This window comes from Mesorhizobium sp. L-8-3 (assembly GCF_016756615.1).
GTDB lineage: Bacteria > Pseudomonadota > Alphaproteobacteria > Rhizobiales > Rhizobiaceae.
On sequence record NZ_AP023262.1, the window covers coordinates 1,928,899 to 2,151,646 of the forward strand.

222 protein-coding genes, 1 tRNA gene and 1 pseudogene (2 of these 224 running past the window's edge) are annotated in these 222,748 nt (G+C 64.5%); 117 read left to right on the plus strand and 107 right to left on the minus strand.

The features are described 5' to 3' along the window. The 5 genes from JN302_RS09065 to JN302_RS09085 all read right to left on the minus strand — a co-directional run. Positions 1–53: the 5' end (the start) of a hypothetical protein gene (locus tag JN302_RS09065; protein WP_202332649.1), read on the minus strand. It extends 106 nt beyond the left edge of the window; only the first 53 of its 159 coding nucleotides appear in the window; its start codon is at positions 51–53; the stop codon falls past the left edge of the window. 272 nt (positions 54–325) lie between these two features. Beyond that, positions 326–1,492 carry an NAD(P)/FAD-dependent oxidoreductase gene (locus JN302_RS09070; RefSeq protein ID WP_202332650.1) on the minus strand — a complete coding sequence of 389 codons (1,167 nt, stop codon included), beginning with the start codon at positions 1,490–1,492 and terminating at the stop codon, positions 326–328. Between the two features lie 48 nt (positions 1,493–1,540). Next, complete coding sequence (locus JN302_RS09075; RefSeq protein WP_202311401.1) at positions 1,541–3,124, minus strand: sensor histidine kinase; 1,584 nt, start codon at positions 3,122–3,124, stop codon at positions 1,541–1,543. After that, on the minus strand, positions 3,112–3,810 hold the full coding sequence (locus tag JN302_RS09080; protein WP_202332651.1) for a response regulator transcription factor: 699 nt from the start codon (positions 3,808–3,810) through the stop codon (positions 3,112–3,114). Before JN302_RS09080 ends, JN302_RS09075 begins: the two co-directional genes overlap by 13 nt. A gap of 4 nt (positions 3,811–3,814) precedes the next feature. Next, positions 3,815–5,323, minus strand: coding sequence for a DUF4153 domain-containing protein (locus JN302_RS09085; protein ID WP_342215933.1), 1,509 nt, complete (start codon positions 5,321–5,323; stop codon positions 3,815–3,817). Positions 5,324–5,594: 271 nt separating this feature from the next. On the opposite strand from JN302_RS09085, the gene JN302_RS09090 reads away from it, so the two are divergent. The 4 genes from JN302_RS09090 (at position 5,595) to JN302_RS09105 (ending at position 7,606) form a co-directional block, all read left to right on the plus strand. Then, positions 5,595–6,467, plus strand: coding sequence for an HpcH/HpaI aldolase/citrate lyase family protein (locus tag JN302_RS09090; protein WP_202311403.1), 873 nt, complete (start codon positions 5,595–5,597; stop codon positions 6,465–6,467). Beyond that, positions 6,464–6,670 (plus strand): DUF1737 domain-containing protein, encoded by a 207-nt coding sequence (locus tag JN302_RS09095; RefSeq protein WP_202311405.1) that lies wholly within the window; start codon positions 6,464–6,466, stop codon positions 6,668–6,670. Before JN302_RS09090 ends, JN302_RS09095 begins: the two co-directional genes overlap by 4 nt. Before the next feature lie 132 nt (positions 6,671–6,802). Then, positions 6,803–7,387: an HD domain-containing protein gene (locus JN302_RS09100; RefSeq protein WP_202311407.1), complete on the plus strand. Its 585-nt coding sequence runs from the start codon at positions 6,803–6,805 to the stop codon at positions 7,385–7,387. Positions 7,388–7,414: 27 nt separating this feature from the next. Further along, positions 7,415–7,606: a hypothetical protein gene (locus JN302_RS09105; protein ID WP_202311409.1), complete on the plus strand. Its 192-nt coding sequence runs from the start codon at positions 7,415–7,417 to the stop codon at positions 7,604–7,606. 218 nt (positions 7,607–7,824) lie between these two features. Here JN302_RS09105 and JN302_RS09110 read toward each other — a convergent pair whose 3' ends face one another. After that, positions 7,825–8,181, minus strand: a complete 357-nt coding sequence (locus JN302_RS09110) for a hypothetical protein (RefSeq protein WP_202311411.1) — start codon at positions 8,179–8,181, stop codon at positions 7,825–7,827. Positions 8,182–8,898: 717 nt separating this feature from the next. On the opposite strand from JN302_RS09110, the gene JN302_RS09115 reads away from it, so the two are divergent. Further along, a complete protein-coding gene (locus tag JN302_RS09115) occupies positions 8,899–10,227 on the plus strand; it encodes a sensor histidine kinase (RefSeq protein ID WP_244846261.1) in 1,329 nt (442 codons plus the stop codon). A 25-nt stretch (positions 10,228–10,252) separates the two neighbouring features. On the opposite strand, the gene JN302_RS09120 is transcribed toward JN302_RS09115, so the two are convergent. Next, complete coding sequence (locus JN302_RS09120; protein WP_202332652.1) at positions 10,253–11,353, minus strand: DNA topoisomerase IB; 1,101 nt, start codon at positions 11,351–11,353, stop codon at positions 10,253–10,255. A 203-nt stretch (positions 11,354–11,556) separates the two neighbouring features. Here JN302_RS09120 and JN302_RS09125 point away from each other — a divergent pair, with 203 nt between their 5' ends. Then, complete coding sequence (locus JN302_RS09125) at positions 11,557–11,868, plus strand: DUF1236 domain-containing protein (RefSeq protein ID WP_244743110.1); 312 nt, start codon at positions 11,557–11,559, stop codon at positions 11,866–11,868. A gap of 333 nt (positions 11,869–12,201) precedes the next feature. Here JN302_RS09125 and gcvA read toward each other — a convergent pair whose 3' ends face one another. After that, positions 12,202–13,080 (minus strand): transcriptional regulator GcvA, encoded by an 879-nt coding sequence (gcvA, locus tag JN302_RS09130; protein WP_202332653.1) that lies wholly within the window; start codon positions 13,078–13,080, stop codon positions 12,202–12,204. A 177-nt stretch (positions 13,081–13,257) separates the two neighbouring features. Here gcvA and JN302_RS09135 point away from each other — a divergent pair, with 177 nt between their 5' ends. Then, the gene (locus JN302_RS09135; protein ID WP_202332654.1) at positions 13,258–14,703 is read left to right on the plus strand and encodes an amidase; all 1,446 of its coding nucleotides are present in this window, start codon (positions 13,258–13,260) and stop codon (positions 14,701–14,703) included. 118 nt (positions 14,704–14,821) lie between these two features. Further along, positions 14,822–16,060, plus strand: coding sequence for an MFS transporter (locus JN302_RS09140; protein WP_244846262.1), 1,239 nt, complete (start codon positions 14,822–14,824; stop codon positions 16,058–16,060). A gap of 66 nt (positions 16,061–16,126) precedes the next feature. On the opposite strand, the gene JN302_RS09145 is transcribed toward JN302_RS09140, so the two are convergent. Continuing rightward, positions 16,127–17,038 carry a LysR family transcriptional regulator gene (locus JN302_RS09145; RefSeq protein ID WP_202332656.1) on the minus strand — a complete coding sequence of 304 codons (912 nt, stop codon included), beginning with the start codon at positions 17,036–17,038 and terminating at the stop codon, positions 16,127–16,129. A gap of 120 nt (positions 17,039–17,158) precedes the next feature. Between JN302_RS09145 and JN302_RS09150 the strand changes: the two genes are divergently transcribed. Further along, the gene (locus tag JN302_RS09150) at positions 17,159–17,803 is read left to right on the plus strand and encodes an FMN-dependent NADH-azoreductase (RefSeq protein WP_202311428.1); all 645 of its coding nucleotides are present in this window, start codon (positions 17,159–17,161) and stop codon (positions 17,801–17,803) included. A 346-nt stretch (positions 17,804–18,149) separates the two neighbouring features. Next, the gene (gene msrA / locus JN302_RS09155) at positions 18,150–18,668 is read left to right on the plus strand and encodes a peptide-methionine (S)-S-oxide reductase MsrA (protein WP_202332657.1); all 519 of its coding nucleotides are present in this window, start codon (positions 18,150–18,152) and stop codon (positions 18,666–18,668) included. Between the two features lie 176 nt (positions 18,669–18,844). Here the strand turns inward: msrA and JN302_RS09160 are convergent, their stop codons facing one another. From JN302_RS09160 to JN302_RS09175, 4 genes are all read right to left on the minus strand, one after another. After that, positions 18,845–19,798, minus strand: coding sequence for an MvdC/MvdD family ATP grasp protein (locus JN302_RS09160; protein ID WP_202332658.1), 954 nt, complete (start codon positions 19,796–19,798; stop codon positions 18,845–18,847). A 119-nt stretch (positions 19,799–19,917) separates the two neighbouring features. Then, on the minus strand, positions 19,918–21,636 hold the full coding sequence (locus JN302_RS09165) for a zinc metalloprotease (RefSeq protein ID WP_202332659.1): 1,719 nt from the start codon (positions 21,634–21,636) through the stop codon (positions 19,918–19,920). A gap of 94 nt (positions 21,637–21,730) precedes the next feature. Next, complete coding sequence (locus JN302_RS09170; protein ID WP_202311432.1) at positions 21,731–22,033, minus strand: hypothetical protein; 303 nt, start codon at positions 22,031–22,033, stop codon at positions 21,731–21,733. Positions 22,034–22,087: 54 nt separating this feature from the next. Then, positions 22,088–23,551 carry a M28 family metallopeptidase gene (locus tag JN302_RS09175; RefSeq protein WP_202332661.1) on the minus strand — a complete coding sequence of 488 codons (1,464 nt, stop codon included), beginning with the start codon at positions 23,549–23,551 and terminating at the stop codon, positions 22,088–22,090. 348 nt (positions 23,552–23,899) lie between these two features. Here JN302_RS09175 and JN302_RS39595 point away from each other — a divergent pair, with 348 nt between their 5' ends. After that, positions 23,900–24,034, plus strand: a complete 135-nt coding sequence (locus tag JN302_RS39595; protein ID WP_274609071.1) for a hypothetical protein — start codon at positions 23,900–23,902, stop codon at positions 24,032–24,034. Between the two features lie 169 nt (positions 24,035–24,203). Here the strand turns inward: JN302_RS39595 and JN302_RS09180 are convergent, their stop codons facing one another. After that, on the minus strand, positions 24,204–24,944 hold the full coding sequence (locus JN302_RS09180; RefSeq protein WP_202334237.1) for a hypothetical protein: 741 nt from the start codon (positions 24,942–24,944) through the stop codon (positions 24,204–24,206). Positions 24,945–25,058: 114 nt separating this feature from the next. Here JN302_RS09180 and JN302_RS09185 point away from each other — a divergent pair, with 114 nt between their 5' ends. From JN302_RS09185 to JN302_RS09220, 8 genes are all read left to right on the plus strand, one after another. Further along, a complete protein-coding gene (locus tag JN302_RS09185; RefSeq protein WP_202311436.1) occupies positions 25,059–25,715 on the plus strand; it encodes a MarR family winged helix-turn-helix transcriptional regulator in 657 nt (218 codons plus the stop codon). A gap of 374 nt (positions 25,716–26,089) precedes the next feature. Further along, a complete protein-coding gene (locus JN302_RS09190; protein WP_202332662.1) occupies positions 26,090–27,388 on the plus strand; it encodes a tyrosine-type recombinase/integrase in 1,299 nt (432 codons plus the stop codon). A 102-nt stretch (positions 27,389–27,490) separates the two neighbouring features. Beyond that, complete coding sequence (locus tag JN302_RS09195) at positions 27,491–28,366, plus strand: hypothetical protein (RefSeq protein WP_202332663.1); 876 nt, start codon at positions 27,491–27,493, stop codon at positions 28,364–28,366. A 177-nt stretch (positions 28,367–28,543) separates the two neighbouring features. Continuing rightward, positions 28,544–28,753, plus strand: a complete 210-nt coding sequence (locus tag JN302_RS09200) for a helix-turn-helix transcriptional regulator (RefSeq protein WP_202332664.1) — start codon at positions 28,544–28,546, stop codon at positions 28,751–28,753. A 283-nt stretch (positions 28,754–29,036) separates the two neighbouring features. Then, positions 29,037–29,288 carry a winged helix domain-containing protein gene (locus JN302_RS09205; protein ID WP_244846626.1) on the plus strand — a complete coding sequence of 84 codons (252 nt, stop codon included), beginning with the start codon at positions 29,037–29,039 and terminating at the stop codon, positions 29,286–29,288. A 109-nt stretch (positions 29,289–29,397) separates the two neighbouring features. Continuing rightward, positions 29,398–29,793, plus strand: a complete 396-nt coding sequence (locus JN302_RS09210; protein WP_202332666.1) for a hypothetical protein — start codon at positions 29,398–29,400, stop codon at positions 29,791–29,793. Next, positions 29,793–30,554 carry a hypothetical protein gene (locus JN302_RS09215; protein ID WP_202332667.1) on the plus strand — a complete coding sequence of 254 codons (762 nt, stop codon included), beginning with the start codon at positions 29,793–29,795 and terminating at the stop codon, positions 30,552–30,554. The genes JN302_RS09210 and JN302_RS09215 overlap by 1 nt, the downstream gene beginning before the upstream one ends. A gap of 246 nt (positions 30,555–30,800) precedes the next feature. Further along, a complete protein-coding gene (locus tag JN302_RS09220; protein WP_202332668.1) occupies positions 30,801–31,016 on the plus strand; it encodes a hypothetical protein in 216 nt (71 codons plus the stop codon). A gap of 189 nt (positions 31,017–31,205) precedes the next feature. Here JN302_RS09220 and JN302_RS09225 read toward each other — a convergent pair whose 3' ends face one another. Beyond that, a complete protein-coding gene (locus JN302_RS09225; RefSeq protein ID WP_202332669.1) occupies positions 31,206–32,261 on the minus strand; it encodes a hypothetical protein in 1,056 nt (351 codons plus the stop codon). Between the two features lie 315 nt (positions 32,262–32,576). On the opposite strand from JN302_RS09225, the gene JN302_RS39910 reads away from it, so the two are divergent. Genes JN302_RS39910 through JN302_RS09255 form a run of 6 tightly spaced genes read left to right on the plus strand, consistent with a single transcriptional unit; the run spans position 32,577 to position 39,261 of the window. After that, entirely contained in the window at positions 32,577–32,714 is a 138-nt protein-coding gene (locus JN302_RS39910) for a plasmid mobilization protein (protein WP_446720744.1), read from the plus strand. Positions 32,715–32,718: 4 nt separating this feature from the next. Further along, positions 32,719–32,943 (plus strand): hypothetical protein, encoded by a 225-nt coding sequence (locus JN302_RS09235; protein WP_202332671.1) that lies wholly within the window; start codon positions 32,719–32,721, stop codon positions 32,941–32,943. After that, the gene (locus JN302_RS09240; protein ID WP_202332672.1) at positions 32,927–34,096 is read left to right on the plus strand and encodes a tail fiber domain-containing protein; all 1,170 of its coding nucleotides are present in this window, start codon (positions 32,927–32,929) and stop codon (positions 34,094–34,096) included. Before JN302_RS09235 ends, JN302_RS09240 begins: the two co-directional genes overlap by 17 nt. Further along, positions 34,096–35,511: a hypothetical protein gene (locus JN302_RS09245; RefSeq protein ID WP_202332673.1), complete on the plus strand. Its 1,416-nt coding sequence runs from the start codon at positions 34,096–34,098 to the stop codon at positions 35,509–35,511. Before JN302_RS09240 ends, JN302_RS09245 begins: the two co-directional genes overlap by 1 nt. Then, a complete protein-coding gene (locus JN302_RS09250) occupies positions 35,504–37,153 on the plus strand; it encodes a hypothetical protein (protein ID WP_202332674.1) in 1,650 nt (549 codons plus the stop codon). The genes JN302_RS09245 and JN302_RS09250 overlap by 8 nt, the downstream gene beginning before the upstream one ends. After that, entirely contained in the window at positions 37,150–39,261 is a 2,112-nt protein-coding gene (locus JN302_RS09255) for a hypothetical protein (RefSeq protein WP_202332675.1), read from the plus strand. The genes JN302_RS09250 and JN302_RS09255 overlap by 4 nt, the downstream gene beginning before the upstream one ends. Here JN302_RS09255 and JN302_RS09260 read toward each other — a convergent pair. Then, the gene (locus JN302_RS09260) at positions 39,258–39,455 is read right to left on the minus strand and encodes a hypothetical protein (protein WP_202332676.1); all 198 of its coding nucleotides are present in this window, start codon (positions 39,453–39,455) and stop codon (positions 39,258–39,260) included. The genes JN302_RS09255 and JN302_RS09260 overlap by 4 nt on opposite strands. Positions 39,456–39,467: 12 nt before the next feature. Between JN302_RS09260 and JN302_RS09265 the strand changes: the two genes are divergently transcribed. From JN302_RS09265 to JN302_RS39600, 3 genes are read left to right on the plus strand one after another with little or no spacing between them, the layout of a single operon-like run. Beyond that, positions 39,468–39,794 carry a hypothetical protein gene (locus JN302_RS09265; protein ID WP_202332677.1) on the plus strand — a complete coding sequence of 109 codons (327 nt, stop codon included), beginning with the start codon at positions 39,468–39,470 and terminating at the stop codon, positions 39,792–39,794. A gap of 38 nt (positions 39,795–39,832) precedes the next feature. Next, positions 39,833–40,504, plus strand: coding sequence for a hypothetical protein (locus JN302_RS09270; protein WP_202332678.1), 672 nt, complete (start codon positions 39,833–39,835; stop codon positions 40,502–40,504). 20 nt (positions 40,505–40,524) lie between these two features. Continuing rightward, positions 40,525–40,764, plus strand: a complete 240-nt coding sequence (locus tag JN302_RS39600) for a hypothetical protein (protein WP_274609280.1) — start codon at positions 40,525–40,527, stop codon at positions 40,762–40,764. A 292-nt stretch (positions 40,765–41,056) separates the two neighbouring features. Here JN302_RS39600 and JN302_RS09275 read toward each other — a convergent pair whose 3' ends face one another. The 3 genes from JN302_RS09275 to JN302_RS09285 form a co-directional block, all read right to left on the minus strand. Then, positions 41,057–41,839, minus strand: coding sequence for a DUF3800 domain-containing protein (locus JN302_RS09275; protein ID WP_202332679.1), 783 nt, complete (start codon positions 41,837–41,839; stop codon positions 41,057–41,059). A 203-nt stretch (positions 41,840–42,042) separates the two neighbouring features. Further along, complete coding sequence (locus JN302_RS09280; protein ID WP_202334238.1) at positions 42,043–42,546, minus strand: thermonuclease family protein; 504 nt, start codon at positions 42,544–42,546, stop codon at positions 42,043–42,045. Continuing rightward, entirely contained in the window at positions 42,543–43,418 is an 876-nt protein-coding gene (locus JN302_RS09285; protein ID WP_202332680.1) for a COG3904 family protein, read from the minus strand. The genes JN302_RS09280 and JN302_RS09285 overlap by 4 nt, the downstream gene beginning before the upstream one ends. A gap of 529 nt (positions 43,419–43,947) precedes the next feature. Between JN302_RS09285 and JN302_RS09290 the strand changes: the two genes are divergently transcribed. The 5 genes from JN302_RS09290 to JN302_RS09310 are packed head-to-tail and all read left to right on the plus strand — an operon-like array spanning position 43,948 to position 46,121. Further along, a complete protein-coding gene (locus tag JN302_RS09290) occupies positions 43,948–44,211 on the plus strand; it encodes a hypothetical protein (protein WP_202332681.1) in 264 nt (87 codons plus the stop codon). A 15-nt stretch (positions 44,212–44,226) separates the two neighbouring features. Next, positions 44,227–44,511: a hypothetical protein gene (locus tag JN302_RS09295; protein WP_202332682.1), complete on the plus strand. Its 285-nt coding sequence runs from the start codon at positions 44,227–44,229 to the stop codon at positions 44,509–44,511. A 31-nt stretch (positions 44,512–44,542) separates the two neighbouring features. Beyond that, positions 44,543–45,193, plus strand: coding sequence for a hypothetical protein (locus JN302_RS09300; protein WP_202332683.1), 651 nt, complete (start codon positions 44,543–44,545; stop codon positions 45,191–45,193). Then, positions 45,190–45,684: a hypothetical protein gene (locus tag JN302_RS09305; protein ID WP_202332684.1), complete on the plus strand. Its 495-nt coding sequence runs from the start codon at positions 45,190–45,192 to the stop codon at positions 45,682–45,684. Before JN302_RS09300 ends, JN302_RS09305 begins: the two co-directional genes overlap by 4 nt. A 2-nt stretch (positions 45,685–45,686) precedes the next feature. Further along, the gene (locus tag JN302_RS09310) at positions 45,687–46,121 is read left to right on the plus strand and encodes a hypothetical protein (protein WP_202332685.1); all 435 of its coding nucleotides are present in this window, start codon (positions 45,687–45,689) and stop codon (positions 46,119–46,121) included. Positions 46,122–46,400: 279 nt separating this feature from the next. Here the strand turns inward: JN302_RS09310 and JN302_RS39075 are convergent, their stop codons facing one another. Both JN302_RS39075 and JN302_RS09325 read right to left on the minus strand, forming a co-directional pair. Continuing rightward, positions 46,401–47,135: a hypothetical protein gene (locus tag JN302_RS39075; protein ID WP_244846265.1), complete on the minus strand. Its 735-nt coding sequence runs from the start codon at positions 47,133–47,135 to the stop codon at positions 46,401–46,403. Positions 47,136–47,526: 391 nt separating this feature from the next. Beyond that, a tRNA-Gly gene (locus JN302_RS09325) sits at positions 47,527–47,601 on the minus strand. Positions 47,602–47,870: 269 nt separating this feature from the next. Here JN302_RS09325 and JN302_RS09330 point away from each other — a divergent pair. The 4 genes from JN302_RS09330 (at position 47,871) to JN302_RS09345 (ending at position 50,364) form a co-directional block, all read left to right on the plus strand. Next, on the plus strand, positions 47,871–48,368 hold the full coding sequence (locus tag JN302_RS09330) for a prolyl-tRNA synthetase associated domain-containing protein (RefSeq protein ID WP_202311634.1): 498 nt from the start codon (positions 47,871–47,873) through the stop codon (positions 48,366–48,368). A gap of 64 nt (positions 48,369–48,432) precedes the next feature. Continuing rightward, entirely contained in the window at positions 48,433–49,404 is a 972-nt protein-coding gene (gene trxA, locus JN302_RS09335; RefSeq protein ID WP_202311635.1) for a thioredoxin, read from the plus strand. A gap of 86 nt (positions 49,405–49,490) precedes the next feature. Next, positions 49,491–50,162, plus strand: a complete 672-nt coding sequence (locus tag JN302_RS09340) for an LON peptidase substrate-binding domain-containing protein (RefSeq protein ID WP_202311636.1) — start codon at positions 49,491–49,493, stop codon at positions 50,160–50,162. Between the two features lie 7 nt (positions 50,163–50,169). Continuing rightward, positions 50,170–50,364, plus strand: a complete 195-nt coding sequence (locus JN302_RS09345; RefSeq protein ID WP_202311637.1) for a Trm112 family protein — start codon at positions 50,170–50,172, stop codon at positions 50,362–50,364. Positions 50,365–50,530: 166 nt separating this feature from the next. Here JN302_RS09345 and JN302_RS09350 read toward each other — a convergent pair whose 3' ends face one another. Genes JN302_RS09350 through JN302_RS39080 form a run of 3 tightly spaced genes read right to left on the minus strand, consistent with a single transcriptional unit; the run spans position 50,531 to position 56,272 of the window. Continuing rightward, entirely contained in the window at positions 50,531–53,881 is a 3,351-nt protein-coding gene (locus JN302_RS09350) for an error-prone DNA polymerase (RefSeq protein ID WP_202332688.1), read from the minus strand. Beyond that, positions 53,878–55,383, minus strand: a complete 1,506-nt coding sequence (locus JN302_RS09355) for a Y-family DNA polymerase (protein ID WP_244743504.1) — start codon at positions 55,381–55,383, stop codon at positions 53,878–53,880. Before JN302_RS09355 ends, JN302_RS09350 begins: the two co-directional genes overlap by 4 nt. Further along, positions 55,265–56,272 (minus strand): ImuA family protein, encoded by a 1,008-nt coding sequence (locus JN302_RS39080; protein ID WP_244846266.1) that lies wholly within the window; start codon positions 56,270–56,272, stop codon positions 55,265–55,267. The genes JN302_RS09355 and JN302_RS39080 overlap by 119 nt, the downstream gene beginning before the upstream one ends. A 191-nt stretch (positions 56,273–56,463) precedes the next feature. On the opposite strand from JN302_RS39080, the gene JN302_RS09360 reads away from it, so the two are divergent. Further along, entirely contained in the window at positions 56,464–56,907 is a 444-nt protein-coding gene (locus tag JN302_RS09360) for a metallopeptidase family protein (RefSeq protein ID WP_202311640.1), read from the plus strand. A gap of 274 nt (positions 56,908–57,181) precedes the next feature. On the opposite strand, the gene JN302_RS09365 is transcribed toward JN302_RS09360, so the two are convergent. Then, positions 57,182–57,718, minus strand: a complete 537-nt coding sequence (locus tag JN302_RS09365; protein ID WP_202332689.1) for a bacteriocin fulvocin C-related protein — start codon at positions 57,716–57,718, stop codon at positions 57,182–57,184. A gap of 520 nt (positions 57,719–58,238) precedes the next feature. Between JN302_RS09365 and JN302_RS09370 the strand changes: the two genes are divergently transcribed. Further along, a complete protein-coding gene (locus JN302_RS09370; RefSeq protein ID WP_202332690.1) occupies positions 58,239–58,436 on the plus strand; it encodes a hypothetical protein in 198 nt (65 codons plus the stop codon). Here JN302_RS09370 and JN302_RS39915 read toward each other — a convergent pair. Together JN302_RS39915 and JN302_RS09375 are read right to left on the minus strand one after the other, a co-directional pair. After that, a complete protein-coding gene (locus JN302_RS39915; protein ID WP_446720719.1) occupies positions 58,409–58,783 on the minus strand; it encodes a GDCCVxC domain-containing (seleno)protein in 375 nt (124 codons plus the stop codon). The two genes, JN302_RS09370 and JN302_RS39915, sit on opposite strands and share 28 nt — an antisense overlap. Positions 58,784–59,041: 258 nt before the next feature. Continuing rightward, on the minus strand, positions 59,042–60,157 hold the full coding sequence (locus JN302_RS09375) for a porin (protein WP_202332691.1): 1,116 nt from the start codon (positions 60,155–60,157) through the stop codon (positions 59,042–59,044). A gap of 1,004 nt (positions 60,158–61,161) precedes the next feature. Here JN302_RS09375 and JN302_RS09380 point away from each other — a divergent pair. Together JN302_RS09380 and JN302_RS09385 are read left to right on the plus strand one after the other, a co-directional pair. After that, positions 61,162–61,419: a hypothetical protein gene (locus JN302_RS09380; protein ID WP_202311650.1), complete on the plus strand. Its 258-nt coding sequence runs from the start codon at positions 61,162–61,164 to the stop codon at positions 61,417–61,419. An 81-nt stretch (positions 61,420–61,500) separates the two neighbouring features. After that, entirely contained in the window at positions 61,501–61,788 is a 288-nt protein-coding gene (locus JN302_RS09385; RefSeq protein ID WP_202311652.1) for a hypothetical protein, read from the plus strand. A gap of 146 nt (positions 61,789–61,934) precedes the next feature. Here JN302_RS09385 and JN302_RS09390 read toward each other — a convergent pair whose 3' ends face one another. The 5 genes from JN302_RS09390 to JN302_RS09410 all read right to left on the minus strand — a co-directional run bounded on the left by JN302_RS09390 (position 61,935) and on the right by JN302_RS09410 (position 65,437). Continuing rightward, entirely contained in the window at positions 61,935–63,296 is a 1,362-nt protein-coding gene (locus tag JN302_RS09390) for a sensor histidine kinase (RefSeq protein ID WP_202332692.1), read from the minus strand. Further along, a complete protein-coding gene (locus JN302_RS09395; protein ID WP_202311659.1) occupies positions 63,283–63,960 on the minus strand; it encodes a winged helix-turn-helix domain-containing protein in 678 nt (225 codons plus the stop codon). The genes JN302_RS09390 and JN302_RS09395 overlap by 14 nt, the downstream gene beginning before the upstream one ends. A gap of 153 nt (positions 63,961–64,113) precedes the next feature. Continuing rightward, positions 64,114–64,482: a hypothetical protein gene (locus tag JN302_RS09400; protein ID WP_202332693.1), complete on the minus strand. Its 369-nt coding sequence runs from the start codon at positions 64,480–64,482 to the stop codon at positions 64,114–64,116. A gap of 185 nt (positions 64,483–64,667) precedes the next feature. Continuing rightward, positions 64,668–65,066, minus strand: coding sequence for a Cu(I)-responsive transcriptional regulator (gene cueR, locus JN302_RS09405; RefSeq protein WP_202311664.1), 399 nt, complete (start codon positions 65,064–65,066; stop codon positions 64,668–64,670). Between the two features lie 173 nt (positions 65,067–65,239). Further along, positions 65,240–65,437, minus strand: coding sequence for a heavy-metal-associated domain-containing protein (locus tag JN302_RS09410; protein WP_202314656.1), 198 nt, complete (start codon positions 65,435–65,437; stop codon positions 65,240–65,242). Positions 65,438–65,615: 178 nt separating this feature from the next. On the opposite strand from JN302_RS09410, the gene JN302_RS09415 reads away from it, so the two are divergent. After that, positions 65,616–68,138: a heavy metal translocating P-type ATPase gene (locus JN302_RS09415; protein WP_202332694.1), complete on the plus strand. Its 2,523-nt coding sequence runs from the start codon at positions 65,616–65,618 to the stop codon at positions 68,136–68,138. A 98-nt stretch (positions 68,139–68,236) separates the two neighbouring features. Here JN302_RS09415 and JN302_RS09420 read toward each other — a convergent pair whose 3' ends face one another. Beyond that, the gene (locus tag JN302_RS09420; protein ID WP_202311668.1) at positions 68,237–68,479 is read right to left on the minus strand and encodes a hypothetical protein; all 243 of its coding nucleotides are present in this window, start codon (positions 68,477–68,479) and stop codon (positions 68,237–68,239) included. Between the two features lie 12 nt (positions 68,480–68,491). After that, positions 68,492–69,145, minus strand: a complete 654-nt coding sequence (locus JN302_RS39920; RefSeq protein WP_202332695.1) for an ATP-binding protein — start codon at positions 69,143–69,145, stop codon at positions 68,492–68,494. On the opposite strand from JN302_RS39920, the gene JN302_RS09430 reads away from it, so the two are divergent. Next, positions 69,144–69,716 (plus strand): HdeD family acid-resistance protein, encoded by a 573-nt coding sequence (locus tag JN302_RS09430; protein WP_202311671.1) that lies wholly within the window; start codon positions 69,144–69,146, stop codon positions 69,714–69,716. The two genes, JN302_RS39920 and JN302_RS09430, sit on opposite strands and share 2 nt — an antisense overlap. A gap of 26 nt (positions 69,717–69,742) precedes the next feature. Here JN302_RS09430 and JN302_RS09435 read toward each other — a convergent pair whose 3' ends face one another. Further along, a complete protein-coding gene (locus JN302_RS09435; protein WP_202332696.1) occupies positions 69,743–70,225 on the minus strand; it encodes an Lrp/AsnC family transcriptional regulator in 483 nt (160 codons plus the stop codon). Positions 70,226–70,320: 95 nt separating this feature from the next. Here JN302_RS09435 and JN302_RS09440 point away from each other — a divergent pair, with 95 nt between their 5' ends. Together JN302_RS09440 and JN302_RS09445 are read left to right on the plus strand one after the other, a co-directional pair. Then, a complete protein-coding gene (locus tag JN302_RS09440) occupies positions 70,321–71,802 on the plus strand; it encodes an aminotransferase class V-fold PLP-dependent enzyme (RefSeq protein ID WP_202332697.1) in 1,482 nt (493 codons plus the stop codon). A gap of 222 nt (positions 71,803–72,024) precedes the next feature. Beyond that, a complete protein-coding gene (locus tag JN302_RS09445) occupies positions 72,025–72,546 on the plus strand; it encodes a tetratricopeptide repeat protein (RefSeq protein ID WP_202311678.1) in 522 nt (173 codons plus the stop codon). Between the two features lie 481 nt (positions 72,547–73,027). Here JN302_RS09445 and lpdA (JN302_RS09450) read toward each other — a convergent pair whose 3' ends face one another. From lpdA (JN302_RS09450) to JN302_RS09485, 8 genes are all read right to left on the minus strand, one after another. After that, on the minus strand, positions 73,028–74,425 hold the full coding sequence (gene lpdA, locus JN302_RS09450) for a dihydrolipoyl dehydrogenase (RefSeq protein ID WP_202334239.1): 1,398 nt from the start codon (positions 74,423–74,425) through the stop codon (positions 73,028–73,030). Between the two features lie 33 nt (positions 74,426–74,458). Beyond that, positions 74,459–75,763, minus strand: a complete 1,305-nt coding sequence (locus JN302_RS09455) for a dihydrolipoamide acetyltransferase family protein (RefSeq protein WP_202332698.1) — start codon at positions 75,761–75,763, stop codon at positions 74,459–74,461. Between the two features lie 4 nt (positions 75,764–75,767). Beyond that, a complete protein-coding gene (locus tag JN302_RS09460) occupies positions 75,768–76,781 on the minus strand; it encodes an alpha-ketoacid dehydrogenase subunit beta (protein WP_202311680.1) in 1,014 nt (337 codons plus the stop codon). Positions 76,782–76,785: 4 nt separating this feature from the next. Then, positions 76,786–78,030, minus strand: coding sequence for a 3-methyl-2-oxobutanoate dehydrogenase (2-methylpropanoyl-transferring) subunit alpha (locus JN302_RS09465; protein ID WP_202332699.1), 1,245 nt, complete (start codon positions 78,028–78,030; stop codon positions 76,786–76,788). A 127-nt stretch (positions 78,031–78,157) separates the two neighbouring features. Then, a complete protein-coding gene (locus JN302_RS09470; RefSeq protein WP_202332700.1) occupies positions 78,158–78,964 on the minus strand; it encodes a 3-methyl-2-oxobutanoate hydroxymethyltransferase in 807 nt (268 codons plus the stop codon). Between the two features lie 23 nt (positions 78,965–78,987). Next, complete coding sequence (locus JN302_RS09475; RefSeq protein ID WP_202332701.1) at positions 78,988–80,220, minus strand: NAD(P)/FAD-dependent oxidoreductase; 1,233 nt, start codon at positions 80,218–80,220, stop codon at positions 78,988–78,990. A 10-nt stretch (positions 80,221–80,230) separates the two neighbouring features. Beyond that, positions 80,231–80,542, minus strand: coding sequence for a MocE family 2Fe-2S type ferredoxin (locus tag JN302_RS09480; protein WP_202332702.1), 312 nt, complete (start codon positions 80,540–80,542; stop codon positions 80,231–80,233). A 98-nt stretch (positions 80,543–80,640) separates the two neighbouring features. Then, a complete protein-coding gene (locus JN302_RS09485; protein WP_202332703.1) occupies positions 80,641–81,720 on the minus strand; it encodes a fatty acid desaturase family protein in 1,080 nt (359 codons plus the stop codon). Positions 81,721–81,884: 164 nt separating this feature from the next. On the opposite strand from JN302_RS09485, the gene JN302_RS09490 reads away from it, so the two are divergent. From JN302_RS09490 to JN302_RS09505, 4 genes are all read left to right on the plus strand, one after another. Then, a complete protein-coding gene (locus JN302_RS09490) occupies positions 81,885–82,970 on the plus strand; it encodes a LacI family DNA-binding transcriptional regulator (protein ID WP_202332704.1) in 1,086 nt (361 codons plus the stop codon). A 322-nt stretch (positions 82,971–83,292) separates the two neighbouring features. Then, positions 83,293–84,234, plus strand: coding sequence for a sugar ABC transporter substrate-binding protein (locus JN302_RS09495; protein WP_202311688.1), 942 nt, complete (start codon positions 83,293–83,295; stop codon positions 84,232–84,234). A gap of 71 nt (positions 84,235–84,305) precedes the next feature. After that, the gene (locus JN302_RS09500) at positions 84,306–85,844 is read left to right on the plus strand and encodes a sugar ABC transporter ATP-binding protein (RefSeq protein WP_244743142.1); all 1,539 of its coding nucleotides are present in this window, start codon (positions 84,306–84,308) and stop codon (positions 85,842–85,844) included. 26 nt (positions 85,845–85,870) lie between these two features. Then, positions 85,871–86,899, plus strand: a complete 1,029-nt coding sequence (locus tag JN302_RS09505) for an ABC transporter permease (RefSeq protein ID WP_202332705.1) — start codon at positions 85,871–85,873, stop codon at positions 86,897–86,899. Positions 86,900–87,058: 159 nt separating this feature from the next. Here JN302_RS09505 and JN302_RS09510 read toward each other — a convergent pair. Next, positions 87,059–87,193, minus strand: a pseudogene (locus JN302_RS09510) (IS630 family transposase); the annotation flags it as partial. A gap of 32 nt (positions 87,194–87,225) precedes the next feature. Between JN302_RS09510 and JN302_RS09515 the strand changes: the two are divergent. The 5 genes from JN302_RS09515 to JN302_RS09535 all read left to right on the plus strand — a co-directional run bounded on the left by JN302_RS09515 (position 87,226) and on the right by JN302_RS09535 (position 92,213). After that, positions 87,226–87,459, plus strand: coding sequence for a hypothetical protein (locus JN302_RS09515; protein ID WP_202311692.1), 234 nt, complete (start codon positions 87,226–87,228; stop codon positions 87,457–87,459). Between the two features lie 262 nt (positions 87,460–87,721). Then, the gene (locus JN302_RS09520; protein ID WP_244846629.1) at positions 87,722–89,083 is read left to right on the plus strand and encodes a CmpA/NrtA family ABC transporter substrate-binding protein; all 1,362 of its coding nucleotides are present in this window, start codon (positions 87,722–87,724) and stop codon (positions 89,081–89,083) included. A 72-nt stretch (positions 89,084–89,155) separates the two neighbouring features. Next, positions 89,156–90,241 carry an ABC transporter permease gene (locus JN302_RS09525; protein WP_202311694.1) on the plus strand — a complete coding sequence of 362 codons (1,086 nt, stop codon included), beginning with the start codon at positions 89,156–89,158 and terminating at the stop codon, positions 90,239–90,241. 12 nt (positions 90,242–90,253) lie between these two features. Continuing rightward, entirely contained in the window at positions 90,254–92,017 is a 1,764-nt protein-coding gene (locus JN302_RS09530; RefSeq protein ID WP_202332707.1) for an ABC transporter ATP-binding protein, read from the plus strand. Positions 92,018–92,027: 10 nt separating this feature from the next. Further along, on the plus strand, positions 92,028–92,213 hold the full coding sequence (locus JN302_RS09535; protein ID WP_210382592.1) for a hypothetical protein: 186 nt from the start codon (positions 92,028–92,030) through the stop codon (positions 92,211–92,213). Between the two features lie 223 nt (positions 92,214–92,436). Here JN302_RS09535 and JN302_RS09540 read toward each other — a convergent pair whose 3' ends face one another. The 3 genes from JN302_RS09540 to JN302_RS09550 form a co-directional block, all read right to left on the minus strand. Then, positions 92,437–93,516, minus strand: a complete 1,080-nt coding sequence (locus JN302_RS09540; protein ID WP_202332709.1) for a 5-(carboxyamino)imidazole ribonucleotide synthase — start codon at positions 93,514–93,516, stop codon at positions 92,437–92,439. Between the two features lie 17 nt (positions 93,517–93,533). Continuing rightward, positions 93,534–94,031: a 5-(carboxyamino)imidazole ribonucleotide mutase gene (gene purE / locus JN302_RS09545; protein WP_244743144.1), complete on the minus strand. Its 498-nt coding sequence runs from the start codon at positions 94,029–94,031 to the stop codon at positions 93,534–93,536. Positions 94,032–94,240: 209 nt separating this feature from the next. Beyond that, positions 94,241–94,444, minus strand: coding sequence for a YdcH family protein (locus tag JN302_RS09550; protein ID WP_202311698.1), 204 nt, complete (start codon positions 94,442–94,444; stop codon positions 94,241–94,243). A gap of 231 nt (positions 94,445–94,675) precedes the next feature. Here JN302_RS09550 and JN302_RS09555 point away from each other — a divergent pair, with 231 nt between their 5' ends. Then, positions 94,676–94,852 (plus strand): YdcH family protein, encoded by a 177-nt coding sequence (locus JN302_RS09555; protein ID WP_202311699.1) that lies wholly within the window; start codon positions 94,676–94,678, stop codon positions 94,850–94,852. A 228-nt stretch (positions 94,853–95,080) separates the two neighbouring features. Here JN302_RS09555 and JN302_RS09560 read toward each other — a convergent pair whose 3' ends face one another. The 7 genes from JN302_RS09560 to JN302_RS09590 form a co-directional block, all read right to left on the minus strand. Continuing rightward, positions 95,081–95,392, minus strand: a complete 312-nt coding sequence (locus JN302_RS09560; protein ID WP_202332710.1) for a hypothetical protein — start codon at positions 95,390–95,392, stop codon at positions 95,081–95,083. A 28-nt stretch (positions 95,393–95,420) separates the two neighbouring features. Further along, positions 95,421–96,722 (minus strand): HlyD family type I secretion periplasmic adaptor subunit, encoded by a 1,302-nt coding sequence (locus JN302_RS09565; RefSeq protein ID WP_202332711.1) that lies wholly within the window; start codon positions 96,720–96,722, stop codon positions 95,421–95,423. Between the two features lies 1 nt (position 96,723). Continuing rightward, positions 96,724–98,487, minus strand: a complete 1,764-nt coding sequence (locus JN302_RS09570) for a type I secretion system permease/ATPase (protein WP_244846267.1) — start codon at positions 98,485–98,487, stop codon at positions 96,724–96,726. A gap of 107 nt (positions 98,488–98,594) precedes the next feature. Further along, positions 98,595–101,309 (minus strand): beta strand repeat-containing protein, encoded by a 2,715-nt coding sequence (locus JN302_RS09575; protein WP_202332713.1) that lies wholly within the window; start codon positions 101,307–101,309, stop codon positions 98,595–98,597. 651 nt (positions 101,310–101,960) lie between these two features. Beyond that, entirely contained in the window at positions 101,961–102,239 is a 279-nt protein-coding gene (locus JN302_RS09580) for an ArsR/SmtB family transcription factor (RefSeq protein WP_202332714.1), read from the minus strand. Positions 102,240–102,269: 30 nt separating this feature from the next. Next, on the minus strand, positions 102,270–103,517 hold the full coding sequence (locus tag JN302_RS09585; protein ID WP_202311706.1) for an MFS transporter: 1,248 nt from the start codon (positions 103,515–103,517) through the stop codon (positions 102,270–102,272). Positions 103,518–103,605: 88 nt separating this feature from the next. After that, positions 103,606–103,803: a DUF1192 domain-containing protein gene (locus JN302_RS09590; RefSeq protein WP_202311707.1), complete on the minus strand. Its 198-nt coding sequence runs from the start codon at positions 103,801–103,803 to the stop codon at positions 103,606–103,608. A gap of 99 nt (positions 103,804–103,902) precedes the next feature. On the opposite strand from JN302_RS09590, the gene JN302_RS09595 reads away from it, so the two are divergent. Both JN302_RS09595 and JN302_RS09600 read left to right on the plus strand, forming a co-directional pair. Continuing rightward, the gene (locus tag JN302_RS09595; protein WP_202332715.1) at positions 103,903–104,913 is read left to right on the plus strand and encodes an NAD(P)H-quinone oxidoreductase; all 1,011 of its coding nucleotides are present in this window, start codon (positions 103,903–103,905) and stop codon (positions 104,911–104,913) included. A gap of 199 nt (positions 104,914–105,112) precedes the next feature. After that, entirely contained in the window at positions 105,113–105,802 is a 690-nt protein-coding gene (locus JN302_RS09600) for a DUF1013 domain-containing protein (protein ID WP_202332716.1), read from the plus strand. 189 nt (positions 105,803–105,991) lie between these two features. Here JN302_RS09600 and JN302_RS09605 read toward each other — a convergent pair whose 3' ends face one another. The 3 genes from JN302_RS09605 to htpX all read right to left on the minus strand — a co-directional run bounded on the left by JN302_RS09605 (position 105,992) and on the right by htpX (position 110,415). Next, complete coding sequence (locus tag JN302_RS09605; RefSeq protein ID WP_244743148.1) at positions 105,992–107,716, minus strand: heparinase II/III family protein; 1,725 nt, start codon at positions 107,714–107,716, stop codon at positions 105,992–105,994. 267 nt (positions 107,717–107,983) lie between these two features. Next, positions 107,984–109,414 (minus strand): RsmB/NOP family class I SAM-dependent RNA methyltransferase, encoded by a 1,431-nt coding sequence (locus tag JN302_RS09610; RefSeq protein ID WP_202332717.1) that lies wholly within the window; start codon positions 109,412–109,414, stop codon positions 107,984–107,986. Further along, positions 109,360–110,415, minus strand: coding sequence for a zinc metalloprotease HtpX (htpX, locus tag JN302_RS09615; protein ID WP_202311712.1), 1,056 nt, complete (start codon positions 110,413–110,415; stop codon positions 109,360–109,362). Before htpX ends, JN302_RS09610 begins: the two co-directional genes overlap by 55 nt. A 110-nt stretch (positions 110,416–110,525) precedes the next feature. On the opposite strand from htpX, the gene JN302_RS09620 reads away from it, so the two are divergent. Beyond that, positions 110,526–110,741, plus strand: coding sequence for a DUF1674 domain-containing protein (locus tag JN302_RS09620; RefSeq protein WP_202332718.1), 216 nt, complete (start codon positions 110,526–110,528; stop codon positions 110,739–110,741). 43 nt (positions 110,742–110,784) lie between these two features. Here JN302_RS09620 and JN302_RS09625 read toward each other — a convergent pair whose 3' ends face one another. The 11 genes from JN302_RS09625 to JN302_RS09675 form a co-directional block, all read right to left on the minus strand. After that, positions 110,785–112,173 (minus strand): MFS transporter, encoded by a 1,389-nt coding sequence (locus JN302_RS09625; RefSeq protein WP_244846269.1) that lies wholly within the window; start codon positions 112,171–112,173, stop codon positions 110,785–110,787. A gap of 189 nt (positions 112,174–112,362) precedes the next feature. Continuing rightward, positions 112,363–117,144, minus strand: a complete 4,782-nt coding sequence (locus JN302_RS09630) for an NAD-glutamate dehydrogenase (protein ID WP_202332720.1) — start codon at positions 117,142–117,144, stop codon at positions 112,363–112,365. A 181-nt stretch (positions 117,145–117,325) separates the two neighbouring features. Next, positions 117,326–118,102, minus strand: a complete 777-nt coding sequence (locus JN302_RS09635) for a Bax inhibitor-1/YccA family protein (protein ID WP_202311718.1) — start codon at positions 118,100–118,102, stop codon at positions 117,326–117,328. A gap of 313 nt (positions 118,103–118,415) precedes the next feature. Next, complete coding sequence (locus JN302_RS09640; RefSeq protein WP_202332721.1) at positions 118,416–119,435, minus strand: histone deacetylase family protein; 1,020 nt, start codon at positions 119,433–119,435, stop codon at positions 118,416–118,418. 39 nt (positions 119,436–119,474) lie between these two features. Then, positions 119,475–120,422 (minus strand): 3-keto-5-aminohexanoate cleavage protein, encoded by a 948-nt coding sequence (locus JN302_RS09645; RefSeq protein ID WP_202332722.1) that lies wholly within the window; start codon positions 120,420–120,422, stop codon positions 119,475–119,477. 9 nt (positions 120,423–120,431) lie between these two features. Next, complete coding sequence (locus tag JN302_RS09650; RefSeq protein ID WP_202332723.1) at positions 120,432–121,823, minus strand: aminotransferase family protein; 1,392 nt, start codon at positions 121,821–121,823, stop codon at positions 120,432–120,434. 10 nt (positions 121,824–121,833) lie between these two features. Further along, positions 121,834–123,468 (minus strand): N,N-dimethylformamidase beta subunit family domain-containing protein, encoded by a 1,635-nt coding sequence (locus JN302_RS09655; RefSeq protein WP_202332724.1) that lies wholly within the window; start codon positions 123,466–123,468, stop codon positions 121,834–121,836. 14 nt (positions 123,469–123,482) lie between these two features. Then, positions 123,483–124,229, minus strand: a complete 747-nt coding sequence (locus JN302_RS09660) for an amino acid ABC transporter ATP-binding protein (protein WP_202314662.1) — start codon at positions 124,227–124,229, stop codon at positions 123,483–123,485. 11 nt (positions 124,230–124,240) lie between these two features. After that, positions 124,241–124,900: an amino acid ABC transporter permease gene (locus tag JN302_RS09665; protein ID WP_202311725.1), complete on the minus strand. Its 660-nt coding sequence runs from the start codon at positions 124,898–124,900 to the stop codon at positions 124,241–124,243. Positions 124,901–124,913: 13 nt separating this feature from the next. Next, positions 124,914–125,561 carry an amino acid ABC transporter permease gene (locus tag JN302_RS09670; RefSeq protein WP_202311726.1) on the minus strand — a complete coding sequence of 216 codons (648 nt, stop codon included), beginning with the start codon at positions 125,559–125,561 and terminating at the stop codon, positions 124,914–124,916. A gap of 121 nt (positions 125,562–125,682) precedes the next feature. Next, positions 125,683–126,465 (minus strand): ABC transporter substrate-binding protein, encoded by a 783-nt coding sequence (locus JN302_RS09675; RefSeq protein WP_202332725.1) that lies wholly within the window; start codon positions 126,463–126,465, stop codon positions 125,683–125,685. 137 nt (positions 126,466–126,602) lie between these two features. On the opposite strand from JN302_RS09675, the gene JN302_RS09680 reads away from it, so the two are divergent. Continuing rightward, complete coding sequence (locus tag JN302_RS09680) at positions 126,603–127,562, plus strand: LysR family transcriptional regulator (RefSeq protein ID WP_202332726.1); 960 nt, start codon at positions 126,603–126,605, stop codon at positions 127,560–127,562. 63 nt (positions 127,563–127,625) lie between these two features. On the opposite strand, the gene JN302_RS09685 is transcribed toward JN302_RS09680, so the two are convergent. From JN302_RS09685 to JN302_RS09695, 3 genes are all read right to left on the minus strand, one after another. Next, a complete protein-coding gene (locus JN302_RS09685; protein WP_202334240.1) occupies positions 127,626–130,124 on the minus strand; it encodes an ABC transporter permease in 2,499 nt (832 codons plus the stop codon). A gap of 169 nt (positions 130,125–130,293) precedes the next feature. After that, a complete protein-coding gene (locus JN302_RS09690) occupies positions 130,294–130,785 on the minus strand; it encodes a hypothetical protein (RefSeq protein WP_202332727.1) in 492 nt (163 codons plus the stop codon). 79 nt (positions 130,786–130,864) lie between these two features. Beyond that, positions 130,865–131,572 carry an ABC transporter ATP-binding protein gene (locus tag JN302_RS09695; RefSeq protein ID WP_202332728.1) on the minus strand — a complete coding sequence of 236 codons (708 nt, stop codon included), beginning with the start codon at positions 131,570–131,572 and terminating at the stop codon, positions 130,865–130,867. 61 nt (positions 131,573–131,633) lie between these two features. Between JN302_RS09695 and JN302_RS09700 the strand changes: the two genes are divergently transcribed. The 3 genes from JN302_RS09700 to JN302_RS09710 all read left to right on the plus strand — a co-directional run bounded on the left by JN302_RS09700 (position 131,634) and on the right by JN302_RS09710 (position 134,495). Beyond that, complete coding sequence (locus JN302_RS09700) at positions 131,634–132,293, plus strand: arylesterase (protein WP_202332729.1); 660 nt, start codon at positions 131,634–131,636, stop codon at positions 132,291–132,293. A gap of 225 nt (positions 132,294–132,518) precedes the next feature. Then, positions 132,519–133,112 carry an RNA 2',3'-cyclic phosphodiesterase gene (thpR, locus tag JN302_RS09705; protein WP_202332730.1) on the plus strand — a complete coding sequence of 198 codons (594 nt, stop codon included), beginning with the start codon at positions 132,519–132,521 and terminating at the stop codon, positions 133,110–133,112. A gap of 108 nt (positions 133,113–133,220) precedes the next feature. Next, positions 133,221–134,495, plus strand: a complete 1,275-nt coding sequence (locus tag JN302_RS09710) for an adenylate/guanylate cyclase domain-containing protein (RefSeq protein ID WP_244846270.1) — start codon at positions 133,221–133,223, stop codon at positions 134,493–134,495. On the opposite strand, the gene JN302_RS09715 is transcribed toward JN302_RS09710, so the two are convergent. Next, positions 134,393–134,917 carry a low molecular weight protein-tyrosine-phosphatase gene (locus JN302_RS09715; RefSeq protein ID WP_202332731.1) on the minus strand — a complete coding sequence of 175 codons (525 nt, stop codon included), beginning with the start codon at positions 134,915–134,917 and terminating at the stop codon, positions 134,393–134,395. The genes JN302_RS09710 and JN302_RS09715 overlap by 103 nt on opposite strands. 97 nt (positions 134,918–135,014) lie before the next feature. Between JN302_RS09715 and JN302_RS09720 the strand changes: the two genes are divergently transcribed. The 4 genes from JN302_RS09720 (at position 135,015) to JN302_RS09735 (ending at position 138,127) form a co-directional block, all read left to right on the plus strand. Then, positions 135,015–135,308 carry a 4a-hydroxytetrahydrobiopterin dehydratase gene (locus JN302_RS09720; RefSeq protein WP_202332732.1) on the plus strand — a complete coding sequence of 98 codons (294 nt, stop codon included), beginning with the start codon at positions 135,015–135,017 and terminating at the stop codon, positions 135,306–135,308. A gap of 83 nt (positions 135,309–135,391) precedes the next feature. Further along, positions 135,392–135,721, plus strand: coding sequence for a YkvA family protein (locus JN302_RS09725; RefSeq protein ID WP_244846271.1), 330 nt, complete (start codon positions 135,392–135,394; stop codon positions 135,719–135,721). Positions 135,722–136,003: 282 nt separating this feature from the next. Then, positions 136,004–136,507, plus strand: a complete 504-nt coding sequence (locus JN302_RS09730; protein ID WP_202311739.1) for an invasion associated locus B family protein — start codon at positions 136,004–136,006, stop codon at positions 136,505–136,507. Between the two features lie 408 nt (positions 136,508–136,915). Further along, complete coding sequence (locus JN302_RS09735) at positions 136,916–138,127, plus strand: ABC transporter substrate-binding protein (protein ID WP_202332734.1); 1,212 nt, start codon at positions 136,916–136,918, stop codon at positions 138,125–138,127. A 58-nt stretch (positions 138,128–138,185) separates the two neighbouring features. On the opposite strand, the gene JN302_RS09740 is transcribed toward JN302_RS09735, so the two are convergent. The 4 genes from JN302_RS09740 to JN302_RS09755 are packed head-to-tail and all read right to left on the minus strand — an operon-like array spanning position 138,186 to position 141,946. Further along, the gene (locus JN302_RS09740) at positions 138,186–139,454 is read right to left on the minus strand and encodes a branched-chain amino acid ABC transporter permease (RefSeq protein ID WP_202332735.1); all 1,269 of its coding nucleotides are present in this window, start codon (positions 139,452–139,454) and stop codon (positions 138,186–138,188) included. Then, positions 139,451–140,452, minus strand: a complete 1,002-nt coding sequence (locus JN302_RS09745) for a branched-chain amino acid ABC transporter permease (RefSeq protein ID WP_202311744.1) — start codon at positions 140,450–140,452, stop codon at positions 139,451–139,453. Before JN302_RS09745 ends, JN302_RS09740 begins: the two co-directional genes overlap by 4 nt. A 6-nt stretch (positions 140,453–140,458) precedes the next feature. Continuing rightward, entirely contained in the window at positions 140,459–141,163 is a 705-nt protein-coding gene (locus JN302_RS09750) for an ABC transporter ATP-binding protein (RefSeq protein WP_202332736.1), read from the minus strand. Then, positions 141,164–141,946 (minus strand): ABC transporter ATP-binding protein, encoded by a 783-nt coding sequence (locus JN302_RS09755; RefSeq protein ID WP_446720745.1) that lies wholly within the window; start codon positions 141,944–141,946, stop codon positions 141,164–141,166. A 214-nt stretch (positions 141,947–142,160) separates the two neighbouring features. On the opposite strand from JN302_RS09755, the gene JN302_RS09760 reads away from it, so the two are divergent. The 3 genes from JN302_RS09760 to JN302_RS09770 all read left to right on the plus strand — a co-directional run bounded on the left by JN302_RS09760 (position 142,161) and on the right by JN302_RS09770 (position 144,813). Beyond that, the gene (locus tag JN302_RS09760; RefSeq protein ID WP_202332738.1) at positions 142,161–142,862 is read left to right on the plus strand and encodes an HAD family hydrolase; all 702 of its coding nucleotides are present in this window, start codon (positions 142,161–142,163) and stop codon (positions 142,860–142,862) included. Between the two features lie 230 nt (positions 142,863–143,092). After that, a complete protein-coding gene (gene rlmN / locus JN302_RS09765; RefSeq protein ID WP_202332739.1) occupies positions 143,093–144,328 on the plus strand; it encodes a 23S rRNA (adenine(2503)-C(2))-methyltransferase RlmN in 1,236 nt (411 codons plus the stop codon). Further along, positions 144,325–144,813: a hypothetical protein gene (locus JN302_RS09770; protein ID WP_202332740.1), complete on the plus strand. Its 489-nt coding sequence runs from the start codon at positions 144,325–144,327 to the stop codon at positions 144,811–144,813. The genes rlmN and JN302_RS09770 overlap by 4 nt, the downstream gene beginning before the upstream one ends. A gap of 23 nt (positions 144,814–144,836) precedes the next feature. Here JN302_RS09770 and JN302_RS09775 read toward each other — a convergent pair whose 3' ends face one another. From JN302_RS09775 to JN302_RS09795, 5 genes are all read right to left on the minus strand, one after another. Beyond that, positions 144,837–145,478 (minus strand): LysE family translocator, encoded by a 642-nt coding sequence (locus JN302_RS09775; RefSeq protein ID WP_202332741.1) that lies wholly within the window; start codon positions 145,476–145,478, stop codon positions 144,837–144,839. Positions 145,479–145,636: 158 nt separating this feature from the next. After that, positions 145,637–145,849, minus strand: a complete 213-nt coding sequence (locus JN302_RS09780; protein ID WP_244846273.1) for a type II toxin-antitoxin system RelE/ParE family toxin — start codon at positions 145,847–145,849, stop codon at positions 145,637–145,639. Continuing rightward, entirely contained in the window at positions 145,846–146,127 is a 282-nt protein-coding gene (locus tag JN302_RS09785) for a type II toxin-antitoxin system ParD family antitoxin (protein WP_202332742.1), read from the minus strand. The genes JN302_RS09780 and JN302_RS09785 overlap by 4 nt, the downstream gene beginning before the upstream one ends. A gap of 96 nt (positions 146,128–146,223) precedes the next feature. Then, entirely contained in the window at positions 146,224–147,705 is a 1,482-nt protein-coding gene (locus tag JN302_RS09790; RefSeq protein ID WP_202332743.1) for a glycosyltransferase family 39 protein, read from the minus strand. A gap of 65 nt (positions 147,706–147,770) precedes the next feature. Continuing rightward, complete coding sequence (locus tag JN302_RS09795; protein WP_202332744.1) at positions 147,771–148,670, minus strand: hypothetical protein; 900 nt, start codon at positions 148,668–148,670, stop codon at positions 147,771–147,773. Between the two features lie 194 nt (positions 148,671–148,864). Between JN302_RS09795 and JN302_RS09800 the strand changes: the two genes are divergently transcribed. Beyond that, positions 148,865–150,088: an argininosuccinate synthase gene (locus JN302_RS09800; RefSeq protein WP_202311757.1), complete on the plus strand. Its 1,224-nt coding sequence runs from the start codon at positions 148,865–148,867 to the stop codon at positions 150,086–150,088. A gap of 128 nt (positions 150,089–150,216) precedes the next feature. On the opposite strand, the gene JN302_RS09805 is transcribed toward JN302_RS09800, so the two are convergent. After that, the gene (locus JN302_RS09805) at positions 150,217–151,035 is read right to left on the minus strand and encodes a lytic murein transglycosylase (RefSeq protein WP_446720720.1); all 819 of its coding nucleotides are present in this window, start codon (positions 151,033–151,035) and stop codon (positions 150,217–150,219) included. A 276-nt stretch (positions 151,036–151,311) separates the two neighbouring features. On the opposite strand from JN302_RS09805, the gene JN302_RS09810 reads away from it, so the two are divergent. The 4 genes from JN302_RS09810 to JN302_RS09825 all read left to right on the plus strand — a co-directional run bounded on the left by JN302_RS09810 (position 151,312) and on the right by JN302_RS09825 (position 155,905). Further along, the gene (locus JN302_RS09810) at positions 151,312–152,550 is read left to right on the plus strand and encodes a flavin monoamine oxidase family protein (protein ID WP_202332746.1); all 1,239 of its coding nucleotides are present in this window, start codon (positions 151,312–151,314) and stop codon (positions 152,548–152,550) included. A 207-nt stretch (positions 152,551–152,757) separates the two neighbouring features. Next, complete coding sequence (gene rpsU, locus JN302_RS09815; RefSeq protein WP_202311760.1) at positions 152,758–153,015, plus strand: 30S ribosomal protein S21; 258 nt, start codon at positions 152,758–152,760, stop codon at positions 153,013–153,015. A gap of 243 nt (positions 153,016–153,258) precedes the next feature. Beyond that, a complete protein-coding gene (gene typA / locus JN302_RS09820; protein ID WP_202332747.1) occupies positions 153,259–155,085 on the plus strand; it encodes a translational GTPase TypA in 1,827 nt (608 codons plus the stop codon). Positions 155,086–155,290: 205 nt separating this feature from the next. Then, positions 155,291–155,905, plus strand: coding sequence for a LysE family translocator (locus JN302_RS09825; protein WP_202311762.1), 615 nt, complete (start codon positions 155,291–155,293; stop codon positions 155,903–155,905). Positions 155,906–156,008: 103 nt separating this feature from the next. Here the strand turns inward: JN302_RS09825 and JN302_RS09830 are convergent, their stop codons facing one another. Beyond that, the gene (locus tag JN302_RS09830; protein ID WP_202311764.1) at positions 156,009–156,323 is read right to left on the minus strand and encodes a hypothetical protein; all 315 of its coding nucleotides are present in this window, start codon (positions 156,321–156,323) and stop codon (positions 156,009–156,011) included. Between the two features lie 418 nt (positions 156,324–156,741). Here JN302_RS09830 and JN302_RS09835 point away from each other — a divergent pair, with 418 nt between their 5' ends. Beyond that, positions 156,742–157,335: a GNAT family N-acetyltransferase gene (locus JN302_RS09835; protein WP_202311766.1), complete on the plus strand. Its 594-nt coding sequence runs from the start codon at positions 156,742–156,744 to the stop codon at positions 157,333–157,335. A 129-nt stretch (positions 157,336–157,464) separates the two neighbouring features. Here the strand turns inward: JN302_RS09835 and JN302_RS09840 are convergent, their stop codons facing one another. The 6 genes from JN302_RS09840 to acnA all read right to left on the minus strand — a co-directional run bounded on the left by JN302_RS09840 (position 157,465) and on the right by acnA (position 167,322). Beyond that, positions 157,465–159,921 carry an adenylate/guanylate cyclase domain-containing protein gene (locus JN302_RS09840; protein ID WP_202334242.1) on the minus strand — a complete coding sequence of 819 codons (2,457 nt, stop codon included), beginning with the start codon at positions 159,919–159,921 and terminating at the stop codon, positions 157,465–157,467. Positions 159,922–160,001: 80 nt separating this feature from the next. Beyond that, entirely contained in the window at positions 160,002–161,102 is a 1,101-nt protein-coding gene (locus JN302_RS09845) for a branched-chain amino acid ABC transporter substrate-binding protein (RefSeq protein WP_202311770.1), read from the minus strand. Positions 161,103–161,219: 117 nt separating this feature from the next. Further along, positions 161,220–162,314, minus strand: a complete 1,095-nt coding sequence (locus tag JN302_RS09850) for a branched-chain amino acid ABC transporter substrate-binding protein (protein ID WP_202311771.1) — start codon at positions 162,312–162,314, stop codon at positions 161,220–161,222. 339 nt (positions 162,315–162,653) lie between these two features. Continuing rightward, positions 162,654–163,040, minus strand: coding sequence for a DUF2794 domain-containing protein (locus JN302_RS09855; RefSeq protein ID WP_202311772.1), 387 nt, complete (start codon positions 163,038–163,040; stop codon positions 162,654–162,656). Positions 163,041–163,524: 484 nt separating this feature from the next. Next, complete coding sequence (locus JN302_RS09860; RefSeq protein WP_202311773.1) at positions 163,525–164,283, minus strand: DUF1223 domain-containing protein; 759 nt, start codon at positions 164,281–164,283, stop codon at positions 163,525–163,527. Positions 164,284–164,628: 345 nt separating this feature from the next. After that, positions 164,629–167,322, minus strand: coding sequence for an aconitate hydratase AcnA (gene acnA, locus JN302_RS09865; RefSeq protein WP_202311774.1), 2,694 nt, complete (start codon positions 167,320–167,322; stop codon positions 164,629–164,631). A gap of 279 nt (positions 167,323–167,601) precedes the next feature. Here acnA and ccmA point away from each other — a divergent pair, with 279 nt between their 5' ends. The 6 genes from ccmA to JN302_RS09895 all read left to right on the plus strand — a co-directional run bounded on the left by ccmA (position 167,602) and on the right by JN302_RS09895 (position 171,696). Then, positions 167,602–168,210 carry a heme ABC exporter ATP-binding protein CcmA gene (gene ccmA, locus JN302_RS09870; RefSeq protein WP_202311775.1) on the plus strand — a complete coding sequence of 203 codons (609 nt, stop codon included), beginning with the start codon at positions 167,602–167,604 and terminating at the stop codon, positions 168,208–168,210. A gap of 226 nt (positions 168,211–168,436) precedes the next feature. Further along, positions 168,437–169,102: a heme exporter protein CcmB gene (gene ccmB, locus JN302_RS09875; RefSeq protein WP_202332748.1), complete on the plus strand. Its 666-nt coding sequence runs from the start codon at positions 168,437–168,439 to the stop codon at positions 169,100–169,102. An 83-nt stretch (positions 169,103–169,185) separates the two neighbouring features. Beyond that, the gene (locus JN302_RS09880) at positions 169,186–169,947 is read left to right on the plus strand and encodes a heme ABC transporter permease (RefSeq protein ID WP_202332749.1); all 762 of its coding nucleotides are present in this window, start codon (positions 169,186–169,188) and stop codon (positions 169,945–169,947) included. Further along, on the plus strand, positions 169,944–170,117 hold the full coding sequence (ccmD, locus tag JN302_RS09885) for a heme exporter protein CcmD (RefSeq protein ID WP_202311778.1): 174 nt from the start codon (positions 169,944–169,946) through the stop codon (positions 170,115–170,117). The genes JN302_RS09880 and ccmD overlap by 4 nt, the downstream gene beginning before the upstream one ends. Further along, entirely contained in the window at positions 170,114–170,695 is a 582-nt protein-coding gene (locus JN302_RS09890; RefSeq protein ID WP_202332750.1) for a DsbE family thiol:disulfide interchange protein, read from the plus strand. The genes ccmD and JN302_RS09890 overlap by 4 nt, the downstream gene beginning before the upstream one ends. 125 nt (positions 170,696–170,820) lie before the next feature. Next, positions 170,821–171,696 carry a bile acid:sodium symporter family protein gene (locus tag JN302_RS09895; RefSeq protein ID WP_202311780.1) on the plus strand — a complete coding sequence of 292 codons (876 nt, stop codon included), beginning with the start codon at positions 170,821–170,823 and terminating at the stop codon, positions 171,694–171,696. Between the two features lie 31 nt (positions 171,697–171,727). Here the strand turns inward: JN302_RS09895 and JN302_RS09900 are convergent, their stop codons facing one another. From JN302_RS09900 to JN302_RS09930, 7 genes are all read right to left on the minus strand, one after another. Further along, positions 171,728–171,895, minus strand: coding sequence for a hypothetical protein (locus JN302_RS09900; RefSeq protein ID WP_202311782.1), 168 nt, complete (start codon positions 171,893–171,895; stop codon positions 171,728–171,730). Positions 171,896–172,196: 301 nt separating this feature from the next. Next, the gene (locus JN302_RS09905; protein WP_202332751.1) at positions 172,197–172,811 is read right to left on the minus strand and encodes a pyridoxamine 5'-phosphate oxidase family protein; all 615 of its coding nucleotides are present in this window, start codon (positions 172,809–172,811) and stop codon (positions 172,197–172,199) included. A gap of 142 nt (positions 172,812–172,953) precedes the next feature. Continuing rightward, positions 172,954–173,598: a septation protein A gene (locus JN302_RS09910; RefSeq protein ID WP_202314666.1), complete on the minus strand. Its 645-nt coding sequence runs from the start codon at positions 173,596–173,598 to the stop codon at positions 172,954–172,956. A 2-nt stretch (positions 173,599–173,600) separates the two neighbouring features. After that, on the minus strand, positions 173,601–175,331 hold the full coding sequence (gene ftsY, locus JN302_RS09915; protein WP_446720746.1) for a signal recognition particle-docking protein FtsY: 1,731 nt from the start codon (positions 175,329–175,331) through the stop codon (positions 173,601–173,603). Positions 175,332–175,681: 350 nt separating this feature from the next. Next, positions 175,682–176,965 (minus strand): tRNA (N(6)-L-threonylcarbamoyladenosine(37)-C(2))-methylthiotransferase MtaB, encoded by a 1,284-nt coding sequence (gene mtaB, locus JN302_RS09920; RefSeq protein ID WP_202332752.1) that lies wholly within the window; start codon positions 176,963–176,965, stop codon positions 175,682–175,684. Then, positions 176,965–177,846, minus strand: coding sequence for a diaminopimelate epimerase (gene dapF / locus JN302_RS09925; RefSeq protein ID WP_202332753.1), 882 nt, complete (start codon positions 177,844–177,846; stop codon positions 176,965–176,967). Before dapF ends, mtaB begins: the two co-directional genes overlap by 1 nt. An 88-nt stretch (positions 177,847–177,934) precedes the next feature. After that, positions 177,935–178,963, minus strand: a complete 1,029-nt coding sequence (locus JN302_RS09930) for an MBL fold metallo-hydrolase (RefSeq protein WP_202332754.1) — start codon at positions 178,961–178,963, stop codon at positions 177,935–177,937. 555 nt (positions 178,964–179,518) lie between these two features. Between JN302_RS09930 and JN302_RS09935 the strand changes: the two genes are divergently transcribed. The 11 genes from JN302_RS09935 (at position 179,519) to lpdA (JN302_RS09985) (ending at position 191,903) form a co-directional block, all read left to right on the plus strand. Continuing rightward, a complete protein-coding gene (locus JN302_RS09935) occupies positions 179,519–180,049 on the plus strand; it encodes an AprI/Inh family metalloprotease inhibitor (RefSeq protein WP_202311791.1) in 531 nt (176 codons plus the stop codon). Positions 180,050–180,086: 37 nt separating this feature from the next. Further along, positions 180,087–181,265: a cell division protein ZapE gene (zapE, locus tag JN302_RS09940; RefSeq protein ID WP_202332755.1), complete on the plus strand. Its 1,179-nt coding sequence runs from the start codon at positions 180,087–180,089 to the stop codon at positions 181,263–181,265. A 296-nt stretch (positions 181,266–181,561) separates the two neighbouring features. Beyond that, entirely contained in the window at positions 181,562–182,530 is a 969-nt protein-coding gene (mdh, locus tag JN302_RS09945) for a malate dehydrogenase (RefSeq protein WP_202311793.1), read from the plus strand. A gap of 13 nt (positions 182,531–182,543) precedes the next feature. After that, entirely contained in the window at positions 182,544–183,737 is a 1,194-nt protein-coding gene (sucC, locus tag JN302_RS09950) for an ADP-forming succinate--CoA ligase subunit beta (RefSeq protein WP_202332756.1), read from the plus strand. Between the two features lie 91 nt (positions 183,738–183,828). After that, on the plus strand, positions 183,829–184,731 hold the full coding sequence (sucD, locus tag JN302_RS09955; protein WP_202311795.1) for a succinate--CoA ligase subunit alpha: 903 nt from the start codon (positions 183,829–183,831) through the stop codon (positions 184,729–184,731). Between the two features lie 132 nt (positions 184,732–184,863). Then, on the plus strand, positions 184,864–187,851 hold the full coding sequence (locus tag JN302_RS09960; RefSeq protein ID WP_202332757.1) for a 2-oxoglutarate dehydrogenase E1 component: 2,988 nt from the start codon (positions 184,864–184,866) through the stop codon (positions 187,849–187,851). Positions 187,852–187,877: 26 nt separating this feature from the next. Next, on the plus strand, positions 187,878–189,149 hold the full coding sequence (gene odhB, locus JN302_RS09965; protein ID WP_202311799.1) for a 2-oxoglutarate dehydrogenase complex dihydrolipoyllysine-residue succinyltransferase: 1,272 nt from the start codon (positions 187,878–187,880) through the stop codon (positions 189,147–189,149). A gap of 12 nt (positions 189,150–189,161) precedes the next feature. Next, positions 189,162–189,434: a hypothetical protein gene (locus JN302_RS09970; protein WP_202332758.1), complete on the plus strand. Its 273-nt coding sequence runs from the start codon at positions 189,162–189,164 to the stop codon at positions 189,432–189,434. A gap of 55 nt (positions 189,435–189,489) precedes the next feature. Next, positions 189,490–189,918, plus strand: coding sequence for a VOC family protein (locus JN302_RS09975; RefSeq protein ID WP_202332759.1), 429 nt, complete (start codon positions 189,490–189,492; stop codon positions 189,916–189,918). Next, the gene (locus tag JN302_RS09980) at positions 189,915–190,418 is read left to right on the plus strand and encodes a hypothetical protein (RefSeq protein ID WP_202332760.1); all 504 of its coding nucleotides are present in this window, start codon (positions 189,915–189,917) and stop codon (positions 190,416–190,418) included. Before JN302_RS09975 ends, JN302_RS09980 begins: the two co-directional genes overlap by 4 nt. A 78-nt stretch (positions 190,419–190,496) precedes the next feature. After that, positions 190,497–191,903 (plus strand): dihydrolipoyl dehydrogenase, encoded by a 1,407-nt coding sequence (gene lpdA, locus JN302_RS09985; RefSeq protein ID WP_202332761.1) that lies wholly within the window; start codon positions 190,497–190,499, stop codon positions 191,901–191,903. 275 nt (positions 191,904–192,178) lie between these two features. Here lpdA (JN302_RS09985) and JN302_RS39090 read toward each other — a convergent pair whose 3' ends face one another. The 4 genes from JN302_RS39090 to JN302_RS10005 all read right to left on the minus strand — a co-directional run bounded on the left by JN302_RS39090 (position 192,179) and on the right by JN302_RS10005 (position 195,241). After that, on the minus strand, positions 192,179–192,571 hold the full coding sequence (locus JN302_RS39090) for a hypothetical protein (protein ID WP_244846274.1): 393 nt from the start codon (positions 192,569–192,571) through the stop codon (positions 192,179–192,181). A gap of 97 nt (positions 192,572–192,668) precedes the next feature. Further along, the gene (locus JN302_RS09995; protein WP_202311809.1) at positions 192,669–192,881 is read right to left on the minus strand and encodes a hypothetical protein; all 213 of its coding nucleotides are present in this window, start codon (positions 192,879–192,881) and stop codon (positions 192,669–192,671) included. Between the two features lie 86 nt (positions 192,882–192,967). Further along, positions 192,968–194,035 (minus strand): TraB/GumN family protein, encoded by a 1,068-nt coding sequence (locus JN302_RS10000; protein ID WP_202311810.1) that lies wholly within the window; start codon positions 194,033–194,035, stop codon positions 192,968–192,970. A gap of 258 nt (positions 194,036–194,293) precedes the next feature. Next, a complete protein-coding gene (locus tag JN302_RS10005; protein ID WP_202314668.1) occupies positions 194,294–195,241 on the minus strand; it encodes a tyrosine recombinase XerC in 948 nt (315 codons plus the stop codon). 362 nt (positions 195,242–195,603) lie between these two features. On the opposite strand from JN302_RS10005, the gene JN302_RS10010 reads away from it, so the two are divergent. Next, positions 195,604–197,097, plus strand: a complete 1,494-nt coding sequence (locus JN302_RS10010) for a hypothetical protein (protein ID WP_202332762.1) — start codon at positions 195,604–195,606, stop codon at positions 197,095–197,097. Between the two features lie 63 nt (positions 197,098–197,160). Here the strand turns inward: JN302_RS10010 and JN302_RS10015 are convergent, their stop codons facing one another. Continuing rightward, positions 197,161–198,063 (minus strand): LysR family transcriptional regulator, encoded by a 903-nt coding sequence (locus JN302_RS10015; RefSeq protein WP_202332763.1) that lies wholly within the window; start codon positions 198,061–198,063, stop codon positions 197,161–197,163. A gap of 89 nt (positions 198,064–198,152) precedes the next feature. On the opposite strand from JN302_RS10015, the gene JN302_RS10020 reads away from it, so the two are divergent. The 3 genes from JN302_RS10020 to trmD all read left to right on the plus strand — a co-directional run bounded on the left by JN302_RS10020 (position 198,153) and on the right by trmD (position 200,172). Then, a complete protein-coding gene (locus JN302_RS10020) occupies positions 198,153–198,704 on the plus strand; it encodes a DMT family transporter (protein ID WP_202332764.1) in 552 nt (183 codons plus the stop codon). Positions 198,705–198,874: 170 nt separating this feature from the next. Then, entirely contained in the window at positions 198,875–199,471 is a 597-nt protein-coding gene (gene rimM, locus JN302_RS10025; RefSeq protein ID WP_202311813.1) for a ribosome maturation factor RimM, read from the plus strand. After that, on the plus strand, positions 199,468–200,172 hold the full coding sequence (trmD, locus tag JN302_RS10030; RefSeq protein ID WP_202332765.1) for a tRNA (guanosine(37)-N1)-methyltransferase TrmD: 705 nt from the start codon (positions 199,468–199,470) through the stop codon (positions 200,170–200,172). The genes rimM and trmD overlap by 4 nt, the downstream gene beginning before the upstream one ends. Here the strand turns inward: trmD and JN302_RS10035 are convergent. Continuing rightward, entirely contained in the window at positions 200,154–200,906 is a 753-nt protein-coding gene (locus JN302_RS10035; protein WP_202311815.1) for a sulfite exporter TauE/SafE family protein, read from the minus strand. The two genes, trmD and JN302_RS10035, sit on opposite strands and share 19 nt — an antisense overlap. A gap of 364 nt (positions 200,907–201,270) precedes the next feature. Between JN302_RS10035 and rplS the strand changes: the two genes are divergently transcribed. From rplS to JN302_RS10065, 6 genes are all read left to right on the plus strand, one after another. Continuing rightward, a complete protein-coding gene (gene rplS / locus JN302_RS10040) occupies positions 201,271–201,774 on the plus strand; it encodes a 50S ribosomal protein L19 (RefSeq protein WP_202311816.1) in 504 nt (167 codons plus the stop codon). Between the two features lie 221 nt (positions 201,775–201,995). Beyond that, positions 201,996–202,814 (plus strand): class I SAM-dependent methyltransferase, encoded by an 819-nt coding sequence (locus JN302_RS10045; RefSeq protein WP_202311817.1) that lies wholly within the window; start codon positions 201,996–201,998, stop codon positions 202,812–202,814. A gap of 90 nt (positions 202,815–202,904) precedes the next feature. Further along, complete coding sequence (locus tag JN302_RS10050; protein ID WP_202332766.1) at positions 202,905–203,321, plus strand: organic hydroperoxide resistance protein; 417 nt, start codon at positions 202,905–202,907, stop codon at positions 203,319–203,321. Beyond that, complete coding sequence (locus JN302_RS10055; RefSeq protein ID WP_202311821.1) at positions 203,318–203,818, plus strand: MarR family winged helix-turn-helix transcriptional regulator; 501 nt, start codon at positions 203,318–203,320, stop codon at positions 203,816–203,818. Before JN302_RS10050 ends, JN302_RS10055 begins: the two co-directional genes overlap by 4 nt. Positions 203,819–204,008: 190 nt before the next feature. Further along, positions 204,009–204,803, plus strand: a complete 795-nt coding sequence (locus JN302_RS10060; protein WP_202332767.1) for a transporter substrate-binding domain-containing protein — start codon at positions 204,009–204,011, stop codon at positions 204,801–204,803. A 36-nt stretch (positions 204,804–204,839) separates the two neighbouring features. Further along, a complete protein-coding gene (locus JN302_RS10065) occupies positions 204,840–205,655 on the plus strand; it encodes an amino acid ABC transporter permease (protein ID WP_202311823.1) in 816 nt (271 codons plus the stop codon). Positions 205,656–205,684: 29 nt separating this feature from the next. Here JN302_RS10065 and JN302_RS10070 read toward each other — a convergent pair whose 3' ends face one another. Beyond that, a complete protein-coding gene (locus JN302_RS10070) occupies positions 205,685–206,131 on the minus strand; it encodes a group I truncated hemoglobin (protein WP_202332768.1) in 447 nt (148 codons plus the stop codon). A gap of 156 nt (positions 206,132–206,287) precedes the next feature. Between JN302_RS10070 and JN302_RS10075 the strand changes: the two genes are divergently transcribed. From JN302_RS10075 to JN302_RS10095, 5 genes are all read left to right on the plus strand, one after another. Continuing rightward, complete coding sequence (locus tag JN302_RS10075; RefSeq protein ID WP_202311825.1) at positions 206,288–206,923, plus strand: class I SAM-dependent DNA methyltransferase; 636 nt, start codon at positions 206,288–206,290, stop codon at positions 206,921–206,923. 51 nt (positions 206,924–206,974) lie between these two features. Then, a complete protein-coding gene (locus JN302_RS10080; protein ID WP_202332769.1) occupies positions 206,975–207,517 on the plus strand; it encodes an MgtC/SapB family protein in 543 nt (180 codons plus the stop codon). 284 nt (positions 207,518–207,801) lie between these two features. Continuing rightward, positions 207,802–209,211, plus strand: coding sequence for a 3-isopropylmalate dehydratase large subunit (gene leuC / locus JN302_RS10085; protein WP_202311827.1), 1,410 nt, complete (start codon positions 207,802–207,804; stop codon positions 209,209–209,211). A 155-nt stretch (positions 209,212–209,366) separates the two neighbouring features. After that, positions 209,367–210,554 carry a GGDEF domain-containing protein gene (locus tag JN302_RS10090; protein WP_202332770.1) on the plus strand — a complete coding sequence of 396 codons (1,188 nt, stop codon included), beginning with the start codon at positions 209,367–209,369 and terminating at the stop codon, positions 210,552–210,554. A 90-nt stretch (positions 210,555–210,644) separates the two neighbouring features. Then, positions 210,645–211,838: a GGDEF domain-containing protein gene (locus JN302_RS10095; RefSeq protein ID WP_202332771.1), complete on the plus strand. Its 1,194-nt coding sequence runs from the start codon at positions 210,645–210,647 to the stop codon at positions 211,836–211,838. A gap of 160 nt (positions 211,839–211,998) precedes the next feature. Here the strand turns inward: JN302_RS10095 and JN302_RS10100 are convergent, their stop codons facing one another. Then, a complete protein-coding gene (locus JN302_RS10100; protein WP_202332772.1) occupies positions 211,999–212,340 on the minus strand; it encodes a hypothetical protein in 342 nt (113 codons plus the stop codon). Positions 212,341–212,478: 138 nt separating this feature from the next. Here JN302_RS10100 and JN302_RS10105 point away from each other — a divergent pair, with 138 nt between their 5' ends. The 8 genes from JN302_RS10105 (at position 212,479) to JN302_RS10140 (ending at position 219,508) form a co-directional block, all read left to right on the plus strand. Beyond that, on the plus strand, positions 212,479–212,940 hold the full coding sequence (locus tag JN302_RS10105; RefSeq protein ID WP_202311833.1) for a GNAT family N-acetyltransferase: 462 nt from the start codon (positions 212,479–212,481) through the stop codon (positions 212,938–212,940). Positions 212,941–212,996: 56 nt separating this feature from the next. Continuing rightward, positions 212,997–214,109, plus strand: a complete 1,113-nt coding sequence (locus tag JN302_RS10110) for an IS630 family transposase (protein ID WP_202332475.1) — start codon at positions 212,997–212,999, stop codon at positions 214,107–214,109. Positions 214,110–214,278: 169 nt separating this feature from the next. Continuing rightward, positions 214,279–214,644 carry a hypothetical protein gene (locus tag JN302_RS10115; RefSeq protein WP_202332773.1) on the plus strand — a complete coding sequence of 122 codons (366 nt, stop codon included), beginning with the start codon at positions 214,279–214,281 and terminating at the stop codon, positions 214,642–214,644. Between the two features lie 234 nt (positions 214,645–214,878). After that, positions 214,879–215,286: a succinate dehydrogenase, cytochrome b556 subunit gene (gene sdhC / locus JN302_RS10120; protein ID WP_202311837.1), complete on the plus strand. Its 408-nt coding sequence runs from the start codon at positions 214,879–214,881 to the stop codon at positions 215,284–215,286. Between the two features lie 2 nt (positions 215,287–215,288). Then, on the plus strand, positions 215,289–215,672 hold the full coding sequence (gene sdhD / locus JN302_RS10125; RefSeq protein WP_202332774.1) for a succinate dehydrogenase, hydrophobic membrane anchor protein: 384 nt from the start codon (positions 215,289–215,291) through the stop codon (positions 215,670–215,672). A 3-nt stretch (positions 215,673–215,675) separates the two neighbouring features. Next, on the plus strand, positions 215,676–217,511 hold the full coding sequence (gene sdhA / locus JN302_RS10130; RefSeq protein WP_202332775.1) for a succinate dehydrogenase flavoprotein subunit: 1,836 nt from the start codon (positions 215,676–215,678) through the stop codon (positions 217,509–217,511). Positions 217,512–217,614: 103 nt separating this feature from the next. Continuing rightward, positions 217,615–218,394, plus strand: coding sequence for a succinate dehydrogenase iron-sulfur subunit (locus JN302_RS10135; RefSeq protein WP_202311840.1), 780 nt, complete (start codon positions 217,615–217,617; stop codon positions 218,392–218,394). Positions 218,395–218,419: 25 nt separating this feature from the next. Continuing rightward, on the plus strand, positions 218,420–219,508 hold the full coding sequence (locus tag JN302_RS10140) for a glycosyltransferase family 4 protein (protein WP_202332776.1): 1,089 nt from the start codon (positions 218,420–218,422) through the stop codon (positions 219,506–219,508). Positions 219,509–219,538: 30 nt separating this feature from the next. Here JN302_RS10140 and JN302_RS10145 read toward each other — a convergent pair whose 3' ends face one another. Then, complete coding sequence (locus tag JN302_RS10145; RefSeq protein WP_202311842.1) at positions 219,539–219,964, minus strand: OsmC family protein; 426 nt, start codon at positions 219,962–219,964, stop codon at positions 219,539–219,541. Between the two features lie 309 nt (positions 219,965–220,273). Here JN302_RS10145 and JN302_RS10150 point away from each other — a divergent pair, with 309 nt between their 5' ends. Further along, positions 220,274–220,582 carry a hypothetical protein gene (locus JN302_RS10150; protein WP_202311843.1) on the plus strand — a complete coding sequence of 103 codons (309 nt, stop codon included), beginning with the start codon at positions 220,274–220,276 and terminating at the stop codon, positions 220,580–220,582. Positions 220,583–220,711: 129 nt separating this feature from the next. On the opposite strand, the gene JN302_RS10155 is transcribed toward JN302_RS10150, so the two are convergent. After that, the gene (locus JN302_RS10155; protein WP_202311844.1) at positions 220,712–221,203 is read right to left on the minus strand and encodes a MarR family winged helix-turn-helix transcriptional regulator; all 492 of its coding nucleotides are present in this window, start codon (positions 221,201–221,203) and stop codon (positions 220,712–220,714) included. Positions 221,204–221,283: 80 nt separating this feature from the next. On the opposite strand from JN302_RS10155, the gene JN302_RS10160 reads away from it, so the two are divergent. Continuing rightward, positions 221,284–222,165, plus strand: a complete 882-nt coding sequence (locus JN302_RS10160) for an EamA family transporter (RefSeq protein ID WP_202311845.1) — start codon at positions 221,284–221,286, stop codon at positions 222,163–222,165. A gap of 206 nt (positions 222,166–222,371) precedes the next feature. Here JN302_RS10160 and JN302_RS10165 read toward each other — a convergent pair whose 3' ends face one another. Next, a protein-coding gene (locus JN302_RS10165) for a VOC family protein (RefSeq protein ID WP_202311847.1) crosses the window boundary here: on the minus strand, positions 222,372–222,748 show its 3' portion. It continues 4 nt past the right edge of the window; the window shows 377 of its 381 coding nt (coding positions 5–381); the start codon falls outside the window, past its right edge; its stop codon occupies positions 222,372–222,374.

Consider the following 222,748-nt stretch of genomic DNA (forward strand, 5'->3'; position numbering starts at 1 on the left):
GACGACAAGGCGATTGCCTCCTCGAAATCCCAACTCGGGATGCGGGCTGTCAAACAGTCCGGCCTGCGCGCCTGTACACGCGGTCGAGATGCTTCCGGCAAGGCGGCAGGCAACGTTGCCTGCGGTTCGAGAAAACGACCCGGCACGCGGGAGCCGTTTCCAAAAAGCACATCCCACTGTAGGACGCGCTCCCGGCGAGCGTCAATCGATCGTTTTCTTATGACCGCGAGTATTGTTCAAGCATTATCCCGGAAGAGGCCGTCTTCTGTTTTTGCTCTGTGAGCATCTCGCGCCAGAAGTGTATCGGAAGAAATGCGGATGCAACCTAAATCACGTTCAACTCGCGGAAAGGCCGGCCCTCGGCAATGCGCGCATAACCGAAGGCCGAGCAGTCGATGCTGCGATAGCCGCCATGGACGATGAGTTCGGCGAGCGCCTTGCCGACTGCCGGCGCCTGTTGCAGCCCATGGCCGGAGAAGCCGTTGGCGAAGATGAAGTTCGAAACTTCGGGATGCGGCCCGATCACCGCATTCTGGTCGAGCGTGTTGTAGTCGTAATGGCCGGCCCAGGCGCGGGTCGGCTTGATGGCCTCGAAGGCCGGGACGCGGGTGGCGAGCACCGGCCAGATCACCTCCTCGAACAGGGGCCAGGCCGGATCGAAATCGGCGGGATCCGCGGCGGTTTCGCCGTCCTCGGGCTCGGCACCGCCGGTGATATAGACCGAGCCTTCCGGGCGAACATAGATGCCGCTCGGATCGACCAGAAGCGGCATGTCGTCGAAGCGGTCTCGCGCCTCGAAGACGAAGACGTTGCGCTTGCGCGGTTCGACCGGCAGTGCAAGCCCCGCCATGGCTGCCACGGCGCCGGCATTCGGGCCGGCGGCGTTGACGATCGTGCCGGCTCCGAGACGCTCGCCGCTCGCGAGCGTCAGCGCCGTCACCTTGTTGCGGGTACGCTCGATGCCGGCCACCTCGCCGGTCACGAAGTCCACATTCTTCTGCCTGAGCGCCCTGCGGAACAGCGTCAGCATGTCATTGGCGTCGAACCAGCCTTCGCCGCTGCGACCATAGGCGCCCGCGGCGATACCCTCGCCGGAGAGCCAGGAGAAGCGGCGCGTCAGGGCGTCGACGTCCTCGAGCAGGATGTCGGCGCCTTCGCGGGCCTGGATCGCATGGTTGGCCTTGAGCACCGGCAGGCCCTCCTCCGAGGCGAGAATCAGATAACCCTTCTCGCGGAAGCCGATGTCGGCGCCGGCGCCGAACTCCTCTTCCAGTCGGCGAAACAGGGCCAGGGTGAACTGCGACAGGCGAATGTTCTCGGGGATGGAGAACTGCTGGCGGATCGAGGCGCAGGACAGCGTCGTCGCCGCATGGGCGAATTGCGGATCGCGCTCGATCAGCGCGATCGAGCCGGAAAAGCCCTCCTCGCGCAGATAATAGGCGACCGAGCTCCCGACGATCGCGCCGCCGACGATCACGACATCATAGCCCATGCCCAGTCCTTCCCACGACCCAGTCCTGCCATGCCGAAGCCGGCGCGCTCAGGCGGCCGGCAGGACGATCTCGAAGCGCGTCCCGCGTTCGGAGTCAACCAGTCGGATCGCCCCACCATGCGCTTTCAGCAGCGCCGTGACGATGCCGAGACCCAGGCCGGTGCCGCCGGTCTCGCGGCGGGTGGTGAAGAAGGGCTCGAAAATATGGTGCCGGTTGCCGGGTGAAATTCCGTCCCCATCGTCGGTGACGGTGAAGATCACGCGGTCGCCGGCCGATCCGACATCGATGCCGAACCGCGTCGCGCCATGCCTGGCCGAGTTGTCGGCGAGATTGGCGAATACGATCCCGGCATTTTCCGCCGACATGCGGAAGCGCAGTTCCGCGCCGGTGCCGGCCTTGACCGTCAGGCCGCCGACGGGCGGCATAAGGCTCAGTGCCTCTCCGGCGGACGTGGTTTCCAGGCCCACGTCGAGGCTTTCTGCGCGCGTCAGCTCGAGCAGGCGGCGCACGAGCCGATTGAGCCGTTCCGAATCGGTGACGATATTGCCGGAAAAGTGCCGACGCTCGGCTTCGTCCATCTCCGCGCCGGAATCGCGCAGCAGCTCGGCCGCGCCCTGGATCGCGGTCAGCGGCGATTTCAGTTCGTGGGAGACATGACTGGCGAAGGTGCGGATCGCGTCCGAGCGCGCCTGCAGCTTCCCCGCCATGTCGAGAAAGGCGCTGGAGAGCTCCGCCATTTCGCGCGTGCCGTGATGGTCGAGCGGCCGGATCGCGTCGCGCTCGCCCCCGGCGATCCGGCGCGTGCGCTCGATCAGCTCGTATATCGGCCGGCTGACGGCGCGCAGGAACAGGGCGGCGATCAGCAAGGTGCCGCCGAGAATGGCGATCGCGGCGAGCGCCACTTTGCCGCGTTCGCCATAGAGATGCTTCACGATGTTGTTCGGTGTGCGCGAAAGATAGACGACACCCGCCACCTTGCCTTGGACTTCAACGGCCATGGCGACGAAGACGCGCACCTTCGTGCCCCTGCTCACCGAATAGAGCGGCGGTGCCGGCTGGTCGGAGACCCTGAGCCGCAGCGCGCTGGCATAACGCCCGGCGAGTGCTTCGCGCACCTCCTCGACATGGGCAAGCGACTGGCCGACTTCCTGCCGGCCCGCGATCACCACGCCCGATGGATCGAGCAGGCGGAATCCCGCGAGCGTGACGTTCCTGGTCTCGTCGATGATGCCGGTGAGGCTCGCCCCGATCGCGGCGAAGCGCGGCTCGGCAGCGGCGGGCACGGCATCCGGCCGCCGCCCGAGCACGGCGTCGACCGCGAGATCGAGGCGCGGCTCGATCGGGCGGTAGGTCGCCTGCCGGGCGCTTGTTCCTTTGCCGGGAAGTGTTGCTCTGAATGCTGCTTCAGGGATCCCTGCTTCGCGGATCCTCTCCGCATAGACGGCGGCGAGCACCGCCCCTTGCGCGATCAGCTCCGCTTCCGTCTGCCGGACGAGCTGGTTCTCATAGAGCCGGAAAAAGAACAGGCCGACGAGCGGCAGCGCCATGACCAAGACGAGGATGGCTACGACGATCGTGGCGAGGCGCGGCCGCCATTTGCTGGGCAGCGATGAACCCGTCACGCGCCGCATCTTCCGATGCGGAAGCCGACGCCATGTACCGTCTCGATGGCGTCGGCGCAGCCGGCCGCCGCCAGCTTGGCGCGGATGTTGCGGATATGGCTGTCGACCGTGCGGTCGGCGACATGGATATTGACGGCATAGGCATTGGCCATGATCGTCTCGCGGGACAGGACGTGCGACGAACGGGCGATCAAGGTCTTGAGGATGCTGAACTCGAGCGCGGTGAGAGCCAGCGCCGTTTCGCCGAAAAGCACCACATGGCGCGCGGGGTCGAGGGTGAGCCGACCGTGGGTGAGCACCGTCTCATCCGCCGCTTCGGAAGACGTGGCGCTGCGCATGCGGCGCAGGATGACGCTGACGCGCGCGACCAGCTCGCGCGGGCTGAAGGGTTTCGTCACATAGTCGTCCCCGCCCATCTCCAGCCCGAGCACACGATCGATCTCCTCGTCGCGGGCCGACAGGAACAGGATCGGGGCATCCGACAGCCGCCGCACGCGACGGCAGACTTCGAGCCCGTCCATCTCCGGCATGCCGACATCGAGCACCATGAGATCGGGCGGCCGCCGCTCGAATTCCCGCAAGGCCGCAGCGCCGTCGCGGACCGAAGTCGTCGTCATGCCCGCCTTTTCGAGCGCGAAGCAGATCACCTCGCGTATATGCTGGTCATCGTCGGCGACGAGGATCCTGTGCGACATCGCTTCAGTAGCCCGGCATCGTGGGGTGGGTGACCGGTGCCGGCGGCTGCGGCGGGCGGCTATCGAGATAGGCGGTCAGCCGCCAGCCGCGCAAGGTGCGGGCGCGCCAGTCCCGTTGGGTCTCCCGGTACCTGTCCTCAGCGCTCTGGCGCGTCGCCGAAAGCATGATCCAGGCGTCCGTGCCGGCGAGATCGCGGCGGTCGAGCAGCCGGTCGATTGCCGGGAAAGCTGCCGGACCGAGCGATCTCAGATAAGAATGGTCGAGTGCAACGCCTTGGCCGGTCATCTCGTAGGAATGGTCCACATTGTAGTTTGCGATCAGGGCGGCGAAATTGACGAAGGAACACGCATAAAGGGTGGCTGAAAGCGTCAGAAGATTGGCGCCGAACAGCCATCCGTTCGATTTTTCGAGCGCGATGCGGGCAAGGATCAGGACAAGGCCGCTCGCAACCAGTCCCATCCAGACCAAGGCCGCGACCCGCCAATAGGTCAGGGCATAGATTCCGACATAGAGGTCGAGCCGCAGGATCGAGGAGATCACCAGAAGGACGTTCTGGGCGATGAAGAGATAGACGAGCCGCCGGATGACGGGATCGCGTGACGTCGTGCCGGCTGGGCGCATGGCGGCGAGCACAAAGGCGGCGAGCAGCGCGGTGACGATCAGCGGATAGGCGCCCCGATGGGCGTATTCCGCATAGGTGAGGTCGTCGGGAAGGGTGGCGCCGCCCCAGAGATAGGCGAGGTCGAGCAGCGACTGCACGGCGAACAACAGGTTGAAGACGACGAGCGCGCGAAGGATCGCCGCCTTGCCGAAGACGAGTTGGCCGATGGTGCGCGTCGCGTCAGGGGCGATGGCCTGCGGCGTCGCCGCAAGCCACGGCGATGGTGGTTGTGGCGCGGGGAGATACGCCAGCCGCGGCCGCAGGAAAGCCCAGACGGCGACCAGGACGAAGAGCCAGAAGCCGAGCCTTGCGACGTCGACATGCTCGAGCAGGGCGAAGACGTCGACGCGCGACAGCCAGTCTTCAACGACGGGATTGGCGATGCCGAACAGGGCGACGAAGACGGCGCCGAGGCCGAGTGGCAGGAGCCAGGCGGCAAGCCGTGCCGCACTGGCTCGTACGCCTTTGCGCCGCCACCGGAAGAAATCGAGAAGGAAGCCGAACGGCGCTGCAACCAGGAAGGCTGCGATCTGCCTGGCGATGCGCGGTATGCCCGGCCTGAGCAGGCCGGCGACCGACAAAGCGAATGCCGAGAGCGCGACGACGGCGATCGCGAAGGAGAGCGGGCTGACATTTTCCGCGAGCGGCAGAAGTGTTGTGGCGAGCAGGCAGAGCTGGAAGACGATTGTCCGGCTGCGGGCTGCCGCCGGATGCAGTATCAGCATCGCGGCCGTGACCGCCGCGCAGAAGATGAGCAGGCTGACGCCGATCATGCGGCCGAAGAATAGGAAGTCGGCAAGGACCACGAGCAGCAGCGCGCCGAAGAAGACAGGACGGAAGGTGTTCGTCACGGACGTGCTTTCATGCGGCTCGGCCGCGAGGCCGGGATGAAGGCGACGACGCTGCCCGAGGGGCGCGTGGCGGGCGGAATGGAAAGCCACCAGCCGTCATGTTGCAGGCGGCGGGGCAGGGCGGACCGTGGCAAGGAGAGAAGCCGTGTCATGGCCGCCTTGTCGCAGGCGGTGCGGCACATACCGTGGCGGCATCGAGGAGATTTTCGGGAGTTTCGTGCAGAAATCGTGCAGGCTTGCCACGCCGTGCTGCAGGCGGCATAGATCGGGCATGGAGACCCCCCGTCCCCGCCGCTCCGTGCTCTACGTGCCCGCCGTCAACGAGAAGGCGCTGTCGAAGGTAGCCTCGCTCGCCTGCGACGCGGTCATCGTCGATCTCGAGGATGCGGTGGCGCCGGGCGAAAAGGCAGCCGCCCGCGACCGGCTGGCGGCGTTCTTCGCCGCGCGCCCGGCCTGCGAGACGGTCATCCGCGTCAATGCGCTGTCGGGCGAATGGGGCTCGGAGGATTTCCGGATCGCTATGGAACTGGCGCCCGATGCCATCCTGCTGCCGAAGGTCGAGGCGCCTCGCGACGTCCTCGAGGCCGGCGACTTGCTCGATGAGAGCGACGTGCCGACGAAGCTCTGGGCGATGGTGGAGACGCCGCGGGCGATGCTCAACCTCGGCGCGATCGCGGAACTCGGCCGCGACCCGGCTGCGCGGCTCACCTGCCTCGTGGCGGGCACCAACGATCTCGTCAAGGAAACCGGCGTTCTGATGACGCCGGACCGCCGCTATCTCATGCCCTGGCTGATGCAGATGGTGCTGGCCGCTCGTGCCGGCCGGCTCGACATATTGGACGGCGTGAGCAACGATTTCCGCGACCTCGCGACTTTCGGGCGCGAATGCGCGGAGGCTGCCGCCATGGGGTTCGACGGCAAGACGCTGATCCATCCGGCGCAGATCGAGCCGGCCAATATGGCTTTCTCGCCGACCCCGGCGGCAGTCGCCGAAGCCGAGAAGATCGTGGCGGCCTTCGCCGAGCCGGGCAACGCCGGCAAGGGCGTCATCTCGATCGACGGCCGCATGGTCGAGCGGCTGCATCTGGAACAGGCCGAAAGGCTGCTTGCCAAGGGTTCAGCACAGAAGGGGACACATCCATGAAACTCTACCGCTTCCTCACCGGCCCCGACGATGCGAGCTTCTGTCACAAGGTCACGGCCGCGATGAACAAGGGCTGGCATCTGTTCGGCTCGCCGACCTACGGCTTCGACGCCGAGACCAAGACGATGCGCTGCGGCCAGGCGGTGGTGAAGGATATAGACGGTATCGACTATGAGCCCGGCATGAAGCTCGGGGATTACTGAACGGAATTCTTGGCTGTGCCGCCTCAGGCCTCGCGTGGGGCGGCATGCGACGAGCGCGAGAGCATGCGTATGGCCGCGCATAAATTATTCGGCGGATGGCCTCGGCCGGCAATGCCGAATAGTCTTCCATCCATGCGATCCGAACCAGAATTGGAAACGTCCCGCTTTGTCGGAATCATCGAATTCCTCCAGGCTGCGGAGCAACTGAAGAACACGCTGAGGAGCGGGATCACTTCGGAGGGGCGGCCCGAAAGCACCGCCGAGCACAGCTGGCGGCTCTGCCTGATGGTGATGATGTTCGACCGCGAACTCGGTGCGTGCGACCGCCTCAAGCTTCTCAAGCTATGCATCGTCCATGATCTCGGCGAGGCGATTTCGGGCGACGTTCCCGCGATCCATCAGAAAGGCGATGACGGGCGCGCCGAACGCGAGCGTGCCGACCTGATCAGGCTGTGCGCGCCGCTGCCGCGGGACCTGCAGCGGGAGATTCTCGACCTGTGGGACGAGTACAGCGCCGCGACCACGCCGGAGGCGGTGCTGGCGAAAGGCTTCGACAAGCTCGAAACGATGCTCCAGCACCTGGTCGGTCGCAATGCGCCCGATTTCGACTATGCCTTCAACCTGACCTACGGGGTGAAGCAGACCGACCGGCATCCGCTGCTCAGGCAACTCCGCGCCTTGGTCGACGAGGCGACCTCGCGCCGTGTGAAGTCGTAGCTGCCGTCAACGGCGGCGTCTGCGGCCATGGGCGCGACCGTCTTCGTCACGGTCCCGTCCCGCCTGCTTCCAAAGCAGGTTTTCGGCCGCTGGGAAGCCCCCGGCATGGCGGCGATCCTGTTCGGTGCGCCAATGACCGCGGCCGCAGGCGCGGCGTGGGCGATGCCGTCACTCTTGGCCATTGACAACCAGGCGAGCCTGCGACCGTCGCGACGGTGATTGCGACCGCCGCGGCGACCGGCACGACGACGCGAAAGGAGGGACGCCAAACGCCGCTTGGCTTGCCCCGTTGCCCGTCGCGCCCCCCAGACAACCCAAGGGTAGTACTCAGGCAGCGGCGCTTGGCAAAGGTGTTGGTGGGGCGACGAATGCGTCCGGGCGGTAAAAGGCGCGTTTAGTACCCCTGGTCATGAGGCGCACTCCTCGACCGGATGAACTCAGGCAATGCCGGCATAGGCGACCGACGCGGCCAGCACGCCGACGAAAGCCAGCACCACCCCCCAGAAAAACCAGCGCAGCGTTACCCGATAGACGGGCTCGCTGTCGTCCGCCACCTGCAGCGACCGCCAGAGGGCGACGAACAGGCACGCGATGGAGAGAAAGACAGGGACTGCCGCCAAGAAGGAAGCCGGCGTCCAGTCTCCAGTGGCCTCCAGGCTCCAGAAACGGAGGAAATAGAGGGAGAACCCCAGCATCACCGTGATCGCGGTGATTACGCCTTGCCGATAGCCCTGGGGCAGCGGGCGGTCGTTCTCGCGCACAGTCGGTTTGATCGAGGCCGGATCCTCAGTCACCGGACCCTCCCTTGCGCCGGCGGCCGGGCGAGCGCCCGTGGACCGGGATGCCAAGATGCCACATTCGCGAGCATGCCCGCGGCGGTCGCGGCGATAAAGCTGCCGAAACGGAGAATGAATCCGCTCCGCCTCCCCTATTTGTTGGATGGCCGGCCACAACCGCAAGCGGCCGACGTTGCCCTCTGTCCGGGGCAGGCCGGGCCCGCTGATAAGGCATTGCGCAGCGGTCGGAGGTGTAGCCGGGGGCTGGCGCCGGGAAGCAGGGCGACCCCTCTCGCCTCGGCAACGCATGGCCGGGCAGGCCTCCGGAACGGGGCCGCGAAGGTCGTCGACCCTACGCCAGCCGCATGCTGCTGCGAGCGCCCTTCATTGACGGCAGGGGACGATGCGGTTGGGCGCGCCGTCGATCCAGCCGATGATGGCGAAGTCGTCGCGCCGCCGGCCGCCCGGCGTGCGAGGTCGAAGGACGCGACCCGGACGCCCCGCCAGGGTCCGGCTGATGCGGACCGCCAACGTATCTTCTGTTTGTGGGCCCATGTTTTGTAGATAATTTGCAGCTGACCGTTTGTCGATTGGGCTCGGTAGTGAACCTGGCGGCTTGCCGGTTGCGCGATATTCGGCCTCGACAGGTTCGGGCGGCTCACAGAGCCCTTTGTCCTGTAGTGTCGGGCAACGATATATGGCTGTTTGAAAATCGGAACCGCGGTGAGCAAAGCGATGTCCAACCTTGAAAACGAGCTTCTGGGCACGCTTCCCGTCGCAGCCTATCTGACCGATGCGCACGGTCGCATCACCTATTGCAACGATGCGGCGGCAAAGCTGCTGGGCTACCGGCCGGCGCCAGGCACCGCCGACAGCTGCGACCTGTGGCGCATGCGATTTGCCGACGGCAACTCCATCGCCGACCATGAGCAACCTGTGGCGACGGCATTGGGCAGCCACTCCTCGCCTGCGGGATGCCGGGTTGCCTGCGAGCGGCCGGATCGTAGCTGGGGCGAGTTCCTGGTGCATTCCACCCCGACCCGAGACCCTGCGGGTAAGGTGACGGGGACGATCAATCTCCTCGTCGACGTCTCGGCCCATCTGCAGGATCATGAGGAGGTTCATCGGCTGGCCGCAATCGTCGAATCTTCCGACGATGCGATCGTAAGCAAGGACTTGTCCGGCTTCGTCAAGACCTGGAACGCGGGAGCCGAGCGCCTGTTCGGCTACCGTGCGGAAGAGATCGTCGGCAAACACATAGGCTTGCTCATTCCCTCCGACAGGCAGCACGAAGAAGAGCTGATCCTCTCACGCGTGCGGCGTGGCGAGCGTGTCGAACATTTCGATACGATCAGGGTGCGCAAGGACGGCGCGAAGCTACCGATCTCGCTGACGGTTTCCCCGATCCGCAATGCAGCCGGCGCCGTCATCGGCGCGTCGAAGATCGCGCGTGACATCACCGAACGCAAGGAAAGCGAGCGCCGGATCCAGATGCTTATGCGTGAGGTCGACCACCGCGTGAAGAACCAGTTTGCCGTCATACTGGCGATGGTCAGGGAAACCGGGAAGAGCGCCGACGACATCGCCGTATTCGAACTTCAGCTCCGCAACCGTTTGATCGGATTGGCGCGCTCGCAGGACCTGCTGGTCCGCGGTGGCTGGAAAGGGGCTGAACTCGGCGACCTCATCGACGGCCAGGTCAGGCCTTTCACGGAAGACAGTCGCATCCAGGTATCGGGCGAGCCGGTCACACTGTCGACGAAGGCGGTTCAGAACCTGGGCATGGCTTTTCATGAACTCGCCACGAACTCCACCAAGCACGGCGCGCTTTCGTGCAAGGACGGCATCGTCAGCATCCGCTGGACCGCGGGCGAGCGCTTCCGGCTGACCTGGCAGGAACTCGGCGGGCCGATCGTCGATACCGTGTCCAAAGGCGGCTTCGGCAGGATCGTGCTCGAGCGCATCACGCCCGCCGCGCTGGACGGCACGGCGCATCTCGGTTTTCCGCCGGAAGGCGTGATCTGGACATTGGATGCGCCGATCGAGCAGATCCGAGGCGAATAGACTGCAACTGTGACCATCAGCATGGTCACTGCGCGGCACGTCGGGAGACCTCTCCGGCCACTTCTTCGAGCGACCTCAGCCAGGCCAGTGCACGCCGTTCGTCCCGGTCCAGCAATCCGTCATGCTTCGGCAGTCGGCACGCTTCCAGTTCGGCAGGCAGTGTTCCGCTCTCCCAAGAGGAAATCACCTGCGGATGGATGTAGCCGCTGCGACACACCGACCGGGTGTTGCCGATGCACGCGGCCACCTCGTCGATGATCTCGTTGCGGAGCGACGCAACTTTGCCGGCGCTATCGGGAAGCGGCATGCGGGCGAACAGCGCCAGCGCCCGCACCGTTGCGCCCCAGGTTCGGAAATGCTTGGAACTGAAGCGGGGATCGGATGCATCCCTGATATAGGCATTGACCGCCTGGGACGTGACAGGAAGCCGGTTCCCTTCCTCATCCAGATATTGGAACAGCTGCTGGCCGGGCAACTCCTGCGTGTTCCGGACGATCCTGGCGATGCGGCGGTCGGTGAGATCGAGCCGCCACTCCCTGCCCGACTTGCCCTTGAAGAAGAACCGCATCGCCGACCCTGATATGTCGACATGGCGATCGAGCAGCGTCGTCAGCCCGAAACTGCCATTGTCCTTCGCATAGGCTTCATTGCCGATCCTGATCATGGTCCGGTCGAGCAGCCAGACGACCGCCGCGATGACCCGCGCTTGCGGCAATCCGCGTCTTCGAAGGTCCCGATCGACATGGCGCCGCAACCGAGGAAGGGCCCGCGCGAACGGTATCAGGCTCGAGAACTTGGCCTCGTCGCGCATCTGCACCCAGTCTGGATGGTAGAGATATTGGCGCCGGCCCCGCTGGTCCCTTCCCCTCGCCTGGATGTGCCCCTTGCGGTCGGGACAGATCCAGACCTCGGTCCAGGCCGGCGGAATTGCGAGGTCGCGAATGCGGGTGAGTGTCCGGGCGTCGTCGATCTTCTGCGCACCCAGCAGGAAGCAGAATCCGCGACCGGACCGCTTGCGGAGGATGCCGGCTTCATCATCGGCGACATATCGCAACGAAGCGGCGCGCGCGACTTCGGCACGGCCCGGTTCATCATCTTGTTTCCCAGGCTTCGCCGGGGCGTTCAATCACGTTTCTCCGGCTTCGGACCAGGCGTGTCGCCGGTCACTATTCGCCCGGCCCCCCAGATGCATCCAACGTGCCAGATCGAGATCCCGTTCCATCGACCGAAGACGAAGTGGATGAGCCAAAGACGGTCCGAGCTTCTTGGAACGAACCCGCGCAATGGGTGTTTGCCCCTGATGCGGGCGGCCAACTCAAGGAGGTAGCCATGCGTTCGAGATCATGGATTGCGCTTATTGGGGCGACAATGCTGGCGACAGGAACGGGCGTCGCGATGGCCCAGGACACCGTCATCATCCGGCCGGAGCAACGGACCGTGATCCGGGAGTATGTGCAGCGCGAGCCGGTGGCTTCGATCGACCTGCCGGGAATCGAGCTCAATATCGGCACGCCCGTGCCCGAGACCGTTGAACTCTACCCGATCGACGTTCCCGATGTGACCTATCAATATGTCGTCGTCGACGGGCGGACCGTGATTGTCGACCCGGCGGATCGCAGGATCGTCGAGATCATCCGATGATCGGAATTCCGGCCGAACGGCCGGATACCCTTCCGGCGGAGCGGAGTTTCCGCTGGAAGGGACGCATCCTTCACAATGAGCGTCAGTCCGCGACTTCAATCGCTTTGCTCATGCCATCCCGCAGTCGCTGAACCGTGATGTTGAGGTCGATCATCTCATGCGGGGCAAAGCCTGAGTGGCGAAGGAGCGAGGCGGTGAGGCAGCCTGTCTTCCTATGAAGCGAACTGCCTTTGGGCGACAGATGCACTTCGACCTGACTACGCCACTGCGACGACGTTCGACAAAGGGCCGAGGGCTGCGATAGCTGGATTGACCTCTTGCCGTGTCGGGCGCTCAAGAGCGTCCCAATATCCATTCCCTGAAGGTCGCGATCTTCGGATCGTTCTGAGTGACTTCCGGGCAGACCAGATAGTAGGCGAAGTCCTCCATGTGGGTCTCCTCCAAAAGCTTTACGAGTTGCCCGCCCTCGACCTCGCCCGCGACCATCGCAGCCGGCAACAGTCCTGCGCCCTGCCCGCCGAGCACCGCTTTCAGCAACAGGCTCGAATCGTCGAAGGACGGCCCCCGCGGAGCACGAAGTTCTTCGATCCCGTTGCTCTGGAACCATAGGCTCCAGCCCTTGCGTTCGGCGTCGTGCACATGCGGCCAACGAACCAGATCCTCCGCCCCGGCCGGCAGGCCGAGCCGCTCGACCAGGGAGGGCGCGGCCACCACCACCATTTCGACCGCCACGACCCGGTCGCTTCGAAGACCGCCATAGCGCCCCAAACCGTGGCGTATGGCCACGTCGACGCCGCTGCGCGAGAAATCGACCACGGCGTTACTCGTGACGATCTGGAGATCGATCTCGGGATGCGCGTCCTGGAACGACTTCATGCGCGGAACCAACCAGGCCGACGCGAAAAACGGCGTGACGCTGATCGTCAGCACGCCGCTGTCGGTCGAGGCGGCGACACGGCGTGTTGCGTCCGCGATCTGGCGAAAGGCATTGCGGATGGATGGAAGGTAGTCGCGCCCCGCCGGCGTCAGATGGATGCCCCGGTTCACCCGCTCGAAGAGCCTTACCCCGAGATGGGTCTCCAGCGTCTTGAGCATCTGGCTGACGGCGCCCGGAGTAACGAACAACTCCTCCGCGGCCGCCTTGACCGAAAGATGGCGCGCCGCTGCCTCGAAGGCCTTGAGGGCGTTGAGGGGCGGCAGTCGCTGAGCCATAGTTTAGTTATTCTAATCTGATCCGGAAAGGAATTCTGGTTTGCGGAGGCGCCCGCGCACATGCTTTACAAGAGGGACATTGAACTCTTGAATGCAGAAGCGCAAGGCGCGCGGAGGGAAAGAATGAGTTTTTCTGCTTTGGGCGCTTGTCCGAACAGCGCTCTGACGGAGCAAGGAATGACCGATCCGATTGCCGATCTGGCCTTTCTCGGGCTCATGGATGTGGGCGCATTGATAAGGAGCCGAACCGTTTCGTCGCGCGCCTTGCTGGAGGCACAGCTTCAGCGCATCGCGATGCTGGATGGACGCCTGCACAGCTATGTGCAGGTGCTCGACACTGCCGCGCGTATACAGGCCGAAGCCGCCGACGAAGAGATAGCCGCCGGCCGCTATCGCGGACCGCTGCATGGCGTGCCGGTCGCGATCAAGGATCTGTGCTGGATCGAAGGTGTACCGACTGCGGCGGGAACCACTGTCTACAAGAATTTTGTGCCTGCCGAGGATGCCACGGTCGTCCGGCGGCTGAGGGCGGCGGGCGCAGTTCTCATCGGGAAGACACAACTGACGGAAGGTGCCTATTCGGACCACCATCCGTCCGTGATACCGCCGTGCAATCCGTGGAACGGGGACTATTGGACGGGAATCTCCTCCAGCGGCTCAGCCGTAGCGACGGCGGCAGGCCTGTGTTTCGGAGCGATCGCCTCGGACACGGGCGGCTCCATTCGCTGGCCCTGTGCGGCAAACGGCACGACCGGCATCAAGCCGACATGGGGCCGTGTCAGCCGCCACGGTGTCTTCGAGCTCGCGGCTTCTCTCGACCATGTCGGAACAATCGCGCGGAGCGTCGTCGACGCGGGCGCTATGCTCGCGGCGATCGCAGGCCACGATCCACGCGACCCCACCACATCCAACGACCCGGTACCGGACTACATGGCCGTGACGCGGATCGGCGCAGGCGGATTACGCATCGGCATCGACGCGCAATGGAACAGTCGGGACGTCGACCCTGAGACGCAGGCGGTGCTTGCCGCGGCAGCGGCAGTGTTCGCAGAACTCGGTGCGGAGCTCGTACCGATCGCGTTTCCGGATGTCGACCAGATCGTCGCTGACTGGGTTCCGAATTGCGCGGTCGAGGCAGCCGTCGCCCATGAAGGCACCTATGCGGCGCACAAGGAGCAGTACGGGTCCATTCTCGCCTCTGTGATCGAGGCCGGGCAGGCCGTGTCGGGCACCGCGTATCAGAAGATCCTGCTGCGGCGCGCAGCCTTCCGTGGCCGCGTCGAGAACCTCTTTCGTTCCATCGACCTTTTGCTGACGCCCGTCCAACCCTTCGCGCCCCTGATGCTGGCCGCCGTCGCCACGCTTGGCGAACGGCCGGACCTCGTTGCCGCATTGCAACGCTATACCTGCCCGTTCGACATGAGCGGCCATCCGACGCTTTCCTTCCCCGCCGGCTTCACGGGCGAGGGCATGCCGATCGGCCTGCAACTCGTTGCAGGTCATCTCCGGGAGGCGATGCTGCTGCGCGCGGGCGCGGCATTCCAGAACGTCACGACGTGGCATAACCGCCACCCGGCGATGATTCTGGAAGGCGGTCCGATGATTGCGGAGATGACGATATGAGCAGGCGGATCGTTCTCCCCTTCGCGCCAATCCGTTTGCATGGGAGACAAGCAATCCCTTTGTCCAAAACGGCCGACGACGCTATGCGCATACAGAGGTCCTGGACCGGAGAATGACCATGAACAGGCAGGACCAGGACAGATTGTTCCACGGGTGGGTCGTGGTCGCCGCAGCTTTCGTGGTGACCTTTGTCGGTTTCGGCAGCGCCTACACATTCGGTTCCTTCGTCGAAGCGTTGCAGGAGGAGTTCGGAGCTTCGCGCGGGGCGGTGTCGCTCGTCTTCTCGATCGCCGGTTTCCTGTATTTCGGGCTCGGCGTTGTTTCGGGACCGCTCGCTGACCGCTGGGGCGCGAGAAGGCTCGCCGTCTGCGGAATGCTGCTCGTCGGCCTCGGCCTGGTTCTTGCCAGCCAGGCGGAAACGATCGTCCAGGTCTATGCAGCCTATGGGCTCGGGATCGGCCTCGGGGTCGGTTGCGCCTATGTCCCGGCGATCGGGGCGGTGCAGCGCTGGTTCGTCAGGCGACGCGGCTTCGCGTCCGGCCTGGCGGTGAGCGGCATCGGCGTGGGCACGCTGGTGATGCCGCCGCTCGCGACCATGCTGATCACGGTGACCGGCTGGCGTGAAACCTATCTCGTTCTGGGAGTCGGTGCTGCGGCCGTTGGGGTCGGCGCTTCGCTCCTTATCGAGGACGACCCGCGCCAACGCGGCCTTGAACCGGACGGTGGCCCTCTGGAGCCGACCTCACGCGCGGTCGTGCGACAGGGCTTGTCGGTCGGTGAAGCCATCCGCAGCGCGCGTTTCCTCGGCCTCTATGCGGCATGCCTCATCAGCGCGTTCGGCGTCTTTGTCCCATTCGTGCATCTGGTTCCCTATGCGATCGATCGCCAGGTCCCGACGGCGGCTGCCGTCATGCTGCTCGGGGCGATCGGCGTGGGGAGCACCGCAGGCCGCTTTTTCCTGGGCGGAGTGGCCGACAGGGTGGGCAGGGATGCCTTCCTTGTCGCGATGTATGTGGGCATGGCGGCATCACTCGTCTTCTGGGCTGCCGCAGGCGGATTCTGGTCACTTGCGATCTTCGCGCTTGCATTCGGGATCTTCTACGGCGGCTGGGTCGCTATTCTGCCGGCCATCGTTTCCGATCATTTCGGCGGGCGCAATGTCAGCGGGATCATCGGGGTCCTCTACACCAGTGTCGCGATCGGAACGCTTGTCGGCCCCAGCGCAGCGGGTTTTGCCTTCGACGTCAGCCACAGTTACTTCCTTCCGATCGCGGCCAGCGTGGCGGCAAACCTGGTCGCTGCCACCATCGCCCTTGCAACGGGCAGGACCGTCTCGCCGATCAGATTGATGTCATAGTCTCGATAGCGGTATCCGTCCGCAGATGAGGTCGCGGGACCGGCACGGACAGCTCGGCCTGATGCGTCAGACCTGCTCGGTCGGCAGCAGCTCGGAGCGGAACCGCTCGATCAACCACCTTCCGGCCGGCCCAGGCGGGGTGTCGTTGCGATGGAAGGCGAAGGCCGGATAGCCGGCCGGCGGATAGGGCTCCAGGTCGAGCTTCACCAGCCGCCCGGCGGCGACGTCCGCCTCGATCATCCATAACGGCAGGCCGCCCCAGCCCAGCCCGGAGAGGATCAGGTTGCGCTTGGTCGCCGTATCGGTCATGCGCCAGGTCCGGTACGCATAGACCCCGAAATCCTGCCCTTCCGTCATCTTCGATACGTCTGAGACGACCAGCTGGATGTGATCGCGCACCACCGAGAGTGGTACGCGGCCAGGATAGAGCGCGAGCGGATGATCCGGCGCCGCGACCGGAACCATCGTCGTTTCGCCGATGCGGATGGCGGCGAGTTCATCGCTGAGATTCAAGGCCTGGCCACCGAAGCTGACGTCGCACTGCCGGGCAAGCAACTGCTGCCACACGATGCCGATCGCGCCGATGCTGAGGCGCAGAGGCACAGTCGGGAACTGCGCGTCGAATGTCTTCAGCACCTTCACCAGCGCAGGCGCGGGCAGCACCACGTCGACCGCGATGGCCAACTCGGCCTCGATCCCCTGTTTCAGTCCCCGGGCACGGGCGCGGATCGCCTGCAGCGCGCCGGCAATACGCCTGGCATCGACCAGCATGGCCTGGCCTTCGGGCGTGAGCCGCGGCTCACGCACGCCTTCGCGCAGGAAAAGCTTCAGATCGAGCTGCGTCTCGAGGTTGGCGATCGTGTAGCTGATCACGGACTGGGCTCGGTTCAGCTTGCGAGCCGCGGCCGAAAAACTGCCCTGCTCGGCGACGGCGAGGAATACCTGCAACTGATCGAGCGTGGGGTTGGCTCCACTCATGTATCTATCTCATCGATGGAAAGCATCGACATTATATCGATTTTTTCAACCGGTCACTCATCCTATCTCAACCGGGAAACTCACGCCGACGGCGTTTCGGCGAATGGAAGGAAGAGACCGATGTCCAACATACTCCTCGTCACATCGAGCCCGCGCGGCTCCGCTTCAATCTCCTCCAAGGTCGCAATCGAACTGGCCGACAAGCTGAAGGCGGCCCTGCCGGGCAGCAAGGTCGTGCATCACGATCTGGTCGCGCAGCCTCTGCCGCATATCGTCCCCGACTACGCATCGGGCATCTACACGCCGCCCGAGGTTCGCACCGCGGCGCAGGCCGAACTGGTCGCCGTTTCCGACTCCGTCGTCGACGAGTTGCTGGCTGCCGATCACGTCATCCTGGCGATGGGGATGGTGAACTTCTCGATTCCTTCGACGCTCAAAAGCTGGATCGATCACATCTCCCGTGCCGGCCGCACCTTCCGCTACGACGCAAACGGCCCCGAAGGGCTGGTCAAGGGCAAGAAGGTCTATGTGGTGATCGCGTCAGGCGGCGTCTATTCGGAAGGTCCCGCCGCGGCGGCGGATTTCGCAGGGCCGTATCTGAAGCAAGTCCTGGCTTTCAACGGCATGACGGATGTGGAGGTCATCCGCATCGAAGGTACTGCCCTTGGCGAAGACTCGGTCAAGAAAGGCCTCGCCGACGCTTCGGACCGTACCGACGCCATTTCCGCGGATCTGGCCGAACCGCAGGTCGCGCAGGCCGCCTGAACGGCGAAGGAACAGGGCTGCGGCCCACGGGATCGCCAGGCGCAAATGCGATGGCTGGCATGGCCAGCCATCATTGTGGTCGTGGCGTCAAGGCGATTGGCCGAACGGATCGGAAACGACTCCGGCAGCGGGCCTGCCTGATAAGGTCGCGAATGCCGCCATGTCCGGTCCAGGCAATGCAGCGCTGCCTCCGATTTGGGGGCGCGCTTCGAAGAAGGTTGGGCGCAATCGGCCGATGCGCGGCCTGAGCCTCAGTCAGCGTCTTGAGATCGGCCTGCCGTACTCTGATAATGGCGCTCGGCGATGCCTATATCATGGGCGAATCCGAGAACCGAGGAGTGAGACCATGACGACAGAACGCGCGGTGCTTGCCGGCGGATGCTTCTGGGGGATGCAGGATCTGATCCGCCGCTATCCCGGCGTTGTATCGACACGCGTCGGCTATTCCGGCGGCGACGTGCCCAATGCCACCTATCGCAATCATGGCAGTCATGCCGAGGCGATCGAGATCATTTTCGATCCGGCGAGGATCGGCTATCGCGACCTGCTGGAATTCTTCTTCCAGATTCACGATCCGACCACGCGCAACCGCCAGGGCAACGATGTCGGCACGAGTTATCGTTCGGCGATCTTCTACACGAATGACGAACAAAAGCGCGTTGCCGAAGACACGATCGCGGACGTGGATGCGTCGGGCCTCTGGCCGGGCAAAGTGGTGACCGAGGTGACGCCGGTCGGCGATTTCTGGGAGGCCGAACCGGAGCATCAGGATTATCTTGAGCGTTATCCCAACGGCTATACCTGCCATTTCCCGCGGCCGAACTGGAAGCTCCCGAAACGCGAGACATTGCGCCAGGCCGGATAGCGGAAAGATGTCCGGGGCCGCGCCTGTCGCGCCGGCCCCGGGCCGCGGCGCATCCTCAAGCAGACATGCCAGGGCGGCGGACGCACCGATGGAATCGGCGCCGTCGCTCTATCAATTTCCTGCAGCATCGGACCTGTCGTAAAACCGCTTTGCGGTTTCGGGAGACATGCTTCAAGTCAGATTTCCGCGCGATGCTGTCGCGCATGCCGCTCCAGCGTCGCGGCGATCGCCTGGGGGATCGGCTGGCCGGTGCGTTCGGAGATGAAGAGATACTCGCCGGCGGGGTTGACCTCCAGGAAGACATGTTCGCCTGACGGCGTGACCCGGAAATCGACCGCGCCGAATTTCAGGTTCATCTCGTCCATCAGCCCGAGGAGTTTCTTCGCGACATCGTCCGGCAGCGTATACGGCCGAACCGCCGCGGTACCGAGACCCTTGCGGTAATCGACTTGGTGATCGGCATCCGATGCTATCGACGCCGCAAAAATGTCGCCATCGATCACGGTCACCCGAAGATCCAGCCGTGCCGGCACGAAGGACTGGAAGATGACCGGAGCAAAGCGAACCGACTCGATCAGCGCCAGGTCGTCGCGTGTCACGATTGCGGTTTCCCTTGGCGCCTCCTGAATGTTGCGGAAGGCCTTCCGGATCACCTTGCCGACGCCGTGACGTTCGATGAAGGCGAGCGCTTCCTGCGGGCTGTTGCTGACCAGCGTCTCGGGTATGGCCAAGCCGTGTCGCCGCGCGACGCGCAGCTGATGCACCTTGCGCAACGCCATTTCGTCCGCTGTCGGCGGGTTCATCCAGAAACAGCGCATTGCGTACCAGACGCCCAGCAGGGCTTCGTTCGACTCCGACCACGCAAACAGACGTGCAGTGCCTTCCGTCACCTCCGGCGCGACCGTCATGTTGCGGATACGCCGATACCAGACCGCGCCGACTTTATCGAGTGCAACCCGACGTCCATCGGGAAGGTCGAAGAAATGCCCGTTCTCCACGGCTCCGGCATATGCGTTGAGCCGCATCCTTTCCGGAAACCAGGATACGTCGACGACTGCGTGATCCACGGTCAGGTGCTCGATGACCTTGTGCACATGCTGGTTGTCGAGGAACGATACGATCAGGATCACGGCGACCTCTGTTGATGTGGGATGCGCCCTCGCCGGATCGGCAGCGGCGCGAGGGCGGCGGAATGAGAAAGCCGGGGAAGGGAGAGCCCGGCGGCCGGGCCGCCGGGCTCTTGTCACGCTCAGGCCCCGCCGAGTTGCCTGTAGGCAGCCCAAGCCTGCCTCCAGCCTTCGAGCCCTTGGGCGTCAAGCATGCCGCGGCGATGCAACTGAGCGTAGTGGCTGAGCAGCACCTGATAGGAGGCTGCCGCCTGCGCACGGGCTTGTTGGGCTGCCGCGGCGGCAGCCTGTCCCGTTGCCAGCACGAAAGGAGTTCCGCCCGGACCGCCGGGGATACCCGGCAGGTCGATCGGCGGCTCCAGCGCCGATTTCGGCCAATCGATCGGAGTTTCGAAGACGTCCTTCTGCGGATCGTGAATTGCCTCCTTGACGAGATCCTTGGGATTGTCCTTCGGGCCGTCCTTGATCGCGTCCTTCGGAAAGTCCTTGTGGCCCTCCTTCGGGGGCTCCTTGATAAGATCCTTCGGATTGTCCTTCGGGAAATCCTTGGGCGGATCCTTGGGGAACTCCTTCGGCGGATCCTTGGGGAACTCCTTCGGCGGATCCTTGGGGAAGTCCTTCGGCGGGTCTTTGGGCAGATCCTTCGGCGGATCTTTCGGCAGATCCTTCGGGGGCTCCTTGACAAGGTCCTTGGGATTGTCCTTCGGGAAATCCTTGGGCGGATCTTTGGGGAACTCCTTCGGCGGATCCTTGGGGAAGTCTTTCGGCGGGTCCTTGGGCAGGTCCTTCGGCGGCTCCTTGATGACATCCTTCGGAATATCCTTGGGAGTCTCCTTCACGAGGTCCTTCGGCTGATCTTTCGGACCCTCCTTGATAGCGTCCTTCGGAGTGTCCTTGACCGGTATCTTGGCCCCCACGCAAGGGATGTTGGACCCGATCATCGCGCGCGGGCCGTCCAGAGCAGCCTGCATGCGGGATGCCTGCCCCTGCGTGAACATGACCATGGCGATATCGTCGACATAGTCCATGTAGTTCATGAACATGTCGCCGTTCGGACCGTTGTTGCACGATATGGTCGGGAATGTCGGCGCGCCGAAGTTGCTGCCGCCCTGGTTGGGGGTGTCGGCAACGAAGTCGCTGCCGCCGCAGCCATCGCCGTCGTCGCCCCAGATATGACGCAGATTGAGCCAGTGCCCGACCTCGTGCGTGGCCGTGCGGCCGAGATTGAACGGAGGCGCGGCGGTGCCCGTCGTGCCGAAGGCGGTGTGCGTGATGACGACACCGTCGGTAGCCGCCGGACCGCCGGGAAACTGGGCGTAACCCAAAAGGCCGCCGGTCAGCTGGCATACCCACATGTTGAGATACTGATCCGCCGGCCATGCAGTGCTGCCGCCGGTCGCATCGGACTTGACGTCATCATTGTCGTTGAAACCGTCGCGGTCGGTCCTCTTGCGCACGATGCCGTCGGTCGGATTGCCGCTCGGGTCGGTCGTCGCCAGTTTGAACTGGATGCGCGAATCTGCCGCCAGCGGCGCAAACGGAGCCGGCGTGTTCGCGACATCGGCGTTCTGCTTGCGGAAGTCCTCGTTCAGCACCTTGATCTGGCTGTCGATCTGCGCCTGGGAGATGTTCTGCGCCGGCGTCTTGTGGACGACATGCACCACCACCGGGATTTCCGTGCAGCCTGGCCGCGCCGCGGCCGCCATGCCCATTTCCACCCTGAATGCCTGCTCTTCGATCCGCTGCCGGGCCTCGGCATAGCGCGGCGACGTGGCGAGCAGGCGATGGTGCACGTGCATCGTGCCGCATTGTCGCCGTTTGGGGGGTTCTGCGTCTGCCATTTCCTTACCTCCTCATCTGGGATGGTGGTTTGCAAGAAAGATGGATTTCGAGACTGCGCGCGAATTCGACAGACACACTCGCCGTACCGGCGAGCTACTTTTTCGAGATGACGAGCAAATCCTCCGTGAGTTGCTCGATGGAGTAGTGTCCTTCCCAGCCCGGCGCCGACAAATGGAGCTCGTCGCCGTCCACCGACCATGTGCCTGCGACACTTTCGAGCTTGTCGGCAGGGCCCGGCGACTTGGCGAGCGCCTGTGACCGGGAACTGAGGTCAAGGTGGCGGCGGCCGCGCGCCGGCGGCAGATTGTAACTGTCGGGCCGCAGGACGATGCGACCGGGGGAGCTTTCCTCCCGCACCTCCACCCAGTTTTTCGTCATTTTCTTGATATCGGTCATCATCGTCTCCGTTCGGGCGCCGGCGATCGCCAGCGAACGCTGCTGGCCGGCACGTCAGCCCGGTCGCCCTTGTCCAGGCAAGCTCTCGAGCATCTGCCGCACGTCCTGCCAGGACTGGTAGTCCTCGGCCTGCAGCCGCCGCTCGCCTTCGAGACGACGGTATTGCGCGATCAACTGGTTCAGATGCGCCGCGAGCGTCCGATTGATGTCTCCTGCCGGGCTGGGCAAGGTGCCGCTGGTGAACGGGCTGCAGCAGGAAAGAGGGGTCAGCACCACCGTCTCCCTGACGCCGGCCAGCTCGGCAATCGTCGCGATGTTCATCTTGAGAATCTCGACCGCGAAGGCCGGATCGACGCGGTCCAGCGTGTCACGCGCCGTATGGACCGCGTCGTTGGCGCTGTCGCCTCCTTCGATCGTCAGCACGGCTGGAATGCCGGCCTCGATAAAGGGAACGTGATCGCTGGCGAATGGATTGAGCGAAATCTGGACGGCCAGAGACGTATGGGCGGCGGCGGCATCCGCCAGCCGGTCGATCAGATCCTGGCTGACCGGGGCGCCCTCCAGCATGACGGTTGCCGGCGGCGCGTTGATGCGGCCTACCATGTCCATGTTGATCACGCCGCGGATGCGCGCCCTTTCGTCGGCCGCCAGGGAGGCGACATATTGCCTGCTCCCGAACAAGCCCTGTTCCTCGCCGCCGAACAGGACGAAGGTCACGTCATGCTCGAACTCCCGCATCGCGACAAGGCGGGCAAGCTCCAGCACGCCCGCCGAACCGCTGGCATTGTCGTCGGCGCCGGGCGCCGGTCCGGCCGGACCGTCCTCGTGATTGATCGAATCGAGATGCGCGGTGACGATCACCTCGCCGGGCGAGGCCGCGGTGCTTGCCTTGGTCGCGACGACATTGACGCTGGGGCCGAGGTTGCCGACCGCGATCGGCCGCATGCCGATCGCGTAGCCGAAGCCCGAAAGTCGGGTCAGCGCCCAGTTGGCTGCGCCGAGAAAGTCGGTGCTGGTCGACAGGCGCGTCTGGAGACTGACGAGATGTTCAAGGTCCCCGCTGAACGCCGGGCTGCTTACGGCGTTGGCCATTGCCGAGGCCCGTGGCTGCTTGCGGACCGGCGCGCCGGCAGGCCGAATGTCGAACATTACCCGCCGGTCGCCGAGCGGCTCGATGACGAAACAGCTGTGTCCTTCGGCGCGGATCGCTTCGGCCTTGTCACGTTCGAGATCAACCACGATATAGCGGCCCTTGTCGAACAGCACCCTGACGTCCGGATGTTCGCGCTGGAAGCTGCGTCCCATCTGTGCGACCAGGTGAAAATTGCCGAGCGGCAGGTCGTCATCGCCCTGCCGCACCGTCGTGACATCCTCGCCGTCACCCGGGCGGAGCGCTTTCAGCTTGGCTCCGGGAGCATAAAAAAACACTTCGTCGCCAAAGCGAACCCATCGCGCGTCCGCTTCGTCGAGCAGTTTACCCAGCGCTCTGGACGCAACCTTGAGAATTTTCCAACGCATGGCCTGCCGCCTCAACCTGACCGGCACCAATCAATATTGGAAAGTATTTCAGGATTCATGTATTATATTAATGCTCATCTCTATCGCTGTCAATCGATTTCAAGATGAAGCAGCCCTCGTAACAGAATGTCACGCGAGAGGGTGAGTGCAAGCGATCCGGTTGGCAGATGCCACAACAACAGGCAGGAATATAGCTCCGGCTACCGCGGCTTGCGGTACGCTCAGGGCCCCGCGAACTCGCCCTGACACCAGCCGGCGTCGGCCTTTTCGGCCGCTTCCCGGTCGTCCGCGCAGGGCGTCCTCATAGTGCTTTGGGCCCATCGATCGGGTGGCCGTTCCGGACAAGCCATGCCGCGACGCTCTGCCCGTATGAACGAAGGCGGCAAGCAGGGCGGGCCGATCCGCCTCATGGAGATCGAAGACGGTGTGCCGGCCCTCGACAGCGACCTCGTCGGAAGACAACAAATGCGTGGACCCGCCTGAGCCGCAGCACGGTGGTCTAGACGCATCCCGGGCAGAGCGTCTGAAAAGGCGGCGGCAACCACCGCCCGACTCCGCAAGGCGGCAAGATCGAGCGGTGCGTCACTGTTCAGCCGCTGCACGATATCCCATTGGGGAGCCGGCTGACGGGCATTGCAGGTTCAATCCCGTATCACTCCACTACGCGGCCAGGCAGGCTGAGGTCGCCGCTCGCCACGTCAAAGACGTTGGCGACGCAGAGCAGCGGCGAGTGTACCGACGCGCTGACGCGCAGCCCTGCGGTCACTCCGTCGAACGTCACGCCTTCCGTCGGCCCGAGTGAAGCCGCCGGCGCACGCACCGTCACCTGCGGTCCGGCGATCTGCGGCTTGTGACCAGGGCTGTCGATGAGGATGGGCAGGCTGGGCCAGGTCTTCGGCAGTTTCGGCTTGGCGCCCTCCGGTATGTCGCGAACCTTGAGCGCGCCATTGCCGCAGGCGTCGTCCGGCACGAGCACGACCCAATGGCTGTGCCACAGATCGCCGTCATTGGCATTGTCGCCGTCGCCGTTCTCGTCATAGAGCGGCGTGTCGTCGAAGTCGGGGTGTGAGGTCACGGCAAAGGCAAGGATGCCCTGATCGTTCTCGAACCCGACCGCCCCTGAGTTGAGACCGGTCGGCCAGACATAAGAGTAGACGGTGGAACCGGCGAGCTTGCCCGAAGGTGCGGGCTTCGATGAACCGGCCTTGCCGCTTACCGCCATGCGGAAAACAAGGTCGTCGCCCGCGAGGACGATCTCGGTGCGCACGATGTCAAAGTCCGTCGGCTGAGCGTTGCCTTTGGCCGCGTCTATGGGGTGAGCGGAGGCGGCCGCCGTCAGAGTAAGCGTCGCCGTTGCGCCAGCGAGCATTGCCCGCAGCGTCGTCTGGAGCATGGTCATTTTGATTTCTCCTCGGGTCCACGGCCTCGCATCGACAAGAACCGTTAGGAGTGCTAATAATCACTTCATTGGAAGTTGGTCAAGCTGAATGTTAGGAGTCCTAAATAGATGACCTTCGACGCGATCAGCGAGCCTATCGCCAAGCGCGTGACCGCGGGCCTGGCGAAGATCGCGCTCGCGCTCAAGAGCCGCGCGTGGAAGGGTGCTGGTGGGGCCGGAGTCACGCCGACGCAGGGCCAGGCGCTTGGCCTCCTCCGCGAAGCGCCCAAGGGCCTGCGGCTTTCGGCGCTGGCGGAACTGCTCGGCGTGTCGGCGCCCACCGCCAGCGATGCGGTCAACTCGCTCGTCTCAAAGGGTCTGGCTGCGAAGGAGGCCGGTCCCGACAAGCGGTCTATCGCCTTGAAGCTCACGCCTGCGGGCAAGACGCTGGCGGATCGTACGGACGAGTGGCCGGACTTCCTGACGCGCGCGGTCGAGTCTCTCGAGCCGGACGAGCAGGCAGGCTTCCTGCGCTCTCTCGTCAAGATCGTCCGGGCGCTGCAGGAGAATGGAGACATTCCGCTGCAGCGTATGTGCATCACCTGCCGCCACTTCCGGCCCAACGTTCATGACGATGTTTTGAACCCCCACCACTGCGCCTATGTGGACGCGGCCTTCGGCGACAGACACCTGCGCCTCAACTGTGCGGAACAGGAGGAAGCGCCTGCCGAGCAACGCTCGGCCGCATGGGAGCGCTTCCGAGTTCCCGCCGCCGCGCCTTTGTAGGACTGAGGTTGGCCGGCGGCGTCGAAATGACACTGCTTGCAGGGAGGTGCTTCGGTACAGGGCAGGTGCCAGGCCCCTTCCGTCAGATCCGGCGATGCGGTGTCGATGTTTGCACGATGCCTGAACCCGCACCGCCTGCGTGCGCACAAGCAGAAAGCGCCCCGGAAGGCGCCTGCTGAATTGCTGATTTCCTTGAGGAAACTGGAGCGGGCGAAGGGATTCGAACCCTCGACCCCAACCTTGGCAAGGTTGGCACCTAGATTTCTCGGTGTTTCCGCGCGTTGTACCGACTTGCTGATTTCCTTGGATTTTGGCCGCATGACAGGTTACTGTGTTGCCGGTGATTTCCGATTCCGTGGCGACATGGTGGCGACGTGGCGACAGACAAACTGACCAAGAGAGCGATCGACGGCTTGAAGCCGGCCGCCAAGGCGTTCCTTGTCTACGACACGGAGCTGAAGGGGTTTGCGGTTCGCGTGGCGCCGACCGGCGCAATGACGTGGCAGGTTGAGTACCGCCCCTATCCCGGCGGCCGGGAAGTAGCTAAGCGGCGTATGGCTCTAGGAGCCACGACCGCCCTTTCACCTGATGAGGCCCGCCGCAAGGCACGTGATATCCTTTCGGCCGCGGCGAAGGGGGAAGACCCGGCAAAAGACCGTGGCGAGAAGCGACGCGAAATGAAGGTCTCGGCGCTTGTCGATCTCTACGAGAAAGAGGGCTGTTACGTTCTCCGTGGCAAGCGCCAAGGCGAGCCCATGAAGCCCAAGACGAAAGCCTATACCGTCGCCCGGCTCCGCAACCATGTTGTGCCCCTCCTGGGCAATCGGCGCGTTACCGAAGTCACCGCCAGCGACATTGAACGGATGGTGCGCGATATCACCGCGGGCAAGACTGCCAAGGACGAGAAGCAGGGGAAACGGCGACGGATTATTGTGCGGGGTGGTGACGGCGCGGCCCGCAAGGTGGCCCGCGACGTGTCGGCGATGTTCACATGGGCAATACGCAGTCTGAAGATTGTGACGACAAACCCCTGCGAGACTGCCGCCATTCGGAAAACCGACAATCGCCGCACCCGCTATTTGAGCCTTGATGAAGTCGAAAGGCTCGGCAAGGCACTTGAGGTTCTGCAGTCCGAAGGCGTGAACCCGAAGGCGCTCGACATCACGCGGCTATGGGCATTGACCGGCTGTCGGCGTGACGAAATAGCCGCCCTGAAGTGGTCTGAGGTGGATTTTGAGCATTCTTGTCTCAGGCTCGCAGAGACGAAGACCGGGGCGAGCATTCGACCTCTCGCCGCGCCGGCCTTGGCGCTCCTGTCTTCGATCGGCAAGGAGGCCGGCTCCCCGTATGTATTCCCGGCGACCAGTGGCGAGGCCCATTTTCAGGGCACGAAACGAGTTTGGCCGAAGGCTGTCGCGCTGGCGAAGCTGTCAGGGGTTACCCCTCACACGCTGCGGCACACCCTTGGATCGGCGGCAGTGTCCATCGGCGAAACACTCGTCATGACCGGCGCAATACTCGGCCATAGCGAAATGCGTTCGACGCAGATTTACGCCCACGTGCAACAAGATCCGGCAGCTCGTGCGGCAGCCCGTGCGGTTAAGCCAATCGCTGCCGCCCTGTCTGGCAAGAAACCCGCAAAGGTCGTCCCGATGAAGCGGAGGGGCGCCTAAGCAGTACGAATCCGCAGGGATAGGACGGCCATCCGACAAGCCGGGGCGCACCTCCCGGTTTCCCTGCGGCCCACAAGGTGCATCGCAAAGGTGCTGCGAAAAATGAAAGAACGAATCCGGTTCTGGGCGGAACAAGCTAAGTGGCCAGTGGATACCACTCACTGCGTGTTCCTGGCACGTTCGGTTCACATCGTTGGGGCTGCACTGTTTCCCGATGAGTGGACAGGCAATGAACCACTCACACCGGACCCGTATGACTTGCACTGGACTTTTGCGGGTGTGCAGCTTCCGCTGCCCCTCGGTTCCGCGAGACCATGGCAAAGGCAGATCGTCCACGGCCTCATCATCCAATATCGCCATGATTTGGGAAGGCCGCCAACGCAATGGGGCCAGTACGGTCCTCCTGAACTGGCATTCACTTCAGAGGAATGGGACGCGGGCTTGGAAATTGCTAACCGTTTGGACGCTGAGCACGCAGAAGCGCGGATGCGCTTCATGAACACGAAGGCGGAAGTAACCAACGGCTTGCGGACTGGACAGCTCCAATCTGTTCTCCGTCCGAAAGCCGGCGGCTCATTCGGTCGTCCCCTCTCCCCAGACCTCTGGAACACAGAACGCGTGGAAGAACGGTTTTTCTGGTGCCAGATGAATCCGTCGTCACCGTTCGGTAATGCTGTAGGTGGCGATAGCTTCCAATACATATTTGTGGGCCGCGAGGGCTTGGAGCAGTACGTACGGGAACGCCATCCAAAACCCGATCGGTCGCCAAAACAGACCTACCCACTCAAAGATCTCATATTGTGGGCAACCAACCTGTTTGATGCGGTAGAATCAGGGGAGCGTGGGCGGCCGACGCAAGATCAGTTTGAGAAGGAAATTAGAGAACAGTTTCCTGGTGTTTCGATTCCATATGTGCGGGACAATGTATGGCTCCAGCGACCGCACACATGGCCACGCAAGGCGGCTCGGGGTGCATAGAAACGTTCCGCCAGCCCTCCGCCAGCCCTCCGCCGGCATCCGCCATCTGTCCGCCGTCGTCCGCCACGAAGCGCCCGGCGGAATTGGACCGCACTAGGGCACCTCGCTCATCCTTGGCTATCCCGCACATTCGCGTTGTGTCTGTTTCTATCGCGGGACCAGCAGAAGGAAGATACCATGCAAAATCTCCCCGCGAGCCGCCAGAGGCTCCGCACCGATGGTGCGGCAGCGTATGTCGGCCTCTCCGTCTCTACTCTTGAAAAGATGAGGCTCACAGGCGTTGGACCTGTCTACGCGAAATGCGGCAGGGCAGTGATCTATGACACCCGAGACCTCGACGCCTGGCTTGACGCCAATCGCCGCAAGTCCACGTCGGCAGCGGCGTAAGGCGGTGCGGAATGGACCATCATAACGAATACGGCCCCAGCGGCGGAAGCGCTGGAGCCGTGGTAGTCAAGAATGCTGTAGCGGCTTCTTCCTACCTCACCCCCGCCCCGCTCGCAACGGAAATCAACGCTCCCGAGTATGCCGCCCGCAAGGTCGCCGCTCGGTTCCGGCTGAGGATTGAGACAGCACGTGTAGTCTGCCATCTGGCGGGTCTGGCGGTGTTGTCATGAGCCGGAAATCCAAAGCCAAGGTGTGGGTCAAGGCCCGCGTCGAGCCTGACGGCATGCCGATGACGATCTATGGCCGGGAGGCGTGGTGTCTCCAAAGCCTGATCGACGCCGGCAAACGTGGATGTACGCCGATCGACCGGCCGGCGCCCCGGTGGAGCGCCTACGTCCACGATCTGCGCCACGACTTCGGGATAATCATCGAGACTATCCACGAGGACCACGGCGGCCAATTCAGCGGCACGCATGCGCGGTACGTCTTGCATTCGGATGTGACCATCCTTGAGCAAGAGGGCCTGACCAGATGAGCGCGAAACTCGACTGGCGCCGGGCTCAGCTCGGCAAGCAGCGGTCGCTGTCCATCCGGGATGAAATCGAGCATCGCGAGCACGACGCCGCCGCTCGTTGGCTCGCGAAATGGACAAGGACAGTCACGAAGAAACGTCGTCCTTCTTCCAAGGGCGCATCGTCATGACTTCGCCGACACCAACCAATGACACTGCTCCGGCCGAAAGGCCGGGGCTCCCCTCCGATGCGGCACAGGGCGAATTGCTGGGGCTCTCCATCGCAATCCCGATGCCGCCGACCGAACAGCGCCAGCGCCATCCCGAAACGTTCGACTGGTTCACCGACGAGGCCGTCATAGTGGAACGCCAGCCCAGCATTGCCGTGTACAGGAACCCCCGCGGCCATGTCGTCATCCGCGCCGAAGGGGATGGCTACGACGAGGATACGTTTATCTACCTTTCGACCGAACAGGCCCTCAAGGCACTCATTGCCGCCCTGCAACGCGAATTGCAGGAGGGTGGCTGATGAGCGGGAAATACGACAAATCGGCCGATCGACTGGACCACATAGCCGACGAGGCAAACGCCTCCGCCAAGGGTTCCTTCAAGCTTGATCTGATCGAGACAGTAAACGCCGATCCACAGATGAAGCCGGCCGACCTTGCAGTGATAGTAGCGTATCTGGGCAAGCTTCAGTGGCCGAAGCGGCTGGCGTGGCTGTCTGCCTCCCATGCCAGAGCTTTGACGGGCCTGTCTGAGCGGCAAATCAATCTTAGCCGCACGAGACTGATGGACCGCAAATATCTCGTCAGCAAGGGGCTGCAAGGCACCTCCAGGCTCTTTGAGATCCAGAATCCTCGGCTGGCGGAGATGCGAATGCACGTGCAGGAAACAACCGACCACTACCGGGAGGCTGTGAAGGAAAGGCAGGCGTCCAGACGAGCACTTCGCAAAGCTGTCACCGCAAATTTTGCAGGGACAGAAATAGCCTTGTCACACTCACCTAGTGACTGTGACGTCCCCGCAAATATTACCGGCAATACCCCTCACTACCCCTCAAGGTATGGCTCTGAAGGGAGAACGTCCCCAAGCGTCGAAGTCGAGGCTAGCGAACACCCTCATGAACCGTTTGCTGTGCCTGACACAGTGGAACGGCTCGAAACGATGCTATCGGTTCTACTCGACGAGGGCCTTTCGCCGGCAGTCGTCGGTTTCTTCCGGAGAAAGTTCCTCGCGGGGCAATTGACCCCGGCCATGATTGAAGAACAGCGGAGGCTTGCATCATGAGAAGTCGGAAAGGTGATCCGGCGCAGCTCGACTTGTTTGAATGGGCGGCAAACCGGCCGACAGCAAAAATCCTGTCGGCCGTGCCAGCGATTGCGCGGCGCATGTGGCGGGAGCGGCATCAGGCGCCCATGGCCAACGATGGAAGGTTGATCTCCTTGCGCAGAGAAGCGCGGATGTGGCTGAAAAGCGCACGGCACTAAGCTCGACAATGTTCCCGGTCGGCGGGCAGCATGATAGACTTCAACTATGGGCGAATTTGAGTTTTGGCGCTATCAGCGCAAACACGAATACGAGCACAGTCGAGTGAACGGCCTGCTTTATGATGTCAGCGCTAGCATCATAGCGGTGTTCTGGGGACTCATCTTGGTGCTCAAATGGGCACTGATCGTGGCCGCGATTGCTATTGCATCTAATGGCCTACTTCGTGAGCTGCTAGTATTGGACAGCGGCCCATTCTTTTGACCGCGCCCGCGCGAAGCCTTTTGGTTGCCGCTTGGCGCTGAACGGCCTGAACTGCCATTGGTGACGCCCGCGCGACCATCGCAAAACCGGAAGTCGGGAACAGGCACTCCGAAGGCCCCCGTTCTAAGCTCGCGAGCGGATCAACAGCGGCGCGGGACCGTATGACCAATTGGTCTCTACCGATCGGCCCTACCGGCTAACCTGGAAGGCAGCCTTCATGAGGCGATCGGAATTGACAGGCGGCGGAGACGCGGTGCTTGACTGGCCTGCGGTCGCTTCTGCTGTCTCGGAGAGTACCCCGATAACATATTGGCCGCCCTGTTTGCGCGACACGACAACGTACTGCAGCAGCGACTGAGCACCTTGATTCTGGCAAGCCGTGAATGCGTTGATCAGCTTTGCGTTCTCGACTGTTTCTTTGGTCGATCCGGTTCCGAATTTGCCTTTGCAGGTTTCGGACAATGCGGCAGCGATCTGAGCCGACAACGCGTCAGGAGACACATCTGCTGTCGTCACGACGAATGAAAACCCAATTGTGCTCCCAACTACAGCTACAGCATGAGCGAAGGCCAGATCTTTCGGAAAGTCAGACTCGGCGAGGAGTTCCGCACCGGGAAGCTCTGCAGCAAGGAGGAAGTTCGACAGCACGCGAGTGCCTTCCAACCTGAGAGATGCCAAATCTCCTCCTTGAGCGGCGGCTACGCCAGGGGTCGTGGTAGCCGCCGGGCTGGAAGGTGGGCCCGAGGCCACCTGGTCGGAATTCAAAGATGCCTGGACGCAATCAACCAGACTCGTGAGGAGCCGCGCCGTGCCGTCGAGATTGAAAAAATAGGACTGGTAGCCGTCATGGACTTCCATGGTCCGACTGCGGCGGAAAAGCTGCGCAACAGGCCCGTTTGATGGCATCGGCATGCGAACGAATGTTTCAGTAGCAATTTCAGCCGTGGCGCCCGTCCAACCGGATCTATCAAATCGATACCGAAGCGACAGTCGTTCGCCCGGTCGGAGTTTCCAATTCGAGGCAGAAAAGCCCAGATCCCACTGGTAGTCCCGCGACACCAATACGACGAGCGTGATTCCGCTATTATAGGCTGCGGACGCAATACAGCTTGAGAAACGGTTACTCGCATCGTCGGTGTATACACCGACTGTCCAGTTACCAACCTGATATCGGTGAATCTCTGCCGCTTGAGACGAGGAAGCTAGCATAGCTAGTCCAAGAGCAGCCAGAACAACCCGCAACATCACACCCCCCACTAAGCCTAAACCAATTCTAATCCCAAACCGCGTCTCTCCGTCAAATCATTCTTTCTGTTACAGCGGGTATGCCCGATTGACCTCCTGGAGAGTGGCTCTTCAGTACGTCATCGCCATTGGTTTGCTGAGAGGCAGTCGGCGCTTCGCAAGCGATTGCCAGCACCAGGCCAGATACAGCGCGAACCAGCATGAAGCACAATGATACAGGATGCTACAACATATTGATTTTGTTAGACATTTTCTCACAACTGGCTATACTGCTTCGCAAATCGGAGACCATTCGCGATGCGATTTCAGGAGGCCATGGCGGAGCTAGTGGCGACCCGAGTTTCAGGCGATGAGCGCCGTCTTTTGACGGCAGCGGCTAGGAGTCGGGGGCTCAGCCTTTCCGAATTTCTGCGCAGGTCCGCCACAGAGGCGGCTCGTCAGGTGGCGGCCTAAGCCCATGGTTGAAGTCGCCACCATCCCCGCGACACTGACGCTCATGGGCCTCTGGCTTCGCCACAAAAGCGAGTGTCGGCCTGTTGGCGCAATTGTCGCCGACGCACGAGCCGGCGCTATCGCCGGCATCGAGCCATTGCCAAGCGGCTTCGGGTTCGCGGTGATCGATGAGGCGGCGGCGCTGGCCTCGATGCGTAAAATAGGGGGCCGAAATGTCGAGCCTGTATAGTTGGTCAAAGACGCCAGGGGACAACGGCAGTTCAGATTCCGGCCTGACATATGCCGAGGGCCAACCACCCTCAACGCTCAACAACGCCGGAAGGCAGGTTATGGGCCGCGTCGCAGAATGGCGAGACGACCTCGGCGGCGTGACGACCACGGGCGGCAGTGCCAACGCCATCACCATCACGGCCAATTCCGCCTTCACGGCTTATGCGACGGGCCTGATCGTCACCTTCAAGGCGGCTGCCGACAACACGACCGGCATCACGATCAATGTCAATTCCATCGGCGCGAAGGTGGCGCGGAAGTTCGCCATCACAGGCGGGGAATCCGCGCTTGGTGCGGGCGATATTCAGGAGGGCGGGCTCTACACCGCCATTTACGACGCGGCGCTCAATTCCAGTGCCGGCGGCTGGCACATCTACAACACCTCGCTCGGCACAGCCTCGACCCGCGACACCGGCACGTCTGGGGCGGCGCTGCCCTTGCTCAACGCCTCCAACACCTGGTCGGCCGGCACGACGCAGAACTTCAACGGGGATGTCACCCTCGGTAATGACAGCAGCGACGCGATCCGCATCGGCCAGAACACGAGCAACAATCCCGGCGTTTCCAATACAGACGTTGGCGGAGCGTTCCTGTCTGACAGTTTCCGCATCTCCAATGCCTCGGGCACCGCCATATTCGCTAACGTCAATACTGACACAACGCTGGTGTCTTTCCGCCGTTCGGGAACACAGGTCGGCTCGGTCTCCGTCACCAGTTCGGCGACAACCTTCAACACTACCTCGGACGGACGCCTTAAGGCGAACTTCCGCGACTTCGACGCGGGTGCGCTGATCGGCGCAATCAACGTCTATCGCTTCGATTGGAAGGCAGGCGGATCTGGCTACGGCGTAAAGGCGCAGGAGGCGCGGCAAGTTTTCCCCGATGCCGTCTCCACTGGCTCGGAGGGCGACGCGCCGGGCGATGCAACCTTTGCCCCTTGGGGAGTGGACTATTCCAAATACGTACCCTTGCTCATCAGGGACAATCAGGATTTGCGCCAGCAGCTTGCAGCTTTGTCGGAGCGGCTCGGCCTGGTCGAATCCGGGCGCGGATTCAACATTCCTGCCATCGAGGACTGGATCCACCACCCTAGCGAGAGAGATAGCGAATAATGGCCTCGGATGCGACCAACACCTTGGGCAGCATCCCGGCAATTGCCGGGTTCTCCGATGCTTCGAATGCTCGCGTCGTGTGTTTTCAAACTGGGAGGCCGGTTCATGCACCGGCCTTGAAGTTGGGCTTGCAGGCCGAGGACGCAACACTTACCGCATTGGCAGCGCTCAACTCGACTGCCGGCATTGTTGTTCAGATTGGCGCCGATGCCTTCACCAAGCGTACTTTGCAGGCCCCCGCCACCGGCCTCACCATCACAAACCCGGCAGGCACGGCAGGCGATCCGACGTTTGCGCTTGCGAATGATCTGTCTGGCTTGGAGGGGCTTTCCAGCACAGGTTTTGCGGCGAGGACGGCAACAGACACCTGGGCTGTTCGAAGCCTGTCAGCGCCCGCCGCCGGCCTGACAATCGCCAATCCCGCCGGGGTAGCTGGAAACCCGACATTTGCCCTCGCCAATGATCTGGCGGCCTTTGAAGCGCTCACCGGAACCGGGTTCGCGGCAAGGATAGCAACAGACACCTATGCTCTGCGCACGATCGACGGAACTTCCAATCAGATCACGGTGACAAATCCGACCGGCTCGGGCGGCAACCCAACGATTGCCATTGCCGGAACCTATGCCGGGCAAGCCTCCATCACGACGCTAGGCACCGTCACAACCGGCGTGTGGGAAGGAACGGACATTGCCGTTGCGGACGGGGGGACGGGGGCAAGTACGGCTTCAGGAGCCCGTACCAATCTCGGTCTGGGAACCGCCGCCACCCAAAACACCGGCACGTCTGGCACTGTCGTGCCTCTTCTCGACAGTTCTTGTACGTGGGCAGCCGGAACAACACAGACGTTCAACGGTAGCATGGTCCTGGGCAATGACAGCTCGGATCAGGTCTTTCTGCTCCAAAGCTCAGCAATCAATCCTGGCGTCTCGAACACCAGTACAGGCGGCGGCGTAACTGGCGATTCCATCCGCATTTCGAATGCGTCCGGTGCGGCCCTGTTCTGCAACGTCAATGCAGATGCAACGCTGGTTTCGTACCGTCGATCTGGAACGCAGGTTGGGTCGGTCTCGGTCACTTCAACGACGACGACCTATAATACATCCTCGGACTACCGCCTTAAGCCGATGCGTGAGGCTCTGACAGGCTATTGGGACCGCCTGTCTCTCATCCTGCCCCGCCGTTTTCAGTGGAGCACGGGAGAATGGGCTGCGGGATTCGTGGCGCATGAGTTTGCCGAAGTCTATCCGGCTTCCGTCACGGGCGAGAAGGATGCGGTCGATAGCTCGGGCGAGCCCGTTTACCAATCGATGCAGGCGTCTACGTCTGAGGTGATAGCCGACATCATCGCGGCCCTGCAGGATATCAACTCACGCCTGAATGCCCTCGAAACAAAAGAGGCTCCTGCCAATGGCTAATTTGCTGCAGCGGTTTCTCGCGAGCCTCACGGGAGAAGAAGACGCCACCGCTCTTAACCGCCTGGCGGCTGCGGGGCATCCGATGCCCGTGGGCGGGCTTGGCTCGATCGGTGATATGCTTTTCGGCGGCGCCGGCTCTGACAACCTTGCCGGTGGCCCAGGCGCTGATCTCCTGTCCCCAGGCAATGAACTGTTTCGAGGCCAAGCCGGCACCCCGTCTAACCGCCTTATGGAATCGCTCACACTGCCAAAGGTGACCCCGGGCGGCGGTGCGCCATTCATGCCAACCAATCCCCCGTTGCCGACTTCGCGCCCCGACCAGTGGGCAGGCATGCGTGAGGCTGCACCCCAGCAGGACCCGATGCAGACGGCCGCCGTCAACAACGCGGCGCCGCGGGCCAGCCCCATGCGAACCGCATACGGCGACCCCTACCTTGCATGGCAGCGCGGCCTTGGCAGCAGTGACGACACGCCGGCCCAGGCGACACAGTTACGGGCGCGACAGAATGGTGATTTCTCCCCTCGACGCAAGGCAATGGCTCAGCGTGCTGCGGTCTATGCCGGCGGCGCCGGCTCCGACATCGCCCTTGGGGGAAATGGTGGGGACACTCTCCAGGGCGAAGCCGCCCAAGGCGGCGGCCTTGGCAGCCTTCTCGGGAATCTGTTCGGAGGCGGACGAGCTGACGCCAGGAACAAGACAATTACTTGGCTGATGCATCAGGGCCTCGACCAGGGCACAGCGACGGTCGTTGCCAGCGACCCAAGCATGTTGCGGAGCTACATCGGCAATCGCGTCAACAGTGGCGCCCCCGATTGGCAGTTCCAAACCATCTATGACGACAACGGGAACGAACAGAAGGTTCTCGTAGACATGAACAACCCCGGCAGCATCCAGCCTGTCGGGGGCACGAAAACCAACCTGAAGACGCCGGCAGAATTGGCCCAGGCGAAGGACATTGCAGCAGCCGGCCGATCGGAGATCAAGCTACCGACGCTTGAAAACGAGTACGACAAGACGCTCGGCAAGAGCTACGGCGAGCGCTTCACGGATTTCCAGAAAGAGGCGCAGACGGCACAACGAGCCCTGAATTCCTTGACCGTCATGGAGCAAGTGATGAGCAAGGAAGGGTTCTATTCCGGTACGGCTGCCGAGCAGGTGAGGCGCGTCAAACAATTCGCGCGGGCACTCGGGTTTGACCCTGATGGCGTCGACAGCATGGAAGCGTTCAACGCCATGTCCAAGCAAACGGCTTTGGACGCTATGGGCGGTTCGCTCGGCACGGGCTTTTCGAACGCCGACCGTGATTTCGTCATCGATCAGGTGCCCAACCTCGGCAATACGCCGGAAGGCAACCGGCAGCTTATCCAGATCCAGCGGAAGCTTGCACAGCGAAAGCAGCACATCGCGAAACTGGCGCGTGAGTATGCCGCGAAGAACGGTGGCCGGATTGATCCCGGCTTCGACGACTACCTGTCGCAATGGGCGGAGCAGAATCCGCTTTTCCCGTCGCTGCCACCGAACAGTACGCCGAACGGCCCGGAGCGCGTCCGCAATCCGCAGCCTGGCGCTTCTCGGCCGCGAGCCACGAACGGCACGACTATCCTTGAATTTGACGGAACGCAGTGGGTGCCGGTGCAATGAGCAACATTCCCCCGCTGCCTCCCGGCTTCCGACTGCTCGACGAGGAGCAGGCCCAGATGCAAGGGCCGGCGACCGCCGCACAGGCGGCCGGTGGCGCTAAGGCAGGGCAGACAATCCCGCCTCCGCCTCCCGGCTTCTCAATGCTGCCCGATACACCGCAGGACTCTGCCGGCATCAGGCAGGCACGGACGGGCGCCCAAGGCTTTGCGGATCTGGTCACATTCGGCCTTGCTGACGAGGCGGCGGCGGCAGTCGGTTCGCTCGGCGGCATGCTCCCCGGTGGGCACGGTAAGGGCTATTCCGAATTGCTCGATGAGATCCGGGGCCAGAGCGAGGCAGAGGCAGCGGAATTTCCCAAGACGAATCTTGCGGGCAAGGTTACCGGCGGCGTCTCTGGTGGTGTGGCAGCCGTGCGCGGCGGGCTCTCCCTGGCCGCCAATGCCGCACAGGCCGGCAAGGGCTGGCTGCCTCGCCTATTGGGCGGCGCTGCAGACGGCGGCATTGCAGCGGGCTTGTACGGCTTCGGCTCGGGCGAGGGCGTCAAAGATCGACTGCAGCAGGCGGCATATAATGCGCCCTTAGGGGCGGCGTTCGGGGCAGGCGGCGAGGGCCTTGTGATGGGCCTCGGCGCAGGCTGGCGCTCGCTGTTTAGCGGGGCCGATGATGTGGCCCGTGGCATCAACCCTGCCGCCAATGTGGCGGAGGCAGGGCAATTCGGCATACCGCTTACCAGGGCACAAGCTACCCGATCGATCAAGCAGGCCAATATCGAGGACCAGCTCGGCGCCACAGGCGCCATGCAGAGCTTTAAGGAAGGCCAGACGCAGGCTGTAGATGATGCGCTCGGGGCGATGCAGGGCAGGCTTGCCGGCAGTAACCGGCCGGTCCCAGACGCGGCTACTGCATGGGATTCGGTACAGAGCGGCTTGAGGGGCACGCGCGACCGGCTGAAGGCTGCCGGCCAGGATGCCTATGCGGCTTCGGTCGATAACCCCAACGTGCTGGTTTCCGGGCAGGCTGTCGCGGCTCTCCCGAATTTCATTCGCTCAAGTCTTGACGCGGACAACATCATCATTGACCCGATGTATCACGCCGGGGCGGCGAGGGCGCTTCAGTTCGTAGACGACTACATCAGCCGCATGCCCCAGGTTGGCGGTGATGTGAAAAGCGTACAGGCGCAATTGCGCTGGGTCGAAAACCTTCGCGCCTCGCTCGGCAAGAACTTCCCGCCGATCGGCCCGGACGCGCCGGCACTCGGGGCCATCAAGGGCGCTATCGATGATTGGACAGACGAGGTGTTCGAACGCGGCCTAGTCAGCGCTTCAGACGACGTGCTCGGCCAGCTGAAAACGGCTCGGGCGAACTGGTCGCATTACAAGGGCCTGATCGAGCCGAAAGCCAAGAGGGGCGGCCGGATCAATCCGCAATACGAGGCGCAGGCCCGCGTTCGAAATATCATCGAAAAGGACATGTCGCCGGCAGAGATCGGACAATACCTGTTCGGCTCTTCGGTCGTTTCCCCGAAAAATATGTCCTTTGCTACGGCAAACGAGTTGAAACGCCACCTCGGCGCCGATAGCGCGGAATGGGCTGGCGTGCGGCAAGCCCTTTGGCTCCGGGCGGTGCGGGCTGGTGATGATGCCATGAGCCCCGCCAAGATAGCGAAGAATCTGGACGGGCTCTTGAAGGGCGACGGCAAGGGGCTGGCGCAGGTCGTCTTTTCGGCCGACGAGCGCAGCGCCATGGGAAGCTTTGCCAACGTGATGCGGATGTTGTCACTGCCGAAAGGTGGTCTCAACAACAGCAACACGGCCAACCGGCTTATCCCCCAGCTTCAGCGCTGGGGCTCGGCAGTGGCCGGCATGCTGTCCGGTGGAGCTGGGGCCTATGGCGGGCTGGACCCGCTTTCCTCGCTGGGGCTCGGGGCGCTCACCACGGGGGCGCTTAAGGCAGTGGGCGCCGGCGCCAGGCAAGCGAAGGCCTCCGCCGCAACCCGGATGCCTGTGCCGGTCAGGCCTTCCGGATCTGGTGGCGCGACGCTTCGCGGCCTCTCTCAACCGTTCGTGCCGATGGTCGAGGATATGCGGAAGCGAGTGCCGGTTCGCTAGTCGAAGAAGCTTCCGACCCAATTGGAGAGCGGGATCGAAACATACTGCTCAACCAAGGGAAGGACGAAGAAGGCAAACAGCGTCATGACGACGATGAAGGACACGATACAGAGCAGACGGAAAAGCAGGCCCTGGAAGGGCGTGAAATGCGCTGGCGGCCTGAAGTCGTCGGGCATCGGCATAAGCATCAACATAGGTGAGCCCCGATGAATACGGAAGTGGCCCAGATCCCGACCTATCCCGATCTCCTGCACCAGATCACCGCGAGCATTGCGGAAGGTCTGGACAACGACACTGCGGCCGACGCCATCGCCGATGTTCTGATGGACGGGAGCATTTCACTCGCTGATCGGCCGTTCCAGCTCATCGCCCATGCTCGGGGGTGCCACGCTGCGGCGGATGTTCGGCGACGGGAAGGCAATCACGATGCGGCGGCCGGCCTCTACGACCTCGGCCAATTCCTGCTCGAGGCGGCCAGCCAAGCGCATGCCGAGTTGATTGCAGCGATTGGCACGATCGATCTGAAGCATTGATGGACTGCGGCGCGACAGTCCCGGCAAAGGGCAATGCCATGCACAAGCCCCAGCTCGTTGCGGACAATACGAAGCCAGCAGAAACGCGGGCCGCCGACAAACCCGCGTTGCCATCGGCCCCCTACGATCCGACACCGCGCGAAAGAGCAGCGCTGGAGGCGCAGGAGGCCAGAAGAAAAGCGCGACTGCCTATGGTGCGCTTCAAGACCGTAGTCGACGACCCGGCAGCGAAGGAGGTGACTTTCGATCATCCGGACTTCGATACGGCTTGCGCCCTTCTAAGGGAGTCGCTCGCTACTGCAGACAGCATCTTCACCGCCGGCATAGTCAACCAGATCGGCAACATAGGCATTCAGGGCGGCGCTGATCCGGACGCTCAGGGTCTCAATTTCGCGATGTCGCTCGTCACCGGCATCGAGCCTCAGGACCAGATTGAAACCATGCTCGCAACACAAATGGCCGCGGTGCATATCGCGACCGTGGCGATGGCGCGGCGCCTCAACCACGCAAAAACGCCAGCTCAATTGGACCAGAACGAGAAGGCGCTAAACAAGCTCGCCCGCACCTTCTCGGCTCAGGTCGAGGCGCTCAAGAAATATCGGAGCAAAGGCGAGCAGCGCGTCATTGTCGAGCGCGTCAACGTTGAGGCCGGCGGCCAAGCTGTCGTCGGTAACGTTTCGTCAGCCCGGGGGCATAGGGGCGGGTCATGAAGCTTTCGCCCGTTAACCTCATGCATTTGGCCCCGCGCTGTACGGCCAAGAGCAAGCGCAGCGGATTCCAGTGCAAGGCGCCGGCCGTGCGCGGTAAGAAAGTCTGCCGAATGCATGGCGCTCGGGGAGGTGCGCCCTGCGGCTCACTCCATGGCCGATATGTCCATGGCAAGCAGACGCGGAAGGCGATCGAGGCCAGGAGAGAGACGCGGGACCTGATCCAGAAAGCGCTCCAACTGTTGGCCTCGATAGAAATATGAATTTCCAGAGCCTACGACTTGCCGGACTAGGCGTCAGTTTAGGGCGTCAGTAAAGATAGTGCAGGTACTCTGACTAACGCTTCGACCAACCCGCGTTCAGTCGCGGCATCGACCTATCGCACTCATCTCAGCGCGAACCCAGGGACATGTGATTGATGTCAGGATGTTGACTGACAGAACGAATTTTTCTGGAAACTGCGAAGTGGACGCGCTAATGTGTGCTTAATCCAACGGCTTGTTGGAGGGACAAGCGCACCAGCTTGGGCGGCCCGTCACCGGGCCGTTTAGCTTTTTAGGGGCGCCAGATTCTTCCGTATCCATTGGGATTCCCGCTCCGGCTACGGTAAAACTTCTCAGCCTCCAGAAGCGCCGCGACTTTCATAGCAAAGGCGTCGAATTCTGGCCCCCCAGTATAAATCCGCTTGCAGTGGGAGAAGCAGGTGGAGGCCAATAGGTCAGCCAGTTGTAGGCCTGCGATGTCGTCGACTTTCGGCTGGATCTTTATCTCCTTTGATGAAAGCCGAGGCCGCAATCTCGCTTCTGGTATATGGTCAGTCCCACCTTCATAGAACGATCGATAGAGGGCCTTTAGCTCGCCATCCAGTTGAGAGTTGGTGGCCTCTGACATGACGTCGCCAACGGCATTGTTGCTTCGAAGAAAGTAGAAATAGCGCTCGATGGCATTCCCAACGAGCATGCGGTATATGCCGCCATGCCAATTCGGGTGCGCGGCGTAGAATGCGGCCTTGTCAACGCAGACAGAGATGACTGTGTATTGGGCGCGCTCGTACATAGAAAAGCAATCTTTCTCCCAAGCCGCTCGCACGTCAGCGTCTTTCAAGGATTGAAATCGCCCTTCGGCTTTTTTCATCTTCCGAAGGTGCAGTATGGGAGGATTATTCCCGAAGTGCTTAACCTTTAGCAGCTCGAAGGAAGGCTCAAAGCGATTGTACAAATAATCGAGGCTCACAATCACGCCGACAATGCCGGCATAGCGACTCTGAGGATGGTCGCTTACACGGGAATGCACATTCCCAGTGTCGTCAATGAACATGCGAAATGATGGCGCTGCCATATTCTGCCCCCTCCAGCGAAAATCTAAGCTGCTTGGGAGCTTGGCCGCAAGGCCGATTAAGTGATGGAGTTATCGAGGCCTTCACGGACATAGGTAGCGGCCAATCGACTTCAATGCTGCCCGCAGCCTGACCATGGCGACACGATGGCGGCTGACGCCCATACCGTCAATGCAGCAACTCGCTCAGCGTGAACGAACGGTGACTATCCCGCCGGCTGGCGCGCTTTCCGCCACTCCCACGGCCATTCGAAGCGACCGCGCCAGATGCCGGCGCGCGCCGCCCGTGCGGCTTCCTGGGCCCTGCCATAGGCGCCCTTGCTGTATTTCGGCCAGTCGAGCGCGTGACCGTTCCTGACGAGCCATTCCGCCACGTCCTGGTCACCAGCAGTGCATCGGGCGACCATCCGGCCGTATCTATCCCGATCGACCTCATGGCAGGTCGTCGGCGAAGCGGCGCTCAGGAAGTCGTCGAGGACGAACGCGGCGACCTGGCCGCACCGGTAGGCCTCCCCCGCCTCGTCGCTGCAGAGCTGCCGGCTCTCTGGCGCATCGATGCCGTGGAGCCTGATCCGCTGGCCGTGGATCTCGATCGTGTCGCCGTCGATAACGGACGCGCGACCAATTACTTCGGTTTCGTCGCCGGCAGCAGCAATCGACGCTGAAAACAGGAGCAGAACAGCAGGAGCGAGGTTGATCCGGCGTACTATGGCGCAGTGCCCTTTTGTGCTTTCAGACGAGCATCGCGCTCCCTCTCGGCTTGTTCAATGGCCTTTCTCGCCTTCTCCTCAAAGCGGCCATCCAATTTTGCAGGATTGGTCACTGGCTGTGCCGGCTCCTTTGGGCCCCCTTGAAGTGATCTAAGGAATTCATCGATCGACGCAGGATTGACGACCCGTCTAGACCCGGGATTTAGAGGAGGTGATGACCCCCTCGGCGTCGGGACAGGCGTGGACTCTTGAGGTGCTACTATCCGCTTGGTCTGAACGATCGAAGGTGCCGCGGGTGACGCGCGTTCAATTGCACTCCGAGACAACGCAGTCACATCAATCCCCAACAATGCGGCATCTCGCAAAGAAAGCCATTGCATGCCCTCTGGAGGTGCCGATGTGGCGTAGATCACCACGTTCTGGCCAAACCCCAATTCACCTAAGAAAAGGCCAACCACAGCATTAGCCATACCCGATTCTTTCGGTACATCACCTTCGTCGTCGTAGGCCACATGAAAGCCGATCCGGGCACCTTCCGTTGCAAACCTGATTCTTCCACCAAGCCACGCAAGAGCACATGCCGACGCGCAGATATCTTGAACAATGGTGTCGTAGCCGGCCCTGTGGATGGTCCGTCCTATCTCTATTCCGGCTTCCAAATTCCCGCCCTCGGAATTCAACAGAACGGCTGCCCCTTGAATCTCCCGAGCGACATCTTTGAACCGGAAAGCATCTCCATTGAGCAGCGGCCCTTCAATGCGGACAACTGGGGTATTCCTTCCGTTCACTGACAGGTAATCGCGTGAAATGTCTGCAGCGAGCACACTTGAGGAAAGTAACCCCGAGACAAGGACGGCAGATAGAAAACGCATATCACGGCCCCCCCATGAACGGAGGGAATATAGCGCTATCGCTAATCCGCCGCTACCTGCCCCACCGGACCGGCCCCACCGGGACGCGGACCAGCTTTCGCAGCCGTCTCAGTGCTCTGTCTCTCCTAGTCGTCATTCGTTGCGTTGAGTTCGTCCGGACGCTTGCCCTCGTCTTCTCGACCAGGGCGCGCCAGCCTCACACCGGCCCCGCCCCCGTTCTCGGGGATGAACGCCACGCCGGCAGCTTCAAGCGCCCTCTGTACCGCCTCCACGTTCGCAACTGAGCTTCGGCCCGTCCCGATCTTTTCCATCCTCTGGATGGTCCCGAGCGCCAGCCCGGATTGTTTGGCTAGCTCCGGTTGCGTCCAGTTGACCAGGCCTCTTGCAGCCCTGATTTGCGCAGCGTTTAGCATAAAGGCTTACTCCGTTGATATTTTCACACAATGCATTGCATTAAAAGATTGACAACCCGTTACCGTTGGGCGATACAGATAACAGATTGCCTTAAAAACACAACGGGAAGCCTTCAATGTTCAATCGTACCGACATCATGAACCAGGCTTGGAAGCGCTACCGTGCGCAATACGGCCGGCGGCGGTTCGATCGCTCCAACTTCGCCTACTGCCTCCGCTGTGCATGGGGCGAGGCTCACCGCGCTACAAAGTCCATGGCTCAGATCCGGGCCGAGGCCATCCGCTACGAACTCGCCACTCTCGATACCCGCTCATTCCAGCAAAACGTTGAGCCGCTCCGCCGAAAGCTGGCGAGCGAACTCGCCGCTCTCGCAGCTTGATATGGAGCCACTGAAATGTCGAAGGAAGTCACCTTTTCTGAGCCTTTCTACGTGGAGGACAAGGTTGTTGCCGGTCTCGCGCTTGCGGAAGAAATCGCGCCCAACCTGTTTCGCTGCGCCTTCTATTCTGAGCAACGCAGCCTGTACGGAACGCGCGGCGAGAAAGAGCGTACCATCGTCGCCAAGTTCGTTCTGACAGCCGACGCCTTGAGGGCGCTCACACATGCCCTTGCCGGAATAGGTCGGGCCGCTCCGGACGATTTCTCCGACATGCCGGCCACTTCGATCCACCAGCACTAACCAGCGCCCATCACAACCCAGGAGAATTGCAATGACCCGGAACTCTGTCCGGGCAGCCGCCGAAGGCTTGCCTGAAATCAACCGCCGCAAGGCTCTTACCGCTGCCGCTGGCGCAGTCGCCGCCCTCTCCGGGTGCAAACCCATCGTTGCCCCTGCAATGGCCAGCGCAGAGCCTGCTGACGAGCTTCCGTACGACAAGGTGCGCCGGATCGCAAAGGATCTGGCCTACGCCCTCAAGGACTGGAACAACGAAATCGGCGGCCCGGGTAGCTATTGGGTGGCTCGCATCTACCCCGTCGGGCGCGCTCGTCATCCGGTCTGCTTCGAAAGCATCCAGCCTACCCCGCCCATCGATCGCGTCGAGTGGGTGCAGGTAAACCCCCATGCGATGCAGAACGCCGTCAACATCTGCTCCCGCGCCATAGACGACCATGTGGCGGCGCTGGACGCTGGAGACGATGACCAGATCTCGGCCGCCGCCTGGGTCGCCTACCAGACTTTCCAGCACCTGCTAGCGCTCCCCTGCCGGTCACAGGCCGACATCACAGCGAAGGCGCGGGCTATACTGGAGCTGGGTCCCCGGGGCGGCTATTTCCCGCTGGAACAGGCCGACACGGTAACGCTGCTTCGCTCGATCCTCGGCGAGGGCGATAGCACGGCAAACATGTCGGTGCCGTCATGATGACGCGTCGGTCATTCCTCCGGGCGGTTCCGCCTGCCGTGGCCACAATGTCAACTGCAGCCGCCGTAGCGGCTGCAGGGGCGGTCAAGAGCCTGGACGCTCTCATTGCGGAGCATCAGGCCGCTATCGTGGGCGTTGAGACAGCAGACAAGGCCTATTGCGCTGTCTATTACCGGGTGGACCTTAAGCTTCATGCCCCCGGGGCGGCCCGTCGCGAGGCCTATGCCGAGAGCGGTCTAGCCGAACTCGAAACGGCCTTGAACGCTGCGTGCGATCGGCAATGGGTCGCCTTTTGGGGCGTCATAGACTACCGCCCTGCCGACATGGCGGAGGCCAGCGCAAAGATGGCCTACCTCGTCGAGTTCGCCAGTATCAGCTCGGACAATGCGGAGATTGTCGAGGAGTACGCAATTCGGATCATGGTTTCCATGGTCGAGGATCCACCGGTCAACCTTCTCGCAGCAGTGGAAGCCGCAAGAGCGAGGGCATAGGCATGACCGCGCGCCCGTGCCCTTCTGACTTCCTGCCGCTCTCCCCATCTTGGCGCCGTCGCATCGAGGCCACGATAGAGGTCTTGTTGTCCATACTGGACGAGGCGGACGGAGACGAGAACATCGAGCAGGACGAGGATAACGAGCCTTGGCTTGCTGGCGACTATGGCGGCTTCCAGGACCTGGAGCGGGACGATTCCGAAGACGAGCCGTCGCTAGGATGGTCCAGCGCCTTCAACCAGGCGCTACCCGATCGCTTCGGCCGCGTCGATATCGTGGACGGCGAGCAGGATGCCAGCGAGATGCCGGAGTGGGACCAAGCGGGATTGCGGATCTCGACGCCCTCGCCCTGTTCCCGGCTCCATCAGCCGCTCGGCGGCAAAGCCGATCATGCCGCGCAACAACATAATCGACTGCTTATTCGCGGTGCGACCTAACTGCTAGCGACGTGAAAGCTTTGCTAGAATCTGAGGGACCGCTTCTTTCAATTGCCCATGAGTGACCAGCTTAGAATCGACAAGAGCCTTTACAGATTTTTGCAAGTCGGTAAGGGCACGTCTAAGCCTCGTTACCTCAGCTTCAAGTTGCGCAATCCGTTCTTCGTCAGACATAACCCAAGCCCTCTGTGCCACTGGGTAAGAAAGCTAAGCGAGTCGGTCGTGGGTTGTCAAATATACGATCGCCCTCAAAAGAGATCGAATCTTACCCGCATCTGCCTATTCACACCCGTTCTTCGCAAAGCCCGCTTTCCATACCGTCAGGATGGCTTTGGCTTTGTCGACAGCTTGTCCTCCTAAGAACAGGGCCTTCGTACCATCCCATTCCTCAACGCGGTAAATGAAGTTGCTGTCAACGGTCACACTTCCAAAAAGGTCTGCCAGCAAGTCAGAGAGCACCATCGTCATGTTAACCGCGTCATGGATTTCGCTTTCCAAGTCGTAGTACGCCGATCTCCAGCTCGCTCCCGATGCCGGTGCGTTGACCATCGACTCCAAAAGGGCCTCCATATGCTCGGGCTGCAGTTCTGAGCAGCAGCCGAAGTCTAAGAGATACGCGGCCTTCGCGACGCGGTCCGAGTCGGTCACTACGGGAAGGCTGCATAGAGCCATCAGCGCTTCCCGCTCAACGTGATCTGCCTTATCCCAAATCGCCTTATCCTTGCGCGTCGGTTCGCGACCGAGTTCCTTCGCATCAACGAGGATGCACTTGTCATTCAGATCCCGCCTCGCCGCTGCATGCGTCTTCAGAACTTGGCGCAGTTCGATAGACAACATCGGATTATCGAGGTTGATTTTCGCCGGAGCCTCCTGTCGCTCAACGGCCTCGCTCCCTTCCGCAAGCGACAAGGCGCCTTCAACATCACCAGCCCTAATCAATGCGGCCATGCTCTTGAGCGGACTTAGGGCAGTCGCTTGTTCATCGGCAGTGATTCCAACGGTCTTCTTCAGCATCGTCATCCCTCGGTCAAAACTGTTCCGAAGGGCGTAGGTCGCCGGCCGTAAACAACTCGGTACCGGTTCGCTGCGCATTTGAACTAGGGGCTGTGGGAATGGTGGACGATAGTGGGGAAAAACCACGCGCCACCCTTTTTCCTGATTTGCGCGCCCGGAACAGTCCCACCCTCACTCAGATCCTGACGGTTTCGTCCGCTATTCGGATCGGCATCCTGAGAACTTCACGAGAATGGTCTTCGGTGGCCCTGGACGCTTTGCAGGAGGCGTTTCCGTGCCCCTAACGAAGACCGTATTTGCACGCCGTGGCGACATGGTGGCGATATGGCGCCAATAGCAAAAGGCCGCCGATCTGGCGGCCTTTGCAAATACTTGACTTCCTTGCGGAAACTGGAGCGGGCGAAGGGATTCGAACCCTCGACCCCAACCTTGGCAAGGTTGTGCTCTACCCCTGAGCTACACCCGCTCGCGCGGCGTCTCCGCCGCAAGCCGCGCCTATATGGCCGAAGAGCGCGGGGATTGCAACAGGGGTCCGTCATCTTTTTTCGAAGTGCCGTTTTTGGGGAAATCGGCGGCTCGATGCCCCGTTTTGGTTCCAGTTTTCCGTGCCGTAGCGGCAGGCAGGGCTGACGCGCCTCGTGCCGTCGGGCGACATTGCCGCCAAAACATGAGGCGGGACTTGCGGCCGCGCCGCTTTTCGCCATAGACGGTTTTTCGAGCAAGCGGAGACCAGACATGCCGAAGACGCCGGCCGACCTTTTCGCCTTCCTCGACGGGCTTGGCATCGCGGTGAAGACGGTCAGCCATCCGCCGCTGTTCACGGTCGCCGATTCGCAGTCGCTGCGCGGCGAGATCCCGGGCGGCCACACCAAGAACCTCTTCCTGAAGGATAAGAAGGATAATTTCTTTCTCGTCACGGTCGAGGAGGACGCAACCGTCGACCTGAAGACGATCCATCAGGCGATCGGTGCCGCGAGCCGGGTCTCGTTCGGAAAGCCGGAAGCCCTGATGGACCTGCTTGGCGTGATCCCGGGCGCCGTCACCGCCTTCGGCGCGATCAACGATACCGGGGGCAAGGTGAGGGTGGTGATCGACGAACCCTTGCTCGCGCACGGCATCGTCAATGCCCATCCGCTGACCAATGAGGCGACGACGTCGATCGCGGCCGACGACCTGCTCAGATTTCTGAATGCGACGGGCCACGAAGCTGTTATCTTGAAAGTTTCCCAGTGATCGCCACATGGAGCCGCAAGGCGCCTGACGGCGCAGGGAAATCCGACCGGCCGAGAGGATGACGATGGACGACAAGAACAATCCCTATGCAGGAAATGGCGGCGGCTACGCCACCAACGTGCAGTTCGGCACTCCGCAGGGTAACGGGCCCGCAGGCGCGGACAAGACGCTGATCAAGGACACGACCACGGCCAACTTCAGTGCCGACGTGATCCAGGAATCGCGCAAACAGCCGGTGCTGGTCGATTTCTGGGCGCCGTGGTGCGGCCCCTGCAAGCAACTGACCCCGGTCCTGGAGAAGGCGGTTCAGGCCGCCGGAGGTCGCGTCAAGCTGGTCAAGATGAATATCGACGACCATCCGGCCATCCCCGGGCAACTGGGCATCCAGTCGATCCCGGCCGTCATCGCATTCAAGAACGGCCAGCCGGTCGACGGCTTCATGGGCGCGGTCCCCGAGAGCCAGGTGAAGGAATTCATCCAGCGCGTCGGCGGCAAGGGCGAAGCCGAGACGGGTATCGCCGAGGCGCTCGCTGCAGCCACCGAGGCGCGGGCCGCCGGCGACGCCCGGACCGCGGCCGACATCTATTCGGCGCTGGTCGAGCAGTTCCCCGACAATGTCGAGGCGCTGGCGGGTCTGGCCGAACTGGTATTGGAGAGCGGGGACGCCCAGGGGGCGCTGTCATTGCTCGACGGCGCGCCGGCCGAGAAGAAGGATGCTCCGGCACTCGCCGCCATCCGCACCAGGATCGCGCTCGCGGAACAAGCCGCCTCACTCGGCAACGCCGCGGAGTTCGAGAGCCGGCTTGCCGCAAACCCCAAGGACCATCAGGCCCGCTTCGACCTCGCCATGATCCAGAATGCCGAGGGCAAGCGCATGGAGGCGGCCGACAACCTGCTCGCCATCGTCAAGGCCGACCGGAGCTGGCAGGATGACGGCGCCAGGGCACAGCTCGTGAAGTTCTTCGAGGCGTGGGGGCCGACGGACGAAGCAACCCTCGCGGCCCGGCGCAAGCTGTCGTCGGTGCTGTTTTCGTAAGAAGGAACGGCTTGCGCTTCCCGTGCGGCTCGACTTCGGGCCGGCAAGCGCCAGATAGGGACTGTTGACACGGAAAGGCGATCGCCGTGCAGGCGGGAAATGCTTATTACCGGCGGGGCAAGGACCTGCCTGCCACAATACCGGTGTTCCCGCTGGCGGCGGCACTGCTGCTTCCTGGCGGGCGCATGCCCCTCAACATCTTCGAGCCGCGCTATCTGCAGATGATCGACGAGGCGATCGGCGGCCAGCGGATCATCGGCATGATCCAGCCGAGCCTCGACGGCCGGCTGCGCGGCGACGGGGAACCGGAGCTGTGTCAGGTCGGTTGTCTGGGCCGGATCACGTCGCTCTCCGAGACCGGCGACGGCCGCTATCTGATCGCGCTGCAGGGCGTATGCCGCTTCCGTGTCACCGAGGAAATAACGGTCAGGACTCCCTTCCGGCAGTGCCGGATCACGCCCTTCGCCGGCGATCTCGACGAGGAGAGCGGCGCCAGGGAGGTCAACCGTCCGGCCCTGCTCAAGGCGTTTCGTTCCTATCTCGAAGCCAATGGCCTCGACGCCGACTGGGAAAGCGTCAGCCGCGCCGACAATGCGATGCTGGTCAATGCGCTCTCCATGATGGCGCCTTACGGGCCGGCCGAGAAGCAGGCGCTTCTGGAATCGCCCGACCTGAAGACGCGGGCCGACACGCTGATCGCGATCACCGAGATGGCGCTGGCCCGCGAGCAGGACGATTTCGGCTCGAGCCTGCAGTGAGGGCGGCATGGTCAAGGACGAGCGCAGCGTTGCCATCGACACCAAGCTGCTCGAGCTTCTGGCCTGCCCGCTGACCAAAGGCCCGCTGACCTGGGTTCCCGAAAGCTGCGAGCTCATATCGAAGGCTGCGGGGCTCGCTTATCCCGTGCGCGACGGCATTCCGGTGATGCTGCCGTCGGAGGCGCGGCAGATAGAAGAGTGAATGGTGAATGGTAAAATGGTGAATGGTTAAGAAGTTGACGGACCGGCGCGCACCGCGTTCGTTATTCACCATTCACCATTCACCATTCACCATTCACCATTCACCATTCACCATTCACCATTCACCATTCACCATTCACCATTCACCATTCACCATTCACCATCTTCTACTGAAAATTCCGCCCCTTCGGCATGACCTGACCCGGGGCGCGGGCGAGATCCTCGTAGTCGTCGACCACCGAGGGCGGTTTCGCGGGAAGCCGGACGACATTCGCTCCACCTGATGTTCCGGTTGGACCATCACTCTCCCTTGCTTTGCGCTGGTCGGCGAGCCCGCGCAGGAAGCGCGCCTGTTCGGAAAGCTCGCCCAGCCAATGGGTCAGGTCTCCGATTCTGTCGGCGACGATGTGGATGACGCCGGATTCCGACTGCAGCCGCCCGTCGACGCGGATGAAACGCCCACCCATCACCGCTGGACGGTAGCGGTCGAAGATCCTGGGCCAGATGATGACATTGGCCACGGCCTGCTCGTCCTCCAGCGTGAGGAAGATCGCATTGCCGTTGCCCGGCCGCTGCCGCACCAGGACGAGGCCGGCGACCGAGACGCGCCGGCCGTCGCGCACCAGGGACAATCGGCCGTGCGGGGTGACGCCGGCGCGGTCGAGCCTTGTGCGCAGGAAGGAAACGGGATGCGCCTTGAGCGACAGGCCCAGCGCTTCATAATCATGGATCACATGCTGGCCAAGCGGCATGGCCGGCAGCGCCGTCTTCGGCTCGTTGTCGGCCAGCCGCAGTTCCGGCCGGTCGAAGAGCGGCAGGCGCTGGGCGGCGTTCCTGGCGTCGAGCGCCCGGACCGCCCAGAGCGCGGCGCGCCGGTCGAGGCCGAGCGAGCGGAAGGCGTCGGCCTCGGCCAGCCGTCCGATCTCGCCCATGTCGAGCCCCGAACGCAGCCAGACGTCGTGCACGGAATGATAACCGTCGCCGCGGCGGGCGACGAATTCGATCATGCGTTCCTCGGACAGGCCCTTGATCTGGCGGAAGCCGAGCCTGACGGCATGGTTGCTGCGGATGACGCCGCGCATCTCGTCATGGCGCGGCGCGACCCGCGACGGATCGAAGGTGAAGGCTTCGAGCGTGCAGTCCCAATCGGAAAGATTGACGTCGGCCGGCCGGATGTCGACGCCGTGGTCGGCCGCGTCCCGCACAAGCTGCGCCGGCCTGTAGAAGCCCATCGGCTGCGAGTTCAGGATCGCGGCGCAGAAGACGTCGGGATAGAAGGTCTTGAGCCAGCAGGAGGCATAGACCAGCAGCGCGAAGGCCGCGGCATGGCTTTCCGGGAAGCCGTATTCGCCGAAGCCCTCGATCTGCTTGAAGCAGCGCTCGGCGAAATCCCGCTCGTAGCCCTTCCTGACCATGCCGTCGATCATGCGCTGCTTGTAATTGCCGATCGTGCCGGTGCGCTTGAAGGTCGCCATGGCGCGGCGCAGCTGGTCGGCCTCGTCGGGCGCGAAGCCGCCGGCCACGATGGCGATCTTCATGGCCTGTTCCTGGAAGAGGGGCACGCCGAGGGTTCTTCCGAGAATCTCCCTCAGCTCTTCCTTGGGATATTCGGCCTCTTCCTTCTTTTGGCGCCGGCGCAGATAGGGATGGACCATGTCGCCCTGGATCGGGCCGGGGCGCACGATCGCCACCTCGATGACCAGATCGTAGAATTCGCGGGGCCTGAGCCGCGGCAGCATGCTCATCTGGGCGCGCGATTCGATCTGGAAGACGCCGAGCGTGTCGGCCCGGCAGATCATGTCGTAGACGCGCTCGTCCTCCGCCGGGATCGTGGCCAGCTCCAGCCGCCTGTCATGGGGATCGCGCTCGTCGTAATGCGCTTCCAGGAGATCGAGCGCCCGCCGCAGGCAGGAGAGCATGCCGAGCGCGAGCACGTCGACCTTCAGGATCTTCACCGCATCGAGGTCGTCCTTGTCCCATTCGACCATCATGCGTTCTTCCATCGCCGTCTTGACGATGGGTACGATCTCGTCGAGCCGGTCCCTGGTGATGACGAAACCGCCGACATGCTGGGAGAGATGGCGCGGAAAGCCGAGGATCTCGTTCGCCCGGGCGATCACATGCCGCGTCACGGGATCGGCCTCGGCCAAGCCGGCCGCCCGGGTCTCCCTCCCGCCGAGCTCGGAGGACGACCAGCCCCAGATCGATCCGGAGAGCGCGCTCATGACGTCCTCGGAGAGGCCCATCGCCTTGGCGACCTCGCGCAATGCCGAACGGCCGCGATAGGTGACGACCGAGGCGGCAAGTGCGGTACGCTTGCTGCTGTATTTCTCGTAGATATAGGCGATCACCTCGTCGCGGCGCTCATGCTCGAAATCGACGTCGATGTCGGGCGGCTCGCCGCGTTTTTCGGAGATGAAGCGCTCGAACAGGCAGTCGATGATATCGGGACCCACCTCGGTGATGCCGATGCAGAAGCAGATCACCGAATTGGCGGCCGAACCGCGCCCCTGGCAGAGGATCTTCTTCCTCCGCGCGAAGCTGACGATATCGTGGACGGTGAGGAAATAGCGCGCATAGTTCAGCCTCTCGACGATGCCGAGCTCGTGCCGGATCAGTTCCTCCACCTTCTTCGGAACACCGTCCGGATAGCGGTTCTTCGCGCCCTCCCAGGTCAGCCTTTCCAGCTCGGCCTGCGGTTCCAGGCCGGATTCGGTCGGCTCGTCGGGATAGTTGTATTCGAGCTGCTGGAGGGAGAACCTCAGCGTTCCGGCGAAACGCAGCGTCTCGGCCAGCGCCTCGGGGTGGCGGCGAAAGAGCCGCGCCATTTCGGCCGGGCCCTTCAGGTGACGTTCGGCATTGGCCATGAGGTCGAAACCCGCCTCGGCCACCGGCACGTTGAGCCGGATCGCGGTCAGCACGTCCTGCAGGGGACGACGCTCCGGCGCATGATAGAGCACGTCGTTGACCGCCATCAGGGGCAGGCCGCAGGCCGCCGCGATCGCGGCCGCCTGTTCCAGCCTGAAGCGGTCATTGCCCGAATAATCCGGCGAGACGGCCAGCCACAAGGCTTCGCCGAAGCGCTCCTTCAATTGGCGGAGGAAGGCGTCCTGCTCTTCCCCATGGGCGGCGAGATCGGGCAGTGCGGCGAGCGACAGGCCCTCACCCCATTCAAGGAGATCGTCGCGGCGCAGATCCGGATTGCCTTTCTCGCCCCGCATATTGGCTTCGGTCAGCATGCGGCACAGCCGGCCCCAGCCCGCGCGGTCCCGGGGATAGGCGAGGATGTCGGGCGTGCCGTCGGAAAACACCAGGCGGCAGCCGGGATGATAGGGAAAACCGTCCACCTTGGCCTGCTGCCAGGCGCGCACCACGCCCGCCACGGTGTTGCGGTCGGCGAGCCCGATCGCCGAAAAGCCGAGACGCTGCGCCGAGACGAGCAACTCCTCCGGCCGCGACGCGCCACGCAGGAAGGAGAAATTCGATTGCACGGCGAATTCGGCATAGGGCGCGTTCATGCGAAGATTCCGTGCATGTACCAGCGCGGCGTAGCCTCCGTGGCGCCGTAGAAGCCTTGCCGGAAGAGCCAGTAGCGGCGGCCCTTGGCGTCCTCGATGCGGAAATAGTCGCGCGTGGCCGCATCCTCTTTCTCGCGCCACCATTCCGGGGCGATGCGCTCGGGCCCCTCGGCGCGGGCGACGTCGTGCAGGGCGCGCCGCCAGCGGAACCGCGCGGGCGGTCCTTCGGGAATCTCGGCCATCATCACCTCGACGGGCTCGGGAGGTCGGAACAGCCGGATCGGCCTGTCGGCCGGTCCATGTCCGCGCACTTGCTCCCTGGCGGCGGGACCGCCGGCTGCCTCGGCGAAGGGAACGGCGATCGCGGCGCGTTCGGGAATGCGGCTTTCGACCATCAGCGGCCGCAGCACCGCCGTCTGGCCGAGCCGGGCGCGCACCCGGTCGGCGAAGACGGCGAGTTCCTCGCCCTCGTCTGTCTCCACGCCGCCGAGATCGGCCTGCCCGATCTCCAGACGCGCGGCCTGAAGCACGGAGAGGCGGACGAGGTCGAAACCGAAGCCGGCGTCGATCACTCCTTCTGCCGCCGTCAGCCTTTCGTGGAACAGGCGCCGGACCAGACGCGGCTCGCGCAGCGGCCGCGACGTACCGACCGCGATGCGTGAGACGGCGCCGTCCACCCTGAACAGCGCCAGTTCGAGCGCCCGGGCGCCTTCGCCGCGCCGTTCGAGGCCCTTCTTCAGCGTCGTGGCGAGGATGAAGGCCAGCTCCTCGATATGATCGGTGAGCATGATCGGCTCGGCCAGATGCCGTTCGGCCGAAAGGTCGGCGACCGGCAGGCGCGGTGAGATCGCCTCGTCGATCCGGCCGAGCGCCTGGTCGAGCCGGATCAGCAACCCCTTGCCGAAGCGCCGCGCGAGCGGCGCGCGCGGCGCCGCCATGATGACGCCGGCCGTTCGCAACCCGACGCTTTCGAGGCCGCTGCGGGTTTCTGGGGCGATCCGCAAGGCGGCGAGCGGCAAGGGCGCCAGCGCCGCCGCCTCGTCGCCCGGCGCGATAGGGGACAAGGAGAAACGCGCTCCGGCCCAGGCCGCTCCCGGCGTGGATGCAAGGCCGGCCCGTGCGGAAAAACCCTGGTGGAAAAGCCGCAGCAGGAGGTCGTCCAGCATCGCCCTTTCGCCGCCGAAGAGATGGGCGCAGCCCGTGATGTCGAGGAACAGCCCGTCCCCTCCCTCGAGCGCCACCAGCGGCGTGTAGCGATCGCACCAGTCGGCCAGGCTTTCGAGCAGCCGCCGGTCGGCCTCCGGATCGGCCTCCACGACGTCGAGGGAAGGATGCATGGCGCGGGCGTCGGCGATGCCCATGCCGCGCTTCAGGCGCAACGCCTCAGCCTGCTCGTCGAGGGCGGCGATGCACTGGGTGTTGTTCTCGCGATGGCTGAAGACGAGCGGCGGCCTGGCGCTCGCCGGACCGGAACGCCAGGACCGACCCAGCCGCTGGCGCAGGATCCGCTCCGCGCTGAGATAGGGGAACCATAGAGTCAGGATTCTCTGACCCTCTTTCCTGAAATGAGAGGTCATGGGGGTTCCATTCCACGATGAACTGCCCGGCAAGGGCAAAACGGCTCTTGTCGATGCCGACGGAAAAGGCCGGATGGCCGACGGAGCCGGCGAGCGGGCCGGCCACCGTCGCGCGCGGCGTGGCGGGGGCAGCCGATACGACGAGGCGAAGCGGCGCGGCCGTCGGTTCCGGCGCGGCCGATTGGCGCAGCAGGAAGACGGGATGCCCGGCGATCTGCGCTCGCCGATGCAGCCGGCGCGTCGCGGTGAGGTCGAGCCTGTGCGGATTGCCGCGTATTTCCAGGAAGACGGCGCAGAGGCCGCTCAGCCGGGCGGCTTCCTCCGCGACCCACAAGGCGTCGGCGGGTTTCTGCACATCAGAGACGAGCAGGTCGCCCGGCGCCAGCCCACAGAAAGCAAGAAGCCCGGGCGCATAGGGAAAACCCCCCTCGCGGAAGGCTTCACCCGTGCCGATCCACAATATGGGGGCGCCGGCATGACATTTGCGGGCAAGCCCGGCCAGCGCCATCGCAAAGCCGGCGGCGGCGCCAGCGTCGCGGGCATCGGGGCCGTGGATTTCGGTCAGCGCGGCTTCCGGCAGCCCGCCGCCGAGTGCGGCGTCGAGGCGTGCCACTCCCGTCCTCAGCCCCGCCGAAAGCCGGGATTTGGCTGCCAGGCCGGCCTGGCGCAGGATCACGCCGTCGGCCGCGGCCGGCACAGCCGCGACATCCGGGGCGGGCGGGGCATCGAACCGCTCGGCGAGAGTGCCTTCGATCCTGGCGATTTTCCGGCGCAAGGACAAAATAGTTTCCCGCGCCACGGCGGAGGTCGCCATGTCGGTTGCTTCCGGTCTGTTCCTGTTATGTTCTTATGGATTCCAGAGCCGGCCTCAAGAGTCAAGCGTGCCGATTGAGAATTTATTCCTTAAGCGTGGCGCCCTGTGCTGTCGTCTTCATGAATAAGGCGAACCACATCCAGTTTGAGAAATGCCGGCCGAAAGGCTATATCCCGCCAAAAGGACAAAGAATGGCCCGCATCTATCAGACCCGAGCCTGGCACGACCAGCTGTCGCCGTCGATCGAGGAAATGGAACTTCTGGCGTTGGAAGCCTATGCCCATCTACCGGAGGAGTTCCGCACCCTCACCGGCGAGATCATCATCCAGCTTTCCGAGTTCCCGACCGACGAGATCATGGACGACCTATCGCTGGAGACGCCTTTCGACCTGCTCGGCCTGTTCGAGGGCCGCGGCATCGCCGAACGCTGGACCCCGCAGACCGGCGAGGGACCCAACCGCATCACGCTCTACCGCCGCGCCATTCTCGACTATTGGGCCGAGAACGAGGAGACGCTGGGCGCCATCGTCACCCATGTGCTGATCCATGAGATCGGACATCATTTCGGCCTTTCCGACGACGACATGGAACGGATCGAGGAAGCCGCCGACGAGGTCGCCATCCCGCCGACCTGAGTTGGCGGGCACCGGAACGCCTGGCGACAGGAACGGTCGCCACCGGCCGGTTGCATTCCGCTCGGCCGGAGGGACGATGATCCCCGCGGTCCCTACGACTGGATGGTTCTGCTTCTGCCACGGCTCGATCCACGATTGTGCCGAGGGGGGCAGGGCCCGCAGCCGCAATCTCGAAGTTCCGCCGCATGCGCTCCCGGATCGCGGTCGGACCCGGATGATGACGTCTCCTCGCGAGAACGTTGCGACCTCTCCGACGACGCGCGGCCCTGGAGGCTCACGGACCGAACTGCCCCGTGCATAGACCGTCGCAGATCTGCAGCCAGAAAAAGCCGCAGCCCCTGACCGGGGTGCAGCCGCCGGCGCGGCATTGAATCAGCGCGCCACAGGGATTGCCTCGCAGCAATCCCGAATCGGCGGAACGACATTCGCAGGCTGGCAAGGCTCCGCCGGCCTGCATGATGACCGGGCTCTTGCAAGCACCATCGCCAAGGTACTGAGTGTACTTTTGCAATAGCGTGAAATCGGGAAAGAGCTTTTCCAGCCTCGGCGCCAACTTGTCGATATATGCCACCGCTGCCTTGTTCTTCTTGGGGTCCGAGTAGCTTTCGGGACGCAACCGCTCGGCGAGATCCGACAGCGTCGCCTTCTGCCCTTTGTCGTACACCGCCTCGATCCCCTCGCGCAGCCGGTCCTGCCAGAGTGCAGCCTGGTAGGCAGCCGGGAGGCCGTCGAAGATGAGTTTCTGTTCGCCAAGGCTGAGTGCGGCGAGCCCATTTCGGAAGGTGGTCAGGTAGTCCGATATGTCTGGCATAGCGAGACCTCACCGTTACGGTTGTTTGATTGTACTATGTATAGATTGGTATCTCAACCCGAATCTAAGGCATTCCTTCCGAAAACGTGCAGCGCTTTCTCAAAAAAAGACATTAGCTCGATCAAGAACGTACAGCATTTCGCGTAAAGCCTTACTCTAAGTTCGATATCATTAAGAAAATTTTCTGAATTTCGGCGAAAGCTCTGAATTTCAATTCAAAATTGAACATGGCGCACTTACTCACCGCAAGAGCAGAAAACAGAACCTTTCCAGGCTTGAAATCGGCGCCCTTCCGGCTCGAAATGCCGGACTTTGCCTTGGGCTGATTTCATACCGTTGGGCGTGACCCTCGCCCGTTGGCGCGAAAGCCAAGCGGCCCGGAGGGGCCGTGCCGGCGATTGGTATGGATTCCCGGACCGCGGCCGGATCCGGATGACGATATCTCCTCTCGATAAACGGCGAACTTGACCCTCCAGTTGCTGGAAGCGGTAAGCTCTTCCAAAACTCGGAGGAGCCGGGGATGGCAGAACGCGGCGACAGGCTGGAGCGCGAGATCGTCAGACTCTTCAAGGTTGCGTGCCGGGCAAACAGGCCGGATGTCGCCGAGCATTTGTTGCGCGCCCTGGAGACCTTGGAACGGGAACCGGGCATTCGGGATCATGCGCGCTGCCATTGCGCGTTGATGGAAGCCTATGGGGAACTCATCCGGTCGCATTGATGCTGCCGAGGCGCGACCGGTCGGTTCCGCCCGGCTTGGGCTATCGCCAGGGACGGCATGATGGACAGGCGGGATGGCGCTAGCCTGTCCTGACCCTCGCCATTGTCGTGTTCGCGATTGCGGCGCTCGACAAATATCTGCGCAGCAGCGCAGCGGTGCAGCAGCGCTCCGCAGCCTTTGCAGTCGTAGAGGAACCGGCAGGCGTTGATCGGCATCGTCTCGGTCTCCCGATGCCCGCAGCCGGGGCAAGTGATCGTGCTCCGCAGGACCGTCATGTGGTCTGTCCCCCTCCCTGAGACGTCGGGGTCGCGAATAGTGCCGGATACGACCGGGACCCGGTCACTCATCGGCTGGATCCCTGGACGGACGCGACCGATAGCCGGCTTCGGCGGTCGCAGCGGTCAGGGCGGCGATGTCGGCCAGTGCGTCGTCGAAGGACACTGCCGCCGTTCCTTCTTCGAAGGAAATCTCGACCCATGATCTGCGACATCGCATTCGCGACGGAAGCGAGCAGGATCGGAAGGGCGAATTCCGTGCGAGCGTAAGCTGGTGCGAGTGGTTCGCCGGCGCCCGGAAGTTCCGGGCGCCGGCGAGCCGAAGCGTTCTCAGAAGTAGCGCTTGAAACGGAGGAAGCCGGACGGGGTGCCGTCGAGGCCGTCGACCTTGTCGAAATGGATCTCGCTGCTGATTTCGAAATTCAGCACCGGCGACCAGACGAGGTTCAACTCGGCGCCATAGGCGTTGAGGCCCGAACTCACGTCGGAGCCGACGTCCGAATAGAGGTCGCCGAAATACTGGAAGGCGGCCGAGGCGGCAAATTCCGGCGTGAACTGGTGGAAGTAGGAGCCCAGAACCGACCATTCGGAGTTGACGCCGAGCGCGCTCGACGAACCGTAGGTGTTGTCGCTGTCGGAGTAGAAGGCGAGCATGCGGAGCGAGGAGCCGGGGCTGTTCGGCACGTTGAGCTGCAGGCCGAGCCCGGCGCCCCAGCCTGCTTCGTCGGCGAAGGCGCCGGGCCGGCTCTCGTCATAGCCGAACTTGGCCCAGACCGAGCCCCAGCCCTGGTTGACGCCCACCTTGGCGACGATGTCGGGCATGTAGCCGTCGCCGGCCAGCGCGTCGTCCTCCAGCGAGACCGTACCGAACAGGCCGTAGGCGCCGGTGAAGTCGTAGCCGATCTGCTGCGCCTGGCTGTAGCCGTAATACATGCCGTAATAAGAATGGGCGCCCCAGTTGGAGGCGCCGCCGTTGCGTGTCGCGGACCACGCCGATTCCGTATAGCCGGCGTAGAAACCGCCCAGCTGGACGAAAGCCTGGTCGACACCGACGGGGAAGTCGACACCGCCGGTCGAGACGCCTTCCGCCTCGAGGCGGATGAAGCTGCGCAGCGTGCCCCAGTCGGTCTCGGACCGGGCGTCGAAGTTCAGTCGCGCCCTGCTGCTCTTGATCCAGCCATCGGCATCGGCGGCGCCGCCGATGAAGGCCGGCGTGTCGCTGGAATTCTTGTAGCCCTCGGCGCCGATCTGGTACCACATCCAGCCGTTGACCGAGAGGCAGGTCTCGGTGCCGGGGATGTAGAAGAAGCCCGCGCCGTAGGTTTCGCAGACCCGGACATATTCGACCGGCTCCGGTTCGGCCACGACGACCGCGTCGGCCGCCTGGGCCAGCGGCACGCCGATCAGTCCGGCAGCCGAGCCGAGCAGAATTGCTGCGTATTTCATTGTTCCCGTCTCCTAGGAAAAGCTGGTTCTCTGCTGGCGACGGGAGCGGTCGCGACCGGCCGCCGACAGCCGGTCGGAATAGGAGCCCCGGCGTTTTCCCGGATTTTGCGAGGGGCTTACATCGCTGTAAGAAGGGCTTGTCTTTGCCGCTTGCTGCCATTGCTGTGACCGTTCGGCCACAGTCCGGTGAGGCCATCAGGTCTTCCGCCGCCGCAGCATTGGCCCTGGGCCGGATCTCGCTGCGCCTGGATTTCGGCGCGGAGCGCGATCAATTCTTGCTGACCAACCGCTTTTGCCGTTGACTTTCCCGCCCTATCGCGGATTTTCCGACCTATCTTTTCATTTTCGAGGAATTGCGCCCGCCCCTGTACCAGCCGCGGCGGGCTTCCGATGCCGGCGGTCGATCAGATCGACCGGAGGACGCGGCTGCTTGGCCCGCGCCTGCTGATGCCGCTGCCAGGATGCCCGCAGGGGCCGCGCCGGCGATTGAGCCGTCGGTATTGCCGGGGGATTCGCGCCCGATCCTGCAAACGCCCAGTTCTTTGCAGTGGATTTTTGACGCTTGCTTTCAACGTGATGAATTGCGTCCGCTGGCTCTGGCCGAGCCGCCGAAGGATGCACATATCCGCATAACGAGGCGAGCCGTCTCGGCAGGGGGTCTTCTCCGAGCCTTCGCGAGATGTCAGCAGCCAGGCGAGGGCGACGCAAGCATTGCCCCGTCACCCCGCCCTCGACGGCATACCGAAATAACAGGCCCGTCCTGTTATTTCCCAGTTTTTTACAGGATCGCGGTCGAATCCGGGGCAGTGATGCCAGGACAGTTCGAACCGTGCCCGGCGCATCGGGAGGCGGCCGCCGCCGATCACGATCGCGTGCGGTTGCGCGAATGTAAGGTTCCCGAAAAGCAGCCGGAACGCAGCCGCCTCACGGTGCCAGGGTCGTCAATCGAGGCCCTTGAAGGTCATCGCGACCGCAGGGCCCTGCAGGACAGGAAAGGTACCGAGATGACACGTTTTGTCGCCGTCGCGTCGATTGCGCTCCCCCTCTTCGCCGCTCCGGCCCTTGCCGGCGAGGCCCCTGCCTACAGGGGCGACTATCGGCCGCCGGTCGCGCGTGACGACAATGCGGGGACGTCGACGTTCGGCGGAACCCATCCGATCGCGCCTGCCGCGCCGAGGACCACGGTCGCCGTCAATCCCGATCCGACGCTTCGGAACTATTCGGCGAACATCACCCGGTCCGATCTGCACTCGGGCAGGTAATCACTGCGCTTCCGTTTGGCCCCACGCATCGACCTGCGGACAATCATCGATGCCTGCGAGCCGGCATCCAAGGAGAAACACATGAAATATCTCGTCATCGCCCTGTTGCTCGCCGTTCCCATGACGGCACGGCAGGCCCTAGCGCATCCTGCGGCGCGCCCCGGCGTCGAGGCCACGGCAAAGCGGATCGAAGCGATCATCCACGGCGAGGGGCGCCCCGGTGATGTTGTCGTGTCGGCGTCCGACCCGGCGGTGAGCTACAGGGTGCTGGAGAACGGGCTGATCAAACGAAGCAACGATCGTTTCGGAACCTCGGAGGTCCGCGGTCCTGTGCAGCGCTGGGACAGAAACCACCGGCACGCCCGGTGATCTCGCCGGAGATCACAAAGATGTAAGATCCGGGACAGGTCGTTCCAAGGAAATGCGAATAACGTCCCGGTCGCATCTCCAGTAGGGACGGTTCACCCCGACCCGAAACTACCCCGCCCGCGTATCTGACCGCGCGGGCGGGGCTTTTATTGACCCGATGTGAACAGGATGCGTACGACCAGTCCAGGATGGTTGTCGTCCAGCACGATCTGGGCGCCGTGGAAGTCGGCGACGGCCTTCACCAGACTTAGACCCAAGCCGGAGCCATCGGTCGTCCGGCTTTTCTCCAGCCGGTAGAAACGCTTGAAGACCTTCGCCCGCTCCGCTTCCGGTATGCCCGGACCGTCGTCGGCGATCGCAATCACGCATCTTCCCCCGGCAATCCCGCAACCCATGGTGACGACGGCGCCTTTGTCGGTATGCCTGATCGCATTGTCGAGGATATTTGCGCACATCTGCCGCAGGAGCTCGAAATCTCCTGTCACATCGAGGCCCTGCGAGCGATCTGTCTTCGGCAGGCGAAGCGAGCGTCCGCTATCCTCGATGATCGGCGTATAGATCTCGTGGAGTTCGTCCATCAGGGAGCAAAGGTCGATGCGCGAGATTTTTCCCTTGCGCGCGCCGGCTTCGATTTGGGAGATCCTCAGCAGCGCCTCGAAAGTGTCAGTGATCAGAGCGACTTCGTCGAGCGCATGATCCAAGATCGAGGCGACATCGGCGCCGCCGGTCGCGGCGTCGCGGGCTTGCTCCAGCAGCAGATAGAGCCGCGAGATCGGTGTCTTCAGATCGTGGGCGATGTCGGTCGTCACCTGACGCATCGCATTGACGCTGGATTCGAGCTGGGCGAGCGCGACGTTGATTTCCGCCGCGAGCATGTCGAGGTCGTCGCGCCGGCGAGAGATGGGCAGGCGGGTTGCGAGTTCGCCGGCGCCGACAGCCTTGGCCCTCGCGGAGAGCGCGGCGATGCGGCGACGTGTCCTGAAGGCCAGCAATGCACCTCCGCCCAGGCCCGATGCCAAAACGATCGCGGTCGCCCAGCCGAAGCTCACCAGCGCGATCTCGCGCAGCCTGTCGGTATCGTCGTAGCTGACGCCGACGATCAGGTCGAAGTCGCCGAGATTGCGGCGCAGGAGCCGATAGCTCGAGGGCATGGCGGGCTCGCTCGGAGGCGGCAGCGTCGAGAAGCCACGCGGTACGGATGGCGCCTCGACATTGCCGGCAAGCCGGGCACCGTTGTCCGACGTCAGTGCATAGACTGTTTCCTGTCCGCGGATCGCCGGCCCATGGTTGCCGATCATGGCGACGGCGCCGTCGATCCCTCTGGCATCATAGGCTGCCTCGATCTCGCGAAACCGCTCCGTCACGTGCGAATCCAGCCTTTCATAGAGGTAGGCGGCGACCATGTTGTAGGCGAAGATATTGGCGACCAGGAAAGACGCCAGGAACAGCATGACATAGAGGGCTGCAAGCCGGAACGCCGTGCTGCGCGCAATGCTAGCGGGGGGCATGAATGCTGTAGCCGGTGTTGCGGGTGGTGTGCAGCAACTGTACCCTGAAAGGCTTGTCGATCTTGGCGCGCAACCGACTGATATGCGTCTCGACGACCGTGCTCTGGGGGTCGAAATTGAAGTTCCAGACCCGCTCCAGCAGCATCGATCTGGTGAGGATGCGGCCTTCATTGCGCATCAGCAGTTCCAGCAAGGCGAATTCGCGTGGGAGGAGCTCGATTGTGTTGTCGCCCCGCCTGGCGATGCGACGGACGAGGTCCAGTTCGAGATCGGCCACCTGTAGGCGGACCCGCTCGTTGCTGAGCGGCGGGCGGCGGGCGAGCGCGTTAACCCTGGCCATGAGCTCGGAAAGGGCGAAGGGCTTGACCAGATAGTCGTCGGCGCCGGCCTCCAGCCCCTCGACCCGGTCATCGACGCCGCTCATCGAGGTGAGGAACAGGATCGGCAGCTTGCCGCCGGCGGCGCGCAGGCCGCGCACAAGGGAGAGGCCGTCAAGCCCCGGCAGCATCCGGTCCACGATCGCCAGATCGTAGGGTTCGCGGATGCCGACGGCCAGAGCGTCGCGGCCGTCCCTGACGACATCCGGCACATGGCCGGCGCCGGTCAGGCTTCTGGCGAGATATTGGCTGGTGCGTTCGTCGTCTTCGACAAGAAGGATGCGCATATCGGGAGCTTTCGATTCGGGATGACCGTGGAGAGTTCGCGGCAAGCGTCCTCGCGGCGGACGACGTCAGCCGCGCGAGGGCATCTCCGGTCTGTTGTCCTTAGGCTCGGGCTTGTCGGCTCGGCCTTGATGCGCCCTGTCGGCGCGGTCGGATCAGGCCACGAGCCTGGGTGGCCGGATCGGCGAGGCGTGCTCGGCCGACGGCAATTGCGGTGTCGGCGGCGGCGCGGGGCAGCCGCCGATCTGCGGTTGGATGGTGAGGTAGCCGACAAGCAGCGCTGCCGTCGGCGCGCAATGGACCTGGCAGTTTTGGTCCACGACCTTTCCGCTCTTGGCCGACACGCCGGCATGCTGCCCGCCCGCATCGATCGAAGCGGGTTCTGGGACGGGTGCGACCTGCAGCGCATCTGCCGCGATGGCGTTCCTGTCGCGTAAGGGTGCGTTCTCCGGGGTGTCATAAGGGCCGGGCTGGAGTGCCGACATCGTCAGGAACGCCAGGGCCAGGAGAATGCGCGCAAGCATCCCCCCGGTCCGCCGATGTCCTGTCGTCTCCTGCATAGCCCCTTCAGGCATCTGATTTGCTTGTACAAGTCAACCGCCGACGCCTGTCGACGGCGGCGCTGCGCGCATTTGTGATCGTGATCTCGACGATCTTTTCGGACTTGTAAGACTCATGAAAGACCGGGGTAAGGCCGCGGAGTCGCGCCTTACCGTGGCGCCTTGCCCCCCGAGAGGCCTTCGATGATCGGGCAGTCGGGCCGGTGGTCGCCATGGCAGCTGCTCACCAGCTCCTTCAGCATGTCGCGCAGCCCGATGAGTTCGGCTAGCTTCTTCTCGATCTCGTCGAGCTTGGCCTCCGCAACGGCTTTCACTTCGGCGCTTTCACGGGTCTTGTCGTCATAAAGGGAAAGCAGCTGGCGGCATTCCTCGACCGAGAAGCCGAGGCTGCGCGACCGCTTCAGGAACCGCAGCCGATGCACATCCGTCAGGGAGTAATCGCGATATCCGTTACCGGCCCGGTCGGCGGTGAGCAGGCCGATATCCTCGTAATAGCGGATCGTCTTGGGGGGGAGGCCCGATTTTTCCGCAGCCAGTCCGATGTTCATACACGTCTCCCTGCAATACCGGCTCCATAGCCCTTCCAGTCACTGGAAGCTCAAGTGCTTTGTGAGGGGTGCTACGTCCCCGGTCCGTTCGTTACCCGTCCATATAGTGTGGTCCCGTCGCGATTGCCCGGACGGCTGCCCGGGCTCGCATTTCCCGACCCTGGTGTCGCGTTTCACGCCGCCTTCGCGGGATAACCCGCCGCATCCATGGCCGCGGTGATTTTCGCCGCGTCCGCGGCCGAAGCGATGGTGACGGTCTGCGCCGGCAGGTCGATGGTGACCTCGGCGCCTGCGTCGACCGACTTCACCACCTTGGTGACGGTGCTCGCGCAATGGCCGCACGTCATGTCGGGCACGTTGAGTTTCAGCATTTCGATCTCCTGTTCTGTTGCCTGGCGCATGGCCACGTCGCAGCAAATGGGGTTTCCAGCAACTGGAGGGTCAAGGGAGAGCCGGGAAGAAAAATCCTGGTCGGTCTGTTGACCTTCCAATGACTGGAACCTCTACACCGCGTTCCGATCCAGATTCTTGGATGAGGGAACGAGACAGATGAATGCGCATTCTTCACCCGCTGCAGCACCGCAGAGCTTCCGCATCGAGGGCATGACTTGTGCGTCCTGCGTGCGCCGGGTCGAACGCGCGGTCGGCAACGTGCGGGGCGTGACACGTGCCGCAGTCAACCTCGCGACCGAATCGGCCGAGGTGACCTTCGACGGCGTCTCCCGGCCGAGCGACGTGATCGAAGCGATCCGGACAGCGGGTTACGAGGTCGCGATCGAGACGGCCGAGATCGGGATCGAGGGCATGACCTGCGCCTCCTGCGTGCGCCGGGTCGAACGCGCCATATCGGCCGTCCCGGGCGTCCTCCGGGCGTCGGTGAACCTCGCCACTGAACGGGCGACCCTGGAGGCCGCGGGGCCGGTACCCGTCGCGGCTGTCGAAGCTGCGATCGAGGGAGCCGGCTACCAGGCTCGCCGCATCGCCGCAGCCGATGGAGCCGCCGTGGATCCGAGGCAGGAGGCGAAGGACAAGGAACTGCTCAACCTCAAGCGTGACCTGCGTTTCGCCGGCGTGTTGACGCTTCCGATCTTCCTGCTGGAAATGGGGTCGCATGCCTATCCGCCGCTGCATCACTGGCTGTGGATGGCGATCGGCCGGGAGCGGCTCTATCTCGCCTATTTCCTGCTGGCGACGATCGTGCAGTTCGGCCCCGGCCTGCGCTTCTACAGGAAGGGCCTGCCCGCCTTGATGCGGCTCGCGCCGGAGATGAACGCTCTCGTCGTGCTGGGCTCTACCGCGGCCTGGGGCTATTCGGTCGTTGCGACATTTGCGCCGTCGATCCTGCCCGAGGGCACGGCCAATGTCTATTACGAGGCGTCCGCCGTCATCATCACGCTCATCCTGTTCGGCCGGTTCCTCGAGGCCAAGGCGAAGGGGCGCACCAGCGAGGCGATCAAGCGCCTGATGGGTCTGCAGGCGAAGTCGGCGCGCGTCGAGCGCGATTGCGCGTTCGTCGAGACACCGCTCGACGCGGTCCGAGCCGGCGACGTGATCCAGGTGCGGCCGGGCGACAAGGTGCCTGTCGACGGGTTGGTGCTCGGCGGTTCCTCCTTCATCGATGAATCCATGATCTCGGGCGAGCCCGTTCCCGTGGCCAAGGGCGAGGGCGACGAGGTCGTCGGCGGCACGATCAACAAGACGGGCAGCTTCACCTATCGCGCGACCAAGGTCGGGGCGGACACGCTGCTTGCCCAGATCATCCGGATGGTCGAGACAGCGCAAGGATCGAAGCTGCCGATCCAGGCGCTGGTCGACAAGGTGACGGCCTGGTTTGTGCCTGCCGTGATGGCGGCCGCCGCGATCACCTTCCTGGTATGGCTGTCCTTCGGTCCCGAGCCTGCGCTCACCTTCGCGCTCGTCAATGCCGTGGCGGTGCTGATCATCGCCTGCCCCTGCGCCATGGGGCTCGCCACCCCCGTCTCGATCATGGTCGGCACGGGCCGCGCCGCCGAGCTCGGTGTACTGTTCCGCAACGGCGAGGCCCTGCAGACGCTCAAGGGTGTCGAGGTGGTGGCGCTCGACAAGACGGGCACGCTGACGGAAGGCCGCCCGCTGCTGACCGATCTCGTGCCGGCGCCGGGCTTCGATCGCGAGCGGGTGCTGGCGCTCGTGGCATCGGTCGAGGGCCAGTCCGAGCATCCGGTGGCCTCGGCCATCGTCGCCGCCGCCAAGGCCGAGAGGCTGACCCTGCATTCGGTCGCGGAATTCGAGGCGGTTCCCGGCTACGGCGTCACGGCGGTCGTTGGCGGACACCGGATCGCGATCGGTGCCGACCGGTTCATGAGCCGACTCGGCGTCGACCCGGCTCCCTTGGCCGAACTGGCTCTTGCGTTCGGCCGCAAGGCGAAGACGCCGCTCTATGCGGCGCTCGACGGCCGACTGGCCGCAATCATCGCCGTGTCCGATCCCGTCAAGCCGACGACGCCGCAGGCGATCCGGGCGCTGCATGGGCTCGGCCTGAAGGTGGCGATGATCACCGGCGACAACAGGCGCACGGCCGAGGCGATCGCGGCGGAGCTCGGCATCGACGAGGTCGTGGCCGAGGTCCTGCCTGACGGCAAGGTCGAGGCGGTCAAGCGGCTGCGGGACCGCGGGCGGGCAGTCGCCTTTGTCGGCGACGGCATCAACGACGCGCCGGCGCTGGCCGAGGCGGATGTAGGCCTGGCGATCGGGACGGGCACAGACGTCGCGATCGAAAGCGCCGACGTCGTGCTGATGTCGGGCGATCTGAACGGCGTGACCAACGCGATCGCGCTGTCGAAAGCCACGATCGGCAATATCAGGCAGAACCTGTTCTGGGCCTTCGCCTACAATGCCGGCCTGATCCCGGTCGCGGCCGGTGTGCTCTACCCAATCGGCGGCACCTTGCTGTCGCCGATGCTGGCGGCCGGGGCGATGGCGCTATCGAGCGTCTTCGTGCTCGGCAATGCCCTGCGGCTGCGGCGCTTCAAGGCCCCGACCGCATCAGCGGGCGGCAACGAAACGGCAAAGCTGCGCGCCGTGGCCGCTTGATGGCCGCGTCGTTGAACCGGGAAGGCTCCGAGCGCGAGGACAGGAAACGCGGCGGCTCCGATCCCATCAGGGCCGCCGTTTCAGCGTTGAAGCCCGGATCAGCAGCGGGCCGTGTAAATGCGGCCATCCCGGCCACGGTACTGGCAATATCCGTTGCGCAGGTTGCGGACAAGCACACCGCCGACCGCGCCGGCCACGGCGCCGATCGCTGCTCCTTCGCCGCCGCCGGCGATGCCGCCGATGACAGCGCCCGCGGCGGTGCCCACGCTTATATCCCGCTCGGTCGTCGTGCAGCCGCTCAAAGCGGCGACAACGGCCAGTGCGGCGATGATTTTCTTCATGAGAAAGACTCCCTAACCACTTGCCTCGCCATTCCCCGAGTCACAATAGCGCAACCGTACCGAAAGTTGCACGCCGGTTCTGGAAAAATCGTAAAGAAAACAAGGTTCGAAAGCGAGATAGATCAGACCCCATTCCGGGTCGTCGGTGGGCGGCAGCAAGATGGCGGCCCCGAGGCCGATCCCGCCGTCGCGGTTGCGCAGCATGAGCCCGCCGCCTGACCGTTTCGCCGCGAGTTCGGCGATCGCCAGGCCGAGCCCCGTCCCGGCGGCGCTCCTGTGCCGTCCGCGATAGAAACGCCGGATGACGAGCGGCAAATCCTCTTCCGGAATTCCCGGTCCATCGTCCTCGACCATCACGCCGCAACCGTCGCGAACCGGACGCCAGGCGACGCTGCCACCGTTGGCCATGTGCTCGACCGCGTTCTCGTGGAGATTGCGCAAGGCGAGCTTCAGTATGTCCCGAATGGCCCGCAGCTTCAGGGCGTTAAGGCGATAGGGATGACGCGGTCCTATACGCCGCCATGTGATCGCTCGACGGAAGGATCGGCGGCAATGGTGGCGGCCCGCGCCTTCCCCGGAGCTTTGCCGACGCAAAGGATGCTTGCAGCCCGACCCGTTTGGGGCAATGCTGCCGCAAGGTAAACCGGAACTGCAGGAGGCGGGCATGTCGATTTCGGTGGATGCGGCGGCGGAAGTCTTTCGCGAGGCGATGCGCCAGGCCGTGAAGCGTCATTCGCTCTGGTATCTCATCCAGGGCGCGCTTCTGGTCGTAGCCGGGGTACTGGCGATCATCTATCCCGTCATCTCGTCGGTCGCGGTCGTCGTGCTGCTCGGCTGGCTGCTGATCCTGAGCGGCGTCATTCAGGGCTTCGGCCTGATCGGGGCCGGTCAGGTGCCGCATTTCTGGTTGCAGCTCATTTCCGTCATCCTCGCCGTACTGATCGGCTTCCTTTTCCTGCGCGATCCCGAGCAGGGGCTGGTGACGGTCACGCTGCTCCTGATCGTGTTCTTCATGATCGAGGGCATGTCGAAGGTCGTCTTCGCCCTCACCATCCGGCCTTTCCCGAACTGGGGCTGGGTCCTTGCGAGCGGGCTCGTCGGCATCGCCCTGTCGATCATCCTCCTGGCCAGCATGCCGGTGACGGCGATGTGGCTGATCGGGCTGCTGCTCGGCCTGCAACTCGTCAGCGTGGGCGCCTCCATCGCCTATCTTGCCTGGCAGGTCCGCAAGAGCTGAACCGCCAGCCGGCGGACCAAGGGCGCTCAGCGCAGGCGAGCGAGATCCGCCGGCCGGTTGTCGATGATGGCTTCCATCGAGAAGAAGCCCGTGACCGTGGCCAGGTCGAAATTGGTGATGAGCTTCTGGTAGAAGCCGTCATAACCAGACATGCCGCGCGTCACGACCTTGATCAGGTAATCCCAGTCGCCGCCGATCCGGTAGAAATCGATCACCTCTGGCAGCCGCTCCACATGCTTGCGGAAATTGTCCGCCCATTCCTTGGAATGGTGGCGTGTCCGGATCATGACGAAGACGGTCAGGTCGAAGCCGAGCGCGGTGAGATCGACATCGGCGCGCGAGCCGCGGATCAGGCCGCTCTCGTTCAGCCGCCGCAGGCGACGCCAGCAGGCGTTTTGTGACAACCCCACCTGATCGGCCAGGTCCCGCTGGGAGATCGCACTGTCGCGTTGCAGGCAGGTAAGGATCCTTAGATCGATTGCATCGATCCTTGTGATTTTCTCGATCATATGACCCATAATGGCCGAAAAATTGCATGAAGTCGATGTCATTTCACCGCGCAAAACCGAATAGAATCTCCCTGGCATTTCCCGGGAGAGAAACGATGCGCATGACGCAACAGGGCCAAGCCGGCACGGCCGGCCTGCTGCAGGGTTTCAGCCGCGACCTTCTGTCCGACGACACGATTGCGGCGCTGCAGGCCGGACTGATCGGCCGGAACGTGTCGATCGACGGTGCGTTCGGCCGAAAGCCTCTCGTCTATGCCGACTACGTCGCCTCAGGGCGGGCGCTCGCCCAGGTCGAACGGTTCGTGCTGGAGGAGGTGCTGCCCTTCTACGCCAACAGCCACACGGAGGCTTCTTATTGCGGGGGCTTCATGACACGGCTTCGCCGGGAGGCCCGCGCAGCCATCGCCCACTGCTGCGGAGCAAGTGCGGAGCATGCGGTAATCTTCGCGGGCTCGGGCGCCACCGCCGGCATCAACCGCCTCGTGACGCTGTTCGGCCTGGCCGACGCCGTGGCCGCGGGCAAGCGAGCCCGTGTGATCATCGGCCCTTATGAGCACCACTCGAACATCCTGCCCTGGCGGGAAAGCGGCGCCACAGTGATCGAGATCGCCGAGGGCCCGGACGGGGGGCCGGATCTCGTCGGTCTCGGCGAGGCGCTGCGGCAGCCGGCCGATCTCACGGTCTGCGCCTTCTCGGCCGCGTCCAATGTGACGGGGATCGTCACCAATGTCGCCGCGGTCACCCGGCTGGCGAAGGCGTCGGGCGCCAGGGTCGTCTGGGACTACGCCGGCGCCGGGCCCTATCTGCCGATCGCCATGTCGCCCAGGCCTGGCGTTGAGATCGACGCGGTCGTCGTCTCGCCGCACAAATTCATCGGCGGCCCCGGCGCGTCGGGTGTGCTGATCCTGCGCCGCGACGCGGTCGTGGCCACCAAGCCATCCTGGCCGGGCGGCGGCACCGTGAAGTTCGTCTCGCCGACCGCTCATGACTACAGCGACAGTGTCGAGGCTCGGGAGGAAGCCGGCACGCCGAATGTCGTCGGCGACATCCGTGCCGCGCTCGCCTTCCTGGTCAAGGACGCGATCGGCGTCGACACGATGCGCAAGCGCAATGCCGAACTTGCCGCTCGCGCATTCGAGGCCTGGCGCGGCGTGAAGCAGCTCGAACTGCTCGGACCATCATCTCCGGACAGGCTGCCCATCTTTTCGTTCCGCGTCGGCAACGGCAAGGGCGGCCATGTGCATCAGCAACTCGTCACCCGCATGCTGAGCGATCGTTTCGGCATCCAGGCGCGCGGCGGCTGTGCCTGCGCTGGGCCCTATGTCCATCGGCTGCTGGGCATCGGACCAGCGGATTCGGAGCGCATGCGCCAAGCCATCCTGGCCCGCGACGAGATCGCCAAGCCGGGCTTCACGCGACTGAATTTCAGCGTGCTTCTCCCCGACGACAAGGTGGAGTTCATACTGGCCTCGGTCGCCGCGCTCGCAAGCGACGCCACGCTCTTCGAGGCGTGCTACGAATTCGATCCCGGCCGCGCGATCTTCTTTCCGCGCGCTGCCGGGAACGCGGCGGCCTGAGCCATGGCGAGACCCGACATCGCGACGGCAGGGGCCACCTGAAGTTCCACTGAATTCGCAGCGGGGGCTGCCTGGGGATGGCCTCTCCCCTGCCGGTGCGCCGGCATTCGATGCCCCTCCGGCACAGACCTCCCCGAATCGCCGCAATTTGTGGTAGCTTCGGGAAGAAATCGGCGGCCGGTGCCGTTGATCCGACCGTGCATGCCATAGAAGGAGGACCGAATGAATGCCCGCCTGATCACGAGCCTCGCCTTCCTGCTCGCCGCCTCGCCTGCTTTCGCCGCCGGCGGTGGCGGCAGTTCCGAGCCGGCGCCCGTCCCGAAATGCGAAGGCGGGAAGGTCTGGGACAAGAACAGGAAGAAATGCGTCAGCAAGCAGAGCCAGCTCGGCAACGACAGCATTTATGAGACGGGACGTTCGCTTGCCATGCAGGGGCGGTATGGCGAGGCCATCGAAATCCTCAGCCTGGCCGCCGACAAGTCCGATCCGCGTATCCTCAACTATCTCGGCTATTCGCATCGCAAGCAAGGCCGCGTGCTCGTCGGCCTCGGCTATTACGAGGAGGCGCTGCGCGTCGACCCGGACTACACGCTGGTACGCGAATATATGGGCGAGGCCCATCTCCAACTCGGCGACGTGACGGCGGCACGCAAGCAACTGGCGGAGATCGAGAAGCGCTGCGGCAAGGGCTGCGCCGAATATGCCGAGCTCGCCCGCCAGATCGACGCCCATGTGAAGGGCTGAGGGCACGTCCTGCGACGATTGCGCTGCCCCTCATCCGCCTGCCGGCACCTTCTCCCCGCATGCGGGGAGAAGGTGCCGGCAGGCGGATGAGGGGCCCAGCACGGTGTAAACGAATCCGTTATCCAACTGAAACAAAACGGATTTCAGAGGCACTTTCACGGTAGGCCAACGTCACAGGCGATTCGGTGTTCAGAGCTTTGACGTGGTGCAGGAGGCGTCCCAAGGTGCCGATCGGCGCACCAATTCCGCAATCTCGGGCACGGGAACGCCCGGCCCATCGGTTCGCTGCATAAAGTCGTGAAACCCGCAGTGGCTCATCTCCACGATGCGGAATTGTATCGTCACCTCTTCCGGCAACGATTTTCCCTCTTTGACCCTTGGTATCGAAAGGCTCCTGCCATGTCTCGTGTCAGAGCTTAACTCGAAACGAGGCGGACGCCACCATGGCTACCCGGCACCTCAACGAATTGACTGCACACCCTCAGATATGCAGTGCATGCCCCAGCGTCCGCAGCGCCGCTTCCTGAAACGCCTCGCCCATTGTCGGATGGGCGTGGATCGTGCCGGCGATGTCCTCCAGCCTTGCGCCCATCTCGATGGCGAGGCCGAAGGCCGTCGACAGTTCCGAGACGCCCTGGCCGACCGCCTGGATGCCCAGAACCAGATGGTTGTCGGCGCGTGCCACGACACGGACGAAACCGTCCTCGCCGAGCCGTGTCATGGCGCGGCCATTGGCCTGGAACGGAAACAGGCCGGTCTTGATCTCGCGGCTCGACTTCTTCGCCTCGTCGGGCGAGAGGCCGACCGACAGGATTTCCGGATCGGTGAAGCAGATCGCCGGGATGGCGCGCTTGTCCCAGCTGCGCCTATGGCCGGCGACGATCTCGGCCACCATCTCGCCCTGCGCCATTGCCCGATGCGCCAGCATCGGCTCGCCGGTGACGTCGCCGATTGCATAGATGCCGCGCATCGAGGTCCTGCACTGGTCGTCGATCCGGATGAACCTGCCTGCCATGTCGAGCTCGATCTCCTCGCGACCCCAGCCTTCGGTCACCGGCTTGCGTCCGACGGTGACCAGGATCTTTTCGGCTGCGAGCTTCTTCTCGGCGCCGTCCGCCGTCTCGACGACCAGCGCATCGCCCTTCGTCGAAAGTCCCTTCGCCCTGGCGCCGGTCAGCACGTCGATGCCGAGCTCGGCAAGGCGTTTCGACACGGGCCGCGTCAGCTCGGCATCGTATAGCGGCAGAACCTTGCCTTCGGCCTCGACCACCGCAACTTTCGCGCCGAGCTTGGCGAAGGCGATGCCGAGTTCCAGGCCGATATAGCCGCCGCCGACCACGGTGAGCCGCTCGGGAACCTTGGTCAGCGCCAGGGCATCGGTCGACGAGATCACCGGTCCGCCGAAGGGCAGGGCGGGAAGCTCGACCGGGGCGGAACCGGTGGCGATCACCACCGCCTCGGCGCGGATCACCTGCTGGCCGATCTCGGTCTCGACCTCGACCGTCTTGCCGTCGCGAAACCTGGCGTGGCCGTCGACGATCTTGACCTTGGCCTTCTTCAGGAGGCCGGACACGCCGGTGTTGAGGCGCCCGACGATCCCGTCCTTCCATGCGATGGTCCTGGGAAAGTCGAGGGTCGGCTGGGTGACCGAGATGCCGAGCGGGCTCTTGGCGTGGCCGGCATGGACGACCTTCTCGAATTCCTCTGCCGCGTGGATCAGGGCCTTGGAGGGGATGCAGCCGACATTGAGGCAGGTACCGCCGGGCTTCTGGAAGTCGACGATGACGGTATCGACGCCGAGCTGGCCGGCGCGGATGGCCGTGACATAGCCGCCCGGGCCAGCGCCGATGACCAGCAACTTGCAGGAGATTTCCTTCATCATCCCCGATCTCCGTTCCACGCGGCGTCCAAATCAATCATCCACGAAAATCAGTGCCGGCGCTTCCAGCAGCGTCTTCAGCCGCTGGACGAAGACAGCGGCGTCCCAACCATCGACCACGCGATGGTCGAAGCTCGACGAGAGGTTCATCATCTTGCGCGGAATGAAGGACGAGCCGTCCCAGACCGGCCGCACCATGATCTTGTTGACGCCGACGATGGCGACCTCGGGGTGGTTGATGACCGGCGTGGTGGCGACACCTCCCATGGCGCCGAGCGAGGTGATGGTGATGGTCGAGCCGGTGAGTTCTTCCCGTGTCGCGGTGCCGGCCTTTGCCGCCTCGGCGAGACGGTTGACCTCGGTGCCGCAGTCCCAGATGTCCCGTGCCTCGGCATGCTTCACCACCGGGACCACCAGTCCGGACGGCGTCTGCGCGGCGATGCCGATATGGACGCCCCCGTGACGGTAGACGATACCCGCCTCGTCGTCGAACAAGGCGTTGATCCCAGGCTGCTCGGCGATCGCCTTGACCATGGCCCGCATCAGGAAGGGCAACAGGGTCAGCTTCGGCCGGTCCTGGCGCTTGTCCTTGTTCAGCGTGGCGCGCAGTTCCTCGAGCGCGGTGACGTCGACCTCCTCTATATAGGTGATGTGCGGAATGCGCGTCTTCGCCAGCGCCATCTTCTCGGCGATGCGTCGGCGCATGCCGACCATCTTGATCTCTTCGACGCTGTTGTTTTCCGCCAGCCGCGCCGGCGCCCGGGCGGTCTGCGGGCCCTGCCGCAGGAAGGCGTCGAGGTCGTCATGGCCGATGCGGCCGGCAGGGCCGGTTCCGGGCACCTGCCGCAGGTCGATGCCGGCCTCCTTGGCGCGCAGCCGGACCGCAGGTGAGGCGAGCGGTTTCTCGCCTTCGGCGCGGGGTGCTGCGGCCGGAGCGGCGAGCCGCGCGGGGGCTTTCTCCAGTGCCGGGATCTCGGGTCTGGCCGTCGGCGTCGCGGCGGCGACCGGCGTTGGCGCTGCGATCGGCTCGGCTGGCGCGGCTGCTGACGGCTTCGCTGCCGTGGGTGCGGACGGCTCGGGCGCGGCATTGCCTTCGCCCTCGACCTTGAGCCTGAGCAATGGCGACCCGACCGCGACCGTGTCGCCGATCTCGGCGCCCAGCCACAGGATCTCGCCGTCGACCGGCGACGGGATCTCCACGGTCGCCTTGTCGGTCATCACTGCGGCAAGCACGCTGTCTTCGCGCACCAGGTCGCCGACCTTGACGTGCCATTCGACAAGCTCGGCCTCCGCGACGCCCTCGCCGACGTCGGGGAGTTTTATGACGTGTTCGCCCATTCCGTCAGACTCCCATGGTATCGAGCAAGGCGCGGCCGAGACGGGCCGGGCCGGGGAAATAGTCCCATTCCTGCGCATGCGGATAGGGCGTGTCCCATCCCGTGACCCGTGCCACCGGCGCCTCGAGATGGAAGAAGCAATGCTCCTGGACGAGAGCGGCAAGTTCGGCGCCGAAGCCCGACGTCAACGTCGCTTCGTGCACGACGACGCAGCGTCCCGTCTTCTTCACCGAAGCCACGATCGTCTCCAGGTCCAGCGGGAGGAGGGTGCGCAGGTCGATCACCTCGGCATCGATGCCGGTTTCCTGCGCCGCCGCCTCGGCGACATAGACCATGGTGCCGTAGGCCAGGATCGTCATGGCGGTGCCCGGCCGGCGGATCGCCGCCTTGCCGAGCGGCACGGTGAAGTGGCCGTCCGGGACCTCGCCCAGGGCATGCTTCGACCAGGGCGTGACCGGCCTGTCGTGATGGCCATCGAAGGGGCCGTTGTAAAGGCGCTTGGGCTCGAGGAAGATGACAGGGTCCGGGTCCTCGATCGCCGATATCAGCAGGCCCTTCGCGTCGTGCGGATTGGAGGGCACGACCGTCTTCAGGCCGGAGACATGGGTGAAAAGCGCTTCCGGGCTCTGGCTGTGGGTCTGGCCGCCGAAGATGCCGCCGCCGGCGGGCATGCGGATGACGATCGGACAGGTGAACTGGCCGTTGGAACGATAGCGCAGCCGGGCCGCTTCCGAAACGATCTGGTCGTAGGCGGGATAGACATAGTCGGCGAACTGCACCTCGATGCAGGGCTTCAGCCCGTAGGCGGCCATGCCGATCGCCGTGCCGACGATGCCGAGCTCGCTGATCGGCGTGTCGAAGCAGCGCGTCTTGCCGTATTTCGCCTGCAGGCCCTGGGTGCAGCGGAAGACGCCGCCGAAATAGCCGACGTCCTCGCCGAAAACGACGACATCGTCATCGCGGCCCATCATGACGTCCATGGCGTCGCGGATCGCCTCGATCATTGTCTTGCGCGGCATCGGATCAAACCCCCGCCTGCTGGCGCTGGCGCCTCAGATGCGGCGGCATCTCGGCATAGACGCCCTCGAACATGTCGCGCACCGAAGGTTTCCCGCCGGCGTGCAGCGTGCCGTGGCGTTCGGCCTCCTTCTGCGCCGAGATCACCGTGTCGAGGATCTCCGCCTCGGCCTGCTTGTGACGCTCCTCCGACCAGCGGCCGCGCAGGATCAGATGGTTCTTCAGCCGGATGACGGGATCGCCGAGCGGCCAGGCATCCGATTCCGTTTTCGGTCGATAGGCCGATGGATCGTCCGATGTCGAATGGGCGCCAACTCGGTAAGTGACATATTCGATCAGCGTCGGCCCGAGATTGCGCCGCGCGCGCTCCACGGCCCAGGAGGCGACCGCATGGACGGCCAGATAGTCGTTGCCGTCGACCCTCAGCGAGGGCAGGCCGAAGCCCAGGCCGCGCGCGGCAAAGGTGCCGGAACCCCCACGCGCTATGCCCTGGAAGGTGGAGATCGCCCACTGGTTGTTGACGATGTTGAGCACGACGGGGGCGCGGTAGGTCGAGGCGAAAGCGAGAGCCGCATGGAAGTCGGATTCGGCGGTCGAGCCGTCGCCGATCCAGCCCGCGGCGATCCTGGTATCGTTCTTGATCGCCGAGGCCATCGCCCAGCCCACCGCCTGGACGAACTGGGTGCCGAGATTGCCCGATATCGAGAAGAAGCCATGCTCCTTCGACGAATACATGATCGGAAGTTGCCGGCCTTTAAGCGGGTCGGACTCGTTGGAGAAAATCTGGTTCATCATGTCGACCATCGGGTAGCCGCCGGCGATCAGCAGGCCGGCCTGCCGGTAGGTCGGGAAGTTCATGTCGCCGGGCAACAAGGCGCGCCGGAAGGCGCAGCTTACGGCTTCCTCGCCCATATGCTGCATGTAGAAGGAGGTCTTGCCCTGGCGCTGTGCCATCAGCATGCGCGCGTCGAAGGCGCGCAGCGTCATCATGTGCTTCAGGCCCTCGGCCAGGTCGTCGTCGTTGAGCAGACCCGCCCAGGGCCCGACCGCCTCGCCCTCGCGGTTCAACACCCGGATGATGGAATAGGCGAGATCGCGGATGTCTTCCGGGTTGGCGTCGACCTCGGGCCGCCGCACCGAGCCGGCCGGCGCGATCTTCACGCTCGAGAAGTCGGGCGTTCCGCCGGGTCTGACCTCCGGCTCCGGAACATGGAGCCGCAAGGGCGCGGGATTGTCTGCTTGCGGTGTCACGACGCGGCCTCCCTCTGACGCTTCGCCGGGACTTGCGGCCCGGGGGTCAATCGCGGCCGGACTCTATCACGGCGGTTTCAGAAGGTAAGAAGCGCTTCGCGTCGTATTTGATGCCGGTCGCGTAATTTTATTGCGCAGCCTCCAAGGCCTCCAGGAAGCTGGAAAGCTCGGCCGGATCGATACCGACCTGATGTCGCTTCTCGGGAAAACGGCCTGAGCGCACATCGGCGGCGAATTCGGCAAAGGCGGCCGAGCGTTCCTGCTGCAGCCGATCGAACTCGGCGGCGAAATTGCGGTAGGATCTGGCATGACGCGGATAGCGGCCGCGATTCTGACCGAGCACGTCTTCGGCGAATAGATATTGCGCGTCGCAGCCGTCCCCGGCCCCCATCGAGATCATGAACAGCGAGGTTCGTCCGGAGATTGCCGCGGCGACTTCTGCCGGCACGACCTCGATCTCGGCCGCGAATGCTCCAGCTGCCTCGAGATCCCGGACCTTCTTCCAGACCGAGAAAGCGCTTGCCGCGGTCTTGCCAACGGCGCGGAAGCCGCCGGTCCAGGTCGCCTGGGACGGGACCAGACCGCAATGGCCGCAGACCGGAACGGCTTCGGCCCGAAGTGCGCGGATCGTGTCGAGCCCGGCCGCGCAGTAGACGGCATCCGCCCCGGCGCGCATCATGCGGAACGCCTCCCGCAGGCAGTCCTCCTTCGGCGTGTAGACGCTCTGTTCGCCGCCGGGGACGGCGAAGCAATCCGGCGCGGCATCGCGAAAGGACCTGTCGGTCATCAGTTCGGGCGTAACGGACAGCATCTCGACGCCGGCCCGCTGGGCGGCCTCGGCTTCCTCCAGCGTCGTGACCCGCAACATGACGAGCTGTCGTTGTCCCTTCAGCCCCAGAAGGTCCGCAACGGTGGGTCGGAGCGATCGTGGCATGTCGTTCCTCCCTGAGTGCCGCGTCAGGCGGCGAGCAATGCCTTCAGCCTGACATCGGGCGAGGCGAGTTCCATTTCCGAGGGCCTGGCACCCCTGGCGATCAGCATCTCGGCCAGTCTTATGTCCCGGGCGACGGCATTGCCGGGGCCGATGCCGCTCGCGGCGACCAGTCGTCCTCCGGCGTCGAGGTGGAAAAGGATGAAAGCCTGGTCGTCCAGGTCGCGCCGCACAGTCCGCTCGCTGCCGTCGGCCAGCCCGGCGACCTGCAGGGACAACTCATACTGATCCGACCAGAACCAGGGGGCCGACGACACCGGGTCGGCCGTGCCAAGCATGTTGTGCGCCGCGAGCGCGCCTTGCTCCTGGGCGCTGCGCCAGGATTCCAGCCGCACGCGCCGCCCGCCGTGGAGGGCGAGCGGAAAAGAGCAGCAGTCGCCGGCGGCGAAGATGTCGGGGTCGGAGGTCGCGAGGAGGCGATCCACAACGACGCCGTTGTCGACCGCCAGGCCGGCCGCCTCGGCGAGGCCGGTGACGGGCAGCGCGCCGATGCCGACGACCACGAGGCCGGCATCGATCCTCTCTCCGCCCTCCAGCGTGATCGTCACGCCGTCCGGGCGGCCGGCGAAAGCCTCGATCCGACAAGCTGTGCGCAGATCGACCCCTTCAGCGCGATGGCGTTGGGCCACGACCGCCGCGATCGGCTCGGGCACGCCACGCATCAGGATACGCGGTTGGGCCTCGATGACGGTAACCTTGACGCCGCGCCGCCGGGCACTCGCCGCGAGTTCCAGTCCGATGAAGCCGGCGCCGATGATCGCAAGATCGGTGCCGGCTGCCAGATGGTCGCGCAGGGCGAGGGCATCCGCATAGCTGCGCAGATAGGCGACCCTCGGTCCCGCCATGTCGGCCGCCGCAAGCCGGCGCGGCGCTGCGCCCGTCGCGAGCAGCAGCCGGTCGTAGGCGAGCGTGGCGCCGTCTGCCAGCGTGACGGTCTTGGCCGCGCGATCGATGGCGGCAGCAGCCAGCCCCGTGATGCAGCGAATGCCCGCCTCTTCATAGCGCAGGCCGGTTCCGATCCATCTGGGGTCGGGCGCTGTCTCGGCGACAAGCACTTCCTTTGACAGCGGCGGCCGCTCATAGGGCAGATGCGGTTCTGCGCCGACCAGCGTCACCGATCCTTCGTAACCTGCTTCGCGCAAGGCCAACGCGGCGCGCCCGCCACATTCGCCGCCGCCGATGATGACCATGCCGCTCATGGGCGCATCCTCAGATCTGGATGAAGACCTTCCCGGCGTCGACGCGAACCGGATAGGTCCTGAGGTTCACGCAGGCCGGAGCGCCGCGGGCGACACCGGTCTTGTAGTTGAAGCGGCCATTGTGCTTCGGGCACTCGATGATCTCGTCAATTACCAGGCCGTCGGCCAGATGGACGTGCTCATGGGTGCACAGCCCGTCGGTGGCGAAGAACGCATCGTCGGGGCTTCGATAGATGGCGAAGGTGCGTCCGCTATGGTCGAAGCGGATCACATCCTCTTCGTCGACGTCGTCCTTGCGGCAGGCTTCGATCCAGTCACTCATCGGGACCTCCGTTGAAATCGGATGCATCTGAAATCGTCCGGCGAATGGGCAGCTCCCACGCGGTGCCGCCCAGCGCCCGTGTCCGCCGGGTCGAGGGGCTACGCGGCGGATGCAGCGGCCGTGAGTTCGTGCAGTTCGGCCCGGTAGGGCCTCGCCGTGGCGGGCAACAGGCGCTCGACGAAGAAATCCTCGTTGCGGAGCTGCCGAAGGAACGCCGGGATCATCTCGCGATAGCCGTCGAGGATCGACGTGTTCGGCGCGGGCAGGTCATGCCCGATCATCGCGTGCAACCGCGGCAGCGCGTGATAAGGCACCATCGGGAACATGTGGTGTTCGATGTGGTAGTTCATGTTCCAGTAGATGAAGCGGCTGACCGGGTTCATCAGCACGGTGCGGCTGTTCAGCCGGTGGTCGACGACATTGTCGGCGAGGCCGCCATGCTGCAGCAGCCCGGTCATGACGTGATGCCATGCGCCGTAGAGCCGGGGCAGGCCGACGAACATCAGCGGCAGGATCGAGCCGAGAGCGACCGCCAGACCCACCGTCGCAGCATAGATGGCGACCCAGATGCGGGCGATGCGCACGACCTTGTGCTGTTCCTGCTCGGGGATGAAGGTTTTTTCCTCGGCGCTGAGATCGCCGGCGGCGTTGCGCAGCATATCGGGGACGGCATGCCACATATCCACGATGCCGAACAGGTTCAGGCAGAGCCGCGCGAGGTCGGGCGGACGCATCACGGCGATCTCCGGGTCGCGCCCGACGATGATCGTATCGGTGTGATGCCGCGCATGGCTCCAGCGCCAGGTCACCGGGTTGCGCATGATCATGAAGGATGCGATCTGGTAGACGGCGTTGTTCATCCACTGCGTCCTGAAGGCGGTGCCGTGGCCGCACTCATGCCAGCGCGAGTCGCTCGACGAGCCGTAGAGGACGCCGTAGCAGAAGAAGAACGGCACGCACCACAAGGTGCCCCAGAACCACCAGCCGCCGGTCCCGGCGAGCAGGAAGGCGGCGAGCCAGATCGCCGTGTCGCGGATCGCCGGCCCGTCGCTCCGCTTCATCAACTCCTTCATCTGCTTTCGCGGTACATCGGTGTGATACCATTGTGCCGCCGCAAGCCCGCTGGCGACGGCGGCGCGGGAGTCGCGGCCAATCAAGCTGTAGTCGCGCTTGCTCATTCCTCCCTCCGGCTCCTCTCGACAACGACTTCGTTCCAGCCGTCCACCGGATTGGAACGATAATACCGCCGGCTGGCAGGTTCAATCCAGGTATGATAGATTCTATCAGAAGCTATCATCATGGATTATCATCCGATGATGAATTTTTTGCAGGAGGCATGGCCATGGCGCGCCGCCCGACCGTGTCCGACATAGCAAGGGCTTCGGGTGTCAGCGTCGCGACCGTCGACCGTGTGCTCAACGGTCGCCTGCCCGTGCGCGAAGAGACGGCGCGGCGTGTCTATGACGCCGCCAATGCCATCGGCTATCACGCGGCTGCCTTGATCCGGCGACGCATCGAGCAGGAACTCCCGCAATACCGGCTGGGTTTCATCCTGCAGCGCCCGGATCAACCGTTCTACCAGGCCTTCGCTCGTGAACTGGACCACGTCGTCAACGCGGCCGAGCGGTTTCGGGGCACTGCGGACATCGTCCATCTGGATACCCAGACGCCGACCGAGATCGCAGCCAGGTTACGCGAGACGGCCTCCCGTTGCCGCGCGGTCGGGATAGTGGCGATCGACCACCCCGCCGTCACCGCCGCGGTCGCCGAAGCCAGGGAGAAGGGGGTGCCGGTGTTCTCGTTGTTGTCGGACTTCGCGCCCGGCATCCGGGAGAATTATATAGGGCTCAACAACCGCAAGGTCGGCAGGACGGCAGCCTGGCTGATCGCCCGCACGACAGGCCAGCCGGGGACGCCAGGCCGCCCTGGTACGACTACTCGACCTGGGACGGCGAGCCGCCCTGGGAAAGTTGCGGTCTTCATCGGCAGCCATCGCTTTCACGGCCAGGAAATGCGCGAGATCGGGTTCCGCAGCTATTTCCGCGAATATGCGCCCGGGCTGGAACTGGTCGAGACCGTGGTCAATCTCGAGGACGGCGACATCGCTCATGAGGCGACGCTTGACCTTTTCAGGCGCTGCCCCGATCTCGTCGGGCTCTATGTCGGCGGCGGCGGCATGGAGGGCGTGATCGCGGCCCTGCGCGAGGAAGGAATGGCCGGGCGGATCGTCGCCGTCTGCAATGAGCTGACCGCGGATTCCCGCGCCGCACTCGCCGACGACATTGTCGCCATGGTCATCGGAACTCCGCTCGAAAGGCTGTCGCGCGAACTGGTGGCGCAGATGGTCCATACGATCGAGAACGGACCCGCCGAAACGCCGGGCCAGATCTTCTTGCCGTTCGACATCTTCGTCGCCGAAAACATCTGACATATCCGGGCGGTGAGGTCATCTTCGCACGGAAGCACGACATCTGCAGATCGCCACGAGCCGTCTCCCCCGGGGAAGAAATCACCACGTCGCGACCATGCGTTTCGAAACGCCCTTGACGTCTCGACAAAATTTAGAATAAATAGTCCAAACTGAGATCGCATCAGACTAAACGTTTCATTTTTATTCGGCGAACTGGCGCGAATGGCTCCGCCGAGGAGGCGGTGAAGCGGATGCGATGCGTCTCTCGTGAATTCCCCGGAGGAGGGGAGTTTCCGGAAGAGGGGTGCGACCGGACACCCGGTTTGTGGAGGAAGACACGATGAAGAAACTGCTCTTGGGCGCGGCTGTCTCGGCGCTGATGACGACATCGGCGCTGGCCGAGAATATCGGCGTGTCGATGGCACTGTTCGACGATAACTTCCTGACCGTGCTGCGCAACGGCATGATCGACTATGCCAAGACCCAGGACGGCGTCACCCTGCAGGTCGAGGACGCCCAGAACGACGTCGCCAAGCAGCAGAGCCAGATCCAGAATTTCATCGCAGCCGGCGTCAGCGCCATTATCGTCAATCCGGTCGACACCGATGCCACCGCCGCCATGTCGAAGATCGCCGCCGAAGCCAAGATTCCGCTGGTCTATGTCAATCGAGAGCCGGTCAATGTGGATGATCTGCCCGATACCCAGGCCTTCGTCGCGTCGGACGAGAAGGAGTCAGGCACGCTCGAGACCAAGGAGGTGTGCCGCCTGCTGAAGGAGGCCGGCAAGACCGAGGCCGGGATCGTGGTCATGATGGGCGAGCTTTCGAACCAGGCCGCGCGCCAGCGCACCCAGGACGTCCATGACGTGATCGCCACGCCGGACTGCTCCTTCATGAAGATCGTCGAGGAGCAGACCGCCAACTGGCAGCGCACCCAAGGCGCCGACCTCATGAGCAACTGGCTCTCGGCCGGACTGAAGTTCGACGCGGTCGTCGCCAACAATGACGAGATGGCGATCGGCGCGATCCAGGCGATGAAAGCGGCCGGCATGGATATGAAGACCATGATCGTCGGCGGCGTCGACGCCACCCAGGATGCGCTCGCAGCCATGGGCGCCGGCGACCTCGACGTGACCGTGTTCCAGAACGCTGCCGGCCAGGGCCAGGGCGCGGTCGATGCGGCGTTGAAGCTGGCCAAGGGAGAGAAGGTGGATCGCAAGGTCTACATTCCCTTCGAGCTGGTGACGCCGGCCAATCTCGACAAGTACCAGGCCAAGAACTGACCCGCCTGCCGAGCAAGGGACGCGCGACAGGCGCGTCCCCGACCAAACCGCGCTTCGAGGAGGAGCACGCGATGATCAGCCCATCGACGATGGCGGCTGTCCGCGCCAGCGGCGCCGTTCCCGGTTCGGAATATCTCCTGACGATCGAGAACGTGCGCAAGGAATTCCCGGGCGTGCTGGCGCTCGACGACGTCTCCTTCAAGCTGAAGCGCGGCACCGTGCATGCGCTGATGGGCGAGAACGGCGCCGGCAAGTCCACCCTGATGAAGATCATCGCCGGCATCTATCACCCCGATGGCGGCGAGGTATGCCTGCGCGGCCAGCCGATCCGCCTGAAGTCGCCGCTCGATGCGCTGGAGAACGGCATCGCGATGATCCATCAGGAGCTGAACCTGATGCCCTTCATGACAGTGGCCGAGAACATCTGGATTCGCCGCGAACCGCTGAACCGCCTCGGCCTGGTCGATCATGCGGTCATGAACAGGATGACTGCCGATCTTTTCCGACGCCTCAACATCAGTATCCATCCGCAGGTCCAGGTGCGCGACCTCTCCGTCGCCAATCGCCAGATGGTGGAAATCGCCAAGGCGGTGTCCTACGAATCCGACGTGCTCATCATGGACGAGCCGACCTCGGCCCTGACCGAGCGCGAGGTGTCGCATCTTTTCACCATCATTCGCGACCTGCGGGCCGAGGGCAAAGGCATCGTCTACATCACCCACAAGATGAACGAGCTGTTCGAGATCGCCGACGAGTTCTCGGTATTCCGCGACGGCCGCTATATCGGCACTCACGCCTCCGCCGACGTGACGCGGGACGACATCATCCGCATGATGGTGGGACGCGAGATCACCCAGATGTTCCCGAAGGAAGAGGTTCCGATCGGCGACGTCGTGCTGTCGGTGAAGAACCTCAATCTAGACGGCGTCTTCCACGACGTCTCCTTCGACGTGCGCGCCGGCGAGATCCTGGGTGTAGCCGGCCTGGTCGGCTCGGGCCGCTCGAATGTCGCGGAGGCGATCTTCGGCGTGACCCCGGCGACATCGGGGACGATCGAGATCCTTGGCAAGCCCGTCAGCATCACCTCGCCCAATGCCGCCATCCGCCACCGCATGGCGCTGCTCACCGAGGATCGCAAGGAGACCGGCTGCCTGCTGATCCTCGACGTGCTGGAGAACATGCAGCTCGCCGTGCTCCAGCAGGACTTCGTCTCCCGAGGATTCGTGTCCGAACGCAGCATCGCCGAAGCCTGCAAGACCATGAGCGACAAGCTCAGGGTCAAGACACCCAGCCTTCATGAGCGCATCGAGAACCTGTCCGGAGGCAATCAGCAGAAGGTGCTGATCGGGCGCTGGCTGCTCACCAGGCCGAAGATCCTCATCCTTGACGAGCCGACCCGCGGCATCGATGTCGGCGCCAAGGCCGAGATCCACAAACTGGTGACCCAACTCGCGCGGGATGGCGTCGCGGTCGTGATGATCTCGTCCGAGATGCCCGAAGTGCTTGGAATGAGCGACCGCATCATGGTCATGCACGAAGGCCGTGTGACCGGCATCCTCGATCGCGCCGAAGCCGATCAGGTCAAGATCATGGAACTGGCAGCCAGGTAACCACGCGAAAGCCGGGAGGAACGAAAATGTCCGTGCCGAACACATCCGCGACACCGTCTTCCGTCGCCGTTCCGGGAGCGACCAGGCGCCGTTTGCCGGTCGAGGCCAACATCCTCCTCATCCTCATCGGCATCGCGCTCGTCTTCGAGCTGCTCGGCTGGATCTTCATCGGCCAGAGCTTCCTGGCGAACCCGCAGCGCCTGACGATCATGATCCTGCAGGTCTCGGTGATCGGCATCATCTCGGTCGGCGTCACCCAGGTCATCATCACCGGCGGCATTGACCTCTCGTCAGGATCGGTCGTCGGTCTCACCGCCATGATCGCGGCGAGCTTCGCCCAATCCTCGACCTGGACAAAGGCGCTCTATCCCGCCCTGACCGATCTGCCTGTCATCGTTCCGGTGGTGATCGGCCTCGGCATCGGCCTTCTGGCCGGCACCATCAACGGCTCCCTCATCGCCTACACCAGGATCCCGCCCTTCATTGCCACGCTGGGCATGATGGTGTCGGCGCGCGGCGTATCCAAATGGTACACGAAAGGCCAGCCGGTCTCGGGCCTGACGGACTCCTTCAACGTGATCGGCTCTGGCATCTGGCCGGTCGTGATCTTCCTGACCGTCGCGGCGATTTTCCACATCGCGCTGCGCTACACGCGCTACGGCAAATTCACCTATGCGATCGGCGCCAATGTCCAGGCCGCCCGCGTTTCGGGCATCGATGTCGAGCGGCACCTGATCAAGGTCTATGCGATCGCCGGCCTGCTCGCCGGCCTGGCCGGCGTCGTCACCGCCGCCCGTGCGCAGACCGCCCAGGCCGGCATGGGCGTGATGTACGAACTCGACGCGATCGCTGCCGCCGTCATCGGCGGCACCTCGCTCACCGGCGGTGTCGGGCGCATCACCGGCACCGTCATCGGCACCATCATCCTCGGCACCATGACATCAGGCTTCACCTTCCTGCGCGTCGACGCCTTCTACCAGGAGATCATCAAGGGCCTGATCATCATCGCCGCGGTCGTGGCCGACGTATACCGCCAGAAGGGCCGCAAGAAATAAAGCATGTCTCCCGAAGGTGTGCAGCGGTTTCGGGAAAAAGACATGCTCCAAAGAACCTGCAGCGTGTTTGCTTGAATCCTTCTTCACGCGACCCGCTGTAGGCATCGAAGACCCGTGGTCTCGTCGCGGGCCTTGCCGAAACGCCGGTCGGCCCGACCCGCGTCGGCGCACCGTCTCGCGCGACAGCTGCTCATGCTCGGTCGGCTTGACGAACGCGCCGGCCAACAGCTCCAGCATCCAGCGGCTGCGGCCCGGCGGCGGGCTGAAGCAGGCGGTGGCCACCAGCAAGGCTTCTCCTTGCCGGTTGTGTCGCGCGCATGGAGGATGTGCTCGACCTCTATGCCGAGACGCCCGACCCGACGATCCGGACCGGATCGAGGCGTGCCTGGAGCGCCGGAAGCCGGGCTGATTTTGCTGCTGCCTACTTCTTCATCATCTTTGTGCAATGCACAATTTTTGTGCGCAGCGCGAAAGTTTTTGCCACAACCGCGCTGGCGGGTTTAGGCGACGTGTGGACGCAACATTCCACTATCAATCTGATTCTTATGAAGAAATTCTGACGGCAGGAAACTGGCACGCTGCTTGCTTTTAAGTTCACAGGCCCTTGGGCCAAAGAATCGGCGTCCAACGATGGGCGCCCCAGGCAGAGCTGCCGATCAGGACTACGCGATCCCGGATGTACGGACGCGCGGTCTTGGCCGGCAGCTTTTTTATTGCGCCACAAACGAACCGAAGCCGGGGCCGACCCTCCCACCGGGCCCTTCAACAGTGGAGAACGTGATGACTGCAAGAGCCACCACAGTCGATTTGACCCGACGCCTGATGCTTGGCGCCGGGCTTGGCGCGATCCTGCTTGGACTCGCTGCATCACATGCACGTGCCGAGATGCTGGACGTCGAGAAGGACGAACTGAAGTTCGGCTTCATCAAGCTGACCGACATGGCGCCGCTCGCGATCGCGAAGGAGCTCGGCTATTTCGAAGACGAAGGCCTCTTCGTAACGCTTGAGCCGCAGGCGAATTGGAAGGTTCTGCTCGACCGGGTGATCACCGGCGAGCTGGACGGTGCTCATATGCTCGCCGGCCAGCCGCTCGCCGCCACGATCGGCTTCGGCACCAAGGCCCATATTGTCACCCCCTTCTCGATGGACCTGAACGGCAACGGCATCACCGTGTCCAACGAAGTCTGGGAAAAGATGAAGCAGCACATCCCGATGGAGGACGGCAAGCCGGTCCATCCCATCGAGGCGGACGCGCTGAAGCCGGTCATCGACGCGTTCAGGTCCGAGGGCCGGCCTTTCAACATGGGCATGGTCTTCCCGGTCTCCACGCACAATTACGAACTGCGCTACTGGCTGGCAGCCGGCGACATCCATCCCGGTTTCTATTCGGAGACCGACGTCTCCGGCCAGATCAAGGCTGAAGCGCTTCTCTCCGTCACACCGCCGCCGCAGATGCCGGCGACGCTCGAAGCCGGGACCATCAACGGCTACTGCGTCGGCGAACCGTGGAACCAGCAGGCCGTGTTCAAGGGTATCGGCGTGCCGGTCATCACCGACTACGAGATATGGAAGAACAATCCCGAGAAGGTGTTTGGCCTCACCAGGGAGTTCACCGAGAAATATCCTAACACGACGCTTGCCCTCACCAAGGCGCTCATCCGCGCTGCCATTTGGCTGGACGAGAACCAGAATGCCAACCGGATGGAAGCGGTCGAGATCCTGGCAAGGCCGGAATATGTCGGCGCCGATGCCGAGGTCATTGCCAATTCGATGACCGGCACTTTCGAATACGAGAAGGGCGACAAGCGGAACGTGCCGGACTTCAACGTCTTCTTCCGCCATTTTGCGACCTATCCCTACTATTCGGATGCTGTCTGGTACCTGACCCAGATGCGCCGTTGGGGCCAGATCCCGGAGCACAAGGACGACGCCTGGTACGAGCAGACCGCGAAGTCGGTCTATCTTCCGGACATCTACCTCCAGGCAGCGAAGATGCTCGTCGAAGAAGGCCTCGCCGAGGAAGCGGATTTTCCGTGGGAATCCGACGGCTACCGCGAACCGACCGCGGAATTCATCGACGGCATGACCTATGACGGCAGAAAGCCCAACGCCTATATCGACAGCCTTTCGATCGGCTTGAAGAGCGGCCAGACCGTCTCCGGCACGGAAGTCGTCGGCGGCTGACGCCGCGACAGCGGACGGCCGCTCAAGATCGTGGCCGCCCTCCCTGAACCAGATATCAGGAGCCGAACGCTCATGAGCAATGCGACCGACACGATCACAAGCGCCGCTGCAGCGCGGCTCGAACGGAAGGAACGGCTGTTCACGCGTATCAACAAGGCCGCCGGCTGGCTCGACGCCCTCGGTCTCGGGTGGCTGACGCCCATCCTGAAGATTGCGGCCGGCGACAATCCGGCCGAGCAGTTGAACGAATTGAAGCGCGTGCTGGTGATCCCGCTGATGGGGATCGTGGTGTTCCTCCTTGCGTGGGGTTTCCTGGCTCCAAAGGTCCAGACCTCGCTCGGCGCAATACCCGGCCCTGCACAGGTCTGGAATCAGGCGCTCAACCTCTATGCCGATCACAAAGCCGAACGCGAGAAGGAAGCAGCCTTCTACGTCCGTCAGGAGGAGCGCAACGCCAAGCTTGAATCCGAGGGCAAGGCCGACAAGATCAAGTGGCGCGGTTATACAGGCAAATCGACTTACTTCGATCAGATCCTGACATCGCTGAAGACGGTTGGCCTGGGTTTCCTGATCGCCACCCTGATCGCCGTGCCTCTCGGGATCGCATCGGGCCTGTCGAAGACGTTCAGCGGCGCGATCAATCCGCTGATTCAGATCTTCAAGCCAGTCTCGCCGCTCGCCTGGCTGCCAATCGTCACGATGGTGGTTTCGGCGCTCTATCTCAATCCCTCGGACGCACTTCCGAAATCGCTGGTGATTTCGGCCGTAACGGTGACGCTCTGCTCACTATGGCCTACGCTGATCAATACCGCGCTCGGCGTCTCTTCGATCGACAAGGACCTCGTCAATGTCGGCAAGGTGCTGCAGCTCTCGACGCCGACCACCATCCGCAAGCTGGTCCTGCCCTCGGCGCTGCCGCTGATCTTCACCGGCCTGCGGCTTTCGCTCGGTGTGGGCTGGATGGTGCTGATCGCGGCCGAAATGCTTGCGCAGAACCCAGGGCTGGGCAAATTCGTCTGGGACGAATTCCAGAACGGCTCGTCGGCTTCGCTCGCCCGCATCATGGTCGCGGTGCTGACCATCGGGCTGATCGGCTTCGTGCTCGACCGCATCATGTACGCGCTGCAGTCGGCCTTCACTTTCTCTTCGAGCCGCTGACAGGGGTGAAGAATGGCATTCCTCGAAATCACCGGCCTTTCGAAGTCATACGGCCACGGCGCCAACCGGACCGAGATCCTCTCGGGCATCGACCTCAAGGTCGAAGAGGGCGAGTTCATTGCCGTCGTGGGCTTCTCCGGCTCCGGCAAGACGACGCTGATCTCGGCGATCGCCGGGCTGATCGAGCCGGACGAAGGCGGCGTGCTGGTGCGCAACAAGAAGATCGACGGACCGGGTCCCGACCGCGGTGTCGTCTTTCAGTCCTACTCGCTGATGCCGTGGCTTTCGGTCTACGGTAATGTCGCGCTGGCAGTCGACAATGTGTTCAACGCCAAGCCGAAGGCCGAGCGTGATCGGATCGCGCGCAGATATATCGAAATGGTCGGGCTCAGCCATGCCGCGGATCGCAAGCCGGCGGAGCTTTCCGGCGGCATGCGCCAGCGCGTAGCGGTCGCCCGCGCCCTCTCGATCCAACCGGAGATCCTGTTGCTCGACGAGCCGCTTTCGGCGCTCGACGCGCTGACGCGCGCCAAGCTGCAGGACGAGTTGGCGGACATTTCGCAGACGGAGAAGAAGACGATCATCCTCATCACCAACGATGTGGATGAGGCGATCCTGCTTGCCGACCGGATCGTCCCCCTCAATCCTGGACCGAAGGCGACGCTGGGACCTTCGTTCACCGTCGATCTGCCGCGGCCGCGCGACCGCGCCGCGATGAATCACAACGAGGTTTTCATCAAGCTGCGCGCGGAAGTAACGGCCTACCTCATGGATGTCGGTGCGGAGCGTGGCACCGAGCTGGAGACAAATATCAGACTGCCGAACGTCGTGCCGATCACACGGAAAGTCTCGACGCGGCCCCCGCCGGAGGCCTATGTCAAGGCAGCCCATTCGCCGATCGAGAAGCGCTATGTCGAATTCAGCGACGTGCGCAAAGTCTATCCGACGCCGAAAGGTCCGCTCACCGTCGTCGACGGCTTCGACCTCAAGGTGAAGAAGGGCGAGTTCATCACGCTCATCGGCCATTCGGGATGCGGCAAGTCGACCGTGCTTTCGATGGTGGCCGGGCTTAACAAGATTTCGAGCGGCGGGGTCATCCTGGACGGCAAGGAAGTGTCCGGAGCCGGACCCGACCGTGCCGTCGTCTTTCAGGCGCCGTCGCTGATGCCGTGGCTGACCGCGCGCGAGAACGTTGCCCTCGGGGTCGACCGGGTCTACCCCGATGCTTCGCCCGCCGAGCGCAAGGACATCGTCGAATACTACCTGCATCGTGTCGGGCTTGGCGATTCCATGCACAAGCTCGCGACCGACCTGTCGAACGGCATGAAGCAGCGTGTCGGCATTGCGCGGGCCTTTGCCCTCTCACCGAAGCTGTTGCTGCTCGACGAGCCATTTGGAATGCTTGATTCTCTCACACGCTGGGAGCTCCAGGATGTCCTGATGGAGGTCTGGATGCGCACTCAGGTGACGGCGGTCTGCGTCACGCACGACGTTGACGAGGCAATCCTGCTCGCGGACCGCGTGGTCATGATGTCCAACGGTCCGAACGCCAGGATTGGCAACATCATGGAGGTCGACCTGCCGCGCCCGCGTTCGCGCAAGGCGCTGCTTGCTCACCCCGACTACTACGCCTATCGCGAGGAACTCCTCGATTTCCTCGAAGCCTACGAAGGCGGGGCAAAGCCGGACCCCGCGCTCCTCGAACAGATCAAACAGAAACGGATGGGTCGGACCTCCTCTACCAAGTCCCGGCTCAAAGCCATCGCCGCGGAATAGGGAAGGAATGATGACACAGAAACTCGTCGTGATCGGCGCCAAATTGGCCTCGGGACGGCTGATCGAGCATCTCTTCGAGACCGCCCCCGGCGTCTTCGATCCCACGTTCTTCAGCACCGAAGGGCCCGAGATCGGCGCTCGACAAGATCAGCGAAGGGTTCAAATCACGCAATCTCCCCGCGTCTCGGGTAGCTGATCCCGACCGGCCCGGGGGTCGCGTCGCACCGAGTGGCGTAGCCCGGCGGTAGCGCAGCCGCTCGCGAGCGCGCCCTCACGAGCGCCGTAGCCGTTCTTCGATCCAGCGCAGCGGGACCATCTACTGGAAGGGCTAAGAGCGGCAGAAGTCCTTCGCCGCTCTATCCATCTGTCGTAGCTTCGGATTCGTCCCGAAACCGGCACCCACATTCGGATCCGACATTCTATACGCATCCTGTCAGACGCGTGAAATGCCCCATCTTGCGGCCGGGCCGCGCCTCCGCCTTGCCATAGAGATGCAGCACGAGGCCGGGTTCGGCGAGCAGTTCAGGCGTCCGCAGCACCTCGTCGCCGATCAGGTTCTCCATCTCGCAGTCGGAATGCCGGCGGGCGTCGCCGAGCGGGAGACCGGCGACTGCGCGGATATGCTGTTCGAACTGCGAGATCGCGCAGGCGGCTTCGGTCCAATGGCCGGAATTGTGGACGCGCGGGGCGATCTCATTCGCTAGCAGGCTGCCGTCGGCGAGTACGAAGAACTCGACCCCGATCACGCCGACATAATCGAGAGCCGTCAGTATGGCAAAGGCCGCCTCGCGCGCCGCATCGGCCGTGTCCGGTGAAATGCCGGCGGGCACGGTGGAGCGGTGCAGAATGCCGTCGCGGTGGACATTCTCGGCCGGGTCGTATGCCGCGAGCGCGCCGTCAAAGCCGCGTGCCGCGATGATCGAAATCTCGCGGGTGAAGGTCACCAGGCTCTCCAGGATGAGCGGCACGCCACCCATGGCGGCGACGGCGCCGGAGAGGACCTGGCCGTCGCCGGCAAGGAACAGGCGCTGGCCCTTGCCGTCATAACCCAGGCGCCGGGTTTTCAGGATGCCCGCTCCGTCGAACACGGCCAGCGCCTCGACCAACTGCGCATCGTCGTCAACGGGGCGGAACCCGGCAGTGGCGATGCCGATGCCGTTCAGGAAGGTCTTCTCAACGAGCCGGTCCTGAGCCGCTTCGAGTGCACGTGGCGGCGGAAAGACCGGTACGCTTGCGGCAAGCGTCGCCGCGGCTTCGACGGGGACGTTCTCGAATTCGTAGGTGACGACGGCACTCCGGCGGGCAAGCTCGGCCAGGGCGTCCGGACTGTCATAGGCGGCAACGATCTGGCCGTTCGCGGCCTGCGCGGCCGGGCAGTCCGCCTGCGGCTCGAGCACGATCGTCCGGTAGCCCAGGCGGGCCGCGGCCATCGCCAGCATCCGGCCAAGCTGACCGCCGCCCACGATGCCGATGGTCGCGCCGAGCGGAAGTGGCTTCATGCCTCGTCCGACGGGCTTCATGCCTCGTCCGACGGTCTGTCGGCCACCCTGGCGGTCTGCGCGGAGCGCCAGTCGTCGAGGCGGCCGGAGAGCGCGGGATCGGTAAGGGCGAGGACGGCGGCGGCGAGCAGGGCCGCGTTGACGGCGCCGGCCCGGCCGATGGCCAGGGTGCCGACCGGTATGCCTGCCGGCATCTGCACGATCGAGAGAAGCGAATCCTGCCCCGACAGCGCCTTGGATTCGACGGGGACGCCGAAGACCGGCAGCGGGGTGAGTGCGGCGGTCATGCCCGGCAGGTGCGCGGCGCCGCCGGCGCCCGCGAGGATCACCTTGAAACCAGCCTCCCTTGCGCCCCTGGCGAAGTCGTAGAGCCTTTCGGGCGTTCGGTGGGCCGAGACGATGCGCGCCTCGTGAGAGACGCCGAGCGCCTCGAGGGTCTCGGCGGCGTGTTTCATGGTCGCCCAGTCGGACTGGCTGCCCATGATGATCGCGACATCGGCGCGTTTGTGCTGCACCAGCAATTCCCCAGAAATCGTCAGCGGCGGCTTAGCCGAAATGCTTGTCGACCGCAACGGCACCGGGCGCTCCGCATCGGCCCGAAGATCGGAAATCGATTCCCGGAAAGCACGATGCGTATGCGGAAAAGTGTGGAGCGTCCGTTACGCGTCCAAATGGACGCGCGGCGCTCCAGGGTCGACCGAGAAGTGCGGCCGACGGGGCGTCGTCAGGCTATGATGTCGGGAATGATCCTGTCTTCCAGCGCTTTCAGCCGGTCCTTCAGCACCAGCTTCTTCTTCTTCATGCGCTGGATCTGCAGCGGGTCGCAACCCATGGCGATCATCGCGTTGATCGCGGCGTCGAAATCGGCGTGTTCCTGCTTCAAGCGCGCGAACTCGAGACGAATTTCGGCCTGTTCCTGTTCCGACATGCTTACCGTCTGCAGAGTCTCCGGCGCCCCGTCATGGCGCCACACCGGCGGGTCCGGAAACTTTCGAATCCGGCGCGGTGCTCTTACCACATTTCAAGGCGTCGGGAAATGCTACTACCGCACGTTCGACATTCATATGACTTGATGCCAGAGTGTCACAGTACCGTCACAGGCTGGCGGCGGGTGGGGCCGTGATGGTGCGTCGAGCAACCATGAAAGGGAGAGCCAATCATGTCTCTTGCATCCCATCTTGAGGAGCTGCAGCGGAAACACGGCGATATCGAACGCGAAATCGACGAGGCGATGGCCCATCCGTCGGTGGACGATCTCGAAATCGTGAATCTCAAGCGGCGCAAGCTGGCGCTCAAGGACGAGATTGAGAAACTGAGGTCGCGCACGACCCACTGACCCAGGGAGGTCCTCTTCCGCGTCGTTCCGGGAACGGGGCGAGGTTTCGAACGCGTTGAACGAAGAATGCAGAGCGTCGCTCCCGTGTCCTGAGGACACGGGGACGCTCTGCATCGTGCCAAATCGGACTTGCGGCCCGCGGCGAGCCGCGGTGCGGGTTTGGGGTAACACAATGGTCATTCTTGACTGACATCGCGGCGACCGATCTCGCCGTTCCATGCCGGGCCGTTACCCTTGCGCCGCCCGGGTCTCGATCTGATCAAGGATAAGGATAATCGCCCTGCCGCGACGCGTGACATCGTAGAAGAAGCCGCGCGGAAACCGCGACAGCCGGGATCGGGCGACGAGCCCGCCGTCCCCAGGCGCATCCGGCCGTTCGGCCATGACCTTGGGCGTGATGCCGGGCAGTTCGCGCAGCGTGAGGGGCAGGCTCGTCGTTTCGGGGAGGGGCGCCCAACTGGTCCGCCGAAAGGCCGACGGGACGTGGCTCCATGTCATCGACCATGCAGCGGGATCCAGCACACCGCCGGTGGCGGCCATGCTTGCGCCCTTGAGTTCATCCGGCCACCTACTCCCTGAATATGCGCTGAATCTGATCCCTGACCGGCCGCGTGAGATAGGCGAGCACGGTGCGGTCGCCCTTCGTGATGAATGTCTCGACGGGCATGCCGGGCACGAGCTTCAGGGCGGTGCCATTCCCGCCTGATGGCGCATCGACCGAAAGCTTCACCTGATAGTAGGCCCGGCCCGTCTTCTCGTCCGTCACCAGGTCCGGAGAGATCATCGTAACCTCACCCGCTCCGTCCCGGAGGTTGGGATCAGCGAACGCGCTGAAGCGAACGACCGCCTTCTGCCCGATGCGCAGTTCCTCGATCTCGCGCGGCTCGATCTGTGCGTCCACCACAAGCTGGTCGTCCTCGGGCACAATCAGCATGGCGACCTCGCCGGCGCTTATGACGCCGCCGACCGTAAAGACGCTGAGCTGGTGCACCTTCCCGGACACCGGCGCGCGAATCTCGATTCGCGAGAGGCGCACGGTTGCCGCGATCTTACGCTCGACGTTCTCATTGATCTTGTTGCGCACTTCGGCGAGTTCGCTCACGACCTCCGAGTGGAAGTCGTCGTTCAGGCGCACGATTTCGACCCTTTTCTCGGCGATCGATCCGCGGGCGGTCGCGATGTCCGAAACCAGCTTGCCGCTTTCGCCGGCGATGCGCGTGCGGTCCCGATCCAGCGCAACGAGGCGCGGAAGCGGCACCAGCTTCCTTTCATAGAGCTCGCGCACGCCTTCGAGTTCCGTGCCAATCAGCGTCAGCTCTTCTTCTCGCGCTGCGCGCTGCGCCGTAAGGCCTTCGATCAGCGACTCGAGCTGCGCGATCTGCTCGGAGAGTTGGGTCTCGGCGGTCTCATGCGCACGCTTGCGGCTTTCGAAGATGATGCGCTGGCCCTCGATCGAATCCCTGGCGTCAGGGTTCGATCGCGCCACGTTCTCCAGTTCCAGGGGGAACGCCACCTCGACCAAGCCGTCGCGCTCGGCGACCAGCCGGGCTTGCTGGGCGCCAAGTTCGTCGAGCGCCTTGGATACGATGGCGAGATCGGCGCGCAGGATCGTATCGTCCAGCACTATCAGCAGGTCGCCGGCACCGACATGGGCGCCTTCGCGCACCTCGAGCCGGGCGACGACGCCTCCCTCTGGGTGCTGGACCTTCTTGGCGTTGCTGTCGACGGCGATGCGCCCGGGAGCGATCACAGCGCCGGATATCTCGGCCATCGCCGCCCATGTGCCCAACCCGCCGAGCAGGCCGAACACGATCAGCAGGCCGAAGATCGCGTGGTTGCGGATGGAGCCATCGTTGCGCTTGGCGGTCATGTCAACGGCTCGCATGGCTCAGGACCCTCACATTGCTTGGGCGTTCGGACGCGATGGCGGATTCCGCTGCTTCGCTCATCGTGCCGACCTGTCCCAAAACCTCTTCCTTCCGTCCGAACGCCATCTGCTTGCCGTCGGAGATGACGACCAGCTTGTTGACTGCCGCCAGGGCGCTCCGGCGATGGGCTATGACCACGACAATGCCGCCCCGAGCCCTGATGCCGGCCAGCGTGCGCCCGAGCGCGATCTCGCCGTCGCCATCGAGGTTGGAGTACGGCTCGTCGAGAACGACGACAAAGGGATCGCCGTAGATCGCGCGCGCCAGCCCAATCCTTTGGCGCTGGCCGGCGGAGAGCTGGAGGCCGCCTTCGCCAATCCTGGTGTCGTAGCCTCTGGGGAGCTTCAGGATCATGCGGTGGATGTCGGCGAGCTGCGCAGCCCTAACCACGGCCTGGTCGGCTCGGTCGGGATCGAAGCGCGCGATGTTTTCCGCGATCGTGCCGTCGAACAGCTCGACATACTGCGGCAGGTAACCGATCGCTGCGCCGCGATCTTCGGCCGAGTATTGCGCGATTGGAGCGCTGTCGAGGGTGACCTCGCCGTGCACGGCCGGCCAGACGCCGGTGATGGCACGTACCAGGGTCGTCTTGCCGGAACCCGAGGGGCCGATGATCCCGAGACCATCGCCCGCCTGCAACGAAAGCCTGACCCCAGAAAGGGTTGCGACGCGTGTTCCCGGCGGCGCGACATAGGCGTCGTCGACTTCGAGACGCGCGTGCGGTGCGGGCAGGCGGGTCGTTGGCTCTCGAACGTCACTTTCTGCCAGGGAGCGCTGGAGGCGCTTCGCGGCGAGGCGCGCGGCAACGAAGTACCGCCACTGCGAAACGGCCATGTCGATCGGCGCGAGGGTGCGAGAGGCGAGGATCGACGCGGCGATGATCGTGCCCATCGTTATGTCGCCGCGGATCGCGAGCCAGGCGGCTAGGGCCAGCACCAGCGATTGCAGAAGCACCCGCAGCGCCCGCACCGCCGAACTCATGCCCGTTGCGCGGTCGCTGCCTTTCTGGACGACCGACAGGAAGTCCAGCGTCACGACTTCGAAGCGCCGCTCGAAGCGCGCGCGCAGGTTCATGGTCGCGAGCACCTCGGCGTTCTGCCGCGTGCGGTCGACCAGGTTTTGACGCTGCGCCGCCGTTCGGGCGTTGTTTCTGGCGGCTGCCCGTCCCCGGACTTCGCCCCAGACGGCAAGCAGCGAGACGGTCGTCGCGCCGCCGACCGTCAGCCAGCCAAGCCAGGGGTGGAACAGGAAGCTGATCAGGAGGTAGAGCGGCATCCACGGCAGGTCGAACAGCGCAGCCGGGCCGGGCGTCGCGAAGAACTGCCTGATCTGGTCGAGGTCGCGGACGGGGTCGCCGCGCTCGCCATTTACCGCCGTCGTCGGCGCTGTGGCCGAGCGGAACGCAAGGCCGGAAAGATCTTCATCCAGGCGGCGGCTGACGCGGGTCAGCATGCGCGTGCGCACGGTCTCGAGCACGGCTTGCACGCTATAGAGGAAGGCAACGATCACCACGAGCGCGACGAGCGTGTCGACGCTGCCGCTCGGCAGGACGCGGTCATAGACCTGGAGCATGAAAAGGGAGCCGGTCAACGTCAGCACGTTGATCGCGCCGGAATAGAAGGCAATGAAGGTAAGCGCCGCGCGGGAGCGAGCGAGGGCGGTCGAGAACGGGTTCTTGCTCGAGCCCGAGGAGATTGAGGGTGTCACGGAGTTCCCCATAAGAACCGAAACGTGAATCTAGTTGCGTTCGGGAAGCCGGGGCGCCCTCGATGTCGAGGCGCCCCGGCGATTGGCGGTGTTTCCTGCGTCACCGCCTACTGGATCACGATGTTGTCGCCCGCTCCGCCATCGAGGACGTCGAGGCCGAGGCCGCCGATCAGCACATCGTCGCCGTCGCCGCCGGTCAGCACGTCGTTGCCGTCGCCGCCGACGAGGACATCGTTGCCGTTGCCCCCGTTTGCGGTGAGCTGGATAGCCCCGGCCGCGAGGCCGGAGGCTTCGATCACGTCGTCGCCGCCGAGACCATTGATAACGATCCGGTCGTTCGCGGCCTCGAAGCCCGTGATGTTGATTGCGGCACCGAGACCCAGAATGGTCACTCCGTTGGCATCGCCGACAACCAGGATCACGTCGTCGCCGTTGGTGGCGTCGATACTGACCGTGTCGGCTCCGCTGAGCGCAGGGGATTCGGCGAGGTTGATGTTGATCTCGGTCACATCCGTGCCGCTGAGATCACCAATGCGGATCAGGTCGGCACCGCCGAGCGCGTTGAAGTCGATGCTCTCGACGTCGTTCAGGTCCATCGTCACGGCGGCGACGTTGCGGAAGAATGTGGTCCGTCCGCCATTGGCCGTGATGTCGATGATCTCATTCACGTTGGCACCGTTGAACAGCATCGTGTCGAAGCCCGCCTGGCCCTCGAGGGTGTCGTTGTCGTCGCCCGGGTTCCAGACGAAGGTGTCATCGCCGGCGCCCATCAACGCCAGGTCGTTGCCGTCGCCACCATTGAAGAGGTCGTCGCCCTCGCCGCCGAGCAGCACGTCGGCGCCAAGCCCGCCATTCATGGTGAGCTTGATGCCGTCGGCCTCGAGGCTCGTGGCGTCGATCACGTCGTCGCCGCCTTGCCCGTTGAGGACGAGCCGATCGTTGGCCGCCTCCGGGGAGAAGATGTTCACTCCAGCCTGCAGGCCGAACACGGTGACGCCTCCGGCATCGCCTGCCGCGCCGAACACATCGGCGCCCTGCGTCCCGTTGACGGTGATGGTATCGGCCGCGCCGTCGCCACCCCCGTTCGGTCCGCGAAGGTCGATGCCGATCTTCTTCACATCCGTGCCGCTCAGGTCGCCGACGACGATGTTGTCGACGCCGCCGAGTGCGCTGAAGTCGATGTTCTCGACGTCATTGAGGTCCATCGTCACATTGGCGACATCGCGAAGGAACAGGGCCCGTCCGCCGTTTGCCACGATGTTGATGTTCTCGGAGGCGTTCGAGCCGAAGAACCGCATCGTATCGTCGCCTTCCTGGCCCTCGATCGTGTCGTTGCCGTCGCCCGGGTCCCACTGGAAGACGTCGTCGCCGGCGCCCATGAGCGCAACATCGTTGCCGTTGTCGCCGAAGACGAAGTCGTTGCCGGCGCCGCCCAGGATCGTGTCCGCGCCCTGGCTCCCGCGAATGGTGTCGTCGCCGGCGCCGCCATCCAGCGTCAGCTTGATGACGCCGGCCGGCAGCGTCGTGGCCGTGATGGCGTCATCCCCGCCGAGGCCGTTGATGACCAGCGAATCGTTGGCGCCCTCCGAGTTCGAGATGTTCACCCGTGCGGCAAGGCCGACGACCGAGACCGAGGTCCCGCTTCCGACGACGTCGATGATGTCGTTGCCGTTCGTCGCATTGGTGGTGACAACGTCTGCCGCAGCGTCGCCCGACGTGCCGCCGACCGTGCCGGCGAGGTTCACATTCACCTCCACCACATCGGTTCCCGAAAGGTCGTTCACCGTCACGCTGTCCGTTCCGCCGAGTGCGTTGAGATCGATCCGCTCGACGTCGTCGAGATCCATGACGATGTTGCCGAGATTGCGCGTGAACAGAACCCGGCCGCCATTGGCCGAGGCGGCAAAGAGTTCGGAGCCGGCGCTGCCGTTGAACAGCATCGTGTCGGTTCCGTCCTCGCCTTCGACGATATCGCTGCCGTCGCCGGGGTCCCACTGGAACACATCGTTGCCGGCGCCCAGGCGGATGGTGTCGTTCCCTTGCTGTCCGTCGATGAAGTCGTTGCCGTCGCCGCCGAGCAAAAGGTCGTTGCCATTGCTGCCCAAGATCGTGTCGTCGCCCGCGCCGCCGTCGACGGTGACGTTGACGAGCGCCGCCAGATTGCCGGTGGCGCTAAATTTGTCGTTGCCGCCATTCATGTTGAGGACGAGGTTTTCGGTCGTGCCGATATCGATGGAGAACGGCGCAGGATCGAGCCGGTCGAAGCGCACCCGCGTGCCGTTCGCCGTCAGGCTGAAGGCCTCGCCACCGCCGCCGCCGTTTACCTCGGTGACGTCGGTGTTGCCGCCGCCCTCATTCAGGTCGGTGTCGTCGCCCGGGTTCCAGATCATGCGGTCATTGCCGCTCTCGCCGAACACCTGGTCGTCGTCGTTGCCGCCAGTGAGGGTGTCATCGTCGGCGCCGCCGAACAGGAAGTCGGAGCCGCTCTTGCCGAGCAGAACGTCGTTGCCGCTCTGGCCAAACAGCATGTCGTTGCCCGAACCGCCGGTGATGATGTCGTTGCCTGCGCCGCCGAACAGATTGGCCCTGGGCAGCGCGCCATTCGATTCATCGAGGGTGATCGTGTCGTTGCCGTTCTGGCCGAACGCCTGGATCAGCACGGTGTTGGCGACGCTCGGCGTACCGCCGATTATGGCGACCGCCCCGCCATTGACCAGGATCTGGCCGGCGGCGTTGCGGCTGATGACGATATTGTTGTCGAGATTGTCCCCGAACACCGTCAGAACGCCGGTGGTGGGACTAAAAAAGGCAGTTACAGCCATTGCATGTCCTTCCTTGCTTGGCGCCAGGGCGCCTGTTCCCGGCGATAGGTCGCCACGACGCCGGACGAGCGAGATTTGCAACCGGTGGCGGCTTTGGAGGATGCCCGATGGGAGACGCTTGCTCGTCCGGCATCCTGAAAGACCTTAGCAGTGACGTGTATCGGGTGTTTTTCCGGCGCCGTTGAGAAGTGTTTCATTCGTTTCAGGTTAATCAGGGCAGTGTGCCGCGGTGTTACAAGCTGACTTCGACCAAGGCGGTGGGGCGCACTTGTTGCGGAATAGCAAGAGGTAATCCGCACAGCCGTCGGCCGGGCTTGATCCATGTCCAAATCTTCCCCTTGAGGCGTGGCTCCGACTGGTGCGGCAGAGCGAACGCCATGCCGTTCAAGCCGCGCCTACCGGCGTCGAGGACGGCTGCGGTGCTTCGGGCACGCCGTTGAGAATGAAAGGGTGGGCGGAAAGACGATAGCGCCGACTGTCCTGCTGCGCGTCGACACGGACGGATCGGTCCTACGATCGTGTCAAATCTCTAGCAGCGGTGCGTTCCATCGACAAATCTGCCCCTGCTGCGTGAGGCGTCGTGATGCGCTCGCGGAAGCTGCAGATCAATCATTTGGCGACGCAGGGGTGCGTGCCCCACGCCGCAACGGTCTATACGCCGTTCGTATCTCCGTCCCAGAACTGATCGAGCCAGATGTTGAGGCGCAGGAAGCCTTCCGTGCTGATGGCGTAGACGCGGCGCGTGCCTTCCGGTCTGGCGCTGACCAGCCCTGCATCCAGCAGGACCTTGAGATGCTGGGAAACGGCGGGCCGCGACACCGGCAGGCCTGCTGCGAGTTCGTTCACCGTCTTGGGGCCGCGGCGCAGTTCTTCGAGAAGAAATCGCCGGTTCGGATCTGAGATGGCCACAAAAGCATCGTCGAGGATCATGCCTCCTTTTGCGGCAGCACTTCAGGAATATCAACTGCCCTCGTCGGCCTGGGTGCGAGGATCGAGCCGCAATGCTTCCGGCGTCACGGCACGTTCTGCCGGCAAGGTCTTGAATGCTTCGCGTTCTTCGAGGGGGACGGGCGCCCGGCGGCCTATGCGCAGCACCGCGTAGCCGGCGAGCGCGAAGTGGGCGAAGGCGGTGGCCAGGAACAGGCCTTCCGGCGACAGGAGCCCCATGAGACCGGCGCCCAGAAGCGGGCCGATCATCGTGCCGAAGCCGTAGAGCAGGAGCAGCCCGCCGGAGACCTTCACGAAATCGGCGGCATCGGCGTGATCGTTGGCATGGGCGACCGCGATCGAATAGAGCGTGTAGGCGAGCGCCCCATAGGCCGCGGTCATGACGATGACGAGCGAGCCGATGCGCGGCGCAGCCAGGAAGATGGAAACGCCGATGACGGCCGCGCCCAGTGCCGCGGCGGCAAGCACATAACGACGGTCCGTCCTGTCGGAGATGCGCCCGGCCGGCAGCTGGAGTGCGCCGCCGGCGACGACCACGAGGCTCATCATCAGGGCGATCTCCGCCGTCGAAAGATCGATGCGCGCGCCATAGACCGCGCCGAGCGTGCCCCAGGCGCCGTTGGCGACGCCGACCAACAGGCAACCGACGAAGGCGACCGGCGAATTCGCGTAGAGGCCCTTGAGGTCGAGCGACACGTCCTGCAGGGGCTTGGGATGGGCCTGGGTGGAGACGGCTGTCGGGATCAGCGAGCAGCAGAACAAGATGCCGGTCACCATGAACAGAGAGGCCGCGCCGACATCACCGACCGCGACAATCATCTGGCCGGCCATGATCGAGGTGTAGGTGACCATCATATAGAGGCCGAATACCCGGCCGCGGTTCTCGTTGGTGGCCTTTTCGTTCAGCCAGCTTTCGATCACCATGAAGGCGCCGGCCATGGTGAAGCCGGTGCAGGCGCGAAGCAGAATCCAGAAATACTCATCGATCAGCAGCCCCGTGAGCAGCGCGATGATGGCCCCCGACGCGGCGAAAGCGCCGAAGGCCCTGACATGGCCGGCCCGGCGCACGAGCCGCGGCGCGAAAAAGCACCCGGCGACAAAACCGGCTGCCCAGGCCGTTCCCATCAGGCCCAGCGCGGCGGTCGAGAATCCTTCGAGCTGCCCGCGCAGCGGCAGCAAGAGCCCGTGAAGGCCGGTGGCGGCGAGCAGGAAGGCGGTGCCGCGCAGGAGCGAAATGATCGGGCGGTAGGCAACGAACATACGGCGATCCGGCAAGCGATTCGGGAACGGATGTTGCCTGACAATACAGGCTTTCAGGCTTTTCGGCGGCGCGCCGGCGGCATCGGCTTCAAGTTTCGCGTCGGAACAGCGCCTCCGCCGCCGCCTTCGTCGCACCCTTGCTCTTCAGTTCGGCTTCAAGCCGGGTTATCTCGGCCTTGAGCTGACCGATCCGCTCGGTGAGTTCGCCGACCGAAAGAAGCGACAGATCCTGGCCGATCTCATGGACACGCTGCTTTTTGACGGGTTCCTCGTCGAAGATCGCCATCTCGCTTCTCCGGTTTGATTGTTCCGCCCGTGACAATACATAGTCGGGAAACAATGACGCAAATATGCCGCCGACAGGCGAAACAGGGATGGTGAGAGGATGGCGCAAGCACAGAAAATTCCCGACAGGATGACGGCCATCGCCATTTCGGTGCCGGGCGGGCCGCGTGTCCTGAAGCCGGAGAAAAGGGACGTGCCGGAGCTCGGCCAGGGGGAGATCCTCATCCGGGTCCGCGCAGCCGGGGTGAACCGGCCGGATGTGCTGCAGCGCAAGGGCGCATATCCGCCGCCGGCGGGCGCGTCGGACCTGCCGGGCCTGGAAGTGTCGGGCGAGGTCGCCGCCCTTGGCGAAGGCGTGTCGCGCTGGCGTGTCGGCGACGAAGTCTGTGCCCTGACGCCGGGCGGCGGCTATGCCGAATATGCCAAGGTGCACGAGACCAACGCGCTGCCGCTGCCGGCGGGTTTCACCTTCACCGAGGCCGCCGCGCTTCCCGAGACGTTCTTCACCGTGTGGCACAACGTCTTCGAGCGCGGCGCGCTGACGAAGGGCGAGACCTTCCTCGTCCATGGCGGAAGCTCGGGCATCGGCACCACGGCGATCCAGCTCGCTTCGGCCTTCGGTGCCCATGTGCTGGCGACCGCCGGTTCCGACGAGAAATGCGCCGCCTGCCTGAAGCTCGGCGCCGACCGCGCGATCAACTATCGGAACGAGGATTTTGTCGCCGCGACCAAGGAGGCGACCGGCGGCCGCGGCGCCGATCTGATCCTCGACATGGTTGGCGGCGACTATGTCGCGCGTAACTATGATGCCGCGGCGGTCGACGGCCGCATCGTGCAGATCGCCACCCAGGGCGGGGCGATCGCCAGTGCCGATTTCGCCAAGCTGATGGTCAAGCGCCTCACCCATACCGGCTCGACGCTGCGGCCGCGCACGGTCGAGTTCAAGGCAGGCGTAGCGGCAGCTCTTGAGGCGCAGGTCTGGCCCCTGCTCGCCAGCCGTCGCATCGCGCCCGTCATGGACATGATCTTCCCTCTGCGCGAGGCCTGGCGTGCCCATGAGCGCATGGAGGAAGGCGAGCATGTCGGAAAGATCGTGCTCGACGTTACTTGAGCGAATAGCGAGTAGCGAATAGCGAGTAGGGGGAAAGGCCGCAGGCTCCCAATTCCCTACTCGCTATTCGCTATTCGCTTTTGCTAAATCGTTGCGAATGAGGAGCGGAACCGCTATATGACTCCGTGATTTCCCCATTTTGGTGGCTTCCATCCACCGCTCGCGCCAGGGACGCGAGCGAACGAGAGGATTTTACTCCATGGCCAACACGCTTCTGATGCCCAAGGCGACCGCCGTCTGGCTCGTCGACAACACCGCGCTCTCCTTCGACCAGATCGCCCAATTCTGCACGCTGCATCCGCTGGAGGTGAAGGCGATCGCCGACGGCGAGTCCGCGCAGGGCATCAAGGGCATGGACCCGATCATGACCGGCCAGCTGACGCGCGACGAGATCGCCAAGGGCGAGAAGGACCCCAACTACCGGCTGAAGCTTTCCGAGCCCAAGGTTCGTGTGCCGGAATCGAAGCGGAAGGGTCCCCGCTACACGCCGCTGTCGAAGCGCCAGGACCGGCCGAACGCCATCCTGTGGCTGGTGCGCAACCATCCGGAGCTGAAGGACGCGCAGATCTCGCGCCTCGTCGGCACCACCAAGTCGACGATCGAGCAGATCCGCGAACGCCGCCACTGGAACTCGTCGAACCTCGTGCCGATGGATCCGGTGACGCTCGGCCTCTGCTCGCAGGTCGACCTCGACATCGAGGTCCAGCGCGCATCGCACGGCAAGCAGCCGGCCGCCCCGGTCGGCGATACGCTGCTGCCGGCCGCACTCACCGAACGCCTGGCACCGGAAGCCGAAAGGCACGACGACGAGGAGCGCGAACTCGACCCCAACGCGGTCTTCGCCAAGCTCTCCTCGCTCAAGGCGAAGCAGGACGAAGACGAGGAATAGGCCGCATAGCGGCTCTCCGATCGGCATCGCCGGCAAACCAGCCCCGCTCCGGCGGGGCTTCCTGCATCGGAACATCAGGGCCTGCAACGTGTTGCGTGAAGACGGATTCGCGCAACACACTGCAGGTCTTTGATTTGACGCATGTCTTTGTCCCGAAACCGGTACCCGCTTTCGGGAGACATGCTTTGGTCAACGTCTGGCCTGCTGCGCGGCGGTGCCGATGCGCAGCATGCGCCAGCGCATCTCCGGCACTTCGGAGGCCTTGAAGCTGATTACGATCTGGCGTGAGCGCCGCGGCCCGGAGAGGCCGGCGAAGAAGATCGATTCCTCGATCGTGGGCTGGACGCCGTTCGCCATGAAGCGCCAGCTGTCCATGCCGGGCGCGGTCAGGATCAAGCGGCCCGACTCGTCACGCAACAGGCTGACATCGGGATGCAGGTGGAAGCGCAGCGTCACCACATCGCGGCCATTGTTGCGGGGCAGGACGCCCTTGGCGCCGAAGAAACGGTCGGCGCCGTCGAGCTGGTTGCCGTCCTGCGACAGAAGCATCTCGCGCTCGTGGTAGAGGCCGAAGCGGCCGAGATAGCCGTCATGGCTTGCGACGAAACCCTGCTTGCCGTCCTGGTCGGTGCGTTCGCAAGGCACTTCCTTCGGGCCGCCGACGAGGGGCCGGCCGATGAGGTCGTTGACGCTGGACGAATGGGTGAAGCGCGCCGACGAGGTGTCGTTGAGGGTTGCCGTCGAATGCGCTGCAGTGGCCCTCGCCAGGGGCCGGAAGTCGTCGGCTCCGAACGTGTCGACCCCGCTGTTGACGACATAGAGCTGGCGCCCAGACGACATCTCGAAGGAGAGGCATCCGGCATGAGCGTCTTCCGACAGTTCGGCTGCCGGAGGCGCGCCGGTGTCGGCGATGACAGTGACGCCGCCGGTCGATAGCCGCTCATAGCCCGAATGCGGGGCGTGCAGTAGCGGCGCGCCGACCGTGTCGTCGTGGCGCAGGATCGCGGCGATGCGGTCGTGGATGGTCACCCCCATGCCGTTGAAACGGGCGAGGCTGCCGTCCTGGTGGCGGAAGAAACGCAGTGCCGGCAGCATGCGATCGATGGCGCCGAGCAATGCGGGAGGTGGCGACTCCGCCTGGTTGGCGTAGGTCTGGCGCAGCGGCAGCAGGTCGGCGAGCAGTTCCATCACCACCGAAGGGTTGCGCGAGACATGGCCGCCATCCGGCAGAATCTGCTGTTCCAGCTCCTCCGACAGGTTGCGCGTGGCGTTGCGCAGTGCCGAGGCGGGAGCGGGCAGAGAGAGATTGGCGAATGCCAGGGCGATCCTGGCGCGCAGCCTTTCGCTGCCGTCGGGCATTTCGGGCGCCATGGAGCGCAGATAGCGGATCTGGATGGCGAGCGACTTCAGGAACGCCCGGTAGAAGGGGAATTCGGCGCCTTGCAGTACGACCGAGGAATGCTGCAACCAGGCGATGATGCGGCGCGCGGTGACGGCGGGATCCCAGGCGAGGCCAGCTATGCGGCCGCCATGGATGGCGATCCAGTCGGACACCAGCGCCCGCGCATTGGCCGAAGCCAGCTCGGTGCCCGCGGCGCGCATATGGCGCAGCCAGCGGAAGCCGTGCAGCGACTTCTGCCAGCCGCGATTGGCGACCTCGATCTGGAAGGGTGACTGGCCGCCGGTCTCGACCAGATGGCCGGATAAAGGGAAGCGTCCGTAGTAGATCTCTATGGCGATCTGCGGATCGGCCAGCCGCAGGTCCGGCGGAGCGATGAGCACGCGTTCGGGTGTGCGGCCGGTGAACCGCCAGCGATAGACCGGGCCGGCGCGCAGGCGCCGGCGCGTGCGGCGCCACAATTCGCGCGCCACAAGCCCCCACAGACGCGGTGAGCCGCCCGCCGCGTTCGCCAAGAAGATCCCTCCTGCTCCCGTCTCCGCCACCCCGGACAAGGCTTTCCGGAGCGACGGGCCAAGGGCCGCTCCTATTGGAGGATTTGCTGTTCCCATCTGTTTCGTCGACATCGGCGTTCGGGAACTCAAATCCAAAACAAAAATCAGAAACAACAAGTTACCTGGTCGGCGTCGTCGCCCTTCGGGGACTTGACGTGGAATCGGACGCGGCCAGTTTGGTTGATCAATTGTTTACCACGACGGTGAATATTTGGTTAGCGCCGCGGCTCAGCCCGTACGGCGCATGCGCGCGGCGAAGAAACCGTCCATGCCGGAAAGCGCCGATGTGCCGAGATTCATGTCGGCCGGCGTCGTCCGCAGAGCGCCCGCCGGCGTCACGAAGCCCTCGGCGCCGGCGATCTCGCCTGGCCGGATCGGGTCGTCCGAGATGCCGTGGCTTTCGGCCAGGAAGGCCGCATGCAGCTCTTCGCCTTCCGCCGGGTCGAGCGAGCAGTTCGAGAAGACGATGCGCCCGCCGGGCTTCACGAATTGCACGGCCCGGGCGAGCAACCGGCGCTGGACGCCGGCGAGCTTCCCGATGTCCTGCAGCGACTTCGTCCAGGGGACGTCGGGATGCCGTCGTACCGTTCCGGTCGAGGAGCAGGGTGCGTCGAGCAGGACCGCGTCGAACAGCCTCGGCGGGGTGAATGTCGCCAGATCGGCTTCGACGATGTCGGCCGAAAGGCGCAGTCTTTCGAGATTGGCGGCGAGGCGTCGCAGCCGGCTTTTCGATATGTCGACCGCCGTGACGCGCGCGCCGGCGAGGACGAGCTGCGCGGTCTTGCCGCCCGGTGCGGCGCAGAGGTCGGCGACCTCGAGGCCGGCAATGTCGCCCAGCAGCCTGGCGGGCAAGGCTGCTGCGGCGTCCTGGATCCACCATTCGCCCTCGGCGAAGCCGGGCAACTCGGTGACCGGCGCGGTCAGGCGCTCCACCCGCACCGAGCCTGTCCGCAGGACGATGCCGCCGAGGCGCTCCGCCCATTCGTCCGGATCCGACTTGACGGTGAAATCGATCGGCGCCTCGAGGCGATGGGCGGCGAGGATGGCGCGCGCCTTGTCCTCGCCATAGGCGTCGGCAAGCCGCCGGGAGAACCAGTCCGGCGCGTCGTCGTTCTTTGCGAGCTCGGCCGGCAGCGCCCGCTCCTTTACGCGCACCAGAGCGCGCAGCACTCCGTTGACCAGGCCGGAGAAACGTGTGGTCCGCGGGTCGGACTTGGCGTGGGTCACCGCAAGGTCGACCGCGGCGCTGTCGGGGACATCGAGGAACAGGACCTGGGCAGCGGCGACATGCAATATGTGCCCGAGCGCATGGGCATTGGCCGGCAATGGGCGCTCCAGGCGTCGTTCGATCAGTCGGCCGATGGTGACGCGGTGGCGCAGCGCCGTCACCAATATGGCGCGCACGAGCGACCGGTCACGCGGATCAAGCGCGCGATACTGCGGGTGGCCGTGCTCATGATCCGTGAGCCCGTCGAGCGGTGTTCCGGCGTCGACGACGGCCGCGAGCAGTTTTGCCGCTGCCTTGCGTGCCGGCAGCCCGGGCACGTTCTCGTCGGGTCTGTCGGTCTTTCCCCTTGGACGGCTGGGCTTGTCTGTCGCGAAACTCACGACCACGGGCCCTTCGGCCCGGATTTCGGTCCACTCGGGTTGCGGCCCCATGGCCCGGACGAACGTGGCTCAGCCGGCTTGGAAGCCCCCTCGCTCCAGGGTCCGGAACCGGGCTGAGGGCCCGGCTGGGCGCGTGGCGCTTCGGCCGGCCTCTCCCGGGCGCGGGGTGCCGCGTGTGGCTCCGACTGCGCGGGCGCATTGCTCGACCATGTGCGCTCCATCTCCTCCAGCGCGGCGATGCGGTTCTCCGTCGCGGGATGGGTGGAGAAGAGATTGTCCATGCGCTCACCCGAGAGCGGATTGATGATGAAGAGCGGAGCGGTTGCGGGGTTGCGCTCGGCATCGGGATTGTGGATCCGCTGGACATTGCGGGCGATCTTGTCGAGGGCCGAGGCCAGCCACAGCGGATGGTCGCAGATCTCCGCGCCGCGCCGGTCGGCCGAATATTCGCGCGTCCGGCTGATCGCCATCTGGACCACGGCGGCGGCCATCGGCGCCACGATCATGGCCACGAGCACGCCGACGAAGCCCAGGGGATTGTTGTTGTTCTCGCGATTGCCTCCGAAGAAGAGGGCGAAATTGCCGAGCATGGAGATCGCCCCGGCCAGTGTCGCGGTGATGGTCATGGTCAGCGTGTCGCGGTTCTGGATATGGGCGAGTTCATGCGCCATGACGCCCGCCACCTCCTCATAGGAGAGGCGCTGCAGAAGCCCTGTCGTGGCCGCGACGGCCGCATTCTGCGGATTGCGGCCCGTGGCGAAGGCGTTGGGCTGCGGGCTTTCGATGATATAGACCTTCGGCATCGGCAGGCCCGCGCGCTGGGCGAGCTCGCGCACGATGCCGTAATATTCTGGTGCGCTGCGCTCGTCGACCTCGGCGGCATGGTGCATGCGCAGCACCATCTTGTCGGCGTTCCAGTAGCTGAACAGGTTCATCGCCGCAGCTATGAAGAAGGCGATGGTCATGCCGCCCGATCCGCCGATCAGGTAGCCGACGCCCATGAAGAGCGCGGTCATCAGGGCCAGCAGCATGGCCGTGCGCATGATGTTCATATTCGTTCCTCGAAAGGGGGTCGATCCGTCCTGCCGGGCTGTCTATATGATGGGACGGGAAAAGACACGTTTCAATGCTTTGCATAGCAAAGCCTGCGAGGGAAGCCAGCATGGGCGACGGTTCCAACAAGGCCGATGAAGAGGCGGAGCCCGTCCGCCGGAAGCTGTCTCCCACGGCGCTCAGGGCTCTCGCCGAAGCCGAGGCGCGGCGCGACGAATACTATGAGCGCGAGGCCGCCATGCCCAAGGAGATCGGCGGCCGCGGCGGCCATGAGCCCGGCCGCTACGGCGACTGGGAAATCAAGGGCCTCACCAGCGACTTCTGAGACCCGGGCCCGGGCCGAAGGGGATGCTCCGCAGCCGCCGGCATCATTCTTCCGGCTTTGCAGCCGGGTAGGGTGTTCCAAGGAGCACGGCGAGACCGCCGGCCAGGAACAGGATGATCACCGCCATGCCGAGCCGCGGCGAGCCACTGGCCGCCGTGACTGTGGCGACCAGGAACGGCGCCAGGAAACTCGTCGCGCGGCCCGCCAGGGCATAGAGGCCGAAATAGCGGCCGGCCTCGTCGGCGGACACGCTGCGCGCCAGGTAGGAGCGCGACGACGCCTGGACCGGGCCGAAAGCCACCCCGATCAGCAGGCCGAAGGCGATATAGGCCTTCTCAGCAGGGGTGCCGAACAGACCGCCGGTGTCGGCGCCGGGCAGCGGCAGGAAGCCGAAGAGTGTGTAGCCCGGGCCGGTCGACACGATTCCCAGGGTGGCGAGCGACAGCAGGACCAGCGAGATCAGCACGACGGATTTGGAGCCGAGCCGGGTATCGAACCGGCTCGCCGCGAGGCATCCGGCGATCGCGACAATATTGAGGATGATGCCGTAGAGGCCGATCTCGGTTATCGACCAGCCGAACATCGCAGCCGCAAAAGCGCCGCCCAGCGCAAGCAGGGCATTGACGCCGTCCTGGTAGATCATGCGGGCGATCAGGAAGCGGAAGATGCCGGCGCGCCGCCGAGCTTCCAGAATGGTCTCCTTGAGCTCGGCGAGGCCGGCGCTCACGGCCTTGCCGATCGGCAGGCCCTTGCCGCTGTCGGGCGTGAAGAGGAACATCGGCAGGATGAAGATCAGATACCAGACCGCGGCCAATGGCCCGGTCGCGCGTGCATCCTCGCCTTTCAGCGGGTCGAGCCCGAAGAGCGGATCGACGCCGACGAGCGTCTTTCCTGTTTCGGGTGAGGCGGCGAGGAAGGCGATGACGAAGATCAGCGTGATCATGCCGCCGACATAACCCAGCCCCCAGGCGATGTTGGAAACCCGGCCGATCTCCTCCTTCGAGACCAGCCGCGGCATCATCGAATCGTTGAAGACGATCGAGAACTCCGCCGCGACGGAGGCGAGCGAGAAAAGCAACACGATCGGCACAAGCGGCGAGCCGGGTGCCGCCGTCCAAAGAAGCGACAGCGAGACGATCTTGATGACCGCGAAGAAGGCGATCCATGGCTTTCTCGGCCCGGTCTGGTCCGCGATCGATCCCAGCACAGGCGACAATATGGCGATCACGAAACCGGCCGCGGCGATGCCGTAGCCCCAGGCGGCCTGGCCATCGGCAGGATTGGCCGCCATGCGCGAGACGAAATAGGGGCCGAAGATGAAGGTGGTGACAACCGTGAAGAAGGGTTGCGCAGCCCAGTCGAACAGCATCCATCCCCAGATGCCGCGCCGCGGCGTCGAAATTCGTCGCGCCGAAACTTCCACCGATGCCATGCCCCCTCCTTGCCCCAAGCAGACCTGCATGGCTGAGCCCGGTCGAGTCCGACCGGGCTCAGCGTTGCCGCAGCTTACCGGAAAACCGTTCTTCTGAAACCCGCCCTGCAGGGAAGAGCGCCAGTGGAACAGGCGTACCCTCTTTCACCCTCTTCCATTGCGGGCGCGACAGTCGCCGGCCTCACGAGCTCAAAGTCCGGTGAGATCGCTCATCAGCCCGGCGGCGACGGAGAGCCGCGACACGGTCAGCTCGCCGCCCTCGGTCAGCGCCTGCAGCCGTTCGCGCGTGCGCGCCACCCGTTCGCCGCCGGCTTCCAGCCAGGCCGCGACGGAATCGGCCGCCTGCCCGAAGGACGATAGCGCCGAAACGGCAATGCCGCGCCGCGCCGCGCCGATCATGTCATTGGCGCGGGAGAGCGCGAGGCCGTCATAATAGTCGGATGGCTGCAGCCCCCGGGCGGCATCCTCGATGCGGGCGATACGGAATGCGTCGCTCGCGGCGAAGAAGGCCTTCGCAGACACGACGAGGTCGGCGCCGCTGTTGCGCGACACCAGCGCGATATCAGGGAGCAGTTCCGCCACGGTCAATGCGGCCAGCTGCGCGGCGAGCGGCTCCGGGGCGCCGGCCTTGAAGAAGCCGTGCCGCCGCTCGTCCAGGCGTTCCCGCATGAAGGCCGGCAGGAGGCTGTCGAGCTTCGGCTCGAGCGCCTTGCGCGCGTCGCGCAGCTCGGCGATACGGGTCTCCATCGGCGTGTCGTCCCGGTCGTTCTTCAGGAGCCACGCCGTCGCCGCCACGATCAGGCGGCCGGCCGTGGCATAGAAGTCGAGCTGTGCCTGGCCGTCGATCTTGTTGTCCAGCGCATCGATGTCGCGGTAGACGCCGGCAAGGCCGAAGCCGTCGCGCACGATGGTGAAAGCGCGCACGACGTCGGCCGCGCTGCGGCCGGTCAGGTCCTGCAGCCGGTTGACGAAGGTCGGGCCACCGCGATTGACGAGGTCGTTGGCGACCACCCGCGCGATGACCTCGCGCCGCAGCCTGTGGCCGCGGATCTCCTCGGCATATTTCTTCGCCATGCGCTCAGGGAAATAGTCGAGCAGGTCTCTGTCGAAATGCGGATCGTCCGGAAGGCCGCTGTCGACGATGTCGGAGAACAGCACGATCTTGGCATAGGCCAGAAGCACCCCGATCTCGGCGCGCGTCAGCGGCTCGCCGCGCGCCTCGCGTTCGGCAAGCGCGGCCGGCGACGGCAGTTGCTCGACGGCCCGGTCGAGCAGCCCGCGCTGCTCAAGCGCCGTCATGAAGCGCGCCTGGTGGGGCAGCTCGGCCAGGCCGCGCCTCGAGACCAGGGAGATGGCGAGCGTCTGCTGGTAGTTGTTGGCCAGCACGAGATCGGCCACTTCGCCGGTCATCTCGGCGAGCAGCTTGTTGCGGGCCGGCCGGGTGAGGGCGCCCTTGCGCATCGCGCCCGCCAGCGCGATCTTGATATTGACCTCCACGTCGGAGGAGTTCACGCCGCCCGAATTGTCGATCGCGTCGGAATTGCACGCGCCGCCCTTCAGCCCGAATTCGATGCGGGCCCGCTGCGTGACGCCGAGATTGGCGCCTTCGCCGATGACCTTGGCCTGCAGCTCGGCCGCCGTGACGCGGATCGCGTCGTTGGCGCGGTCGCCGACATCGGCGTTGGTCTCGGACGTCGCCCTGACATAGGTGCCGATGCCGCCGAACCAGAGCAGGTCCACCGGCGCCTTCAATATGGCGCTCATGATCTCCGCCGGGGTGGCCGTCGTCCTGGCGAGGCCGATCGCGGCGGCCGCGTCGGGCGACAGGGCTATCGATTTCTGGGAGCGCGAGGCAACAAGACCCCCCGGCGACAGCTTGGCCTTGTCATAGTCCTGCCAGCTCGAGCGCGGCAGATCGAACATGCGCTTGCGCTCGGCGAAGGAGGCGGCGGCGTCGGGTGCGGGGTCGATGAAGATGTCGCGGTGGTCGAAGGCGGCGATCAGCTTCGTCTGTTCCGACAAGAGCATGCCGTTGCCGAAGACGTCGCCCGACATGTCGCCGACGCCGACGACCGTAAACGGTGTCGTCTGGATGTCGCGGTCCATCTCGCGGAAATGCCGCTTGACCGCTTCCCAGGCGCCGCGGGCAGTGATGCCCATTTTCTTGTGGTCGTAGCCGGCCGAGCCGCCGCTGGCGAAGGCGTCGTCGAGCCAGAAGCCGTGCCGCTCGCTGATGGCGTTGGCGGTGTCGGAGAAGGTGGCCGTGCCCTTGTCGGCGGCGACCACGAAATAGGGGTCCTCGCCGTCGCGGCGCTCTACCTTGTCCGGCGTCACCACTCGATCGCCCTCGAGATTGTCGGTGACCGACAGGAGGCTCGAGACGAAGTTGACATAGGCCTGCTTGCCGGCCTCGAAGATCGTGTCGCGGCTGCCGCCGGCCGGCAGGCGCTTCGGGAAGAAGCCGCCCTTGGCGCCGACCGGAACGATGACGGCGTTCTTGACCTGCTGCGCCTTCACCAGGCCGAGCACTTCCGTTCGGTAGTCCTGGGCCCTGTCCGACCAACGCAACCCGCCGCGAGCCACCGGGCCGAAGCGCAGATGCACGCCTTCCACCTCGGGCCCGTAGACGAAGATCTCGCGCCACGGGCGCGGCTCCGGCAGGCCGGTGATCGCCTTGGAATCGAGCTTGATCGCCAGGGAGACGCCATCGGACGACATGACCGAAGCAAAGTAGTTGGTCCGCAGGGAGGATTCGATGAGGTTCAGGAAACGGCGGATGATGGTGTCGTCGTCGATACTGGGCACCGCTTCCAGTTCGTCGCGGATCTTGGCCTTGAGATGCCTGGCCGTCACCTCGCCGTCCTCGGCGGCCGGGTCGAAACGGGCGACGAAGAGCTGGTAGAGGCCGCGCGCCAATTCGGGATAGCGGTTGAGCGCCGTAGCGATGAAGTCCTGGCTCTGTGGGATGCCGGCCTGCTGGAGGTAGCGGCCATAGGCGCGCAGGACTGCGATCTCGGCGGCCCTCAGGCCGGCGGTCTGCGCCAGCGCATTGTAGCCGTCATTGTCGTTGAGGCCGCGCCAGACCGACAGGAACACTTCCTCGAACAACGCGCCGCCGTCGGCGAGATCGATGGGGCGGCCGAAGGCGTTCTCCAGTTCCATGTCGTGGACGAAGACGGTGTCGTGATCGGCGTCGCCGACCTCGAAGGTGCGCTCGCTGATCACGCGGAAGCCGATATTCTCCAGGAGCGGAACGCGCCGCGACAGGGCCACCGGCGCGCCGAAATGATAGATCTTCAGCGAGGCCTGTTCCGGCTTCTCCTCGGCATGCCGGTAGTAGTCGATGGCGATCGGGTTGTCCGGCCCGACCTCGGCGATGCAGCCGGCGTCGACCAGTGCCTCGGCAGGGGTGAAGGAGCCGCGATAGCTTTCCGGGAACCGCCTGGCGATCTCGGCGAGCCCGGTACCGGCGCCGGACTCGGCTGCGGCCTCGCGCAGCCCGTCCTCCCAGGTGCGTACGATGTCGCGAATGCCGGCTTCCAGCGTCGTTTGCTCGACTTTCGGTGTCTTGCCGCCGGAGCGGCCGATGATGAAATGGACGCGTGCCAGCCCACCCTCCGGAAAGGCCGGGTAGTAGGCGGAGAGGCGGCCGTCGAACTTGTCCTTCAGGTAGGCGCCGACCCTTTCGCGCACGACCGAATCGTAGCGGTCGCGCGGGACGAAGACGAGCACCGAGACGAAGCGGTCGAACTGGTCGACACGGACGAGCGCGCGCACGCGCGGCCGCTCGCCCAGCGCCAGGATCGCCATGGCATGCTTGCGCAGCTTGGGCACCGCGACCTGGAACAGCTCGTCGCGCGGATAGGATTCCAGCACATTGATGAGGGCCTTGCCGGAATGGTCGTTCGGATCGAAGCCGGAACGGGCGACGACCGCCTGCGCCTTGGAACGCAGATAGGGGATCTTCATCACCGAGCGCGTGTAGGCCGTGGAGGTGAAGAGGCCGACGATGCGCAGTTCACCGGAAAGCTTGCCCTTCTTGTCGTAGGTCTTGACGCCGACATAGTCGAGATAGGCCCGGCGATGGACGACCGACTTGGCGTTGGCCTTGGTGACGATCAGCGGGTCGGGCCCGTGCAGGAACACGCGGATCTCGGGCGTCGTCGTGACCGCCTCGGTTCCGCGTCTCAGCACCAGCACGTCGGGGTCGGCGAGGATGCCGAGGCCGGGTTCGTCGGCGCGCTCCAGGGTTCCGCTCTTCTCGCCGCCCGAATATCTGAACTCGCGCATGCCGAGGAAGGTGAAATTGTCGTCTCGCAACCATTCGAGGAAGGCGATCGCCTCGCCGACATCGTCCTTGTCGAGCGGCACGGGCGCATAGCGGAATTCCGAGATGGCCTGGTCGAGGCGCGCCAGCATCGGCTTCCAGTCGGTGACCGCGGCGCGGACCTGGTCGAGGATCTTATGCAGCCTTTCGCGCAAGCCGGCCGCGTGCTGATCGGAGATCTGCCCGACATGGACATGGATGACGCTGACACGGTCCGGATCGCCCTTGGCATGGGCGGCGTCGCCGAGGATGTCGGTGATCCCGTCGCGGCCGCGCTTCACGGCAAGCACGGGGTGGACGACGAACATGGCCTCGCCGGCGCTGTCCGTCACTTCGCCCAGGATCGAATCGAACAGGAAAGGCATGTTGTCGTTGACGACGGTGATGACCGTCACCGGCCGGTCCTGGCGCTCCACCTCCCGGCCGTTGTCGACGGCGACGACACTGGAGCCCTTGCGATGCCTGGCGACCGCCTGCCAGGCGAGCGCGGCAGCCTTATCGAGGTCGGCCGGCGCATAGGCCGCCACATCCTCGGCCGCTGCGCGGTCGAGCAGATATTCGGCCAGCTTCCCGGCCGCTCCCCCACGCTTGTCGGAGGCGGACGCCCCCTTGACCACAGCCTTGGATTTCTGGCTGGCAACCATGGCGTCTCTGTCCCTCTCGCCGCATGCTTTTGGACTATCGTAGCAGATGATGCCGGTTTTACGACCCATCGCGGTGAAAATGCGGAACCTCGATGAAGTGCAGATGACGGGGCAAGACCCGCGATGCGCAAATAAAAAGGGCGGCACGAGGCCGCCCTTTTTGTTTGCCTGTCTGCCCTGCTTATTCGCGGTTGCCCAGGAATTGCAGCAGGAAGGTGAACAGGTTGATGAAGTCGAGATAGAGCGTCAGCGCGCCCATGATGGCCTTGCGGCCGGCGACCAGAACGTCGTCGCCCTCGAAGTACATCTCCTTGATCTTCTGCGTGTCGTAGGCGGTGAGGCCGGCGAAGACCAGCACGCCGATCGCCGAGATGGCGAACTGCAGGGCCGACGACTGCAGGAAGATGTTGACCAGCATCGCTATGATCAGGCCGAACACGCCCATGATCAGGAACGAGCCCATCGCGGTGAGGTCACGACGCGTCGTGTAGCCGTAGAGCGAGAGCGCGCCGAAGGCGGCGGCGGTCACGAAGAAGGTCTGAGTGATGCTCTGCGCCGTGAAGACCAGGAAAATGGACGACAGCGAGAGGCCCACGAGCGCGGCGTAGACCCAGAACGCCGTCTGCGCGGCCGCTACGCTCATCGTCTGGACCCTGAAGGCCAGGAAGAAGACGGCGGCGAGCGGGGCCAGCATGACGACCCAACGCAGCGGCGAACCGTAGATGGCGGCGCCGAAGGCAGTCAGCATCTTGCCGTTGCCGAGCGTGGCGACAGCCGAAGCCGGATCATTGGTCGTGGCCAGCATGATCGTGCCGAGGGCGGCGACGCCGGTGATGACAAGGCCAAGCGCCATAAGGTTGTAGACCTTGAGCATATAGGCGCGCAGGCCTTCGTCGATGGCAGCGTCGGCGCGGCTGCCGGCCGCGACGCGTGCCTGATAGTTACGAAGGTCAGCCATGGATTTCCTCTGTTGCTACTGTCCCGTCGGGTGTCGGGCCTACGATCGCCCAGGCGCCGCTGGCGGGACTCCAGCATGCCTCAGCGAAATATGATGCGTCTTCCGGGCAAGGACAAGACCCGTTACGGCCCGCAAACGTCCGTTACCCGACAATAGCCTAACTTTTTCATACGTCCAGACGGGTGTGCGCTCGCGAGTCTATCTGTTGCGCCCCGGGGGGTGATACCTCCGGGCAGACATGGGCCACGCAGCCGCGTGCTCCACCGGTCGAACCTGTCACCTGTGGTACAAGGCCTCGGCGGCCGATGCGGGCCTATCGTCCGAGACCCGTCAGGAAGGCCGTCAGATTGTCCGAGAGCGCGTCGCAGAGGTAACCGCCCTCCTGGACGACGACCGTCGGCAGCCCGAGGCCACCGATCGCCTCGGCGATACGGCCGAAGCCCGGCGTCGTCACCGAAAGGCCGCCGAAAGGATCGCCTTCGAAGGCGTCGAGGCCGAGCGCCACGACCAGCGCCTCCGGGGCGAAAGCGCGGATGCGGCGGAGGGCCGTGTTGAGTGCGGCCAGGAAGTCCTCATCGCCCGATTTGCGCGGCAGCGGAAGATTGAGATTGTAGCCGAGCCCCGGCCCCTCGCCGCGCTCGTCCGCATGACCCCAGAAGAAAGGGTAGAAACGTATGGGGTCGGCATGGATGGAGACGGTCAGCACATCGGGCCGGGCATAGAAGATGCCCTGCGTCCCGTTGCCGTGATGCAGGTCGACATCGAGGATGGCCACGCGCGCGGCCTCGCCGCGCAGCCGCTGTGCGGCCACCGCGGAATTGTTGACGAAGCAGAAGCCGCCGGCGACGTCGGCGAAGGCGTGATGGCCGGGCGGGCGGCTGAGCGCATAGGCGGCCGCTTCGCCGGCCAGCACGGCGTCGGCCGCGTCGACCGCGCTCCAGGCGCTCCAGCAGACGCTTTCCCAGGTCTCGACCGAGATCGGGCAGGCCGTGTCCGCCATGTGGTAGCCTGCCTGGCCGACAGCCGAAGCCGGATAGCTGCCGCCGCGCGCGATCGGATGGATGTTTGGGATGACTTCGTCCGAGGCCCCCGGAATGCGCTGCCAGCGCTGATAGATGTGCTGGAGGAAGTCGAGATATTCCGGCGTATGGACGGCCGCGATCGGCCCAAGCCCGTGGTCGCGCGGTCGCACTATCCGGCAACCGGCCGCGCGCGCGCCGGCAAGCAGCCGTTCCACCCGCTCCGGCTGCTCGGGGTTGGGCTGCGGCGCTCCGCTCGACAGGAATGCCTTGGGGTCGTGACGTTTCTGCTCGTCGGCGTAGAAGGCTTTCATCGCGGCTCCTCGATCTCGATCTGGACTCGCAGGTCGTCCTTAAAAGGCCACCCGATCCCCACCCTTCAGCGCCAGCAGGTCGCGCGCTTCCGCCGGTGTGGCGACCTCAAGCGATAACGCCTCGAGCACGGTCCTGATGCGGCGTACCTGATCGGCATTGGATCGCGCAAGCTGGCCGCGTCCGTCGTAGAGGCTGTCCTCGAGTCCGACCCGCACATTGCCGCCCATGGCCGCGGCCATGGTGATCATCGGCATCTGGTGCCGTCCCGCGGCGAGCACGGAGAAGCTGTAGGAATCGCCGAACAGCTTGTCGGCGATGCGCTTCATATGGGTGAGGTTCTCCGGATCGGCGCCGATGCCGCCGAGCACGCCGAAGACGAACTGGATGAAGAGAGGCCCCGACACCAGGCCCCGGTCGCGGAAATGCGCGAGCGAATAGAGATGGCCGACGTCGTAGCATTCGAACTCGAAGCGGGTTCCGCAACCCCGGCCAAGGCGGTCGAGGATGTGCTCCATGTCGGCGAAGGTGTTCCTGAAGATCGAGCTGCGTGTCGCTTCCAGGAGCTTGGGTTCCCAGTCGTGCTGCCAGGCGACCGGCTTGTCGAGCGCCGGAAACAGGGCGAAATTCATCGAGCCCATGTTGAGCGAGCACATTTCCGGCTCGGTCCGGAGCGCGGCGGCGAGCCTGTCGTCGAGCGACATCAGCGAGGAGCCGCCGGTGGAGATGTTGATGACAGCGTCCGTCGCCTGCTTGATGCGCGGCAGGAAGCGCATGAACACGTCAGGATCGGCGGAAGGGCGTCCGTCTTGCGGGTCGCGCGCATGCAGGTGCAGGATGGAGGCGCCGGCCTCCGCCGCGGTGATCGCCTCGGCCGCGATCTGGTCGGGCGTCACGGGCAGATAGGGCGACATGGTCGGCGTATGCACCGAGCCGGTCACGGCGCAGGTGACGATGACCTTGCCGCGGGTGGTTTTCGTGGCTGTCATGTAAATGCCTCAGCGGTTGACGGGAAGGTCGAGTTCGGCCGCCAGCGCCTCGAGCGCATCGCCCAATATGGCCGATATCTCGCCGACCTGCGCCGCGTCGATAATGAGCGGCGGTGCCAGGATGATGTTGTCGAGCTCCGCGCCGCCGCCGCGGATGCGCCGGGAATAGATGATCATGCCGCGCTCATAGGCGAGGTCGAGAAGCCGCTGGTTGGCGTTGAGGGACTTGGGCAGCGGGGCAAAGCTCTCCGGATCGGCGACGAGGTCGGCGCCGATCAGCAGTCCCTTGCCGCGCACGCCGGCCACGAAGGGGAAACGACGGGAGAGCCCGAGCAACTCCTGCCGGAGAAGCTCGCCCATGGCGGCGGCGTTGCCGGCGCAGTCGAGCCGTTCCATCTCGTCGAGCACAGCCAGGCCTGCGGCGCAGGACAACGGGTTGCCCGCATAGGTGTAGCCGTGCTGGAACCCGCCCATGTCAAGCACCGGCTTGACCAGCCTGCGTGACGCCGCCATGGCCCCGAGCGGCGCGTAGCCGGAGCCGATGCCCTTGGACAGGGTGATGATGTCCGGCCGGCAGGACCAATGATCGCCGCCGAGATACCGGCCGGTGCGCGCCGCGCCGGTCATCACCTCGTCATGGATGAGCAGGATGCCGTATTTGTCGCAGATCTCGCGGATGCGCGGGAAATAGCTGTCCGGCGGGACCAGTGCGGCCGTCGCGGCGCCGCCGATCGGCTCCATGATGAAGGCAAGCACGTTTTCGGGCCCCTCGGAAAGGATCTTCTCTTCCAGCATGTCGGCGTAACGCAGGCCGCGCTGCTCCATGCTGAGGTTGTCGCGATCCCGATAGGCCGCCGGCGCAGGTATACTCGGCATGTCGCGGATCTGCGGGGCGAAGCTCTCCGTCAGGGCCAGGTCGCCGGTGACTGCCAGCGCGCCGATGGTGCCGCCGTGATAGGAGGGGAAGCGCGTGATGACCTTCCAGCGCTTCGGCTGGCTGGTGGCGACAGCCCATTGGCGCGCCAGCTTGATCGCCGATTCCACCGCCTCCGAGCCGCCGGACACGAAGAAGATCCGGTCGAGGTCGCCGGGCATTTTTGCGGCCAGGCGCCGCGCCAGCTCCTCGGCGGCCTCGTTTTCGAAATGCAGCCGGTATGCGAAGGTGACGCGGTCCATCTGCCGCTTCATCGCGTCGAGCACGTTCCTGTTGCCGTGGCCGACATTGACGACCATGGCGCCGCTCGAGCCGTCGATCATGCGCCGGCCGCGCTGGTCCCACAGATAGATGCCTTCGGCGCGGTCGACGAGCGGCCGGCGAAGCCGGGTCACGTAGAAGAGATGCGAGGCCGGACGCTCCGGCTCGGCGGCATAGGCAAAGGGTAGGCTGGCGGCCTGGGACATTGGACGGGCCCTAACGGTCGGTTGGCTGGAGGTAGCGGTCGAGGACGTTGGCGGTGACACGCTCGACCATTGCGTCGCCGCGCATGAGAGCGGCCACCCATTCGCAGCTTCCGGCGTGGAACACCTCGCCCTTGCCGCGCGGAAAATTGACGATCATGCCGCAGCCGCGCTTGACCCGGTCGACGGCGTCATCGCCGTCATTGCCGATCAGCGTCCCGGCGACGAATTTGGCGTCCGCATCGGACAGGAACTGGTCGTCGGCGGGAATGTCGGCGCTCTCCTCCTTCAGCGACGACATGCCGAGCGCAAGCACTTCTAGACCTTCCGGCGCGCCCGCGTTCTCCGCAGGCTCCGGCAGGCCGCCGCGGATCACGTAGTCGAGCCCGTCGACCTCATAGCCGAAGGCATGGCCTTCGGCACCGAGCAGGTCGCCGTAGTAGATCCCGGTGCCTACGAAAGCCCAATGCTCGGGCCGGTAGACCGGGAAGCCGCGGACGCCGCGCGGCGCGCAGCCGCCCCATCCGACATAGAGACCGCGGAGCGCGTTCAGGCCGAAGGTCTGCGCGGCGGGCCTGCCGGTCTCGGCCGCTTCCCAGCAACCCGATGTGCGGCTGGGGTCGGCCGAGCGATAGACGGGGTCTTCGGCGCGGGCCCGATATTTGTAGCAGACCTGCCTCCTGCCGCCGTCCTCGAGCCGCGTCTGCCACATGAAGTTGCCGGCGAAACGCGCGGCGCGACCGCCGCGCTCGACATAGTCGTCGACGGCGTCACGCATCTCCCAGCTCCAGTATTCGTCGTGGCCGACCAAGACGACGCAGTCGTAGCCGTCGAGTATCTCGGGCTCGAAATGCAGCTCGTGCTGGCTGGCGAGATCGACCTGGTATCCCGCGCGCTCGGCCCAGCGGAAGAAATGGCTGTCGTAGCTGGCCCAGCCGGACGATGCGTATTTCTTCGAATAGCCGTTGGCATAGGCCCACTCCATATGCGGATAGCGCGGCGCAGCAGAGGGCGGGGTATGGATTTCCAGCGGCACGCGCGGCGCGTCTTTCGGCAGGGTCACGAAACCCCGGCAGAACGGACGCTCGATGCTGACCGTGGTGGCGTACTGGTCCCGCCCCGGGCCGGTTATGCCCTGGTAGTGGTTCGAGCCGCCCCAGGTGTTGTAGGCGGTCCAGGTGCCGGTCGCCGCGACCTGCAGAAGCCGTCCCGGCTTGCGGCCGAGGGCGGGGCGCATGATGAAAAGATGATGGCAGCGGATCGGCGTGCCGTCCCGCCCTTCCGCCGTCAGCGTGATGCGATAGGCGCCGGACGGCCACGCCTCGTCGACCTTGAACTCGAAGGAAGTGTCCCAGCCGCAGCCGACGACGGAACACTGGTCCGGCGTTTCCTGCCAGCGCGCAATCAGGCCCTCGCGACGAAACACGGGTGTTTCGGTTGCGCCGTCGCGGACGATCTCGATCGTGAAACGAGGTGCGGTGGAGCTGACCTGCAGCCTTGCGGTCGCACCCGGGCGGTAGGCGTAGGCGTCGGTGTAGCACCAGATCTCGCCCCGTTCGCCATCCATCCCGGGATATTCGTAATAATGGCCGAGCACGGCCTCGCGGCGCTGTTCCGGCGTCAGCCCGAAATCGGGAAAACCATCCATGGTCACGGCATCCTTCAGGCGGCGAGATATTTCTTGAGGAACGAACGCGTGCGCTCCTGTCGCGGCGCGCGGAAAATCTCGCCAGGTGGTCCTTCCTCGACCGCCACGCCGCCATCCATGAACAGCACGTGATCGGCGACATCGGCGGCGAAACGCATCTCGTGGGTGACGATCAGCATGGTCATGTGCTCGGCGGCGAGCTGGCGCATCACCGCGTTGACCTCGTCGACCAGCTCGGGATCGAGCGCCGACGTCGCCTCGTCGAACAACATGACCTTGGGCTGCATGGCGAGCGCGCGGGCAATGGCGACGCGCTGCTTCTGCCCACCCGAGAGGCGCGACGGATAGGCGTCGATCTTGTCCGCAAGGCCCACCTTGGACAGCAGGCCATGGGCCAGGTCGCGCGCTTCCTTCCTGCCCATTCCCTTGAGGATCATCGGTCCCATGGTGATGTTGTCGAGCACGGTCAGATGCGGGAACAGATTGAAGTGCTGGAACACCATGCCCATCTGCTGGCGCACCGCATTGATGTGGCGCTCGAAGGCGCGGCCGTGCAGATCCTGGTTGACCTGCACGCCGTCGAGCCAGACCTCGCCGCCGTTCAACGGTTCAAGATGGTTGATCGAGCGCAGCAGCGTGCTCTTGCCCGAACCGCTCGGGCCGATGATGGCGACGATCTGGCCCCGGCGGACCGACAGGTCGATGCCCTTCAGCACTTCCAGGGCGCCGAAAGCCTTGCGGGCGCCACGCACCTCGACCATTGGCCGCGCGGTCATCGCGATACCTCCGTCTTCTTCTCGACCCGGCGCAGCAGCGCCTCGAGGACGAGGTTGAGAATGTAATAGAGCGCCGCCGCGGTGATATAGAATTCGAACGGGCGGAACGTCTCGCTGATGCCGAGTTGGGCGGCATGGACCAGTTCGGCGATGCCGATCACGGACACGACCGAGGATTCCTTGAGAAGCGCGATCATGTTGCCGCCGATGGGCGGGGCGGTGTTGCGCACCGCCTGCGGGATCACGACGTAACGCAGCGTCTGCCACTTGCCGAAGCCGATGCTGCGCGCGCCTTCGGTCTGGCCGGGATCGACGGTGACGATGCCGGCTCTCAGCACATCCGCATTGTAGACGGCGAAATGCAGGCCGAGCCCGATGATGCCGGCGGCGAGCGCGGGGATGTCGATGCCGATCTGCACCAGGCCGAAATAGATGAGGAAGAGCTGCAGCAAGAGCGGTGTGCCCATGAACAGCCAGATCAGGAAGCGCACGGGGTAGGCGATCGCTCGCGGCGCGTATAGCACCGCGACCGCGAACAGGATGCCGCAGAAGAAGCTGAGCGCGGCTGCCGACACCGTGAGCACCACGGTCCACCACAGACCGGTCCACAATATGCCCGCATAGGGCAGGACGACGCTGAAATCGAGGCCTTGCATCGCGGCGCTCCCGTCAGGCGATCGCGAAACGCCGATCGAGCAGGTCGACGACGCGGGCGATGACGTAGACGATGATCATGTAGAGCAGGGCGGCGATCCCGAATATCTCGAAGGGCTTGTAGGTCGAGCCGATGAAACGCTGCGCCGTATAGGTGAGTTCGACCACGGATATGGTGGAGACAAGGGCTGATCCCTTGACCAGGGCGACGGTGTTCACGCCGAGCGGCCGGATCATCAGGCGAGCCGCCTGCGGCAGCACGACCTTGCGCAGCGTCTGGCCACGGCTGAAGCCGATCGTGCGGGCGGCTTCGGTCTGCCCGCGGTCGACGGCCAGCACGGCCCCCCTGATCGACTCGGCCATATAGGCGCCGATGTTGAGGCCGAGGCCGATGACGCCGGCGGCGAAGGGCTCGAGATTGATGCCCACCTGCGGCCCGCCGAAATAGAGGATGAAGAGCTGGATCAGGCACGGGGTGCCGCGAAACAGGCTGACATAGGCGGTGCCCAGGGTCCGCAGGATGCGGGACCGCGACAGCTTCGCGGCGGCGGCGAGAGCCGCGACGGCGAGCCCCAGGATCAGGGCAAGCGCCGAGATCTCGATCGTCACCAGGGCGGCTCCCAGGAAGAACGGGAAGACGCGCTCGATCAGCGGGAAATCCATGAGGAGGCTCCGGATGACTGCTTGCGTTCCGGTCCAAGCAGGCTGGCGTGGTTTCGCCCACGCTTCACCTGCCCGACTCTTCTCCTGCCGCAGGCGGCGGCCGGCTGCCTCTATGAAGGCGTCAGCGGATGTCGCTGCCGATCCACTCCATGGAGATCTTCTCATAGGCGCCGTCGGCCATCATCTCGTCCAGCGCCTTCTGCATCGCAGCCTTCAGCTCGGGATTGTCCTTGCGGATGGCGATACCGATGGCGACGCTGCCGCCCTCGATGTCGGGGGTTTCGAGCCTGCGCACCTTCTCGCCGGTCTGCTTGACGGCGACCATGACGGGGATGTTGTCGACGACGATGGCGTCGACGCGCCCCGCCTTGAGCTCGAGCAGCAGTTCGGGCAGGCCCTTGTAGGTGCGGATGTCCCAGCCGCCCTGGGCCCGGGCCCACTTCTCATGGGTCTCGCCCAGCGTCACGCCGATGGTCTTGCCCTTCAGCTCGTCGAGGGTCTTCACCGCCGAATCCTCGGCTACGAAGACGGCGCGCCCGGCATGGTAGTAGGGGCCGACGAAATCGACGACCTTCTCGCGCTCCGGCGTGATCGTCATCGAACCGACAATGGTGTCGTATTTCTTGGCGAGCAGCCCGGCAATGATACCGTCCCAGGCGGTCGTCACGATCGTGCCCTTGACGCCGATCCGCTCGGCGATCGCCTGGCCGACCGATGCGTCGAAGCCGACGACCTCGTTCTTGTCGTTGACGAAGTTGAAGGGCGGGTATTGGCCGCTCATGGCGATCTTCAGTTCACCTGATGCCTTCACCGCCTCCAGGTCGTCGGCCCTGGCGGAAACGGCGGCGAAGACGGAGGCGACAAGCAGGCCCGTGGCCGCGAGGCCGGAAAGCAGTCTTTTCATGGGGTGTCCTCTTCCCTGGATGTGGAGCGCGGCCGCTGTTCTTCAGATGCCGGCAGCGCTTTTTCCTGGCGTCATGATTGCGTTTGGTGAAGCATTGCGCAAATAGATAATGGAAATGGAAGGCATAGATCTCAGGAATGGTCAGCTCACGACTCGAAAGGCTGGTCTGGGACCTCGACTGGAACCTGCTGCGCACCTTCGTCGTCATCGCCGAAGTGAAGGGCATCACGCGCGCGGCCGAACGGCTGAACCTGAAGCAGCCGAGCGTCAGCAACGCCTTGCGGCGGCTGGAGGAGCGGGTCGGCCGCAGGCTGGTGGAGCGGGACGCCACGCGCTTCGAGCTGACGGAGGTCGGTCGTCTCCTCTACGAGCAGGGCATAGAGGTGTTCGGCACGATCTCCCAGCTTCCGATGCTCGTGCGCGGCGTCAGCGACGACGTCACCGGCCATGTCAACATCGCGGTGGCGAGCCATGTCGTGTCGCCGCTATTCGACAAGGCGCTCGCCGCCTTCCACAGGAACCACCCCCGGGCCAGCCTGACCATATCGGTTGCGCCCAGTACCGAGGTGACCAAGCAGGTCCGCGAGCGGCGCGCTTCCTTCGGTATCTGCCTCGTCAGCCAGCGCGACCCCATGCTCGACTACATCATGGTCTATCGCGAATTCTTCGGTTTCTTCTGCGGTCCGGACCACCGGCTGTTCGGGCGCGAGGGGCTCACACTGGCCGATCTGGAAGGGGAAAGCTCGGTCTCGTTCCAGACCGACCACATCTCCGACGCGCTGCGGCCGGTGGCGTTGCTGCGCAGCGAGGCGAAACTCGATGCCGACGTCGTCGGCGTGTCCTCCAGCCTGGAGGAAGTCCGCCGCATGATCGTCGCGGGGCTCGGCATCGGACCGCTGCCTCTGCATGTGGCGCGCCGGGACGTGACCGACGGTCTTCTTTGGCGCCTGCCGCCCTACGACGCGCCGCCCGAGATCGACATCTTCCTGCTGGTCAATCCGGAGAAGACGCTGAACCGGGCGGAAGCCGCGCTGATCTCCGGCGTGCAGGCGCAGATTGCCGAGACGCCGCTGGCCGAGCGCATCTATGACGGCTGAGGAAGGATGACATCGACCGCTGGATCGCGCGACCGGATGTATCGACATCCAGTGCCTTCGGTATCAGAGCTCCCTCAGCACGGGCGCGGCCTTGTGACCAAGCACGCGCCACGTGCCGACGAGGCCGATGCCGACGGTCAGCGCAAGGGCGGCCACTACCGTGCCGACGGCGACCTCAGGCAGGAAGACGGACGGCAGTTGCATGATACGCGCGACGATGAACCAGGCGGCGATGCCGCCGGCCAGCAGTGCGAAGACGGCTGTCGCCAGGCCGATCAGCGCATATTCCAGTGAAAAGGCCGCGATCAGGGTGCGCCGCGTGGCACCCAACGTCTTCAGCACGACGGCGTCATGGATGCGCGCGCGATTGCCGGCTGCCAGGGCCCCGGCAAGCACCAGGACGGAAGCGATCAGCGCTACGCTTGCGGCGGCGCGGATGGCCGTCCCCAACTGGCCGACGAGCCGATTGACGATGTCGAGCGCGTCCTTGACGCGGACCGTCGTGACGGCCGGAAAGGCACGCGTGACCGCATTGAGGATCCGAGCCTCCTCGACCGGAGTGGCCTCCCTGGCGGTGAGCGTCGCCAGCCAGGAATGCGGCGCGCCGGCGAAGGTGTTGGGCGAAAACACCATGACGAAGTTGATCCCCATGGATTCCCACTGAACCTGCCGGAAATTGGCGATCTTCGCGGTGACGTTGCGGCCGAGCACATTGACCGTCACCTTATCGCCCAGGTTCAGGCCGATCGCCTTGCCTTCCTCGGCGGAGAAGGAGACGAGCGGCTCGCCGGAATAGTCCCGCGGCCACCATTTGCCTTCGGTGAGCGTGGCGTTGCCTGGCTTTTCCGCCTCATAGGTGAGCCCGCGGTCGCCGCGCAGGACCCAGGCGCCGTCGGCGGGAACGGTCATCTTCTGCACGTCCACCCCGTTGATCGCCATCACCCGGCCGCGCAGCATGGGCACGCGCGCCAGCGCACCTTCCGGCGCCTCCTGCTCGACCAGTCGCGAGAAGGCGTCGGCCTCCGAGTTCTGGATGTCGACGAAGAAGAAGTTGGGCGCGCGCTCGGGCAGGCTGCCGGCGATCTGGCGCCTGAGATTGCCGTCGATCAGCGCCAGCGTGACCAGCAGCGTCAGGCCGAGCCCCAGGGACAGGACCACGGATGGCGTCAGCGCCCCGGGACGGTGGATATTGCCGATGGCGAGCCGCAGCGCCGTGGACTTGACACGGGGACTCCTGCGGGCCAGCCACTGCACGAGCACGCCGACATAACGCAGAACGAGGAAGGAGAAGACCATGGCGCCGACGAAGATGGTCGCGATCCGCCTGTCGCCGGAGAACCAGATTGCGAACAGCGCAAGCAGCAGGGCGATGCCCAGTGCCGCCGCCGTGTAGGGCAAGCGCGGAAGGCCGCTCCCCTCGAAGCCCATTTCGCGGAACAGCGCCGTCGCCGGCACGTCGCGTGCGCGACCGAGCGGCAGCAGCGCGAAGGCGAGCGTCACCATGACGCCGAACAGGGCTGCAACGCCGAGGGCGGCGGGATAGACGGACGCCTCGGCCGGCACGGGCAGCACCGAGGCCAGGGCCGCGGTCGCGGCGAAAGGCATCAGTGCCCCGAGCACCAGCCCGACCATGATGCCGAGCCCGGAGATCATCAGGATCTGGACGAGATAGACGGTGAAGACGAAGCCGCCGGAGGCGCCGAGGCTCTTGAAGGTCGCGATCACGCCACGCTTGCCGTCGAGATAGGCGCGCACGGCATTGGCGACGCCGACGCCGCCGACGACGAGCGCGGTCAGCCCGACCAAAGTGAGGAACTGCGAGAAACGTTCGATGTTCGAGGCAAGCGCCGGGGCCGCGTTCGACCGGGTGCGGACCGACCAGCCCGCCTCCGGGAACTGGGTCCTGGCCTGTTCGCGGATCGCTGCGATCCTGGCGTCGCTGGTCCCGTCCGGAAGCTGCAGCTTATAGGCGTGATGGACCAGGCTGCCAGGCTGAATGAGGCCCGAAGCGCGCAGGCCCTCCAGCGAGACCATGAGGCGCGGCGCGAAGCCGAAACCTTCCGACACCGCGTCGGGCTCGCTCACGAGCAACGCGCGCAGCTCGAAGGTGCCCTCGCCGAGCCTGATGCGGGAGCCGGGCTCGATGTTCAGCCGTTCGAAGAGGATGTCGGGAGCGGCCGCGCCGTATACGCCGTTCCTTTCGCCCAGCAGATACTCGCGCGACAGGGCAGGAGCCGTTTCGAGCGGGCCGTAGAGCGGATAGTCGCCGTCCACGGCCTTGACCTCGACCAGCGCCTGGTCCGACCCGTCCTCCAGCCGGGCCATCGAACGCATCGTGGCGCTGGCGGCGAGCGTGCCGAGGCGGCTCAGGAAGGTGCGTTCGGCGGCAGTCGCCTCGCGCTGCGTGAGCTCGAAGCGGATGTCGCCGCCGAGCAGGGACTGGCCTTCGTCGGCGACGCCGGCCGAAATGGCGCGCGCAACGGAGTTCACGCCGCCGATCGCCGCGACGCCCAGCGCGATGCAGGTGAGAAAGATCATGAAGCCCGACAAGCCGCCGCGCATCTCGCGCAGCGAAAAGCGGATGGCGAGCCTGAGCGTACGGAGGTTAGTGCCAGCCACGCCGGGCGCAGCGGATGGAAGGGTGGCAGGCGCGTGCGAGCGGGCGTCCACTTAGGACCTCATAGAGCGGTAAAGGGCAGGTGCGTCCTTCGAGGCTCGCTTCGCGAGCACCTCAGGATGAGGGAGGTAGCGCATGACCGCTCGCCCCAACTGCCTCGCCCTTGGGGCTGCGCGTCGAAATCGTGAGCATCCCAGGATGCGGGAGGTAGCGCATGACGCTCGCCCCAATTGCCTCGCCCTTCGAGCTGCGCGTCGAAACCGTGAGCATCCCGGGATGCGGGAGGTAGCGCATGACGCTCGCCCCAACTGCCTCGCCCTTCGGGCTGCGCGTCGAAACCGTGAGCATCCCGGGATGCGGGAGGTAGCGCATGACGCTCGCTCCGACTGCCTCGCCCTTGGGGCTGCGCGTCGAAACCGTGAGCATCCCGGGATGCGGGAGGTAGCGCATGACGCTCGCTCCGACTGCCTCGCCCTTGGGGCTGCGCGTCGAAATCGTGAGCATCCCATGATGCGGGAGGTAGCGCATGACGCTCGCCCCAACTGCCTCGCCCTTGGAGCTGCGCGTCGAAACCGTGAGCATCCCAGGATGCGGGGGGTAGCGCATGACCGCTCGCCCCGACATGCGTCGCCCTTCGGACTTCGCGTCGAAACCGCGAGGATCTGGGGAATGGCGGAAACCTCCCTCATCCTGAGGTGCTCGCGAAGCGAGCCTCGAAGGACGCACCTTCAATGCGCCCGGAACGCATCGCGACCTGGCGCGTGCAGCGCGCAGCCAATGTCGGATCGTGGGTGACCAGCACAAGCGTCATGCCGCGCTCATGCGCCTTGGCGAAGAGAAGGTCGGCGATCTGGCGGCCGGTGGCCTGGTCGAGATTGCCGGTGGGCTCGTCGGCGATCAGGATGCGCGGTTCGGGTGCCAGCGCCCTGGCAATCGCGACGCGCTGCTGCTCGCCTCCTGAAAGTTCGCCCGGATAGTGGGTGACGCGCTCGCTCAGCCCGACCGCGGCGAGCTCGCGCGCGGCCACCCGGAACGGATCCGGATGGCCGGCGAGCTCCAACGGCACGGCGACGTTCTCCAGCGCCGTCATGTTGGGAATGAGATGGAAGGACTGGAACACGATGCCGATATGACGGCCCCGAAACGATGCGATCTGATCCTCGGTCCGGCCGTTGAGCAATTCGCCCGCGATGCGCACCGTGCCGGTATCGACACGTTCCAGCCCGGCCACCACCATCAGCAGCGTGGATTTTCCCGAACCCGACGGGCCGACGATGCCCGTCGCCTCGCCCGCCATGACGTCGAGGCTCACGCCCTTCAGAACATGGACGGACGATGCGCCCTCGCCGAGGGTCAGCGACACGTCCCGCAATTCGATGACGGCTTCAGTCACGGCGAAATCGTCCTATATGGAGGCTGCAGGGCGCGGTCTTTCGTCATATGGGTTGTGGATCATGGCTTTCAAACGGAGCGGGCAGGCCTTTGTCGCCGCCATTGTCGTCCTTCTCGCCATCCTCACATCGGCCTCCGCCGAACCGTTGCGCGTCGTCGGTTTCGGCGACAGCCTGATGGCCGGCTACGGACTCGGTCCCGGTGAAGCTTTTCCCGAAAAGCTGGAGGCTGCGCTACGCAAGAAAGGTCACGATATCGTGATCGCCAATGCCGGCGTTTCGGGCGATACGACCAGTGCCGGACTGTCGCGGCTCGACTGGTCGGTTCCCGACGGGACGCAACTCGTCATCCTGGAACTCGGCGCCAACGACATGCTGCGCGGGGTCACCCCTGATATCACCGAGAAGAACCTCGACGCCATGATCGCGAGCCTGCGGCAGCGCGGCATCGCGGTGCTTCTGGCCGGCATGGTCGCCGCGCCCAATCTGGGCTCCGACTTCGCCTCGACCTTCAACGCGATCTATCCGCGGCTGGCGGAGAAGTACGGCCTCCAGCTCTATCCGTTCTTTCTCGACGGCGTCGCCGCCGATAAAGGGTTCCTGCTTGCCGACGGCATGCATCCCAATGCTGCCGGGATCGACCGTATGGTGGAGAACTTCATGCCTGACATGGAGAAAGCGCTTGCCGCCGCAAGGACGGCCGGAGGTGCGCCTGCCGACTGAGGGCATGGCGCCGGGCGCGCAGGAGGCAGCCTCCTTTTCGGGTGTTGACTCAAGCCGCCGATGATCCGGAGGGTCGAATCCACAGGCCTGTCACAAAGCTGGACGAATCGTCGGGCAGCTTGGATCCCGGCAGGCCCGCGGGACGACAGTCACGCATAAACAGCTTGCCCGGCCGGGGAATCGGTGATTCGCTGCGGCTATGAAGTTCGATTCGGGGAGGGAGCCATGCCGCGACTTTTCACCGCCCTCGAAATCCCGCGCGACGCCGCAATGTCGCTATCCCTGCTTCGCGGAGGTCTGCCGGGAGCGCGCTGGATAGACGTCGAGAACTATCACCTCACCTTGCGCTTTATCGGTGACGTCGAGGGCCATGTGGCCGACGAGATAGCCAATGCGCTCGACCGGGTCAGGCGCCCGGCCTTCTCGCTGACGCTGTCCGGTGTCGGCGCCTTCGGCAAGAAGCCGCACGCCGTCTGGGCCGGCGTCGCCACGTCGCCCGATCTCTACGCCCTGCAGGGTGAGATCGAGCGCATCTGCCAGCGGCTCGGACTGCCGCCGGACCCGCGCAAATTCGCGCCGCATGTCACGCTGGCCCGGCTCAAAAACGCCAATCCCGGCGATGTCGCCCACTATCTCTCGGCCCGGGGCAACTTCTCCACCCTGCCGTTCCGGGTCGGACGCTTCGTGCTGATGTCATCGCGCGATTCGATCGGCGGCGGCCCCTACATCGTCGAAGAGGCCTGGCCGCTGCTTGGCGCCGATTTGCGCCAGCCGGCCTTTTCCGCCGGCTTCTCCGATGCTTCGCGGATCATGCGCTGAGACGAGGCCTCGCCTTCGGCTTCCAACCCGCGCAGCGACACAGTCGGCAGCAGGTCTTGATCTTGCGCATGTCTTTTGTCCCGAAACCACTGCACACTATCGGGAGACATGCTTTATCCTGGTTCGATGAAAGCATCCGAAGCCGACGAGATTGCCGCATGGCTCGCTGAGGCCGGCCTGCTCGGCGTGCGCAGCGAGGCCTCGCTGACGGAAGCCTTTTGCCGACGCTGCGTCGAAGCCGGGCTGCCGCTCGGCAAGGTTTTCGTGATGATCGACATCCTGCATCCGCAGCACGAATCCCGGGCCTTCTTCTGGGACGAGGATCCCGACGTGGGATTTCGCGAGGAACAGCTCGGATCGACCCGAGACGGGGCCGGCGCGGAGTTATGGAAGCGTAGTCCGTTCTTTCACATGATCCAGCGGCGCGAAACCACGCTGCGCTGCAAGCTGGAAGAGGGTGAAACACGCGGATTCCAGCCGATCGAGGAGCTTCGCAACGCAGGACAGACGGACTATCTCGCCGTCGTCTATCGTATCCGCCAGGCCGCCAGATCGGAGGACGTGGACGGATTCTATGCCCGCTGGACGACTTCGCGGCCGGGTGGGTTCACGGGCGAGGAAATCGAGCAGTTGGAACGGCTCACGGTGCATCTCGGCCTTGCTATCCGTTCCGCCGCTCAGACAAGACTGGCCAAGACGCTGGTCGAGGCCTATCTCGGACGAGATCCCGGCCGGCGTGTCCTAAGCGGCGCCATCAGGCGGGGAGATGTCCAGAAGATAAACGCCGTGCTCTGGTTCTCCGACATGGAGGGATATACGCACCTGTCGGAAACGGTGAAGAGCGACCAGCTCATTCCTTTGCTCAACGACTACGCCGAAGCGGTCATCAATGCGGTGCAGTCGGCCGGCGGCGATGTCCTGAAACTGATCGGCGACGGCGTATTGGCAATCTTCGCCGGCGTCAGGCCCGACCTTGCCTGCCGCGCTGCAATGAGTGCCGAAAGCGACATGCGCAAGCGTCTGGCCGCCCTTGCCGACCGCCGCCGTTCGGCCGGGCTGCCCGTCGCCGATATTCATTTGGGCCTGCATGTCGGCGACGTGTTCTACGGCAATATCGGCAGCCTCGACCGGCTCGACTTCACGGTGGTGGGGCAGGCAGTCAACGAGGTCAGCCGCATTTCGGCCATGTGCCAGTCGGCAGGGCGCGCCATGCTGTGCTCGGCGGAATTCGCGAGGCTGCTTCCGCCGCTTGAGGCCGAGACATTGGTCTCGGTCGGTCGCTATGCCTTGCGTGGCGTCGGACGCGCCAGCGAGCTGTTCACGCTCGATCCGGAAGTCGCCATAGCGGCCAGCGCTTCGGATGCCTCGCGGATCATGCGGTAGACGTCGGCGAAGCCTTCCGATCCACCGTAATACGGATCGGGAACGTCGCTGTCGCGGCCGAGCGCATAGTCGAGGAAGAGATGGACGCGTCCGGGCGAGTCCGCCGGCGCGAGGCGTTTCAGTTCCTCGACATTCGACCGGTCCATGCCGAGGATGAGGTCGAAGTGGCGGAAGTCGTCGGGTCGCACACGCCGTGCCTCCTGGCCCGATATGTCGACGCCATGGCGTCCGGCGATCGCGATGGAGCGCGGGTCGGGCGCCGATCCGGCGTGCCAGCCCCCGGTGCCCGCCGAATCGATGCGGAACTCGTGGGCACGTCCGGCTTCCTCGGCCACCGCGCGGAATATGCCCTCGGCGAGCGGCGAGCGGCAGATATTGCCGAGGCACACGAAAAGAATCGAGACGGGGGGCTTTGCGATCATGGGGCACGCGCTATGATTGTCATCTTCGGCCGACGGAGCCGCGCTCTCTTCAAACAGGCTCGGTCACTTTGCCGACGGGTTAGCACGGAAGCGAGCCATGGCGAGAGAGAAACTTGGCGCCGACGCGGTGCAGGAGGCGCTGGCCGGGTTGGAGGGCTGGACGCTCGCCGAGGACGGCAATTCCATCCAGCGGAGCTTCACCTTTCGCAATTTCAGCGAGGCCTTCGCCTTCATGACGCGCGTCGCGTTGGCGGCGGAGAAGCTCGACCATCATCCCGACTGGACGAATGTCTACAGGACCGTCGACGTGACGCTCAACACCCATGACGCCGGCGGACTGACCGAACTGGATTTCAAGCTGGCCCGCAAGATGAACGCCTATGCGGATTAGCCATCGATCCCTTGCAGCGGCGGCACGCACCCACCACATTGCAGTCGACGGATATGAAGCCTGAGGGTGTATCTGCGGTGACGATGAAGGGCGAAACAGGCCAGGACGAGCGGAATCTGCGCGAGAACTTCTGGCGCACGGCGAAGAAGGCCGCGCGGCACGTGCCCTTCATGGAAGATGTGGTCGCGGCCTACTACTGCGCGCTCGACAAGCAGACGCCGCTGCGTACCAAGGGCATATTGCTCGCCGCCCTTGGCTACTTCATCCTGCCGGCGGACACGATCCCCGACGTTATTTTCGGCCTAGGCTTCACCGACGATATCGCCGTCTTGACCGCCGCGATCACGGCTGTGCAGGCTCACCTCAAGCCGGCGCACAAGATCGCCGCGCGCCAGGCCCTGACCGAGGCCTGACCTCCGCACTGAAACTGCTTCAGCGCAACTTGCCCTTGCCTCAGTCAAACTCTCGCCGTTTTCGTGGTCTTGAACCACGCATGAGGGGACTGCAACTGCGGGATGCTCGCGGCAGGGCGGACAGCTGTTATGGCGATGGTGTCAGGGTACCGAATCCGGCAGTTTGCCGAAAGATTCATCCTTTGGTAACCCAGATTAAATCAAAATGAAGCAAACCGGCTTGGCTGCGGCGCGGGGCCGTGTGCCTGCATCACGCGACAGACAGGGTAGATACGAACAACAATGCGCGGACTCATTTCACTTCTTTCGGGCTTGGCCATGGTCGCAACGGTTGCGCCGGCGCTTGCCCAGTCGGCCAGCAAGATCGGTCAGAACGACGATTGGGGAATATACTCCTACAAGGCCGGCAACGGGAAGGTCTGCTACGTGCTGACCAAGCCGACCGACATGCAGCCGACCACCCTCGATCATGGCGATATCTACTTCTTCGTCAGCCAGAAGCCCGGCCAGAACATCTCATATGAGCCGCAGTTCATCGCTTCCTATGATTTCCAGGAGAACTCCAAGGTTGCCGTCAGCGTCGGCAGCAAGACGTTCTCGATGTTCACCCGCGGCAAGTCCGCCTGGATGGAGAACGCCGCAGAGGAGCCTGCCCTGATCGCGGCCATGAAGTCGGGAGCGGAGATGAAGGTCGCCGCCAAATCGGGGCGCGGCAATTCGACCAACTACGTGTTCTCGCTGAAGGGCATCTCGGCAGCGCTGCAGTCGATCGCGAACTGCAAGTAGGACGCCGGATCTCATGGTTCGGGCCGGGCCCGCCCGGCCTGTTTCTTTCTGCGCCAGGCATGGCGCGCGGTGCAGAAGCACCGACATGCCGGGATGGTATCCGGCCGATGACGACCGCAGCGAACCGGTTTCGCGCTCCAGATCCATCATGCTGTTCAAGAAACGTGGCGAAATCCGACAATGCGCCGGTCTCGCTATGACCCTCCTCCTCCAAACGCAACAACTCGCATATTTGAACCCTTCGCGGGTGGTGTGCCTTGCCATCAATCGGCCTCCTGCTTGCGCAAAGTGAATCGGAACCGATCAACTCAACTCTCCCGAATCCCATAAAAGCCGATACGCTTCGGTTGCTTGCTGCGAACATCGCTCCAGATTCATCTAAAGCCATGAATTCAAGGGAGGCATGTGATGCAAGGATCGTTCAAAGCAGTGCTGGCGATAGGCGCCGCTATCGCAGCCACAAACGCAGGATCGGCAGACGAGTTGAAGGTCGGATTCCTCGGCGGCATGACGGGCCCTATTGAAAGTCTGATGCCGCCGATTCTGGCAGGTGCCCGGCTTGCGGTGGATCAGGTCAATGAAGCCGGCGGCATCTCCGGCAAGAACCCCATCAAGCTGGTGGTCGGCGATACGACCTGTGCGGACGCGACCAAGGCTGCCGATGCTGCCGACCGCGCGGTGAATGTCGAGAAGGTCGTCGCCATTGTCGGGGCGATGTGTTCGGGTGCCACCATCTCGGCGGCCCACAATGCCGCCATCCCCGGCGGCATCGTCATGGTCTCACCGGCTTCGACCTCGCCGGCCGTGACCACGCTCGAGGACAAGGATCTGGTTTTCCGTACCACGCCTTCGGATGCCTTTCAGGGCCAGGTACTGGCAAATGTCGTCAAGTCCAAGGGGATCGACCAGGTCGCCGTCACCTATGTGAACAACGACTACGGGAAGGGATTCGCCGGGTCCTTCCAGGAGGCCTTTGAAAAGACGGGCGGCAAGGTCCTGGCGTCCGAAGCGCATGAAGACGGCAAAGCCGACTATCGCGCCGAAATAGGTTCGCTCGCCTCGACCGGCGCCCCTGCGCTCGTCGTGCTGGCCTATATCGACGGCTCCGGCGGCACGATCGTCAAGCAAGCCATCGAGGGCGGCGATTTCTCGCAATTCATCGGTGGCGATGGGATGGTCGGCGACAGGATCGGTGAACTTGCCGGGGAGCAGGCGGACGGCATGATCGCCACCCGCCCAGGCGCCCCTGAACTTCCTGGAACGGAGATCTTCGATCGTGCCGCCAAGGAGACCGGCTTCGATCCTCAGGCGACCTTCGCCTCCCAGTCTTATGACGCCGCCTTTCTTCTCGCTCTGGCCTTGGAGAAGACCGGGGGTAAAGCCGAAGGCCTGAATGAGGCGCTGCGCGAAGTTGCCACCCAGCCCGGCGAAACGATCTTGCCGGGAGAGTGGGAAAAAGCAGCGGAACTGATCAAGGAAGGCAAGGAGATCAATTACGAAGGCGCCTCCGGAAGTCACGAATTCGACGAGAACGGCGATGTTCCAGGCGTTTTCGACGAGATGGTCGTGAAGAGTGGAAAGTTCGAGCGGGTCGGCCCGGCGAAGACCGAATCCCAGTAATCGAGGACGACATCACGCCCCTGGCCGCATTTGCCGCCAGGGGCGTTGCCATCACCGCTCAGTCCTGGCGGGATATCCGTTCTGGAAACAGCCCCTGCGGCGCATACCGCAGGACCAGCGCGATCGTCAGCCCGACGACGAATACACGCATGGAAAGCGCGCGGCTATCAAGATCGTCCGGCGCCACCCAACCGAAAGCGGCGAGGCCGATGTTGCGAACATGATCGAACAGCCAGAGCGAGAATGGCTCCGACATCGTCCATACGAGATAGACGAACAAGGCGCCGAAAATCGCGCCGCGATTGTTGCGGGCGCCACCGAGGATCACCATCACCCAGACTAGAAAGGTGTGGTTCAGGTCAAGGAAGCCGGACGGGTCGAAGATGGTGTTGAAGTGGATGAGAACGGCGCCGCCGATCCCCATCAGAATGCTGCCGAAGACAAAGATCTCGAGGCGCCGACGGTTGACGTCCTTGCCCATCGAGGCTGCCGCATCCTCGTTGTCCCGGATCGCGCGCATCATGCGCCCCCATGGCGCCCGATGCGCGCGCTGAAGCAGCGTGTAAATGATCACCAGCATGATCGCGGTCATCGCCAAGTAGCCCGACCGGGCCGAGACAAAACCGACATCGCCGGGGTCGGGAATCGGCCAAGGCAAGGGCGAGACGGTAAGCGTGCCTCTGGTCAGCCAGTCGGCATTCTTGAGGAATGTCTTGATGATCTGGGCGATCCCGAGCGTTGCGATCGCAAGATAGTCGGATCTGAGGCCAAGACAGATCGCTCCGACGAACCAGGCAATCGCGCCCGCGACCGCGCCGGCGGCTGCCCAGCCGACGAATACCGGCAGGCCGAGTCCGCCGATGAAACCGGCCTCGTTCTCGATCAGCCCTGCGGCCGGATCAAGCGCGCCTGAGACCATCAGATAGGCTACCGCAACCGCGACCCAGGTCAGGAGAGACACAAGCCGTTTCGGCACCCCGATCCTGCCGCTCCGGCTTATCGCGTAGATCGCCAGTGCGCCCACGGCGGCCTTCAACAGAACCCCGCCAAGCAATGCCGGGCCCTGTGACGACCAGAACGCGGTGCTGACAGGGAAGGAAACGAACAAGGAAGCAAATGCGCCGGCGGCGACGAAGCCCATGACGCCCACATTGAAGAGGCCGGCCGAGCCCCATTGCAGCGACAGGCCAAGCGCGACAATGGCATAGCACGTGGCTTCGACCAGCATTCGCAGCGAATAGGCCGCTCCCTGCGAAAGGAACACGCCGGCAAAAAGTGCGGCAAGTCCGGCGAAAAGCAGCACGTCGCGGCGGTACGTGGCGATCATCGGATCGTCCTCCCGCGGAAAATACCTGTTGGGCGCCAGATGAGCACGAAGATCAATATGACGAAGGGGACCATCAGCTTGTATTCGGTGGGAACGAACGCGATCTTCGCCGGCACGTCGAAGGCGTCGCCGGTAAGCCGGGCGACCGGCCTCAGCAGGACCGACCAGTTGAATATGGCCAGCGTTTCGGAAAACCCGATGAGGAATCCACCGGCGATCGCCCCGTAGGGCTGGCCGATGCCTCCGACGATCGTTGCCGCGAAGATGGGCAGCAGGATGTTGAAGGACAGGTCGGGTTTTAGCGTGACGTCGAGCGCGAGCATGGTGCCGGCGACCGCCGCCAATCCTCCGCCGATGACCCAGGTAGCCCGCACAACCGTTTCGATAGGGATGCCAGTCACCCGCGCGAGATCCGGATTGTCGGAAACCGCGCGCATCGCCTTGCCGAGCCTGGTCCGGGTCAGGAACCAGTGCAAGGCGAACACCGCGACCAGGGTGAAAATGATGAGGACGATCTGCGGCTCGGATAGCACGACCTTTGCGGTCGCCGCGGGGACATCGAGGCGAAATATGTCCTTGGGCTCAAGAAAATACATCTCGCGTGGACGTGGACCCGCGAACAGGCGGATCAGGCCTTGAAGCATCAGGGTGACCCCGATCGAGGCCATGACGAGAACAACGGGTCGCGCGCCTTGGTTACGCAGCGGCCGGTAGAACATCCGGTCGATGCCCAGCGACAGACCGATCGTGAGGATGACGGAAACCGGCAGGACCATGACCGCGAGCGGCAACGGCGCGACGGCGCCCGTCGAAGCGACCATTGCTGCCAGCACATAAGAAAGGAAGGCGCCGCTTGTCATGAGATCGGCATGGGCGAAATGGGCGAAGCGCAAGATACCGAAGACCATCGTCACGCCGACCGCGCCGAGGGCGTACATGGAACCGATCACCAACCCGGAGACAATTCCCTTGTTCACGAAGAAGACCAACTCGTCCATGCGCTTCTATCCGCCAAGGAAGCTGCGGGCGACCTCGGCATCGGCCAGAAGGTCCGCGCCCTTCCCGGTGTACCTGTTGCGGCCGTTGGCCAGCACGAAGCCCTTGTCCGCGATGGCGAGCGCTTGTCTGGCATTCTGTTCGACCATGACAATGGTGACGCCGCTGCGGTTGATGGCGGTGACGCGATCGAAGATCTCTCCCCTGAAAACCGGGGACAAACCGGCCGTCGGTTCGTCGAGGAGCAGCAGGCGCGGTTCGATCATCAGCGCTCGCCCAAACGCCACCATTTGCCGCTGACCGCCGGACAATTCTCCCGCCGGCTGCGCCCGCTTTTCCTTCAATGGCGGAAAGATCTCATAGACCTTGTCGAGCGCCGGACGGAAGTCGTCGCGCCGGACATAGGCTCCCATTTCGAGGTTCTCGTGAACCGTCAACGTGGGAAATACGTTTGCCTCCTGCGGCACGAAAGCGATGCCGCGACCGGCCAGCGTTTCCGGCGCCATGCCCGTGATGTCATCGCCGTCGACCAGGACGGCTCCGCGGGTGATCGCAACTATGCCGAAGATGGCTTTCAGCGTCGTCGACTTTCCCGCGCCGTTGGGGCCGACGACGACGCCGATCTCACCGCCCTTGAGGGCCAGGTCGACCCCGTGCAGGATCGTCGTCGAACCATAGCCTGCATGAAGGTCACGGAGCTCGAGGAACGGCATCTATGGCGCTCCTGACATCTGCCTGCTGAACGAACCGCCGAAATAGGCTTCGATGACCTCAGGGTCGTTCTGTATTTCCTCGATCGAACCCGTCCGCATGACAGTACCCTCGGCCATGACGATGACCGGGGAGCAGAGTCTCGCGATCACATCCATGTCGTGCTCGATCACAAAGAACGTGCAACCCATTTCGCGGTTGAGCCGTTCGATGTTCGCGACGACGCTGTTGAGCAGCGTTCGATTGACGCCGGCCGCGATCTCGTCGAGCAATACGACCCTGGCATCCACCATCATGGTGCGGCCGAGCTCGAGCAGCTTTTTTTGCCCACCTGACAGGCGACCGGCAAGTTCGTGCTTCACATGGGCGATCTGCAGCAGCTCGACAATCTCTTCGGCCTTGTCGCGGATGGTTCTCTCCTGGCGTGCCACGGTGCCGGGCCGGAACCAGGCCGATCCAAGGTTTTCACCTGACTGCCCGGCGGGAACCATCATGAGGTTTTCAAGAACCGTCATATGTGAAAACTCATGTGCGATCTGGAATGTTCTGAGTACGCCTTTCGAGAACAACTCATGAGGGGATAGGCCGGTGATATCCTCGTCGTCGAAGACAACGGCGCCGCGATCCGGCTTCAGGTTGCCGGCGATGATGTTGAAAAGCGTTGATTTGCCTGCGCCATTGGGACCGATCAGGCCTGTTATCGATCCCTTTTCGACCGTCAGGGAACACTCATTGACGGCGGTAAATCCGCCGAACGACTTTCTGACTTTTCTTACGTCGATGATCGCCGACATCGACTCCCGCTTCAATCTACCCGCTTGAGGGCATCGCTCATCGCTATTGTCGGTGTCGAGGCACTTGTTAACAAGACAAAAATGGGTTGCTCCCGGTTCGTCCAGGCTGTTTTCGTGAGGATCTCCCTCCCGCCGGTGCCTTTCGAGGCAGGGGTCTTCCGAAAGGCGGTACCGCTTCCGCAGCCGATGCGGTAAATCGCCCGCTATGACCTCGATACTGACCACCATCGGCTTCGACGCCGACGACACGCTCTGGCAGAACGAGCAGTTCTACCGTCTGACCGAGGACCGCTTCGCCTCGCTGCTCGCCGATCATGCCGACCCTACCGCGCTCCGGGAGCGGCTGCTCGATGCGCAAAAAAGCAGTCTGAAGCTCTACGGCTTCGGCATCAAAGGGTTCACCCTTTCGATGATCGAGACGGCGATCGGGATCACCGACGGCAAGGTGCCGGCCGCCGTCATCGAACAGATCCTCGCCGCCGGCCGCGACATGCTCGAACATCCGGTCGAGACCCTGCCCAATGTCCGCGAGACGCTGGAACGGCTCGCCGGCTCCTATCGCCTGGTGCTGATCACCAAGGGCGACCTGTTCGACCAGGAACGCAAGCTCGCCCAGTCGGGCCTCGGCGAATTGTTCGAAGCCGTCGAGATCGTCAGCGATAAGCAGGCCGAGACCTACCGCCGCATCTTCGTCCGGCACGGCGACGGGCCCGAGCGTGCCATGATGGTCGGCAATTCGCTCAAATCCGACGTCGTGCCGGCCATCGAGGCCGGCGGTTGGGGCGTCTATGTCCCGCACGACCTGACCTGGGCATTCGAACATGCCGAGGCGCCGGTGGACGCCGCGCGTTTCCGCCAGATCGTGCATCTCGCAGAGTTGCCCGACCTTCTCGCCGGGATCGACTAGCGACCCGGGGGATCGACTAGCGACCCCGGGGATCGCCAGCGATCCCGGAGGCATCGACTTGTCGTCCTCGGCAGGCTCCACTGTGACTGCGCCTCTCGCGGCGGCATCCTTGAACAGGCGCGGCCGCGGCCAGCCGCCCCATGCGACCGGCGTGACGTGGCGCGCCGGGCGTGATATGAGCCCGCGCCATTCGACAAACCGCACCCCGGCACCCTATATTCGCGACCATCATGGCTTTTTCGCTCGATCTCACCTCCGATACCACCCGCGCTGCGCTCGTGGCGCGCGTCGCTGCGCCCCAGAAGGCATCGCTGGTCGGCCTGTCGCGCGCCGAAATGGGCGAAGCTCTCGTTTCGTCAGGCATCGTGCCGGAGCGCCAGGCCAGGATGCGCGTCCAGCAGCTCTGGCGCTGGCTCTATGTGCGAGGCGTCTCGGACTTCGCCCATATGTTCAACATCTCGAAGGACCTGCGCGCTTCGCTCGACCGCCACTTCACGGTGGCGCGGCCCGAAATCGTCGAGGAGCAGGTATCGAACGATGGCACGCGCAAATGGCTGTTCCGCTTCCCGCCGCGCGGAGCGGGCCGGCCGGTCGAGATCGAGACGGTCTATATCCCCGAGGAAGGCCGCGGAACGCTTTGCATCTCCTCGCAGGTCGGCTGCACGCTCACCTGTTCCTTCTGCCACACCGGCACGCAGAAGCTGGTGCGCAACCTGACGGCGGAGGAAATCCTCGCCCAGCTCATGACGGCGCGCGACCGCCTCGGCGACTTTCCCGACCGCGATACGCCCGACGGCGCGATCGTGCCGGCCGAGGGCCGCAAGATCACCAACATCGTCATGATGGGCATGGGCGAGCCGCTCTACAATTTCGAGGAGGTCAAGAAGGCCTTGCTCATCGCCTCGGACGGTGACGGCCTGTCGCTGTCGAAGCGCCGCATCACGCTGTCGACCTCGGGCGTCGTGCCCGAAATCGCGCGTACCGGTGACGAGATCGGCGTCATGCTGGCGATTTCCCTGCACGCCGTGCGCGACGATCTGCGCGACATGCTGGTGCCGATCAACAAGAAATACCCGCTCAAGGAACTGATGGCCGCCTGCCGGGCCTATCCGGGCATTTCGAATGCGCGCCGCATCACCTTCGAATATGTGATGCTGAAGGACGTCAACGATTCACTCGACGACGCCCGGGAACTGGTGCGCCTGCTCAAGGGCATCCCCGCCAAGATCAACCTGATTCCGTTCAACCCCTGGCCAGGCACCAACTATCAGTGCTCGGACTGGGAGACGATCGAGAAATTCGCCGACTACATAAACCAGGCCGGCTATGCCTCGCCGATCCGCACGCCGCGCGGCCGCGACATCCTCGCCGCCTGCGGACAGTTGAAGTCTGAATCGGAGCGCATGCGCAAGGCCGACCGGCTGGCGCTCGAGGCGATGATGATCGCCGGGCATGGGGAAGCGTGACGCTAGTCGCGGCTTGCCTTTTCCGTTTCGCCGTCATCGTCTTTGGCTATGCCGTCGCCGCCTTCGCGGCCAGCGCCTTCCTCAATCTTCTGTCGCTCGGCGCGCTCGACTGGGGTCAGGACGAGCTTCCATGGGTGGTGGCCGGCTCGGTCATGGTCACCATCCCGGTGGTGGCGCTGCTGATCGGCTATTTCGCCTTCATCCCTGCCGTGCCCGTGATCCTGCTCGCCGAGATGCTCGCTAGGCGCGACTGGCTGTTCTACGCCATCGCGGGAGGCATGGTCGCCGTTGTTGTCGTCGGCTACCTGTGGCAGGCCAGTGGACCCTTGTCGGATGCCGGCTTTGCCGGACGAAACCATGGCGATCCCGCCAGCCTGGATGCGGGCTTCATCATGATGATGATCGGCGGCGGCGTCGTGGGCGGCATCGCCTATTGGTTCGCCGCGGGCCGCTGGGCCGGCGTCAAGCCGGACATCGCGCCGTGAACCTGCGGGCCGAACGGCTCCGGCTATTTCGCCTGCGCCGTGATGATCTTGAGGGCGAAGGCCGAGAACACGCCGGCGAAGAGATAGTCGATGATGCGCGTCACCCGCGGATTTTTCTTCATCATCGCCGCGAAGCCGTCCGCCGCCAGGATCATCGGCGCGGTGACGGGGATGGACACCACGATGAACATCAGGCCGAGGAAGAACAGCTTGCCCGGCGCATTCGGGTCGTGCGCGGACACGAATTGCGGCAGGAAGGTCATGTAGAACAGGATCACCTTCGGATTGAGCAGGTTGACGCCGAAGCCCGTGACCCAGTTGCGGAACAGGGAGCGCTCGCTTCCCGCCTTCTTCTCCGGCGAGAAGGCCGAGCCGTAGCGGATCGCCTGGTAGGCCAGGAAGACCAGATAGCCGGCGCCGAACACCTTCAGCACCAGGAACGCCTGCGGCGAGGCCACGATCAGCGCCGAGATGCCGACGACCACCAGCGTGGTGTGGACGACGATGCCGGCGAAGGAGCCGGCCATCGAGGCGAAGCCGGCGGCACGACCCTGGCTCAGCGTTCGGCTGACGAAGAGCGTCATGTCGGGGCCGGGCGTGATCGCCAGGATCAGCGTGGCGACGGCGAATTGCAGGATGACGGTGGTCTCGGGAACGAAGCTCATGGCGCGCCTTAGCTGGGAGGAGACGGCTCAGTCCCGTCCCAAGTTTCTTAGGCGGTGTCAATCGCCATCGCCTGCAGCCAGTTCCTCCTGCCAATTGGCGTCGCCATGGAACACGCGTAAGATTACCGCGCGGTCGGGCTCGGCGACGAAAGCGACGGTCACGTTTCGCTCAACCCCGATAACACGAAGACCTTCTTTTCATCGCGGCGCGTGCCGCGCTCGGAGCCGTATTCGAGGCGTTCGCAAAAAGTGCGGATACGTTGGTCATAGCGATCCGCCGTAGCGGGGCTGCTGGCGTCCGCGACGGTGTCGTATATCCAATCGAGGTCATCTCCGGCTTCGGGCGCATAAATGACAGCCCGTTGCTTCACGCTTTCCCCTGCAGACGAGCTTCATGGCGCTTGCGCGCGTGCTCGGCCATGTCTTCAGCTGAAATACCTCTGCTGGGATCGGACTTCATGCGGTCATAAGTCGGCACGACTTCTTCGCGTAGCCAACGCTCGATGGCGGCGTCTCGCTCCTGCAGCGCACGAAGCCCGGCGCGGATCACCTCACTGCCGGTCGCATATGCGCCGGACTTCACCTGGCTGTCGATGAAAGCTGCTTGCTCGGCCGGCAAGCTGAACGTGCGCTTCTCCGCAGCTGCCATACTTCCCTCCTGTAAGTATCGGTATGAAAATATCATACCGTGGTGGACCGCGCATCGGAAAGGTGACAGGCAGTTCACGACGTGTGGGAGGTAGCCTCAGTCGATCCTGTAGGCGGTCGCCACCTGGCCGACGCGGCGGGCGATGAAGACGTCCGTCGGGAACACCTCCAGCCTCCTGGCCCGGGCCTTGACGGCCTCGGGCACCGGCGCCTCGCCGATGGTGAGGAACAGGACCGGGCCGGAATCTCCCGCACCCCAGGGTCGGGTCAATTCGAAATGATCGAGCGGGTGGTTCGGGTCGGCACGCCATGCCCGCACGTCGAGGCTGCTGTCGCGCAACTCATAGATCATCGAGGCTGTCAGGCCGCGCTGCGAGAGGACGACCGTCCGGATGCCGTTGGCGTCGGCGATGCGCTTGACATCAGCGGCGAGGTCGCCCCAGCCGACCATCTTGCCGAGTTCGCGGCCGGCCGGGCCAGTGGTGACCGTGCCCGCCAGCGCGCCGGCGAAGGAAACGGCGACCAGCGCCACGGCCGATATGACGAGCGTGGCGATCATGCCACGGCGCCAGTCGAGCGCCAGCATGGCTGCCGTGGCGAGGATTACGGCGGCGGGAAAGCCGGTTGCGGCCCAGTTGCCGTTCGCCTTGTTGAGAAGCGCCTGGCCGGTGATCGCGATGAAGACCGGCAGCGAATGGAAAAGCAGCAGGCGCCTGGGGCCGTTCGCCACCTTGGCGGAAGCACCGAACAAGGTCAGCACGAAGGCGGCGAAAGGCACTGGGCCGATGATGGCGGCCTGGATGCCGAGGAATTCGAGCGCGCCCATGAGATTGGGGAAACGCGAACCCCAGGCGCCGGCATTGTCGCGCGTGTGGGAGAAGGTGGCAAAGCTGTGCTCCATGTTCCACCAGACGTTCGGCGCGATCAGCAGGACGGCGATGACGACGGCGAGCCATGTCCCGGGATGCTTCAGCAGATGGCGCACCTCGCGGGTGAAGATCACATAGAGGAAGAAGCACAGCAAAAGAAACGCCATGGCGTATTTGGCGTTGAGGCCGAGCCCGACGGCCAGGCCGAGCAGCGCACCGGCGGCGAGCGAGGGGCGCTGGACATGGAGGACGATGGCGAAGAGGCCGAGCGTCCAGAGGAAAAGCAGCGGCACGTCGGTCGAGATCAGCGTCGCCGAGATCGACGTGCCGGGCATGGCGGCATAGATGAGCGCCGACCAGAAGGCCACGCGCCGGTCGAAGAGCTTCGCCGCGACCGCATAGAGGAGCAGCGACGTGGCGAAATGCATCAGTGGCGCAGGCAGGCGGATGCAGGCCGGGCTGTCGCCGCACAAGGACGTCGAAGCCGTAATCAGCCATGCGATGAGCGGCGGCTTGGTGTAGTAGCCGAAGGCGGGATCCTGCGCCCAGGCCCAGTACTGGGCCTCGTCGAAGAACAGTTCGGCATGCGAGACCGCGAGGCCCGCGATGCGCAGAGCGAGGATCGCGAGAAGAAGGAGCAGCAGGAGGCCGAAGCTATTCGCCCCGAGCAGCGATTTCTCCTGATGTGCCTCGACAGGCTGCGTCACCATGGACCGGCTCCGGTGGAAGGTGGGGGGTCAATAACCGATCGGGCTGGCCGCGCCAACCCGTTCGCCTACCGGGCAGGCTCGCGCGTCGATATGGTGCCGACCGGCCCCTCGGCATCGCGGATCTGGTAGGCCGATCCGTTCCAGACCCAGTGGCTCGGCTCGGCGCCACCTGCGTGAGGTAAGGCGACAATCCCCGGAAACCCCGCAGCGGCCGTTGCGGGGTCCAGATGCAACTGCACACCCTCGGTGTTGTAGACGGGCTTCCAGTCCTGCCCGGCCCCTGACCTTGCAAAGCCGGCGAGGCTGCAGCCGGATTCGCCATAATAGCGGTTCGAGCCGCAGATCGAGGCGAACAGCAGCGCCCCGCCGTCGGGCAGTTCCAGGAGCTTTGCTGCGTAGCTCGGCTGAAGTCCGGTCGCGGCGCGGAACAGTTTCGCCTCGCCGGCGAGAAGCCGCTCGGCCTCGGCGACGGCCGGGTCGGTTTCGGAGAGCGCGAGCCGCTGATAGGCCGACATGTCGACGGGGCTGCAACGGGCGGCCACCGCTTCGATGACGGCGCGGGAAGCCTTGAGCGGGAAGATCGCGTTCATGGAGGTGTCTCCATCGCCGATCGCGACGCCCATGCGGGCGGCGGATTTCAGCGGCTCCAGGATCTCGAAGGGTACCGAGGCACCGAGCAGTCCGTTGGTCTCGACGGCAAGAACGGGGAAAGGCTCGCCGCCGATCGTGACCTTGCCGGCGACCCTTGTGCCGGCGGGGGGCTTCTCGTCGGGGCGGAAGAGAAAGCTCCAGCGCTGCTCGGCGCAATAGAGCGAGCCGCCCGATATGCCTTTCGCCTTCTCGGGCACCGGCAGGATCGCCACTGCGCCGCTTGCCGCGGCCTCCCACTTTTCCGAGGAGAAGGCTGGCACCGAGGCAAGCGACAGGGCTGAAGCGAGGATTGCCGGATGCCAGGAGCGTTCCACCTTATCAGACCTTTCGGATCAATCGTTCGAAGAATCAGCGGTCGATTGAAACGGTGGATTGTGGCAAGACGATTTTTGTGTGCGTCCCGCAAGGAAATAGGGGGCGCGGATCGGGCCTGGTTCGACGCTGCGCCCTTGCGGAGCCCGGAAAGGGCGTGATAGCTGGCGCAAACCCCATCCAAGCGGAACCAGACATGTCCAAGTGGAAAGACGTCAAGAAGGTTGTGCTCGCCTATTCGGGCGGTCTCGACACCTCGATCATCCTGAAATGGCTGCAGACCGAGCTCAATGCCGAAGTCGTCACCTTCACGGCCGATCTCGGCCAGGGCGGCGAACTGGAGCCGGCGCGCAAGAAGGCCGAGCTGATGGGCATCAGGGACATCCGCATCGTGGATGTGCGCGAGGAGTTCGTCAGCGACTTCGTCTTCCCGATGTTCCGCGCCAATGCGCTTTATGAAGGCACCTATCTGCTCGGCACGTCGATCGCACGGCCGCTGATCTCCAAGCACCTCGTCGAGATCGCGCGCGAGACCGGCGCCGACGCGATCGCCCACGGCGCAACCGGCAAGGGCAACGACCAGGTGCGTTTCGAGCTGTCGGCCTATGCGCTCAACCCTGATATCAAGGTCATCGCCCCCTGGCGGGACTGGTCGTTCAAATCGCGCACCGATCTCCTGAACTTCGCCCGCGACCATCAGATTCCGGTGCCGAAGGACAAGCAGGGCGAGGCTCCCTTCTCGGTCGACGCCAACCTGCTGCACTCCTCCTCCGAGGGCAAGGTGCTGGAGGATCCGTGGAGCGAGCCGCCGGAATTTGTCTATCAGCGCACCGTCTCTCCGATCGACGCTCCCGACCAGGTCACCGAGATCGAGATCGAGTTCAAGAAGGGCGACCCGATCGCGCTCAACGGCGAGAAACTGTCGCCGGCCACGCTGCTGGCGCGGCTCAACGACCTGGGGCGCGACAACGGCATCGGCCGCCTCGACCTCGTCGAGAACCGCTTCGTCGGTATGAAGTCGCGCGGCGTCTACGAGACGCCCGGCGGCACGATCCTGATCGCCGCGCGCCGCGCCATCGAATCCATCACGCTCGACCGGGGTGCGGCACATCTCAAGGACGAGCTGATGCCGCGCTATGCCGAGCTGATCTACAACGGCTTCTGGTACTCTCCCGAGCGCGAGATGCTGCAGGCCCTGATCGACAAGAGCCAGGAGGATGTCGAGGGCACCGTCCGGCTGAAGCTCTACAAGGGCAACGTCATCGTCACCGGCCGCAGGTCGCCGACGTCGCTCTATTCCGATGCGCTGGTGACTTTCGAGGACGATCGCGGCGCCTACGACCAGAAAGACGCCGAAGGCTTCATCCGGCTGAATGGCTTGAGGCTGCGCACATTGGCGGCGAGAAAGCGCAAGGGGTGAACGGTGAAGGGGTGAATGGTGAATGGAAAAATGGTGAATGGTAAGATGGTCGGTGGCAGATAGGGCTGGTTTGGCAGCCGCCGCCTCCTACATTCCATTCACCATTCACCATTCACCATTCACCGGAATCAATCTCCGTCTATCTCCGCACCGATGATCGCGATGGCCTGCTGATAGACACTGGCTGCGTTCCAGCCCTGCAGGGCGCCGAAGTTCGCCTGCCCCGGCTGATAGCCGCCACCGGCTCTCCAGCCGTGGCCGCGCAGGAAATTGGCGGTCGAGGCCAGCGCGTCTGCCTTCGAGCGGATGAGGTCGACCCGGCCGTTGCCGTCGCCATCGACGCCGTAGCGCAACACGTTGAGCGGCAGGAACTGCGTCTGGCCGATCTCGCCATGCATGGCGCCGATGGCCGACGGGCTGAGCGCGCCGGCCTGCACGAGCTTCAGGGCGGCATAGAGCTGGTCGGTGAAGTATTCCGAACGGCGGCAGTCATAGGCCAGCGTCGCCACGGCCGAGAGGATGTTGGAGTTGCCCATGAAGCCGCCGAAGCCGGTCTCCATGCCCCAGATTGCGATCAGCGGTCCGGCCGGTACGCCGTAGCGCTGTTCGATCCGGTTGAAGAGATCGGCATTCTGCCTGCGCAGGCTCTTGCCCTTGGAGGCGATCGTCTTGCCGCCGCGCTTGGCCATGAACTGGTTGAGGGAGAGCTTGAAGCTTTTCTGGTTGCGGTCCGCCGCGATGGTCTTCGATGCATAGCTGGTCTGGGCCAGCGCGCCGAGTGCCTTCTGGCCGACGCCGTTGGCCGCCGCTTCCCGTGAGAAGGCCGCCTTCCATGTTTCGAAACCGGCGGAATTGTTGCCGCATTTGGCCGCCTCGGCGGCGCCCGCCGCCAGACCGAGCATGGCGGTCGCCACGGCCATTACCTTCACCTTGGCAAGACTTGCCATTCCCATCTCCTGTTTGCCTGATTGTCCCGAGCGCCGGTCAATGCCGGCAAGACCCTTCCCGGTCATCGTTAAGATGAAGTTTGCGGCCAAAGCAAGTCATACTGGCGCGAGGAGCCGAAATTCCCCAACGCGACGCGCGTCCATTCGGATGCGCAAAGGACGCCCCGGCATTTTCAAGTAACGCCTGGTGCTTTCCGAAAATCGTTGTCGACTTTTGCGCCGATGCGGTAAGGTCAACTATTCTGTGACGCACTCCTGTGAGGGGCGGGAACTGCCATGGTCGAGGTGGACGTCGTAATCGTCGGCGCAGGCTCCTCGGGGCTGTCCGCCGCCAAGACATTGCGCAGCGCCGGCCGCTCGTTCCTCCTGTTCGAGGCGACGAACCGCATCGGGGGCAGGGCTTGGACCTCGTCGGAACACTTCGGGATACCCTTCGACATAGGCTGCGCGTGGCTGCATGCAGCCGATCGCAATCCCTATTTCGAAGAGGCGAAGTCCGCCGGCTGGACACTCCAGTATCACGACATGAATCTCGATCATCTCTACTTCGGGCGTAAAAAGGCGAGCGAACAGGACGAAGTGGAGACGAAACTTGCCGACGCGCAATTGACGGCGCTTCTTGAGACGCATGTCGGCCACGAAGATCGTCTGTCGGCGTTGCTGGCCGACGGGCAGGCGTCGCGCGCGGCCGCGACTTTCGCGGGGCCGATGGATTTCGGCAAGGACTATGATGAGATTTCCATCGCCGATTTCAAAGCGGCAGCAGATCTCGAGCCCAACTATCTCAGCAAGGAAGGCTTCGGCGCGCTGGTCGCGCATTACGGCGCCGACGTGGCCGTCGAATTCGCCACGCCGGTGCGCAGGATCCGCTGGGACGGGCCCGAGGTCGTCTGCGAGACCGACCGTGGCGCGGTCCGCGCCAGCGCTGCGATCGTCACCGCCTCGCCGGCGGTGCTCGCCTTCGAGGAGATAGCCTTCGTTCCCGATCTGCCCGATGCCCATCGGGATGCCATTTTCGACCTGCCGATGGGAATGCTCACCAAGCTGCCGATCGAGATCAAGGGCAATCGCCTCGGTCTCAAGCCTTTCGAGGACCTGCTGATCGAACGTCGCGCCGAGCATGACATCTATTTCCTCTGCTTTCCCTTCGACCTCGATCTCATGATCGGCTTCGTCGGCGGTGATTTTGCCTGGGAACTCTCCGCGGCCGGGCAGGAGGCGGGGGTCGACTTCGTCACCAACCGGCTTTGCGGGATCTTCGGCAACGACCTCAGGAAACAGGTCGGGCGCGCCATGATGACCAATTGGGGCGGCGAGCGCTGGGTGCGCGGGGCATATGCCGCGGCCCGGCCGGGCCAGGCGGGTGCGCGCAAGGTGCTGGCCGAACCCGTGGCCGAAAGGATATGGTTTGCCGGCGAGCATCTCGCGGGGCCGCTGATCCAGACTTGCGGCGGGGCGCGGCTCTCAGGCGAAGCCGTGGCGCTGCAGGTGATCGCCCGGCTCGCGTCCAGATAGCGCTCGCGCCATCTCTCCCGCAATTGGCATTGGGACAGGGCAGCCCGCAGGCCTTCGCGCCGGTTTCGTCGAAATTCGTAACGTGGAGGGGTGCATTCCGCGCAAAAACTGATAAAGGGTGCGCCATCATGGCTCGCCATCCCGGCGGGCCAATAGCGCTTGCGCGTGCCTCGTGTGACGGTACGGCGGGCAGAGTAGGGAAATCTATTGCAGGTATTGGTTCGCGAGAACAATGTCGAACAGGCATTGCGGGTGTTGAAGAAGAAGCTCCAGCGGGAAGGCGTCTTCCGCGAGATGAAGGCGCGTCGCGCCTATGAGAAGCCGTCCGAGAAGCGGGCGCGCGAAAAGGCCGAGGCCGTGCGCAGGAGCCGCAAGGCGGCGCGCAAGCAGGCCCAGCGCGAAGGGCTGCTGCCCGCCCCGAAGAAGAAGCCGCGGCCCGAGCGGCCGTCCCGCGGCGCCGCCTGAGGCGACGCCGAGGCGCCAGCCGCCCGTTCCGAACGTCCAGTCCGGGTTTCGGCCCTCCGGATATCGGAACGCGCGATGTGCCGACCCATATGAAAAGACGGAGCGCCCGTTGCGCGTCCGGATGGACGCGCGGCGCTCTGTAGCCGTCGGCCCCCTTTCGCAATTGCGAAAAACACTGTATGAGCGCGGCCAACCGAAGACGCGGCGCGGTCTTTCGTGCGCCCCAGCAATCCCGAGCAGACAATGCAACTCCGTAATATCGCGATCATCGCGCATGTCGACCATGGCAAGACGACGCTGGTCGATGCGCTCCTGAAGCAGTCGGGCGCCGTGCGCGACAACCAGCGCGTCGCCGAACGCGTCATGGATTCGAACGACCTCGAGAAGGAGCGCGGCATCACCATCCTCGCCAAGGCGACCTCGGTGGAGTGGAAGGATACGCGCATCAACATCGTCGACACGCCCGGTCACGCCGATTTCGGCGGCGAGGTGGAGCGCATCCTGAACATGGTCGACGGTGCCATCGTGCTCGTCGACGCGGCCGAGGGCCCGATGCCGCAGACAAAATTCGTCGTCGGCAAGGCGCTTAAGGTCGGTCTGCGGCCGATCGTGGCCATCAACAAGATCGACCGGCCCGATGCGCGCGAGGTCGAGGTCATCAACGAGGTGTTCGACCTGTTCGCCGCGCTCGACGCGACCGACGAGCAGCTCGACTTTCCGATCCTCTACGGTTCCGGCCGCGACGGCTGGATGGCCGCCGATCCGCAAGGTCCCAAGGACCAGGGCCTCGCGCCCTTGTTCGACCTCGTGCTGAAGCACGTGCCGGCGCCGAAGGTCGGCAGCGGGCCCTTCCGTATGATCGGCACGATCCTCGAAGCCAACCCGTTCCTCGGCCGCATCATCACCGGCCGCATCGAGTCAGGTTCGCTCAAGCCGAACCAGGCGGTCAAGGTTCTGCACCATGACGGCAGCGTCCTGGAAACGGGGCGCGTCTCGAAGATCCTCGCCTTCCGCGGCATCGAGCGGCAGCCGATCGACGAGGCCTCGGCGGGCGACATCGTGGCGATCGCCGGCCTGTCGAAGGGAACGGTCGCCGACACGTTCTGCGACCCGGCCGTCAGCGAGCCGCTCGCCGCCCAGCCGATCGATCCGCCGACGGTGACGATGAGCTTCCTGGTCAACGATTCCCCGCTGGCCGGTACCGAAGGCGACAAGGTGACCAGCCGCGTCATCCGCGATCGTCTGCTGCGCGAGGCGGAAGGCAATGTCGCGCTGAAGATCGAGGAATCGGCCGACAAGGATTCCTTCTACGTTTCCGGCCGCGGCGAACTCCAGCTCGCGGTGCTGATCGAGACCATGCGACGCGAGGGGTTCGAACTCGCCGTCTCGCGTCCGCGCGTGGTCATGCAGAAGGATGAGAGCGGCCAGTTGCTCGAACCGGTGGAAGAGGTCGTCATCGACGTCGACGAGGAGCATGCCGGCGTCGTCGTGCAGAAGATGTCGGAGCGCAAGGCCGAGATGGTCGAGCTGAAGCCTTCCGGCGGCAACCGCCAGCGTCTGGTTTTCCACGCTCCGACGCGCGGCCTGATCGGCTATCAGTCGGAACTGCTGACCGACACGCGGGGCACCGCCGTCATGAACCGGCTGTTCCACTCCTACGAGCCGTTCAAGGGCGAGATTCCCGGCCGCGTCAACGGTGTGCTGATCGCCAACGAGCCGGGCGAAGCCGTCGCCTACGCGCTGTGGAACCTCGAGGATCGCGGACCCATGGTCATCGACGCCGGCGTGAAAGTCTATGCCGGTATGATCGTCGGCATCCACACCCGCGACAACGACCTCGAAGTGAATGTGCTCAAGGGCAAGAAACTCACCAACATCCGCGCCGCCGGCAAGGACGAGGCGGTGCGCCTTACCCCGCCGGTCCGCATGACGCTCGAACGGGCGCTCGCCTGGATCCAGGACGACGAGCTTGTCGAAGTGACGCCGAAGTCGATCCGCCTGCGCAAGCTTTATCTCGACACGCATGAGCGCAAGCGGTTCGAGAAGAGCAAGACGGCCGGCGCGGCCTGACAATTCGAAGGGCGGCCGGTTCGAGCCGCCCTTTCCTTAGGCCGAACTCTAGGAAGGTGCATGATGCACGGCTGGCCGCAGCCCGTCGAGCGTTCGACGACTGCACGGCACGTCAAGGGCAATTGGCAGCGCTTCGCCCGATCTGGCCCATTCGCGATGGCTGGACGAGAGACTATCGTTCGACGGGCGAGGGGGGATGGGTGCCATGGAATTCACGTCGCTGCTGATCTTCGCCGGAGCTCTGATTGTCGCGGCCGGCTCGCCGGGACCGTCCATCGCCGCGCTTGTCGCGCGCGTGATCAGCAAGGGCTTTCGCGACGTCTTCCCCTTCCTGGCCGCGATGTGGATCGGCGAGGCGATCTGGCTGTCCATGGCGGTCTTCGGGCTCGCCTTCGTGGCGCAGACCTTCCACGCCGTGTTCGTGGTCGTGAAGTGGCTGGGCGTCGCCTATCTCGCCTATCTCGCCTGGAAGATGTGGACGGCGCCCGTTACCGTCGGCGAGAGCGAAATGCCGCGCGAGGATTCGCCTGTCAGGCTGTTCCTGGCCGGCATGGCCGTGACGCTCGGCAATCCGAAGATCATGATGTTCTATCTGGCGCTGCTGCCGACCATCATCGATCTTGCGGCAGTGACGGTGGTCGGCTGGCTTGAGCTCACCGTCACCATGGCGGTCGTGCTGGTCGCGATCGATCTTGCCTGGGTGTTCGCCGCCGCTCAGGCGCGCCGGATGCTCAGGAGTGCCCGCGCCATGCGGATCGCCAACCGGGTCAGCGCCGCGACGATGGCCGGAGCTGCCGCGGCGATCGCCGCGCGGAGTTGACGGCCATCCGCATGACGTGGAACAGGTCGTGTCTGCGCCAGTCGGAGAAGAGGCAAACAAAGGTCGGGAGGATCGCTCTTCCGCGGCTTCGCTGCCACATGCCCTACATCTGCATGATCTCCGCCACTTCGACCGAGCCGCCACGGGCCAGGATCGGGCATCCCTTGGCCTTGGTGTTGGCATCTTCCATGCTGGATGCCTCGATGATCGAATAGCCGCTGGCCGGGTTGGCGCCGCCATTGGCGGCAACCGAGCCATCCGAATTGACGGTGTTCGACATGCCGACAGGGTTGCCGCCCTCGACCACGGCGGGGCCGAGCTTGCCGAACCAGTCGGTCCAGGCTTTCATGACCCTCTCACCTTCTTCCTTCGACTGTGGCATGCTGCCGCCGTGATAGACGTAGAGGTATTTGGACATGGCTCGCTCCATGTTGACGCCCAGAAACAACCCGCTCGCCCGCTTCATCATCCGGCGGGCACATTAAATAAGCAATTGCTCATATATGGCGATCCCGAAGAGTTGATGGTGCGGCCGGTCGTAGCTCTGCCGCGGAGGCGGAGGGCGACGGACCTGGCCAGGGCCGTCGCTTTGCCGGCACGGAATGTGCCGGCACGCGACCTGGAACGCGGCGCGCCCATCTGGACACACAAGGGACAGCCTACAGCGTGTCGCGTGAAAAGGATGCACGCGACACACTGTAGGTTCTTGATTTGGCGCATGTCTTTTTCCCGAAACCGGTGTCCACTTTCGGGAGACATGCTTTAACACTTCAATCGATGCATCGCGCCTTCGGAAGATCGAGTGCCACGTCGGGCCGATGCGGTAAGGAGCCCTGATGCAGCAACTGGCGGAGACGATTTCGCTCAGACCGGCGACGCGAGCCGACATGGACGCCGTCACCGAGATCTATGCCCATGCGGTCCGCCACGGCACAGCCAGCTATGAGCTGGAGCCGCCGTCGCCGGCCAACATGGCGGGGCGCTTCGCCGCGCTCCATGACGGCGGCTATCCCTATATCGTAGCGGTGGTTGAGGGCCGCGGCGTCGTCGGCTTCGCCTATGCCGGACCGTTTCGTCCCCGGCCGGCTTACAGGTTCATCGTCGAGGACTCGATCTATGTTGCGGCGGATTGCCAGGGACGAGGCATCGGCCGGCTGCTGCTGCGGTCTCTCGTCGGGGAATGCGAGGCGCTTGGCTTCCGTCAGGTCCTGGCTGTGATCGGCGACGGTTCGCCGTCGAGCCCGTCCGTCCGGCTGCACGAGGAACTGGGGTTCCGCCATTCGGGTACCCTCGAAGGCTCGGGCTTCAAGCAAGGACGCTGGCTCGACACGGTGATGATGCAGCTTGCTATCAACGGCGGTTCGTCACTGCCGCCAGATCCCTCGTCGCTGCCGGAGCGGAATTTCTCCGGCGGGTCCGCCCGAAAATAGATCCCGTGCCGGACCACAGCGCGTCGCGCGAGAAAGGATTCGAAGGATTCTCGCGACACGCTGTGAGTTTCTTGATTTGGCGCATGTCTCCCGAAACCGCTGCCCGCTTTCGGGAGATATGCTTCGGCACTACTTTAGCCGCTCAAGGAGGTCACGCAGGGTCTTGGTTGCCTCGCCGCGTTCTTTGGCCGACATGAGGCCGGGTTCGGCGCGCAGCTTCAGATGCGGCAGCTCGGCAAGGATGGGCTGCGCTCTCGCCGCGAGATTGGCCCTCAGATCGACCACGCGATAGGTGGCCGCAGGATAAGCAATGCCTCTGACCTGGATGCGGCCCTGTTCCTCGCAGTGGATCGAGTCCTTCACCTGGGCGAAGGTCTCATAGGAAATCAGCACCGTCCCCGGCTGCGCTTCGTGCTCCAAGCGAGACGCAAGGTTCACGGCACCGCCAATGATCGTGTAGTCCATTCGGTCTTCGCTGCCGAAATTGCCGACGGTGCAATAGTCGGTATGTATGCCGATGCGGCAGCGGAGAGGCGTCTCCATGCCGGCATCCTTCCAGACCTGTGCGAGCTCGCTCATCCGCCTTTGCATCGCAAGCGCCATCGTCACGCAGGCAAGCGCGTCCTCCTTGACGCCTCGGCTCTCTGGATCGCCGAAGAACATCACGATCGCGTCGCCGACATATTTGTCGATCGTGGCGCCATGCTCCGAAGCAATGCGTGACATCTCGGTCAGATAGTGATTGAGAAGCTGGGTGAGTTCCTCAGACTCCATTTTGTCGGCCGTTTCCGTGAAGCCGGCAATGTCCGAAAAGCACACGGTAAGCTTCTTGCGTTGGCTTGCAATGCGCACGTCCTGGTGTCCGGTGAAGATCGAGTTGTAGACCTGCGGCGCCAGATATTTGGAGAGTTTGCCGGAAAGTACCTCCAGGGCGGCCGATTTTTCCGCCAGACCTTCTTCCCGCCGTTTCAACTCGGTAATGTCGGAATAGACTGCGACCGTCCCGCCGCCGGTGATCCGCCGCTCGCTGATCATGATCCATGTCCCGTCGCCGCGCTGCTGCACGTGCGGCTCGCCGGGATTGCGGTGCTGCAGCAGACGGGCGGCGATCCAATCCTCTTCGCGCCCCTTGGCATCTGCCACGAGACCGCGTTCCGCCGCCCCACGGATTATGGCCTCGAACGGAGTACCCGGCATGACAATATCGGCGATGCCAGGATACATGATCTCGCGATAGCGGCTGTTGGAGAGGATGAGCCGGTCATCGGAATCGTAAAGCGCGAAGCCCTCGGAGATGCTCTCGATCGCGTCGACAAGCCGCTGGCGCGCCTCGGCCACGTCGCGCAGATTTTTCTCTTCCACCTCGATCGCTGTGTCGCGAAAGAGCCGCAGCGCCTCTGCCATTCGGCCGATCTCGTCGCGCCCGGGTGATGGCAGGGACGCTCGAAGGTCCCCGCCGGCGATGGCGAGCATGCTTTGGCTTACGCCCGCCAGGCGCGTGAGGAGATTCCGATCCACGTAGAGCCAAACAACCAGCGCCGAGGTCAGCAGACTAAGAAAGGCAGCGCCGAGCACGACGCCGGTGCCGTAGCGCTGTACGGTGGCAGTCTCGCGCTCCGCTTCGTTGATATCATGGTCGGCAATGGCCACGAGCCTATCTACCGCCGCCGTGAGATCGTTTGAAAGACGCCTGTTCTCCGCGAGGAGCGCCTCTCCGGCCGTAAGGACCGTGAGTTCGTCCGCACGCGCCTTCAGGATGCTATCTTCGCCCTCGACCAGAGCCTTGAGTTCGTCCACGCGTTTCTGAAAACGAGCGCGAAGCTTTCCGTCGATCTCAGGCGCCAACGCACTCAGTGCCTCCAGAGACCGGTGCAGCGGAAAAGACATCAGCGTCAAGTCGCCCGGGCTCGGCGCCACCGATGCCCTGAGGAGCGCATCGTTCATACTGGCAACTTCCCGCTGCGCTTTCTGCTGTGGGACATAGGAGGCGATTGCTTCAAGAAAGCCGGCATTCTCGGGGCTGCCCGATTGCGCCGCTGCGGAGGGTTCGGCCATGGTCGCGCGCCATCTATCGACCTTCGAGTTCATGACGAGGATGGCGGGCGCAATGAGGCGCTGGCTGGCGTTCACCGTCGTGGACAGTCGCCGCAAGAGCTCTTCTTTGCGAGCGGTCGCCGACAGGCGGGTCGCAACAATGCCGTCGAGCGCCTCGAAATTGCTCCGTAGCCCAACGACCGCCGCTTCTATCCCGGTAACGGGAGAGGTGCCTTGGCTCGCGGCTTTCAACGAAGCGAGCAACTCATCGAGTTGCGCCAGGCTGTCGGCGACAACAGCTCTGATCTCGTCATGTCGGGCCTTGCTGGTGGCAGCCAGTATTGACGGTGCGGTCGCGGTGACCCGTTCGGCCTGACGGGACAACTCCAGCGATGAAAGGGCGGCTGGAACCCGACTTTTCGTGATCCGCTCGACGGCGGAGCCGACTTCGAAAAAAGCATACAAGGCCGCGGCAGTCGCCAGCACGGCGAGTATGCTGATTCCGAAGAAAGCAAGCAACAGGCGCCCGCGTATGCCGAAGCGCCCGAGCAGCGCGCGGGGACCCAACCGACCGGTGAGCAACCTCTGCACGGGATTGCCTCGGGGGTCTTCCGAACCGCGCAATCCGCCTCCTATTTCTCCACGGGCGTGTATTCGCCGCCACGCCACACGTACCACACCCAGTTCTGAACCATGATGTCCCCCTTCTCATCGAAGTCGATCCGGCCCAGGACGGTGTCGAACTGATTCTTGTGCAGCGATGCGATCACTACCGTCGGCTCCAGCGCGCCCGCCTTCTCGACAGCGTGTGCCCAAGCCTGCACGGCAGCGTAGCTGAGCAGAGTAAAGGAATCCGGTTCGAAGTTCTCTGCGCGAAACCTCTCTACGACTTCCACCGCGTCGGGGCTTCTACGCGGGTCGGCGACAAAGGTGAAGAGAACGCCCTCGGCCGCGGTGCCGGCGACAAGGCCAAACTCTTCGGTCGCGATCGTATCGCCCGAGATCAGCTGAACTGTGTAGCCTCGATCGTGCGCCGCGCGCGCCATGAGCGCAATGTCGTTCGGATACCCGCCTACATACAGCGCTGCGACATTGGCCGCCTGCAGCGCAGCCATTTCGTCTGAATAGTCGGCCTTGCCCGCATCGTAAGTGTTGAAGATCGCCTCGGCGACGCCGCGCTTGTTCAACTGCCTCTTCGTCTCGTCGGCCAGGCCTTTCCCATAGGTCGTGCCATCGTTCAGAATCGCGATGTTCCGGTCGGCCCAATGGTCGGCCAGATAGTTGCCGGCCACGCTTCCCTGCATGTCATCACGGCCGATGGTGCGGAAGACGTTGCCGCGGCCTTGCTCGGTGAGCATCGGGTTCGTCGATGACGGCGAGATCTGAATGACCCCCGCAGCCTCGTAAACTTTGGACGCCGCGATCGACGCGCCGGAGCAGCCATGCCCTACGACGAGCACCACATCGTCCCCGACCAGCTTTTGCGCGGCAGCGATCGCCTGCTCGGGATCGCAGAAGTCATCTGCCGTGATCAACCTTAGCGGCTGTCCGAGCACACCACCTGCGGCGTTGATGTCGGCGACGGCCATTTCCGAGCCGTGAATGATCTGCTGGCCTTGCCAGGCGACCGGTCCGGTGATTTGACCGGCAGCTCCGATCAGGATCTCCGCTTGCGCCGGACTGCTGAACGCGACCGCGAGCGAGGCGATCGCCATGGAGGCGACGCGGTGCATGGCTACGTCCCTCCAAAGCACAGTCTGCGCGGCAGCGAAGGCCGGCAGCTGGCAATCGTGAATGCCGAGATGTTGATCATCGCGGGCCAGCGATGCTCTAACGAGCGCCCGAAGCGCCTATTCGACCGGGACATACGTGCCGCCCTTCCAGACGTACCAGACCGGGCTCTGGGTGGTGATGTCTCCCTTGGCATCGAAGGCGATCGGGCCGAGTACCGTACTGAATTCATTCTTATGGAGCGATTGGATGACCGGTTGCAGTTCCAGCGTCCCCGCCTTTTCGACAGCCAGCGCCCAGGTCTGGATCGCGGCATAGGTCAGAAGAGTGTATCCCTCCGGGTCGAAGCCGTCGGCACGAAACCGCTCGATCACCGCGGCGGCGTTGGAGTTTAGTCGAGGGTCGGGAAACGACGTAAAGAGTGTGCCCTCGGCAGCCGCGCCTGCTATCAGGCCATATTCCTCCGTGGCCAGCACGCCCGATCCCGTTACGAGCTGGACGTTGTAGCCTCTGTCGCGCGCCGCGCGGATCAGTAGGCCCATCTCGGTCTGGTAGCCGCCGACGTAGAGCACCGCTATGTTGGCACTCTGCAGCTCGGCGATCTCCGCCGAATAGTCGGACTTGCCGGGCTGGAAAGCCTTGTAGATGGCTTCGGTGACACCGCGCTTGCGCAGCTGCTCCTTGGTGGAATCCGCGAGTCCCTTTCCGAAGACTGAATCGTCGTGGAGGATCGCGATCTCCTTGCCCTTCCAGTGATCGGCCAAATAGTTGCCGTCCATGATACCATCCGCGTCGTCGCGGATGATGACACGGAACACATTTGCTCGGCCAAGCTCCGTCAAGGTGGGATTGCTCGAGGCCGGCGAGATCATCACAACGCCGGCGTCCTGATAGATTTTCGAAGCAGGTATGGAGGCCCCGGAACAATAATGGCCGGCGACGAAGATCACACCCTCGCTGACCAGCTTCCGTGCGGCGGCGACGCCCTGGTCCGGATCGCAGAAATCGTCGGCAGTCAGGAGCCGCACTTCATCACCGAGGACGCCGCCGGCAGCGTTGATGTCCGCCACCGCCAGCTCTGCTCCGCGTTGCATCTGCTCGCCGGGCCAAGCATTTGCCCCTGTCATGGGGCCTGCCACGCCGATCAGCACGTCCGCTTGCACGCTGGCGAAGGAAACAATGCTCAAGATGCCAGCATAGAAAAACGAGCGCATGAATGCCCCCTTTTTCTAAATTAGCCTCTTCTAAGTTAGACGATGCTGGACCGTATGCAACATGCATTTGGGGGCAACTGCATCGTCACTAAATCTCTCAATTCGCGAATGTGCAGTCGAACGGCCGCCTATGGCGCTGCTTGCTTGTTCCGACAGACGGCTAGAGCGGCAAAGTTCCGCTTGGAGCCGCCTTCGGCGCCGTGTACCGAAGCATCAGGCTTTCAAGTCTGGTCTAGAGGGGCGGACGCGCCAATGGAATCGGCGCTGTCGCCCTATGTTCTTGCTTGAGTGTCAAGCAGCTTTTCACGCCCGTGAGAACGGTGCTTGACCTCGGCTGGATCAGGCCTGGACAAGCCGCAGCCTCTTGTCGAAGATTCCCAGGACGCGGGCGAGTTCGTGGCCACGCCGCAGGATCATGCCTGTTGCCGCCACGACCGAATAGGCGCCCTGCTTGCGGGCGAGCTTGGGGTCCTTGACGATCTGGAACAGCGGCGTCTCGCTGGTGCGGCGGAAGACGGAGAACACGGCGCGGTCGGAAAGATGGTCGATGGCATAGTCCCGCCATTCATTGGCGGCGACCATTCGGCCATAGAGGCGCAGAATCTGGTCGAGCTCGCGCCGGTCGAAAGACACCGGCATGTCGAGGCGCTCGCGACGCGCTTCCTGAAACGGGATCAATATTGCGGATTCGTCCCCACCCTCCGCACCAGATCCGCGTTCTGTCATCCGATCCGACCCTTTGTGACAATCACAAGACGACGACAGGTTTGCTCTTTCGTCCCGCAAAAGCAAGACCTGGGCGCAATTCGGGGGCCGATCACGCCGATTCCGGGGGGCAAGGGTCACGCGGCGTCATGTCACAAAGCAAGCGGTGGTGTTAGAATTGGTGATCCTTGGCCACAATCTCGCCACAAATAATCCAAGCTCACGCCCCAATGTCTGGCGACCATCCGTTCGTTGCCTGAGACGGTTCGGTCCGGCATCGGCTCGTAAACCCCAAGCCCCCCGCCCACGGGCCCGCGTCGGATCGAACCAACCTCGGTTTTTGCAAGGAACCGGGTGCGACGATCCCAAAACCACTGAACCGGTGTCAGTCCCGACTGGCGCCGGTTTTTTAATGCATGTCTCCCGAAATGGTGCTGGTGCAGGGTTTGGGAAAAAGACATGCGCTCAGCCAGGAGCGCACAAGCACGCGACATGCTTGTTGATCTCAGAGGCCCGAGGGATATTCGATCGCCGCCGCTCCCAGAATAGGACCGGGCGTGTCGTCCTTGCCGACCGACTGCAGAAGCACCGCGCAGCCGCCCGCGCCCCGCTTTGTCACCTCGCTCATCGGCATCTCGAATCGCGCTGCCTTGGCGTGCCAGACGCCTGCCGTCTGCATGTCTGTGACCGCATTCCAGTAGGAGACCGTACGGCCCCGATTCTCGCCTTCGGCGATGGCGATGGGCGTCACCGGATTGTAGTAGACCAGTACGACATGGGCCTTCTCGCCCGTCTTGCCTTCGCCCACCTCGATCACCAGGCTGTCGCCGAGGCGCTTGGCCGTAATCGGCACCGGCAGGCCCTGGGCGTCCGCCTTCCCCGACGCCAGCGCCGTCTCGATCGCCGCGCGGTCCGAGCCGTTCACATGGGTGGTGCCATTGATCACCGCCTGCGGCGTGTAGACCGAGCGGCTGCCGAAGGTGCGCATGTAGTCGCGCTGGCGGGCCGTGTTCTCGGGCTTGGCCAGCGTGTCGCGCCAGCCGAGATAGTCCCAGTAATCGACGTGATAGGCCAGCGCCACGATGTCGCCCTTGCCGGCCATCTCGGCGAACAACTCGTCGGCCGGCGGGCAGGAACTGCAACCCTGGCTGGTGAAGAGTTCGACGACACCACGCGGATTGCCGATCTCGCCTGCGATCGAAGGTGCTGCAATAACCGACAGGGCCAGCGCCGCCGCCAGCCCGTCAAGGTGCCGAAATCCCATGGCCGTTTCCGCTCTTGCACGCCGGGCCAGCCGGCTGCTTTTGATTGCCCGACAAACTGGCAGAAGCGACTTTCAACGGGAAGTCACGTTCACTTGAAGCTTCGCCTGCCAGAGCCCCTCGAGGCGCAACTGCGCACAGGCTTCGGGACCTGCGGCGTGTCGCGAGAAAGGATTCATGCGACAGGCTGCAGGTTCTTGATTTCGCGCCTGCCATTTTCCCGAAACCGCTGCACTTTCGGGAGACATGCCTCGGCTCCGCTTTCGGGACGCGTGCCAGGAAGAGGCTCCCGCGCGTCCGAGAGGACGCGCGGGGCTTCAAATCGGTAGGTCTGCGTTGCTGGCGGCTCACGCCGCCAGGTCGCGCAGCACATATTGCAGGATGCCGCCGTTCTTGAAGTAGTCGAGCTCGTCGACCGTATCGATACGGCAGAGGATTGGCACGTTCTTGACCGTGCCGTCCGCGAAGGTCACCGTCGCGTTCATCTTCTGGCGCGGACGGATGGTATCGAGCCCGTCGATGGTCACCGTCTCGTCGCCCTTCAGGCCGAGCGATGCCCAGGAGGTGCCCTCCTCGAAGACGAAGGGGATGACGCCCATGCCGACCAGGTTCGAGCGGTGGATGCGCTCGAAGGACTGGGCGATCACAGCGCGTACGCCGAGCAGGTTGGTGCCCTTGGCCGCCCAATCGCGCGACGACCCGTTGCCGTACTCGACGCCGGCGAAGATCACCAGCGGCACGCCCTCGCGGCGATATTCCATCGCCGCGTCGTAGATCGGCATCTCTTCCTTGGACGGATAGTGGATGGTGTAGCCGCCTTCGCGTCCGTTCTCGCCCAGCATGTGGTTCCTGATACGGATATTGGCGAAAGTGCCGCGCATCATCACCTCATGGTTGCCGCGCCGCGTGCCGTACTGGTTGAAGTCGGCGACGCCGACGCCGTTGTCGATCAGATATTTGCCGGCGGGCGAGGCCGCCTTGATCGAACCGGCGGGCGAGATGTGATCGGTGGTGATCTTGTCGCCGAAGAGGCCGAGGACGCGCGCACCCTTGATTTCGCCGATCGCGCCGGGCCTGGCGCCCATGCCGACGAAATAGGGCGGATTTTGCACATAGGTCGACTGGTCGTCCCAGGCATAGGTCTGGCCCTCGGGCGCTTGCACCTTCTGCCAGTTCTCATCGCCCTTGAACACGTCGGCATATTTGCGGGCGAACAGTTCGCGCGTGACGTTCTGGGCGATGAACTGTTCGATCTCTTGCGTCGTCGGCCAGATGTCCTTGAGATAGACCGGCTTGCCGTCGCGATCCTCACCGATCGGCTCGGCGGTGAGGTCCTTGGTCACCGTGCCGGCCAGCGCATGGGCAACGACCAGCGGCGGTGAGGCGAGGTAGTTCGCCTGGACGTCGGGCGACACGCGGCCCTCGAAATTGCGGTTGCCCGAAAGCACCGCCGCTGCGATCAGCCCCTTGTCGTTGATTGTCTTGGAGATCGGCGCCGGCAGAGGACCGGAATTGCCGATGCAGGTCGTGCAGCCGAAACCGACGAGGTTGAAGCCGATCTGGTCGAGCTCCTTCTGCAGGCCTGATTTGTCGAGATACTCCGCGACCACCTGGCTGCCGGGGGCGAGCGAGGTCTTCACCCAGGGCTTCTGCTTCAGGCCGACGCGGTTGGCGTTGCGCGCCAGCAGGCCGGCGCCGATCAGCACGCTCGGATTGGAGGTGTTGGTGCAGGAGGTGATGGCGGCGATGACCACGTCGCCATGGCCGAGGTCGTGGTCGGCGCCTTCCACCGCGTAGCGCCTGGCGGCGTCGGCGGTCTTCTTGTATTCAGCCTCCAGCGCCTTGGCGAAGCCCGATGCGATGCCTTCGAGCGGGATGCGGCCCTCCGGGCGCTTCGGACCGGCCATGGACGGCACGACGTCGCCGAGGTCGAGTTCCAGAAGGTCGGTGAAGACGGGGTCGGCCGAGCCGTTGTCGCGCCACATGCCCTGCGCCTTGGCATAGGCCTCGACCAGCTCGATGCGGCTCTCGGCGCGGCCGGACATGGTGAGATAGCGCACGGTTTCCGCGTCGACCGGGAAGAAGCCGCAAGTGGCGCCGTATTCCGGCGCCATGTTGCCGATCGTGGCGCGGTCGGCCAAGGTCATGTTGGAGAGGCCTGGCCCGAAGAACTCGACGAACTTGCCGACGACACCCTTCTTGCGCAGCATCTGGGTGACGGTCAGCACGAGGTCGGTCGCGGTGACGCCTTCCTTGAGCTTGCCGGTCAGGCGAAAGCCGATCACCTCGGGCAAAAGCATCGACACCGGCTGGCCGAGCATGGCCGCCTCGGCCTCGATGCCGCCGACGCCCCAGCCGAGCACGCCCAGGCCATTGATCATGGTGGTGTGCGAATCGGTGCCGACGCAGGTGTCGGGATATGCGACCACCTCGCCGTCATCGTCGGTGTTGGTCCACACCACCTGGCCGAGATATTCGAGATTGACCTGGTGGCAGATGCCGGTGCCGGGCGGCACCACGCGGAAGTTGCGGAACGCCTGCTGGCCCCATTTCAGGAAGCGGTAGCGCTCTGCGTTGCGCTCATATTCGAGCTCGACATTGCGGGCGAAGGCCATCGGCGTGCCGAACTCGTCGACGATGACGGAGTGGTCGATCACAAGGTCGACCGGCACCAGCGGGTTGATCTTCTGCGGGTCGCCGCCCAGCGAGGCCATGGCGTCGCGCATGGCGGCGAGGTCGACCACCGCCGGCACGCCGGTGAAGTCCTGCATCAGCACGCGGGCCGGCCGATAGGCGATCTCGACGCCGGCCTTGCCCTTGTCCGTCAGCCAGCCGGCGACAGCCTGGATGCTTTCCTTGGTTACCGAGCGGCCGTCCTCGTTGCGGAGCAGATTCTCCAGAAGGACCTTCATCGAATAGGGGAGCTGGGCAATCCCCGCGAGGCCGTTCTTCTCGGCCTCCACCAGGTCGAAATAGACATATTCCGCGTCGCCGACCTTCAGCGTCTTACGGGAATTGAAACTGTCGAGAGATTTGGACACGTGCGATCCCACTGGTCTGTTCTGCCTGGGAACGGACGCCTCGGCATGCTGGAATCACGCGCAAAGGTGCGGGTACGGCCATTTCCGCTGTCCGCCCCCTCGCACCCGGCCGTTCAAGGCGGCGCGCGCGCTGGTTCGGCGCAAATTCGGTTCCCATGCCGACCGCTGGCATGGTCAACCCGCATATAGAGAAATTCCTGGAATAGTTCTAGACGGTGAATCGGGCAATTTTGCTGCGGCGCACATGGCCGCAGCCGGGCTTCCTGCGACGGGGGAGAGATGCGGCTGAAAGCCGACGGACTGGCGGGCGAGCGTGGCGGCGAGCGGATATTCTCCGGCGTCGGCTTCATCCTCGACGCCGGTACGAGCCTGACCGTCACCGGCCCGAACGGCGCCGGCAAGTCGACGCTGCTGAGAGTGCTGGCGGGACTTCTGCCCGCAGCGGCGGGGAACATCTCCTTCGAAGGTGGGGGGCAGTGGCCGGCACTCGCGGGTGCCCTTCACTATCTCGGCCATCAGAACGCGATGAAGGCGGCGTTGACCGTGTCGGAGAACCTTCGCTTCTGGCAGGATTTCTGCGGCATGCCGCGACTCTCCGCCGAAGAGGCGCTCGGCGAAGTCGGGCTCGAAGCGATCGCTCACCTGCCCTTCGGCTATCTGTCGACCGGCCAGCGCCGCCGTGCGGCGATCGCACGGCTGCTGGTCAGCCACCGTCCTGTCTGGCTGCTCGACGAACCAACGGCCGGCCTCGACAAGGCCTCCGAGCAGCGTTTCTCCGGGCTGATGAACGCCCATCTCGAGAACGGCGGCATCATTGTCGCAGCAACTCATCTGCCGCTTGGGCTGGATAACGGCCAGACGCTGGCGATGAGGGGAGAGGCATCGTGAAATCGCATACCGCGTTACCCCCCTCTGTCCTGCCGGACATCTCCCCCCGGGGGGAGATCGGCTGGCAGCGCGCTCTACGTAAAGGGTCGACCTCGCAGAATGATCGCCTTGGCCTGTCTCAGCGAATCTCCCCCCTTGAGGGGGAGATGTCCGGCAGGACAGAGGGGGGTATCAAAACAAGCTCGACGCCAGACGTTCGTTCCTCCCTCCAATGGACGGTCCCCCCATGCTAGCGCTGTTCCTGCGCGATATCCGGCTGGGCATCCGGGCCGGCGGCGGGGGACTGACCGGCGTGCTGTTCTTCCTGGCGGTGATCACGGCGGTGCCCTTCGCAGTCGGTCCCGATCTCAACCTTCTCGCCCGCATAGGCCCGGCGATCCTGTGGGTCGGCGCACTGCTGTCCAGCCTGCTCGGCCTCGACCGCCTGTTCCAGGCCGACCGCGAGGACGGGTCCCTCGATGCGCTGCTCCTGGCGCATGACCGCCACATGCCGGCCTTCGCCGTCTTCGTGAAGTGCCTGGCCCACTGGGTGGTGAGCGTCCTGCCGCTGGTGGTCGCGGCGCCGCTGTTCGGCCTGTTCATGAACATGCCGCCTTTGGCGATCGGCGCGACAGCGCTTACTCTGCTGGTCGGCACGCCGGCGATCGCTTTCGTCGGCGCGGCGGGCGCGGCGGTCGCCGTGGCCCTGCCGCGCGGCGGCGTGCTGGTTTCGGTGCTGGTGCTGCCGCTGGTGTTGCCGGTGTTGATCTTCGGCGTCTCGGCCTCCTATGCGGCGGTCGCCGAGCCCGATCCGTTCCTGCCGCCTTTTCTCATTCTCTCGGCGCTGACGCTGTTCCTCGCCGTGATCGGCCCGGCTGCAGCGGCAGTGGCATTGCGCTACGCAACCGACTGAATCCCGTTGCACGGACTTCGCCAGCCGGATGCGGCAAAGTCGGCGAATTGCGGAGACAGGGGCGCGGCGTTATGTAACGGTCCATGAACGATACGACCATGCGCTGGACCGATCTGGCCAATCCGACACGCTTCGTGGCGTTGGCCGACCGGCTGATCCCCTGGTTCGCCGGCCTTGCGGCGCTGGTGCTCGCGATCGGCCTCTATATGGGTTTCGCCGCGCCCGAGGATTATCAGCAGGGCATCACGGTGCGCATCATGTATATCCATGTGCCTTTCGCCTGGCTGTCCATGATGTGCTACTCGATCATGGCGGCGTCGGCGCTCGGGACCCTGGTGTGGCGTCACCCGCTGGCCGACGTGGCGCTGAAGGCGGCGGCACCGATCGGGGCGACCTTCACTGCGCTGGCACTCATCACCGGCTCGATCTGGGGCAAGCCCATGTGGGGAACGTGGTGGGTGTGGGACGGCCGGCTCACCTCGGTTTTCGTGCTCTTCATCCTCTACCTCGGCATCATCGCACTGACCCGGGCGCTGGATGATCACACGCGCTCGGCCCGCGCGGCGGCGGTGATCGCGCTGGTCGGATTCGTCAATATCCCCATCATCAAGTTCTCCGTCGACTGGTGGGCGACGCTGCACCAGCCGGCATCGGTGTTCCGGCTCGACGGACCAACCATCCATCCGAGCCTGCTGTGGCCGCTGATGGTCATGGCGCTTGGTTTCACGATCCTGTTCTTCGCCCTTCATCTCACGGCGATGCGCACCGAGATCTGGCGCCGCCGCGTGGCGGCCATGCGGCGCGTGGCGGCCCGGCGGGCCGAAAGCACGGAGGTGCCGGCATGAGCACGCATGCTCTCTATGTCATGGCCGCCTACGGTGTGACCTTCATCGTCATGGCGGGGCTGATCGGCTGGCTGCTCACAGACCGCAACGCCCGCCGCCGTGAACTCGCCGACCTGGAAGCGAGCGGCGTGCGCCGGCGCTCGGATCGCGCCGTCGAGGGCCGGCCATGAGCGGCACGCAGGCCGAGGCGCCGAAGCGGCCGCGCAGGCTGTTCGTGCTCTTGCCGCTCGCGGCCTTCCTGGCGCTGGCTGCCGTATTCCTGGTGCAGCTCTATTCCGGCCGCGACATTTCGGTGGTGCCGTCGGCCCTGATCGGCTCGCCCGCACCGCAAACCAGGCTGCCGGCGCTCGAAGGCCTCGACCTGCCAGGTCTCGATTCGGCGGCCTTCCTCGGCAATGTGACGCTGGTGAACGTCTTCGCCTCCTGGTGCGGACCGTGCCGGGAAGAGCATCCCGTGCTGATGGCGCTGGCACAGGACCGCCGCTTCGGCATCGTCGCGCTGAACTACAAGGACCGGCCGGAAAACGCGCGGCGGTTCCTCGGCGAACTCGGCAATCCTTTTGGCGCGATCGGCAGCGACGAAACGGGGCGTACCGCGATCGATTGGGGCGTCTACGGGGTGCCGGAGAGCTTTCTGGTCGGGAAGGACGGTAAGATCCTCTACAAACATGTCGGACCGCTCACGCCGGAGGCCGTGAGCAGGCAGTTGCTGCCGCAGATCGAGAAGGCGCTGGCGGCGCCGGGTTAGCGGCGTTCCGCCACTGCTCCCGATTCAGTAACGCAGATGTGATGAACCTACTTCATCACAACGCCGTCTTGGTCTAACCTCCTGTTCGCGGAATCATCGCGGGGGTCCGCAGGGGACGATCCGGCATGCAGTCCAGCGCGGTTTTCAGCATTTTCCTGCCTGCGGCGCTCGCGGTCATCATGCTGGGCCTCGGCCTGTCGTTGACCGTGGAGGATTTCCGCAAGGTGCTGTCGCGGCCGAAGCCGGTCGTCGTAGCGCTCGTCTGCCAGGCGCTGATCCTGCCCGTCATCTGCTTCGGCATCGTCTATCTGTCGGCGCTGCCGCCGGCGATCGCGGTCGGCATGATGCTCTTGGCGGCCAGTCCGGGCGGCTCGTCAGCCAATCTCTACAGCCATCTGGCCGGCGGCGATGTGGCGCTGAACATCACGCTCACCGCGATCAATTCGGTTCTCGCGATGATCACGCTACCGATCATCGTCAATTTCTCGCTGCTGCAGTTCTACGGCGAGGGCAAGGTGATCCCGCTGCAATTCGACAGGATCCTGCAGATCTTCGCACTCGTCCTGGTTCCGGTGGCGTCCGGCATGTTCCTCCGCAACCGCTACCCGACGCTGGCGCTCGGGCTGGAACGGCCGGTGAAGGTCCTGTCGGCGGTGTTCCTCGCAGCGATCGTGCTGGTCGCACTGATCCGCGAATGGCAAACGCTGGTGACCTGGGGGCCGGTGATCGGCATGGCGACGCTCGCCTTCAACCTCATCAGCCTGGCCATCGGCTACGGCGTGCCGCGACTGTTCAATCTCGGCTACAAGCAGGCGATCGCCATCTGCATGGAGATCGGCATCCACAACAGCACGCTGGTCATCGCCATCGCGATGAGCCCGCTGCTGCTCAACAATTCCGAGATGGCCATCCCGCCGGCGATCTACGGGCTGGTGGCCTACATCACCGCCGCGATCTTCGTCGCGCTCGCCAAGCGGCGCGCCGGGGCCGCGGCGGTTTGAGGCGCCAAGGTTGGCGCCGGAAGAAGCCGGCTCAGCCGTAGACCGAGCGATAGGCCTGATGGAGCATCTCGCTGCGGTCGGCGCGCAGGTCGACGAGGTCGCGGGTCGACATGCTCTCGATCTCGGCGACGAGGCGGCGGTACTTGGCGCGCTTGGCGAGACGGTCCTGGGTGCGGGCGACGATGGTAGAGAAGATCATGGTCTTGTCCTTTCCGGAGCGCGTCCAGCGCTCGTGCTGTTCTCCTCCGGCCGATGCATCATGACATAATCATGGTGCAGTGCAAAATAAACTGCTGCATTGCAGCAATGCGCGCCTTGCATGGCACATCCAATGCGCCTCAAACGTCGGCGCGTCCCTCCGGGCCGCTTGGCTTTCGCGCCAACAGGCGTGGGCCACGCGGTCGCGCGCTTCAACGTCGATTTCATCGATGGTTGGTATTGGACATCGGAAAGGATGTTCGCGTCTGGACTGTCGGAACGAAACGGGCGTTGCCGGATGCTCACCACATGGATTTCTTGTAGCTCTCGTCCAGCCACTCGTCGGTCTTGGCGGCGGAATCGGCGAGCGCGAGCTGGTCTTTGAGGATGGTGCCCAACGTCGGCAGGGTGGAGCGGTCCACCCAGCTTTCGGGCTTCCAAAGTTCCGAGCGCATGAAGGCCTTGGCGCAATGCATATAGGCCGCCTTGATGGTGACCACGATGACGCTGATCGGGGGCCGCCCGTCGACGGCCAGCCTTTCGCGCAGCGCCTTGTCGGCGGTGATCCGCGCTTCGCCGTTGATGCGCAGCGTCTCGTTCATGCCGGGAATGAGGAACAGCAGTCCGACCGCAGGGTTGACCAGGATGTTCTCCAGCGTGTCGAGCCGATTGTTGCCGGGCCGGTCGGGAATGGCGATCGTGTTGTCGTCGAGGATGGCGACGAAGCCGGGCTTGTCGCCCTTCGGCGTCACGTCGCCATTGCCTCGGTCGTCGCAGGAGCCGATCAAGACGAACGGGCTCTTGGCGAGGAAGCCGCGGCAATGGAAGTCGAGCGACTTCAGTTCCTTGCGCACCGCGCCTTCGCCGGGTTCCTTGTAGATCGTCCGCAGTTCGTCGCGGTTGCTCACGAATTGCATCGTTGCGGTCCTTTCCCCAAAGCACCGCTCTCCGACGGTGGCCGATCCTGGCGCGGCGGAGGAAGTTACGCCGGTTCAACCAGAGGTGAAAAGAGGGAAAGCAGCCGTCGGTGAAATTTGCGCGTCTGTGGGAAGAGGTTTTCTACTTCCGCGCGTCATCCAGCGAGTGCTTCATGATCAGCGGCATCTGGCTCAGCGTGAAGACGAGCGTGATCGGCATGATGCCCCAAACCTTGAATGCTACCCAGGCGTCGGTCGAGAAGGTCCGCCAGACGATCTCGTTGACGATGGCCAGGAACAGGAAGAACAGGCCCCAGCGCAAGGTGAGCTTGCGCCAGCCTTCCGCATCGAGCCGGAAGGCCGAATCGAAGACGTAACCGAGCAGCGATCTGCCGAAGAGCAGGCCGCCGAGCAGCACGCCGCCGAACAGCGTGTTGACGATGGTCGGCTTCATTTTGATGAAGACGTCGTCTTGGAGCCACAGCGTGAGGGCGCCGAACACGAAGACAACGATGCCTGAAACCAGCGGCATGATCGGCAGCGAGCGGGTGAGGATCCACGACACCGTAAGCGCTACCGCGGTCGCCACCATGAACAGGGCGGTGGCGAGGAAGATCGGGCCGCCGAATTCGCCGAGAGCGGGAAACCGCGCGATCAGGGCTTCGCCCCGGGTGTTGGCGAAGAAGAAGACAAGGAGCGGACCGAGCTCGAGCGCGAGCTTCAGCAACGGGTTGATTTCCTTCTTCCTCGGGTCGGTCGGATCGCGTTCGAGGATCGGTTCGTCCATCATCATGCCACTCCTGCGATCGCCTTGGCGAAGTCGCTTGCCGAAAACGGTTCGAGATCGTCGACCTGCTCGCCGACGCCGATGAAATAGACCGGCAGCTTATGCTTGGCGGCGATTGCGACCAAAATACCGCCGCGCGCCGTGCCGTCGAGCTTGGTCATGACGAGGCCGTTGACGCCGGCGACATTGCGGAAGATCTCGACCTGGTTCAGCGCGTTCTGGCCGGTGGTCGCATCGACGGTCTGCAGCACGGTATGCGGGGCGTCCGGATCGAGCTTGCCCAGTACGCGCACGATCTTCTCCAGTTCCGCCATCAGCTCGGCCTTGTTCTGCAGCCGGCCGGCCGTGTCGATGATCAGCACGTCGGAGCCGGCCTGCTTGGCCTTTTCGAAAGCGTCGTAGGCAAGGCCGGCGGCATCGGCGCCCAGCTTGGAGGAGACGACCGGAGAGCCCGTCCGCTCGCCCCAGATCTTCAACTGCTCGATCGCGGCGGCGCGGAACGTGTCGCCGGCGGCCAGCGTGACCGCGAGGCCGCCCTCGACCAGCTTGGCGGCGAGCTTGCCGATGGTGGTGGTCTTGCCCGTGCCGTTGACGCCGACGACAAGGATCACATGCGGCTTGTGCGAGAGATCGAGTTCCAGCGGCATGGCCACCGGCATCAGGACCTTCTCCATCTCTTCGGCCATGATGGCGCGCACTTCGTCGTCCGAGACGTTCTTGCCGTAACGTCCGGAGGCGAGCGCGTCGGTGACCCGGATCGCGGTCTCCATGCCGAGATCGGCGCGGATCAGCACGTCCTCCAGATCCTGCAGCGTGTCTTCGTCCAGCTTGCGCTTGGTGAAGACGCCGGCAATGTTGCTCGACAGCTCCTTCGACGAGCGCGACAGGCCCTGCTTGAGCCGCTGGAACCAGGAAAGTTTCGGTGCCGCCTCGACCGGCTTCGCCTCGGCCTTCTGCTGCACTTTCTTCGCGACGGTCACCTTGCCGGCAGGTGTCGGCGAAACGTCCTCTCCCCCCTTGAGGGGGAGATGGCCCGAAGGGCCAGAGGGGGTTGTCTCGGCCGCGCGCGGCGCCTCACTTGCATCGTGCGTCGGCTGTGCTTCGGCCGCAATCGTCTCGGCGATGCTCGGCGGTTCTTCGACAGGCGCGCGAGATTCCTGGACGAATGGTGCTGGCGCTGCCTCAGTAGGGACAGTCCCAGCAGGGAGCGGCGCTTCCTCGGCCGGGGCGTCAGGTTCCGCGGCGACCCCACCCCGATCGGCTTCGCCGATCGACCCTCCCCTCAAGGGGGAGGGGGGCGTCGGCGCTTCTCCCCCCTCGAGGGGGAGATGGCCCGGAGGGCCAGAGGGGGTTGTCTCGGCAGCGCGGGGCGCCTTGCCTGCATCCGACGTGGGCTGTGCTTCGGACGCAATGGTCTCGGCCGCGCTCGGCGTTTCTTCAACAGGCGCGCTGGGCTCTTCGGTGACCGGCTCCGAAGCTGCTTGGGCAGAGACAGTTTCAGCGGAACGCGGCGCTTCCTCGGCCGGGGCGTCAGGTTCTGCGGCGACCCCACCCCGATCGGCTTCGCCGATCGACCCTCCCCTCAAGGGGGAGGGGGACGTCGGCGCGGCATCCTCTCCCCCCTTGAGGGGGAGATGGCCCGAAGGGCCAGAGGGGGTTATTTCGGCAGTGTTCGGCGCTTCGTCGGTGGCCACCTTTTCCGGTGTCTCAGGAGACGCGGGAGCGGTGGGGATCTCAACCGGGGCCGGCGCGGGCTGGGGTTCGGGAGCGGCAGGCTCCACTTCCGGGAGCGCGGGTTCAGGCTCCGCGGCGGGTTCTGCCGGCGTCGGTACTTCGACGGGCTGCCGCGGCGGCGCCGGCTGCGGCACTTCTGGCGTTTTCTCCGGCTCGGTCGGAGCGGGAGCCGGTTCCGCTGGGGGGAGCGGTGCGGGCTGCGGTTCCTGTGGCGCGGGGGCGACAAGTTCCGGGGGGCTGAGAGGCTTCAGATCCTCCGCCTGGCTCTCGACCTGCTCCTTTTCCTCAGCCTGCTTGCGGCCGAAGGAAAAGACCTTCTTGATGAAATTGAATGCCATCGAACGTTCCGTCAGGCCGCGCGGGCCGAGAGGGGGGAGGCCAGCAGCTGGCGTCCGTCATGGCCTGTCACCACGGCGTCGACAATGTCGCCCGGCGCGCCGGCCGCGATCGCGGTCAGCGTGAAACCTTCCGTGCGACCGATGCCGTCACGCTCGACGAGGATCGATTGCCGCGTGCCGGCGAGCGTCGCCAGATGCCCGGCATAGGCGGCGTCGCCGGCGGCGCGCAGGCGTGCGGCGCGCGCTTTGACCACGGCCCGGTCGACCTGCGGCATGCGGGCAGCCGGTGTTCCTGCGCGCGGCGAGAAGGGAAAGACGTGGAGATGGGTCAAGCCGCATTCCTCGACGATGCCGAGCGAGTTCTGGAACATCGCTTCGGTCTCGGTCGGGAAGCCGGCGATGATGTCGGCCCCGAACACGATGCCGGGGCGCAGTCTGCGCACCTCCTCGCAGAAGCGTATGGAATCGTCGCGCAGATGCCTGCGTTTCATCCTCTTCAGGATCATGTCGTCGCCGGCCTGCAGCGACAGGTGCAGATGCGGCATCAGCCTGTTTTCGTTGGCGATCGCGTCGAGCAGGTCGTCATCCGCTTCGATGGAATCGATCGAGGACAACCGCAGCCGCTTCACGTCGGGCACCTGCTTCAGGATCGTCTTGACCAGCTTTCCGAGCCTGGGCGCGCCCGGCAGGTCGGCGCCGTAGCTGGTCATGTCGACGCCGGTCAGCACGATCTCGGCGTATCCGTTGCCGGCCAGACGCTTGACCTGCTCGACCACCGCGCCCATCGGCACGGACCGCGAATTGCCGCGGCCGAAGGGGATGATGCAGAAGGTGCAGCGATGGTCGCAGCCGTTCTGGACCTGCACGAAGGCGCGGGCGCGGCCCTCGATCGCGTCGACCATATGCGAGGCGGTCTCGCGCACGCTCATGATGTCGTTGACGCGCGCCTTTTCGGTATCGTTGACGCCGAAGTCGGGCAAAGCGCGGTAGCTGCTCGAGCGCAGCTTCTCCTCATTGCCGAGCACGAGGTCGACCTCGTCCATCGCCACGAAGGCCGCGGGGTCGGTCTGGGCGGCGCAGCCCGTGACGATGATGCGCGCGTCGGGGCTCTCGCGGCGCGCCTTGCGGATCGACTGCTTCGCCTGGCGAACGGCTTCGGCCGTCACCGCGCAGGTGTTGAAGATGACCGCGCCGCCCTCAAGGCCGCCCAGCCCGGCAGTCTCCGCCTCGCGGCGCATCACCTCGGATTCATAGGTGTTCAGCCGGCAGCCGAAGGTGACGATGTCGACCGCCATCAGGCAACGTCCCTTTCGTCGCGGTTCCAGGCACCGGTGGCCGGATCGAAACTGCCGGCGAATTCCCATTCGGCCGGGCCGGTCATGATCACGTGGTCGTCGTCGCGCCATTCGATCAGGAGCGGCCCACCCGGCACGGTCACGGTAACGGCGCGGCCGGTTCGCCGCGTGCGTGCGGCGCTCACCGCGGCCGCGCAAGCGGCCGAGCCGCAGGCCCGGGTCAGGCCGGCGCCGCGCTCCCAGGTGCGAATGGCCATGGCGTCCGGTGCCGTGACCTGCGCGATCGTGATGTTGGCGCGCTCGGGGAAGATCGGATGATTTTCGAGCATCGGACCGAAGCGGTCGAGTTCGTAGGACCAGACGTCGCGGTCGACCCAGAAGATGGCGTGCGGGTTGCCCATCGAGGCAACCGAGGGCGAGTGCAGCACCGGCTTGTCGATGGGGCCGACCTGCAGCTCGATCATGCGCGTGTCGCGGAACTCCTCGGCAAGCGGGATGTCCCGCCAGCCGAAGCGCGGCATGCCCATATCGACCGAGATCATCCCGTCGGCATGCTCGTCCGCGTTGAGGATGCCGGCCACGGTCTCGAAGGTGAAGTGCCTGCGGCCGGTCTCGGCCGACAGGGCCCGCACCACGCAGCGCATGCCGTTGCCGCAGGCCTGCGCGATCGAGCCGTCGGAATTCAGGATCTCGATATAGTTCTCGGTGCCTGATGTGCGCGGATCGTGGATCGCCATGATCTGGTCGAAACGGGTGGCGGGATCGGCATTGAGCGCGACCGCGGCGGCGGGCGAGACGCGGCCGGCGCGACCGCGCATGTCGGCGACGATGATCTCGTTGCCGAGCCCGTTCATCTTTGCGAACTTCGCCCTCGCGGTCATTCCGTTGCTTTTTCGGCCTGTTGCGTTTGGCGCCTATATGGCGGAAACGGCCGGGAATTACCAGTGCGACCCGTTGGAGCGGAGCCGATCAGGGGGCCGGCACGTCCCATACTTCACCCGGCAGCATCGGCCGGAAGCATTCGCGCCCGATGTTGCGCGCCTCGAGTGCGCGCCAGAGCCTGTCGCGCGGCTCCTCGATCGGTTCGTTGGTCAGCGGGAAGGTGCCCCAGTGACAGCCGACGGCCCAGGCGGCCTTGCACAGCAACATTCCCTCGGCCGCCTCGTCGGGATCCTGGTGATGCGGCTCCATGAACCAGCGTGGCGCGTAGGCGCCGATGGGCAGGACGGCAAGGCGGAAACCGCCATGCTTCTGGCCGAGCCGTCGATAGATGCTGCCCCCATGGAAGCCGGTGTCGCCGGCGAAATAGAGCTTTCCGGCAGGGGCCTCGACGACGAAACCGCCCCATAGCGCCATGCGCCGGTCCGCCGCGCCGCGCGCCGACCAGTGATGGGCCGGCTCGACATGGATCGTCACCCGGTCCGTCACCGCCAGGGTCTCTCCCCAGTCTCGGGCGACGACACGCAGGCTCGGCGCGGCGGCATCAAGGATAGCGTCGTTGCCGAGCGGCGTCACCACGAGCGGATCATGTCCGGCGCGGAGCTTCTTCAGCGTGGCGGCGTCCATATGGTCGTAGTGATTGTGGCTCAGAAGCACGAGGTCGATGGGAGGCAGGTCGTCGAAGGCGATGCCGGGTTCGTTCACCCGCTTCGGTCCGGCGAAGGAGAAGGGCGAGACACGCTCCGACCAGACGGGATCGGTGAGCATATTGAGGCCGGCGAACTGGATGAGCACGGTGGAGTGGCCGACCATGGTGACGCGAAGTTCGTCGCCGGCCACGCGCGCATCCGGTCGCGCCGAAGGAAAGGGGCTCGGCCAGGAGGCTGGCCACGGCGTGCGCTCCCCGCCCAGTTGCCAGCGCAGGAGGTCGGCGAAACCGGCCGGCGGCCTGCCGCCCGGATTGAAGAACACGCGCCCGTCGAAATGGTCGCTGACATCGCCCTGGAAATAGGGGTTGCGCCTTTTGGTGCGCGTGACGTTTCCGGCCAGAGGTTTCATCCCTGTCGTCTCGAACGTGCAGATCCGCCGCTTTGTTCCATCATCTGATGCCATGTGCCTGGACGCTGACGCATCCGCGCGACCTCAGTTGCCGTCGCGGTCCTTCCGGGCCGCTCCGCTTCGCGCCAACGAGCGATCCTGTCGACCGTTGGCAATGAACCCGACACGATGGCGCTGGAGCAAGCGGCCCCTCCTGATGCTGACAAAGGCGCTGCCGTTTGGCTAGTCCTTGCTTCGAGATGCGCCTTTGCAGAGCCGACGCCGGCCGGATCGAGGCCCGGACAGAGAGGCCGGCCACGGTGCCGGTCGGCTCCGTCGACAGGCCGTTCGGGCCGCGGGAGGCCCGTCTCACAGCGCCTTGCGGCTGTTTGCGTGCCGAGCAGATCAATCGGTGGGTGAATTCTCCGGGCTGAGCATGCAGCGTGGTAAAATCGCAACATTTGTAGGATCGAAACCGCATTTTAACCATATCCGGTTGCAATTTAGCCAATATCGATGATTTGGGTTCAATGATATCAACGGCCGGAGCGTGGACTGGCTCCGACGGAGGATTTGATGAATTTTTCCAAGACGGGCCTTGTTCTTGTGTCGCTGATGGCGCTGACCGCGGCCGGCTGTTCCAGTTCGCGGTTTTCGACGCTGGATTCCCAGCCGGCGCCGCTGACGCCGGCCCCGTCCGGGACAGTGACAGGCTCCCAACTGCCGCCGCCGGCTGCTCCTGGGACGGACGCCAGCCAGTTCCCGCCGGCGCCAGGCGGGACGAATGTAGCGGCTGCCACGCCGGTCGCGCCGCCGGCCGATGCTCCCGACCTGACCGCCGGCAATGTCGCCGGCGTCTGGAATGCATCGGTCTCGGGCCAGAGCTGCAAGGTCGCCACCCCGCAGACCAAGTTCGGCGCCGGTTTCCGCGCCGGTCCGTTGCGCTGCCCGGCTCCGCTCGACGGCGTCAAGTCGTGGAACGTCAGCGGCAAGCAGCTGACGCTCTATGACGAGAACGGCGGCACGCTCGCCAGGCTCTACTCGTCCGGCCCGGAAAAATTCGACGGTCAGACCGAAGGCGGCGTTCCGGTTTCGCTGACGCGGTGATAGGCATCGTCCAACCCGTTCCAGCCAAGACGACTTCATGCACCATCTGCGCGACGGCATCCAGACACACCCTTCTGTCGCGCAGCGCTATCGCCACCTCGTGGAGACCGGCGCCGTTGAACGCGACGCCGCCCAGGAAGCGGTCGCGGTCGCGCTCGACCGCCTGATCGGAGAAATCGCCTCCAAGAGGCTTGCCGCCAAATCGAGCTCGCTCGGCTGGCTGTTCGGGAAGAAGCGCAAGCCCGAGCCGGTCAAGGGCCTCTACATCCACGGTGCCGTCGGCCGCGGCAAGACCATGCTCATGGACCTGTTCTTCGAGCTCGTGCCGGTGCGGCGCAAGCGCCGCGTCCATTTCAACGATTTCATGGCGGAGGTCCAGGATCGGATCCAGAAGCAGCGTCTGGCTCGCAAGAACGGCGAGACCCGGGAGGACGATCCCATCCCGCCGGTGGCCAAGGCACTGGCGGAAGAAGCCTGGGTGCTCTGCTTCGACGAGTTCACGGTGACCGACATCGCCGATGCGATGATCCTGTCGCGCCTGTTCTCGGCGCTGTTCGCCGAGGGCGTGGTGCTGGTCGCTACCTCCAACGTGGTTCCCGTCGAGCTCTATCGCGACGGACTGAACCGCCAGCTCTTCCTGCCCTTCATCGGATTGCTGGAGAGGCATGCCGAGGTCGTCTCGCTCGATGCGATGAAGGATTACCGGCTCGACCGCGTGAACCGCCTGCCGGTCTATCTCACTCCGGTCGACGCGGCGGCGGACCGCCAGATGGATGTCGCCTGGCAGACGATGACCAACGGCCACGCGCCGGCGACGGCCGAAATTACCGTCAAGGGGCGCCATGTCGCGGTGCCGAAGGCCGCGGGGCGCGCTGCGCGCTTCTTCTTCCGCGATCTCTGCGAGAAACCGCTCGGCGCACGCGACTTCCTGGCGATCGCCGGACGCTACGATACGATTTTCGTCGACCACGTGCCGGTGCTGGCCGAGGCGCGGCGCAACGAGGCCAAGCGTTTCATCCTGCTGATCGATACGCTCTACGATCACAAGGTCCGCCTTGTGATGAGCGCCGAGGCGCCGCCGCAGGAACTCTATGAAGGCAGGCGCGGCACCGAGGCCTTCGAATTCGACCGCACGGCCTCACGCCTCATGGAGATGCAGAGCCGCGACTGGCTGGATGCCTGGTCGGAAAGGCATAGGAGCGAAAGGAGCGAATAGCGAGTAGCCAATAGCGAATAGGGATTAGAAGGCTTGCCGGATCGCCCGCGCCTGTGATGCTACTCGCTTTCTCTCGATCCCCGTGTACGGATCATCTTCGAAATCTCCAAATTTTGACGTTTACGTAAATCCCAATCATTATAACCGATTGAAAAACTTGATGCCGAAAGAATCGGTTGAATATTACAGCCGTCGAGGCTATGGCAGCCTCGAAATCCCGGCCCTTCCGGCCCGTCCTCACATGCCTTCCATAGCGCCGTCCGTCGACGGTTTTCAGACAAGGGATACTCTCCAACATGGCACGCAACAAGATCGCCCTCATCGGCTCCGGCATGATCGGCGGCACGCTGGCTCACATGATCGGCCTCAAGGAACTGGGCGACGTCACTCTGTTCGACATCGCCGAAGGCATCCCGCAGGGCAAGGGGCTGGACATCGCCCAGTCCTCGCCGGTGGACGGCTTCGATGCGAGATTCACCGGCGTCAACGACTATGCGGCGATCGAGGGCGCGGATGTGTGCATCGTCACCGCCGGCGTGCCGCGCAAGCCCGGTATGAGCCGTGACGATCTGCTCGGCATCAATCTGAAGGTGATGGAGCAGGTCGGGGCCGGCATCAGGAAATATGCGCCGAAGGCCTTCGTCATCTGCATCACCAACCCGCTCGACGCCATGGTCTGGGCGCTGCAGAAGTTCTCCGGCCTGCCGAAGAGCCATGTCGTCGGTATGGCCGGCGTGCTCGACTCGGCCCGCTTCCGCTACTTCCTCGCCGAGGAGTTCAAGGTCTCGGTCGAGGATGTCACCGCCTTCGTGCTCGGCGGCCACGGCGACACGATGGTGCCGCTCACCCGTTACTCGACGGTGGCAGGCATTCCGCTGCCCGATCTCGTCAAGATGGGCTGGACCTCGAAGGAGAAGCTCGACGCCATCGTGCAGCGCACCCGCGACGGCGGCGCCGAGATCGTCGGTCTGCTGAAGACAGGTTCCGCCTATTACGCGCCGGCCTCTTCGGCGATCGCCATGGCCGAAGCCTATCTCAAGGACAAGAAGCGCGTCCTGCCTTGCGCTGCCTATCTTTCGGGGCAGTACGGGGTCAAGGACATGTATGTCGGCGTGCCGACCGTGATCGGCGCCGGCGGCGTCGAGCGCATCATCGAGATCGACCTCAACAAGGCCGAGCAGAAGATGTTCGAGAATTCGGTGGGGGCGGTGCAGGGCCTGTGCGAGGCCTGCGTCAACATCGCGCCGAATCTCGGCAAGAACTAAGGAGGCGGCTCCCGTGAACATCCACGAATATCAGGGAAAGCAACTGCTGAAGGCCTACGGCCTGCCGGTCGCCGAAGGCGTGGCGGTGCTGAAGGCGGAAGAAGCTGCCGCGGCGGCAAAGGCACTGCCGGGGCCGCTCTATGTGGTCAAGAGCCAGATTCATGCCGGCGGTCGCGGCAAGGGCAAGTTCAAGGAACTCGGCACCGACGCCAAGGGCGGCGTCAGGCTGGCGCGCTCGGCGGACGAGGTCGTGGCCAATGTCAACGAGATGCTCGGAAACACGCTCGTCACCAAGCAGACCGGACCGGCCGGCAAGCAGGTCAACCGCCTCTACATCGAGGACGGCGCCGACATCGACCGCGAGCTCTATCTGTCCATCCTGGTCGACCGCACGATCGGCCGCATCGCCTTCGTCGTCTCGACCGAGGGCGGCATGGACATCGAGGCCGTGGCCCATGACACGCCGGAGAAAATCGTCATGCTGGCGATCGACCCGGACAACGGCGTGACCGGCGAGGACGTGGCCAGGCTCAACGAGGCGCTGAAGCTCTCCGGCGATGCGGCGACGGACGGCGCCCAGGTGTTCCCGGCGCTCTACAAGGCTTTCGTCGAGAAGGACATGAGCCTGCTCGAGATCAACCCGCTGATCGTCATGACCAACGGCCGTCTGCGGCTCCTCGACGCGAAGATCTCCTTCGACAACAACGCGCTTTTCCGGCACCCGGAGGTGATGGAACTGCGCGACACGACCGAAGAGGACGCCAAGGAGATCGAGGCCTCGAAACATGATCTCGCCTATGTCGCGCTCGACGGCAATATCGGCTGCATGGTCAATGGCGCGGGCCTGGCCATGGCGACGATGGATATCATCAAACTCTATGGCGCGGAGCCCGCGAACTTCCTCGATGTCGGCGGCGGCGCGTCGAAGGAGAAGGTGACGGCAGCCTTCAAGATCATCACCGCCGACCCCGCGGTCAAAGGCATCCTCGTCAACATCTTCGGCGGCATCATGAAATGCGATGTCATCGCCGAGGGCGTGATCGCGGCCGTCAAGGAAGTCGGGCTGCAGGTTCCGCTGGTCGTGCGGCTCGAAGGCACCAATGTCGAACTGGGCAAGCGTATCCTCAGGGAGAGCGGCCTGAACGTCATTCCGGCCGACGACCTCGACGACGCGGCGAAGAAGATCGTCGCGGCGGTGAACGGCTAAGGCGCAGGCCTGCCGCGGCGCGCGCCAGGCGCGGCCGCCGCGGCAGGCTTCTCGCCGTCAACCCTATCCCAATCGAACGGACGGAACCCGAATGTCCATTCTCGTCAACAAAGACACCAAGGTCCTGGTTCAGGGCCTGACCGGCAAGACCGGCACCTTCCACACCGAGCAGGCGCTTGCCTACCACGGCACCCAGATGGTCGGCGGCATCCATCCGAAGAAGGGTGGCGAGACCTGGAGGGGCGCCGCCGGAGAGGCCCTGCCTATCTTCTCCTCCGTGGCGGATGGCAAGGAGAAGACCGGCGCCAATGCTTCGGTGGTCTATGTGCCGCCGGCAGGCGCGGCAGAAGCCATCATCGAGGCGATCGAGGCCGAGATCCCGCTGATCGTGTGCATCACCGAGGGCATCCCGGTCATGGACATGGTCAAGGTCAAGGCCAGGCTCGAGAAGTCCAGGTCGCGGCTGATCGGGCCGAACTGCCCCGGCGTGCTCACCCCCGACGAATGCAAGATCGGCATCATGCCGGGCAACATCTTCCGCAAGGGCTCGGTGGGCGTTGTATCGCGCTCGGGAACGCTTACCTATGAGGCCGTGTTCCAGACCACCAATGCGGGGCTCGGCCAGACGACCGCTGTCGGCATCGGCGGCGATCCCGTGAAGGGCACCGAGTTCATCGACGTGCTCGAGATGTTCCTCGCCGACGACGAGACCAAATCGATCATCATGATCGGCGAGATCGGCGGCTCGGCCGAGGAAGATGCCGCGCAGTTCCTGAAGGACGAGGCAAAGCGCGGGCGCCGGAAGCCGATGGCCGGCTTCATCGCCGGGCGCACCGCGCCGGCGGGGCGCACGATGGGTCACGCCGGCGCCGTCATTTCGGGCGGCAAGGGCGGCGCGGAAGACAAGATCGCGGCGATGGAGGCGGCGGGCATCCGCGTCTCGCCATCGCCGGCGAGGCTCGGCACGACGTTGCTCGAGGCGATCAAGGGGTAAGTGAATGGTGAATGGTCAGTGGTGAATGGATGGAAGAGGCAAGCTCGCCCAACTGCGACGCTTCCATTCACCATTCACCATTTTGCCATTCACCCCTGAATAGGAGACGGGGCTGACGCTCCGATCAAGGACATGGCACGGCAAGATCAAGCCAACGACCAGTTTTCCCTCACCTCTTTCCTCTATGGCGGCAATGCCGACTATATCGAGGCGCTCTATTCCAGCTATCAGGACGATCCGTCCTCGGTGAATTCCGAGTGGCGCAACTTCTTCGGCGCGCTGCAGGACGATGCCGGCGACGTCAGGAAAAACGCCAGGGGCGCTTCCTGGTCCACTCCGAGCTGGCCGCTGGTCGCCAATGGCGAGCTCGTCTGCGCGCTCGACGGCAATTGGGGCCTCGTCGAGAAGCACATCGAGAAGAAGGTGAAGGACAAGGCGGCCGCCGCCGGGCTGCCGTTGTCGGATGGCGAGGTGATGCAGGCGACGCGCGATTCCGTGCGCGCCATCATGATGATCCGCGCCTATCGCATGCGCGGCCATCTCCACGCCAATCTGGATCCGCTCGGGCTCGCCAAGCCCATCGAGGACTATGACGAACTGTCGCCGACCTCCTATGGCTTCACCGAGGCGGATTACGACCGCAGGATCTTCATCGACAACGTGCTGGGGCTCGAATATTCGACCATCCGGCAGATGCTGGAGATACTGGCCCGCACTTATTGCTCGACGCTCGGTGTCGAATTCATGCACATCTCCGACCCCGAGGAGAAGGCCTGGATACAGGAGCGTATCGAAGGCGTCGACAAGGGCATCGCCTTCACCTCGGCCGGCAAGAAGGCGATCCTTCAGAAGCTGATCGAGGCCGAGGGTTTCGAACAGTTCATCGACGTCAAGTACAAGGGCACCAAGCGTTTCGGCCTGGACGGCGGAGAATCGCTGATCCCCGCGCTGGAGCAGATCATCAAGCGCGGCGGCTCGCTCGGCATGGAGGAGATCGTGCTGGGCATGGCCCATCGCGGCCGCCTCAACGTGCTCAGCCAGGTCATGGCCAAGCCGCACCGTGCGATCTTCCATGAATTCAAGGGCGGCTCCTTCGCCCCAGATGACGTCGAGGGCTCGGGTGATGTGAAGTACCATCTCGGCGCCTCGTCCGACCGCGAGTTCGACGGCAACAAGGTGCATCTGTCGCTCACCGCCAACCCGTCGCATCTGGAGATCGTCGACCCGGTCGTGATGGGCAAGGCGCGCGCCAAGCAGGACCAGCTCTACGGCCGCACGCGCGAGGAGATCGTGCCGCTCGCCGAACGCGCGAAGGTGTTGCCGCTATTGCTGCACGGCGACGCCGCCTTCGCCGGCCAGGGCGTGATCGCGGAGATTCTCGGCTTGTCCGGCCTGCGCGGCCACCGCGTTGCGGGCACGCTGCATTTCATCATCAACAACCAGATCGGCTTCACGACCAATCCGCGTTTCTCGCGGTCGTCGCCCTACCCGTCCGATGTCGCCAAGATGATCGAGGCGCCGATCTTCCATGTCAACGGCGACGATCCGGAGGCCGTCGTCTACGCGGCCAAGATCGCAATCGAGTTCCGCATGCGGTTCCACAAGCCGGTGGTGATCGACATGTTCTGCTACCGCCGCTTCGGCCACAACGAAGGCGACGAGCCCGCCTTCACCCAGCCGATCATGTACCGCACCATCCGTGCCCACAAGACGACGCTGCAGCTCTACAGCGAGAAGATGATTGCCGAAGGGCTGGCCAGCCAGGCCGAGATCGACAAGATGAAGGCCGACTGGCGGGCGCATCTCGAGGCCGAGTTCGAGGCCGGCCATGCCTACAAGCCGAACAAGGCCGACTGGCTCGACGGCGCCTGGTCGGGGCTGAGGACGGCCGACCAGCAGGATGAACTGAGGCGCGGCAAGACCGCTGTGCCGGCCAAGACGCTGAAGGAGGTCGGCAAGAAGCTCACCGAGGTGCCGAAGGACTTCGAGGTCCACCGCACGATCGGCCGCTTCCTCGACAACCGCCGCCAGGCGATCGAGACGGGCGAGGGCATCGACTGGGCCACCGGCGAGGCACTGGCCTTCGGCTCGATCCTGCTCGACGGCAACCCGATCCGCCTGTCCGGCCAGGACTCCGAGCGCGGCACCTTCTCGCAGCGCCATTCCGTGCTCTACGACCAGCGCGACGAGACCCGCTACATCCCGCTCAACAACCTGTCGCCGGCCCAGGCCAACTACGAGGTCATCAACTCGATGCTCTCGGAAGAAGCCGTGCTCGGCTTCGAATACGGCTATTCGCTGGCCGAGCCCAAGGCGCTGACGCTGTGGGAAGCCCAGTTCGGCGACTTCGCCAACGGCGCCCAGGTGGTCTTCGACCAGTTCATCTCGTCGGGCGAACGCAAATGGCTCAGAATGTCGGGGCTGGTCTGCCTGCTGCCGCACGGCTATGAGGGCCAGGGGCCGGAGCACTCGTCGGCGCGCCTGGAGCGCTTCCTCCAGCTTTGCGCGGAAGACAACATGCAGGTGGCGAACGTCACCACGCCGGCCAACTATTTCCATATCCTGCGCCGGCAGCTCAAGCGCGACTTCCGCAAGCCGCTGATCCTGATGACGCCGAAGTCGCTGCTGCGCCACAAGCGCGCGGTGTCGACGCTGGCCGACATGTCGGGCGAAAGCGCGTTCCACCGTCTCCTGTGGGACGACGCGCAGAACCTGCCCGGTCAGGCGATCAAGCTGGTCAAGGACTCCAAGATCCGCCGCGTCGTGCTGTGCTCGGGCAAGGTCTATTACGACCTTTACGAGGAGCGTGAGAAGCGCGGCATCAACGATGTCTACCTGCTGCGTGTCGAGCAGCTCTATCCGTTCCCGGCCAAGGCGCTGATCAACGAGCTGTCGCGTTTCCGCAACGCGCAGATGGTGTGGTGCCAGGAGGAACCCAAGAACATGGGAGCCTGGTCGTTCATCGACCCCTATCTGGAATGGGTGCTCGCCCATATCGACGCGAAGCATCAGCGGGTGCGTTACACCGGGCGCCCGGCGGCAGCGTCGCCGGCGACCGGCCTCATGTCCAAGCATCTGGCGCAGCTCGAGGCCTTCCTCGAGGATGCGCTCGGCGAATAACGGTAAAGGCGAGCAGGGAAGATACCATGGCTACCGAAATCCGCGTTCCGACCCTCGGCGAATCCGTTACCGAGGCGACCGTCGGGAAATGGTTCAAGCAGGCAGGGGAAGCCATCGCGGCCGACGAGCCGATCGTCGAGCTCGAGACCGACAAGGTGACGGTCGAGGTGCCCGCGCCCGCTGGCGGCACGCTGGCCGAGATCGCCGTGAAGGAAGGCGAGACGGTGAATGTCGGCGCCCTTCTCGGCTCGATCGCAGCCGGCGGCGCCCCCGCCGCCAAGGCCGCGGCGCCGAAGCCGGAGGCGGTTGCACAAACCGTCGGCCCGGCGGGTGCCGGGACCGTGAAGGAGGCCGGGGCCAAGACCGCGGTGATCGCCGGCGAGCCACCGATCGCCGAACGCAGGATGCCGCCGGCGCCGAGCGCGGCGAAGCTTCTCGCGGAAGCCAACATCGCCGTCGACCAGGTCGCCGGCTCCGGCAAGCGCGGGCAGGTGCTGAAGGGCGACGTGCTCGACGCGATCGCCAGGGGCGTCGCCGCACAGCCCGCCCAGGCTGCCGTGCCTGTCTCGGTACGGGCCCCGTCGCCGGCCGACGACGAGGCGCGCGAGGAGCGCGTGCGCATGACCAAGCTGCGCCAGACCATCGCGCGCCGGCTCAAGGAGGCGCAGTCGACCGCGGCCATGCTCACCACCTTCAACGAGGTGGACATGAAGGCGGTGATGGACCTGCGGACCAAGTACAAGGACGTCTTCGAGAAGAAGCACGGCGTGAAGCTCGGCTTCATGGGCTTCTTCACCAAGGCCGTGACGCATGCGCTGAAGGAGATTCCGGCGGTCAATGCCGAGATCGACGGCACCGACATCATCTACAAGAACTATGCCCATATCGGCGTGGCCGTGGGCACCGACAAGGGTCTGGTCGTGCCTGTCGTCCGCAACGCCGATTCCATGAGCATCGCCGAAATCGAGAAGGAGATCGGCCGGCTCGGCGTCGCGGCCCGCGACGGCAAGCTTGCCGTCGCGGACATGCAGGGCGGCACCTTCACCATCTCCAACGGCGGCGTCTACGGTTCGCTGATGTCGACCCCGATCCTCAATGCGCCGCAGTCGGGCATCCTCGGCATGCACAAGATCCAGGAACGGCCGATGGTCGTCGGTGGCCAGATCGTGATCCGTCCGATGATGTATCTGGCGCTGAGCTACGATCACCGCATCGTCGACGGCAAGGAGGCTGTGACCTTCCTGGTGCGCGTCAAGGAGAGCCTCGAGGATCCGGAGCGGCTGGTACTGGATCTGTAGGAGACCAGGCCGATGCCGGACGGCCGCCCCGGGGATCACCCGCTGACGGACATCTCCATTCACGGCGAGGAGATCTTCGACCGCGAGACCAATGCGCGCATCCGGCGGCTCGTCAACGGCGCGCCGCCGCATCTGCTCGAGATCCTCGACGATCTCGTCTGGCACTGGCCGCGCCCGCGCAATCATGAAAGCGACTGGGGCGAACTGATCAATGCGGACGATTTTGCCCGCGTGATCGAAGGCCTCGAGCGGGCCTGGCGGAAAATGGCCGGCGGGCGCGATTGACGTCCGCGTTCTGCCGGGGCCAAATCGCGGCGAAGCGAGGAGAGGATCATCGGGCATGGCCTTCGAACCCGACATTCCACCGATCCAGGTTCACCTCTGCGTCAAGGGCGGCAAGGCGGCGATCGCCTTCTACGAGGCCGCGTTCGGCGCAGTCGAGACTTATGAGCAGATGGCCGAGGACGGCGAGCGTGTGCTGCATGCCAACCTTTCCGTCTTCGGCAGCGAGGTCATGCTGCACGATGAATTCCCGGAATTCGGAGCGGACGTGATGTCGCCGCACTCGCGTGGCGGCGCGAGCCTGTCGATCAACGTCAATCTGAAGTCGCCGCAGGAGGTCGACAAGGCGATCGAGCGCGCCGTCGCGGCGGGTGCTGGGGTGACCATGCCGGCCGACGACATGTTCTGGGGCGCCAGATACGGCAAGATCCAGGACCCGTTCGGCCACGTCTGGGCCTTCAACGCGCCGCTGGGGAAGGCTGGATGACGCTTCGTGAGGGCGCGTCGGCCGCCACCTTTCTCGCAGTGTTTGCGGTTGCGGCCGCGCCTGCACGGGCGGCCTGTCCGATCGAACTCGCCGTGTTCGGCGATCGTGACGAAGCCGCCTCCGTCGAGTTCGTTCCGACCGGAGAAGGCGCTGCCGTCACCAATACGTTCCGCATGGTGCTCGGCGACGGCGTCGTGCTCGACGGCATCGTGATGTGGTCGGCCGATGTGTCGCGCCCGAACGGGATGCTGATGCACGACTGCCCCGAGGGCGACGTGACCGGGGAGGAACTCGCCGCCTGCACGGCATGGCAGGGCGTCATCTACACGGCGGACGCCTCGGGCGGCATCGGCCTGCTGCCGGCGGAAGGGACGGCCGCGCCCAGGACCTTGATCTTCCCCGATCTCGGCCCGGCGCTCAGGCATTTGTCAGCGTATCGCGACCAGGGGTCTTCAAAGCTGCCCTGGGACGTTTTCGCATTGAAGGGTTGCCAGGAATGAATGGGTCCGCGGTGGCACCTCGCCCCGGCGGACCATAAATGGAGTTCGGCCGGACGGCCCCAACCAACAGGAACGAGAATGACTTACGACGTCGTGGTGATCGGAACCGGCCCGGGGGGCTATGTCTGCGCGATCAAGGCCGCGCAGCTCGGATTGAAGACGGCCGTGGTGGAGAAGCGCCTGACGCATGGCGGGACCTGCGTCAATGTCGGCTGCATTCCGTCCAAGGCGCTGCTGCATGCGTCCGAGGTCTTCATGGAGGCCGGACACTCCTTCCAGGCGCTCGGCGTGGAGGTCGGCAAGCCGAAGCTCAACCTCAAGCAGATGCTCGCGCACAAGACGCAGACGGTCGACCAGAACGTCAAGGGCCTCGATTTCCTGATGAAGAAGAACAAGATCGAGGTGCTGCGCGGCACCGGCCGCATCATGGAGGCGGGCAAGGTCGCGGTCACCGGCGACGACGGCAAGATCGTCGAGGTCGAGACGAAGAACATCGTCATCGCGACGGGCTCCGACGTGAACGGCATTCCCGGCGTCAAGATCGACTTCGACGAGAAGGTCATCGTCTCCTCGACCGGCGCCCTGGACCTGGAGAAGGTGCCCGGCCATCTGGTCGTCGTCGGTGGCGGCGTCATCGGCCTGGAGCTCGGCTCGGTCTGGGCGCGGCTCGGCGCCAAGGTCACGGTCGTCGAGTTCCTGGACACGATCCTGGCGGGCATGGACGGTGAGGTGGCCAAGCAGTTCCAGCGCATGCTGGCCAAGCAGGGCTTCGACTTCAAGCTCGGCGCCAAGGTGACTGACGTCGCCAGGGCCAAGAAGGGCGCGAGCGTCACGTTCGAGCCAGTGAAGGGCGGCGTGGCCGAGACGATCGACGCCGACGTGGTGCTGATCGCAACCGGCCGCAAACCCTATACCGAGGGGCTGGGCCTTGCCGAGGCGGGCGTGGCGGTGGATGATCGCGGCCGGGTCGAGACCGACGCGCATCTGAGGACCAATGTCCCGGGGATCTATGCCATCGGCGATGTGATCGCCGGGCCCATGCTCGCCCACAAGGCGGAGGACGAGGGTGTCGCGGTCGCCGAGATGATCGCCGGCCAGTCCGGACATGTGAATTACGAGGTGATCCCCAGCGTCGTCTACACCAGCCCTGAAGTCGCGTCGGTCGGCAGGACGGAGGAGCAGCTGAAGGCCGAGGGCGTCGCCTACAAGGCCGGCAAGTTCCCTTTCTCGGCCAATGGCCGCGCGCGCGCCTCCCTCCATACCGACGGCTTCGTGAAGATACTGGCCGACAAGGACACGGACCGCGTGCTCGGCGCCCACATCGTCGGCTTCGGCGCCGGCGAGATGATCCACGAGGCCGCTGTGCTGATGGAGTTCGGCGGCTCGTCGGAGGATCTCGCGCGCACCTGTCATGCCCATCCGACCATGTCGGAGGCCGTCAAGGAGGCGGCGCTGGCAACCTTCTTCAAGCCGATCCATATCTGATACCGACTCCCGACAGGATTCACCGTTGGATCGCGCGACTGCGTGACCCCACGCCGGGCGGCGCCGTCGATCGAGGCAAGGTGGGTGCGCGAGCATCCGCCTGGCGTGGCTGTGTCGGCATCCACGCCCGTTGTAATGACGCGATGTTGGCCGCGGGCAAAAAACGCATCGCGTCCCCGCCCGAATATAAGGTTCGGCAAGATATAGGCCGCCGGTCGGATCAGAGCAGCCAATAAACGGCCCCGCCACGGCGGGCCGTATTCATGCCCGCTGCCCTACTGAGCCGGAGCCGGCTCCGTCGGGGCGGCCGGCTGCGTCGCGGACGGTGCCGCCGGCGTGCTCGGCGTCGAAGGTTCAGCCGGTGCAGGGGTCGCAGGTTCCGTCGCCGCCGGCGGGTTCGCGGTCGTCGTGGTCTGGGTGCCGCTGGGGCCGAACAGGAAATATGCTATCGCGGCTAGAACGAGCACGATGGCCGCGATGATGACGCTGGTGCCCATGCCGCGTTCCTGACGCACTGGATTGCGAACCGGAGCGACGTCTTCGACAGGCGGCTGATTGCCGGGCGGATTCCGGGGATCGTCGGGTGGCTTCTGGGGATCGTTGTCTCCCCGCGCGGGATTGGCCATGAAATGATCCTCCGTCGGTTGCAACGACGGATAACGTTTCATTGCCGGTTCGGTTTCAAAAGGGCACGCAAGCATAAGAGGCTATGTCGGGCGCATCCTTGCCCGACATAGCCATGCAATTCCCGAAGGAGCGGTGCGGTCAGCCTCGCTCGTCGTCGGCGTCCTTCGCCCGGTCGGCCCGCACCGCATCTGTCGCCGCCGTGCTTTCCGGTGTCGACATGGTCTGCGAGGTGGCACTCGTACCGGCCACGGTCATGTTGTCGGTCTTGGCGGCGGAATGCATGAATTCGCAGGCATTCGCGCCCGCAATGGAGAGGCCAAGGGCTGCGGCCACAAGCAGGGCTTTCGTCATCCTCTTCATCCTGTCTCGATTGCGACGACAGACGCTAACAAAGCCTCGCCGCTGCGCCAAATCACGCTTTGCGTGAAGTGGTCCGTTCAGCCGGCAGGGGAGACAGTGTAGCCGGCCTTGCGGAACAGTTCGACCAGGCCGTCCGGTCCCGGCAGGTGCAGCGCGCCGACCGCTATGAAGGCATTGCCGGCCGCCAGCAGCGGCTCGGCCTTCCCGGCCATCGTCTTGTTGCGCTCGGTGATCATCGCCTCTTCGAAGGCGGCGTAACCGGCCTCGTCGCCGGCGGCGTCCGGCAGCGCGGCACGGAACAAGGGCCAGTACATGCCCATATCGCCCCGCAGATAGAGCGTGATCATGGTCTCGACGATGTCGTCCATCCTGTCGCCGAGTTTTAACGTCTCGACGAGGCCCTCCAGATGGAAATCCATCGGCAGCGAGGCCATCGCCTCGAGCTGCTCGGTCGCCGTCTCCAGGCCTTCCAGCTTCTTGCCGCTGGCCTCCGCGTCCTTGGCCAGCTTGACGTCGAGCACCGGTGCGCCCGCCGCCTTGCGCGCCGTTTCGCAGGCCGGCAAGACCGCCATTGTCGCAAGGATCCACGGCTTCATCTTGATCACGCTGGCGAGCGGGATGCCGCGCTTCGCGAGAGCCGCATCGACGACCGCGGCATCCTCCGGGGACAAGAGCGACGGCAGCGTGGTGTCGTCGGTGAACATCGTCAGTTCGGGCTTCTTCATCACGGCAGCCATCATGCGGGCCGGGTCGACCACGTCGGTCGTCTCGATGACCACCGTCTGCGACGCGTCGAAGGCGCGCTGGGCGGCGGGGGGCAGCGAGGTCACGCGCGGATCGGTCATGTGCATGGTGCCGAACAGGAAGGAGGGCGCCCGGCCTTCCTTCTCCAGCTTCCACAACAGCCCCTTTCCATTGACTGTCGCGGCGGCCTCCTGCTCGATCCTGCGGAACGTGTCCGGGTCATCCGTCCTGATCGACGCCATGAGATCCTTTCCGGTGCATTCCGGCATCTCGGCGCGGGCCTGGCCCGAGGCAAGCGTGGCGACGGCCATGAAGGACAACAAGAACAATACGTTGATCGCCGCGAGCAGCTTCAACCACAGGACTGCCGAATGATCTGCCATGGCGACGACGCGTTTCATGTCCCGACCCCCCGGGCAGGTTTGCGTGGCTCGCCCGCTCTCCACCTGCTGCATGCCTTGCAAAACCGTGGCGCACTTCTCCGAAACCTGCATAGGACGCAAAAACGGCGAAACAGTTAACCGGCGTCGGGAAATTGTCCCGACAACGCCGCGCCCTAACCGGGCTTGCGTGGCTTCGCCCACGCTTCACCTGCTTGGCCACTTCTTTTTGCCGCAGGTTTTTGCCGGAAAACCGTGGGACACTTTTTCGAAACCTGCTTATGCACGCGGGTGGGCGGCCTCGTAGATGTCGAGCAGCCGCGCCGTGTCGACCCCGGTATAGATCTGCGTCGTCGACAGGCTGGCATGGCCGAGCAGTTCCTGGATCGCGCGAAGATCGCCGCCGCGGCCCAGCAGATGCGTGGCGAAGGAGTGGCGCAGCGCGTGCGGCGTGGCCGTTTCGGGCAGGTCGAGGGCCGAACGCAGCTTGCGCATCTCGCGCTGGATGATCGCGGGATTGAGCGCGCCGCCGCGCGCTCCGCGAAAAAGCGGTCCCTGCGCGTCGATCCGATAGGGGCAGAGCCGGCGATACTCAGCGACGGCCCGGAGAGCGACGGGAAGCACCGGCACCAGGCGCGTCTTGCCGCCCTTGCCTGATATCCTCAGCACCGTCTCGCCTTCGTTCGACAGGTCCTCGCCGCCGAGCGCCAGCGCCTCCGAGATGCGCAGGCCCGATCCGTAAAGCAGCGTCAGTACGGCGGCGTTGCGGACGGCGATCCAGGGCTCCTCCGCGAACTGCTCTTCGGCCGAGACGACACGCCGGGCATCCTGCGCCGTGAGCGGCTTGGGAAGCGATTTCGGCTGTTTCGGCGCACGCAGCGCCGCGGCGCCGGCGGCATTGACCTGGCCCCGGCGCTCCAGGAACCGCAGCAGCGAGCGCAACCCTGCGAGGCCGCGCCCGAGCGTGCTGGCTCCGGCTCCGCCTGTGCGGCGAAAGGCTAGGAAGGCGCGAAGATCGGCCGGACGCAATTCCTTGATGTCGGCAATTCCGGGCGGGCCGCCATTGTGGCCCGTGATGAATTGGAGGAACTGGCGCGTGTCGCGCTCGTAAGCCTCGACGGTGAGCGCCGACAGCCGCCTTTCGCGCGCGAGCGACTTTAGCCAGTCGGTCCGCGCCGCCTGGAGATCCTCCCTGGCGGAGATCAGAAACTCCTGCTGTTGCGCCATCGAACCGCCATCGCCGATGCTGTTTCGGAAGACTTCCACTTCGCCAGCTTCGGGTTAAGGAATCGACAATCTTGCGCTCGCGTCCGGATGCTCGACCTTGTCGAGAGGGGCGAGTCTGCCCGAACGGATCGGGGGGCCCGGACCGTGGGGCCGTCGCTTCGCCGAGCGGGCACTGTCGAAGTCCACAACTGACTGCCGGCGGTTCGTGGTTGGGGATTAGCCCGGATGGCCGGAAAGCGTAGGAATTACCACTAAAGTTCGGGTCGGCGGTGCGCTTCCCTAATGCAGGCCGACGTGTAGGATAGGTTAACGAAATCTAAAATACCGATTGAATTTCCGGGGCTAGCTCAAGGGTGTTGGCCATGAACTTCAAGGCTCTGATTCACCGAAGCGACAAGGTCGACAAGTCAATCGAGAAAGTCGACAAGGCGTTCGACGAACTTCAGGCGGAGATGTCGGTCGCATTCGACGAGAGCTTCCAAAGCGATGCGCCGTCGTCGAGCGACGATCAGTCGCCGGACGAGAATTTCCAGGCAGATGAGGGCGACGCCCCCGAACAGGAGCAGGAACCCGCAGCCGCGGCCGTGGACGAGGAGGTGCCGGCCGACGCCCCGGTGGAAGCCCAGGAGGCCCCGCAACGGCTCACGTCGCACACTCAAAGCCGGCTCGCCGCCCTGAACTCTTTCGACGGTCTCAACCATGAGGCGCAGGAGCATCTGCAGGAGGTCCATGCGAAGCTCGGCGAGGTGGCGAATGCGCACCGCCTGACACGCGAGTTCTTCAAGATTCTCCACGCCGACATCCTTCGTGCCAACGAACTCGAGCTGGAGAACGGCAATCTTGTCTCCGAGCAAAGAAGGCAATCCGAGCAACTCCGCTACCTCTGCAAGAAACAGCAGGAGTTCGAAACCGCCACGGAGGCCATGCGGCAACGCGAAGCGAGCCTTGTTCATGACAATGAGGTGCTTCGTGCCGCACTGGTGGCCGCAAAGCTGGAACTCGTCGAGGCCACCAACACCATCGCCAGGAACGAAGCCGAGCTCGGCGATCTCATCAAGACGCTTTCCGCCAGAACCGTCGAGGTCGAAAGGCGGTCGCGCGAAAACGAGGTGCTCCGGCAAAAGCAAGTCAGCTTGTCGATCGATGCCGACAAGGCGCTGAAGCGGGAGGCCGAGGCGCGCCACAAGCTCGACGAACTCTCGGCGATCCATGCCGGCGAGGCGGCGCGCCACTCCGAACTGCTCGGCATGCTCGGCAAGAGCGAAAAGGACGTGCTGCGGCTGCAGAAATCGCTGGAACTCGCCCAGATGAAGCAGTCGGAGCTGGCGGAAGCCATACGGATCATGGAAGTCGACAGGGAAGCCGAAATCGAACGCGGCCTTGCTGAAATGCGCGGGCTGCGTTCCGAAATCCAGAGCCTGCAATCACGGCTCGAACTCGCCGCGAAGGAGCGCAGCGACGCTGCCAGCGAACTCGCGACGCTGAAGGTTCAATTGAGCGATGCACTCGCGGAAAAGCATGTCGGCGACGAAAGGTTGTCCGCTCTGCTGAAGGAGAACGAGAACGACAAGATGAACCTCCTGGCGGCGAGCGCGAATTTTTCCCAGCTTTCCCTCCAGCAGGCATCCGAACAGATACAGCTCGATATCCGCAAACAGGAGTGCGAGGACCTGCGCGCCGAAATCGCATCGCTCAATGTCCGGATCAAGGAACTGCTGCCTTACGAACGCATCTATCGGGTGACAAAGGCCAGGCAGCAGGATACCGGCGGCGATGTCACCGACGTGGGCGGCCGGGCTGGGGCCAAACGGACCTCGACCAGGAGGGGCGGATCGAGCCGCAGGCGCGCCGTCTGAGCGGCGCGGGTCGTATGGTTGGATGCCGGAGGTTGGACTCGGCGTCCCGAGGTGCCGAGGCGGTCACGCAGTGAGAAGATCTTTGATCTGCCGGCGAAGCCATTGATGCGCGGGGTCGCCATCGCGCCGCCGGTGCCAGATCTGCTGGAAACCGAAGGGCGGTATGTCGAAGGGCGGCGTGAAGATGCGCAGTCCCTTTTCCTCTGGCCGCGAGGGAAGGATGCGTCTGGCTATCGTGAGCACGAGATCGGTGCCCGCGATCAGGTCAGGTGCTACGCTCCAATGGGGAAGCACCAGGCAGAGACGCCGCTTGAGCCCGAGAGCGGCAAGTGCCGAGTCGACCTCGCTTTCGCTATCCGCCCGCAGGGCGACAAGCGCGTGCGGCCGCGCGAGATAGGTTGCCATATCCATGCCTTGCCTGCTTGCGAGGCTTTCCGCGTCGGCCAGGCAAGCGAAGCGTTCTTCGAACAGCCGATCGACGTACAGGGCTTGGTCAGGATCCGGAAAGACGCCGAAGGCCAGATCCGTCTCGCCGTCCACGACTTCGGCGGCCATGACCTCGCGGCTCGCCTGGCTGACCACGAGGTCGACATGCGGAGCCTGCGCGCGGAGGAGAGGCAGGAGGGCGGGCAGCATCACGGCCGCGCCGTAGTCGGACATGCCCAGCCGGAACGTCCGCCGTTCCGTCCCAGGGTCGAAGCCCGCCGGCGCGAGCAGGTGTCGCATGCGGCCGAGTGCTTCGGCGAGCTGCGGTGCGATCTCCATGGCGCGGGTCGTGGGCTCCAGCCGCCCGCCGCGTCGCACCAGCAGGGGATCGTTGAGCAGGATGCGCAGTCGCGCCAGCGCGTGGCTGACCGCCGGCTGGCTCCTGTTCAGCCGCACCGCCGCCCGCGAGACGTGACGCTCGGCGAGCAGGGCTTCGAGAACGACGAGCAGGTTGAGATCGGCGCCGCCAAGATTATTCATCCCATGCATATTACGAGTGACGAAATCGAATTTCCATAGATATCGATCATGAACTATGTCCCTGGGCGTCAACACCGGGGGCCAAGCTCATGTCCAATCCAGGCAGTTTCCCGTTTCTTCTCACGGCCCTGCTCGCCGGCGCCGCCGTCCCGTTCCAGGCCGGCGCCAATGCGATGCTCGGTCGGTTGCTCGGCCATCCGTTGTGGGCAACGCTGGTTTCCCTGTTCGTGAGTGCCGCGCTTGTCGTTCCCGTCATGCTCGCCTTCCGTTTGCCGGTGCCCACGATCGGAGCGGCAATCAAGGGACCGTGGTGGATCTGGGTCGGCGGCGCGGCTGGCGTCGTCTATGTGACGGCTGCACTGCTGCTTGCCCCAAAGCTCGGTGCTGCGAGCTTCATGATCGCAGTCATCGCCGGCCAGCTGATGGCCTCGCTGGTTATCGACCATTTCGCGCTCATGAATTTCGCGCATCGACCCACGGGCGTGGCGCGCCTGGCCTGGCTCGCGCTCATCCTTGCCGGTTTCGTCATCTTTCAATGGGCGAATGGCGCGGGCGTGCGTGCCGAGGCGAGAAAACAGAGCACAGCGAAGCACCCGCTGCCCGCGGCGCGGGTGACGGATGATGTGATCTCGAAGCGGTGACCTGTTCCCCTAGAATAGGTTCGGCGGAACGCTTGAGTCGGCAGCAGAACGCGCTCGTCGCCCTGGGGATGCAAAGGATGCTCGCCGATCTATGTACGTATCGTGCTTTCCGAAAATCGATTCCGATTCTCCAGCCGATGCGCTAGAGCCTCCGGAACAGGAGCTGTTCCATGCCCAAGCCGCAAAACCCCGTCCAGATGGCCGTCATCGGCGCTGCGCACGGCATCAGGGGCGAGTTGCGCGTGAAGACCTTCACGGGCGACCCGCTGGCGCTCGGCGACTACGGGCCGCTCTATGCCAAGGACGGGCGCGCCTTCGAGGTCGTGGACATAAGGCCCCAGGGCACCGTCGCGGTGGTGCGTTTCAAGGGCGTCGGCGACCGCAACTCCGCCGAGGCGCTCAACGGGGTGGCGCTCTTCGTCGACCGGTCGGCCCTGCCCGACGATCTGCAGGACGACGAATTCTACCATGCCGACCTCGTCGGCCTTCTGGTGCGCGACGGCGTCGGGGCGGGCATCGGCAAAGTCAGGGCCGTGCAGAATTTCGGCGGCGGCGATATATTGGAGGTGGTGCTGGACACGGGCGGCGACGTGCTCGTTCCCTTCACCGCGGCGGCCGTGCCCGAAGTTTCCGTTGCCGGCGGATATGTTGTCGTCGATCCCGTCGCTGCGGGCCTCGTCGAGAACGAGGAGGGGCCGGATGACGACGACGGCTTCGATCCGACCCGCCGGCCGCGTGGGCCCCGGGAGGCCGGAGGCAACCGATGAGCTTCCGCGTCTCGGTGCTCACGCTCTATCCCGAGATGTTCCCCGGCGCGCTGGGCCTGTCACTGGCCGGGCGGGCGCTCGCCGACGACACCTGGTCGCTGGAGACGGTGCAGATCCGCGACTATGCGACGGACAGGCATCGCACGGTCGACGACACCCCGGCGGGCGGCGGGGCCGGCATGGTGATGCGTGCCGACATATTGGCGAAAGCCATCGATGGCACGGCGCCGGAAGGCGATCCGCGGCCGCGCTTGCTGATGAGCCCGCGCGGACGGCCGCTGACCCAGGCGAGGGTGCGCGAGCTGGCGGCAGGTCCGGGCGTGACGATCCTGTGCGGGCGCTTCGAGGGCGTCGACCAGCGTGTCATCGAGGCGCGCGCGCTCGAGGAGGTCTCCATCGGCGATTACATCCTGTCAGGCGGCGAGCCGGCAGCGCTCGTCCTGCTCGACGCGATCGTTCGGCTGCTGCCCGGCGTGATGGGCAACGAGGCCTCGGGCACGCAGGAGAGTTTCGAGGACGGGCTGCTCGAGCACCCGCACTATACGCGCCCGCAGGAGTTCGAGGGCCGTACGATCCCCGATGTGCTGACCTCGGGCAACCACGCCAGGATCGCCGCATGGCGGCGCGCCGAAGCCGAGCGGCTGACCGCCGAGCGGCGGCCGGATCTCACGGCCCTGCGGGGTCAGCCGGTCACGAAATAATAGACGGCGAGGAACAGGCCGGTGGCGACGACGAAGGCGCGCACGATACCCTGCGGAACCCGCTTGGCGGCCCAGACGCCGGCATAGCCGCCGAGCGCCACGCCGGGAACCATCACCAGGGCCTCCGGCCAGGCCACGACGCCGCCGCCGACGAAGACGGCGATGGCGACCGCCGCGATCACGATCGAGAGCATGTTCTTCAACGCGTTGAGCCGGTGATAGTCGCCGCTCTGGGTGAGGCCCAGCGTGGCCAGCATCATGACGCCCATGCCCGCGCCGAAGAAGCCGCCATAGACGGCGGTGGCGAATTGCACGATGGCTCCCGGAAGGGAGCCGACGGCAGCTTCGCGCCCCGGCTTCGGCTTGGGTTTGAGCCAGGGGCCCGCAGCGAACAGCGCCGTCGCCGCGATCAGCAGCCAGGGCACCATCAGCCGGAACGAAGGATTGTCGAGCGCCAGCAGGATCAGAGCGCCGCACAGCGCCCCGACGGCGGAGATGGCGGCAAGCAGCAGCGCGCCGCGCCAGAATCTCCGGATGTCGCTCCAATAGGCGAGAGTCGAGGTGATGTAGCCCGGGAATTGGGACACGGAGGAGGTTGCATTGGCGACGATCGGCGGAATGCCCGCGATCGACAGCGCGCCGAAAGTGATGAAAGTGCCGCCGCCGGCGACTGCATTGACGGCCCCGGAAAGAAAACCGGCGAGAAAGAGCAGGGCGGCGATCAGCGGCGACACGGCGGGAACCCCTCAGGATGTTTTGTCCCCTGTAGGAAGCGTTGCGCGGCAAGGCAAGGCGGCACGCGGACAGCGGCGCGGTGCGGGGACGATATGCCGCGAGGGCGGCAGCGGAAGCAGCCTTCCTGCCTTTCCGCGAGGAAAATTGTCAACTAAAAGGTGACAAGGCACACGGAAGCGTGTATGAGCCCGCGCGAAATCGGGAATTGTCCCGGTCCCGTCGATAAGAACGGTGCATTCGCCCCTGCCTTGTGTCTCCAGGGAGATCTCCGGGAGAAGACAAGGCATAGCCGAGCGGTCCGATGAACTGCAAGGCGAGCGTAGGGCGCTCTGGCTGTCGAGAAGCAAGAAGAGGATTTTTGAGATGGACCTTATCCGTCAGCTCGAGGCCGAGCAGGCCGCCAGGATCGAAGCCAAGCGCAAGCTCCCCGAGTTCCAGCCCGGCGATACCGTGCGCGTCCAGGTGCGCGTCACCGAAGGTTCGCGTACCCGCGTGCAGGCCTATGAAGGCGTCGTGATCGCCCGTTCGGGTTCCGGCTTCCAGGAAAACTTCACCGTCCGCAAGATCTCCTACGGCGAAGGTGTCGAGCGCGTGTTCCCCGTCTATTCGCCGCTGGTCGAGGGCGTCGAGATCGTCCGCCGCGGCAAGGTGCGCCGTGCCAAGCTCTATTATCTGCGCGATCGCCGCGGCAAGTCGGCCCGTATCTCCGAGAACACCGGCGTTCGCGCCCGCAAGCTGAACGACGCCGAGCGTGAGGCGCTTGCCGCCGAGAAGGCGAAACTGGAAGCCGAAAAGCTCGCCGCCGCCGAGGCGCTGGCCGCCGAGAAGGCCGCTGCCGATGCAGCCGAGGCCAAGGCCGCCGACTGAGCGCCTCGATACGGACATCGATGAAGGCGGCTTCGGCCGCCTTTTTCTTGTGCGCAGCTCGCGCGGAGCGACTGACGCTCCACACTTTGAAGCGACGCAACCAGGAAATCGGCTTGGGCCTCCTGTGGATGCGGAAGGCATTTGGGGTGCCTTGGGTTTGGGGTTGGGCATCGGGCTTTGAGCGGCTTCCGTTCCAGGTTCCGATGCGCAAAGGGGGGAGCATGGACGAGCATATCGCGGCCAACCGGCTCAACTGGGACGACCGGGCCGAACTGCATGCGACCGATCCGACCGGCAGCTACTGCATCGCAAGAGTGCTGGAGGGAGGTTCGAGCCTGCACGCGCTGGAGCTGTCCGAGATCGGCGACGTCTCCGGCAAGGATATCGCACATCTCCAATGCCATATCGGTCTCGACACGATCAGTTTGAAACGGCTCGGCGCCAGAAGCGTAGCCGGGCTTGATTTTTCGCCGAAGGCGATCGCCGCGGCACGCGACTTCGCGACAAGGGCCGGTGTGGATGTCCGCTTCGTCGAAGCGCCCGTCTACGATGCCGTCGAGGCGTTGAACGCAGACTACGACATGGTTTTCGTCACCTGGGGGGCGATCAACTGGCTGGACGACATAACGCGCTGGGCCCGGGTGGTCGCCGCGCTGCTGCGGCCGGGCGGCAGGCTTTATCTGCTGGAAGGGCACCCGACCATGCTCCAGTTCGACATGATGGCCGACACGTTGACGCTGCAACTCGACTGGCGCACGCCGCAGGCCCAGCCGCTGGCCTGGGATGATGCGCAGACCTATACGGGCGACCCGCGGTCCCTGACGAATGTGCGAACCTATGAATGGCTTCATCCGCTCTCCAGCATCGTCAATGCGCTGGTGGGGGCAGGCCTTTCGATCGATTTTCTGAACGAGCACGATGTGATCGTCTGGAAGGCGTTTTCATTCTTGCGAGAGACCGGCAGGAACAAGTTCGAGCTTCCCGCCGGCATGCCGCGCATCCCGATGTCCTTCTCGATCGGCGCGACCAGGCGCGGCTGACGATACCCGACGCGGATCGATGCAGCGGCATCTTGACGTCGATTAGTTTGTGTGCGATTTGATCGCAATCAAATTAACTGGAGAGACGAAATGCCAGCATTGTATTCGACCAGGGCGCATGTCACCGGGGGCCGCAACGGCAAGGGGCGCACGGAAGACGGGCTTCTCGACGTCGCGCTCGCGATGCCGAAGGAACTCGGCGGCGCCGGCGGCGCGACCAATCCCGAACAGCTTTTCGCGGTGGGTTATGCCGCCTGCTTCGAAAGCGCGATCCGCTTCGTGGCGCGCAAGCAGAAGCTGCCCCTGAAGGACGCGGCGGTGACGTCGACCGTGCAGCTTCTGCCCAATGGCGAGGGGTTCCGGCTGGGCGTCGCGCTGGAAGCCGAAACCAAGGGCCTCGACCAGGCGGCGGCCGAGACGCTGGTCGCGACCGCGCATCAGGTCTGCCCCTATTCCAACGCCATCCGGGGCAATGTCGACGTGGCGCTCACGGTCAAGGCGGCATGACGGGCCGGGCAAGGCGCGAAACCGCGGCGCGGGATGAGGACCGCGCCGAAGCGGCCGATGAACTGATGCTCGGCCGGCAGTTCTGTTTCGCGCTCTACTCGGCCAGCAGCATGGTCACCCGGCTCTACCGGCCGCTGCTGGAGCCGCTTGCCCTGACCTATCCGCAATATCTCGCCATGCTGGTGCTGTGGGAACGGGCGCCGCTGACGGTTGGGGAGATCGGTTCCGCGCTCGGCCTCGACTCGGCAACGCTGACCCCGTTGCTCAAGCGGCTGGAAGCGACGGGCTATGTCAGCCGCCGGCGAGATCCGCAGGATGAGCGCCGGGTGCTGGTGGCGCCGACCGAAAGCGGCATCGCACTGAAGGAAAAGGCCCTGCGCGTGAGGGAGGCTCTCTCTTGCAGCCTGCCTCTGCCGGCTGTGGAGATCCAACGGATCCACGACGCCCTGCGCGGCCTGAACGAAGCGCTGCGCCGCACGGTGACCCCGGAAAGCTGAGGCCTTCCGGGGTAACGAGGCGCAACGCCGCCTCGCCCGCCACACGACGTGATTTTGCCCGACATCCTCGCAGAGGCGGATTCGCTGGCCATGGCGCCAATCGGCGTGCGGCGCTTGCGCAGCCCCGTAGGACCGCTACAGTCGCGGCCGGGTTGGCCTCAGCCTCTCGGCATCGTGACAGGAGCCATACATGACCAGGAAGTTCTCCATCGCCGGCCTGCTGGCCATGCTTCTCTTTCCGATCGCCGCATGGGCGCAGACGCTGCCCGACCTCGGCGGCCGCACCGTGGTCGTGGTCACCGAAAACGCCTATCCGCCGCTGCAATTCGTCGATCCCAAGAGCGGCAAGCCGATCGGCTGGGAATATGACGCGATGGACGAGATCGCCAGGCGGCTGAACTTCAGGATCGACTACCGGAACACCTCATGGGACGCGATGATCCAGTCGGTTTCCGACGGCCAATACAATATCGGCATGACGGGCATCACCATCAAGGAAGAGCGCAAGCAGAAGGTCGACTTCTCCGACCCCTATATGCGCTCCGAGATGCGCATGCTGGTGCGCAGCGACGAGACCCGCTTCACCGATGCCAAGAGCTTCGCTGCGCTGGAGAGCGGCCTGGCGGCCGCGCAGCCCGGCACGACGCCCTTCTACGTCACCGTCTACGACGTGCTCGACGGCAACGAGCAGAACCCCCGCATCAAGACTTTCGAAACCTTCGGCGCCGGCGTCCAGGCGCTGCGCGCTGGCGATGTCGACCTGGTGCTCACCGACGGCGTCGCTGCCAACGGCTATGTCGATGCATCGGAAGGCAAGCTGAAGGTCATCGGCGGGCCGCTCGGCACCGAGGATTTCGGCTTCATCTTCACCAAGGGCTCCGACCTCGTGGCGCCGGTCAATGCGGCGATAGAGGCGATGAAGGCCGACGGCACGATCGACGCCCTCAACAAGAAATGGTTCCTCGACTACAAGATGGGCCAGTAGGCTCGCCGTGAGCCGCTGGCTTGCCTCCGTGAGGCGATGACCCTCTCCGCTCCGACCGCCAGAAAGGCCGACTTCCCCTATTGGCTCGTCGCGGCGGGCGTGTCAGCGCTTGCCGTCGCGGTCTTCATTGCTGCAAACGGCCTCTATGCCGAGGTGTTCCGAACCGTCGTCAAAGGCATCGGCATCACCATCTTCGTCACCGTCACGGGCTTCACGCTGGCCTCCGCGCTAGGCCTCGGCGTCGCGCTGATGGGGCTTTCCGGGTCAACATCGCTGCGCCAGATCGCACGCTTCTATGTGGAGATCATCCGTGGCGTGCCGATCCTGGTGCTCCTGTTCTGGATCGCCTTCGCCGGCGCCCCTGCCTTCGTCGCAGCCTGGAATGCGCTTACCGTGCCGCTGCGCCAGGCCGGGCTTGCCGAGGAGCTTCTGGTGCGCGACGTGTCGCTGCTGTGGCGGGCGATCATCGCATTGACGATCGGCTATTCGGCCTTCATCTCGGAAGTGTTCCGGGCCGGAATATTGTCCGTCGACGAGGGGCAGATCGAGGCCGCGAAGTCGCTCGGCCTCACCCGCTTCCAGCGTTTCCGGCTGATCGTCATGCCGCAGGCGATCCGCACCATGCTGCCGCCGCTGGGCAACGACTTCATCGCCATGGTGAAGGATTCCTCGCTCGTCTCCGTGCTCGGCGTGGCCGACATCACCCAGATGGGCAAGGTCTACGCAGCGGGCTCGTTCCGCTTCTTCGAGACCTATTCGATCATCGCCTACATCTACCTGATCCTGACCGTCGGCCTTTCGCTCGCACTGCGTGCCCTGGAGAAGCGGCTGCGCCGGCAAGGACCAGGCTAGCGCCGCCTCCCCGGACACGCGCAAGCCTCTCAGGTGCCGCTCTCGACGATGTCCTTCTCGAGCGGAGCGATGAGGCCGCCGAGATCCTTCCGCTCCTGCTCGGGCACCTTGAACTTGTCGAGCGTCTCGCCGAAAAGCTGGCCGGTCCGGTCCCAGTCTTCCTTGGTGATGCGCATTCCCTTGTGAGCCGTTTTCATGTCCCGTCCGGTATAGAGGCAGGGACCGCCGGTCTCGGCGCAGATCAGGTCGACGACATGCTGGCGCACGCGGGCGGCGCTGTCGTCGGAAAGGCCGACGAAGAAGCGTCCGAGCTTGTCGTCGCCTTTCAGCCGGCCGAGAAAGTCGTCGGTCACGGCGGCGATTGCGTCATACCCCCCAAGACGCTGATAGAGGGTCTCGTCCGCGGCGAGGGCGGGTGTGAGCAGCAGCGTCGCGCCGAAACCGGCGCCTGCGGCCATATGCAAGATTCCTTTCATCTGTTCCTCCACCAAATAGGCACGAAAGAAACGATAGCAGGGACTTTCCAGTTTCATGCGGACCGGGAAAATCGCGGGAGGAAGCGCAGGGTTGACGTGCCGACGCTTTCGGCAGCACTCTCTCGACGAGGGAGGCGTGACAAGGGAGGCGAATTGGTGGACCTCGACAAGGCCAATGCGGCGCTGGAGATGGTGTATACCGCCAGCACGCCGGAGGAGCTATCGGCTGCCTATGCCGCCTGGGCCGCGACCTATGACGGCGAGACGGCCGCTCTCGGCTACTGCCTGCCCTTCCTCATAACGTCATGGGTGACGCGCCACGTGCCGGCCGGAGAGGGCCCGCTGCTCGACGCCGGTTGCGGCACCGGCCTTTCCGGTCCTTGTCTGAAGGCGCTGGGCTATGGCGACATCGAAGGGCTCGATCTCTCCCCGGATATGCTGGCGATCGCCGGTAGCCGTGGCGCCTATCGCGCGCTGAAACAGGCCGAACTCGGTCGCCCGCTGCCTTGGCCGGACGGTCATTTCCGCGCCTTCTTCTCGACCGGCGTCTTCACCATCAGCCATGCGCCGGCCTCCGGATTGCACGAGCTGGTGCGCATCACGGCCGAGGGCGGGCACGCCATCTTCACAGTGCGCGACCAGGTGCTCGACAGCGGCGGTTTCCGGCCGGTCTTCGAGGACCTCCAACAAGGGGGCAAGTGGCGGCCGGTCGAGGAAAGCGGCTGGTACAGGGCCTATGCGGTCGCGGATCCCGACGCGCTGGTCAAGACCTTCGTCTTCGAGGTGCTTTGAGGAACCCGACGGCGGGCGGCGCGTTACCGGCCGAACTGCAGTTGGGGTCCCATGGAACAGCTCGTCGAGGAATTCGGTCATCCCACCTACACGGCCCTCTCGGTGATCGCCGCGCGCCTGCTGCTGGCCACGATCTATGGCGCGGCGATCGGCTTCGAACGCGAATGGCGCCAACGGCCCGCCGGGTTGCGGACTCATATACTGGTCTGCCTGGCCGCGGCGACCTTCGGCGTCTTGACGATCGAAATCATCCATGCGCCGATGTTCGTCGGCGAAGCGACCAGGGTGGATCCGATCCGGGCGGTGGAGGCGGTGACGGCCGGCGTCGCCTTCCTGGCCGCCGGTACGATCCTTTTCGCCCGTGGTCATGTCCAAGGCCTGACCACGGGCGCGGGCATGTGGCTCGCCGGCGCCATCGGGCTCGCCTGCGGATTTGGCTACTGGCAGATCGCCGGTTTCGGAACCCTGCTGGCGCTGATCGTGCTCTACTTGCTGGGCAAGCTTGAAGACCGGCTGGAGCTCAATCAGCCGGCCGGCGAGATCGAGCCGAAGCAGGACAAGAAGCCGTCGCGCGTCGAGGCCGTTGAAAAATAGCAGCGGCAGTCGGCCGGCGCCGATACAGGCAACTGTGTCGGCAAAGGCGGCGGAAAGGACCGCAATTGCCGGGACGGCAAAAGATTGTTATCTAGCCGGGCGATGGAAGAGCTTTTTGGAGATCCGGCCTACAAAGGCTTCGTGCTGCAGGACCGCAAGCGCCTGCCGTCGCGATTCTTTGCCCGGATTTCCGGCGCGCTGACCAGCCGCCTCGACTGACGCCGACGGGCTTCCGGCCGCGGGCCGGACTTTTCCAAACTTTCGATATCGACGGATCAAAAACCATGAGCGCACCGCGCACCCTCTACGACAAGATCTTCGACGACCATGTGGTCGACCGCCAGGCCGACGGCACCTGCCTTCTTTATATCGATCGCCATCTCGTGCACGAGGTGACGAGCCCCCAGGCCTTCGAAGGCCTGCGCATGGCCGGCCGCAAAGTGCGGCATCCGGAAAAGACGCTGGCCGTCGTCGACCACAATGTGCCGACCTCGCCGGACCGCAAGAACGGCATCAAGAACGAGGAAAGCCGCATCCAGGTCGAGGCGCTCGCCAGGAACGCCGCCGACTTCGGCGTCGAGTACTATTCGGAAAACGACAAGCGCCAGGGCATCGTCCACATCATCGGTCCCGAGCAGGGCTTCACCCTGCCCGGGATGACCATCGTCTGCGGCGACAGCCACACTTCCACCCATGGCGCCTTCGGCGCCCTGGCTCACGGCATCGGCACCTCCGAAGTGGAGCACGTGCTCGCCACCCAGACGCTGATCCAGCGCAAGGCCAAGAACATGCTGGTGCGTGTCGACGGCAAGCTGCCGGAAGGCGTCACCGCCAAGGATATCGTGCTCGCCATCATCGGCGAGATCGGCACGGCCGGCGGCACCGGCTACGTCATCGAATATGCCGGTGAGGCGATCCGCGACCTGTCGATGGAAGGCCGCATGACCATCTGCAACATGTCGATCGAGGGCGGGGCCCGCGCCGGCCTGATCGCGCCCGACGAGACGACCTACGCCTATATCAAGGGCCGGCCGAAGGCGCCGACGGGCGAGGCCTGGGACATGGCGCTGGACTACTGGAAAACGCTGCATTCCGACGAGGGCGCGCATTTCGACAAGGTCGTGGTGCTCGACGCCGCCAAGCTGCCGCCGATCGTCACCTGGGGCTCCTCGCCCGAGGACGTTGCGTCCGTGCTCGGCACCGTGCCCGATCCGGAGGCGATCGAGGACGAGAACAAGCGCAACTCCAAGAAACGCGCTCTCGACTATATGGGGCTCACCCCGGGGACCAGGATCACCGACATCGAGATCGACCGCGTCTTCATCGGCTCGTGCACCAACGGACGCATCGAGGATCTGCGCGCCGTGGCCAAGGTGGTCGAGGGCAAGACCGTCAATGCGCGCGTCAATGCGATGATCGTGCCCGGCTCGGGCCTGGTCAAGGAACAGGCGGAGGCCGAGGGGCTCGACAAGATCTTCGTCGCCGCCGGCTTCGACTGGCGCGAACCGGGCTGTTCCATGTGCCTGGCCATGAACGACGACCGGCTGAAGCCGCACGAGCGCTGCGCCTCGACCTCCAACCGCAATTTCGAGGGCCGCCAGGGCTTCAAGGGCCGCACCCATCTGGTGTCGCCGGCCATGGCCGCCGCCGCTGCGATCGCCGGCCATTTCGTCGACATCCGCGACTGGCATTAAAGCAGGGCGCCGCGCGTCCATTCGGACGCGCAAGCGCGACGCGACGATGAGGGGGCTCCGGCCCCCCTTTCCCACGCAGGCTCCGGTATTTCACAGGTTAACACCTTGTTTCCCCTTGCCGCCTATGGTCGTCCCAAGCGGAAAGGCGGCGGACTTTGGGCAAGGGGATTTTCATTGCGCTGCTGAACCCGGCGATCTCGGCGATCTTCGCGGGCGGCTTTTTCCTGTTGTGGCGGCATCAGCGCGATCGCCGCTATATCCGCGTGCTTGCTTTCTCCTACCTCGCAGGCGTTACCGGCTTCCTGATACGAGGCGTCACCCCGCCGATCGGCGGCGAGACGGCAAAGCTGATATCGAACGCGTTTTTCCTCGTGGCGGGCCACATGCTGGCTGTCGGCGTCGTCGGTCGCTTCGGCAGGCGGCCGCCGCACCTCGCTCTCGGCCTCGTCGGTGCGGCCGGCCTTTCCGGGCTGAGCTGGTTCCTGTTCGTCGAACCGAACATGACCTGGCGCATCTTCTCGATCAATTTTGCGCTGGCGGCGATGTCGCTCATCGTCGTGGCCGAGATCCGTTCGGCGCCGCGCAAGATTTTCGTCGACCAGGTACTCATGGCGGCGTTGCTCATCTACGGGCTGAGCTTCCTGGTGCGACCGCTATGGATCATCGCGGTGGCGGGCGCGCCCGGCACCGAGGGTGACGTCTTCATGTCGGCCTACTGGATCTCCACCAGCGTCACACACGCCTTCTTCTCGGTGCTTATCGCCATCTGCCTGATCACCGGGATTGCCCTCGACGTCATCGGCAAGCTGCAATCGGATGCGTTGAACGATCCCCTGTCCGGCCTGCTCAACCGCCGGGGCTTCGAGGAACGCGGTCGTGAGGTGCTGGGGCGCGACCCGGCCGGCGCCATGCCGGTGACGCTCGTCCTCGCAGACCTCGACCGTTTCAAGGACATCAACGACAGTTGGGGCCATGCCTGTGGCGATCGTGTCATCGCAGCCTTTGCCGGAATTCTGCGTGACGCGGCCGGTGGGGAAGGAATCGCGGGCCGTATCGGCGGCGAGGAATTCGCCATCATCCTTCCGGGCAACGGGCTGGCGTCCGCGCGGCTCTTCGCCGAGGGAGTGAGAACATCGCTTGGCGTCATTGCCATTCCCGGCATGCCGGCCGGAACGCCGATCACGGCGAGCTTCGGCGTGGTCGAGCGCGCGCAGGGCGATTCGCTATCGACGCTCTTGATTCGCGCCGACATCGCCCTCTATGAGGCAAAACATGGCGGGCGGGACAGAGTCGTGGCCATGCCCGACAGGATGGGGGAACGTCGTCTGCGCCGCATGGAATAACCGGCCGAGGCGGACCGATCCGCTTGCCGGTCGCGGCGTTAACGCGATCTTCGCCGAAGTGTGCTACTTGCGTCGGGACAGCAGGGTTTCATGAGCGCCGCAGGTTTCATACTCGCCATCAATCTCGTCGTCGCCGGGCTTCTTGGCACGGCGTTCCTGATGGTCGCCGTCTATGATCGCGCCCGCGTCACGGCCCGCTGGCTCGCATTCAGCTTCTTTCTCGGCATGGCCTACTATGTGGTCGAAGTCAGCATGCCGTTCGTCACGGACGCGCGCGTGCCTGTGGTGGTTGCGTTCGCCGTCTTTCTGGCCGCGACCGTCGCCTTCAATGCCGGCGTTGCCCACAAATACGAGGTGGGCGTGCCATGGCGGCTGATGGGAGCGATCTTCGTGGCCTCCACCTTGGCGGTCTATTTCGCCCAGGATCTGCCGCGGCAGGACTTCTGGCGAATGATGGCCTACCAGGTGCCTTATTTCATCATGCAGGCGATCGCCGCCGGCATCGTCCTGTCGGCGCGCACGCAGCGCGGCATCGACTTCGCGCTCGCCGCATTGCTCTCGGCGAGCGCGCTGCAGTTCCTGAGCAAGCCGTTCCTGGCGGCGGCTTTCGGCGGCTGGGGCGCCAACCCGCAGGCCTATTCCCAAAGCACCTATGCGATGGTCTCACAGTCACTCGGCACTGTCTTCGCCATGGCGATCGCGCTGATGATGCTGGTCATCCTGGTGCGTGATCTCATCGCCGACATGGCGGAGAAGTCCGAGACCGACACGCTGTCGGGGCTGCTCAACCGCCGCGGCTTCGAACGACAGGCGCATCGCGCGCTGGCCTTTGGAAGCCGGCAAGGCATGCCGATCTCGCTGGTTATCGCCGATATCGACCACTTCAAGTCGATCAACGACAATTTCGGCCATGCGATCGGCGATCGGGCGATTGCGACCTTCGCACAGTTCCTCAGAACCGCGCTTTCCGATCATCACGTCGCCGGCCGTATCGGCGGCGAGGAATTCGCAGTCGTGCTGCCCGGCACCAATCTCGTGGCTGCGCGCCTCTTCGCGGAAGGCGTTCGCGGCGTGGCGGCCCGGCTCTGCGTCGAGGGCATACCCGAGCCGAGCCGGCTGACCGCCAGCTTCGGCGTTGCCGAGCTTGCATCCGGGGAAGGCCTGCAGGAATTGATGCAGCGCGCCGACAAGGCGCTCTACGAAGCCAAGAAATCCGGTCGGGACCGCGTGCGCGTCTCGACGGAAAAAGGCAGCGGACGCTCGCCGGAAGCGCGAAACGCCTGATACCTGCCTGGACGTCGATGCATCCAGTGGCATGGATGCTATGCGTTCGCCCGGCCCCGGTCGCCCGGCGTGGCCCATCCGGGCCGCTCGGCGTTCGCGCCAAAAAGCGTCGGCAACGCGGTCGCGCGCTCCAACGGTCGAACGGCCGGCCGTGGTATGACTATCGGCAGAATTCGCGCGACGGTTCCGGAACGACGTGCTCCGGCAGGCCGTACATATAGCTGCGACCTTTGAGCAGTACCGCCGGGCAGTTCCAGACGAACCAGGCGGCACCCGCTTCGGGAGCCTCGACCAATGCCCTTGTGTTGGCGGCAAGGCGCTTCGCCATGTGGCCTTCGCCGACGACGATTCGCTTGTAGCCCGACGCGCTGTAGACCACGAGATTGCCGAAGGAGTCGGCATGGACCTGGTCGCGGTAGCGGCCGTCGGCGAGCGATTGGCCGGCGACGACGACCCCCCCGACGAGCGCCAGAAGCGAAAGACCCCTCAGTTTCGGACGCATGGCGCGTTTCTCCCCGGCAAATCCGCAATACGGCTTCCCGATCGCGCAGGTTAACCTTTTCTTAACATTTGTCACGGGGTACGGCTTTCATTGCACGCCGCGATTGACAGGCGAGGCGGTCAATGGCCAAGAAGAGGCATGAGCGTGAACCACACGATCGACATCGGCCTGCTGCGGCTCAAGGACGCGCTCGAATTCGCGCCGCTTCTGGCCGCCTACGCCCAGGCCCTCAAACGCGGCGCCCCGCGCCGCCCCGACAAGTTTTACGCCGAATCGCTGCTGCAGGATCGGACGGCGGAAGTGCTGGGCGCGAGGGTCGACGGCGAGCTGGTCGGTTTCGCCATCTTCACCGACATGCCCGAGCCGGTGTCGGGCCTGCGCTGCTGCGCCTGCGATCACATCTATGTGCATCACGAGCATCGGGCCAAGGGCATCGCCAAGGCGCTGATCGACGTGCTCGCCGACCAGGCCGAGGATCGCGGCTGGACCAGGCTGATGCTCAACGCGCCCCGCCAGCCCGAGGACGGGCGAAAGCTCTACGAGCAGATCGCCGCGCCGGCCGACTGGTCGAGCTTCGTCATCCGCTTCGACGAACGCTAGTGTTTAGGCGCTAACAAATGATTCCCTTCGGGCCGCAAATCAGTCAGTGTGCGGCCATGAGGAACGACATCTGCATTTACGTGAGCCCGGCGGACCGGGCTCGGCTCGAGCGGCTTGTGGCGAATCGCAACACGTCGCGCAAGGCGGCCTGGCGGGCCGAGATCGTGCTGGCGACGGCGGACGGGCTCGGCACGATGGCGATCATGCGGCGCACGGGGAAGTCGAAGCCCGCCGTGTGGCGCTGGCAAGAGCGTTACATCGAGGCCGGCGTCGACGGGCTGTTGCGCGACAAGACGCGGCCGGCGCGCAAGAAGCCGCTCTCGGCGGAGGTGAAGCTCGCCGTGCTGACCAAGACGGCGCAGGAGCGGCCGCCGGGCGGCGGCACGCACTGGAGCGCGCGGACGATGGCCAGGACGGTCGGCATCAGCCACAGGAGCGTGCAGCGCATCTGGGCGGAGGCGGGCTTGAAGCCGCACCTGGTGACCACGTTCAAGCTGTCGAATGATCCGAAGTTCGCCGAAAAGGTGACCGACGTCGTCGGCCTCTATCTCAACCCGCCGGACAAGGCGCTGGTGTTCTGCGTGGACGAGAAGAGCCAGATCCAGGCGCTCGACCGCACCCAGCCCGGCCTGCCGATGAAGAAAGGCCGCGCCGGCACGATGACCCACGACTACAAGCGCCACGGCACGACCACGCTGTTCGCCGCGCTCGACGTGAAGACTGGCGCGGTGATCGGAGAATGCCAGCCCAAGCATCGGGCCAAGGAGTTCATCCGTTTCCTGAGAACCATCGACCGCAACACACCCAAGTCCTTGGACGTGCACCTGATCGTCGACAACTACTCCACCCACAAGACCCAGGCGGTGAAGGACTGGCTCGCCAAGCATCCGCGCTTCAAGCTGCACTTCATCCCCACGTCGTCGTCCTGGCTCAACCAGGTGGAGCGCTTCTTCGCCGAGATCACGAGGAAGCGCATCCGGCGCGGCGTCTTCACGAGCGTCGCCCAGCTCGAGACCGCTATCTGCGACTATCTCGACGCGCACAACGCCGACCCGAAGCCCTTCGTGTGGACCAAGAGCGCCGATGTCATCCTCGCCAAAGTCCACCGCGCCCGCGCTGCTCTTGACGCCGCCAAGAGCAGGAACCAAGCGTTAGAGTCGGAACACTAGGCTCCCGGAAAAGTGTCCCACGGCTTTCCGACAAGAAACCTGCGGCAAGACGAGAGGCCAGGCAGGTGAAGCGTCGACGGAGCCGCGCAAACCCGCTTGGAGCGCAAAGTCGGGCCCGAGAGCCTCGTCGGGTCGGGCCGATCTCTTCACCTGTGGGGGTAGCCGAACCATGACTTCAAGCCGTCGCCCGGCCCTTCGCTGTCTCGTCCGGACATTGCCGGCGTTCCTGATTGCGGCCTCGGTTTCGGCCTGTGTCGCGCAACAGACGCAGGCCACCGCGACACAGCCCGTCGCCGGCGAAGTGTCGCAACCGCGCGTGGCGACCTACGAATGCGGCAGCGACGGCGTGATCACGGTGGAGAATCGCGGCGATTCGGTGCATGTCGTCGGCACGGACGGCGAGGCCATCGATCTGCCCGCGGCGCCGGCCGCCCAGCGCAGCCGGTACGGCGCCGGCGCCGACGCGATCGTCATCGAGGGACGGGAGGCTCTGTTCATGCATGGCCGGCATCCGCCGCTTACCTGTACGCGCTGACCGTCCTCGGCGCTGCCTTTGCGCCGCCGCCCAAAATGCTTCAGGCTTCAATCGGTTGAAGGCAAGGGCTGCGGCGCCAATCATATCGATTGAAACTAAATCAATGGGCTGAAACGGTTTTTCGGGCTTTGACGCGCTGCAAAAAGCGCATTAGAAAGCCGCTGTCCGACGTCGCGTTTCGGGGCGGCCATGCCGCTTTTCCGGCATGGGCGCGGACTCGATCCTGGGGGAGCCATGAGCCAATCACCAGCCACCCGCCAGCGGCCCTTGTCGCCGCATCTCACGGTCTATCGCTGGCCGATCACCATGACGATGTCGATCCTGCACCGGGTCACCGGCGGGGCGCTCTATTTCGGCACGCTGCTGGTCGCGTGGTGGCTGATCGCCGCGGCAACGTCGGAACAGTATTTCGATTTCGTGAGCTGGGTCTACGGCAGCTGGATCGGCCGGCTCGTGCTGTTCGGCTACAGCTGGGCGCTGATGCATCATATGCTCGGCGGCCTGCGTCACCTCGTCTGGGACACCGGCGCCGGCCTCGAGAAGCACACCGCCTCGAAGATCGCCTGGGCCACACTCGGCGGCTCGGCAGTGCTCACCATCCTCATCTGGATCGCCGGCTACGCCGCGCGGGGAGGGCTCTGACCATGGCCGATATGCGCACTCCTCTCGGCAAGGTCCGCGGCCTCGGTTCGGCGCGCGAAGGCACCGGGCATTTCTGGCGGCAGCGGCTGACCGCGATCGCCAACATTCCTTTGATCCTGTTCTTCGTCGGCCTGCTGATCTCGCTCAACGGCGCCAGCTATGAGGAGACGCGGGCGGCGCTCGCCAGCCCCTTCGTGGCGCTGCCGCTCATCCTGGTGCTGCTCTCCGGCCTTTACCATATGCGGCTCGGCATGCAGGTCATCATCGAGGACTATGTGCATGGCGAGGGCGGCAAGCTCGCCCTGATCGTGCTCAACACCTTCTTCACGGTGGCGGTCGGCGCTGTTGCCGTCTTCTCGCTGCTCAAGCTGGCATTCGGAGGCTGAGGCGTGGCCAAGGCACAGGCAAACGGGGCCGGCAAGGCCTATCAATTCGTCGACCACAAGTTCGACGTGGTCGTGGTCGGCGCCGGCGGGGCCGGCCTGCGGGCGACGCTCGGCATGGCCGAGCAGGGGTTGCGCACGGCATGCATCACCAAGGTGTTCCCGACCCGCTCGCACACGGTTGCGGCACAGGGCGGCATCGCCGCCTCTCTGCAGAATATGGGCCCTGATTCCTGGCAGTGGCACCTCTACGACACGGTCAAGGGCTCGGACTGGCTGGGCGATGTCGACGCCATGGAATATCTGGCGCGCGAGGCGCCTGCCGCCGTCTACGAGCTCGAGCATTACGGCGTCCCCTTCTCGCGCACCGAGGAAGGCAAGATCTACCAGCGGCCGTTCGGCGGCCATATGATGAATTTCGGCGACGGACCGCCGGTGCAGCGCACCTGCGCGGCCGCCGACCGTACCGGCCACGCGATCCTGCACACGCTTTACGGCCAGTCGCTCAGGAACAACGCGCAGTTCTTCATCGAATATTTCGCGCTCGACCTGATCATGGAGCCTGACGGCACCTGCACGGGCGTCGTCGCCTGGAACCTCGACGACGGCACCATCCACCGTTTCTCGGCCAAGATGGTGGTGCTCGCCACCGGCGGCTATGGCCGCGCCTATTTCTCGGCGACGTCGGCGCACACCTGCACCGGCGACGGCGGCGGCATGGCGGCGCGCGCCGGCCTGCCGCTCCAGGACATGGAGTTCGTCCAGTTCCATCCGACCGGCATCTACGGCGCGGGCTGCCTGATCACGGAAGGTGCGCGCGGCGAGGGCGGCTATCTCGTCAATTCCGAAGGTGAGCGCTTCATGGAGCGTTATGCGCCGTCGGCAAAGGACCTTGCTTCGCGCGACGTCGTCTCGCGATGCATGACGCTGGAGATCCGCGAAGGGCGCGGCGTCGGCAAGAACAAGGACCACATCTTCCTGCATCTCGACCATCTCGATCCGGCCGTGCTGCATGAACGGCTGCCGGGCATCTCCGAATCGGCCAAGATCTTCGCTGGCGTGGATGTGACACGCGAACCGATCCCGGTGCTGCCGACGGTCCACTACAATATGGGCGGCATCCCGACCAATTATTGGGGCGAGGTGCTGAACCCGAGCGCCGACAATCCGGACAAGGTGTCGCCCGGCCTGATGGCGGTCGGCGAAGCCGGCTGCGCTTCCGTGCACGGCGCCAACCGGCTGGGCTCCAATTCGCTGATCGATCTCGTCGTGTTCGGCCGCGCCGCGGCGATACGCGCCGGCCAGGTGGTCGACCGCGAGGCGCCGGTGCCGTCGCCCAATGCGGAATCGGTCGAGAAGATCATGGATCGCTTCGACCGGCTGCGCCACGCCAATGGCTCGACGCCCACGGCCTTTCTGCGCGAGAAGATGCAGCGCGCCATGCAGGAGGACGCCGCCGTCTTCCGCACCCAGGAATCGCTGGAGAACGGCTGCCGCCGCGTGTCGGCGCTCTGGAAAGAGTTGCCCGACATCAAGGTCTTCGACCGTTCGATGATCTGGAACTCCGATCTGGTCGAAACCTTGGAGCTGGAGAACCTGATGGCCAACGCCATCACCACGGTCCATGGCGCGGAGGCTCGCAAGGAGAGCCGTGGTGCCCATGCGCGCGAGGACTTCTCCAGCCGCGACGACGCCAACTGGCGCAAGCACACGCTCGCCCATCTCGATGAGAGCGGCAAGGTGACGCTCACCTACCGGCCGGTGCACACCGAGACGATGCTGCCGGTCGACGAAGGCGGCATCGATCCCAAGAAGATCGCGCCCAAGGCGCGGGTGTATTGACATGGTCGGGCGCGCGCCGGCCGGCTGTTCGGGCAAGCCGGTGACGGCCTGGCCCGGCGCGATGTCCAGGAAGAGCCCGTCTGGTTTCTTCAAGAGGTAGGATATGGTCGAACTCACCCTTCCCAAGAACTCGAAGATCCAGCCCGGCAAGACCTGGCCGAAGCCCGAGGGCGCGACCAATCTGCGCGAATACCGGATCTACCGCTGGTCGCCCGACGACGGCAAGAACCCGCAGGTCGACACTTATTTCGTTGATCTCGACGATTGCGGTCCGATGGTGCTCGACGCGTTGCTGTGGATCAAGAACAAGGTCGACCCGACGCTGACGCTGCGCCGCTCGTGCCGCGAGGGCATCTGCGGCTCCTGCGCCATGAACATCGACGGATCGAACACGCTGGCCTGCACCAAGGGCATGGACGACATTTCCGGCGCGGTGAAGGTCTATCCGCTGCCGCATATGCCTGTCGTCAAGGATCTGGTGCCCGACCTCACCGTGCCCTACGCCCAGCTCACCTCGATCGAGCCCTGGCTGAAGACGGTGTCGCCCGAGCCCGCCAAGGAATGGCGCCAGAGCCACGAGGACCGCCAGAAGCTCGACGGGCTATATGAATGCATCCTCTGCTTCTGCTGCCAGACGTCGTGCCCGAGCTACTGGTGGAACGGCGAACGTTACCTCGGGCCGGCGGTGCTCCTTCAGGCCTATCGCTGGCTGATCGACAGCCGCGACGAGGCCAAGGGCGAACGACTCGACAATCTCGAGGACCCGTTCCGGCTCTATCGCTGCCATACCATCATGAACTGCGCGCAGACCTGCCCGAAGGGATTGAATCCGGCCAAGGCGATCGCCGAGATCAAGAAGATGATGGTGGAACGCCGGGTCTGACGGCCCCGTCATTGGAGGCGGTCGGATGAAGGTCCTTCTCGTCTCGGAGCGTGCCGAAACGATCAACGATCCGGTCTTCCGCGTGCTGGAGTCCCGCGGGGTCGTCTTCCACCGCATCGCCTTGTCCGAACTGCGCCTGGAGGGGGGCTCGCGGCTCGCCCGCAAGCGACGGCGCTATTTTCCGGATCGGAACATAACCGGGCCGGTGGCCGAAGCCGTGGCGACTTTCGGCCCCGATCTCGTCCACGCCGGTGCCGGGCGGCCGGTGGGGCTCGCCGTGGTCAAGGCTTTGCGGGACCATCAGAAAGTGCCCGTCATCTTCGACCACGGTGCGATCGGCGGTCTAAATCTGTTCAACCCCTTCGACTGGATGACCTATTTCAACCGGCGCATCGACAAGCTCGTCGTGCCCTCCCATGCCATGGTGAACAACTGGATGGGGCAGGCCTGGCTGCGCCGGTGCATTTCGGCCGAACGCTGCGCCGTGCTGCATCACGCGATCGAGCAGCCGGCGCAGGCCGATCCGCGCGACCGCGAGGCCTTGCGGTCGGGGTTCGGCCTGCGTCCGGACGAATTCGTGATCGGGACGGTCTGCACTATCCGGCCGATCAAGAACCTTCCTTTCCTCGCCGATGCCGTGCGCCGGCTCGGGCCGCCCTTCGTCTTCGCGGTGATCGGGCCGGCAGGCGATGCCGCGGAACTGCAGCGGCTGAGAGATGCCGGCGGCGACCGGCTGCGGCTGCTGGGGCTGGTGCCCCGCGCACGTACGGTCATGGCGGCTTTCGACCTCTATGCCACGCCGACCGGCCTGCCCGGCGAATCGTTCGGGCTCGCCGCGGTTGAGGCCATGTCGCAATCGCTCCCCGTGCTGACCATGAATTTCGGCGGCTCCGCCGAGATTGTCGAGCATAATGTCGCGGGCCTCACGCTGCCGCCGGACGCCGGCCACTGGATGCAGGCGATCACGGCCCTGGCGGCGGAGCCCGAGCGATGCAGGCAGATGGGGGAAGCGGGGCGTCGGCGTGCCGCCGCGCGGTTTTCGCCGGAAGCGATCGCGGCCGACTGTCTTGCACTCTATCGCAGTGTCGCCCGCGGACCTGACGGCCGCGCCTGAGCACGGCCGCTGCCTTCTTAGCGCTCCCTCCTAAGCCAGCCGGGCGTCGAGGGAGAGCTTGATCGCGCCGAGGGCCTTGGAGACAGGGCAGTTTTCCTTCGCCTTCTCGGCCAGTTCCGTGAACTTTGCCGCGTCGATGCCCGGAACAGTGCCGACGAGGGTCAGCGCGCTGCCGGTGATACCGGTGCCCGGCACCAGGGTGACCACGGCCTTGGCGTCCAGCTTCTCGGCGGGCGTGCCGTTCTCCGCCAGGAAATGCGAGAGCTGCATGGCAAAGCAGCCGGCATGGGCAGCGGCAAGCAGCTCTTCCGGATTCGTGCCCGATCTACCGCTTTCGTCCTCGAAGCGGTTCTTGAACGAATAGGGCGTCTTGCTCAGCACCCCGCTCTGTGTGTCGAGGGTGCCGCTGCCTTCCTTCAGCTTGCCCGTCCAGACGGCTGTTGCGTGACGATCCATGGCTCATCTCCAGAGGTTGGGGTGGCGCCGCCAACGCGGCGAGCAGATACTATAGCGCGGGCGATCGGCCCGGACAGGATATTGTCGCCCGTCGAAGAGGAAACGGTATCACGAGGTCGGCCGGTGTCGGTCCCGGCCGATGCTTTCGGGCCCGCAGCCGGGCGCACGACGCTGCCTGCACAAGCGTCGAGGCAGAGACGCAGCGGAGGAGCCGCTGTCGTTTGCGACGCGAGGCTTCGACCACGAGACCCGGTTCGGCATTCGCGACAAGCGCGCTATAGTGAGGCCAACCGGAATTGGAGGAAGCCCATGAACGTCGCCAATCTCCAACTCGAGGGCCTGCTGATGGCCGTCGCCTCGATCAACAGCACCCTCGTGCGCAAGGGCCTGCTGACATCTGATGAAGTCGACAATGCCCTGCGTCGGGCCGAAGCCGGGCTCACCGGGGAGGAACGGCTCTATCAGGACATGTCGCCGGCCAATCGCGACGCCGTCTGCTTCCCGCTCCGGCTGCTCCAATTGGCGAACCGCGCGTCGGCCACGGCGGCGACGCCGTCCTTCTCCGATCTGGCCAGGCTCGTCGCGCAGACCAAGGAACCCTACAACGACCAGATGTGAGGGTCCTTGTTCAACGGTCCGGGTGTCTACATATCCAGGTCGCCGGCGCGGCCGGTCCAGACTGCCCGGCTTTCTCGCCAACAGGCGTGGGCCGCGCGCTCCAACGGCTGATCCTGTCGACGGCTGGAACTATCCCTCCGCCTCCAGCCTGGAGAGATATCGGCTCAGCAGGCGGTTGAGCGCGGCGAAGTCTTCCGGGCTGAGCGCCGAGGTCAGTCGCGCCTGGGTCGCCACATGTTCCGCAACGGCTGCCTCGATGACGGCAAAGCCCTTGTCCGTAAGCGAAATGATCACGCTGCGCCCGTCCTGAGGGTTCTGTTCCCTCGCCACGAGCCCGACCTTCTCCAACTGGTCGATGCGGTTGGTCATCGTCCCCGATGTGATCATCATGGTGGCGATGAGATCGCCTGGCGACAGGCGATAGGGCGGACCGGATCGCCGCAAGGTCGCCAGCACATCGAAGCTGGCCGCGTTCAGCCCATGCGCGGCGAAGGTCTTTTCCATGGTCCGCGTCATGTGGTGCGAGATGCGCCTCACGCGGCCGATGAGCCCCATTGGACGAACATCGAGATCGGGGCGTTCCCGGTTCCACTGCGCAAGGATGTCGTCGACCCGATCCATGTGCCCTTATCTCCATAATCTATCTTGACGTCAAGCTAAACGGCATTATCTTGAGGTCAAGATAAACGGGGACGCCTCTCATGGCCCGCAATGTCGATCTCCTGCTCACCGCCGTGGCACCGGCAATCTGGGGCAGCACCTATCTCGTGACCACTGAACTGCTGCCTCAGGGCTATCCGCTGACGGTCGCCATGCTGCGGGCGCTGCCGGCGGGCATCCTGCTGCTGCTCCTCGTCCGGCAATTGCCGCACGGCGCGTGGTGGGGCAGGGTGCTGGTCCTCGGCGCGCTGAATTTCTCGGTCTTCTGGTGGCTGCTCTTCGTTGCCGCCTACCGCCTGCCCGGCGGCGTCGCCGCCACGGTCGGCGCCATTCAGCCGCTGATCGTCATCCTTCTCGCGCGCCCGCTGCTCGGCGCGACGATCCGGCCGCTCGCCATAGCAGCGGCGCTGAGCGGCATGGCCGGCGTCGCGCTGCTCATCCTCACGCCGCAGGCAGCGCTTGATCCGCTCGGGATCGTGGCGGGTCTGGGCGGGGCGGCCTCCATGGCGGCGGGCACCGTGCTGAGCCGCCGCTGGCAGCCGCCGGTCTCGCCGCTCACCTTCACGGCATGGCAATTGACGGCCGGAGGCTTGCTGTTGCTGCCGGTTGCCCTGTGGCTCGAACCGCCGCTGCCGGCGCTCTCGGTGAACAATCTCCTCGGCTTCATCTATCTGGGCCTCATCGGCGCGGCGCTGACCTACATCCTCTGGTTCCGCGGCATCGCGCGGCTCGAGCCCTCCGTCGTATCGCCGCTCGGCTTCCTCAGCCCGATGACGGCGGTCATCCTGGGCTGGTCCGTGCTCGGACAGTCGCTCAGCCCCATGCAGGTCGCAGGCATGGTCGTGGTTCTCGGCAGCGTCTGGCTGAGCCAGCGTGCGCAACAGGTGCCCGCGACAGTGGCTTCACCCGCCGTGGCGCGGTGAAAGGAAACGTTAACCGAATCGGCGCAGGTTCAAGCTACCGGGACGGGTCTTTGCGTAACAAAACCCGGTCGGCGCTCGGCCGAGGGGTGGAATTCCGGCCTGCCTCACAAGGGCATCCGGGTCCTGTTCAGGCAACGGGCCGAGCGCGCGGTGGGCTTCCGATGCGGCTTCATCCTTTCCCCGTCGGGGAAAGGATGCCGTGCCGTTCATCCGCCATCGACCAACGAATGGATGTTACCGTCGGGATCCTTGAACCAGGCATTCCTGATCTCGCCGAATATATGGATGTCGCCTTCCTTCGTCGTGCCGGGGAAGTCGTAGTTTTCAAAGGCGACGCCTTTCGCTCCGAGCCTGCGGACGATTTCCGTGAGATCGCTGCCGACATTCCATGTCACCGACGTCGCCTTGTTGGTCCCGGCGTACTCGGACTGGTAGACGAACAATGAGCTTCCGCCGCACGGGTAGGCGACCATATGCGGATCGGGGTCGCCTGGTGGCGTCAGTCCGAGCTTGTCCTCGTAGAATCTGCGAGCCACCTGAAGGTCTCTCACGGCGATGGTCGCAACCGGTTGCTTGTCGTTCA

What these genes read in the sequence shown, in the direction of transcription:
- JN302_RS09735 (WP_202332734.1), top strand. Translation starts at nt 136,916, where the DNA reads ATGCAAGGATCGTTCAAAGCAGTGCTGGCGATAGGCGCCGCTATCGCA.
- JN302_RS39080 (WP_244846266.1), bottom strand. Translation starts at nt 56,272, where the DNA reads ATGGCGACCTCCGCCGTGGCGCGGGAAACTATTTTGTCCTTGCGCCGG.
- ccmD (WP_202311778.1), top strand. Translation starts at nt 169,944, where the DNA reads ATGAGCACGCATGCTCTCTATGTCATGGCCGCCTACGGTGTGACCTTC.
- JN302_RS09495 (WP_202311688.1), top strand. Translation starts at nt 83,293, where the DNA reads ATGAAGAAACTGCTCTTGGGCGCGGCTGTCTCGGCGCTGATGACGACA.
- JN302_RS09295 (WP_202332682.1), top strand. Translation starts at nt 44,227, where the DNA reads ATGTCGAAGGAAGTCACCTTTTCTGAGCCTTTCTACGTGGAGGACAAG.
- htpX (WP_202311712.1), bottom strand. Translation starts at nt 110,415, where the DNA reads ATGAACATCATGCGCACGGCCATGCTGCTGGCCCTGATGACCGCGCTC.
- lpdA (WP_202334239.1), bottom strand. Translation starts at nt 74,425, where the DNA reads ATGAAGGAAATCTCCTGCAAGTTGCTGGTCATCGGCGCTGGCCCGGGC.
- JN302_RS09685 (WP_202334240.1), bottom strand. Translation starts at nt 130,124, where the DNA reads ATGCGCGGCGGCTTGTCGGGCTTCATGATCTTTCTCACCTGCATCGCG.
- JN302_RS09600 (WP_202332716.1), top strand. Translation starts at nt 105,113, where the DNA reads ATGGCCAACACGCTTCTGATGCCCAAGGCGACCGCCGTCTGGCTCGTC.
- JN302_RS39920 (WP_202332695.1), bottom strand. Translation starts at nt 69,145, where the DNA reads ATGCCCGCCTCCTGCAGTTCCGGTTTACCTTGCGGCAGCATTGCCCCA.
- JN302_RS09540 (WP_202332709.1), bottom strand. Translation starts at nt 93,516, where the DNA reads ATGAAGCCACTTCCGCTCGGCGCGACCATCGGCATCGTGGGCGGCGGT.
- JN302_RS09395 (WP_202311659.1), bottom strand. Translation starts at nt 63,960, where the DNA reads ATGCGCATCCTTCTTGTCGAAGACGACGAACGCACCAGCCAATATCTC.
- JN302_RS10015 (WP_202332763.1), bottom strand. Translation starts at nt 198,063, where the DNA reads ATGAATAATCTTGGCGGCGCCGATCTCAACCTGCTCGTCGTTCTCGAA.
- JN302_RS09285 (WP_202332680.1), bottom strand. Translation starts at nt 43,418, where the DNA reads ATGCGTTTTCTATCTGCCGTCCTTGTCTCGGGGTTACTTTCCTCAAGT.
- JN302_RS09090 (WP_202311403.1), top strand. Translation starts at nt 5,595, where the DNA reads ATGGAGACCCCCCGTCCCCGCCGCTCCGTGCTCTACGTGCCCGCCGTC.
- rimM (WP_202311813.1), top strand. Translation starts at nt 198,875, where the DNA reads ATGCCCAAGCCGCAAAACCCCGTCCAGATGGCCGTCATCGGCGCTGCG.
- JN302_RS09275 (WP_202332679.1), bottom strand. Translation starts at nt 41,839, where the DNA reads ATGGCAGCGCCATCATTTCGCATGTTCATTGACGACACTGGGAATGTG.
- JN302_RS09935 (WP_202311791.1), top strand. Translation starts at nt 179,519, where the DNA reads ATGAATTTTTCCAAGACGGGCCTTGTTCTTGTGTCGCTGATGGCGCTG.
- rlmN (WP_202332739.1), top strand. Translation starts at nt 143,093, where the DNA reads ATGGCTTTTTCGCTCGATCTCACCTCCGATACCACCCGCGCTGCGCTC.
- odhB (WP_202311799.1), top strand. Translation starts at nt 187,878, where the DNA reads ATGGCTACCGAAATCCGCGTTCCGACCCTCGGCGAATCCGTTACCGAG.
- JN302_RS10065 (WP_202311823.1), top strand. Translation starts at nt 204,840, where the DNA reads ATGACCCTCTCCGCTCCGACCGCCAGAAAGGCCGACTTCCCCTATTGG.
- JN302_RS09785 (WP_202332742.1), bottom strand. Translation starts at nt 146,127, where the DNA reads ATGGCAGCTGCGGAGAAGCGCACGTTCAGCTTGCCGGCCGAGCAAGCA.
- JN302_RS09745 (WP_202311744.1), bottom strand. Translation starts at nt 140,452, where the DNA reads ATGGACGAGTTGGTCTTCTTCGTGAACAAGGGAATTGTCTCCGGGTTG.
- ccmA (WP_202311775.1), top strand. Translation starts at nt 167,602, where the DNA reads ATGCGGCTGAAAGCCGACGGACTGGCGGGCGAGCGTGGCGGCGAGCGG.
- JN302_RS09170 (WP_202311432.1), bottom strand. Translation starts at nt 22,033, where the DNA reads ATGACCGATATCAAGAAAATGACGAAAAACTGGGTGGAGGTGCGGGAG.
- cueR (WP_202311664.1), bottom strand. Translation starts at nt 65,066, where the DNA reads ATGAACATCGGACTGGCTGCGGAAAAATCGGGCCTCCCCCCCAAGACG.
- JN302_RS09760 (WP_202332738.1), top strand. Translation starts at nt 142,161, where the DNA reads ATGACCTCGATACTGACCACCATCGGCTTCGACGCCGACGACACGCTC.
- JN302_RS09700 (WP_202332729.1), top strand. Translation starts at nt 131,634, where the DNA reads ATGGCTTTCAAACGGAGCGGGCAGGCCTTTGTCGCCGCCATTGTCGTC.
- JN302_RS09565 (WP_202332711.1), bottom strand. Translation starts at nt 96,722, where the DNA reads ATGACCGCCAAGCGCAACGATGGCTCCATCCGCAACCACGCGATCTTC.
- JN302_RS09860 (WP_202311773.1), bottom strand. Translation starts at nt 164,283, where the DNA reads ATGGGATTTCGGCACCTTGACGGGCTGGCGGCGGCGCTGGCCCTGTCG.
- JN302_RS09620 (WP_202332718.1), top strand. Translation starts at nt 110,526, where the DNA reads ATGGGCGACGGTTCCAACAAGGCCGATGAAGAGGCGGAGCCCGTCCGC.
- JN302_RS09910 (WP_202314666.1), bottom strand. Translation starts at nt 173,598, where the DNA reads ATGGACGAACCGATCCTCGAACGCGATCCGACCGACCCGAGGAAGAAG.
- JN302_RS10045 (WP_202311817.1), top strand. Translation starts at nt 201,996, where the DNA reads ATGGACGAGCATATCGCGGCCAACCGGCTCAACTGGGACGACCGGGCC.
- JN302_RS09520 (WP_244846629.1), top strand. Translation starts at nt 87,722, where the DNA reads ATGCTTGGCGCCGGGCTTGGCGCGATCCTGCTTGGACTCGCTGCATCA.
- JN302_RS09435 (WP_202332696.1), bottom strand. Translation starts at nt 70,225, where the DNA reads ATGATCGAGAAAATCACAAGGATCGATGCAATCGATCTAAGGATCCTT.
- JN302_RS09485 (WP_202332703.1), bottom strand. Translation starts at nt 81,720, where the DNA reads ATGAGCAAGCGCGACTACAGCTTGATTGGCCGCGACTCCCGCGCCGCC.
- JN302_RS39595 (WP_274609071.1), top strand. Translation starts at nt 23,900, where the DNA reads ATGCCGCGACGCTCTGCCCGTATGAACGAAGGCGGCAAGCAGGGCGGG.
- JN302_RS09730 (WP_202311739.1), top strand. Translation starts at nt 136,004, where the DNA reads ATGCGCGGACTCATTTCACTTCTTTCGGGCTTGGCCATGGTCGCAACG.
- JN302_RS09690 (WP_202332727.1), bottom strand. Translation starts at nt 130,785, where the DNA reads ATGCGCTACCCCCCGCATCCTGGGATGCTCACGGTTTCGACGCGCAGC.
- JN302_RS09975 (WP_202332759.1), top strand. Translation starts at nt 189,490, where the DNA reads ATGGCCTTCGAACCCGACATTCCACCGATCCAGGTTCACCTCTGCGTC.
- JN302_RS09440 (WP_202332697.1), top strand. Translation starts at nt 70,321, where the DNA reads ATGCGCATGACGCAACAGGGCCAAGCCGGCACGGCCGGCCTGCTGCAG.
- JN302_RS09105 (WP_202311409.1), top strand. Translation starts at nt 7,415, where the DNA reads ATGGGCGCGACCGTCTTCGTCACGGTCCCGTCCCGCCTGCTTCCAAAG.
- JN302_RS09595 (WP_202332715.1), top strand. Translation starts at nt 103,903, where the DNA reads ATGGCGCAAGCACAGAAAATTCCCGACAGGATGACGGCCATCGCCATT.
- JN302_RS09790 (WP_202332743.1), bottom strand. Translation starts at nt 147,705, where the DNA reads ATGGTGACGCAGCCTGTCGAGGCACATCAGGAGAAATCGCTGCTCGGG.
- JN302_RS09640 (WP_202332721.1), bottom strand. Translation starts at nt 119,435, where the DNA reads ATGAAAGCCTTCTACGCCGACGAGCAGAAACGTCACGACCCCAAGGCA.
- JN302_RS09665 (WP_202311725.1), bottom strand. Translation starts at nt 124,900, where the DNA reads ATGCAAGGCCTCGATTTCAGCGTCGTCCTGCCCTATGCGGGCATATTG.
- JN302_RS09380 (WP_202311650.1), top strand. Translation starts at nt 61,162, where the DNA reads ATGACACGTTTTGTCGCCGTCGCGTCGATTGCGCTCCCCCTCTTCGCC.
- JN302_RS10095 (WP_202332771.1), top strand. Translation starts at nt 210,645, where the DNA reads ATGAGCGCCGCAGGTTTCATACTCGCCATCAATCTCGTCGTCGCCGGG.
- JN302_RS10150 (WP_202311843.1), top strand. Translation starts at nt 220,274, where the DNA reads ATGAACGTCGCCAATCTCCAACTCGAGGGCCTGCTGATGGCCGTCGCC.
- JN302_RS09585 (WP_202311706.1), bottom strand. Translation starts at nt 103,517, where the DNA reads ATGTTCGTTGCCTACCGCCCGATCATTTCGCTCCTGCGCGGCACCGCC.
- JN302_RS09490 (WP_202332704.1), top strand. Translation starts at nt 81,885, where the DNA reads ATGGCGCGCCGCCCGACCGTGTCCGACATAGCAAGGGCTTCGGGTGTC.
- JN302_RS09555 (WP_202311699.1), top strand. Translation starts at nt 94,676, where the DNA reads ATGTCTCTTGCATCCCATCTTGAGGAGCTGCAGCGGAAACACGGCGAT.
- JN302_RS39910 (WP_446720744.1), top strand. Translation starts at nt 32,577, where the DNA reads ATGGCGGAGCTAGTGGCGACCCGAGTTTCAGGCGATGAGCGCCGTCTT.
- rplS (WP_202311816.1), top strand. Translation starts at nt 201,271, where the DNA reads ATGGACCTTATCCGTCAGCTCGAGGCCGAGCAGGCCGCCAGGATCGAA.
- JN302_RS09410 (WP_202314656.1), bottom strand. Translation starts at nt 65,437, where the DNA reads ATGCTGAAACTCAACGTGCCCGACATGACGTGCGGCCATTGCGCGAGC.
- JN302_RS09455 (WP_202332698.1), bottom strand. Translation starts at nt 75,763, where the DNA reads ATGGGCGAACACGTCATAAAACTCCCCGACGTCGGCGAGGGCGTCGCG.
- JN302_RS09385 (WP_202311652.1), top strand. Translation starts at nt 61,501, where the DNA reads ATGAAATATCTCGTCATCGCCCTGTTGCTCGCCGTTCCCATGACGGCA.
- JN302_RS09195 (WP_202332663.1), top strand. Translation starts at nt 27,491, where the DNA reads ATGAAAGAACGAATCCGGTTCTGGGCGGAACAAGCTAAGTGGCCAGTG.
- JN302_RS10000 (WP_202311810.1), bottom strand. Translation starts at nt 194,035, where the DNA reads ATGAAACGCGTCGTCGCCATGGCAGATCATTCGGCAGTCCTGTGGTTG.
- JN302_RS09710 (WP_244846270.1), top strand. Translation starts at nt 133,221, where the DNA reads ATGCTTTATCCTGGTTCGATGAAAGCATCCGAAGCCGACGAGATTGCC.
- sdhD (WP_202332774.1), top strand. Translation starts at nt 215,289, where the DNA reads ATGGCCGATATGCGCACTCCTCTCGGCAAGGTCCGCGGCCTCGGTTCG.
- JN302_RS09235 (WP_202332671.1), top strand. Translation starts at nt 32,719, where the DNA reads ATGGTTGAAGTCGCCACCATCCCCGCGACACTGACGCTCATGGGCCTC.
- JN302_RS10070 (WP_202332768.1), bottom strand. Translation starts at nt 206,131, where the DNA reads ATGAAAGGAATCTTGCATATGGCCGCAGGCGCCGGTTTCGGCGCGACG.
- typA (WP_202332747.1), top strand. Translation starts at nt 153,259, where the DNA reads ATGCAACTCCGTAATATCGCGATCATCGCGCATGTCGACCATGGCAAG.
- JN302_RS39075 (WP_244846265.1), bottom strand. Translation starts at nt 47,135, where the DNA reads ATGCTGAAGAAGACCGTTGGAATCACTGCCGATGAACAAGCGACTGCC.
- JN302_RS10050 (WP_202332766.1), top strand. Translation starts at nt 202,905, where the DNA reads ATGCCAGCATTGTATTCGACCAGGGCGCATGTCACCGGGGGCCGCAAC.
- JN302_RS09175 (WP_202332661.1), bottom strand. Translation starts at nt 23,551, where the DNA reads ATGCGTTGGAAAATTCTCAAGGTTGCGTCCAGAGCGCTGGGTAAACTG.
- JN302_RS09635 (WP_202311718.1), bottom strand. Translation starts at nt 118,102, where the DNA reads ATGGCTGACCTTCGTAACTATCAGGCACGCGTCGCGGCCGGCAGCCGC.
- JN302_RS09360 (WP_202311640.1), top strand. Translation starts at nt 56,464, where the DNA reads ATGGCCCGCATCTATCAGACCCGAGCCTGGCACGACCAGCTGTCGCCG.
- JN302_RS10010 (WP_202332762.1), top strand. Translation starts at nt 195,604, where the DNA reads ATGAACTTCAAGGCTCTGATTCACCGAAGCGACAAGGTCGACAAGTCA.
- JN302_RS09505 (WP_202332705.1), top strand. Translation starts at nt 85,871, where the DNA reads ATGTCCGTGCCGAACACATCCGCGACACCGTCTTCCGTCGCCGTTCCG.
- JN302_RS09140 (WP_244846262.1), top strand. Translation starts at nt 14,822, where the DNA reads ATGAACAGGCAGGACCAGGACAGATTGTTCCACGGGTGGGTCGTGGTC.
- JN302_RS09645 (WP_202332722.1), bottom strand. Translation starts at nt 120,422, where the DNA reads ATGACAGCCACGAAAACCACCCGCGGCAAGGTCATCGTCACCTGCGCC.
- JN302_RS09185 (WP_202311436.1), top strand. Translation starts at nt 25,059, where the DNA reads ATGACCTTCGACGCGATCAGCGAGCCTATCGCCAAGCGCGTGACCGCG.
- JN302_RS09800 (WP_202311757.1), top strand. Translation starts at nt 148,865, where the DNA reads ATGTCCAAGTGGAAAGACGTCAAGAAGGTTGTGCTCGCCTATTCGGGC.
- JN302_RS09930 (WP_202332754.1), bottom strand. Translation starts at nt 178,963, where the DNA reads ATGAAACCTCTGGCCGGAAACGTCACGCGCACCAAAAGGCGCAACCCC.
- trxA (WP_202311635.1), top strand. Translation starts at nt 48,433, where the DNA reads ATGGACGACAAGAACAATCCCTATGCAGGAAATGGCGGCGGCTACGCC.
- JN302_RS09475 (WP_202332701.1), bottom strand. Translation starts at nt 80,220, where the DNA reads ATGAGCGGCATGGTCATCATCGGCGGCGGCGAATGTGGCGGGCGCGCC.
- JN302_RS09135 (WP_202332654.1), top strand. Translation starts at nt 13,258, where the DNA reads ATGACCGATCCGATTGCCGATCTGGCCTTTCTCGGGCTCATGGATGTG.
- JN302_RS09350 (WP_202332688.1), bottom strand. Translation starts at nt 53,881, where the DNA reads ATGAACGCGCCCTATGCCGAATTCGCCGTGCAATCGAATTTCTCCTTC.
- JN302_RS09725 (WP_244846271.1), top strand. Translation starts at nt 135,392, where the DNA reads ATGAAGGGCGAAACAGGCCAGGACGAGCGGAATCTGCGCGAGAACTTC.
- JN302_RS09850 (WP_202311771.1), bottom strand. Translation starts at nt 162,314, where the DNA reads ATGCGCTCGTTTTTCTATGCTGGCATCTTGAGCATTGTTTCCTTCGCC.
- JN302_RS09390 (WP_202332692.1), bottom strand. Translation starts at nt 63,296, where the DNA reads ATGCCCCCCGCTAGCATTGCGCGCAGCACGGCGTTCCGGCTTGCAGCC.
- JN302_RS09675 (WP_202332725.1), bottom strand. Translation starts at nt 126,465, where the DNA reads ATGAAAAGACTGCTTTCCGGCCTCGCGGCCACGGGCCTGCTTGTCGCC.
- JN302_RS10110 (WP_202332475.1), top strand. Translation starts at nt 212,997, where the DNA reads ATGAGGAACGACATCTGCATTTACGTGAGCCCGGCGGACCGGGCTCGG.
- JN302_RS09300 (WP_202332683.1), top strand. Translation starts at nt 44,543, where the DNA reads ATGACCCGGAACTCTGTCCGGGCAGCCGCCGAAGGCTTGCCTGAAATC.
- JN302_RS09375 (WP_202332691.1), bottom strand. Translation starts at nt 60,157, where the DNA reads ATGAAATACGCAGCAATTCTGCTCGGCTCGGCTGCCGGACTGATCGGC.
- JN302_RS09535 (WP_210382592.1), top strand. Translation starts at nt 92,028, where the DNA reads ATGACACAGAAACTCGTCGTGATCGGCGCCAAATTGGCCTCGGGACGG.
- dapF (WP_202332753.1), bottom strand. Translation starts at nt 177,846, where the DNA reads ATGACCGCGAGGGCGAAGTTCGCAAAGATGAACGGGCTCGGCAACGAG.
- JN302_RS09290 (WP_202332681.1), top strand. Translation starts at nt 43,948, where the DNA reads ATGTTCAATCGTACCGACATCATGAACCAGGCTTGGAAGCGCTACCGT.
- JN302_RS10100 (WP_202332772.1), bottom strand. Translation starts at nt 212,340, where the DNA reads ATGCGTCCGAAACTGAGGGGTCTTTCGCTTCTGGCGCTCGTCGGGGGG.
- JN302_RS09670 (WP_202311726.1), bottom strand. Translation starts at nt 125,561, where the DNA reads ATGGATTTCCCGCTGATCGAGCGCGTCTTCCCGTTCTTCCTGGGAGCC.
- JN302_RS09680 (WP_202332726.1), top strand. Translation starts at nt 126,603, where the DNA reads ATGGTCAGCTCACGACTCGAAAGGCTGGTCTGGGACCTCGACTGGAAC.
- lpdA (WP_202332761.1), top strand. Translation starts at nt 190,497, where the DNA reads ATGACTTACGACGTCGTGGTGATCGGAACCGGCCCGGGGGGCTATGTC.
- JN302_RS09590 (WP_202311707.1), bottom strand. Translation starts at nt 103,803, where the DNA reads ATGGCGATCTTCGACGAGGAACCCGTCAAAAAGCAGCGTGTCCATGAG.
- JN302_RS09345 (WP_202311637.1), top strand. Translation starts at nt 50,170, where the DNA reads ATGGTCAAGGACGAGCGCAGCGTTGCCATCGACACCAAGCTGCTCGAG.
- JN302_RS09750 (WP_202332736.1), bottom strand. Translation starts at nt 141,163, where the DNA reads ATGCCGTTCCTCGAGCTCCGTGACCTTCATGCAGGCTATGGTTCGACG.
- JN302_RS09530 (WP_202332707.1), top strand. Translation starts at nt 90,254, where the DNA reads ATGGCATTCCTCGAAATCACCGGCCTTTCGAAGTCATACGGCCACGGC.
- JN302_RS09095 (WP_202311405.1), top strand. Translation starts at nt 6,464, where the DNA reads ATGAAACTCTACCGCTTCCTCACCGGCCCCGACGATGCGAGCTTCTGT.
- JN302_RS09960 (WP_202332757.1), top strand. Translation starts at nt 184,864, where the DNA reads ATGGCACGGCAAGATCAAGCCAACGACCAGTTTTCCCTCACCTCTTTC.
- JN302_RS09265 (WP_202332677.1), top strand. Translation starts at nt 39,468, where the DNA reads ATGAATACGGAAGTGGCCCAGATCCCGACCTATCCCGATCTCCTGCAC.
- msrA (WP_202332657.1), top strand. Translation starts at nt 18,150, where the DNA reads ATGACGACAGAACGCGCGGTGCTTGCCGGCGGATGCTTCTGGGGGATG.
- JN302_RS09720 (WP_202332732.1), top strand. Translation starts at nt 135,015, where the DNA reads ATGGCGAGAGAGAAACTTGGCGCCGACGCGGTGCAGGAGGCGCTGGCC.
- JN302_RS09205 (WP_244846626.1), top strand. Translation starts at nt 29,037, where the DNA reads ATGCCGATGACGATCTATGGCCGGGAGGCGTGGTGTCTCCAAAGCCTG.
- JN302_RS09895 (WP_202311780.1), top strand. Translation starts at nt 170,821, where the DNA reads ATGCAGTCCAGCGCGGTTTTCAGCATTTTCCTGCCTGCGGCGCTCGCG.
- JN302_RS09125 (WP_244743110.1), top strand. Translation starts at nt 11,557, where the DNA reads ATGCGTTCGAGATCATGGATTGCGCTTATTGGGGCGACAATGCTGGCG.
- JN302_RS09330 (WP_202311634.1), top strand. Translation starts at nt 47,871, where the DNA reads ATGCCGAAGACGCCGGCCGACCTTTTCGCCTTCCTCGACGGGCTTGGC.
- JN302_RS09180 (WP_202334237.1), bottom strand. Translation starts at nt 24,944, where the DNA reads ATGCTCCAGACGACGCTGCGGGCAATGCTCGCTGGCGCAACGGCGACG.
- JN302_RS10105 (WP_202311833.1), top strand. Translation starts at nt 212,479, where the DNA reads ATGAGCGTGAACCACACGATCGACATCGGCCTGCTGCGGCTCAAGGAC.
- JN302_RS09810 (WP_202332746.1), top strand. Translation starts at nt 151,312, where the DNA reads ATGGTCGAGGTGGACGTCGTAATCGTCGGCGCAGGCTCCTCGGGGCTG.
- thpR (WP_202332730.1), top strand. Translation starts at nt 132,519, where the DNA reads ATGCCGCGACTTTTCACCGCCCTCGAAATCCCGCGCGACGCCGCAATG.
- JN302_RS09825 (WP_202311762.1), top strand. Translation starts at nt 155,291, where the DNA reads ATGGAATTCACGTCGCTGCTGATCTTCGCCGGAGCTCTGATTGTCGCG.
- ccmB (WP_202332748.1), top strand. Translation starts at nt 168,437, where the DNA reads ATGCTAGCGCTGTTCCTGCGCGATATCCGGCTGGGCATCCGGGCCGGC.
- JN302_RS09970 (WP_202332758.1), top strand. Translation starts at nt 189,162, where the DNA reads ATGCCGGACGGCCGCCCCGGGGATCACCCGCTGACGGACATCTCCATT.
- JN302_RS39915 (WP_446720719.1), bottom strand. Translation starts at nt 58,783, where the DNA reads ATGAGTGACCGGGTCCCGGTCGTATCCGGCACTATTCGCGACCCCGAC.
- JN302_RS09415 (WP_202332694.1), top strand. Translation starts at nt 65,616, where the DNA reads ATGAATGCGCATTCTTCACCCGCTGCAGCACCGCAGAGCTTCCGCATC.
- JN302_RS09145 (WP_202332656.1), bottom strand. Translation starts at nt 17,038, where the DNA reads ATGAGTGGAGCCAACCCCACGCTCGATCAGTTGCAGGTATTCCTCGCC.
- JN302_RS09660 (WP_202314662.1), bottom strand. Translation starts at nt 124,229, where the DNA reads ATGGTCGAGGTGCGTGGCGCCCGCAAGGCTTTCGGCGCCCTGGAAGTG.
- JN302_RS09225 (WP_202332669.1), bottom strand. Translation starts at nt 32,261, where the DNA reads ATGTTGCGGGTTGTTCTGGCTGCTCTTGGACTAGCTATGCTAGCTTCC.
- JN302_RS39090 (WP_244846274.1), bottom strand. Translation starts at nt 192,571, where the DNA reads ATGAAACGTTATCCGTCGTTGCAACCGACGGAGGATCATTTCATGGCC.
- JN302_RS09610 (WP_202332717.1), bottom strand. Translation starts at nt 109,414, where the DNA reads ATGGGGCCGCAACCCGAGTGGACCGAAATCCGGGCCGAAGGGCCCGTG.
- JN302_RS09250 (WP_202332674.1), top strand. Translation starts at nt 35,504, where the DNA reads ATGGCTAATTTGCTGCAGCGGTTTCTCGCGAGCCTCACGGGAGAAGAA.
- JN302_RS09775 (WP_202332741.1), bottom strand. Translation starts at nt 145,478, where the DNA reads ATGAGCTTCGTTCCCGAGACCACCGTCATCCTGCAATTCGCCGTCGCC.
- JN302_RS09880 (WP_202332749.1), top strand. Translation starts at nt 169,186, where the DNA reads ATGAACGATACGACCATGCGCTGGACCGATCTGGCCAATCCGACACGC.
- JN302_RS09830 (WP_202311764.1), bottom strand. Translation starts at nt 156,323, where the DNA reads ATGTCCAAATACCTCTACGTCTATCACGGCGGCAGCATGCCACAGTCG.
- JN302_RS10145 (WP_202311842.1), bottom strand. Translation starts at nt 219,964, where the DNA reads ATGGATCGTCACGCAACAGCCGTCTGGACGGGCAAGCTGAAGGAAGGC.
- JN302_RS09740 (WP_202332735.1), bottom strand. Translation starts at nt 139,454, where the DNA reads ATGATCGCCACGTACCGCCGCGACGTGCTGCTTTTCGCCGGACTTGCC.
- zapE (WP_202332755.1), top strand. Translation starts at nt 180,087, where the DNA reads ATGCACCATCTGCGCGACGGCATCCAGACACACCCTTCTGTCGCGCAG.
- JN302_RS10155 (WP_202311844.1), bottom strand. Translation starts at nt 221,203, where the DNA reads ATGGATCGGGTCGACGACATCCTTGCGCAGTGGAACCGGGAACGCCCC.
- JN302_RS09080 (WP_202332651.1), bottom strand. Translation starts at nt 3,810, where the DNA reads ATGTCGCACAGGATCCTCGTCGCCGACGATGACCAGCATATACGCGAG.
- JN302_RS09240 (WP_202332672.1), top strand. Translation starts at nt 32,927, where the DNA reads ATGTCGAGCCTGTATAGTTGGTCAAAGACGCCAGGGGACAACGGCAGT.
- JN302_RS09650 (WP_202332723.1), bottom strand. Translation starts at nt 121,823, where the DNA reads ATGTCCCAGGCCGCCAGCCTACCCTTTGCCTATGCCGCCGAGCCGGAG.
- JN302_RS09655 (WP_202332724.1), bottom strand. Translation starts at nt 123,468, where the DNA reads ATGGATGGTTTTCCCGATTTCGGGCTGACGCCGGAACAGCGCCGCGAG.
- JN302_RS09995 (WP_202311809.1), bottom strand. Translation starts at nt 192,881, where the DNA reads ATGACGAAAGCCCTGCTTGTGGCCGCAGCCCTTGGCCTCTCCATTGCG.
- JN302_RS09260 (WP_202332676.1), bottom strand. Translation starts at nt 39,455, where the DNA reads ATGTTGATGCTTATGCCGATGCCCGACGACTTCAGGCCGCCAGCGCAT.
- JN302_RS09310 (WP_202332685.1), top strand. Translation starts at nt 45,687, where the DNA reads ATGACCGCGCGCCCGTGCCCTTCTGACTTCCTGCCGCTCTCCCCATCT.
- JN302_RS10160 (WP_202311845.1), top strand. Translation starts at nt 221,284, where the DNA reads ATGGCCCGCAATGTCGATCTCCTGCTCACCGCCGTGGCACCGGCAATC.
- sucD (WP_202311795.1), top strand. Translation starts at nt 183,829, where the DNA reads ATGTCCATTCTCGTCAACAAAGACACCAAGGTCCTGGTTCAGGGCCTG.
- JN302_RS09900 (WP_202311782.1), bottom strand. Translation starts at nt 171,895, where the DNA reads ATGATCTTCTCTACCATCGTCGCCCGCACCCAGGACCGTCTCGCCAAG.
- JN302_RS09845 (WP_202311770.1), bottom strand. Translation starts at nt 161,102, where the DNA reads ATGCACCGCGTCGCCTCCATGGCGATCGCCTCGCTCGCGGTCGCGTTC.
- JN302_RS10115 (WP_202332773.1), top strand. Translation starts at nt 214,279, where the DNA reads ATGACTTCAAGCCGTCGCCCGGCCCTTCGCTGTCTCGTCCGGACATTG.
- JN302_RS09400 (WP_202332693.1), bottom strand. Translation starts at nt 64,482, where the DNA reads ATGCTTGCGCGCATTCTCCTGGCCCTGGCGTTCCTGACGATGTCGGCA.
- JN302_RS09270 (WP_202332678.1), top strand. Translation starts at nt 39,833, where the DNA reads ATGCACAAGCCCCAGCTCGTTGCGGACAATACGAAGCCAGCAGAAACG.
- JN302_RS09210 (WP_202332666.1), top strand. Translation starts at nt 29,398, where the DNA reads ATGGACAAGGACAGTCACGAAGAAACGTCGTCCTTCTTCCAAGGGCGC.
- JN302_RS09305 (WP_202332684.1), top strand. Translation starts at nt 45,190, where the DNA reads ATGATGACGCGTCGGTCATTCCTCCGGGCGGTTCCGCCTGCCGTGGCC.
- JN302_RS09200 (WP_202332664.1), top strand. Translation starts at nt 28,544, where the DNA reads ATGCAAAATCTCCCCGCGAGCCGCCAGAGGCTCCGCACCGATGGTGCG.
- JN302_RS09075 (WP_202311401.1), bottom strand. Translation starts at nt 3,124, where the DNA reads ATGCGGCGCGTGACGGGTTCATCGCTGCCCAGCAAATGGCGGCCGCGC.
- sdhC (WP_202311837.1), top strand. Translation starts at nt 214,879, where the DNA reads ATGAGCCAATCACCAGCCACCCGCCAGCGGCCCTTGTCGCCGCATCTC.
- JN302_RS09630 (WP_202332720.1), bottom strand. Translation starts at nt 117,144, where the DNA reads ATGGTTGCCAGCCAGAAATCCAAGGCTGTGGTCAAGGGGGCGTCCGCC.
- JN302_RS10005 (WP_202314668.1), bottom strand. Translation starts at nt 195,241, where the DNA reads ATGGCGCAACAGCAGGAGTTTCTGATCTCCGCCAGGGAGGATCTCCAG.
- JN302_RS09255 (WP_202332675.1), top strand. Translation starts at nt 37,150, where the DNA reads ATGAGCAACATTCCCCCGCTGCCTCCCGGCTTCCGACTGCTCGACGAG.
- JN302_RS09905 (WP_202332751.1), bottom strand. Translation starts at nt 172,811, where the DNA reads ATGCAATTCGTGAGCAACCGCGACGAACTGCGGACGATCTACAAGGAA.
- JN302_RS09165 (WP_202332659.1), bottom strand. Translation starts at nt 21,636, where the DNA reads ATGGCAGACGCAGAACCCCCCAAACGGCGACAATGCGGCACGATGCAC.
- JN302_RS09445 (WP_202311678.1), top strand. Translation starts at nt 72,025, where the DNA reads ATGAATGCCCGCCTGATCACGAGCCTCGCCTTCCTGCTCGCCGCCTCG.
- trmD (WP_202332765.1), top strand. Translation starts at nt 199,468, where the DNA reads ATGAGCTTCCGCGTCTCGGTGCTCACGCTCTATCCCGAGATGTTCCCC.
- JN302_RS09070 (WP_202332650.1), bottom strand. Translation starts at nt 1,492, where the DNA reads ATGGGCTATGATGTCGTGATCGTCGGCGGCGCGATCGTCGGGAGCTCG.
- JN302_RS09470 (WP_202332700.1), bottom strand. Translation starts at nt 78,964, where the DNA reads ATGCCACGATCGCTCCGACCCACCGTTGCGGACCTTCTGGGGCTGAAG.
- JN302_RS09245 (WP_202332673.1), top strand. Translation starts at nt 34,096, where the DNA reads ATGGCCTCGGATGCGACCAACACCTTGGGCAGCATCCCGGCAATTGCC.
- mdh (WP_202311793.1), top strand. Translation starts at nt 181,562, where the DNA reads ATGGCACGCAACAAGATCGCCCTCATCGGCTCCGGCATGATCGGCGGC.
- JN302_RS10020 (WP_202332764.1), top strand. Translation starts at nt 198,153, where the DNA reads ATGTCCAATCCAGGCAGTTTCCCGTTTCTTCTCACGGCCCTGCTCGCC.
- JN302_RS09460 (WP_202311680.1), bottom strand. Translation starts at nt 76,781, where the DNA reads ATGCCGCGCAAGACAATGATCGAGGCGATCCGCGACGCCATGGACGTC.
- mtaB (WP_202332752.1), bottom strand. Translation starts at nt 176,965, where the DNA reads ATGGCGGTCGACATCGTCACCTTCGGCTGCCGGCTGAACACCTATGAA.
- JN302_RS09220 (WP_202332668.1), top strand. Translation starts at nt 30,801, where the DNA reads ATGGGCGAATTTGAGTTTTGGCGCTATCAGCGCAAACACGAATACGAG.
- JN302_RS09835 (WP_202311766.1), top strand. Translation starts at nt 156,742, where the DNA reads ATGCAGCAACTGGCGGAGACGATTTCGCTCAGACCGGCGACGCGAGCC.
- JN302_RS09420 (WP_202311668.1), bottom strand. Translation starts at nt 68,479, where the DNA reads ATGAAGAAAATCATCGCCGCACTGGCCGTTGTCGCCGCTTTGAGCGGC.
- leuC (WP_202311827.1), top strand. Translation starts at nt 207,802, where the DNA reads ATGAGCGCACCGCGCACCCTCTACGACAAGATCTTCGACGACCATGTG.
- JN302_RS09855 (WP_202311772.1), bottom strand. Translation starts at nt 163,040, where the DNA reads ATGACAGAACGCGGATCTGGTGCGGAGGGTGGGGACGAATCCGCAATA.
- JN302_RS09365 (WP_202332689.1), bottom strand. Translation starts at nt 57,718, where the DNA reads ATGCCAGACATATCGGACTACCTGACCACCTTCCGAAATGGGCTCGCC.
- JN302_RS09115 (WP_244846261.1), top strand. Translation starts at nt 8,899, where the DNA reads ATGTCCAACCTTGAAAACGAGCTTCTGGGCACGCTTCCCGTCGCAGCC.
- JN302_RS09715 (WP_202332731.1), bottom strand. Translation starts at nt 134,917, where the DNA reads ATGATCGCAAAGCCCCCCGTCTCGATTCTTTTCGTGTGCCTCGGCAAT.
- JN302_RS09100 (WP_202311407.1), top strand. Translation starts at nt 6,803, where the DNA reads ATGCGATCCGAACCAGAATTGGAAACGTCCCGCTTTGTCGGAATCATC.
- JN302_RS09890 (WP_202332750.1), top strand. Translation starts at nt 170,114, where the DNA reads ATGAGCGGCACGCAGGCCGAGGCGCCGAAGCGGCCGCGCAGGCTGTTC.
- JN302_RS10055 (WP_202311821.1), top strand. Translation starts at nt 203,318, where the DNA reads ATGACGGGCCGGGCAAGGCGCGAAACCGCGGCGCGGGATGAGGACCGC.
- JN302_RS09480 (WP_202332702.1), bottom strand. Translation starts at nt 80,542, where the DNA reads ATGAGTGACTGGATCGAAGCCTGCCGCAAGGACGACGTCGACGAAGAG.
- JN302_RS09625 (WP_244846269.1), bottom strand. Translation starts at nt 112,173, where the DNA reads ATGGCATCGGTGGAAGTTTCGGCGCGACGAATTTCGACGCCGCGGCGC.
- JN302_RS10135 (WP_202311840.1), top strand. Translation starts at nt 217,615, where the DNA reads ATGGTCGAACTCACCCTTCCCAAGAACTCGAAGATCCAGCCCGGCAAG.
- JN302_RS09150 (WP_202311428.1), top strand. Translation starts at nt 17,159, where the DNA reads ATGTCCAACATACTCCTCGTCACATCGAGCCCGCGCGGCTCCGCTTCA.
- gcvA (WP_202332653.1), bottom strand. Translation starts at nt 13,080, where the DNA reads ATGGCTCAGCGACTGCCGCCCCTCAACGCCCTCAAGGCCTTCGAGGCA.
- JN302_RS39600 (WP_274609280.1), top strand. Translation starts at nt 40,525, where the DNA reads ATGCATTTGGCCCCGCGCTGTACGGCCAAGAGCAAGCGCAGCGGATTC.
- JN302_RS09980 (WP_202332760.1), top strand. Translation starts at nt 189,915, where the DNA reads ATGACGCTTCGTGAGGGCGCGTCGGCCGCCACCTTTCTCGCAGTGTTT.
- JN302_RS10140 (WP_202332776.1), top strand. Translation starts at nt 218,420, where the DNA reads ATGAAGGTCCTTCTCGTCTCGGAGCGTGCCGAAACGATCAACGATCCG.
- JN302_RS09525 (WP_202311694.1), top strand. Translation starts at nt 89,156, where the DNA reads ATGAGCAATGCGACCGACACGATCACAAGCGCCGCTGCAGCGCGGCTC.
- JN302_RS09575 (WP_202332713.1), bottom strand. Translation starts at nt 101,309, where the DNA reads ATGGCTGTAACTGCCTTTTTTAGTCCCACCACCGGCGTTCTGACGGTG.
- JN302_RS09500 (WP_244743142.1), top strand. Translation starts at nt 84,306, where the DNA reads ATGATCAGCCCATCGACGATGGCGGCTGTCCGCGCCAGCGGCGCCGTT.
- JN302_RS09370 (WP_202332690.1), top strand. Translation starts at nt 58,239, where the DNA reads ATGGCAGAACGCGGCGACAGGCTGGAGCGCGAGATCGTCAGACTCTTC.
- JN302_RS10060 (WP_202332767.1), top strand. Translation starts at nt 204,009, where the DNA reads ATGACCAGGAAGTTCTCCATCGCCGGCCTGCTGGCCATGCTTCTCTTT.
- JN302_RS09430 (WP_202311671.1), top strand. Translation starts at nt 69,144, where the DNA reads ATGTCGATTTCGGTGGATGCGGCGGCGGAAGTCTTTCGCGAGGCGATG.
- JN302_RS09805 (WP_446720720.1), bottom strand. Translation starts at nt 151,035, where the DNA reads ATGGCAAGTCTTGCCAAGGTGAAGGTAATGGCCGTGGCGACCGCCATG.
- JN302_RS09560 (WP_202332710.1), bottom strand. Translation starts at nt 95,392, where the DNA reads ATGGCCGCCACCGGCGGTGTGCTGGATCCCGCTGCATGGTCGATGACA.
- JN302_RS09215 (WP_202332667.1), top strand. Translation starts at nt 29,793, where the DNA reads ATGAGCGGGAAATACGACAAATCGGCCGATCGACTGGACCACATAGCC.
- JN302_RS09580 (WP_202332714.1), bottom strand. Translation starts at nt 102,239, where the DNA reads ATGATCCTCGACGATGCTTTTGTGGCCATCTCAGATCCGAACCGGCGA.
- JN302_RS09550 (WP_202311698.1), bottom strand. Translation starts at nt 94,444, where the DNA reads ATGTCGGAACAGGAACAGGCCGAAATTCGTCTCGAGTTCGCGCGCTTG.
- JN302_RS10080 (WP_202332769.1), top strand. Translation starts at nt 206,975, where the DNA reads ATGGAACAGCTCGTCGAGGAATTCGGTCATCCCACCTACACGGCCCTC.